Annotated in this window: 186 protein-coding genes (2 of these 186 only partly in view); 72 read left to right on the plus strand and 114 right to left on the minus strand. The window is 69.3% G+C overall.

Annotation, left to right across the window (positions count from 1 at the left end):
• The 3 genes from H566_RS0117755 to H566_RS0117765 all read right to left on the minus strand — a co-directional run.
• Positions 1–455 carry the 5' portion of an FMN-binding protein gene (locus H566_RS0117755; RefSeq protein WP_051379096.1) on the minus strand. 124 nt of this gene lie to the left of the window's left edge, so the window shows 455 of its 579 coding nt (coding positions 1–455); the start codon lies at positions 453–455; its stop codon lies beyond the left edge, outside the window.
• A 71-nt stretch (positions 456–526) separates the two neighbouring features.
• The gene (locus tag H566_RS0117760; RefSeq protein ID WP_051378942.1) at positions 527–1,927 is read right to left on the minus strand and encodes a type IV pilus assembly protein FimV; all 1,401 of its coding nucleotides are present in this window, start codon (positions 1,925–1,927) and stop codon (positions 527–529) included.
• A gap of 47 nt (positions 1,928–1,974) precedes the next feature.
• Positions 1,975–3,228, minus strand: coding sequence for a cytochrome-c peroxidase (locus H566_RS0117765; protein ID WP_084545258.1), 1,254 nt, complete (start codon positions 3,226–3,228; stop codon positions 1,975–1,977).
• 253 nt (positions 3,229–3,481) lie between these two features.
• On the opposite strand from H566_RS0117765, the gene H566_RS26090 reads away from it, so the two are divergent.
• Both H566_RS26090 and hemP read left to right on the plus strand, forming a co-directional pair.
• Positions 3,482–3,700 (plus strand): (2Fe-2S)-binding protein, encoded by a 219-nt coding sequence (locus H566_RS26090; protein ID WP_034412168.1) that lies wholly within the window; start codon positions 3,482–3,484, stop codon positions 3,698–3,700.
• Entirely contained in the window at positions 3,697–3,918 is a 222-nt protein-coding gene (hemP, locus tag H566_RS0117775; RefSeq protein ID WP_051378943.1) for a hemin uptake protein HemP, read from the plus strand. The genes H566_RS26090 and hemP overlap by 4 nt, the downstream gene beginning before the upstream one ends.
• 77 nt (positions 3,919–3,995) lie before the next feature.
• On the opposite strand, the gene H566_RS0117780 is transcribed toward hemP, so the two are convergent.
• From H566_RS0117780 to H566_RS0117795, 4 genes are all read right to left on the minus strand, one after another.
• Positions 3,996–5,507: an MFS transporter gene (locus H566_RS0117780; RefSeq protein WP_034412171.1), complete on the minus strand. Its 1,512-nt coding sequence runs from the start codon at positions 5,505–5,507 to the stop codon at positions 3,996–3,998.
• A gap of 67 nt (positions 5,508–5,574) precedes the next feature.
• Positions 5,575–5,865: a DUF6587 family protein gene (locus tag H566_RS26095; protein ID WP_051378945.1), complete on the minus strand. Its 291-nt coding sequence runs from the start codon at positions 5,863–5,865 to the stop codon at positions 5,575–5,577.
• Between the two features lie 15 nt (positions 5,866–5,880).
• Positions 5,881–7,764 (minus strand): ferrous iron transporter B, encoded by a 1,884-nt coding sequence (feoB, locus tag H566_RS0117790; protein WP_028312496.1) that lies wholly within the window; start codon positions 7,762–7,764, stop codon positions 5,881–5,883.
• A gap of 13 nt (positions 7,765–7,777) precedes the next feature.
• Entirely contained in the window at positions 7,778–8,035 is a 258-nt protein-coding gene (locus H566_RS0117795) for a FeoA family protein (RefSeq protein WP_051378946.1), read from the minus strand.
• A gap of 160 nt (positions 8,036–8,195) precedes the next feature.
• Here H566_RS0117795 and H566_RS27695 point away from each other — a divergent pair, with 160 nt between their 5' ends.
• Positions 8,196–9,236: a ChaN family lipoprotein gene (locus H566_RS27695; protein ID WP_084545360.1), complete on the plus strand. Its 1,041-nt coding sequence runs from the start codon at positions 8,196–8,198 to the stop codon at positions 9,234–9,236.
• Between the two features lie 114 nt (positions 9,237–9,350).
• Here the strand turns inward: H566_RS27695 and bfr are convergent, their stop codons facing one another.
• Together bfr and aptA are read right to left on the minus strand one after the other, a co-directional pair.
• The gene (gene bfr / locus H566_RS0117805) at positions 9,351–9,827 is read right to left on the minus strand and encodes a bacterioferritin (RefSeq protein WP_028312498.1); all 477 of its coding nucleotides are present in this window, start codon (positions 9,825–9,827) and stop codon (positions 9,351–9,353) included.
• Between the two features lie 108 nt (positions 9,828–9,935).
• Positions 9,936–11,294: an omega-aminotransferase AptA gene (gene aptA, locus H566_RS0117810; RefSeq protein ID WP_051378948.1), complete on the minus strand. Its 1,359-nt coding sequence runs from the start codon at positions 11,292–11,294 to the stop codon at positions 9,936–9,938.
• A gap of 173 nt (positions 11,295–11,467) precedes the next feature.
• Between aptA and H566_RS26105 the strand changes: the two genes are divergently transcribed.
• Both H566_RS26105 and H566_RS0117820 read left to right on the plus strand, forming a co-directional pair.
• The gene (locus H566_RS26105; protein ID WP_084545259.1) at positions 11,468–13,015 is read left to right on the plus strand and encodes a cache domain-containing protein; all 1,548 of its coding nucleotides are present in this window, start codon (positions 11,468–11,470) and stop codon (positions 13,013–13,015) included.
• Positions 13,016–13,399: 384 nt separating this feature from the next.
• Entirely contained in the window at positions 13,400–13,966 is a 567-nt protein-coding gene (locus H566_RS0117820) for a phasin family protein (protein WP_028312500.1), read from the plus strand.
• A gap of 335 nt (positions 13,967–14,301) precedes the next feature.
• On the opposite strand, the gene H566_RS0117825 is transcribed toward H566_RS0117820, so the two are convergent.
• From H566_RS0117825 to H566_RS0117845, 5 genes are all read right to left on the minus strand, one after another.
• Complete coding sequence (locus H566_RS0117825) at positions 14,302–15,093, minus strand: competence/damage-inducible protein A (protein WP_028312501.1); 792 nt, start codon at positions 15,091–15,093, stop codon at positions 14,302–14,304.
• Positions 15,081–15,935, minus strand: a complete 855-nt coding sequence (locus H566_RS26110) for an EI24 domain-containing protein (protein WP_051378949.1) — start codon at positions 15,933–15,935, stop codon at positions 15,081–15,083. The genes H566_RS0117825 and H566_RS26110 overlap by 13 nt, the downstream gene beginning before the upstream one ends.
• A gap of 26 nt (positions 15,936–15,961) precedes the next feature.
• The gene (locus H566_RS0117835) at positions 15,962–16,963 is read right to left on the minus strand and encodes a sterol desaturase family protein (RefSeq protein ID WP_034412374.1); all 1,002 of its coding nucleotides are present in this window, start codon (positions 16,961–16,963) and stop codon (positions 15,962–15,964) included.
• A gap of 38 nt (positions 16,964–17,001) precedes the next feature.
• A complete protein-coding gene (locus H566_RS26115; RefSeq protein ID WP_051378950.1) occupies positions 17,002–17,775 on the minus strand; it encodes a polysaccharide deacetylase family protein in 774 nt (257 codons plus the stop codon).
• A gap of 128 nt (positions 17,776–17,903) precedes the next feature.
• A complete protein-coding gene (locus H566_RS0117845) occupies positions 17,904–18,872 on the minus strand; it encodes a YVTN family beta-propeller repeat protein (RefSeq protein WP_028312503.1) in 969 nt (322 codons plus the stop codon).
• Between the two features lie 148 nt (positions 18,873–19,020).
• Between H566_RS0117845 and H566_RS0117850 the strand changes: the two genes are divergently transcribed.
• The 4 genes from H566_RS0117850 (at position 19,021) to H566_RS0117865 (ending at position 22,398) form a co-directional block, all read left to right on the plus strand.
• Positions 19,021–20,238 carry an HD-GYP domain-containing protein gene (locus H566_RS0117850; protein WP_051378951.1) on the plus strand — a complete coding sequence of 406 codons (1,218 nt, stop codon included), beginning with the start codon at positions 19,021–19,023 and terminating at the stop codon, positions 20,236–20,238.
• A gap of 230 nt (positions 20,239–20,468) precedes the next feature.
• Positions 20,469–21,170 carry an energy transducer TonB gene (locus H566_RS30425; protein ID WP_051378952.1) on the plus strand — a complete coding sequence of 234 codons (702 nt, stop codon included), beginning with the start codon at positions 20,469–20,471 and terminating at the stop codon, positions 21,168–21,170.
• 36 nt (positions 21,171–21,206) lie between these two features.
• Positions 21,207–21,959: a MotA/TolQ/ExbB proton channel family protein gene (locus tag H566_RS0117860; RefSeq protein WP_028312505.1), complete on the plus strand. Its 753-nt coding sequence runs from the start codon at positions 21,207–21,209 to the stop codon at positions 21,957–21,959.
• Between the two features lie 25 nt (positions 21,960–21,984).
• Positions 21,985–22,398 (plus strand): ExbD/TolR family protein, encoded by a 414-nt coding sequence (locus tag H566_RS0117865; protein ID WP_028312506.1) that lies wholly within the window; start codon positions 21,985–21,987, stop codon positions 22,396–22,398.
• Between the two features lie 87 nt (positions 22,399–22,485).
• Here H566_RS0117865 and H566_RS30185 read toward each other — a convergent pair whose 3' ends face one another.
• Positions 22,486–27,078 (minus strand): DUF3418 domain-containing protein, encoded by a 4,593-nt coding sequence (locus tag H566_RS30185; RefSeq protein WP_051378953.1) that lies wholly within the window; start codon positions 27,076–27,078, stop codon positions 22,486–22,488.
• Positions 27,079–27,131: 53 nt separating this feature from the next.
• On the opposite strand from H566_RS30185, the gene argA reads away from it, so the two are divergent.
• Positions 27,132–28,529 (plus strand): amino-acid N-acetyltransferase, encoded by a 1,398-nt coding sequence (argA, locus tag H566_RS0117875; RefSeq protein ID WP_425387963.1) that lies wholly within the window; start codon positions 27,132–27,134, stop codon positions 28,527–28,529.
• Between the two features lie 91 nt (positions 28,530–28,620).
• Here the strand turns inward: argA and H566_RS0117880 are convergent, their stop codons facing one another.
• Positions 28,621–29,322 carry a response regulator transcription factor gene (locus H566_RS0117880; protein WP_084545262.1) on the minus strand — a complete coding sequence of 234 codons (702 nt, stop codon included), beginning with the start codon at positions 29,320–29,322 and terminating at the stop codon, positions 28,621–28,623.
• On the minus strand, positions 29,319–30,008 hold the full coding sequence (locus H566_RS26130) for a sensor histidine kinase (protein ID WP_051378954.1): 690 nt from the start codon (positions 30,006–30,008) through the stop codon (positions 29,319–29,321). Before H566_RS26130 ends, H566_RS0117880 begins: the two co-directional genes overlap by 4 nt.
• Positions 30,009–30,115: 107 nt before the next feature.
• Here H566_RS26130 and H566_RS0117890 point away from each other — a divergent pair, with 107 nt between their 5' ends.
• Positions 30,116–30,391, plus strand: a complete 276-nt coding sequence (locus H566_RS0117890) for an oxidative damage protection protein (RefSeq protein WP_028312509.1) — start codon at positions 30,116–30,118, stop codon at positions 30,389–30,391.
• A 90-nt stretch (positions 30,392–30,481) separates the two neighbouring features.
• Here the strand turns inward: H566_RS0117890 and phoU are convergent, their stop codons facing one another.
• The 6 genes from phoU to aceE all read right to left on the minus strand — a co-directional run bounded on the left by phoU (position 30,482) and on the right by aceE (position 40,850).
• The gene (gene phoU / locus H566_RS0117895; protein WP_028312510.1) at positions 30,482–31,183 is read right to left on the minus strand and encodes a phosphate signaling complex protein PhoU; all 702 of its coding nucleotides are present in this window, start codon (positions 31,181–31,183) and stop codon (positions 30,482–30,484) included.
• 61 nt (positions 31,184–31,244) lie between these two features.
• Complete coding sequence (rpiA, locus tag H566_RS0117900) at positions 31,245–31,961, minus strand: ribose-5-phosphate isomerase RpiA (protein ID WP_028312511.1); 717 nt, start codon at positions 31,959–31,961, stop codon at positions 31,245–31,247.
• 301 nt (positions 31,962–32,262) lie between these two features.
• Entirely contained in the window at positions 32,263–34,098 is a 1,836-nt protein-coding gene (gene lpdA / locus H566_RS0117905) for a dihydrolipoyl dehydrogenase (protein WP_028312512.1), read from the minus strand.
• A 75-nt stretch (positions 34,099–34,173) separates the two neighbouring features.
• Positions 34,174–36,306: an AsmA family protein gene (locus H566_RS26135; protein ID WP_156924492.1), complete on the minus strand. Its 2,133-nt coding sequence runs from the start codon at positions 36,304–36,306 to the stop codon at positions 34,174–34,176.
• A 140-nt stretch (positions 36,307–36,446) separates the two neighbouring features.
• Positions 36,447–38,120: a dihydrolipoyllysine-residue acetyltransferase gene (gene aceF / locus H566_RS0117915; protein WP_028312513.1), complete on the minus strand. Its 1,674-nt coding sequence runs from the start codon at positions 38,118–38,120 to the stop codon at positions 36,447–36,449.
• Positions 38,121–38,141: 21 nt separating this feature from the next.
• A complete protein-coding gene (gene aceE, locus H566_RS0117920; protein WP_028312514.1) occupies positions 38,142–40,850 on the minus strand; it encodes a pyruvate dehydrogenase (acetyl-transferring), homodimeric type in 2,709 nt (902 codons plus the stop codon).
• Positions 40,851–41,091: 241 nt separating this feature from the next.
• On the opposite strand from aceE, the gene H566_RS26140 reads away from it, so the two are divergent.
• Together H566_RS26140 and H566_RS0117930 are read left to right on the plus strand one after the other, a co-directional pair.
• Positions 41,092–43,551: a PAS domain-containing sensor histidine kinase gene (locus H566_RS26140; RefSeq protein ID WP_084545263.1), complete on the plus strand. Its 2,460-nt coding sequence runs from the start codon at positions 41,092–41,094 to the stop codon at positions 43,549–43,551.
• A gap of 20 nt (positions 43,552–43,571) precedes the next feature.
• On the plus strand, positions 43,572–44,228 hold the full coding sequence (locus tag H566_RS0117930) for a response regulator transcription factor (RefSeq protein ID WP_034412176.1): 657 nt from the start codon (positions 43,572–43,574) through the stop codon (positions 44,226–44,228).
• Between the two features lie 99 nt (positions 44,229–44,327).
• On the opposite strand, the gene H566_RS0117935 is transcribed toward H566_RS0117930, so the two are convergent.
• On the minus strand, positions 44,328–44,612 hold the full coding sequence (locus tag H566_RS0117935; protein WP_028312516.1) for a polyhydroxyalkanoic acid system family protein: 285 nt from the start codon (positions 44,610–44,612) through the stop codon (positions 44,328–44,330).
• A gap of 63 nt (positions 44,613–44,675) precedes the next feature.
• Positions 44,676–45,845, minus strand: coding sequence for a nicotinate phosphoribosyltransferase (gene pncB / locus H566_RS0117940; RefSeq protein WP_028312517.1), 1,170 nt, complete (start codon positions 45,843–45,845; stop codon positions 44,676–44,678).
• 163 nt (positions 45,846–46,008) lie between these two features.
• Between pncB and fdxA the strand changes: the two genes are divergently transcribed.
• Both fdxA and H566_RS0117950 read left to right on the plus strand, forming a co-directional pair.
• Positions 46,009–46,332 carry a ferredoxin FdxA gene (gene fdxA, locus H566_RS0117945; protein WP_028312518.1) on the plus strand — a complete coding sequence of 108 codons (324 nt, stop codon included), beginning with the start codon at positions 46,009–46,011 and terminating at the stop codon, positions 46,330–46,332.
• A gap of 337 nt (positions 46,333–46,669) precedes the next feature.
• Positions 46,670–47,899: a polyhydroxyalkanoate depolymerase gene (locus H566_RS0117950; protein WP_028312519.1), complete on the plus strand. Its 1,230-nt coding sequence runs from the start codon at positions 46,670–46,672 to the stop codon at positions 47,897–47,899.
• 93 nt (positions 47,900–47,992) lie between these two features.
• Here H566_RS0117950 and ntrC read toward each other — a convergent pair whose 3' ends face one another.
• From ntrC to glnA, 4 genes are all read right to left on the minus strand, one after another.
• Positions 47,993–49,543, minus strand: coding sequence for a nitrogen regulation protein NR(I) (gene ntrC, locus H566_RS0117955; RefSeq protein WP_028312520.1), 1,551 nt, complete (start codon positions 49,541–49,543; stop codon positions 47,993–47,995).
• Positions 49,544–49,674: 131 nt separating this feature from the next.
• Entirely contained in the window at positions 49,675–50,754 is a 1,080-nt protein-coding gene (gene glnL, locus H566_RS0117960) for a nitrogen regulation protein NR(II) (protein WP_028312521.1), read from the minus strand.
• A gap of 13 nt (positions 50,755–50,767) precedes the next feature.
• Positions 50,768–51,250 carry a hypothetical protein gene (locus H566_RS0117965; protein ID WP_028312522.1) on the minus strand — a complete coding sequence of 161 codons (483 nt, stop codon included), beginning with the start codon at positions 51,248–51,250 and terminating at the stop codon, positions 50,768–50,770.
• Between the two features lie 154 nt (positions 51,251–51,404).
• A complete protein-coding gene (glnA, locus tag H566_RS0117970; RefSeq protein ID WP_028312523.1) occupies positions 51,405–52,820 on the minus strand; it encodes a glutamate--ammonia ligase in 1,416 nt (471 codons plus the stop codon).
• A gap of 353 nt (positions 52,821–53,173) precedes the next feature.
• Between glnA and H566_RS0117975 the strand changes: the two genes are divergently transcribed.
• Positions 53,174–53,635 carry a rhodanese-like domain-containing protein gene (locus H566_RS0117975; RefSeq protein WP_034412179.1) on the plus strand — a complete coding sequence of 154 codons (462 nt, stop codon included), beginning with the start codon at positions 53,174–53,176 and terminating at the stop codon, positions 53,633–53,635.
• A 13-nt stretch (positions 53,636–53,648) separates the two neighbouring features.
• Here the strand turns inward: H566_RS0117975 and hemW are convergent, their stop codons facing one another.
• The 5 genes from hemW to H566_RS26145 form a co-directional block, all read right to left on the minus strand.
• Complete coding sequence (gene hemW, locus H566_RS0117980; protein ID WP_034412181.1) at positions 53,649–54,884, minus strand: radical SAM family heme chaperone HemW; 1,236 nt, start codon at positions 54,882–54,884, stop codon at positions 53,649–53,651.
• Positions 54,885–54,888: 4 nt separating this feature from the next.
• The gene (locus H566_RS0117985) at positions 54,889–55,491 is read right to left on the minus strand and encodes a non-canonical purine NTP pyrophosphatase (RefSeq protein ID WP_028312526.1); all 603 of its coding nucleotides are present in this window, start codon (positions 55,489–55,491) and stop codon (positions 54,889–54,891) included.
• The gene (rph, locus tag H566_RS0117990) at positions 55,488–56,225 is read right to left on the minus strand and encodes a ribonuclease PH (protein WP_028312527.1); all 738 of its coding nucleotides are present in this window, start codon (positions 56,223–56,225) and stop codon (positions 55,488–55,490) included. The genes H566_RS0117985 and rph overlap by 4 nt, the downstream gene beginning before the upstream one ends.
• A 69-nt stretch (positions 56,226–56,294) precedes the next feature.
• Positions 56,295–57,224, minus strand: coding sequence for a PP2C family protein-serine/threonine phosphatase (locus tag H566_RS0117995; protein WP_028312528.1), 930 nt, complete (start codon positions 57,222–57,224; stop codon positions 56,295–56,297).
• Positions 57,225–57,280: 56 nt separating this feature from the next.
• A complete protein-coding gene (locus tag H566_RS26145; RefSeq protein WP_051378957.1) occupies positions 57,281–58,303 on the minus strand; it encodes a serine/threonine-protein kinase in 1,023 nt (340 codons plus the stop codon).
• Positions 58,304–58,458: 155 nt separating this feature from the next.
• Between H566_RS26145 and H566_RS0118005 the strand changes: the two genes are divergently transcribed.
• The 4 genes from H566_RS0118005 to H566_RS0118020 all read left to right on the plus strand — a co-directional run bounded on the left by H566_RS0118005 (position 58,459) and on the right by H566_RS0118020 (position 62,808).
• A complete protein-coding gene (locus tag H566_RS0118005; protein WP_245591400.1) occupies positions 58,459–59,394 on the plus strand; it encodes a YicC/YloC family endoribonuclease in 936 nt (311 codons plus the stop codon).
• Between the two features lie 17 nt (positions 59,395–59,411).
• Positions 59,412–60,074, plus strand: coding sequence for a guanylate kinase (gmk, locus tag H566_RS0118010; RefSeq protein WP_028312530.1), 663 nt, complete (start codon positions 59,412–59,414; stop codon positions 60,072–60,074).
• A gap of 93 nt (positions 60,075–60,167) precedes the next feature.
• Positions 60,168–60,371, plus strand: coding sequence for a DNA-directed RNA polymerase subunit omega (rpoZ, locus tag H566_RS0118015; protein WP_028312531.1), 204 nt, complete (start codon positions 60,168–60,170; stop codon positions 60,369–60,371).
• A gap of 181 nt (positions 60,372–60,552) precedes the next feature.
• Positions 60,553–62,808 (plus strand): RelA/SpoT family protein, encoded by a 2,256-nt coding sequence (locus H566_RS0118020; protein WP_028312532.1) that lies wholly within the window; start codon positions 60,553–60,555, stop codon positions 62,806–62,808.
• A gap of 121 nt (positions 62,809–62,929) precedes the next feature.
• Here the strand turns inward: H566_RS0118020 and greB are convergent, their stop codons facing one another.
• From greB to fliE, 4 genes are all read right to left on the minus strand, one after another.
• Complete coding sequence (greB, locus tag H566_RS0118025) at positions 62,930–63,499, minus strand: transcription elongation factor GreB (RefSeq protein ID WP_028312533.1); 570 nt, start codon at positions 63,497–63,499, stop codon at positions 62,930–62,932.
• Position 63,500: 1 nt separating this feature from the next.
• Positions 63,501–64,268, minus strand: coding sequence for a UPF0149 family protein (locus H566_RS0118030; RefSeq protein ID WP_028312534.1), 768 nt, complete (start codon positions 64,266–64,268; stop codon positions 63,501–63,503).
• 118 nt (positions 64,269–64,386) lie between these two features.
• The gene (locus H566_RS0118035; RefSeq protein ID WP_028312535.1) at positions 64,387–64,722 is read right to left on the minus strand and encodes a four-helix bundle copper-binding protein; all 336 of its coding nucleotides are present in this window, start codon (positions 64,720–64,722) and stop codon (positions 64,387–64,389) included.
• Between the two features lie 228 nt (positions 64,723–64,950).
• Positions 64,951–65,256 carry a flagellar hook-basal body complex protein FliE gene (fliE, locus tag H566_RS0118040; protein ID WP_028312536.1) on the minus strand — a complete coding sequence of 102 codons (306 nt, stop codon included), beginning with the start codon at positions 65,254–65,256 and terminating at the stop codon, positions 64,951–64,953.
• A gap of 187 nt (positions 65,257–65,443) precedes the next feature.
• Here fliE and fliF point away from each other — a divergent pair, with 187 nt between their 5' ends.
• From fliF to H566_RS26160, 7 genes are all read left to right on the plus strand, one after another.
• Positions 65,444–67,180 carry a flagellar basal-body MS-ring/collar protein FliF gene (gene fliF, locus H566_RS0118045; RefSeq protein ID WP_028312537.1) on the plus strand — a complete coding sequence of 579 codons (1,737 nt, stop codon included), beginning with the start codon at positions 65,444–65,446 and terminating at the stop codon, positions 67,178–67,180.
• 27 nt (positions 67,181–67,207) lie between these two features.
• Positions 67,208–68,212 carry a flagellar motor switch protein FliG gene (gene fliG, locus H566_RS0118050; RefSeq protein WP_028312538.1) on the plus strand — a complete coding sequence of 335 codons (1,005 nt, stop codon included), beginning with the start codon at positions 67,208–67,210 and terminating at the stop codon, positions 68,210–68,212.
• Positions 68,196–69,116 (plus strand): FliH/SctL family protein, encoded by a 921-nt coding sequence (locus tag H566_RS0118055; protein ID WP_084545265.1) that lies wholly within the window; start codon positions 68,196–68,198, stop codon positions 69,114–69,116. The genes fliG and H566_RS0118055 overlap by 17 nt, the downstream gene beginning before the upstream one ends.
• A gap of 8 nt (positions 69,117–69,124) precedes the next feature.
• The gene (gene fliI / locus H566_RS26150) at positions 69,125–70,558 is read left to right on the plus strand and encodes a flagellar protein export ATPase FliI (RefSeq protein ID WP_051378959.1); all 1,434 of its coding nucleotides are present in this window, start codon (positions 69,125–69,127) and stop codon (positions 70,556–70,558) included.
• 3 nt (positions 70,559–70,561) lie between these two features.
• Positions 70,562–71,047: a flagellar export protein FliJ gene (gene fliJ / locus H566_RS0118065; RefSeq protein WP_028312540.1), complete on the plus strand. Its 486-nt coding sequence runs from the start codon at positions 70,562–70,564 to the stop codon at positions 71,045–71,047.
• Entirely contained in the window at positions 71,044–72,723 is a 1,680-nt protein-coding gene (locus tag H566_RS26155) for a flagellar hook-length control protein FliK (RefSeq protein ID WP_034412183.1), read from the plus strand. Before fliJ ends, H566_RS26155 begins: the two co-directional genes overlap by 4 nt.
• A 101-nt stretch (positions 72,724–72,824) precedes the next feature.
• The gene (locus tag H566_RS26160) at positions 72,825–74,312 is read left to right on the plus strand and encodes a rhomboid family intramembrane serine protease (RefSeq protein WP_051378960.1); all 1,488 of its coding nucleotides are present in this window, start codon (positions 72,825–72,827) and stop codon (positions 74,310–74,312) included.
• Between the two features lie 116 nt (positions 74,313–74,428).
• Here the strand turns inward: H566_RS26160 and H566_RS0118085 are convergent, their stop codons facing one another.
• Positions 74,429–75,733 carry a tetratricopeptide repeat protein gene (locus tag H566_RS0118085; protein ID WP_028312541.1) on the minus strand — a complete coding sequence of 435 codons (1,305 nt, stop codon included), beginning with the start codon at positions 75,731–75,733 and terminating at the stop codon, positions 74,429–74,431.
• Positions 75,734–75,816: 83 nt separating this feature from the next.
• The gene (locus H566_RS27700) at positions 75,817–78,060 is read right to left on the minus strand and encodes a methyl-accepting chemotaxis protein (protein WP_169732552.1); all 2,244 of its coding nucleotides are present in this window, start codon (positions 78,058–78,060) and stop codon (positions 75,817–75,819) included.
• Between the two features lie 272 nt (positions 78,061–78,332).
• Here H566_RS27700 and H566_RS0118095 point away from each other — a divergent pair, with 272 nt between their 5' ends.
• The 7 genes from H566_RS0118095 to fliR are packed head-to-tail and all read left to right on the plus strand — an operon-like array spanning position 78,333 to position 82,795.
• The gene (locus tag H566_RS0118095) at positions 78,333–78,965 is read left to right on the plus strand and encodes a flagellar basal body-associated FliL family protein (RefSeq protein ID WP_028312542.1); all 633 of its coding nucleotides are present in this window, start codon (positions 78,333–78,335) and stop codon (positions 78,963–78,965) included.
• Between the two features lie 9 nt (positions 78,966–78,974).
• Positions 78,975–80,003 (plus strand): flagellar motor switch protein FliM, encoded by a 1,029-nt coding sequence (gene fliM, locus H566_RS26170; protein WP_051378962.1) that lies wholly within the window; start codon positions 78,975–78,977, stop codon positions 80,001–80,003.
• On the plus strand, positions 80,000–80,416 hold the full coding sequence (gene fliN, locus H566_RS0118105; protein ID WP_051378963.1) for a flagellar motor switch protein FliN: 417 nt from the start codon (positions 80,000–80,002) through the stop codon (positions 80,414–80,416). Before fliM ends, fliN begins: the two co-directional genes overlap by 4 nt.
• 9 nt (positions 80,417–80,425) lie before the next feature.
• Positions 80,426–80,767, plus strand: a complete 342-nt coding sequence (fliO, locus tag H566_RS26175) for a flagellar biosynthetic protein FliO (RefSeq protein ID WP_051378964.1) — start codon at positions 80,426–80,428, stop codon at positions 80,765–80,767.
• A 4-nt stretch (positions 80,768–80,771) separates the two neighbouring features.
• Positions 80,772–81,701: a flagellar type III secretion system pore protein FliP gene (gene fliP / locus H566_RS0118115; protein WP_245591401.1), complete on the plus strand. Its 930-nt coding sequence runs from the start codon at positions 80,772–80,774 to the stop codon at positions 81,699–81,701.
• Positions 81,702–81,756: 55 nt separating this feature from the next.
• Positions 81,757–82,026 (plus strand): flagellar biosynthesis protein FliQ, encoded by a 270-nt coding sequence (gene fliQ, locus H566_RS0118120; RefSeq protein ID WP_028312545.1) that lies wholly within the window; start codon positions 81,757–81,759, stop codon positions 82,024–82,026.
• Position 82,027: 1 nt separating this feature from the next.
• Positions 82,028–82,795, plus strand: a complete 768-nt coding sequence (gene fliR / locus H566_RS0118125) for a flagellar biosynthetic protein FliR (RefSeq protein ID WP_028312546.1) — start codon at positions 82,028–82,030, stop codon at positions 82,793–82,795.
• A gap of 193 nt (positions 82,796–82,988) precedes the next feature.
• Here fliR and H566_RS0118130 read toward each other — a convergent pair whose 3' ends face one another.
• From H566_RS0118130 to H566_RS0118155, 5 genes are all read right to left on the minus strand, one after another.
• On the minus strand, positions 82,989–85,616 hold the full coding sequence (locus H566_RS0118130) for a DUF349 domain-containing protein (RefSeq protein ID WP_028312547.1): 2,628 nt from the start codon (positions 85,614–85,616) through the stop codon (positions 82,989–82,991).
• A 158-nt stretch (positions 85,617–85,774) separates the two neighbouring features.
• Complete coding sequence (locus H566_RS0118135; protein WP_028312548.1) at positions 85,775–89,785, minus strand: translocation/assembly module TamB domain-containing protein; 4,011 nt, start codon at positions 89,783–89,785, stop codon at positions 85,775–85,777.
• 3 nt (positions 89,786–89,788) lie between these two features.
• The gene (locus tag H566_RS26180) at positions 89,789–91,963 is read right to left on the minus strand and encodes an autotransporter assembly complex protein TamA (RefSeq protein WP_051378965.1); all 2,175 of its coding nucleotides are present in this window, start codon (positions 91,961–91,963) and stop codon (positions 89,789–89,791) included.
• Between the two features lie 63 nt (positions 91,964–92,026).
• Positions 92,027–92,413, minus strand: a complete 387-nt coding sequence (locus H566_RS0118150; protein ID WP_028312549.1) for an MAPEG family protein — start codon at positions 92,411–92,413, stop codon at positions 92,027–92,029.
• 22 nt (positions 92,414–92,435) lie between these two features.
• Positions 92,436–93,086, minus strand: a complete 651-nt coding sequence (locus H566_RS0118155) for a DUF2238 domain-containing protein (RefSeq protein ID WP_084545266.1) — start codon at positions 93,084–93,086, stop codon at positions 92,436–92,438.
• A gap of 25 nt (positions 93,087–93,111) precedes the next feature.
• Here H566_RS0118155 and H566_RS0118160 point away from each other — a divergent pair, with 25 nt between their 5' ends.
• Entirely contained in the window at positions 93,112–93,579 is a 468-nt protein-coding gene (locus H566_RS0118160) for a hypothetical protein (RefSeq protein WP_156924494.1), read from the plus strand.
• 26 nt (positions 93,580–93,605) lie between these two features.
• On the opposite strand, the gene H566_RS0118165 is transcribed toward H566_RS0118160, so the two are convergent.
• The 14 genes from H566_RS0118165 to H566_RS0118230 form a co-directional block, all read right to left on the minus strand.
• Entirely contained in the window at positions 93,606–94,880 is a 1,275-nt protein-coding gene (locus H566_RS0118165; protein ID WP_028312552.1) for a hypothetical protein, read from the minus strand.
• 171 nt (positions 94,881–95,051) lie between these two features.
• A complete protein-coding gene (gene typA, locus H566_RS0118170) occupies positions 95,052–96,881 on the minus strand; it encodes a translational GTPase TypA (protein ID WP_028312553.1) in 1,830 nt (609 codons plus the stop codon).
• A gap of 196 nt (positions 96,882–97,077) precedes the next feature.
• On the minus strand, positions 97,078–98,031 hold the full coding sequence (gene truB, locus H566_RS26185; protein ID WP_034412188.1) for a tRNA pseudouridine(55) synthase TruB: 954 nt from the start codon (positions 98,029–98,031) through the stop codon (positions 97,078–97,080).
• A 61-nt stretch (positions 98,032–98,092) separates the two neighbouring features.
• On the minus strand, positions 98,093–98,479 hold the full coding sequence (gene rbfA / locus H566_RS0118180; RefSeq protein WP_028312554.1) for a 30S ribosome-binding factor RbfA: 387 nt from the start codon (positions 98,477–98,479) through the stop codon (positions 98,093–98,095).
• Positions 98,480–98,490: 11 nt separating this feature from the next.
• Positions 98,491–101,379: a translation initiation factor IF-2 gene (gene infB, locus H566_RS0118185; RefSeq protein WP_028312555.1), complete on the minus strand. Its 2,889-nt coding sequence runs from the start codon at positions 101,377–101,379 to the stop codon at positions 98,491–98,493.
• A 59-nt stretch (positions 101,380–101,438) separates the two neighbouring features.
• The gene (nusA, locus tag H566_RS0118190; protein ID WP_028312556.1) at positions 101,439–102,917 is read right to left on the minus strand and encodes a transcription termination factor NusA; all 1,479 of its coding nucleotides are present in this window, start codon (positions 102,915–102,917) and stop codon (positions 101,439–101,441) included.
• Positions 102,914–103,375 carry a ribosome maturation factor RimP gene (rimP, locus tag H566_RS0118195; protein WP_028312557.1) on the minus strand — a complete coding sequence of 154 codons (462 nt, stop codon included), beginning with the start codon at positions 103,373–103,375 and terminating at the stop codon, positions 102,914–102,916. The genes nusA and rimP overlap by 4 nt, the downstream gene beginning before the upstream one ends.
• A gap of 325 nt (positions 103,376–103,700) precedes the next feature.
• Positions 103,701–106,295, minus strand: coding sequence for a 23S rRNA pseudouridine(2605) synthase RluB (gene rluB, locus H566_RS29750; RefSeq protein ID WP_051378967.1), 2,595 nt, complete (start codon positions 106,293–106,295; stop codon positions 103,701–103,703).
• On the minus strand, positions 106,292–107,002 hold the full coding sequence (scpB, locus tag H566_RS28575; RefSeq protein ID WP_245591402.1) for an SMC-Scp complex subunit ScpB: 711 nt from the start codon (positions 107,000–107,002) through the stop codon (positions 106,292–106,294). Before scpB ends, rluB begins: the two co-directional genes overlap by 4 nt.
• Before the next feature lie 588 nt (positions 107,003–107,590).
• Positions 107,591–108,631, minus strand: coding sequence for a S1C family serine protease (locus tag H566_RS0118210; RefSeq protein ID WP_028312559.1), 1,041 nt, complete (start codon positions 108,629–108,631; stop codon positions 107,591–107,593).
• Positions 108,632–108,915: 284 nt separating this feature from the next.
• Positions 108,916–110,304 carry a TolC family protein gene (locus H566_RS26195; RefSeq protein WP_051378969.1) on the minus strand — a complete coding sequence of 463 codons (1,389 nt, stop codon included), beginning with the start codon at positions 110,302–110,304 and terminating at the stop codon, positions 108,916–108,918.
• A 98-nt stretch (positions 110,305–110,402) separates the two neighbouring features.
• Complete coding sequence (locus H566_RS0118220; RefSeq protein WP_245591403.1) at positions 110,403–110,783, minus strand: DUF3240 family protein; 381 nt, start codon at positions 110,781–110,783, stop codon at positions 110,403–110,405.
• Positions 110,780–113,848, minus strand: a complete 3,069-nt coding sequence (locus H566_RS0118225) for an efflux RND transporter permease subunit (RefSeq protein ID WP_028312561.1) — start codon at positions 113,846–113,848, stop codon at positions 110,780–110,782. The genes H566_RS0118220 and H566_RS0118225 overlap by 4 nt, the downstream gene beginning before the upstream one ends.
• A 9-nt stretch (positions 113,849–113,857) precedes the next feature.
• Positions 113,858–115,093, minus strand: a complete 1,236-nt coding sequence (locus H566_RS0118230) for an efflux RND transporter periplasmic adaptor subunit (RefSeq protein ID WP_028312562.1) — start codon at positions 115,091–115,093, stop codon at positions 113,858–113,860.
• A 188-nt stretch (positions 115,094–115,281) separates the two neighbouring features.
• Between H566_RS0118230 and H566_RS0118235 the strand changes: the two genes are divergently transcribed.
• From H566_RS0118235 to H566_RS30195, 3 genes are all read left to right on the plus strand, one after another.
• Positions 115,282–115,941: a response regulator transcription factor gene (locus H566_RS0118235; protein ID WP_028312563.1), complete on the plus strand. Its 660-nt coding sequence runs from the start codon at positions 115,282–115,284 to the stop codon at positions 115,939–115,941.
• 5 nt (positions 115,942–115,946) lie between these two features.
• Positions 115,947–117,377, plus strand: a complete 1,431-nt coding sequence (locus tag H566_RS29755; RefSeq protein WP_051378970.1) for a sensor histidine kinase — start codon at positions 115,947–115,949, stop codon at positions 117,375–117,377.
• 171 nt (positions 117,378–117,548) lie between these two features.
• Positions 117,549–118,238: an excalibur calcium-binding domain-containing protein gene (locus tag H566_RS30195; protein WP_034412413.1), complete on the plus strand. Its 690-nt coding sequence runs from the start codon at positions 117,549–117,551 to the stop codon at positions 118,236–118,238.
• An 18-nt stretch (positions 118,239–118,256) separates the two neighbouring features.
• On the opposite strand, the gene H566_RS0118250 is transcribed toward H566_RS30195, so the two are convergent.
• Both H566_RS0118250 and H566_RS26200 read right to left on the minus strand, forming a co-directional pair.
• A complete protein-coding gene (locus tag H566_RS0118250; RefSeq protein WP_051378972.1) occupies positions 118,257–118,658 on the minus strand; it encodes a cupin domain-containing protein in 402 nt (133 codons plus the stop codon).
• A 198-nt stretch (positions 118,659–118,856) separates the two neighbouring features.
• The gene (locus tag H566_RS26200; protein ID WP_169732553.1) at positions 118,857–121,223 is read right to left on the minus strand and encodes a response regulator; all 2,367 of its coding nucleotides are present in this window, start codon (positions 121,221–121,223) and stop codon (positions 118,857–118,859) included.
• Between the two features lie 219 nt (positions 121,224–121,442).
• Between H566_RS26200 and H566_RS0118260 the strand changes: the two genes are divergently transcribed.
• The 3 genes from H566_RS0118260 to H566_RS0118270 all read left to right on the plus strand — a co-directional run bounded on the left by H566_RS0118260 (position 121,443) and on the right by H566_RS0118270 (position 125,694).
• On the plus strand, positions 121,443–123,230 hold the full coding sequence (locus H566_RS0118260) for an aminopeptidase P family protein (protein ID WP_028312567.1): 1,788 nt from the start codon (positions 121,443–121,445) through the stop codon (positions 123,228–123,230).
• 107 nt (positions 123,231–123,337) lie between these two features.
• Positions 123,338–124,540: a tetratricopeptide repeat protein gene (locus tag H566_RS0118265; RefSeq protein WP_034412190.1), complete on the plus strand. Its 1,203-nt coding sequence runs from the start codon at positions 123,338–123,340 to the stop codon at positions 124,538–124,540.
• Positions 124,537–125,694 (plus strand): polysaccharide deacetylase family protein, encoded by a 1,158-nt coding sequence (locus tag H566_RS0118270; protein ID WP_051378974.1) that lies wholly within the window; start codon positions 124,537–124,539, stop codon positions 125,692–125,694. Before H566_RS0118265 ends, H566_RS0118270 begins: the two co-directional genes overlap by 4 nt.
• A gap of 13 nt (positions 125,695–125,707) precedes the next feature.
• On the opposite strand, the gene H566_RS0118275 is transcribed toward H566_RS0118270, so the two are convergent.
• Together H566_RS0118275 and H566_RS0118280 are read right to left on the minus strand one after the other, a co-directional pair.
• Positions 125,708–126,331, minus strand: coding sequence for a DUF938 domain-containing protein (locus H566_RS0118275; RefSeq protein WP_028312570.1), 624 nt, complete (start codon positions 126,329–126,331; stop codon positions 125,708–125,710).
• Between the two features lie 70 nt (positions 126,332–126,401).
• Positions 126,402–126,695 carry a Dabb family protein gene (locus tag H566_RS0118280; protein ID WP_028312571.1) on the minus strand — a complete coding sequence of 98 codons (294 nt, stop codon included), beginning with the start codon at positions 126,693–126,695 and terminating at the stop codon, positions 126,402–126,404.
• A gap of 419 nt (positions 126,696–127,114) precedes the next feature.
• Between H566_RS0118280 and H566_RS0118285 the strand changes: the two genes are divergently transcribed.
• Complete coding sequence (locus H566_RS0118285; RefSeq protein WP_028312572.1) at positions 127,115–127,756, plus strand: cysteine hydrolase family protein; 642 nt, start codon at positions 127,115–127,117, stop codon at positions 127,754–127,756.
• 101 nt (positions 127,757–127,857) lie between these two features.
• Here H566_RS0118285 and H566_RS0118290 read toward each other — a convergent pair whose 3' ends face one another.
• Entirely contained in the window at positions 127,858–128,481 is a 624-nt protein-coding gene (locus H566_RS0118290; RefSeq protein ID WP_028312573.1) for a YitT family protein, read from the minus strand.
• A 125-nt stretch (positions 128,482–128,606) separates the two neighbouring features.
• The gene (locus H566_RS30430; RefSeq protein WP_034412192.1) at positions 128,607–130,151 is read right to left on the minus strand and encodes a methyl-accepting chemotaxis protein; all 1,545 of its coding nucleotides are present in this window, start codon (positions 130,149–130,151) and stop codon (positions 128,607–128,609) included.
• A gap of 269 nt (positions 130,152–130,420) precedes the next feature.
• On the opposite strand from H566_RS30430, the gene cysK reads away from it, so the two are divergent.
• Positions 130,421–131,335, plus strand: coding sequence for a cysteine synthase A (gene cysK / locus H566_RS0118300; RefSeq protein ID WP_028312574.1), 915 nt, complete (start codon positions 130,421–130,423; stop codon positions 131,333–131,335).
• A 307-nt stretch (positions 131,336–131,642) separates the two neighbouring features.
• A complete protein-coding gene (locus tag H566_RS29200; protein ID WP_051378975.1) occupies positions 131,643–136,652 on the plus strand; it encodes a beta strand repeat-containing protein in 5,010 nt (1,669 codons plus the stop codon).
• Positions 136,653–136,658: 6 nt separating this feature from the next.
• Here the strand turns inward: H566_RS29200 and H566_RS0118310 are convergent, their stop codons facing one another.
• Both H566_RS0118310 and H566_RS0118315 read right to left on the minus strand, forming a co-directional pair.
• Positions 136,659–138,293: a response regulator gene (locus tag H566_RS0118310; protein ID WP_028312575.1), complete on the minus strand. Its 1,635-nt coding sequence runs from the start codon at positions 138,291–138,293 to the stop codon at positions 136,659–136,661.
• A gap of 217 nt (positions 138,294–138,510) precedes the next feature.
• Complete coding sequence (locus H566_RS0118315; protein WP_028312576.1) at positions 138,511–138,816, minus strand: hypothetical protein; 306 nt, start codon at positions 138,814–138,816, stop codon at positions 138,511–138,513.
• A gap of 551 nt (positions 138,817–139,367) precedes the next feature.
• Here H566_RS0118315 and H566_RS0118320 point away from each other — a divergent pair.
• The 3 genes from H566_RS0118320 to H566_RS0118330 all read left to right on the plus strand — a co-directional run bounded on the left by H566_RS0118320 (position 139,368) and on the right by H566_RS0118330 (position 142,501).
• Positions 139,368–139,847, plus strand: a complete 480-nt coding sequence (locus tag H566_RS0118320; RefSeq protein ID WP_028312577.1) for a DUF3015 domain-containing protein — start codon at positions 139,368–139,370, stop codon at positions 139,845–139,847.
• Between the two features lie 61 nt (positions 139,848–139,908).
• On the plus strand, positions 139,909–141,828 hold the full coding sequence (locus H566_RS26215) for an Lnb N-terminal periplasmic domain-containing protein (protein WP_051378976.1): 1,920 nt from the start codon (positions 139,909–139,911) through the stop codon (positions 141,826–141,828).
• Between the two features lie 211 nt (positions 141,829–142,039).
• Positions 142,040–142,501 carry a hypothetical protein gene (locus H566_RS0118330; RefSeq protein WP_028312578.1) on the plus strand — a complete coding sequence of 154 codons (462 nt, stop codon included), beginning with the start codon at positions 142,040–142,042 and terminating at the stop codon, positions 142,499–142,501.
• A 47-nt stretch (positions 142,502–142,548) separates the two neighbouring features.
• Here the strand turns inward: H566_RS0118330 and ettA are convergent, their stop codons facing one another.
• The gene (ettA, locus tag H566_RS0118335) at positions 142,549–144,210 is read right to left on the minus strand and encodes an energy-dependent translational throttle protein EttA (RefSeq protein WP_028312579.1); all 1,662 of its coding nucleotides are present in this window, start codon (positions 144,208–144,210) and stop codon (positions 142,549–142,551) included.
• Positions 144,211–144,398: 188 nt separating this feature from the next.
• Here ettA and H566_RS26220 point away from each other — a divergent pair, with 188 nt between their 5' ends.
• Positions 144,399–146,414 (plus strand): ATP-binding protein, encoded by a 2,016-nt coding sequence (locus H566_RS26220; RefSeq protein ID WP_051378977.1) that lies wholly within the window; start codon positions 144,399–144,401, stop codon positions 146,412–146,414.
• 3 nt (positions 146,415–146,417) lie between these two features.
• Here the strand turns inward: H566_RS26220 and H566_RS0118345 are convergent, their stop codons facing one another.
• A complete protein-coding gene (locus H566_RS0118345; protein ID WP_028312580.1) occupies positions 146,418–147,164 on the minus strand; it encodes a sulfurtransferase in 747 nt (248 codons plus the stop codon).
• 341 nt (positions 147,165–147,505) lie between these two features.
• On the opposite strand from H566_RS0118345, the gene H566_RS26225 reads away from it, so the two are divergent.
• The 6 genes from H566_RS26225 to H566_RS0118375 all read left to right on the plus strand — a co-directional run bounded on the left by H566_RS26225 (position 147,506) and on the right by H566_RS0118375 (position 159,099).
• Positions 147,506–148,954 (plus strand): MdtA/MuxA family multidrug efflux RND transporter periplasmic adaptor subunit, encoded by a 1,449-nt coding sequence (locus tag H566_RS26225; protein ID WP_034412426.1) that lies wholly within the window; start codon positions 147,506–147,508, stop codon positions 148,952–148,954.
• Positions 148,951–152,166: an efflux RND transporter permease subunit gene (locus tag H566_RS0118355; RefSeq protein WP_028312581.1), complete on the plus strand. Its 3,216-nt coding sequence runs from the start codon at positions 148,951–148,953 to the stop codon at positions 152,164–152,166. The genes H566_RS26225 and H566_RS0118355 overlap by 4 nt, the downstream gene beginning before the upstream one ends.
• A 437-nt stretch (positions 152,167–152,603) precedes the next feature.
• The gene (locus H566_RS0118360) at positions 152,604–153,092 is read left to right on the plus strand and encodes an OsmC family protein (RefSeq protein ID WP_028312582.1); all 489 of its coding nucleotides are present in this window, start codon (positions 152,604–152,606) and stop codon (positions 153,090–153,092) included.
• Positions 153,093–153,552: 460 nt separating this feature from the next.
• Entirely contained in the window at positions 153,553–156,753 is a 3,201-nt protein-coding gene (locus tag H566_RS26230) for an efflux RND transporter permease subunit (RefSeq protein WP_034412194.1), read from the plus strand.
• Between the two features lie 47 nt (positions 156,754–156,800).
• The gene (locus H566_RS26235; RefSeq protein ID WP_034412196.1) at positions 156,801–158,447 is read left to right on the plus strand and encodes a TolC family protein; all 1,647 of its coding nucleotides are present in this window, start codon (positions 156,801–156,803) and stop codon (positions 158,445–158,447) included.
• Positions 158,448–158,574: 127 nt separating this feature from the next.
• Positions 158,575–159,099 carry a gamma carbonic anhydrase family protein gene (locus tag H566_RS0118375; protein WP_028312583.1) on the plus strand — a complete coding sequence of 175 codons (525 nt, stop codon included), beginning with the start codon at positions 158,575–158,577 and terminating at the stop codon, positions 159,097–159,099.
• Between the two features lie 80 nt (positions 159,100–159,179).
• Here the strand turns inward: H566_RS0118375 and H566_RS0118380 are convergent, their stop codons facing one another.
• A complete protein-coding gene (locus H566_RS0118380) occupies positions 159,180–159,557 on the minus strand; it encodes a PH domain-containing protein (protein ID WP_028312584.1) in 378 nt (125 codons plus the stop codon).
• Positions 159,558–159,664: 107 nt separating this feature from the next.
• Between H566_RS0118380 and H566_RS0118385 the strand changes: the two genes are divergently transcribed.
• From H566_RS0118385 to H566_RS27705, 4 genes are all read left to right on the plus strand, one after another.
• Positions 159,665–160,576, plus strand: a complete 912-nt coding sequence (locus tag H566_RS0118385; RefSeq protein ID WP_028312585.1) for a DMT family transporter — start codon at positions 159,665–159,667, stop codon at positions 160,574–160,576.
• 236 nt (positions 160,577–160,812) lie between these two features.
• Positions 160,813–161,922: an XdhC family protein gene (locus H566_RS0118390; protein WP_028312586.1), complete on the plus strand. Its 1,110-nt coding sequence runs from the start codon at positions 160,813–160,815 to the stop codon at positions 161,920–161,922.
• 151 nt (positions 161,923–162,073) lie between these two features.
• Positions 162,074–163,303, plus strand: coding sequence for a voltage-gated chloride channel family protein (locus H566_RS0118395; protein WP_028312587.1), 1,230 nt, complete (start codon positions 162,074–162,076; stop codon positions 163,301–163,303).
• 37 nt (positions 163,304–163,340) lie between these two features.
• On the plus strand, positions 163,341–165,179 hold the full coding sequence (locus H566_RS27705) for an ATP-binding protein (protein WP_051378979.1): 1,839 nt from the start codon (positions 163,341–163,343) through the stop codon (positions 165,177–165,179).
• A 33-nt stretch (positions 165,180–165,212) separates the two neighbouring features.
• On the opposite strand, the gene H566_RS0118405 is transcribed toward H566_RS27705, so the two are convergent.
• A complete protein-coding gene (locus tag H566_RS0118405; protein WP_028312588.1) occupies positions 165,213–167,423 on the minus strand; it encodes a prolyl oligopeptidase family serine peptidase in 2,211 nt (736 codons plus the stop codon).
• Between the two features lie 112 nt (positions 167,424–167,535).
• Here H566_RS0118405 and H566_RS0118410 point away from each other — a divergent pair, with 112 nt between their 5' ends.
• Together H566_RS0118410 and H566_RS26245 are read left to right on the plus strand one after the other, a co-directional pair.
• Positions 167,536–168,330 carry an enoyl-CoA hydratase gene (locus tag H566_RS0118410; RefSeq protein ID WP_028312589.1) on the plus strand — a complete coding sequence of 265 codons (795 nt, stop codon included), beginning with the start codon at positions 167,536–167,538 and terminating at the stop codon, positions 168,328–168,330.
• A gap of 100 nt (positions 168,331–168,430) precedes the next feature.
• Positions 168,431–169,585 carry an enoyl-CoA hydratase/isomerase family protein gene (locus tag H566_RS26245; protein ID WP_034412199.1) on the plus strand — a complete coding sequence of 385 codons (1,155 nt, stop codon included), beginning with the start codon at positions 168,431–168,433 and terminating at the stop codon, positions 169,583–169,585.
• Between the two features lie 63 nt (positions 169,586–169,648).
• On the opposite strand, the gene H566_RS0118420 is transcribed toward H566_RS26245, so the two are convergent.
• The 16 genes from H566_RS0118420 to H566_RS0118495 form a co-directional block, all read right to left on the minus strand.
• Positions 169,649–170,161, minus strand: coding sequence for a hypothetical protein (locus H566_RS0118420; protein WP_028312590.1), 513 nt, complete (start codon positions 170,159–170,161; stop codon positions 169,649–169,651).
• Between the two features lie 672 nt (positions 170,162–170,833).
• Positions 170,834–173,212, minus strand: a complete 2,379-nt coding sequence (gene rpoD / locus H566_RS26250; protein ID WP_051378980.1) for an RNA polymerase sigma factor RpoD — start codon at positions 173,210–173,212, stop codon at positions 170,834–170,836.
• A gap of 154 nt (positions 173,213–173,366) precedes the next feature.
• Positions 173,367–175,193, minus strand: coding sequence for a DNA primase (gene dnaG, locus H566_RS0118430; protein WP_028312591.1), 1,827 nt, complete (start codon positions 175,191–175,193; stop codon positions 173,367–173,369).
• 25 nt (positions 175,194–175,218) lie between these two features.
• Positions 175,219–175,668 carry a GatB/YqeY domain-containing protein gene (locus tag H566_RS0118435; RefSeq protein WP_028312592.1) on the minus strand — a complete coding sequence of 150 codons (450 nt, stop codon included), beginning with the start codon at positions 175,666–175,668 and terminating at the stop codon, positions 175,219–175,221.
• Between the two features lie 107 nt (positions 175,669–175,775).
• On the minus strand, positions 175,776–175,988 hold the full coding sequence (rpsU, locus tag H566_RS0118440; protein WP_028312593.1) for a 30S ribosomal protein S21: 213 nt from the start codon (positions 175,986–175,988) through the stop codon (positions 175,776–175,778).
• Positions 175,989–176,173: 185 nt separating this feature from the next.
• The gene (locus H566_RS0118445) at positions 176,174–177,415 is read right to left on the minus strand and encodes a BaiN/RdsA family NAD(P)/FAD-dependent oxidoreductase (RefSeq protein WP_051378981.1); all 1,242 of its coding nucleotides are present in this window, start codon (positions 177,413–177,415) and stop codon (positions 176,174–176,176) included.
• Complete coding sequence (locus H566_RS0118450; RefSeq protein WP_028312595.1) at positions 177,412–179,721, minus strand: FUSC family protein; 2,310 nt, start codon at positions 179,719–179,721, stop codon at positions 177,412–177,414. The genes H566_RS0118445 and H566_RS0118450 overlap by 4 nt, the downstream gene beginning before the upstream one ends.
• Positions 179,722–179,763: 42 nt before the next feature.
• Positions 179,764–180,558, minus strand: a complete 795-nt coding sequence (gene cobA / locus H566_RS0118455; protein ID WP_028312596.1) for a uroporphyrinogen-III C-methyltransferase — start codon at positions 180,556–180,558, stop codon at positions 179,764–179,766.
• Between the two features lie 87 nt (positions 180,559–180,645).
• Entirely contained in the window at positions 180,646–181,698 is a 1,053-nt protein-coding gene (ybiB, locus tag H566_RS26255; RefSeq protein ID WP_084545271.1) for a DNA-binding protein YbiB, read from the minus strand.
• Between the two features lie 36 nt (positions 181,699–181,734).
• A complete protein-coding gene (locus H566_RS0118465; protein WP_028312597.1) occupies positions 181,735–184,620 on the minus strand; it encodes a nitrate reductase in 2,886 nt (961 codons plus the stop codon).
• Positions 184,621–184,761: 141 nt separating this feature from the next.
• Entirely contained in the window at positions 184,762–185,175 is a 414-nt protein-coding gene (nirD, locus tag H566_RS26260) for a nitrite reductase small subunit NirD (RefSeq protein ID WP_245591404.1), read from the minus strand.
• On the minus strand, positions 185,168–187,615 hold the full coding sequence (nirB, locus tag H566_RS0118475) for a nitrite reductase large subunit NirB (protein WP_028312598.1): 2,448 nt from the start codon (positions 187,613–187,615) through the stop codon (positions 185,168–185,170). Before nirB ends, nirD begins: the two co-directional genes overlap by 8 nt.
• A gap of 153 nt (positions 187,616–187,768) precedes the next feature.
• Complete coding sequence (locus H566_RS0118480) at positions 187,769–188,569, minus strand: ABC transporter ATP-binding protein (protein ID WP_028312599.1); 801 nt, start codon at positions 188,567–188,569, stop codon at positions 187,769–187,771.
• A gap of 25 nt (positions 188,570–188,594) precedes the next feature.
• On the minus strand, positions 188,595–189,473 hold the full coding sequence (ntrB, locus tag H566_RS0118485; protein ID WP_028312600.1) for a nitrate ABC transporter permease: 879 nt from the start codon (positions 189,471–189,473) through the stop codon (positions 188,595–188,597).
• Between the two features lie 52 nt (positions 189,474–189,525).
• On the minus strand, positions 189,526–190,806 hold the full coding sequence (locus H566_RS0118490) for a CmpA/NrtA family ABC transporter substrate-binding protein (RefSeq protein ID WP_028312601.1): 1,281 nt from the start codon (positions 190,804–190,806) through the stop codon (positions 189,526–189,528).
• 431 nt (positions 190,807–191,237) lie between these two features.
• Positions 191,238–191,831 carry an ANTAR domain-containing response regulator gene (locus tag H566_RS0118495; protein WP_028312602.1) on the minus strand — a complete coding sequence of 198 codons (594 nt, stop codon included), beginning with the start codon at positions 191,829–191,831 and terminating at the stop codon, positions 191,238–191,240.
• Positions 191,832–191,978: 147 nt separating this feature from the next.
• Here H566_RS0118495 and tsaD point away from each other — a divergent pair, with 147 nt between their 5' ends.
• Positions 191,979–192,989: a tRNA (adenosine(37)-N6)-threonylcarbamoyltransferase complex transferase subunit TsaD gene (gene tsaD / locus H566_RS0118500; RefSeq protein ID WP_028312603.1), complete on the plus strand. Its 1,011-nt coding sequence runs from the start codon at positions 191,979–191,981 to the stop codon at positions 192,987–192,989.
• Between the two features lie 93 nt (positions 192,990–193,082).
• Here the strand turns inward: tsaD and H566_RS0118505 are convergent, their stop codons facing one another.
• The 4 genes from H566_RS0118505 to glk all read right to left on the minus strand — a co-directional run bounded on the left by H566_RS0118505 (position 193,083) and on the right by glk (position 197,962).
• Positions 193,083–193,547, minus strand: a complete 465-nt coding sequence (locus H566_RS0118505) for a hypothetical protein (protein WP_028312604.1) — start codon at positions 193,545–193,547, stop codon at positions 193,083–193,085.
• A 5-nt stretch (positions 193,548–193,552) separates the two neighbouring features.
• Positions 193,553–195,004 (minus strand): ammonium transporter, encoded by a 1,452-nt coding sequence (locus tag H566_RS0118510; protein ID WP_245591405.1) that lies wholly within the window; start codon positions 195,002–195,004, stop codon positions 193,553–193,555.
• A 167-nt stretch (positions 195,005–195,171) separates the two neighbouring features.
• Positions 195,172–195,792: a glycerol-3-phosphate 1-O-acyltransferase PlsY gene (gene plsY / locus H566_RS0118515; protein WP_028312606.1), complete on the minus strand. Its 621-nt coding sequence runs from the start codon at positions 195,790–195,792 to the stop codon at positions 195,172–195,174.
• A 127-nt stretch (positions 195,793–195,919) separates the two neighbouring features.
• The gene (glk, locus tag H566_RS26265; protein WP_084545272.1) at positions 195,920–197,962 is read right to left on the minus strand and encodes a glucokinase; all 2,043 of its coding nucleotides are present in this window, start codon (positions 197,960–197,962) and stop codon (positions 195,920–195,922) included.
• Positions 197,963–198,053: 91 nt separating this feature from the next.
• Between glk and H566_RS0118525 the strand changes: the two genes are divergently transcribed.
• On the plus strand, positions 198,054–199,145 hold the full coding sequence (locus H566_RS0118525) for an oxidoreductase (protein ID WP_028312607.1): 1,092 nt from the start codon (positions 198,054–198,056) through the stop codon (positions 199,143–199,145).
• A gap of 1 nt (position 199,146) precedes the next feature.
• Here the strand turns inward: H566_RS0118525 and H566_RS0118530 are convergent, their stop codons facing one another.
• The 6 genes from H566_RS0118530 to H566_RS0118555 form a co-directional block, all read right to left on the minus strand.
• Complete coding sequence (locus tag H566_RS0118530; protein WP_028312608.1) at positions 199,147–200,259, minus strand: ABC transporter ATP-binding protein; 1,113 nt, start codon at positions 200,257–200,259, stop codon at positions 199,147–199,149.
• Between the two features lie 37 nt (positions 200,260–200,296).
• Positions 200,297–201,082 (minus strand): carbohydrate ABC transporter permease, encoded by a 786-nt coding sequence (locus H566_RS0118535; RefSeq protein WP_084545369.1) that lies wholly within the window; start codon positions 201,080–201,082, stop codon positions 200,297–200,299.
• A gap of 88 nt (positions 201,083–201,170) precedes the next feature.
• Entirely contained in the window at positions 201,171–202,106 is a 936-nt protein-coding gene (locus tag H566_RS0118540; RefSeq protein WP_028312610.1) for a carbohydrate ABC transporter permease, read from the minus strand.
• A gap of 325 nt (positions 202,107–202,431) precedes the next feature.
• Positions 202,432–203,397, minus strand: a complete 966-nt coding sequence (locus H566_RS0118545; RefSeq protein WP_028312611.1) for a hypothetical protein — start codon at positions 203,395–203,397, stop codon at positions 202,432–202,434.
• A 152-nt stretch (positions 203,398–203,549) separates the two neighbouring features.
• Positions 203,550–204,881 (minus strand): maltoporin, encoded by a 1,332-nt coding sequence (locus tag H566_RS0118550; RefSeq protein WP_028312612.1) that lies wholly within the window; start codon positions 204,879–204,881, stop codon positions 203,550–203,552.
• Positions 204,882–205,111: 230 nt separating this feature from the next.
• A complete protein-coding gene (locus H566_RS0118555) occupies positions 205,112–206,368 on the minus strand; it encodes an ABC transporter substrate-binding protein (protein WP_028312613.1) in 1,257 nt (418 codons plus the stop codon).
• A gap of 369 nt (positions 206,369–206,737) precedes the next feature.
• Here H566_RS0118555 and pgl point away from each other — a divergent pair, with 369 nt between their 5' ends.
• The 6 genes from pgl (at position 206,738) to H566_RS0118585 (ending at position 211,035) form a co-directional block, all read left to right on the plus strand.
• Positions 206,738–207,433: a 6-phosphogluconolactonase gene (gene pgl / locus H566_RS0118560; protein ID WP_028312614.1), complete on the plus strand. Its 696-nt coding sequence runs from the start codon at positions 206,738–206,740 to the stop codon at positions 207,431–207,433.
• Positions 207,417–208,385 (plus strand): glucokinase, encoded by a 969-nt coding sequence (locus H566_RS0118565; protein ID WP_028312615.1) that lies wholly within the window; start codon positions 207,417–207,419, stop codon positions 208,383–208,385. Before pgl ends, H566_RS0118565 begins: the two co-directional genes overlap by 17 nt.
• A 33-nt stretch (positions 208,386–208,418) precedes the next feature.
• A complete protein-coding gene (locus H566_RS0118570; RefSeq protein WP_051378982.1) occupies positions 208,419–209,003 on the plus strand; it encodes a GNAT family N-acetyltransferase in 585 nt (194 codons plus the stop codon).
• Positions 209,004–209,230: 227 nt separating this feature from the next.
• Complete coding sequence (locus H566_RS0118575) at positions 209,231–209,800, plus strand: hypothetical protein (protein WP_028312617.1); 570 nt, start codon at positions 209,231–209,233, stop codon at positions 209,798–209,800.
• A gap of 25 nt (positions 209,801–209,825) precedes the next feature.
• Positions 209,826–210,257 carry a DUF2845 domain-containing protein gene (locus H566_RS27710; RefSeq protein ID WP_169732554.1) on the plus strand — a complete coding sequence of 144 codons (432 nt, stop codon included), beginning with the start codon at positions 209,826–209,828 and terminating at the stop codon, positions 210,255–210,257.
• 211 nt (positions 210,258–210,468) lie between these two features.
• Positions 210,469–211,035 carry a hypothetical protein gene (locus tag H566_RS0118585; RefSeq protein ID WP_028312618.1) on the plus strand — a complete coding sequence of 189 codons (567 nt, stop codon included), beginning with the start codon at positions 210,469–210,471 and terminating at the stop codon, positions 211,033–211,035.
• Between the two features lie 8 nt (positions 211,036–211,043).
• Here H566_RS0118585 and ybaK read toward each other — a convergent pair whose 3' ends face one another.
• The 6 genes from ybaK to grpE all read right to left on the minus strand — a co-directional run bounded on the left by ybaK (position 211,044) and on the right by grpE (position 216,860).
• Positions 211,044–211,538, minus strand: a complete 495-nt coding sequence (gene ybaK / locus H566_RS0118590) for a Cys-tRNA(Pro) deacylase (RefSeq protein WP_028312619.1) — start codon at positions 211,536–211,538, stop codon at positions 211,044–211,046.
• Between the two features lie 47 nt (positions 211,539–211,585).
• The gene (gene xerD, locus H566_RS0118595; protein ID WP_034412202.1) at positions 211,586–212,500 is read right to left on the minus strand and encodes a site-specific tyrosine recombinase XerD; all 915 of its coding nucleotides are present in this window, start codon (positions 212,498–212,500) and stop codon (positions 211,586–211,588) included.
• The gene (gene dnaJ, locus H566_RS0118600) at positions 212,500–213,642 is read right to left on the minus strand and encodes a molecular chaperone DnaJ (RefSeq protein ID WP_028312621.1); all 1,143 of its coding nucleotides are present in this window, start codon (positions 213,640–213,642) and stop codon (positions 212,500–212,502) included. The genes xerD and dnaJ overlap by 1 nt, the downstream gene beginning before the upstream one ends.
• Positions 213,643–213,824: 182 nt before the next feature.
• The gene (gene dnaK, locus H566_RS0118605; protein ID WP_028312622.1) at positions 213,825–215,774 is read right to left on the minus strand and encodes a molecular chaperone DnaK; all 1,950 of its coding nucleotides are present in this window, start codon (positions 215,772–215,774) and stop codon (positions 213,825–213,827) included.
• A gap of 94 nt (positions 215,775–215,868) precedes the next feature.
• A complete protein-coding gene (locus tag H566_RS26275) occupies positions 215,869–216,288 on the minus strand; it encodes a YbbN family protein (RefSeq protein ID WP_245591406.1) in 420 nt (139 codons plus the stop codon).
• A 17-nt stretch (positions 216,289–216,305) separates the two neighbouring features.
• Positions 216,306–216,860, minus strand: a complete 555-nt coding sequence (gene grpE, locus H566_RS0118615) for a nucleotide exchange factor GrpE (RefSeq protein WP_028312624.1) — start codon at positions 216,858–216,860, stop codon at positions 216,306–216,308.
• A gap of 191 nt (positions 216,861–217,051) precedes the next feature.
• On the opposite strand from grpE, the gene H566_RS26280 reads away from it, so the two are divergent.
• Positions 217,052–218,056 carry an alpha/beta hydrolase family protein gene (locus H566_RS26280; RefSeq protein WP_051378984.1) on the plus strand — a complete coding sequence of 335 codons (1,005 nt, stop codon included), beginning with the start codon at positions 217,052–217,054 and terminating at the stop codon, positions 218,054–218,056.
• A gap of 19 nt (positions 218,057–218,075) precedes the next feature.
• On the opposite strand, the gene hemH is transcribed toward H566_RS26280, so the two are convergent.
• The 3 genes from hemH to hrcA all read right to left on the minus strand — a co-directional run bounded on the left by hemH (position 218,076) and on the right by hrcA (position 220,873).
• On the minus strand, positions 218,076–219,185 hold the full coding sequence (hemH, locus tag H566_RS0118625) for a ferrochelatase (RefSeq protein WP_028312625.1): 1,110 nt from the start codon (positions 219,183–219,185) through the stop codon (positions 218,076–218,078).
• Between the two features lie 61 nt (positions 219,186–219,246).
• Positions 219,247–219,804: a nuclear transport factor 2-like protein gene (locus tag H566_RS27715; protein WP_051378985.1), complete on the minus strand. Its 558-nt coding sequence runs from the start codon at positions 219,802–219,804 to the stop codon at positions 219,247–219,249.
• Between the two features lie 13 nt (positions 219,805–219,817).
• The gene (gene hrcA, locus H566_RS0118635; RefSeq protein ID WP_034412204.1) at positions 219,818–220,873 is read right to left on the minus strand and encodes a heat-inducible transcriptional repressor HrcA; all 1,056 of its coding nucleotides are present in this window, start codon (positions 220,871–220,873) and stop codon (positions 219,818–219,820) included.
• 183 nt (positions 220,874–221,056) lie between these two features.
• Here hrcA and H566_RS26290 point away from each other — a divergent pair, with 183 nt between their 5' ends.
• The 3 genes from H566_RS26290 (at position 221,057) to H566_RS0118650 (ending at position 224,295) form a co-directional block, all read left to right on the plus strand.
• Entirely contained in the window at positions 221,057–222,106 is a 1,050-nt protein-coding gene (locus H566_RS26290) for an NAD kinase (RefSeq protein WP_084545274.1), read from the plus strand.
• A 22-nt stretch (positions 222,107–222,128) separates the two neighbouring features.
• Positions 222,129–223,784 (plus strand): DNA repair protein RecN, encoded by a 1,656-nt coding sequence (recN, locus tag H566_RS0118645; RefSeq protein WP_028312627.1) that lies wholly within the window; start codon positions 222,129–222,131, stop codon positions 223,782–223,784.
• Positions 223,785–223,848: 64 nt separating this feature from the next.
• Positions 223,849–224,295: a hypothetical protein gene (locus H566_RS0118650; RefSeq protein ID WP_028312628.1), complete on the plus strand. Its 447-nt coding sequence runs from the start codon at positions 223,849–223,851 to the stop codon at positions 224,293–224,295.
• Here H566_RS0118650 and H566_RS27720 read toward each other — a convergent pair.
• The 8 genes from H566_RS27720 to H566_RS26305 all read right to left on the minus strand — a co-directional run.
• Complete coding sequence (locus H566_RS27720; RefSeq protein WP_169732555.1) at positions 224,252–224,815, minus strand: 4'-phosphopantetheinyl transferase family protein; 564 nt, start codon at positions 224,813–224,815, stop codon at positions 224,252–224,254. The genes H566_RS0118650 and H566_RS27720 overlap by 44 nt on opposite strands.
• Before the next feature lie 82 nt (positions 224,816–224,897).
• Positions 224,898–225,569, minus strand: coding sequence for a hypothetical protein (locus H566_RS0118660; protein ID WP_028312629.1), 672 nt, complete (start codon positions 225,567–225,569; stop codon positions 224,898–224,900).
• Between the two features lie 118 nt (positions 225,570–225,687).
• Positions 225,688–226,971 carry a hypothetical protein gene (locus tag H566_RS0118665; RefSeq protein WP_156924496.1) on the minus strand — a complete coding sequence of 428 codons (1,284 nt, stop codon included), beginning with the start codon at positions 226,969–226,971 and terminating at the stop codon, positions 225,688–225,690.
• The gene (locus H566_RS0118670; protein WP_169732556.1) at positions 226,968–227,801 is read right to left on the minus strand and encodes an outer membrane lipoprotein-sorting protein; all 834 of its coding nucleotides are present in this window, start codon (positions 227,799–227,801) and stop codon (positions 226,968–226,970) included. The genes H566_RS0118665 and H566_RS0118670 overlap by 4 nt, the downstream gene beginning before the upstream one ends.
• A 19-nt stretch (positions 227,802–227,820) precedes the next feature.
• Positions 227,821–229,047 carry an ABC transporter permease gene (locus H566_RS0118675; RefSeq protein ID WP_034412206.1) on the minus strand — a complete coding sequence of 409 codons (1,227 nt, stop codon included), beginning with the start codon at positions 229,045–229,047 and terminating at the stop codon, positions 227,821–227,823.
• A gap of 27 nt (positions 229,048–229,074) precedes the next feature.
• Positions 229,075–229,791: an ABC transporter ATP-binding protein gene (locus tag H566_RS26300; protein ID WP_051378987.1), complete on the minus strand. Its 717-nt coding sequence runs from the start codon at positions 229,789–229,791 to the stop codon at positions 229,075–229,077.
• Between the two features lie 11 nt (positions 229,792–229,802).
• A complete protein-coding gene (locus tag H566_RS0118685; RefSeq protein WP_169732557.1) occupies positions 229,803–230,462 on the minus strand; it encodes an SDR family oxidoreductase in 660 nt (219 codons plus the stop codon).
• A 5-nt stretch (positions 230,463–230,467) separates the two neighbouring features.
• Positions 230,468–230,686, minus strand: partial view of an SDR family NAD(P)-dependent oxidoreductase gene (locus H566_RS26305; protein ID WP_051378988.1) — the final stretch only. 621 nt of this gene lie beyond the right edge of the window; the window shows 219 of its 840 coding nt (coding positions 622–840); the start codon falls outside the window, past its right edge; its stop codon occupies positions 230,468–230,470.

Genomic DNA, 230,686 nt, shown 5'->3' on the forward strand with positions numbered 1-230,686 from the left:
AGCGCGGCGTCGCCGGTCTTGCCCGCGAACTGCCTGCGCCAGGCCGGCAAGCGCACCTCGCCGCCATGGCTCTCGCGGTAGCTGAGGATCTCGATCTGGCGCACCGCGCCGTCGGTGCCGAGCGCGACGGCGTAGGTGATCAGCTCGAACTTGCCGACCACGTTGTCGAACACCAGCCAGCCGAGCGGCGCGCCGCCCTTCTTCGCCTGGAGCACGGTCCAGCGGGCGGTGCGCGCCGGCAGACCGGCTTTCTTCTCGATCTGGGCCATGCGCGCCGGATCGAGTGCCACGGTGTGCTGCTCGAAGCTGTCGGCATCGGGAAAGAGCTGCTTCTGCGCCTGCTCGGGCGTGAGGTAGTCGACGGCGAAGGCGCTGGCGGGCAGCAGGCTGGCCGCGGCGAGGACGGCCGGCGCGAGCGCCGTGCCAGCCGGCAGCGACGCGCCGCCACCGAGCATGGCCGGCAGGCTCGCGGCAGCCGGCAGCACGCCGGCCAGAGTGGCGGGACGGAACTTCATGCGCCCGTCCCTCAGAAGGCCCAGCCGACGCCGAGATCGATGCGGTTGTTGGCCGTGGTCTCCTTGAACCATTGCATGTCGGCCTTGAGCACGACGCTGCGGCTCAGGCCGTAGTTGGCGCCGACGGTAATGACGCGCTCGTTAGGCAGGCGCGCCGGCGTCACGCCGGCGCCGAGCCAGGCGTAGTCCTTGCCGGTGTTGTAGCGCTCGACGCGCACGAAGGGCGACAGGTACTGGCCGCCCGATTCCCACACGCGATTGGCAGCCTGGAGATAGCCGCCGTCGAAGCGCGCCGGGATCAGCGCCACGCCACCCACCAGCGGCGCGTTGAGCGCGGCGGTGTTGCTGATGCGGCCCGCCGCGTACAGCGCCGCGAAATCCCAGGCGCCGGGCTGCCAGCGCGCATGCGTCTCCCACAACGTGACGCGGGCGCGCGGCGTGTCGACCGCCCCCTGGCTCGCGCCGCCGGTGAAGAAGCCGCCGCCCAGGTGCAGACCCGGCACGCCGCGCCAGTTGACCGCGCCGAACACCGACATGTCGCGCGACTTGGCGAGCTGGCCTTCCTGATGGATGGCACCGAGCGGCCCCTCGACCACGCCTTCGTCGGAGGTCGCGTCCCACTTGCCGATGTCGAATCCGGTCGACACGCCGCCCTGGAGCGTGAGGCCGTTGTCGAGCGTGGCCACGGCCTGCGCGCCGGCCTCGCGCCAGGTGGTCGGGATGATCGCGGTCTCGACGAAGTTGCGTTCGACGCCGTAGTAGGTGGTCGGCTCGTGGCGCTCGTTGAGCAGGCCGAGCGGGATCAGGAACAGGCCAGCGCGGCCCGCGACGGTGTCGTTGAACTGGTGCTCGATGTAGGCCTGCTCGACAGCCGCCTCGCCCTGATCGTCGGCCGAGGTGACGGCATGCTCCCATTCGAGTTCGACGACGGCCTTGGTCTTCGGATCGAAGCGGTGCTCGTAGCCGAGCACGACGCGGCGCACATCGGTCTGGCTGCGCGCGCTGTCGTTGCGGTAGCGGTTGTAGTTGATCTCGCCATAGCTCGTGAGACGGCTGCCTTCCTCGGCGACCGCCATCCCGGACGACGCGGCCGGCATCGCGGCGACCTCGGCGCCATTCATGACGGCGGGCGCGCCGTTCATGAGTCCGTTCGAGGCCGGCGCGCTGGCCACCGGCGCCGGGCCATTCACCACGGGCGCCGGACCGTTCACGACGGCCGTGCCCGTGCCGGCGGCGGGTGTCGCGGCCTTGAGCTTCGCCATCTCGGCCTTGACGGCTTCGAGCTCGCCGGCGAGCTGTTCGATGCGGCGCATGAGCGCGGCTTCGTCGGCGCGGGCGGCGACGGGCGCGAGCGTGAAGGCGGCGGCAAGCGCCAGCGCGATCGGCGAGGCGGGGCGGAATCGGGTCTGCATGGCGGTCCTGCGGTTGTCGGGTTTGGAATGGGAGGGAATGGTGCGGCTCATCGGGCGGCGCTCCAGCCGTCGGTCAGCGTGCCGAGGAAGGCGACGACATCCGCGATCTCGGCCTCGGTCAGCGCGGGCGCGTCGCCGGGCTTGCGGTTGTAGGGCGCCTCTGTCGTGTTGACGTTGCGGCGGTACTCGGCCGGCAGGTCGTTGAACTTGACCACCACGCCATCGACGGTCGGGTACCAGGCGGCGGGATCGGTGTCGCGCGTGACGTAGAAGCGGATCGCCTCGGTCAGCGACTTGAAGCGGCCGTTGTGGAAAAGCGCGCCGCGCAGCGCCACGTTGCGCAGCGACGGCACCTTGAATGCGCCGCACAGGTCGGTGCGGTGGGCGAGACTGCCGTCGGGCCGGGCGCACAGGCCGAGGTCGTAGTGGGCAGGGTCGGCGTTGGCGGCGATCTCGTCGTTGCGCGGCACGCCGAGCGCGTCGTAGCTGAAGTCGGTGAACAGCGGCGACGCGCCGTCGGCGCCCTTGGCGCTCGGGTGACAGGCGAAGCAGTTGCCCTTGGCCGGGTTGTTGAACAGCGCCAGGCCGCGCTGCTCGGCGGCGGTCAGCGTGGTCTTGCCGGCGAGGAAGGCGTCGTACTTGCTGGTGAAGGCGCGGAAGTCGCCGTCCTCGCGCTCATAGGCCTGGATCGCGTAGGTGATGCGGTCGTAGGCCAGTTCGGGATTGCTGAAGATCGTCGCGCCGAACACGGCCTTGAAGTCCTCGGCATAGCTGGCCTTCGCCACCGCGGCCACCACGGCCGCCTTCGACGGCATGGCCATCTCGACCGGGTTGAGGAAGGGGCCGGCGGCCTGCTCGGCCAGTGATTGCGCCCGGCCGTCCCAGAAGAAGCCACCCGTCGGCGTGCCGTCGGCCGCGAAGTAGAAGGCGGTGTTGAAGGCAAGGTAGTCGGCCGAGGGCGCGGCGCGGCTGCCCTGGAGCGTGAGATCGGCGCCACCGAGTTGCACCGCGAGCGAATTGGGCGCGGCACGGCCGAAGGCGGCGTCATGGCAGCTCGCGCAGGACTGCCTGCCCGACAGCGACAGCGAGGTGTCGACGAACAGCTTCTCGCCGAGCCGGGCGGTGGCACTCATCGCCGATGCCGTCGTCGCCGCGCTGCTGCCGCCGGCAGTGCCGCCACCGCCGCAAGCGGCGAGCGTGGCCGTCATGGCCAGCGCGGCGCCGATGGCCGCGAGGCGAGATCCGCGCGTGAATGCCGTCGCGCGTCCGTGCTGCCGATGCGCTGCCCTGTTGACCGTCATGCCTGGACTCCTGGCGGCGCATACACCGATCGGATACGCCGCGCAACATTAATGAGAATGGTTCGCGTTACTAATCATGAAGTGCGGAAACCTGCCAGAAGCTTTCGAAAGAAACGCCTTCTTGCGTTGCAGCAACTACTTGCCAAGCCGGCGCGGCTTACCTATATTGAATGCGAATGATTCGCGTTTGCTCGAATCAATATCCCAACCGATTCACGCGGCCGTGCCGCCTGCATCCCGGAGGACCGATTCCATGATCGTCTGCGTCTGCCACAACGTCTCGGAGCGCAAGCTGCGCAAGTGCATCCATGACGGAGCGAGCTGCGTGCGCGACCTGCGCGAGGCCTCGGGACTGGGAGGCACCTGCGGCAAGTGCGTGCCCGAGGCGCGCGCGATGCTGCGCGAAGCCGAGGCGGCCAGCACGGCTGCAACGGGCTTCGGCGGCTTGGGCATGGGACTGGCGGCGGCATGAACCTGGCCCCGGCTTCGAACGCGATGCTGGCTGCGGAGTCCTCCGCCGAGCCGGCGGGCGCGGCCCCGGCTGGCGATGCCGAGCACTCCGCCTCCGGCCTGCGCGTCTGGCCGAGCAACACCCTGCTCGCAGGCCGGCAGGAAGCGCACATCGCCCACAACGGCGAGCTCTACACGTTGCGCCGCACCCGCGCCGGGCGACTCATCCTCACCAAGTAGTGGATGCCACAGGCGTCTTGCCCGACGGCAATCCCCGTCGGACGACGACACCAGACGATGACGGCGGAAACCGATACTCAGCCGGCCTTGGCCACTGGGCGGGCGCGCAGTTCGCGGTCATCCACGCCCCAGACGATGAACAGTGCCGCGAGCGACGGCAGCGCCGACACCAGGAAGCTGATGCGTAGCGCATGGTCGGTCGCGCCGCGCAGGGCCGCCCCCTGTTCGCCCGACACCGGCGCGACCGCGCCGCTCAACACATCGGACAGTTGCAGGCCCGCGTCCACGGCCGGCGACGCCTTGAGCAACGCCAAAAAGATCGCGCCGAGGCAGGCCACGCCGACCGCGCCGCCGAGCAGCCGCGTGAACACCGTGAGCGCCGTCGCGATGCCGACCTGATCGCGTGGCGCCGCGTTCTGCACCGCCACCAGCGAGGTCGGCAACTGCGCGCCGAGCGCTGCGCCCACCACGATCACCACCATCGCCGACGCGAGCGGCACATTGCCCGGCATGAGGGCCAGCAGCACCAGCCCCGCCGGCACCAGCGCCATGCCCAGACGCAGCGCCGGCCGGTAATGGCCGCTGCGCAGCATGTAGCGCCCGGCCGAGAAGGCACCGAGCGGCACGCCGAGGCTGAAGGCCAACATCCACAGCGAGGCGGCGTCGGACTCCAGCCCGGCCACCATCTGCAGCCGCAGCGGCAGCAGCAGGCCAACCGCCATCAGCGCCGCGAAGGCGAAGGACAGCCCGAGATTGCAGCGGGCGATCGTCGGCTCGGCGAGCAGGCCGAGCGGCAAGAGCGGTTGGGCCGTGCGCCGCTCGTGACGCAGGAACACGGCGATCGCCAGCGCGCCGCCGAGCGTGAGCGCGAGCTGGTCGGGCGCCTGCCAGGCGACGCCCTGCCCCAGCCGCGACACCGCCACCAGCAGCGCCGCCGTGCCGCCGCCCATCAGCAGCGCGCCGGTGAAGTCGATGCGCGGCCGCCGTTCCGACGCCGGCAGCAGCGCCAGCGCGCGCCAGATGATCGCCAACGTCAGCAGACCGAGCGGCAGGTTGAGCCAGAAGATCCAGCGCCATGACAGCCAGTGCGCGATGAAGCCGCCCGCAATCGGCCCGACCGCGCCGGCAAAGGCCCACACGCCCGAGATGTAGCCCTGGTAACGCCCGCGCTCGCGCAGCGGAACCATGTCGGCGATGACGGCCTGCGCCGTCGTCACCAGCCCACCGCCGCCGAGGCCCTGGAGCACGCGCGCCAGCACCAACTCGGGCATCGAACGCGCGGCGGCGCAGGCCATCGAGGCGAGCACGAACAGCAGGATCGCGCCAGCCAGCACACGGCGCCGCCCGTACAGGTCGCCGAGACGGCCGTAGATCGGTGTCGAGATGGTCTGCGCGATCAGATAGGCCGAGATGACCCAGGCCATCCATTCGAAGCCGCGCAGTTGCAGCGAGATGCTCGGCAGCGCGATGCCGACGATGTTCTGCTCCAGCGCGCCGAGCAGGATCGACAACATCAGCCCCGCCATCACGAGCGGTGGAAGCGGAGCGGGATCGGGGCGGATGGAACTTGCGGCGGAAGCTTGGGGCACGGCGGGTCCGGGTCGGGCGAGGGCCGCCGAGGATACGGGTTGCGCCGCGCCGGGCGGGAGCCGTGTTTCAGCCGTGGAAGCGCACCGGCCGCGCGGTGTCGGAAGGGGAAGCGGCGCTCTTCGCGGGTGCCGGACCACAGCTCGAACAGCTGCCGCAACCCGATCCGCAACCGCCCGCCGCACTGGCCGGAGCGAGCCAGCGCGCGAGCCGCGCCTGACCGCCACGCGCCGCCATGGTCGCCAGTCCCTGTCTCAGCCGCGAACGAAGCCTGGGCATCAACTTGCCGAACACGACCCAGCCGGCCGCGAGCAGCACGCCACCCAGCACCAGCTTCTCGAACACTTCATAGAGCGTCATGCGCGATCTCCGGGATCAGGCAAAGGCGGAGGCCAGCCGGTAGGTGACGAACGACGCCAGCCAGGCCAGACCGAACAGGTAGGCGGCGGTGATCGCCACCCAGCGCCAGGAATTGGTCTCGCGGCGGATCACGGCCAGCGTGCTCAGACATTGCGGCGCGAACACGTACCAGACCAGCATCGCCAGTGCGGTCGCGAGCGACCAGTTGGCCGCGAGGATGGGCGCGAGCTGCTGGGCCTGGTCATCGGCCGTGGCCGACAGCGCGTACACCGTCGCCAGCGCGCCTACGGCCACCTCGCGCGCCGCCATGCCCGGCACCAGCGCGATGCAGATCTGCCAGTTGAAGCCGATGGGCGCGAACAGCGGCTCCATCGCGCGGCCGAGCCTGCCGGCGTAGCTCGCGTCGATCGCCGCGCCCTCGAAGCCCTCCGGCGGCGCCGGAAAGCTCGACAGGAACCACAGCAGCACCGTCAGCGCGAGGATCACGCCGCCGACGCGGCGCAGGAAGATGCTCGCGCGCTCGCTCAGACCGATGGCCAGATCGCGCAGGCGCGGCAGGCGGTAGGACGGCAGTTCGAGCAGCAGCGCATGCTCGGCCGGGTCTTCGCTGAACTTGCCGCGCAGCCGGCGCGTGACCCAGGCCACCGCCAGCGCGCTCACGATGCCGAAGGCGTAGAGCCCGAACAGCACGATGCCTTGCAGGTTGAAGACGCCACCGACCGCGCGGTCGGGAATGAAGGCGCCGATCAGCAGCGCATACACCGGCAGCCGCGCCGAGCAGGTCATGAGCGGCGCGACGAGGATGGTCGCCAGCCGGTCGCGCGGGTCCTGGATGGAGCGCGTGGCCATGATGCCGGGCACGGCGCACGCAAAGCTCGACAGCAGCGGAATGAAGGAACGGCCGGTCAGGCCCGCCGACAGCATCACGCGGTCGAGCAGGAAGGCCGCGCGCGGCAGATAGCCGCTTTCTTCCAGCGCGAGGATGAACAGGAACAGGAACAGGATCTGCGGCAGGAACACGAGCACGCTGCCCGCGCCGGCGATCACGCCATCGACGAGCAGGCTGCGCAGCGCGCCTTCGGGCATCGCGTCGCCCACCACGCCGCCGAGCCACTGGATGCCGGCGTCGATGCCGTCCTGGAACGGTGCCGCCCACGAGAACACGGCCTGGAACATCAGGAACAGGACGGCCGCGAGGATGACCGGCCCCCAGACCGGATGCAGCGCCCAGCGGTCGATGAGATCGTCGGTCTCGGCGGTTCGGCGCGGGATCACGACCGTCTCGGCCAGGATGCGCATGACCTCGGCATGGGTGGCGTCGGCATCGGGGCCGGGGGCGGGCACCGGCGGCATGACCGAGTCGAGCTGTTCGAGCAGGGCGCGCGCGCCGTCGTGGCGCACGGCCACGGTTTCGATCACGGGCAGGCCGAGTTCGCGCTCCAGTCCGGCGCGATCGACCTTGATGCCGCGTCTGGCGGCGGCGTCCATCATGTTGAGCGCCACGACCATCGGCAGGCCGAGCGACTTGAGTTCGAGCACGAAGCGCAGGTGCAGCCGCAGGTTGGTCGCGTCCACCACGCTGATGATCATGTCGGGGCGGGTCTCGCCGGGCAGCTTGCCGAGGCAGAAGTCGCGCGTGACCTCCTCGTCGGGACTGGCGGCCGCGAGGCTGTAGGCGCCCGGCAGGTCGAGCACCGCGATCTCGCGCCCCGACGGCGACGTGAGCCGGCCTTCCTTGCGCTCGACCGTGGCGCCGGCGTAGTTGGCAACCTTCTGCCGGCTGCCGGTGAGCTGGTTGAACAGGGCGGTCTTGCCGCAGTTGGGATTGCCGATCAGGGCAACCCGGTTCGGTGGCGCCGAGCCGCCCAGCAGCACCGCCGGATTCACGCTTGCATTCATCACGCGCTCCGGATCAGGCGGCCAGCCGGGCGTCGATGGCCTGCACGCTCACGCGATCGGCCTCCGACTTGCGCAGCGCGAAACGCGTGAAACCGACCTGCACGACGATCGGATCGGCGCCGATCGGGCTCACCGCGATCACGCGCACCACCTCGCCGCAGACGAAACCGAGATCGCGCAGGCGACGGGCGACGACATCATCGGGATGGGCATCATGGACGGCACTGACGATGGCATCGGTGTTCAGGCGGAGCTGGCTGAGCGCGGGCATGGCTGGGCTTGCTGTTCGGGTTGCGGGAGGATGCTCAGGCATGGATTGCGATCCGCCGGTCCGACGACCCGAAGCTGCTGCGGGCCATCGCGGGTAGACCTTCGACTTCAACCTGTGGCACTTAACGATAATGATTCTCAATCGTTCGCGCAAACGCAGCATGACCCTGTTGCTGACAGGTGTTGCCGCCCTGCTGACTGCCGGCTGCACCACGACAACGACGATCTCCGACGCGCCGCCGATCACGACGCCATTCGGCGTGCCAGTGCGCACCCGCGTCGCGCCCGACGCGCGCAAGCCCGATCCTCAGCCAACGCCCGCCGTACCCGCACCGGCGCTGCTGCCACCAGGCAACGAATGGGCGACCCAAGCACTGGCGGGCGTGATCGCCGGCCAGCCGCTGCTGCTGCTCGGCGAGGTACATGACAACGCGGCCCAGCATCAGCTGCGCATCGAGGCGCTGCGGCGCGCGATCGTCGCCGGCGCCCGGCCGGCGCTCCTGATGGAGCAGTTCGACCGCGAGCGTCAGCCCGACCTCGACCGCGCCCTTGCCGCCGCCCGCCGCGACCGCGCCATCGCCACGCCGGCCGGCCTCGACCGCTTGGCCGACGCGGTGATCGACGCCGGCGCGCCGGGCCGAAAGGGCTGGGACTGGAGCGCCTACCGCGGCTTCGTGGTGCTTGCGCTCGGCTACGACCTGCCGATCATCGCGGTCAACCTGTCGCGCGCCGACGCGTCGAAGATCGTCGGCGGCGGATTGGAGTCCGTCTTCAGTCCCGCCGAGCGGCAGTCGCTCGGGCTCGACCGACCGCCGCCAGAGTCCCTGCTCGCGGCCCAGGCCGAGGCGATCGTGGCCAGCCATTGCAACCAGATCGACACGGCGACGGCGCGACGCATGGCGCTGGCCCAGATCGCACGCGACGCGGTGATGGCGGCCTTCCTGCGCGCCCACGCCCAGCAGGCCGAGGTACTGATTGCAGGCAACGGCCATGTGAGACGTGATCTGGGCGTACCTCAATGGCTTGGCGCCACCGCGGCGATCAGCGTCGGCCTCGAAGAAGACACCGGCCTGCAACCGGGAATGGCGCTCGCACTCGCGGCCGACCGCACTGGCGGCAAGCCGGCCACGCGCTACGACCTCGTCATCGCGACGCCGGCCGCCCAGCGCGCCGATCCCTGCGAGGCATTCAAGGCGCGCTGAACGGCTCGGCACGACCGGGGCGCTCCCGTCACGCGACGCGCGCACAAGAAAGACAAAACGGGACCGGCCCTCTCGGACCGGTCCCGTCACAAGCTGCCGTCGGCGCGAGGCCGATCAGCTTTCGTCGCGCATGAACGACTGCTGGTAGTTCTGGATGCCGACCTTGTCGATCAGGTCGAGCTGGGTTTCGAGCCAGTCGATGTGTTCTTCGGTGTCATCGAGGATCTCGACCAGGATCTCGCGCGAGACGAAATCGCTCTTCTGCTCGCAGCATTCGATACCCGACTTGATCGTCTGCTGGGCGGCACGCTCGGCGGCCAGATCGCTCTTGAGGATTTCCTCGGTCGATTCACCGATGTTGATCTTGCCGAGGTCTTGCAGGTTAGGCAGGCCATCGAGCATGAGGATGCGCTTGATGAGCGAATCGGCATGCTTCATTTCGCCGATCGACTCCTCGTATTCCTTCTTCTGCAGGCCGTCGAGGCCCCAGTGCCCGTAGATGCGGGCGTGCAGGAAATACTGGTTGATGGCAGTCAGCTCGTTCTTGAGCTGGGCGTTAAGCCACTGGATGACGTCCTTGTCGCCTTGCATGCGGGCTCCTTTTCTGCGGGTCGTGAGTGGGACGGCGAGTCTAACCCTGGCACCGACAGAGGAATGCAAGCTCGGGAGCAGAAGCCGCCCGGAAAAACCCGTGCCGTCTCAGTCGACCTTGGCAAGGTTGTCCGACACCGTCGTGATCATGCGCTCGAGATCGGTCTCGCTCGCGATCAGCGCCGGCGAGAAGGCGATCGTGTCGCCCGTCGTGCGCACCAGGACGCCCTGTTCGAAGCAGCGCAGGAAGACGTCGAAGGCGCGCGCGCCCGGCTGGCCGGCACGCGGCTCCAGTTCCACCGCCGCCACGAAACCGAGATTGCGCACGTCGATCACATGCGGCCGGCCCTTCAATCCGTGGGCCAGTCGGGCAAGCACCGGCTCCAGCGACGCGGCGCGCTCGAACAATGCCTCGTCGCGGTAGACATCCAGCGTCGCCAGTGCCGCCGCGCAGGCCAATGGATGCGCCGAATAGGTGTAGCCGTGGAACAGCTCGATTGCCCCCGGCGGGCCGACCATGAAGTCCTGATGGATCTGCTTCGATACCAGCACGCCGCCCATCGGCACCGTGCCCGAGGTGACGCCCTTGGCGAAGGTGATCATGTCGGGCACCACACCGAAGCGGTTCGCGCCGAAGGCCGCGCCAAGCCGGCCGAAACCGCAGATCACCTCGTCGAAGATCAGCAGGATGCCGTGCTTACGCGTGATGTCGCGCAGCCGCTGCAGGTAGCCGATCGGGGGGATCAGCACGCCGGTCGAACCGGCCACCGGCTCGACGATCACGGCCGCGATCGTGCTCGCGTCATGCAGCGTGACGATGCGCTCCAGCTCGTCCGCGAGGTGCGCGCCCCATTCCGGCTGGCCGACGCTGTAGGCGTTGTGTTCGAGGTCGTGGGTGTGGGGAAGATGGTCCACGCCCGCGAGCAGTGTTCCGAACATCTTGCGGTTGCTGACGATGCCGCCGACCGAGATGCCACCAAAGCCCACGCCGTGATAGCCGCGCTCGCGTCCGATCAGCCGCGTGCGGCTGCCCTCGCCGCGAACCCGCTGCCAGGCCAGCGCGATCTTCAGCGCCGTGTCGACCGCCTCGCTGCCCGAATTGCAGAAGAACACGTGGTCGAGCGATGGATCGGCCGGCGTTGCCGGCCTGGGCGCGATTCCGACCAGCCGATTCGCCAGCTCGAAGGCCAGCGGATGCGCCATCTGGAACGGTGGCGCGAAGTCGAGCGTCGCCGCCTGACGCTGGATTGCCTCGACGATCGGCTTGCGGTTGTGGCCGGCGTTGCAGCACCACAGGCCGCTGATGCCGTCGAGGATCTGGCGCCCGTCATCGGTCCAGAAATGCATGCCCTCGGCCCTCGTGAGCATGCGCGGCGCCTGCTTGAACTGGCGGTTGGCCGTGAACGGCATCCAGAACGCATCGAGCTGTTCGGGGCGCAGGTGGACTTGATCGGACAGCTGAGTCATGAGCGAGGGAAGCGGACAGTTTTCGACCTTCCGACTGTACTCATCGAATGGCACCTTTCCAGCGCCAGTTCTCCGTGTATCGACAGGGCCATCTTGCGGCACGGGCGCCACCGGCCTAGGGTTGTTGCGGATGCCCGGTTAACATCCGCTCACCTTTTCGCGCCCCAGGCTCCATGCGTCTCAAGATCAAGGTCATCCTTTTCGCGGTGGTCCCGCTCGCGCTCAGCCTCGCGGTGATCGCCACTGCCGTGTTCCGCCAGCAGAGCCTGCTCGCCGAGCGCGAGCGTGCCCTGGTCGAGGCCTCGATCCTCGATGCCAAGCACGCGGAACTGCGCCATTACGTCGAACTCGCGCTCAGTACCGTCGCACCCTGGTACCGCGAGGGGCACGACGACGACACCGGGCGGCGCGCGGCGCTGGCACGGCTGTCGCGGCTCGATTACGGGCAGGACGGCTACTTCTTCGTCTATGACCTCGACGGTCGCAACCTCATGCATCCGCGCCAGCCCGAGCTGACCGGCCACAGCCAGTGGGAGCTGCGCGATCCGCGCGGCGAGCCGACCGTGCAGCGCCTGATCGAGACCGCGCGCAACGGTGGCGGCTATGTCGAATACCTGTGGGAGCGCCCATCGACCGGCGTGGTCGAGCGCAAGCTCGGCTATGTGGTGTCGCTGCCGCGCTGGAACTGGATGATCGGTACCGGCATCTATCTCGACGACGTGACCACCACGCTCGCCGACCTCGATCGCCAGAGCGCGGCCAACATCCGCGACACGATGGCCTGGATCGCGGCCTGCGCCGTGGTGGGCGTGCTGGCGATCGGCGGCTGTGGCCTCGCGCTCAACCTGAGCGAGCAGCGCATCGCCAACCAGAAGCTGCGTCGCCTCGCGCTCCAGGCCCTGCAATCGCAGGAAGAGGAACGCGCCCGCCTCGCGCGTGAACTGCATGACGGCAGCAGCCGCGAGTTCGAATCGATCCGCGCCGCCATCGAACGGGCCGCCGGCGATGACGACTTCGCCGCCGCGCGCCGTCAGATCGACGCCGCTCTCACCCGCTTCCGTGGTGCGGAAGACAAGCTGCGCGAGATCTCGCACCGCCTGCGCCCGCTGATGCTCGACGAACTCGGACTGCCGGCCTCGCTCATGCGCATCGCCGCCGACTTCAGCAGCGACACCGGCATCCACACGGAGGTGCAGCTTCCCGAACACGCGCGCGACCTGCCCGAACATGTGGTGACGGTGCTGTTCCGCGTTGCTCAAGAGGCACTCACCAACATCGCGCGGCATTCGCAGGCCACCCGCGCGTGGATCACCCTGGCTCAGAACGAAGGCGACATCACGCTCAGCATGCGCGACAACGGCGTTGGCTTCCGGCCCGCCACCGAGCGTAAGGCCGGCGAGCCAGGCATAGGCCTGCGAACCATGCGGGAACGGCTCGATTCGATCGGTGGAACCATGTCGCTGCACAGCAGTGCCACGGGCACCCAGATCGAGGCTCGCGTGCCTCGCGCCGCAGCGCTGCCGCGGCAACACGACCCCGACAGCAACCCTGGCTGGATGACCCCTGGCTGCTTGCCTCGAGTGGCCGGCGATCCCGGCCGGGACTCGGCTTCCCAGGCACGTGCCCTTGCGCCCGACTTCGGGTTGCCTAGGGAAGTAATCGCCGATGCAAGCCCGTCTTGCGAAAGCAGCTGCGACACAAGTAACAAGATCCAAACCTGAATGCATTTTCCGACGCCATGCTGCGATGCAAGGCAAAAACGCCATCCAGACAGCTTTGCGGTCATCTTGCAGACATGCATCCAGCGGTGGGCAAATCAATGCATCTAGAAAGCGACTAGATATCCGGCTCTACAATTTATTCATATAAATCAATAAGTTGCATAGAGTCTGAATTACATATCGCCCATAAATGCTGCGGCGCACAAACAAGGTCTTGCGCAAGTCCGCCGAATGGACAAAAATCCTTTTACCGCAATGCACAAACCTTGACTCGCAGACGTCACTGTCATGCGGTCAGGGCCGGTAAATCCGACCGGTCAGCGGCTTTTGCGACACCCTCGCCCACCGAATTCGTTTCATCGACTCGTCGACCTGGAGTTCAACATGTCCGTCCTGACCCCCGATCAACTCGCCACCGCCTACAAGGCCAACCTCGATTCGATCTTCGCCCTGTCGGCCAAGACCTTCGAAGGCGTCGAGAAGCTGTTCGACCTGAACATCAACGTCGCGAAGGCCACGCTGGCCGAATCGGCCGAGAAGACCAAGGAAGCGCTCGAACTGCGTGATCCCCAGGAATTTCTGCAGTTCCAGGTGTCGCTGGCCCAACCGACCGCCGAAAAGGTGCTGGCCTACGGTCGTCACCTGAGCGACATCGCTGCCGAGACCCGCGCCGAGTTCGTCAAGTTCGCCGAAAGCCAATTGGCCGATTCGAACAAGAAGTTCGCCACCCTGCTCGACACCGCCGCCAAGAACGCGCCCACCGGCTCGGAATCGGCCATCGCGCTCGTCAAGTCGGCCGTTGCCGCTGCCAACAGCGCCTACGAGTCGGTCAGCAAGGCCACCAAGCAAGTGTCCGATCTGGCTGAAGCCAACCTCGCCGCCGCCACGACCGCCACGGTCAAGGCTGCGACGCAAGCCGCCTCGGTCGCCAAGAAGAAGACCGCTGCCTGAGATCACATCGCGCGAACCGGCAGTGCACTGCTCCGGCGTCGGCCGGAATGGTCAACAAAAAAGCCCCGTCCTGAAACGGGGCTTTTTTGTTGGTGTCTGGACTACGAAGGCAGATCACTCGTCCGCGCGATCAGCGCCTTACCTCCGCCTTACCTCAATGAGTTGGCAATCTTCTTGCTATAGATCAAGTGCAGGTTGTCTCCTTGGCACCGAATTCTGTCCTTGTGCAGGTGCCTTACAGCCCGACCACGGCGGTCGGGCTTTTTTTTGCCTGTCGCGAGCGGATTCTGTGGCTTCAACACAGCAGAAATGACGTCTCACGCACCGCGCATGCCTCAATCGCGCGTGCCGATCCTTCCTCCCAGCGCTTTCAGGCCCCGAATCAGTGCATCAAAGGCTGCATCCAAGCGCACCTCCGGTCCCTTAACACCGACCTCGATATGCCGGCCCAGGGTTTCAGTGCCCACCGACGGCAGGCTGAAGATCTTGACGTCCACGTGCTCCGCCTCGATGCGCTCGAGCAGCCCGGTGATCTGGGCCTCGAAGAGATCGAAGAGGATGGCCGAACGCTCGCCGCGCGCACCATGCTGGAACAGATGCGCATATTTGGTGTCGAGTACCCACTGGATCATCGGCCAGGCCATCACCGGGAAGCCGGGCACGAAGTAGTGCTGGCCGATCGAAAAGCCCGGAATGCGGTTGTAGGGGTTGGGCACGAGATCGCAGCCATGCGGCAGGTCGGCCATCGTCAGGCGATGCGCGTTCTCGGGCGACGCGGGGTCGACCGGCCCGGTGTCTCCACGCTCACGAGCAATTTCCGCCGCTCGCTCCAGGATCAGCCGCGCCGCCTCGGGGTGACGATGCAGCGCAACTTCGGCCGCGATCGCCGCCGCCTGGCGCGTGTGGTCGTCGGGCGTACCGCCGATGCCACCGGTGCAGAACACGATGTCGTTGCCGTTGAAGCTGCGGCGCAGGAAGTCGGCGATCTGCCTGCGATCGTCGGGCAGGTAGTGCGCCCAGGACAGCGCGAGGCCACGCTCGCCAAGCAGCTGGATGACCTTGGACAGGTGCTTGTCCTCGCGCTTACCCGACAGGATTTCGTCGCCGATGATGATCAGACCGAACATGACTGGCTCTGGTTGAGGTTGGAAGACTGACGCCGCGCCTCGTCAAGCGCCGCGAGCGCGTAATGCGCGAAGGCCAATGAGGCGAAGACGAACACCACAGCGTAAAGCCACAGCGCGACCAGGGCGAGCAGCGGCTTGAGCACGAACACCACCGCGCCACCGAGCCAGATCGCCCCCGGCACCGCGCCGAGCAGCGCACTGCCGATGCCCAGGATCCACAACGGCACGCGATGACCGCGCAGGAAGGCGTGCAGCTCGTCATCGGCCGCGTGGCGTTGGAGCACGTCGTAGCCGAAGGTGCGATAGGCCAGCCAGCCCCAGAGCAGCAGCGGCAGCACGAAGCCGAGCCCGGGGACCAGCCAGAGCGGCAGCGTCAGCAGCCACAGCAGCGCGAACAGGCCGCTCGCAACCAATGAATTCCACAGGCTGGCGAGCCACGAGTCGCGGCCCTGCACCGTGACGGTCGCATAGCGCTGACGTTCGAGATGGCGCACCGCAAGCGGCGTGGCGGTCAGCGCCGTCATGACGATGGAGGTGAGTCCCACCAGCGGCAGCGCGAGCGCCGCGACGAGAATGGGCGCCGCAAAGTTGTGGAAACCCGCGCTCAGCTCGCCGAAGCCGGCATCGGCCAGCTGACCGATCGCCCAGGCGCCGATGCTCGACTGCGCGATCCAGGCTTGCAGCCCGTTCACCGCCGTCTCCCAGCCCCACCAGGCGAGTCCGGCCCACAGCAGTGTCGTGAGCACGAGCGGCAGCAACGTGAGCAACAGCATGCGCGGGCTGGCGAGCGAGACGGTCGCGCGGGCGAGCGCGGTGAACAGGCGCAGCGTGGTGCGGGTCATGGATGGGCCTCCTTCGGGCGCGGATGTCAGGCCCGGCCGAGGATGCGCGCGATCGCGAGCCATTGCTGGGCCAGGAAGCCCCGGCCGTAATCGCGCCCGGCCGGAAAACGCCGGCTGTGGCCCGGCTGCTGGTCATCGATGCCGCAGGCGCCGTCGAAGCGACGGAAATCGGCCGTGCCGAAGAGCATGTCCCAGACCGGAAACAGCACCGCGTAATTCACGCCGTAGTAGCGCTTGCCGCCGTCGGACAGCTCGGCCGGCGGATGGCCGACCTCGACCGCATGGTGGCGGCGATGGAACTGCGGGCTCACCACGACGCGCCCCAACCCGCCGAAGTCCCAGCGCACGTTCGCATGCTGGACGCTCTGGATCGCGCGCGTCGCCACCACGAGCCACACGAACTGTCCCGGTGGCACGCCGATCGCGATCGCCAGCAGCGCGAACACCGCGTCGCGCAGCAGGTCGTCGAGCAGATGGTTGCGGTTGTCCGACCACAGCGTCATGTCGCGCTGGCTGTGATGCACCGCATGCAGCTGCCACCACCAGTTGAAGCGGTGCTGTCCACGATGGAACCAGTAGTCCACGAAGTCGAAAAAAACGAGGTAGAGCGTGAACGACACCCAGGGCCGATCGGTCACGCCCGGCCAGAGCGCGTCGAGATCGAAGCCGTTGTAGCCGATCAGGCGCAGGCTGCCCTCGATGTCGTCGGCCACCGTCTGCACCAGCGCGAAGGCCACCAGTGCGAAACCGCCGAGCCGGTGCAGCAGCGTGTAGAACACGTCGGTCAGCACCGCACGCCGATCGGCGATGGTCTGGGCCGGCGCGAACCGTTCGCAGGCGCCGAGCACCACCCACAGCAGCGTCACCTCGATGACGCCGATGAGGAACCACTCGACCGCGTCAAAAGCCTGCTCGGTATAGGCCGCAAGCCCGAGCGCATAGACGATGTGGATGGCGACATGCTCGAACAGCCAGTCCTGCGCGGCGGAGAACAGGTTGGCGATGGCGTCGGCGAAGGTGCTGAACATGATGCTTGGGTGATGCGGAGGAAGCAGGCGCGCCTGCATCAGCGCTTGCCGAAGGCGGCGCGGTACTGCGGATGCTCGCGCAGCGTCGGGAAGCAGTGGCCGCGCGCGGCCAGTCCGTCGAGCAGTGGATCGAGCATCGGCGCGAAGGGATCATGCCGCGACCAGATGCCGAGATGGGCCATGACAATGTCGCCGGTACGGATGCGGGCGAGCGCGCGTTCGAGCAGCGCAGCGTTGGACCAGCGCTCGGACGGAAGTTCGTCGCCGAGGAAGCCGGCGTCGGCCCAGCCCACATGCGGCGCATAGCCGCAGGACTCGGCGGCGGCGAGCGTCGCGGCATTGGTGCGGCCGCCGGGCGCGCGCCACAGCGGGGCGAGCGTCGCGCCGGTCAGCGCGTGGAACCGCGTGGCGACGCGCCCCAGCTCGGCGCAGTAGTCGGCCGGCGTCCAGTCGAGCCTGCGACCGGCGTTCGCGCCGAACTGCGGCTGCACCTCGATGCGCGGCGTGCCCTTGACGAGATAGACGTGATCGAAGGTGTGGGTGCCGAAGGCATGGCCCTCGGCCACGCGGGCGCGCCAGAACGGCGCCCATTCGTCGCCGAGCGACCAGCCGTCGGTGGTGGTGCGCTCGTTGGCGAGAAAGAAGGTGGCCTTGGCGTGATGCTTGCGCAGCGTCGCCGCAATCTGCTCGGCCACCGACATGTTGCCGGTGTCGAAGGTGAGATAGACCGGCTTGTCGCAGGCCGGCTCGGCGGTGGCCGATGGGTCGGCCGCGCCTGCCGTCGATGTCGGCCCGAGGCCGACCGCGAGCATTCCGAGCGCCACGAGCACTGCCCGCGCCGAAGTGCCGCCCGCTCGGCGCCACGCCGGAGCTGACACTGCCGCGCACGGCGGAGCCGACTCTGCAAGCGTTTGCAAGCCGGCCAGGTCGCACCCGGCCCTCACAGCAGCGGCGCCCGATCGACGAAGAAGATGCCATGCGGCGAGCGCCCGACCGGGATCTTGCGCACCACTTGGCGCGTCGCCAGATCGACCACCGTCACCTGCTTGATGAAGCGCGAGGTGGTCCAGAGCTGCTTGCCGTCGGCGGTGATTTCCATGTCGTCGGGGCCGCCGGGCACGGGGATGGTGGCGACGTTTTCGAGCGTCTGCATGTCGATCATGTTGATCGTGTTGGCGACGCGGTTGCCGACGAACACATGGCGCTTGTCGCCGAGGGCGCGGAAGTTGTGGCAGCCCATGCCGGTCTTGATGCGCTTGACCGTCTGGCGCGTCGCCACGTCGATCACCTCGACGTAATCGGCGCCCATGATGCCCACCAGCAGATACTTCTGGTCGGGGGTGAGGAAGATGCCGGCCGGCGCCTCGCCCACCGGCACCTGCCACATCACCTCCATCTTGCGCAGGTCGAGGGCGGCCACCTGGTTGCTGCCCTGGAGCGTGATGTAGACGACGCCGGAGTCATGCGTGAAGGCCATGTGGCTCGGCATCGACTTGAGCGGAAAGCGCTTCACGAGCTTGAAGCTGGCGCCGTCGTAGTCGTACACGTCCACGCGGTCGAGCCGCAGCGAGTTCACGACGAAGCGCTTGTTGTCGTAGGCGAAGCCGATCTGGTAGGGGTCGTCGATGCCCGCGACCTTGCGCTGGAAGGCGCCCGTCTTGGGATCGAGGAAGGTGAGGTCGTTGCCCAGCGCGTTGGCCACGATCAGGCTCTTGCCGTCGGGCGTCGGATACAGGTGATGGGGCTCCTTGCCCACATCGAGGCGGCCGGTCTCGCGGCCTTCCTTCATGTCGAGCAGGCTCACCTGCGCGTCACGCGAATTGAGGACCACCGCGGTCTGGGCCAGCGCGGAGGTGCCAGAAAGGCCCAGCGCCGCAAAGGCGGCGCCTGCCAGCAAACGTCGAATCATCTTGCCTTCCGGTTCAATCGGTGCGCGAGCTTACCCGCAGCCGCCCTTCTCCAAGCTTGAGGCTGGCCAAGCACGCTCAAGATGTGCCGAGTCGGGCCGTTAGCCGATTCGACACGCCTAGATAGCGTCCTCCGTGCAACCCAGGCTCATGACATCACTGCTCAAGATTCCCGCCCGCGAAGCGCGACTCGGCATGTTCGTGCACGACATCGACCGTTCCTGGTGGTCGCACGACTTCTTGCGCGCCCGTTTCCTCATCGAGGACGACGAGACCCTCGACAAGGTGCGTCAGCTTGGCAAGGGCGACATCGTCATCGATCTCTCGCGCAGCATCGAGCTCGACCGTCTCGCGCCCGCGGCCGCGACCGAACCGGTCGCGCCGCCGCCCTGCGTGGCCGAACCGCCACCCGCGCCGCCACGGCACGCCTGGCTCGATGCCGCGCCCACCAGCTTCGAAAATGAACTGGCAGCCGCCAGGAAACTGCATGCCCGCGCGCGCGGCCTGATCCGCGAAACCATGCGCGAGGCCCGGCTCGGCCAGATCGGCGAGCTGCCCGAGGTGCAGTCGCTGGCGGAGGACATGGTCAGCTCGGTCATGCGCAACGCAGGCGCCCTCGTGTCCCTCATCGGGCTGAAGAGCAAGGACGACTACACGTTCATGCACAGCGTGGCGGTCGGCACGCTGATGATCGCGCTCGGGCGCCAGTGCGACCTCTCGCCCGAGCAGCTGCGCGCGGCCGGGCTCGCGGGTCTGCTGCACGACGTGGGCAAGACGCGCGTGCCCGATGCGGTGCTGAACAAGCCCGGCAAGCTCACGCCGGACGAGTTCGCGATGATCAAGCTGCACCCGGTCACCGGTCACAGGCTGCTGATGGAGGCCGGCCACGGCGACGCGGCCACGCTCGACGTGGTGCTGCGCCATCACGAACGACTCGATGGCACCGGCTATCCCGACGGCCTCAAGGGCGACGAGATCTCCACGCTGGCCCGCATCTCGTCCATCGCCGACGTGTACGACGCGGTGACGTCGGAGCGCTGCTATCACCGCGCCCAGCCGCCGACGGCAGTGCTGCGCATGCTGATGAAGAACGTCGGCACGCACTTCGACGACAAGCTCGTGCGCGTGTTCGTGAAGTGCGTCGGCATCTACCCCACGGGCTGCCTGGTGCGGCTCGAATCGCAACGGCTTGCGGTCGTGGGCGAGCAGCATCCGACCAACGCGCTCACGCCGCGCGTGCGGGTGTTCTTCTCGCTCAAGTCGCAATCGCACGTGCCGGTGCGCGAGATCGATCTCGCGCGCTCGGAAGACCGCATCGCCAGCTTCGAGGATCCGCGCACCTGGGGCTTCGACCTCAGCCGCTACTGATCCCACCCTTCGCCACGAGTCGCGCCCACTGCCGGTGATGCAGCCGGCGGCCCTCCCGCGCCCGGCAACATCGTCGAAGCGTTTCGCCACAACTGTTGCGCCGCACATCGACCGGGAATATATTGAAACCGTAATGCGACTGATTCGCATTTGTGCTCAATATGCATTCCGGCGTCCCGACTCCGCCTGCGCCGCGGTCCGGCGTCTGCCGCCGGGCAAGAAAGCTTCCGATGAATCCGGCCCAATCCAGCCTGCGTCCCGCGCCCCTTGCCGCCGTGCTCGCACTGCATGCCGCCGTGCTCTGGAGCGTCGGTCATCCGTCGGCGCAGCCGCGCGTCGAACCCGAGACGCCCGCGCTGTTCGCCACGCTGATCGCGCCGCAGCCCATGGTCGCGGCGCCGGCACCGCAACCCGCGCCCGCGCCGCCCCCGAGGCCGGTGGAAAAAACCCGCCCCGAGCCGCCGCGCCCGATGCCGCCGCTGCCGGTCAGCCCGGCACCGAGCCCAATCGCGGCTCCGATACCCGCGCCCGCGCCCAGTGCCGCCCACGGCGATCCGGCGCCAAGCCCCGCGCCGGCACCGGTCAGCACAAGCGCGCCGAGCCAGGGCGCCCCAGCCCAGGTTGCCGCCGCGCCGGTGTCGGCCGCGCCGCGCACCGTCAACAGCGGCATCGCCTATCTGCGCCCGCCGGCGCCCGACTACCCGGCCATCTCGAAGCGGCGCGGTGAAAGCGGCGTGGTGGAGGTGCGGGTGCAGGTCGATGCCAACGGCGTGCCCCAGCGCGCCGAGATCGCGAAGTCGAGCGGCTTCGACCGGCTCGACAACGCCGCCCTCAACGCCGTGATGAAGGCGCTGTTCAAGCCCCACGTCATCGACAGCGTGGCGGTGCCGATCTGGACCCACGTGCCGATCGCCTTCGACCTCACCAACTGATTCCTCTCCTCACAACAACAACCCCCGAGCCCTGCCATGGACCATTCCCAAGCCTTCAGCCTCGCCAGCCTCTGGAACCAGACCGACGCCGTCGGCAAGGGCGTCACCGTGCTGCTCATCTCGCTGTCGATCAGCTCCTGGTACGTGATCGTCACCAAGATCGTCCAGATCGCCCGCATGCGCGCGCTGTCGCGCAATGCCGAAAGCTCGTTCTGGGACGCGAGCAATTTCAACGACGCGCTCGCGAGCCTCGGCAGCGCGCGCGACAACCCCTACTACGCCGTCGCCGCGCGCACCCGCGACGCCGCCGAGCACCACTCGCAGCGCCACGGCGCCCTGCACGACAGCATCCGCCTCGACGACTGGCTCGCCAGCTCGCTGCGCCTGAGCATCGACGAGGCCATCGCGCGCATGAGCGGCGGCATGTCGATGCTCGCGTCGATCGCCGGCTCAGCGCCGTTCGTGGGGCTGTTCGGCACGGTCTGGGGCGTGTACCACGCGCTCGTCGCGATGGGCGGCAGCGGCGCGCAGACCATCGACAAGGTGGCCGGCCCGGTGGGCGAGGCGCTGATCATGACGGCACTCGGCCTCGCGGTCGCCATCCCCGCCGGCTTCGCCTACAACGCCTTCGTGCGCGCCAACAAGGCCACGGCCGGCCGGCTCAACCGCTTCGGCTTCGACCTGCACTCCTACTTCGTGACCGGCGCCCGCCTCGCGCCGACCGTCGCCGCCGGCAACCGCGAGCGCGCCAGCCTCGCCGTGATCCCGGCCGCCGCCGGCCGCGCCTGATCGCCACCCGCACCGGAGAACGACCATGGCCCTCGGCACCCTCGACGACAGCGAAGACTTCAACCCCGAGATCAACACCACGCCGCTGGTGGACGTGATGCTCGTGCTGCTGGTGGTGTTCATGGTGACGCTGCCGATGATCCGGCACGACGTGAACATCGACCTGCCCCAGGCCAGCAGCACACCCGTGACCGAGAACCCGACCGCGATCGAACTGGCGGTGGATGCCGACGGCCGCGTGCTCTGGGACAAGACCGCGCTCACGCCCGACGAACTCGACGTGAAGCTGGCTCAGGCCGCCGAGACCCAGCCCCAGCCCGAGATCCGCCTGAGCGGCGACAAGCGCGTCGCCTACGAGCATGTCGCCACCGTGATGGCGGCGGTGCAGCGCCACGGCCTGACCAAGCTCGGCTTCGTCATGCAGCCGAAGGACAAGTAAGCGTCGGCCTCCGCGCCGCGTCGGACGGTCCATGAGAAACGGCCCGCTGCAAGCGATTGCAGCGGGCCGTTTGCGTTCCGGGATGCCTCAGTCGCGCAACGCTTCCCACACCTTCTGCAGACGCTTGACGCTCACCGGCATCGGCGTGCGTAGTTCCTGCGCGAACAGGCTGATGCGCAGCTCTTCCAGCAGCCAGCGGAACTCCTCCAGCCGCGCATCCGCCACGCCCTTGCGCGCGGCGAGCTTGCGTTGGAAGTTGGTGAGCAGCGGTTGCAGCTCGGCAAGGCGCGCCGCGTCGCGCTCGGGATCACCGCGCAGCTTGTCGATGCGCGCCGACACGCCCTTGAGATAGCGAGCGAAGTGCGTGAGCTGTCCGTAGGGCTGGCGCGCGAGGAAGTCCTTGGTCATGAGGCCACCGATCTGCCCCGTCATGTCGGCGTGCGCGGCCGCGAAGGGCCGGGCCTGGGGCAGCTTCTTCTGCGCCGCCGCGTACTCGGTGAGGATGGCCGCCGCGAGCCGCGCGATCTCCTGCGCGAGCAGTCCGAGCCGCCCGCGCCCTTCCTGCGCGCGGGCGCGGAACTGCTCGGCATTGGCCGGCAGCGGATCGGCGAGGCAGGCGCGCTCCAGCGCGAGGTCGATGATCTGCTGCTTGAGTTCCGCCTGCGTGCCGAGCGACATGAACTGCACTGCCATCTGCGACAGGCCGGGGATGTTCTTGTCGAGATACTTGAGCTGGTCCTTGAGTTGCAGCGACACCAGCCGCATGAGGCCGCGCCGATGCGCGCGCGCCGCCTCGTCCGGCTCGTCGAACACCTCCAGCCGGCAATGCGCACCGGCATCGACCAGCGCCGGATAGCCGATCAGCACCTGCCCGCCCTTGCGCTGGATCTCGACCAGCTCGGGCAGCTCGCCGAAGCTCCAGTCAGTGAATTCGGCGTCGCCGTCGAGCCGGTTGATGCCGCCGGCCGAGGCCGCCGGCGCGCCGCCCTTCGCCGCGCGATTGCCGGCGCCGGGCGCGATCGGCGCCGAGGGCACGGCCGCATTGCCCGAACTCCGCCCGCCATCGCCGACGCCACCGCCGCCGGCCGGGTTGCCGCGAAAAGCGCCTGCAAGCCCTTGCAAGCCCGCGAGCCCGGCACCCCGCGCCGCGCTCTGTGCGCGGCCGGCGCCATCACGGCCGCCGATCGCGCCGGCGGCTCCACGTCGCCCCGCGTCGCTCGCCAGCGCTGCTCCGCCCACCACCGCGTCACCCGAATCCGAAGCCGCGCCCGCTTCGCCACCCGCGACCAGCTCCGGCACCACCACCGCCGCCGCGAGCTTCTGGAACTCCGCCCGCGCCACCCGCCCCAGCTCCGCGCGCAGCGCGCCAAGCGACCGCCCGACACCGAGCTGCCGCCCGTGCTCATCCACCACGCGGAAGTTCATCGCCAGATGCGCCGGCAGCGTCTCGCGCTTGAAATCGCTTGCAAGCACGTTGAGCTGCTTCTGCGCGCGCAGGTCGGCGATCAGCGCCAGCACCAGGTCGCCATCGCCCGGCTGGGGCTGGCGCGTGGTGAAGCCTTCGGCGTATTCGGGCAGCGGCACGCAATGGCGGCGCAGCTTCTGCGGCAGGCTCTTGAGCAGCAGCTGTACCTTCTCCTTGACCATGCCCGGGACCAGCCAGTCGCAACGCGCCTCGTTCACGAGGTTGAGCGCGTAGAGCGGCACCGTCAGCGTCACACCGTCGCGCGGGCTGCCCGGCTCGAAGTGATAGTCGAGCGCCATCTCGACGCCGCCGAAGTTGGTGCGCTTGGGGAACTGGTCGGTCGTGATGCCGGCCGCCTCGTGGCGCATCACGTCGTCGCGGCTCAGGCGCAGCAGGCGCGGGTTCTCGCGCGAGGCCTCGCGGTACCACTGCTCGAACTCGGCGGCGCCCACGGCCTCGTCGGGCAGCTGGGCATCGTAGAAGGCGTGGATGAGCGTCTCGTCCACCAGCACGTCGAGCCGGCGCGACTTGTGTTCGAGCTGCTCGATCTCCTGCACCAGTCGCAGGTTGTGGGCGAGCATGCCGGCCGCGCCCTTGTCGCGCGGCTCGTAGTCGCCCTCGACCAGCGCGCTGCGGATGAAGATGTCGCGCGCCTGCTTCGCGTCGAGCTTCGCGAAGGGCACGCGCCGGCCGTGATAGACCGTGAGGCCGTAGAGCGTCGCGCGCTCGAAGGCGCAGACGCGGCCCGAGCGCTTCTCCCAGTGCGGCTCGCTGTGGTTCTTCACGAGCAGATGCGGCGCGAGCTTTTCGAGCCATTCGGGCTCGATCTTGGCGACGGTGCGCGCGAACAGGCGCGAGGTCTCGACCAGCTCGGCGGCCATCATCCAGCGGCCGGCCTTCTTCGCCATGCTGGAGCCGGGCCAGATCAGGAAGCGGATGCCGCGCGCGCCGCTGTAGAAGGCGTCGCGCTGCTTGCCGTCGTCATCGGACTTGCAGCCGATGTTGCCGAGCAGGCCGGCGAGGATGGCGGAATGCAGCCGCTCGTAGGCGACGGCGTCGCGCGAGAGATGGTCGATGCGCTTGAAGGCGGATTCGAGTTCGTCGGGCGCGCCGATGCGGGCCTCGGCCTCGCGGCGCGCGGCGCGGGCGGCGAGCTTCTGTTCGGTAGGCGTCATGGCGCGTGGCTCGGCGGCGGCGATACCTTGGCGCGCGCCGCTGGCCGGGCTGCCGCTGGCGGCGCGGCCGTGAGCCGGGCTGGCGCCGCTCGCGCCGTTTTGCGGCCGGCCATCGCGCGCGGCCTTGCCCGCCTCGTCGCGCACCGGGTGAGCGTCCGCGCCGGCGGCTTCGTCGAGATCGCGCCCGCTGCCGTCAGCGAAGCGCCAACCCAGCTCCGCCATCGTCGAATGCAGCTGGCCGTGCACATCGCGCCATTCACGCATGCGCAGCGGGTTCAGGAAGTTGGCCTTCAGCTCGTCGCGCAGCCTGGCGTTGCTCTTCTTGTGCACCAGCGCGTGCTCGTGGAAGGCCCAGCGCTTGAGGATGGCGAGGAACTCGCTGCGCTCGTCGGCGAAGCGCTTGTTGGCCACGTCCGCCGCCTGCTCGATCGCGGCGCCCGCGCCCATCGGCGGACGCTCGCGCGGGTCCTGCGTCGAGAGCGCGGCGGCGATCACCGTCACGTCGCTCAGGCAGCCGGTGTCGCGCGCGGCGATGAGCATGCGGCCGATGCGCGGGTCGAGCGGCAGGCGCGCGAGTTCGCGGCCGATGGCGGTCAGCTCGTTGCGCTCGTCGAGCGCACCAAGCTCCTGCAGCAGCGCATAGCCGTCGGCGACGGCGCGCCCGCTCGGCGCCTCGACGAACGGGAAGTTCTCGATGTCCACCAGCCGCAGCGACTTCATGCGCAGGATGACGCTCGCCAGCGACGACCGCAGGATTTCCGGATCGGTGAAGCGCGGCCGGCCGTTGAAGTCGGCCTCGTCGTACAGCCGCACGCAGATGCCCGCCGCCACGCGCCCGCAACGCCCGGCGCGCTGGTTGGCCGACGCCTGGCTCACCGGCTCGACCTGCAACTGCTCGACCTTCTGCCGATAGCTGTAGCGCTTGACGCGCGCCGTGCCGGTGTCGATGACGTAGCGGATGCCGGGCACCGTCAGCGAGGTCTCGGCCACGTTGGTCGCCAGCACGATGCGACGGCTGTTGCCGGTGGGCCGGAACACGCGGTCCTGCTCCTCGACCGACAGCCGCGCGAACAGCGGAATCACCTCGGGATGCACGCCGCCGCGCGTCTGGTGCTGCTTGCGCAGCGCCTCCGCTGCCTCGCGGATCTCGCGCTCGCCGGGCAGGAACACGAGGATGTCGCCGCGCCCTTCGCCCGAGAGTTCGTCCACCGCGTCGAGGATGGCGTCGTTCAGGTCGCGGTCCTCGCGCTCACGCTGGCGGGCGGCATCGGCGCGGGTAGCCCAGCCGTCGCGGCCCGAGGCGGCGCCGGCATCGCGGCCGCCGGCCTCGCCGGAGCCCGAGCCGGCGCGCTGCCGGCCGTCGTCCATGCGCGCGTCGCCCCAAGGCCGATAGCGCACCTCGACCGGATACATGCGCCCGCTCACCTCGATGACCGGCGCCGGTCCGCGCGCCGACGCGAAATGCTCGGCGAAGCGCGCGGCGTCGATCGTGGCCGACGTGACGATGATCTTCAGGTCGGGCCGGCGCGGCAGGATCTGGCGCAGATAGCCGAGCAGGAAGTCGATGTTGAGCGACCGCTCGTGCGCCTCGTCGATGATGATCGTGTCGTAGGCGCGCAGCAGCGGATCGCTCTGGGTCTCGGCCAGCAGCACGCCGTCGGTCATCAGCTTGACCGAGGCGCCCGGCGACAGCTTGTCGTTGAAGCGGATCTTGTAGCCCACGTGCTCGCCCACCGGCGAGCCGATCTCGACCGCGATGCGCTTGGCGACCGACGTGGCCGCGAGCCGGCGCGGCTGGGTGTGGCCGATGAGGCCGGTGCCGCCCGCGCCCAGCCCGCGTCCGAGCGCGAGACAGATCTTGGGCAACTGGGTGGTCTTGCCCGAACCAGTCTCGCCGCTGACGACGACGACCTGATGCTCGCGCAGCGCGCGCGTGATCTCGTCACGCCGGGCGCTGACCGGCAGCTCTTCGGGAAAGGTGATGGGAGGGACGGGGTTGGCTGGCGGGCGCCGTTCGGCCCGGACGCGGGGTTCTTGCATCGCGCGGATTATAGAATTTCGTCCCTTTTTCCCCTGACCCAGACTGACCTTCCATCGTGTCCGAGCCACCTGCTGCCACCCTCGCGCCTGCCCCCGCCACCGTGCCCTACTCCACCGCCTCCGTTACCGCCCCCGACGACGCCGCCAGTCGCGCCCGCTTCGTCGACTGGTTCCGCGCCGTCGCGCCCTACATCCATGCGTTCAAGCGCAAGGTCTTCGTCATCGCCTTCCCGGGCGAGATGATCCAGGCCGGCAAGCTCGCGCAGACGGTGCAGGACATCGCGCTGCTGCGCGCGCTGGGCATTCGCGTGGTGGTCGTGCACGGTTGCCGACCGCAGATCGAGGAGCAGTTGCGGCTGCGACACCGCGAAAGCCGCTTCCACGACGGCCGCCGCGTCACCGACGACGCCGCGCTCGAATGCGTCAAGGAAGCCTCCGGCGAAATCCGCCTCGACATCGAGGCCGCGTTCTCTCAGGGCCTCGCCAACACGCCGATGGCCAATGCCGACATCCGCGTCATGTCGGGCAACTTCGTGACCGCCAAGCCGGTCGGCGTGCTCGGCGGCGTCGACTTCGAGCACACCGGCGTCGTGCGCAAGATCGCGATCGACCAGATCCAGCTCGCGCTCAATTCGCGCGCGGTCGTGCTGCTGTCGCCGCTCGGCTTCTCGCCGACGGGCGAGGCCTTCAACCTGTCGATGGAAGACGTCGCGACGAGCATCGCGATTGCGCTCAAGGCCGAAAAGCTCATCTTCCTCACCGAAATCCCCGGCATCGTCGATGAACTCGGCGAACTCACGCGCGAGCTGTCGGAGCGCTCGGCCAAGGCCCTGCTCGACGGCGGCAAACTCGAAGCCGACACCGCCGTCTATCTGCGCCACTGCCTGCGCGCCTGCGAGGCCGACGTGCCGCGCGCCCACATGATCCCGTTCGACATCGACGGCGCGGCGCTGCTGGAAGTATTCACGCATGACGGCGTCGGCACGATGATCAGCCGCGACGATCTCGAATTCCTGCGCGAAGCCGGCCCCGACGACGTCGGCGCCATCCTCACGCTCATCGAACCGCTCGAAGCCGACGGCACCCTCGTGCCGCGCGGCCGAGGCGTGATCGAGCGCGACATCTCCGCCTTCTCGATCATTGAGCACGACCGCCGCATCTTCGGCTGCGCCGCGCTCCACCCCTACCCCGACCAGCGCATGGGCGAGATGGCCTGCCTCACCGTCGTGCCCGAAGCCCAGGGCCTCGGCGACGGCGAGCGGCTGCTCAAGCACATCGAGCAGCGCGCCCGCGAGGAAGGCCTGACGCGGCTGTTCGTGCTCACGACCCGCACCGCGCACTGGTTCCTCAAGCGAGGCTTCGTCCAGACCAGCCTTGATGCGCTGCCGCCCGAAAAGCAGCGCGCCATCGACCGCTCGCGCAACAGTCAGGTCTACATCAAGCAGCTCTGAAAACGCCGACGGCCCGCGCAAGGCGGGCCGTCCGATAAGGCTGCGAGCCGCGCGTCGTCATGAAAACGACGACGCGCCCCCAGGTTGAGGTTCAGTTGCCGCGCTCCACCCATTGCGTCGCAAAGCGCGTCAGCTCGGCAGCCTTGCGGATGCCGAGCTTCTCGCGCAGGTTGGCGCGATGCGCCTCGATGGTCTTGGCGCTGCGTCCGAGCTTTTCAGCAATGTCCTGCACCGAAAGCCCCTGACCGATGAGCCGCAGAATTTCGAATTCGCGGTCGGTGAGATTGTCGATGAAACTCACCGAATCGCCGGCATTCAGATAGCGCTGGAGCATGATCGTCTGCATCCGGTCGCTCACATACACGCCACCCTTCAGCACCTTGCGAATCGCCAGCAAAAGGCGATCCGACGCCTCCTGCTTCATCACATAGCCCTTGGCGCCCGCGCGATAGGCACGATCGCTGTAAAGCGATTCGTCATGCATGCTCATCATGATGATCGGCAATTCGGGGCGGATTTCGACCAGACGCTTCACCAGATCAATACCGCTCATGCCCGGCATCGAAATGTCGACAATCGCCAGATCGAGCTCGGTATTGCTGATTACATTGATGGCTTCTTCGGCATCCCCGGCCTCGGCCACGACACGCAAATCAGGTTCCCGATGCAGCAGCTCCGCAATGCCATGACGCACGATGGTGTGATCGTCCACGATCACGATGCGTGCCGGAACCAGCTGTTCGTTTGCGCCGGTGGCGCCACCCGTCTCGTTGGCGGGCTGTTCGTTGATCATTCCAATTCTCCGTCTCCGGGAGGTTCTTCAAGCGTCTGAGCCTTTCGCTCGTCAACGGTAATCGAAACCCCTACCGGTCTTTGCATCTTGCGAAAGGCGATCTTAGCGCCGATAAGCTGGGCTCGATAACGCATTCCCGCCAATCCCATCCCGGCGTTGCTGTCGACATCGCTTGCAAACAGCGCCCCGTCATTGCTGATGGTCAGGACGATGTTCGAATGCTTTCCACCGCGACGCGGCTTGAGTTCGAGTTCTATATCGATCCGATTGGGATGACCGTGCTTGATTGCGTTGTTCACCGCTTCCTGTGCAATTCGAAACAGGTGATGTGCAACATACTGGCTGCCAATCAACACCGGCTCGTCATTGATGAAGCGGCATTCGATCTTGAACAGATCGGCCACATCGATCGCCATTTGGCGCAGGGCCGACATCAGCGCATTGTCTTCGTCACCCACCGGGCGCAATCCATGGGCCAGATTGCGCGTCATCGAGACGGATCGATTGATGAGTTGAACCAGCTTTTCAGCGTCGCTGGCTTCCGCGGCACCCTTGTCGGCGAGCTTGCGGGCAAGCGCTTTGGCCAGAAATGCGATGCCGGTCAGATGCTGACCCAGCCCATCATGCAATTCCTGACCGATGCGTTCCTGCTCACGCTCTGTCGCCTTAAGGATGCTGCGCTGCATTGGAATTACAATGCTGTTCACATTACCTCCGAACGGGCGGGATTCGAGTCTAACCCACCTCAACCCAAGCCCGCCGACAACCGAGCGCCATCCATACGAGGCCTGCCATGCCGCGCACCATCCACTGCATCAAACTCGACAAGGAAGCCGAAGGACTCGACTTCCCGCCCTATCCCGGTGAGCTGGGCAAGAAGATCTTCGAGAAGGTCAGCAAGGAAGCTTGGCAGCAATGGCTCAAGCACCAGACGATGCTGGTGAACGAGAACCGCCTCAATCTGGCCGATCCACGCGCGCGCCAATACCTCGCCAAGCAGATGGAAGCGCATTTCTTCGGGGACGGCGCCGACGCCGCCCAAGGCTACGTCCCGCCCACCGCGGCCTGACGTCAGCTCCGTCAAGCGACAACGGCGGAATGCCCTTGAGGCATTCCGCCGTTTTTCATTGCGGCGCGGAAAGCGCCACCGCCGGCCGCATCAGTCGCGCTGAACGCTCTGCTCGAATTCCTCGATCGCCAGATGGCGCACGTCGCGGCCCTTGACCATGTAGATCACGTACTCGCACATGTTCTTGGAATGGTCGCCGATGCGTTCGAGCGCCTTCGACACGAACAGCAATTCGATCGCGCGCGAGATGGTGCGCGGGTCTTCCATCATGTGCGTGATGAGTTGGCGCACGATCGACGCGTACTCGACGTCGACCGCCTCGTCCTCGCGCACGACAGCGGTCGCGCCCTGCACGTCGAGACGCGCATAGGCGTCGAGCGCGCGGCGCAGCATGCCGATCGCCGTGTTCTCGAGATGCTTGAGCTCGACACGCGGAAGATGCGCGCGATTGGCCTCGGAAATCGCCTGAGCCATGCGCGAGATCTTCACGGCCTCGTCGCCGATGCGTTCGAGGTCGGTGATCATTCGCATGATCGTGTGGATCACGCGCAGGTCGCCGGCGGCAGGCTGGCGGCGCGCGATCATCTGGGTGCAGGCCTCGTCGATCTCGACTTCGAGCCGGTTGACATGGGCATCGCCACTGACCACGGCGTTGACCAGCGCGAGATCACCCGTGTCGAGCGCCTCGACCGCCTTGCTGATCTGCTGCTCGACCAGGCCACCCATCTGGAGAACCTTGTTGCGGACCGCTTCGAGTTCGCTGTCGTACTGCTTGGAGATGTGATCGCTCATCTGGGCACTCGGGTGTGGCGTGGAGTTCTGGAAGCTAGCGGCGCCGCATGACGCTCGCGTGTCATTTCGTATGCGATGCGGCGGTGATCGTGCGCACGCCGGTGGACGTGCCGAGCAGCAGCACATCGGCCGGGCGGCGCGCGAAGATGCCGTGGGTGACGATGCCCGGAATCTGGTTCAGACGCCCTTCGAGCTCGACCGGATCGGCAATGCTCAGTCCCTTGACGTCGAGGATCACGCAGCCGTTGTCGGTCATGAAGGCGCTGCCATCCGGCTTGAGGCGCCAGTTGACCTCGACCATCGGATGCTCGGCCGCGAGCTTCATGAGCTGGCGCGCCACATAGCTGCGCGCGAGCGGAATCACCTCGACCGGCAGCGGGAACTTGCCGAGCGTGTTCACGAGCTTGGACTCGTCAGCGATGCAGACGAACCTGTCGGCCACGGCCGCGACGATCTTCTCGCGCGTCTGCGCGCCGCCGCCGCCTTTGATCATGTGCATGCCATGGTCGATCTCGTCGGCACCGTCCACATACACCGGGATGTCGCGCACGCTGTTGAGGTCGAGCACCTCGATGCCGTGCTTCTTGAGACGGATGGCGCTGCGTTCGCTGCTGGCGACGGTGCCGCCGATCTCGCGCGCATACGGCGCAAGCGCGTCGATGAAGAGGTCGGCGGTGGAGCCGGTGCCGATGCCGAGCGCGGCGCCCGTGCCGAGGTAGGGCTTGATCGTCTCGACGGCGGCCAGCGCAACGGCCTGCTTGAGTTCGTCCTGAGTCATCGATGCAGACTTGTCTTGGGGGTGGCAGGCCAGTGTAGCAGCGGCCTCGTGATGCATTGCGCAAGAAGCCTGCCAAGCACAGGCAAGCCCTAGGCGCGACGCGCCTGCCGGCAGCACCGCGATGACACGTCTGAATGAAGGCCTCCGGCAACGCTCGTGAATGAAGAACGCCGATGCCGCTCGTGGCGGCACCGGCGTCCGGTTCGTCGGCGGCAGGCGCCGACGGGTACAGCCGCTCCCCCGGGAAGGCGGAGCACTGAAAGCGCTTGCAAGCGGTGCGCCCAGGCACCGCCCGCGATCATCACTTCTTGCGCGCGGGCGGCAGATCGGTGCAGACGCCCTCGGCCACTTCCGCCGCCATGCCGATCGACTCGCCGAGCGTCGGGTGCGGATGGATGGTCTTGGCGATGTCCACCACGTCGGCGCCCATCTCGATCGCGAGCGCGACCTCGCCGATGAAATCGCCGGCATGCGTGCCGACGATGCCGCCGCCGATGATCTTGTGCGACGCCTCGTCGAAGATCAGCTTGGTGAAGCCCTCGTCGCGCGTGTTGGCGATCGCGCGGCCCGACGCGGCCCAGGGGAACTTGCCGACCTTGACCTTGATGCCCGCCTTCTTGGCCTCGTCTTCGGTCGTGCCGACCCAGGCCACTTCCGGATCGGTGTAGGCCACGCCCGGAATCACGCGCGCGTCGAAGAAGGCCTTCTCGCCCGCCGCCGCCTCGGCCGCCACATGCGCCTCATGCACCGCCTTGTGCGCGAGCATCGGCTGGCCGACCAGATCGCCGATCGCGAAGATGTGCGGCACGTTGGTGCGCATCTGCCTGTCAACCGGGATGAAGCCGCGATCGGTCACGGCCACGCCGGCGGCCTCGGCGCCGATCTTCTTGCCGTTGGGCGAGCGGCCGACGGCCACGAGCACCAAGTCGTACAGCTGCGGCTCGGCCGGCGCCTGCTCGCCCTCGAACGTGACGGCGATGCCTTCCGGCTTGGCCTCGACGCCGACGGTCTTCGTCTTGAGCATGACCTTGTCGAACCGCTTCGCGTTGTACTTCTGCCAGACGTTCACGAGGTCGCGGTCGGGACCGACCATGAGGCCGTCCATCATCTCGACCACGTCGATGCGTGCGCCGAGCGTCGAGTACACCGTGGCCATTTCGAGGCCGATGATGCCGCCGCCGATCACGAGCATCTTCTTGGGCACCTGGCGCAGTTCGAGCGCGCCGGTGCTGTCCACGATGCGCGGGTCTTCGGGCACGAACGGCAGCTTCACCGGCTGCGAGCCGGCTGCGATGATGGCCTGCTCGAACTTGATGACCTGCTTCTCGCCCGTCAGCTCCTGGCCGGTGCCGCTCGCGACCGACACTTCGAGGTGATGGCTGTCGATGAAGCGGCCGACGCCGCGCACCGTGCGCACCTTGCGCGCCTTGGCCATGCCGGCGAGGCCGCCCGTGAGCTTGCCGACCACCTTCTCCTTGTGGGCGCGCAGCTTGTCGATGTCGATCTTCGGCGCGGCGAACTCGACGCCCAGATCGGCGAAATGCGAGGCCTCGTCCATCACGGCCGCGACGTGCAGCAGCGCCTTCGACGGGATGCAGCCCACATTCAGGCAGACGCCGCCGAGCGTCGCGTAGCGCTCGACGATGATCGTGTCCATGCCGAGGTCGGCCGAGCGGAAGGCGGCCGAATAGCCGCCGGGGCCGGCGCCGAGCACCAGCATGCGGCAGGTATGGTCAACCTTGCCGGTGTACGCAGGCGCGGCATTCGGCGCGGGTACCGAGGCCGGCGCGGGCGCGGCGGCCGGCACCGGCGCGGGCGACGACTGCACGGCGGGCGCGGGCACCGGCGTGGCGGCCGACGCGGGCGCGGCCGGGGCGGTGGCGGGTGCGGCGGCGCCATCGCTCTCGGCCAGCAGGATCACCGATCCCTTGCTCACCTTGTCGCCGACCTTGACCTTGATCTCCTTGACCACGCCGGCCGCGTCCGACGGCACTTCCATCGAAGCCTTGTCCGATTCGAGCGTGATGAGGCTCTGCTCCTTCGCGATCTTGTCGCCCGGCTTGACGAGCACCTCGATGACTTCGACCGCGTCGAAATCGCCGATGTCCGGGACGGTCACTTCGATGATCTGGCTCATCGCATCTCTCTCCTTGCTTCTTGGGGGAAGCGGACTCGTGGTCCGCCGTTGGCTGTTCTGGATCGAAAGCCTGGTTCAGTGAGGTTTCTGGCGCGGGACAGCGGCCTTGCTGCCGTCCGGCGCCGTCGCGGGCCGGCTGCCTGCCGCGAGCAGTTGCGCGCAATCGGCGTTCGGCTGGTGTTCGAGGCCGGGAACGATCAGGGGAATGATCGCGGCCGGCGCGGCCACGAGGCCGAGCGCCACCGCGCCCGCCGCCCGCGCCAGCAACGGCCCCTTGTCGAGCGACACATCCGGATTGGCGAACGTGCCCTTCACGTCGATCGGCGTGCGCAGCGACACGATGCGCAGCCCCGTCGCGTCGGGCTTCACGCGCAGGTCGAGCGTCTCGTCGCGGAAGCTGGCCTGACCGGTGATGTCGATGCGCGCCGGCTCGGTCGCCAGCTCGGCGCGGCGCACGCGCGCGACGCCGTCGTTCAGGTTCATGTCGATGAGCGCGCAATGCAGCGGCACGGTCTTGTCGCCGAACAGCTGGCCGACCACCACGCTGCCGAGGTTGAGCCCGGCCAGTTCCAGCAGCTGCTTGCTGAGCACGCCCTCGCGCGTGACGAACTTGAGTTCGCCGTCGCCGTTGCCGAGCAGCTCGCCGACCGAATCGCCGCGCGAGGTGATCGCCGCCGCGCCGTTGATCTCGCCCACGCTCTTGCGCAGCAGCTCCTGCTCCGGAAACAGCCGCGACAGCCGCAGGCCGGTCGCGCGCAGGTCCATGCCGGCGTCGAGCGGCGATTGCGCGCTGTCGAGCGCCACCTTGGCATCGACGCGGCCGCCCGCGAGGCCGAAGTCGAAGGGGTCGATCGTCAGCCGGCCGTTGTCGAGCACGGCGTGGAACTTGAGGTCGGCGAGCGGGATCGACGCATCGTTGAGCACCTGCGCGCCGGTGAACTTCACGTCCACGTCCATCGTCTTCCAGCGCGAGGTATCGAACTTCGTGCGCGGCAGCACCTTGCCGGGCGTGCCGGCCTGGTCGTGCTTCGGCGCGCCGCTCGCGGTGGCCGACTTGTCCGCCGCCTGATTGGGCTTGACGCCGATCAGCGGCCCGAGATCGACCAGCCGCAGCTGCTTCGAGCGGAACTCGCCCTCGAAGCGCGGACGCGGCGCATGCGACACATAGGCCAGCCGGCCCGCGATGTCGCTCTGCCCCACCTGCCCGGTGAAGTCTTCATAGCGCCACGTCGCCTCGGCCGGCGCGAGGCTGCCGGCGAGCCGCCCCTCGGTGCGGAACGGCGAGGTCGCCGGCAGCACGATGCCCGTCAGCGCATACAGGTCGGCCATCGACTCGGCCTCGACCTTGAGACGGAAGTCGATGCCCGACAGCGCGAGCGGGTTCTCGACAATGCCCTCGGCCTCGGCGCGGGTCTTGCCCACGCTCGCCGTCGCGCGCGCCGGAAAACGCACGCCCGGCTGGTTGAGCGTCAGCACGCGGCCCAGCTCGCCCTCGCCCTTGACCGGCGCATCGCGGAACTTGCCGCCGAGCGTGAAGGCCAGGCCGTACTTGCCGTCGCGCGGCGGCTCGACCGTCTGCCAGTCGAAGGCGAGGTCGAGCTTCTGCGGCGCGTCGGAATACACGAAGTGGCCCTGGTCGATCTCCAGCGACCGCACCTCGACCTTCCATTTGGACGGCTGCTTGTCGTCGTCCTGCTTGAAGGTCCAGTTGTTGCGGTCCTGCTCGCGACGCAGGTCCACCGACGGCCCGCGCACGACCAGCGAGCGCAGCCGCAGCGTGTGCGCGAACAGCGCCATCGGCGCGAGGTCGAGGCGCAGTTCCTTCACGTCCACCATCCGCGCCGGCCGCCCTTCGGCGATGGCCCAGTCGGTGTTGGCGATGCGCAGATCGCCCGCGCGCAGTTCGGGATGCGGCACCACGCGCGCCCAGAAACCCTCGCCCTCGTCGCCACGCCGCCAGTCCACGCCGAGGTCGCCGCCGATCTCGAAACGCCGGTCGAGCGCGTCCGAGACCCGGTCGTTGATCCAGGGCGTGAAGCGGTTGAGATTGACGGTCGAGACGAACACGACGAGTGCGATGAGCAGAAGCGCGATCAGCGCCACGAAGATGGCCAGCGCACGACCCGCGCGCGCGAGCGGCGAGCGCCGCCCGGCCGCGCGGTGCGCCGGATTCGGGGCATGCGCCCCGTGATTGCTGTCGTCGGGCATGGGAGCGACCTCTGAGCCGAAGGTGAAGATGAAATCCACCTTGGCTCGCGGGCCGCTTCCCGCCCAAACCGCGAAATCGCCTGATACGCCGCTTGCAGCCCGCGCGTCGCCCGGCTAGGGACAAACGCGCAGGCCGGCGATCAGATGAGCACGCGGCGCATGTCGGCCAGCACGTCCGACAGGTAGGTGGTGAAGCGCGCCGCCTGGGCGCCGTCGATCACGCGGTGGTCGTAGCTCAGCGACAGCGGGAGCATCAGCTTGGGCTGGAAGGCCTTGCCGTCCCACTTGGGCTTGATCTCGGTCTTGCTCAGGCCAAGGATCGCCACTTCCGGCGCGTTGATGATCGGCGTGAAGGCCGTGCCACCCACGCCGCCGAGCGACGAGATGGTGAAGCTCGCGCCCTGCATGTCGGCACCCGACAGCTTGCCGTCGCGCGCCTTGGCGGCGAGTTCGGCCGTCTCCTTGGCGAGCTGGGCGACGCCCTTCTTGTCCACGTCGCGCAGCACCGGCACCACGAGGCCGTTGGGCGTGTCCGCCGCGAAGCCGAGGTGGTAGTACTGCTTGAGGATCAGGTTGGCGCCGGTCTCGTCGAGCGAGCTGTTGAAGGCCGGGAACTTCTTGAGCGCGGCGACGCAGGCCTTCATGACGAAGGCGAGCATCGTGACCTTCACGCCCTGCTTGGCGAGTGCCTCGTTCGTGTCCTTGCGGAACTGTTCGAGTTCGGTCACGTCGGCTTCGTCGAACTGCGTGACGTGAGGAATCATCACCCAGTTGCGCGCGAGGTTCTGGCCGCTGAGCTTCTTGATGCGCGACAGCGGCTCGACCTTGGTCTCGCCGAACTTGCTGAAGTCGATCTTCGGCCACGGCAGCAGGTCCAGACCACCGCCGAGCGACTTGCCGGCGGCGGCGGGCGCGGCGGCCGGCGCAGCCTTGGCGGCGGCGATCACGCCCTTGACATAGGCCTGCACATCCTCGGTCGTGATGCGGCCCTTGCTGCCCGAGCCGGTCACGCCGCTCAGATCGACGCCGAGTTCACGCGCGAACTTGCGCACCGACGGCGAGGCGTGCGGGCGCTGGGCCAGCGGCACCTCGACTTCGGGTGCGGTCGGCGGCGCCGGGCGCGCGGCCGAAGCCGGCGGCGGCGCGGTCACGACGGCGGGAGCCTGGGCCGGCGCGGCGGCGGGCGCCGCAGCACTCGCGGCCGATGCCGGAGCGGCTGCGCCACCCGCGACTTCGACCAGGCCGATCAGGTCGCCGCTGTTCAGCTTGTCGCCGAGCTTGACCTTGAGTTCCTTCAGAACGCCGGCGGCGCTCGACGGGACTTCCATCGAGGCCTTGTCCGATTCGAGCGTGATGAGGCTCTGCTCCACCTTGATGGTGTCGCCCACTTTCACCAGCACCTCGATCAGCTCGACGTCCTTCGAGTCGCCGATGTCGGGCACGCGCACCTCGACGATGCCGCCCACGCCCGTGGGCGCGTCGCTGCCCTCGGGCGCGCTCGGCGCTGGGGCTGAAGCCACCGGCGCAGCGGGCGCCGGCGCACTCGCGGCCGGCGCCGGAGCGGCGGCGGCCGCGCCTTCGGCTTCGAGCAGCAGCACGAGGTCGCCGGTGTTGGCCTTGTCGCCGAGCTTGATCTTCACTTCCTTGACCACGCCGGCGGCGCTCGACGGGACTTCCATCGAGGCCTTGTCCGATTCGAGCGTGATGAGGCTTTGCTCGACCTTCACCACGTCGCCGACCTTGACGAGGACTTCGATGACTTCGACGTCCTTCGAATCCCCGATGTCGGGGATCTTCACTTCAACCAGACTCAATTGAATCTCCGTTGTTCGTTCTTATTGCGTGACGGGGTTGGGCTTGCTCGGGTCGATGCCGTACTTGGCGATCGCCTCAGCCACCACGGTCGCGGGGATCGTGCCTTCGTCGGCCAGCGACTTGAGCGCCGCGATGGTGATGAAGTGGCGATCGACCTCGAAGAAGTGACGCAGTTTCGAGCGGAAATCGCTGCGGCCGAAGCCGTCGGTGCCGAGCACGGTGTAGTCGCGGCCCTTGGGCAGGTAGGGGCGGATCTGCTCCGAGTACATCTTGATGTAGTCGGTGCTGGAGATGATCGGGCCGCTGCTGGCGCCGAGCTGCTGCGCCACGTAGGGCACGCGGGCTTCCTCGGTGGGGTGCAGCAGGTTCCAGCGCTCGGCGTCGGCGCCTTCGCGGGCCAGCTCGGTGTAGCTCGTCACGCTCCAGACGTCGGCGGTCACGCCCCAGTCGGCTTCGAGCAGTTCCTTGGCCGCGAGCGATTCGCGCAGGATGGTGCCGCTGCCGAGCAGCTGCACGCGCTTGGCCTCGCCTTCCTTGCCGTCGACCAGCTTGTAGATGCCCTTGATGATGCCTTCCTCGGTCCCCGGCTTCAGGCCCGGATGACCGTAGTTCTCGTTCATCACGGTCAGGTAGTAGAAGACGTTTTCCTGGTCTTCGACCATGCGCTTGATGCCGTGCTGGACGATCACCGCGACTTCGTGGGCGAAGGTCGGGTCGTAGCTCACGCAGTTGGGGATCGTGGCGCTGAAGATGTGCGAATGGCCGTCTTCATGCTGGAGGCCTTCGCCATTGAGCGTGGTCCGGCCGGCGGTACCGCCGAGCAGGAAGCCGCGCGCCTGCATGTCGCCGGCGGCCCAGGCCAGGTCACCGATGCGCTGGAAGCCGAACATCGAGTAGTAGATGTAGAACGGCAGCATGATCCGGTCGTTCGTCGAGTACGACGTCGCGGCGGCGATCCAGTCGGCCATCGCGCCGGCTTCGTTGATGCCCTCTTCCAGGATCTGGCCGGCCTTGTCCTCGCGGTAGTACATCACCTGGTCCTTGTCGACCGGTTCGTACAGCTGGCCTTGCTGACTGAAGATGCCGAGCTGGCGGAACATGCCTTCCATGCCGAAGGTGCGCGCCTCGTCCGGCACGATCGGCACCACGCGCGGGCCCAGTTCCTTGTCGCGGATGAGCTGGACCAGGAAGCGCACGAAGGCCTGCGTCGTGCTGATCTCGCGGCCTTCGGCCGTCGGCTCCAGCAGGCTCTTGAAGAAGTCGAGCGTCGGCGCGGTGAACTTCTCGCTGCTCACCGGGCGGCGCGACGGGAGGTAGCCGCCCATGGCCTGGCGACGCTCCTGCAGATACTTCATCTCGGGCGTGTCGGCGCCCGGCTTGTAGAACGGCAGGTCTTCGAGCTGCTCGTCCGACACCGGAATGCCGAAGCGGTCGCGGAACTCGCGGATGCTCTGCGCGCCCAGCTTCTTCTGCTGGTGGGTGGTGTTCTTGCCTTCCCCGATCTTGCCCATGCCGAAACCCTTGACGGTCTTGGCGAGGATGACGGTCGGCTTGCCGTGGTTGTCGGTCGTGGCCGACAGGTAGGCGTTGTAGACCTTGTTGGGGTCGTGGCCGCCACGGTTGAGGCGCCAGATGTCGTCATCGCTCATGTGCGCGACCATCTCGGCCGTCTCGGGCGTCTTGCCGAAGAAGTTCTTGCGCACGTAGGCGCCGTCGTTGGCCTTGTAGTTCTGATATTCACCGTCGACGGTGTCCATCATCACCTTCTGCAGCGTGCCGTTCTTGTCCTTGGCGAGCAGCGGGTCCCAGTACGAGCCCCAGATCACCTTGATGACGTTCCAGCCGGCGCCGCGGAACTCGGCTTCGAGCTCCTGGATGATCTTGGCGTTGCCGCGCACCGGGCCGTCAAGACGTTGCAGGTTGCAGTTGATGACGAACACGAGGTTGTCCAGGCCCTCGCGCGCCGCCATGCCGATCGCGCCGAGCGATTCCGGCTCGTCCATCTCGCCGTCGCCGCAGAAGGCCCAGACCTTGCGCTTGCTCGTGTCGGCGATGCCGCGCGCATGCAGGTACTTGAGGAAGCGCGCCTGATAGATCGCCATCAGCGGTCCGAGGCCCATCGACACCGTCGGGAACTGCCAGAACTCCGGCATGAGCTTGGGGTGCGGGTAGGACGTGATGCCCTTCTTGTCAACGTCCTGGCGGAAGTTGGCGAGGTTCTCCTCGCTCAGCCGGCCTTCGAGGAAGGCGCGGGCATAGATGCCGGGCGCCGAATGGCCCTGGATGTAGAGCAGGTCGGAGCCGTCCGGATGCTCGGGGCCCTTCCAGAAGTGGTTGAAACCCACGCCGATCATCGTCGCCAGCGAGGCGAACGAGGCGATGTGGCCGCCCAGCGAGCCGCCGTCCGGCGTCTCGATCTTGTTGGCCTTGACGACCATCGACATCGCGTTCCAGCGCATCCACGAGCGCAGGCGCTCCTCGTACTCGAGGTTGCCGGGGAAGGGTTGCTCCTTCGACGCGGGGATGGTGTTGACGTAGGCGGTGTTGGCCGAAAACGGGACGTAGGCGCCGTTGCGGCGGGTGAGGTCGACGAGCTTTTCGAGCAGGTCATGGGCGCGCTCGACGCCTTCGCGCTCGATGACGGATTCAAGCGCGTCGAGCCACTCGCGGGTCTCGACGGCATCGGGATCGTTGGCCGCGTTCAGCGGCGCATTGGGCACTGCGGACATGGATGTCTCCTCTTCAGGTGCGCGGCGGCGGAGCCGTCCCAGCGTGGTTCAAGCGAAAGCGCTTGCCCCTTGGTGTTTGCCGGGGGTTGTCTCCTCCTCCGAAGGCGAGCGGATTCTATTTTGCGAATCGTGAGTCGTGATTTTGTTATGTGAGAAACGCGCTGAATTTCAGATCGCGCTTTCACGCATCCCTTCGGGCAGACGATTCGTCCACAATCGGCGCACCGATTCGGCAGGTTTCATGAACACGCTCCCCTCCTCGCACACAAGCCGCGGCCCTCTTGCCGCCGGCGAACACGCGCCGCGCCGCGAGCCGCTTTCCCGCTGGTACTGGCTGACGCCACTCATCTCGATGGCGATCTTCATCGCGGTGATGGGTGCCGGCGCCTGGTGGCTGCATCGCCAGCAGCAATCCCTCGAGCGCGAGGTGCTCTACCGCGACACCGAGGCGGCAGCGCAGACCGTGCGGCTGCGCGTGCTGTCGCAGCAGGACGCGCTGTCGTCGCTCGCGCGCAGCCTCGCGGCGGAAGAGATCGACGAGAACGGCTTCCGCTCACGCGCGAAGGAGCTGGTCGCGCAGTACGGCGAGATCAACTCGGTCGCCGCCTTCGACGCCCAGCGCAACCTGCGCTGGGCCGAGGCGCGCCCCGACTCCGGCGCCAACTGGCAAACCGGCATGCCGATCCTCGAATCCGAGCCGACCGCCAACTACAACCGCGCCCGCGACGCGCGCCAGGCGCGCTACAGCCGCGTGTATTCGCGCTCGAACGCCAAGGTGTTCGACGTGGCGGTGCCAGTGTTCATCGGCACGCGCTTCTCGGGCATGGTCATCGCCACGTATTCGGTGTCGAGCCTGCTGAGCAATGCGGTGCCGACCGAGATCCGCACCAAGTACAAGGTCGAGATCCATGACCGCGAGGAGCGCTCGATCGCGGCCGAGGGCGACCAGTTCGACGAACTTGGTGTCGAGCATTCACGCCTGCTCGATCCGCCCGGCGACGGCATGCGGCTGGTGGCCCATGCCGACGCCCAGCGTCCGCACTTCCGCACCAACCTGCTGCTGTGGCTGGTGCTCGGCCTGTCGGTGTTCATCATCTGGTCGCTCGCGACAGTGTGGCGCCACATGCTGAGGCGCGCCGCTGCCGAGCAGCAGCTGGAGCGCGAGGCGGGCTTTCGCCGCGCGATGGAAGACTCGATGCTTACCGGCATGCGCGCCATCGACATGGAAGGCCGCATCACCTACGTCAACGCCGCCTTCTGCCGCATGACCGGCTTTGCCGAGCACGAACTGCTCGGCGCGGTACCGCCCTACCCCTACTGGACCGCCGAGGACATCGCGAGCAAGTGGGACGAGTTCGCCGCCGTCATGAGCAGCCGCGCCTACCGCGACAACCTCGGCCTCGAAGCCACGGTGCAGCGCAAGGACGGCAGCCGCTTCGCCGCCCGCCTCTATCTCTCACCGCTCATCGACGAGCGCGGCGCGCAGTTCGGCTGGATGACGTCGATGACCGATATCACCGAGCCGAAGCGCGTGCGCGAAAGCCTCGCCGCCGCGCACGAGCGCTTCACCACCGTGCTGGAGGAACTGGACGCCGCCGTGTCGGTGGTCGCGCCGCCCGCCGACCCGTCACGCGGCGAGGCCGAGCTGCTGTTCGCCAACCGCTACTTCCGCCAGCTGTTCGGCAACGATCCGGCCGGCCACGCCAAGCTCGCCGGCAGCGCACCGCCCGACGCCGCCGCGCCCGGCACCGCGCACGAGGTGCATTGCACCGACATCGACCGCTGGTTCGAGGTGCGCCGGCGCCAGATCGAATGGGTGGACGGCCGCCGCGTCGAGGTGCAGATCGCCACCGACATCACCAGCCGCGTGATGAGCGAGAACATCCAGCGCCAGCAGGCCGCGCGCGAAGCCTGGACCTCGCGGCTCATCACCATGGGCGAGATGGCGTCGAGCCTCGCCCACGAACTCAATCAGCCGCTCACCGCCATCACCAACTACTCGATGGGCACGGTCGCGCGGGTCAAGTCGATCATGTCGCGCGACCCCGAAAGCCGCGCCGGCGAGCTGCTGCCGCCGCTGGAAAAGACCGCGTCGCAGGCCCAGCGCGCCGGCGCGATCATCCGGCGCATCCGCGAGTTCGTGAAACGCCGCGAGCCCAATCGCAAGAAGGCAACGGTGCAGGCCATCCTCGACGATGCGATCGGGCTGGTGGAATTCGACGCGGTCAAGCGGCAGGTCATCATCGAGACCGAGCTTCAGCCGCATCTGCCGCCGATCGCCGTCGATCCGATCATGATCGAGCAGGTGCTGGTCAACCTCATGCGCAACGGCATCGAGGCGATGGCCGATGCGCGCGACCGACGCCTCACGGTCAGCGCCCATGTCTATACCGACCCGGCCGGACAGGTTGGCACCGCGATCGACGTCATGGACCGGGGCCACGGCATCCCGCCCGAGGCGGCGGCCCAACTGTTCGAGCCCTTCTACACGACCAAGAGCGAAGGCATGGGCATGGGCCTGAACATCTGCCGTTCGATCGTTGAGTTCCATCAGGGACGGCTGTGGGCCGAGAACAATCCCCCATTGAACGGTCAGCCAAATGGCTGCACCTTCCACTTGCGTTTGCCGTTCCATCACGCTGGGGAAACCCCAGCGAATGACGGTACCAATGAAGTCACCTCGCAGGTGACGCCATCCTGAAGCAAGACCAGGAGATGCCAATGCTCGCCACCCCCCTCCGCTCTTCCGCGCCCGCCACCACCACGCAGCCGCCCACCGTCTTCATCGTCGATGACGACGAAGCTGTGCGCGACTCGCTCGCCTGGCTGCTGGAAGCCAACACCTATCGCGTGCAGGCCTTCGAATCCGCCGAAGCCTTCCTGGAAAGCTACGAGCCGATGAAGATCGGCGTGCTCCTGCTCGATGTGCGCATGCCCGGCATGAGCGGCCTCGAGCTCCAGGAGCGCCTCAATGCCATGGGCAATGGCAACCGCTTCTTCCTGCCGATCATCTTCATCACCGGCCACGGCGATGTGCCGATGGCGGTGTCCACCATGAAGAAGGGCGCGGTCGATTTCGTCGAGAAGCCGTTCAACGAATCGGAACTGCGGGCCATCGTCGAACGCATGCTGACCCAGGCCCAGACCGTCGCCGCCGACAACGTCCGCAAGCGCGCGGCGGAAGAAAAGCTTTCGCGCCTCACGCTGCGTGAGCGTCAGGTGCTCGACTGCATCGTCGCAGGCCGGCTCAACAAGCAGATCGCCGACGACCTGTCGATCAGCATCAAGACCGTCGAAGCGCATCGCGCCAACGTGATGGAAAAGCTTGGCGTCGCCAATGTCGCGGATCTGCTCAAGCTGGCGTTGAGCCAACGCTGATTGACGGGCGACGAACACGCAGCCCTGCATGCGAGAAGGGCCGGACGCGGGATACCCCGCCTCCGGCCCTTCGTGCTTCTGGTGCCTTCCGAGCGTAGCTCAACCCGCCGCGATCGCCTTGTCGATCGAGGCCGCAAGCTGCTGCTCGATCGCTCCGGCGAAACCGGCAAACATGAAGCCGAGTTCGATCGTCACCTCGACGCGGCTGTCGCTGATCTGCACCTTGCCGTCCACGCCCGGCCGGTAGAACGCCAGGGAATTGCCCTGCCAGCCGCCGCTGCTCAGCCCGAACTTCTCCGCCAGCTTGTCCACGACCTTTTGCGACACGCGCCGTGCGCCTTCCAGCCCGAGTTGATGGTTGCGCGTGATCGAAATGCTAGCCATGCCTGAATCTTCCTCCGTGCAATTTGATGAATTCGAATCCCTTGGCCCAAGCGCAATGCGCTGTCAGCCGGCAATCTGGAATACCTGACGCAGATAAGCGAGATAGGCTGCGTCGTCGCACATGTTCTTTGCTGGCGAATCCGAAATCTTCGCCACCGGCGCGCCATTGCATCGCACCATCTTGATCACGATCTGCAAGGGCTCTGGGCCGACATCATTCATCAGATTGGTACCGATTCCGAACGCCAAGCGAGTGCGCCCGCGGAATCGCTGGTAAAGCGCCATTACCAGACCAAAATCCAGGCTGTCGGAAAACACCATGAGCTTTGTTCGCGGATCGCAGCGATTGCGAGTCCAGTGTTCGATCATTCTTTCACCCCAGGCAAAGGGATCACCGGAATCGTGACGTGCGCCGTCGAACAGCTTGCAGAAGAACATGTCGAAATCGCGCAGGAATGCATCGAGTCCGTAGACATCGGAAAGCGCAATCCCTAGATCGCCGCGATACTCGCGCGCCCAGGTCTCGAGCGCGAAGGTCTGGGAGTCGCGCAACCGCGGACCGAGCGCCTGGCAGGCCTGGAGGTACTCATGGGCCATCGTGCCGTGCGGCACAAGGCCATGGCGCATCGCGTACCAGACGTTGGAGGTGCCGGCAAAGCGGTCGCCGAGGCCGTCGCGCAGCCCCAGCAACACCTCTTCCTGCCAGGCTCGCGAAAACCGGCGACGAGTGCCGTAATCGGCAATTCGCAAATTGTCGAAGTCCGCGTCACTTGCCACCAAATCGATCTTGGCACGCAAACGCTGGCGCCCTTCTGCCAGATCGGCATCGGCCACGAGATTCCTGAAATACACTTCATTGATGATGGCCAGCAACGGAATCTCGAAAAGAATCGTGTGCAGCCATGGACCCTTGATCGACAACTCGATCCCACCATCCACCGTGGGTTCGATGCTCAGATACTTCTGATTAAGGCGAAATATCCCGAGAAAATCGACAAAGTCGCTCTTGATGAACCTGAGGCCACGCATGTACTGCAGTTCGGCTTCTTTGAATTGCAGTCCGACCAGATGCTTGATCTCGCCCCGAATCTCATCTACATGCTTGGCGAGATTCACTCCGGGCGTGCGGCACCGAAACCGGTACTCGACATTCGCACCCGGAAAATGATGCAGCACGACCTGCATCATCGTGAACTTGTAGAGATCGGTATCGAGAAGCGACTGGATGATCATGACGGAAGAGGTGTCGGGGCCGCGCCCTGGGCACGGACCGCTCGGCGACGACGGCAAGCACCAAGGGCCGTCGGTTAGAATGCCAGTCTTTTCAGCAGGTTCAGCGCGGGCAAGAACAGGACTCGCACTGCACGCACAAACTCCATCGATCCCGAGGTTTTACATGACTCACGTTGTGACCGAACAATGTATTCGCTGCCGTTATACGGACTGCGTGGACGTCTGTCCGGTCGATTGCTTCCGCGCTGGCCCCAACTTCCTCGTGATCGATCCCGATGAGTGCATCGACTGTGCCGTCTGCATTCCCGAGTGCCCCGTGAACGCGATCGTGGCGGAAGAGGACGTGCCCGCCGACCAGACGGCCTATATCGCCCTCAACGCCGAACTGGCCAAGAGCTGGCCGTCGATTACCCGCAGCGAAGACCCGTTGGCCGATCACAAGCAATGGGCCAACGTCCCCGACAAGCTGAAGTACCTCGAACGCTGACCGGCCCTACGCCCGTAAGCGGGCGGCGATCACCAGGTTCAAGATGACGGCGCACCGGATCCCGGGGCGCCGTTTTTCTTTGCATGCACGCATCCGGCGACCACACCACGGTGCCAGCAGCTTGTGATCTCTGAAAACCCCCGGTTGCCCGAGCGATCAGGATTGTCGGAAATGCGATGAAATCCGGACCAGCCGCAGCGCCCATCGCCCATGCTGCTATGCAACAAAACAGGCCGATGGCAAACTCGCGCCGGCTTTCCGTCAACGGGCAACGCAGGCGATTCGACGCAGGCGCAGGGTGCGTGGCGCTCCCGGCAAAAATCACAGGGACAACAGCATGCTTTACCAATTTCACGAGATGCAGCGTGCCATGCTGCGCCCGCTTTCGGCTTGGGCCGAAGCTACGGCGCAGATCTATTCGAACCCCGTTTTGCCGTTCTCGCACACCCCAATGGCCAAGCGGATGTCGGCCGGATTGCAATTGCTGCACCGCATCGGAAAAACCTACGAAAAGCCCGATTGGAACCTCGAGACCACGGAGGTCGACGGACAGACCATCGAAGTCACGACAGAAACAGCCATCGATCTTCCGTTCTGCAAGCTGACCCATTTCCGCCGCGCCATCAGCGATGAGCGGAACGCTCAGGATCCGCGCGTACTTCTCGTCGCGCCACTCTCCGGCCACTTCGCCACCCTGCTGCGCGATACGGCACGCATGCTGATTCGTGACCATGACGTCTGGGTGACCGAATGGGTCGATGCCAAGTTCATTCCCGTCACCGAAGGCCCGTGGTGCCTCGACGACTACGTTCACTACGTCATCGAATTCATCCGCGCACTGGGTCCGAGCATTCACCTCATCTCGGTCTGCCAGCCGACGGTGCCGGTGCTCGCGGCGGTGTCGCTGATGGCCTCGGCCAATGATCCGAAGTCGCCCCGCTCCATGACGATGATGGGCGGTCCGATCGACACCCGGCGCGGCTCGACCGCGGTCAACGATCTGGCCAAGCGCAAGCCGCTCAGCTGGTTCGAGAACCATGTGATCTATTCTGTGCCGGCCCAGCATCCTGGCTATCTGCGCAAGGTCTATCCCGGTTTTCTTCAACACGCCGGGTTCGTCGCGATGAATCCCGATCGTCACACCCAGGCCCACTACGATTACTACCTCGACCTGGTGAAGGGTGACCTCGACGACGCCGAGTCGCACCGCAAGTTCTACGACGAGTACAACGCGGTGCTAGACATGCCGGCCGAGTACTACCTGCAGACCATCCGCACCGTATTTCAGGACCACCTGCTGCCGCGAGGCCTGTGGGAAGTGCGCGGACAGCTTGTCAAGCCGGCCGACATCAAGACCACCGCCCTACTCACCGTCGAGGGCGAACTCGACGACATCTCCGGGCCGGGCCAGACCCAGGCGGCGCACGACCTGTGCACCGGCATTCCGGCGGATCGCCAGCAGGACGTCGTAGTGGAAGGCGCCGGGCATTACGGCATTTTCTCGGGCCGCCGCTGGCGCGAGGTGGTGTATCCGAAGATTCGCGAATTCATCCGCGAGCACAACTGAAATCTCCGGAGCCACAAATGCCAAGGGCCGCACGATGCGGCCCTTGGCCATTCAGCGCCCATCCGACTTGCGGTCGCCTGGGTCGGCATCAGTTCAAAGTTCGGAATCCGTCGACTCAAGTCCGAGATCCTGGACCTTGCGCGTGATGGTGTTGCGCCCGATACCCAGCTTCTGCGCCGCTTCGATGCGGCGCCCATGGGTGAAGTTGAGTGCCGTCCGGATAACCGCTGCCTCGAACTTACGCGTCAGCTGTTCCATTACCTCGGGGCTGCGCGCAGACAGCAGCCGCGCAGCTTCGCGCTCCAGCGAACGCACCCAATCGTCACCCTCGGACGAGGATGCTGCCGTCAAAGCGACGCTTGCCGAGCCGAATCCCGCCGCCGCGATCCCGCCTGTCGGCGGTACGGCGCCGGTCGACGTCACTGCCTCCGGCGCAATTGCCAAGCCCGCCACTGCGACCGAAGCCGCCGCACCCAGCTGCTCGCGCACCTCCGGCGGCAGATCCTTCACCTCGATCACTTGACCCGGTGCCATCACGGTCAGCCAGTGGCAGAGGTTTTCGAGTTGGCGCACGTTGCCAGGCAGCGGCAGGGTCATCAGCGCCTGCAGAGCTTCCATCGACAGACGCTTGGACTCGACTTGGAGTTGGCGAGCGCTGACCTTGAGAAAGTGCTGTGCCAGCAGAGGAATGTCCTCGCGACGTTCTCGCAGCGACGGCAGGCGTAGGCGGATCACGTTGAGCCGATGAAACAGGTCTTCGCGGAACAGCCCCTGCTTGACCCGCTCTTCAAGGTTCTGGTGGGTTGCCGCGATGACGCGCACGTTGGCCCGGATCGGACTTACCCCGCCGACGCGGTAGAAGGTGCCATCGGACAGCACCCGCAGCAGACGGGTCTGCAATTCGGCGGGCATGTCGCCGATTTCATCGAGGAACAGCGTGCCGTTCTCGGCCTGCTCGAAGCGTCCGCGGCGCAAGGTCTGGGCACCGGTGAACGCACCGCGTTCATGGCCGAAAAGCTCGCTTTCCAGCAGGTCGCGCGGAATGGCGGCGGTGTTGAGCGCAATGAACGGGGCATCACGGCGCGGGCTGTGGCGATGCAGCGCACGGGCTACCAGTTCCTTGCCAGTACCGGATTCGCCGGTGATCAGCACGGTCACATTCGACTGCGACAGCCGGCCGATCGCGCGGAACACGTCCTGCATTGCCGAGGCTTGGCCGAGGATCTCGGGGGCCGCCGTTGTGGTCTCGGTAGCGACCGCCTCCTCGCGCTGGCTTTCACTCACGGCGCGCCGGATCAGATCGACCGCCTTGGTGATGTCGAAAGGCTTGGGCAGGTATTCGAAGGCGCCACCCTGAAAGGCCGCGACGGCGCTTTCGAGGTCGGAATAGGCGGTCATGATGATGACCGGCACGGCCGGATGGTCACGACGCACCTGCTGAAGCAGTTCGAGGCCCGCGTTCTGTGTCGCGCCACCCGGCATCCGGATATCGGAAACCATCACTTGTGGTTCTTCGACTTCAAGTGCGTCGAGCGCCTCGCGCATGTTCGAGAAGGTGCAGACGGGAAACTGCTCACGCGTCAAGGCTTTTTCGAGAACCCAGCGGATCGATTGATCGTCGTCGATGATCCAGATCGGCTTCATTTGCGTCCACCTTCTTGCTGAGTGTCTGCATTCGGGGCGCATTCGCGGCCTGCGTTGCGGGCCACTCGCACCACTTGGGTGTCTTTCATTCCTGTCCTGTCAAAACTCATCGGCCGGAGTTGCCGCGGCGTTCAGGAACCGAGCGGGAGCAGGATCCGGAAATCTGTCGAACCCGGCTCGCTATCGCATTCGATGACGCCGTGGTGTTGCTGGACAAACGTCTGTGCCAGCGTGAGGCCGAGTCCACTGCCACCTTCGCGCCCGGAAACCAGCGGATAGAAAATCCGGTCACGAATATCGGCGGGAATCCCAGGTCCGTTATCGATAATATGCAAATCTAATGCCAACGGCCATCTACGCTTTCCGAGCGTGACATTGCGGATCACCCGGGTGCGCAGGGTAATGACCGCCGCGCCTTCGGCAATGTGACGCGACAAAGCTTGCGCCGCGTTATTGGCGATATTCAGCACCGCCTGAATCAGTTGCTCCTTGTCGCCTCGAATTTCCGGCACGCTGATATCGTAATCACGCACGATCTTCAGACCTTGGGGAAATTCGGCGAGTATCACTGACCGAACCCGTTCACAGACCTCATGAATGTTCACCTGTGAAATCAGCTTGGGCCGGCGATGCGGTGCAAGCAGCCGATCCACGAGGGTCTGAAGGCGGTCGGCCTCCTTGACGATTACCTGGGTGTATTCACGCAATTCGGCGGCCCGGTCCATGACCGAGATTTCCTGTTCCAGCAATTGCGCCGCCCCGCGGATTCCGCCGAGCGGATTCTTGATCTCATGTGCCAGATTGCGGATCAGCTCGCGATTGGCCTGCCCTTGCTCGATCAGACGCTCCGCCCGATCCACCTTGAGCTGCTGCTCGATCTCTCGGAACTCGATCAGGGCGCCAAGACCAGCCTCCTGCAAGCTGACCACCGTGCTGTGAACGGTGACCGGATCACGATTCGGCAGACCGAAAGTCACGTCCTGACGCTTCTGCTCGAAGCGTCCTTCATACACCTGAGTGAGCAGTTCGGTCAGACCGCTGCCCGGAAAGATCATTCCGATCACCTGCCCGACCAGCGCCCGGCGCGAGACGCTGAGCATGCTTTCGAGCGCCGAATTCGCAAACACGACCGTGAATTGCGAATCCGTGACGAGCACGCCGCACCCCAGAAGATCAAGGCCCGCAAACTGCGGGAACTGGCCTGCATTCATTGCAACTCCCGAATCAATTGGGCAGGTTGCCAAGCTCACGCTTGATCGAGGTGAGATTGCCTTCCGCCTGGGCGATGTCTTCCTTCAGGCGAGCAACCCGATCGAGATACTTCTGGTAATTGCGCTCGTCGCCACGCCGCTCGGGTTCGCCATTGTTGAATTCGGCTCGAAGCTGCTGCAGGCGCTCTTCCTGAACATGCAATTCGGCCTCGAGTATCCGGCGTCGATCATCGTCACGCCCCTTCTGTACGGCGGGATCGATCTTGAGATCCCCGCGCGGCGCGGCGGCAGCCGGATTTGCCGGCTTGGCCGAAACAGGCGCGCTGCGCGGTACCGTCGTGATCGCCGGTAGATCGATGGGCTTGCACCCTCTCGTATCTCCGACGTTCTTGTATTCGATCGTCTTGTCAGGCAATTCGCATTTCACGACCTGCGCATTTGCATCAAGGCTCAGCCAGCCGAGCAGCAGGGTGGAAATGAAAAAGCGGTGCGTCATTCGTGGTCCCCGTCGCGACAGAAAGTCGGAATCCAGTGTATGGCACGCACAGTTTCGGTGCAAAGACGAAAAGCACCAGCTTCGTGCAACAAAAACGGCGCTGAACTTTCATTCAGCGCCGTCGATATCGAAGGCGGCCGAAGCCGCGCGCCGATTACAGCGAGTAGTACATGTCGAATTCGATCGGGTGCGTCGTCATGCGGAAGCGGGTCACGTCTTCCATCTTGAGCGCGATGTAGGCATCGATCATCGAGTCGGTGAACACGCCGCCCTTGGTCAGGAATTCGCGGTCCTTGTCGAGGTACTCGAGCGCCTGGTCGAGCGACGAGCACACGGTCGGGATGAGCGCGTCTTCTTCCGGCGGCAGGTCATACAGATTCTTGTCCGCGGCTTCACCCGGATGGATCTTGTTCTGCACGCCGTCGAGACCGGCCATCAGCATGGCGGCGAAGGCGAGGTAGCTGTTCGCGGTCGGATCCGGGAAGCGGACTTCGATGCGGCGGGCCTTGTCGCTGTTGACGTAGGGGATGCGGATCGAGGCCGAGCGGTTACGGGCCGAATAGGCCAGCTTGACCGGGGCTTCGAAGCCCGGGACCAGACGCTTGTACGAATTGGTACCGGGGTTAGTGATGGCGTTCAGCGCGCGGGCGTGCTTGATGATGCCGCCGATGTAGTACAGCGCGAATTCCGACAGACCGGCGTAGCCGTCACCGGCGAAGAGGTTCTTGCCGTCCTTCCAGACCGACTGGTGAACGTGCATGCCCGAGCCATTGTCTCCAACGAGGGGCTTCGGCATGAACGTGGCGGTCTTGCCGTAGCTGGCCGCGACGTTATGCACGACGTACTTGAGCTTCTGCGTCCAGTCAGCGCGCTCGACGAGCGTCGAGAACTTGGTGCCGATTTCGTTCTGACCCGCGCCCGCGACTTCGTGGTGATGCACTTCGACCGGCACGCCGATCTGTTCGAGGATCAGGCACATTTCCGAGCGGATGTCCTGGAAGGAATCCACCGGGGGAACCGGGAAGTAGCCACCCTTCACCGCCGGACGGTGGGCAAGGTTGCCGCCTTCGTACTTCTTGCCGGTCGACCACGACGCTTCTTCCGATTCGATCTCGACGAAGCTGCCCGACATGTCGGCGCCCCAGCGCACGCCGTCGAAGATGAAGAATTCGGGTTCCGGACCGAAGAAGGCCGTGTCGCCGATGCCCGACGACTTCAGGTAGGCCTCGGCGCGCTTGGCGATCGAGCGCGGGTCGCGGTCATAGCCCTTGCCATCCGACGGCTCGAGCACGTCGCAGGTCAGGATGAGCGTGGTTTCTTCACGGAACGGGTCGATGAAGGCCGTGTTGGCATCGGGCATGAGCAGCATGTCCGAGGCTTCGATGCCCTTCCAGCCGGCGATGGACGAACCGTCGAAGGCATGGCCACTCTCGAACTTGTCCTTGTCGAAATGCGACAGGGGAACAGAGACGTGTTGTTCCTTGCCTTTGGTGTCGGTGAAGCGGAAGTCAACGAATTTGACTTCGTTGTCTTTCACAAGCTTCATCACGTCATCGGCGGTGATTGCCATGAAGATCTCCTGGATCGAAACGGATTCAAAGGTTGTCGGTTGGGACGAATCGGAAATCCGCAGACAGCCTGCGGCGACAGATTCCGTTCGTTGCAGGTCAAGAGAAATCGGTGCCCGTCGAGTCAATAAACTACGCTCGATCGGGATGTTTTCTGACAGCGCCGGCGACTATAGCATTTAGTATGCCGCGCACTTTTGAACGGCATCAGGCTCTGTCTTAGGGAACGAACGCTCCGACTCGATGCACGAGCGGTAGATATGAGGCCGCACTCCGATTGTGACTGCGAAATGATTGCGGCCTCCAGAGGCATAAGCGCATTTATTTGGTGCATGAGCACCAAGATGGAGACTTCATGAGCGATGTTGATGCGGCCGTCATTCTAGACACGGCTCGTACCCGAACCTCCGACAGCGGCTATGCGGGTGCGGTGCTCCCGGAAGAGGCGCTTGCCTTGCTGACGGCGCTGCCCGGCGCCCGCCTGGTGGACGTGCGCACGCGCGCCGAACTCGACTGGGTGGGTCGCCCTGCAATACCTGCCGGGCAGTACCTCCCGATCGAGTGGGTGATCTGGCCCGGCAACCAGCCCAACGGCGCTTTCCTCGGGCAACTGGCTGCTAGTGCGGGCGACGGCCCCCTGTTCTTCCTGTGCCGCAGCGGCGTGCGCAGCAAGGCCGCCGCCAAGGCCGCGACCGCAGCCGGCCATGCCGAGTGCTACGACATCCTCGAAGGCTTCGAAGGCGACAAGGACGCCGCCGGTCACCGCAAGACCATTGGTGGCTGGTGCAAGCGCGGCCTGCCCTGGATCGGCGCCTGACGTCTCCGACCACTCAGCCGATGAACATCGCCTGAAGGTCGTTGAGAAAGCGTCGGCCGAGGTCGGTCGGGCGGATGCGCTCGGGCGCAGGATCGAGCAGGCCGCGCGCGCAGGCCTCAGCCATCGCGCGCGCGATGCTGCCGATCGACAGGCCCGTGCGCTCGGCAAAAAGCGTGGTCGGCACGCCGTCAGTCAGGCGCAGCGCGTTCATCATGAATTCGCCGGGAATGGCGGCGGTGTCGAGATCATGGGATTCGGCGCTGGCATCGCCACGGAGCGCGCCCTCCATGTACGACTGCGGCTGGCGCAGCCTGGCTTGGCGCGTGATGCGCTCGGGAAAGCTGAGCTTGCCGTGCGCACCGGCACCGATCCCGAGGTAGTCGCCGAAGGTCCAGTAGTTGAGGTTGTGGCGCGAGCGACTGCCCGGACGCGCCCAAGCCGAGATCTCATAGTTGTCGAAGCCGGCGCCACCAAGCCGCTCGACAATGCCCTCCTGCATGTCGGCCGCCAGGTCGTCGTCGGGCAGGTCGGTGGGCGGGTACTTGGCATACACGGTATTGGGCTCGACGGTCAGGTGATAGACCGACAGGTGCCGGGTGCCGAAGCCGAGGGCGGTATCGATGTCGCGCAGGCAGTCATCGAGTGACTGGCCGGGCAACGCATACATCAGATCGAGATTGACGTTGTCGAACACGCTCACGGCGGCCTCGGCCGCGCGACGCGCCTCGGCGCCGTCATGAATGCGGCCGAGCGGACGCAGATAGCGGTCGTCGAAGCTCTGGATACCTATCGACAGCCGGTTGACGCCGCTGTCGCGGAAGGCGCGGAACTTGGCGACTTCCGCGCTGCCGGGGTTGGCTTCCATTGTGATCTCGGCATCGGCGTCGATCGGCAGACGCGCGCGCAGATCGCCGAGCAGCCGATCAAGTCCGGCCGCCGACAACAGCGAGGGGGTACCGCCGCCGATGAACACGGTGTGCACGCGCCGCCCCCACACCAGCGGCAGCGACGCCTCCAGGTCGGCGCACAGCGCATCGAGATAGTCCGCCTCGGGAATCGGCCCCTCGGGCGCATGCGAGTTGAAGTCGCAGTAGGGGCACTTGCGCTCGCACCACGGGAAATGGACGTACAGCGACAACGGCGGCAGTGCCTCCAGTCGCAACTCGCCCGGCCGCAGGAAGCGCACTGCCGCGTCGGCCGGTCCGCGCTGGAGCGCATCGGCGGGCGCGATCGTGATGCGGGTCGCCATGCGATCAGACTCCGCCCAATGCGGCGACGAGGGTGGTCAGCGCCTGGGCGCGATGACTCAGACGGTTCTTCTGCTCGGCCGGGAGTTGGGCGGCGGTCAGGCCGAGTTCCGGCAGAAGAAAGTGAGGGTCGTAGCCGAAACCGCCCTCGCCCGCCGGTGCGGCAACCAGCCGACCGCGCCAGATACCCTGAGCGATGATCGGCAGCGGATCATCGACCGAGCGCATGAACACCAGCACCGCGACGTAGAACGCATCCCAGTCCGACTCGGCGCGCGCCCGCGCGGCGACGCTGGCGATCAGCTTTTCGTTGTTGCGCGCGTCGCTGCGCGGCTCGCCGGCATAACGCGCCGACAGCACGCCCGGCGCGCCGCCGAGCAGCGGCACGCTGATGCCCGAATCGTCAGCAAGCGCCGGCAGGCCGGTTGCGGCGCAAGCGTTGCGCGCCTTGGCCAGCGCGTTCTCGAGGAAGGTCGGCCACGGCTCCTCGGCCTCGGACACGCCCAGTTCGCCCTGGGCAAGCGGCTGCCAGCCGAGCGGCGCCAGCAGCGCCGAGAACTCCCGGAGCTTGCCGGCGTTGTTGCTGGCGACGACGACGCGCCTGCTCATGCCTTGGCCTTTTCGAGCGCGGTGCGCTGGAGTTCGGTCAGCCTCGCGATGCCGACGCGACCAAGCGCGAGCATTGCGTCGAGCTCTGCGCCCGAGAACGGCATGCCCTCAGCCGTGCCCTGAATCTCGACGAAGCCGCCGCTGCCGGTCATGACGAGGTTCATGTCGGTCTCGCAGGCCGAGTCTTCGGCGTAGTCGAGGTCGAGCAGCGGAACGCCTTCCCACACGCCGACCGACACCGCCGCGACCTGGTCACGCAGCGGATCGGCCACGAGCTTGCCGTTCGCGAGCAGTCCATCGATCGCGTCGCGTAGCGCCACCCAGGCGCCGGTGATGCTCGCGGTACGGGTGCCGCCGTCGGCCTGGATCACGTCGCAGTCGATCTGGATCTGACGCTCGCCCAGCGCCTTGAGGTCAATGATCGAGCGCAGCGAGCGGCCGATCAGGCGCTGGATCTCCTGCGTGCGCCCCGACTGCTTGCCCTTGGCGGCCTCGCGGTCGGTGCGGGTGTGGGTCGAGCGCGGCAGCATGCCGTACTCGGCAGTGACCCAGCCCTGCCCCTTGCCCTTGAGGAAGGGCGGCACGCGCTCCTCCACGCTCGCGGTGCAGATCACGCGCGTGGCGCCGAAGGACACGAGCACCGAGCCCTCGGCATGACAGGTGAAGCCGCGTTCGATGCTCACGTCGCGGAGCTGGTCGAAGGCACGGCCGGACGGGCGTTGCGGATGGGACATGACGGTTCCGGAAAGGACGCGGCCGGCAACGGGTGCCGGCCGACGGAGGTGAATCGGGGAAAAGGCGGGTCAGCGCTTGGGCGGCGGCGCCTTGTGCGAGGCGGCGATCGCCTTGCGGATGTCGGCGATCGCGCTCTCGATGTCGTCGTCGGACAGTGCGTGATCGCCGGCCTTGCCCTGGGCCGGGAACTGGATGGTGGACGTGAAGGCATCGGCGCTGCGACCCGGCGTGGGCGCACCGCGCTCTTCCTCCGGCGAGGTGTCGGATTCCCAGGTCATGCCGACAGCCGAGACATTGTCGGCACGGGCGCCCGCTTGCATCAGCGCGTAGTTGATGAGCTCCGGCACCACGCGCATCACCGAGTTCGATCGGAAGGCGGAAGCGATGATGCTGTCGGGCACCGCACCCCACAGCCCGTCAGAACACAACAGCAGATGGTCGCCGGGCAGCAGCCGCACCGGATCGGCCAGCTCGACTAGCGGCATCGCGGGTGCGCCGAGGCAGTTGAACAGGCGGTTGCGCTCGGGGTAATCGGCACGGTCGCGCTGGTCAAGCAGGCCGTCTTGGATCATCGCTTCGAGTTGGGAGTGGTCGCGCGTTACATGCTGGATGCCGCCATCGCGGATGAGATACAGCCGCGAATCGCCAGCGTGCGCCCAGTAGGCGACGCCGCGCTGGACGATACAGGCCACGGCAGTCGTACGCGGAGATTCGGGCAGGCCCCGACCGGCCCGGTAGCGCTGGATCTCGATGTGCGCGGTGAGCATCGCATCTTCGAGAAACTGGCGCGGATCCTTGAGCACCGGCCGTGCATCGCGCTGGAACAGCGCGCCGATCGTCTGCACCGCGATCTGGGCCGCGATCTCGCCGTTGAGATGGCCGCCCATGCCGTCGCAGACGACGAGCAGCAAGGTGTCGCGGGTATAGCAGTAGCCCATCCGGTCCTGGTTGACCTTGCGGCCGCCGCGTTTGCTTTCCTGGTAGATCGAGAAACGCACGGTTGTTCAGCACCGAAATGCACAGGGGGACGAGGGAATGGTGCCCTCGCCATTATTCATTTGCGCCAGTCCGTCGGCAGGTCAGGCTCGGTATGGCTACCGGCTTGGGTACTGCCCTCGGCACGCGAACCGCTACGCACGACCATTCGCCGCAGCCGATCGGTAAACGACGCAGGCTCGTGACGTGCCACGTCGGCAAGAAGCAGCTTCTGTACCGAAAACACACTCTGCGGGCGTTCCAGCGGATCGAGCTTGAGGCAAAGATTGATCAGATCGAGCAACTCGGCCGAATAGTGTGCACGGTATTGCCGGACCGCCGACGGCATCTTGTCGGCCTGCTTGCGTGCGTCGGCGGCTTGCGGTGGCGAGCCGGACAGGCAGGCGAACATCGCCGCGCCAACGCTGTAGATATCTGACCATGGCCCGAGCGACGGGTCCTTCACATGCAGCTCGGGCGGCGCGAAGCCCGGCGTGTACATGGGATAGAGCTTTTCCTCATCGGGATTGAGCGTCTGCCGCGCAGCACCGAAGTCGAGCAGGATCGGCGTCGCATCGGAGCGCAGGTAGATGTTGGCCGGCTTGATGTCGAGATGGAGGATCTTGTTCGCATGCACCTCGCGCAGGCCATTCAGCACCTGGGAGAAGATCCGGCGGATCGTGCCCTCGCCGATGATGTAATCACGTCCCGGCGTGTCACGCCGACGGATGATGAGTTCCTGCAGAGAACGGCCCGACTCATAGGCCATGACCATGTACACCGTACCGTTGGCGCGGAAGAAATTCAGCACCCGAACGACATTCGGATGCGCGATCCGCGCAAGCGCCCGCCCCTCTTCGAAAAAGCATTTCAGGCCCACGCGGAAGGTGGCCAGGTTCTGCGGGACGATGGACGGCTCGAGTTCCCCCTCCCGCCGGACCACGAGCGAACTCGGCAGATATTCCTTGACGGCGACGGGGGTGTTGGTTTCGTCGAGGGCCAGATAGACGATGGAAAATCCGCCAGTACTGATTTTCTTGACGATCCGATATCCGCCGATGACCAGCCCCGCGGGGAGCGCTGCGTTTTGTTGTGCTGACATTCGGGACGGTTGATCTACCCTGACGGCCTGTATAGGTACTCTCGAAGACTCGAATTTGAGCCTACGCCCTACGGTTTGTAAATGCGCGTGCGATGAGGGCAGCGCTTCTGTCCACGAGGACAGCAGTACGCCGCACCGCAACAATTGCTTCTGAAATGACTTTCGACAACCCGAAGGCCGGCGCTGCCTGCGCCAGCATGACCGGATACGCTGGCGCGACTCGATCAATCGCGGGCGCCAATCTCAGTTGCGAGCTACGCAGCGTCAACAGCCGTTTTCTGGACTTACAGTTTCGCATCCCTGACGAACTTCGGCAGGTTGAATCGGTTGTGCGCGAAGCAATCGGAGCCACCTTCCAGCGCGGAAAGATCGAATTTCGCCTGCAATGGCAGCGCGCGGACGATAGCGCCTCACCGGCATCCTCACCCGATCCGGCGGCGATCCGGCGACTAGTGGCATGGCAGGAAACCGTGCTGACCGAGCTGCCGGAGGCGCGGCACCTGTCGGTCGCCGACGTGCTGCGCTGGCCCGGCATCGTGGCCGAGCGCACGCTTGCCGTAGACGCCTTGCGGGACGCCGCGATCACCGCCGCGCGCGAATGCGTCGGCGGCTTGCGCCAGGCACGCCAGCGCGAGGGCGAACGCATCGCCGCCCACCTGCGCGAGCGGCTGACGCGGATCGAGGAAGTGGCCAGTTCGGTTTCGACTCGCCTGCCCGAGTTGCGCGAGGCCCATCGCGCGAAAGTCGCGGCCCGCGTGGATGAGGTGGTGGCTGCCGCCAGCGAAAGCAGCGGCGTCTCGCGCGACGAGCTCGCGGGCCGCATCGCGAGTGAAGTCACGCTGTTCTCGCTGCGCGCCGACGTGGACGAGGAGCTTGCCCGCCTGCGCATGCACTGCGCCGAAGTGCGCCGCCTGCTCGATCAGCCGCCCGCCGGCGGCCTCGGCAAGCGGCTTGACTTCCTGATGCAGGAACTCAACCGCGAAGCCAACACGCTCGGCAGCAAGGCCGTTGCCGTCGATCTCGCCAACGCCTCGATCGATCTGAAGCTGCTGATCGAGCAGATGCGCGAGCAAGTCCAGAATCTCGAATAAAGGAACAGACCATGCCGATGAGCCTGTCCGAACCCGCCTTCGCGGGCAGCCTGCTGATGGTCGTCGCGCCGAGCGGCGCCGGCAAATCCACTCTCGTCAACGCCCTGCTTGAACGCCTGCCGACGATCCGGCTGTCGATTTCGCACACGACCCGCCCGCCGCGCCCGAAAGACCGCAATGGCGTCCAATACCATTTCGTGAGTCCGGACGAATTCAGGCAAATGGAAGCAGACGGCGACTTTCTCGAATGGGCGGAAGTGCACGGCAACTATTACGGCACCTCTCGCAAATGGATCGAGGATCAACTCGTGCGGGATGTCGATGTGCTGCTCGAAATCGATTGGCAGGGCGCGCGCCAGATACGCCAGCGATTTGCCGGCAGCAGCCGGGTTTCGGTGACGGGAATCTTCATTCTCCCGCCGAGTTTCGAAGCGCTGGAGCATCGTCTTCGCACTCGCGGCGAAGACAGCGACAGCGTGATTTCGCGCCGACTGCTGGCTGCCGGCAGCGAGATCGCGCATGCCCCGGAATTTGAACATGTTATTATTAATCAAGACTTTGCGACGGCTCTTGACGAATTGACGAGCATCGTGAAAGCCACCCGCACGCGGTTCGCCGCCCAGCACGCACGCAATCACGAGCTCTTCGCTCAACTCGGCATCGGCGGTGATCTCACCTGATGCCGCATCGCAGCAAATTCCTGCGCTGTCGCATACTGTCACCCTGCACCGGTGCTTGACATCGGTGCTGCCTCAACGAATCGGAGATCCCTCTTGGCTCGCATTACCGTCGAAGACTGCCTGAAGCAAATCCCCAACCGTTTCCAGCTCGCGCTGGCCGCGACCTATCGCGCGCGCCAATTGGCCCAAGGCCATACGCCCAAGGTCGAAACGAAGGACAAGCCGACGGTTACCGCGTTGCGTGAAATTGCCGCCGGCAAGGTTGGCATCGAAATGCTCAAGAAAGTCCCGACCTGACGGAGGCAAGGGCATGGACGACGATCGGGTGAGTGTCATTCCGGAGCCGCAAGGCGCCGAACCCGCTCGCACGCCCCTGCCCGCCGGAGGCCGGCAGCCCGAACGGGCAGCGGGCACACCCGCGCCGACAAGCCCGCTGCGCGCGACCCTGCCGTCGATCACCAGCCATCTCACGCGGGTGATGGCCCAGTCGGTCGCCGACGATGCGCCCGATGAAGCAGGCGACGCCCAAGCGCCATCGGGCAAGCCGCGCAAACCCCGGACACCGGCGCCCGCCGCCGAAGCACCACGCGAGGAAATCCGCTCGGTGGCGAGCTTCGCGCCCTTGGCCGAGACCTTGGCCAGCTATCTGTCCGACACCGATGTCGCCAAGGTACGCGAGGCCTACCGCTTCGCCGACGAGGCCCATCTGGGCCAATTCCGGCAGAGCGGCGAACCCTACATCTCCCACCCGATCGCGGTGGCGGAACTCTGCTCGCAATGGAAGCTAGATGCGCAGGCGATGATCGCCGCGCTCCTGCATGACGTGATCGAGGATCAGGGCGTCACCAAGCAGGAACTTGTCGAGCGCTTCGGCGCGCCGGTGGCCGAACTCGTGGATGGGCTGTCCAAGCTCGACCGGCTCAAGTTCGCCAACCAGCAGGACGCCCAAGCTGAGAACTTCCGCAAGATGATGCTGGCGATGGCGCGGGACGTGCGCGTCATCCTTATCAAGCTGGCCGACCGGCTGCACAACATGCGCACGCTGGGTGCGGTGCCGTCGCACAAGCAGCGCCGCATCGCGCGCGAGACGCTCGACATCTATGTGCCGATCGCGCACCGGCTGGGCCTGAACGTGATCTTCCACGAGCTTCAGGATCTGAGCTTTTCCTACCTCTATCCGATGCGCTACTCGACGCTGCGCAAGGCCGTGCTCGCGGCCCGCGGCAACCGGCGCGAGGTGGTGAACAAGATCCTCGGCCAGATCACGACCGCCCTGCCCGCCGCCGGCATCGAGGCCCAGGTCTCGGGCCGCGAGAAGAGCCTCTACGGCATCTACCGCAAGATGCGCGACAAGCACCTGTCGTTCTCGCAGGTGCTGGATGTGTACGGCTTTCGCGTCGTGGTGCCGAGGCGCGATCAGTGCTATCTCGCGCTGGGCGTGCTGCACGGGCTGTTCAAGCCGGTGCCGGGCAAGTTCAAGGATCTGATCGCGGTGCCCAAGTTCAACGGCTACCAGTCGTTGCACACGACGCTGGTGGGTCCGTTCGGCACGCCGGTCGAGTTCCAGATCCGCACCGAGGAGATGCATCACGTCGCCGAGTCGGGCGTCGCGGCGCACTGGCTCTACAAGGACGAGAAGGCGAGCGTCACCGAACTCCAGCAGCGCACCCACACTTGGCTGCAATCGCTCATCGAGGTGCAGAACCAGACCGGCGACGCGGGCGAGTTCTTCGAACATGTGAAGGTCGATCTGTTTCCGGACTCGGTCTACGTGTTCACGCCCAAGAGCAAGATCATCTCGCTGCCGCGCGGCGCGACGCCGCTCGATTTCGCCTACCAGATCCACACCGACATCGGAAACAGCGCGGTCGGTGCGCGTGTCAACGGCCTGCCCGTCAGCCTGCGCACCGAGCTGCACAGCGGCGACATCGTCGAGGTGGAAACCGATCCGCACGGCCGGCCCAATCCCAACTGGCTCGGTTTCGTCCGCACGGCACGGGCGCGCTTCGAGATCCGGCATGCGCTGCGCACGACCAACCTGGCCGATTCGATCGCGCTGGGCGAAAGCCTGCTGCGCCAGGCGCTGGTCGCGCTCGAAGTCGATCCGCGCTCGCTGCAACCGGCGAGCTACGACAAGCTCGTGCGCACGCTCGGCGCGAAGTCGGTGGACGAGGTGCATGCCGACATCGGCCTCGGCCGGCGCATCGCGGCGGTGGTCGCACGCCGGCTGCTGATCGCCACCGAGGGGCCGACGGTGCGCAGCGGCGTCGATTCCGACGGCGCGCGCATCCTCATCCACGGCACCGAAGGCATGGCGATCCAGCTCGCGCCGTGCTGCGCGCCGATCCCGGGCGACGCGCTGGCCGGCTATCTGCGCAAGGGCCATGGCCTCGTCGTGCACACACGCGATTGCGAGCAGGCACGGCGCCTGCGCCAGAAGGACCCCGAGCGCTGGCTCGATGACGTAGCCTGGGCCGACGATGTGCAGCGAGCCTTCGACGCGCGCATCCACATCCAGGCCGCCAATGAGCGCGGCGTGCTCGGCCGCATCGCGGCAGAGATCGCCAGCAGCGACGCCAACATCAACCGCGTCTCGACCGACGACATGCAGCTCGACGGCTCCATCGTGGTTGACGCGACCGTGCAGGTCACGAATCGCGACCACCTCGCCCAGGTGATGCGCAACCTGCGCCGGCTGCCCGAGGTCAGGCGCATCGGCCGCGCGCGCGGCTGAAGGCAGCGATCGGGCCGGGCCGATCTGACAGCGCAACCCCTGTCCTCAGCCTGGTCGCCGCCGGTCGTCAGGACGGGCACCGCCCCGACCGCTCGACGCCCGGGCGCGCGCCTTCGCCGGTTCAGTCGCGCGCCGGCTCGAAAGGCTGGTAGCGGATCTCGATCACCTCAAGCTCGTCCACGCCGGCTGGCGTGCGCAGCGTCACCACATCGCCTTCGCGCGACTTGGTGAGCGCACGCGCGACGGGCGAGATCCAGCTGATCGCGCCATTGGCCGGATCGACCTCGTCCATGCCGACGATCGTGACCGTGTGCTCGACGCCACGCGAATCGGCATAGGTCACGGTCGCGCCGAAGAACACCTGATCGATGTTCTCCTGCCGCATCGGATCGACCACCTCCGCGAAATCAAGGCGCTTGGTGATGAAGCGGATGCGCCGGTCGATCTCGCGCAGCCGCTTCTTGCCGTAGAGGTAGTCGCCGTTTTCCGAACGGTCGCCGTTGCTGGCGGCCCAGGACACGATGTTCACCACCTCGGGCCGCTGGCGGTCGATGAGGTCGAGCAACTCGGTCTTGAGCCGCAAGTGGCCGGCGGGCGTGATGTAGTTCTTCGCGCCGGCCGGGATCGCGGGCATCTCGGGCAGGTCGTCATCGTCGTCCTGCCCGCCCTCCTTCACGAAGGCCTTGCTCATCTCACTGCTCGGCGCCGTGGCACTTCTTGTACTTGCGACCGCTGCCGCAGGGGCAGGGATCGTTGCGGCCGGGCTCGTCGGCCTTGCGCACGGTCTTGGGCTTCGCGGCGCGCGTGGCCCAGAAGCGGCGCAGCGCGTGGGCCGACCAGATGGCGCGGCCGATGTCGAGATCGCGCGTGGCCGGGTCGGTGCGATCGACATGCTCGTGGCCAAGGTCGTCGTCGTCCTCGGCGGCGTCCTCGCTCATGCCGAGCGCCTCGGGCGAAAGCAGCTCGACGAAGTCGGCAAGGCGGTCTTCAAGATAGGCCGACTCTTCCTCGTCGAGCTGCTCGAACACCTCGTCTTCCCACACGTCGTAGGCGGCCAGGAAGCCCTCTGCCCAGTACTCGCCGAGCAGCGGCGCGTCTTCCTCGCCCTCGGCCGGCTCGAAGATGAGCGGGTCGAGCAGGTCACCGTCCTGGGCGGTGTCGGGATCGTTGGCAAGCGCGGCGGCCACGAGGGCGTGACGGCGGTCGAGCAGCTCGATGAATTCGGCGCGCTCCTCGTCGGACTCGAAGGGGATTTCATCTTCGGGATCGATGCCGATGAGGGCGGCGATCCATTCGGACACGTCGATCGTGCTCGGATGGGCGACGACGCCGGCGATCAGCCCGTCGGTGAATTCGACGTCGGGCGCGTCGAGGCCGCGATCGCGCAGCGTGGCGAGCAGTTCGTCGAGGCGCTGGCAGTCGGCGTCGGACAGGGGACTGAGCGGGGTGGTGTCGGTCATGAAGCGGTCTCGCTGGGGCAAACGCGGATTATCGCAGGGCGGCACCTCGCCTCGACCGGGTGGCAAGCGCCCCGGTGCGGGCGACAGTCGATGATCGGCGCCGACAACGCCAGTCAGCTCAGACCGGGACTGCCAGCATCTCGCGGCAGGCACTGGCGCAATCGCGGCAAGCCTTGGCGCAGCGCTGACAATGGTCCATCGGGTGCTGTCCGCACTCGTCGGCGCAGGCCGCGCAGATCGTGGCGCAGAGTTCGCAGATGATGTCGATCTGGCTGCTGCCGCGCGCCATCGCGGCGGAGGCGAGTCGGCAGATGGCGGCGCAGTCGATGTCGAGTGCGATGCAGGCGGCCATCGGCTTCGGGTCGTCCTCGGCCAGGCAGGCGATCGCGCAGAGGTCGCAGGCGCGGGCGCAGTCGTCGCAGGCGTCGGCGCAGTTGATGAGGGTCGGGTCCATGCATATCTCCGTCGAAAGCGGGCGCCGGACAGGCGCCCTCCGACGGAGATGGGCAACGGGCGTTCCGGCGACCGTCGAGACGGAATGCGACGGGAAGCCACCGTCGCAATGCGCAGTTATTGCGCTGCGCGCGCAGGAATTGCCGATGGCACCGGCGGCGCGCGATGCCCCGGAAACGTCGCGGCACAAGGCGCGCCACGACGGATGCCGAGCGCGCGGCGCCGGCCGTCAGACCTGCATGTTCATGATTTCGCTGTAGGCCTGCACCAGCTTGTTGCGGGTCTGGAGCAGGCTCTGGAAGCCGAGCGTCGCCTTGTTCATCGCGAGCATCGTGTCTTCGAGGCCGACCTTCGGGTCTTCCATCTGGAAGCGCTTCTGCATGTCGGCGGCGCCGGCCTGGGCCGCGCTCACGTCCTTGAGCGCGGCGGCCATCGCCGCACCGAAGCCGCCGCCCGCGTCGCTGCCGGCGGCCGGGCGCGCGCGGACGGTCTCGATCTGGGACAGCAGGCTTTCTACGGGGCGTATCGAATCCATGGCGGCTCCATTGCGGATGACCGGACTCTAGGCGCAACGCGGCAAGCGCTCGCGCCCGAAAGCGAGCTTTTCCGCCCCCTTATCTGCCTTTGGTCGCGCGACCCGGTTTCGATAATCGGCTCACGCGTCTGCCCGTTGACGGCCGGCGCGCAAGAAAACTTGAGCCTTTCATCGGAAGAACCGCCCCATGGCCGACAGTCTCGTAGCTACCGCCGACGACGCGCCGGACCTGCCCGTCCCCGCCAAGCCCCAGACGCCGCTGGAGCGCCTGCGCGCCGCGCCGCCCAAGACCAAGATGCTGCTCGGCGGCGGCAGCGCCGCGCTGGTGGCGCTCGCGGTCGCGGCCGTGCTGTGGAACCGCCCGCCCGACTACGCGGTGCTGTATTCCAACCTCGGCGACAAGGACGGCGGCGCCGTCGTGGGCGCCCTGTCGCAGATGAACGTGCCCTATCGCACCGAGGGCAACGGCGTGATCTACGTGCCGCGCGAGAAGGTGGCGGACCTGCGCATGCGGCTCGCAAGCCAGGGCGTCGTGCACGGCGGCAACATCGGCTTCGAGCTGATGGACGGCCAGAAGCTCGGCGCCACCCAGTTCCAGGAGCAGATGAGCTACCAGCGCGCGCTGGCCGGCGAGCTGGAGCGCTCGATCCAGACCGTCAACGGCGTGCAGTCGGCCCGCGTGCTCATCGCCATTCCCAAGCCGAGCGTGTTCGTGCGCGAGGAGCTGAAGCCGACCGCGAGCGTGATGGTCACGCTCATGCCGGGCCGCTCGCTCGACGAGACGCAGGTCGCGGGCATCGCAGGCCTCGTGGCCTCGGCCGTGCCCGAGCTGTCGGCGCGCGACGTGAAGATCGTTGACCAGACCGGCAAGGTGCTCCAGCGCCCGGAGGACAACACCTCCACGCTCAACCGCCACCAGCTCGAATACGTCAACCGCATCGAAGAACAGACGATCAAGCGGATCAACGACATCCTCGAACCGATCGTCGGGCCGGACAACTTCCGCGTGCAGGTGACGGCCGACATCGACTTCAACCAGCAGGAACAGACGGCCGAGACCTACAAGCCGAACCAGGATCCGAAGGACGGCACGGTCCGCAGCATCCAGACCGTCGACGCGTCGAGCAAGACGACCGCCGAGGGCGGCGTGCCGGGCTCGCTCACCAACCAGCCCGCCGCCGCGCCTACCGCGCCGATCGGCCAGGGCGCCAATCCGCCCGCCGCCCAGGCCGCCGGCGCGAATGCCGGCCCGACCGAATCGCGCAAGGAATCCACCATCAACTACGAGGTGGACAAGCAGGTGCGCGTGGTCCGCATGGCCACCGGCAGCATCCGCCGCCTGACCGCCGCCGTCGTGCTCAACCACCGCACGCTCAAGAACCCGCCCGAAGGCGTGCAGCCCACGCAGGCGCTCACGCCCCAGGAGCTGGAGCAGATCAACTCGCTGGTGCGCGAGGCAATGGGCTTCAACAAGGAGCGCGGCGATTCGCTGTCGGTGTCGAACGTGCCGTTCTCGGCGCCCGACGCGCCGGTCGCGCCCGAGCTGCCGATCTGGAAGGACCCGGCCACGCTCGCGCTGCTGAAGGAGTTCGCGCCCTACATCGCGCTGCTGATGCTGGCGCTGATCGTGGTGTTCGGCATGGTCCGCCCGGCGATCCGCTCGCTCAATCCGCCGCCGCCGGACGAGAAGGACGACGACGTGCCGGTACCCATCGCGCTCAACCCCGACGGCACGCCGGCCGTGCCCGGCGGCTTCGAGGCGGTGGTCGGCCCCGACGGCGAGGAGCTGGAAGCGCTGCCGCCCCCGCCGCCGCCCAAGCCGGTACCCGATCCCAAGCTCATCGAAGACATCTGCGTCGTGGCCCGCAACGATCCGAAGGCCGTGGCCAACGTGATCAAGCGCTGGATCAACCGCGACGCCTGACGGCAACGCAAGACGGAGTGATGCCACATGGCAGCCGAAGAAGACGAAGGCCTGAGTGAAAGCGCCATCCTGCTGATGACGCTCGGCACCGATGCCGCCGCGGAGGTGTTCAAGCACCTCTCGCCCAAGGAAGTGCAGAAGCTCGGCGAGACGATGGCCAAGCTGCAGATCGTGCCGAAGGAGCGCGTCGATCTGGTGGTGAAGAAGTTCCACCAGCAGATCGGCCTCGAAGCCTCGCTCGTCGCCGATACCGACAACTTCGTGCGCGAGACGCTGGTCAAGGCGCTCGGCGAGGAGAAGGCCGGCTTCCTGCTCGACCGCATCCTGCAGGGCAAGGACGTGTCGGGCATCGAAGGCCTCAAGTGGATGGACGCCTCGACCGTGGCCGAACTCGTGCGCAACGAGCATCCGCAGATCATCGCGTCGATCGTCGTCCACCTGGAGCGCGATCACGCGTCGGAGATCCTCAAGCAGCTGCCCGAGCGCACGCGCAACGACGTGATGATGCGGGTCGCCACGCTCGACGGCATCCAGCCGCATGCGCTGCGCGAGCTGAACGACGTGCTGGCCAAGATGCTGGCCGGCTCCGACAAGATCAAGAAGACCCAGCTCGGCGGCATCCGCGCCGCGGCCGAGATGCTCAACTTCATGGGCAGCGCGGCCGAGACGTCGGTGATCCAGAACATCATGGAGAACGACAACGACCTGGCGCAGAAGATCCTCGACGAGATGTTCACCTTCGACAACATCCTCGACATCGACGATCGCGGCATCCAGACCATCCTGCGCGAGGTGCAGACCGACTCGCTGGTCGTGGCGCTCAAGGGCACCGACAAGGAGTTGCAGGAAAAGATCTTCAAGAACATGTCGAAGCGCGCCGCCGAGACGCTGCGCGAGGACCTCGAAAGCAAGGGTCCGGTGCGGCTGTCGGAAGTCGAGGCCGAGCAGAAGGAAATCCTCAAGATCGTCCGGCGCCTTGCCGACGAAGGTCAGATCCAGCTTGGCGGAGGCGGCGATGACTCATTCGTTTGAACCCATCGTGCCGGCCGAGGTCGTGGCCCGGGCCGAGGTGATCTCGTCGGAGACGCAGGCGGAAACGCGCATCAAGGTGCAGGCCTGGACGCCCGAAGTGCTCGAAATCCAGACCCTGTCCTTCGTCGAGGCAGTGCGCGCGGCGCGGCGCAAGGCCGCCGAGCAGGCGTTTGCCGAGGCCTACGCGCGCGGCCCGCGTCCGCCCGACGACAGCTTCGCGCTCAGCCCCTTCACGCGCCGTTCGCGCCTGACCAAGGCGCCCGAGCCGGAACCCGAACCCGAGCAGGCCGAGACCGAGGAACCCGCAGGCCCCGAGCCCGAGTACGACCTTGCCTTCGTCGAGACCGAGCCGCCGGCCGTGCCGGTGCACGAACTGGCGCTGGAAGCGCGCGCCGATGGCTATGCCCACGGCTTCGCGCATGCCGAGGAGATCGGCATGCGCATGGCGGCCGAACTCGAATCGCGCATGGCGCCGCTGGTGGAGCAGTTCCGCGCCGAGCTGGCCGCGCGCGAGGCGGGCATCGCCGACCAGCTGCTCACGCTCGCGGCGCGCCTCGCCAAGCAGATGCTGCGCGCCGAACTCACGATCAATCCGCAGGCGATGCTGCCGGCGGTGCGCGAGGCGGTCGGCATGGTGTCGGAGTCGGCCACGCGGGTGCGGCTGCATCTGCATCCGGACGACATCGCCATCGTCGAGAACGACATCGGCGCGGACACCGACCGCATCACGCTCGTGGCCGATCCGGCCCAGCTGCGCGGCGGCTGCCGCGTCACCAGCCATGACGGCGAGATCGACCTCGGCCTGGCGCGCCGCATCCAGGGCGCGCTGTCGGCGCTCGGCCTCAAGGAAGAAGCGCTGCCGCCCGGCCACGACCTCGGCTCCATCGACACTCCGCTGGTCTGAACCCGACGATGAAAACGCTTGCAAGACCGCCGCAATCCGACGCGCCCGGCGAACGCACCCTCGCCTTCCTCGGCGATTGCGCCGACTTTTCCGATGCCGTGCCGGTGCCGCATGTGGCCGGCCGGCTGGTGCGCGTATCGGGCCTCGTGATGGAGGCCATCGGCGTCAAGCTGCCGCTCGGCAGCATGGTGAAGGTGAGCCAGGGCGGCGGACAGGCGGTCGAGGCCGAGGTGGTCGGCTTCTCGGGCGAGAAGGTGTTTCTCATGCCCTACAGCGAGCCGGCCGGCCTCATGCCGGGCGCGCGCGTGGAGGCGGCCTACGACCCGCTGCCGCCGCCGCGCTACGGCGAGCACAACCATCCCTGGCGCCGCGCCGAGGACCGCACCCGCACCCTGCCCGTCGGCTGGGAACTGCTCGGCCGCGTGGTCGATGCCAACGGCCGCGCGCTCGACCGACTGCCCGAGCCCGATTGCCGCGAGCGCCGCCCGCTGCGCGCCCGGCCGATGAACCCGATCGAGCGCGCGCCGGTGGAGGAGGTGCTCGACGTGGGCGTGCGGGCGCTCAACGGTCTGCTCACGATCGGCAAGGGCCAGCGCATCGGCCTGTTCGCCGGTTCGGGCGTGGGCAAGTCGGTGCTGCTCGGGATGATGGCGCGTTACACCGAGGCCGAGGTGATCGTGGTCGGCCTGATCGGCGAGCGCGGCCGCGAAGTGAAGGAATTCATCGAGCACATCCTCGGCGAGGAAGGCCGGCGCAAGGCCGTGGTGGTGGCCGCGCCCGCCGACTGCCCGCCGCTGCTGCGCCTGCAAGGGGCGGCCTATGCCACGACCATCGCCGAGTACTTCCGCGACCAGGGCAAGCAGGTGCTGCTGATGATGGATTCGCTCACCCGCTACGCGATGGCGCAGCGCGAGATCGCGCTGGCGATCGGCGAGCCGCCGGCCACCAAGGGCTATCCGCCGAGCGTGTTCGCCAAGCTGCCGGCGCTGGTGGAGCGCGCCGGCAACGGCGAGGAAGGCGGCGGCTCGATCACCGCGTTCTACACGGTGCTGAGCGAGGGCGACGACCAGCAGGACCCGATCGCCGACAACGCGCGCGCCATCCTCGACGGCCACGTGGTGCTGTCGCGCCAGCTCGCCGAGCAGGGCCACTACCCGGCCATCGACATCGAGCAGTCGATCAGCCGCGTGATGAACCAGGTGGTGTCGCGCGAGCACGCCCGCATCGCGCTCGACATGAAGAAGGCCATCTCCAACTACCAGCGCAACCGTGATCTGCTCGCGGTCGGCGCCTATGTGCAGGGCAGCGATCCGGCGGTCGATTCCGCGATCGCAAACTGGCCGCTTATCGAGGCTTTCCTGCGCCAGGACCTGGGCGAATGTTCCCGTTACGCAGACACGACCGGACACCTCGGCGCAATCGTGTCGCGCTTCAGGAGATAAACGATGGCCCAGTCGCGCATGACCGGCATCCCCAACGCCGCAGCCTTCTCCCACCTCATCGAGCGCGCGGCCGACGAGCGCGACAACGCGGCGCGCGCGCTGGCCAATGCCTCGCTGCTGCGCGACGACAGCCGCAACAAGGTCGAGATGCTCGAAACCTACCGGCGCGACTACCTGCAACGCATGCGCGACGGCATGGAGCGCGTGGACGGACCCGGCGCGCTGGCGCAGTTCGGCGCCTTCGTCGCCAAGCTCGAAGGCGCGATCAAGCAGCAGACCGAGGACTACGCCTTCCGCGAGCAGGTGGTGGCGAAGGCGCGCGCCATCGTGCTCGAAGCCGAACGCAAGCTGCGCTCGCTCGAAACCTACGTGGCGCGCAAGGAAGCCATCGCCGATCTCAAGGCCGCGCGCCGCGAGTCCAAGCTGAACGACGAGTTCGCCCAGCGCATCGCCATGACCCGCCTCGCCGCCGCTGGCGACCACGCATGAGCATGACCGACATCCGCAACACGGCAACGCGCGCGACCGGCAACGCCCAGCAGGCGACCTCCACGCGCAACACGCGCGGTGGCACGCCCGACGACGGCCTTTCCTTTGCCCAGGTACTGGCCGGCAACGGCGTGACGCCGCCCGCGCAGCCCTCGTCACAAGCCGCCACGCAGCGCAGCCCGGAAACCGGGCCCGGCACGGCGCGTGCGAACACGGGGGCCGCACGCGGCAGCGAGGCCCGCACGGCCGAGGCCCGCGCGCGCGAAGCCCGTTCAACCGAAGCCCGCTCGACCGAGGCACGCTCGACCGAGGCACGCGACAGCGACGCCCGCGCCGACGAGGCGCGCGCCAGCGCAGCGCAGGACGGCACGAACGCCGGGGCAGGCCCGGACACGGGCCGCGCCGCCGGCGTCACCGCCAGCGCCGCGCCGTCCGCGAACGCCGATGCCACCGCGTCCGCCGAGGCCAGCGCCCCCCGGGCCAGCGCCGCCACGCCGCCCGCCCAGACCGTCATCGACACCGCAAGCGCCGCGACCGGCAGCACCGCCACCGACAACCTCGGCACCCGTGCCCTGCTCGCCCGGCTCGCGGCGCTGTCGGGCCAGACCGCCGACGCGCGCACGACGAACACCAGCACGCCCGCACCGCGCGCCACCGCGACCTCCGACGACGCCACCCGTGGTCGCCCGAGCGCCATCGGCACCGAAGCCACGCCCGCGCCCGACGCCAACGCCGCCCTGCTTGCCCAGCTCATGGCCCTCGCCGGCCAGAACACGCCGGCCGGGCAGAACGCCGCCAGCCCGTCGGCCAAGGCCGGCGCCGCCATCGCCGGAAGCGGCACCGAACCTGCCGGCAAGGCCGCCACCCTGCCCGCCAGCCTCGCCACGCTCCTGCCCGCCGACGACGCCCGCGCCTTCGCGCGTCTCGACGCAGCTCCCGGCGCGGCCACCAGCCCGACCACCGCCGACGCGCTGCGCCAGGCCCTCGCCAACCGCGCCGCTGGCGGCGAGAGCGCCGCCAGCCCGATGCGCATCGCTCCGGCCGACACCGGCAGCGCCACGCCGGCCGGCCCCGCCATCCCGACCGTCGCAGGCGCCGACGCGCCGCGCGCCGGCTTCGCCGAGAACCTGGCCGCGACGCTCGCCGCGAGCGCCGGCATCGCGCCCCAGACCGCCGGCGGCATCACGCCCGCCTCCGGTCCGACGGCCAGCGCCGCGCTCGCCGCGCCGGTCGGCAGCGACGCCTGGGGCGAGCAGCTCGCCGGACAGGTCACGCGCTGGACGCTCGACGGCATCGACGTGGCCGAACTCACGCTCAATCCCAAGGACCTCGGACCGATCCAGGTCGAGATCGCCCTCACCGACGGCAAGGCGGCCGTGCACTTCGCCGCCGAGCAGGCCGAGACGCGCGCCGCGATCGACGCCCAGATGTTCCGCCTCGGCGACAGCCTCGCCGACGCCGGCATCACGCTGCAAAGCGGCACCAGCGGCTTCGAGTCGCAGGGTCAGGCCTTCGGCTTCATGCGCGAACAGGCGCGTGACGGCGGCGGCGCGCGCGGCGGCAACGCTCGCGACGGCGGCTTCGGCAATGGCAACGGCGCCGAGTCCGAGCCGGCGGCCGCGATCACCGCCCCGGTGGCCGGCCAGCGCCGCAGCGGACTCGACCTGTTCGCCTGAGCGCAACGCGGCGCGGACTGCCGCGCCCGCGCCCGCGCCGGCCCGGCCGCGCGCGCCGGCCGGGATAATCCGGCCACCCTCCCCCGACCCAAGGCGCGCGCGTGCTCCTCGTCTTTCCGCTCGAACACAAGCCCGACTGGCGCCGTCCGCCGGTCATGACCCTGCTGCTCATCCTGCTCAACTGCCTGATCTGGTTCGGCCCCCAGCGCGCCGACGAGAAGGCGGAGGAAAAGGCCGCGCAGCACTACTTCGAGTCCGGCCTCGCCGCCATCGAACTGCCGCGTTACGCGGCCTGGGTCGAGCGGCAGAACGATGCCGAGCACCGCGAACTCGCGCGCCAGCTCGCGCGCACCGATCCCGACAAGCTCGCCCGCGCCGTGCCGCTGCTCGGCCGGCTCGAAACCGACATGCGGTTTCGCGCCGAGCTCGACGCCGGGCGCATCGTGCGCGCCGACGAGGACATCGCCCCGCAATGGCGCGAGCTGCGCGAGCGCTACGCGAAGCTGCGCGGCGGCGAGTTCACGCTGCGCTGGTCGCAGCGCCCGGCCGACTGGCGCGTCGAGACGCTGCTGAGCGCCACCTTCCTGCACGGTTCGACCATGCATCTGGTGGGCAACATGGTCTTCCTGTTCATGTTCGGCTACACGCTGGAGATGACGCTGGGCGCGCCGCTCTTCCTGCTCTGCTATCTGCTCGCCGGCGTCGGCGGCGAGGTGGGCGACCTGCTCGCGCGCTGGGGCTCGCAGGTGCCGGGGCTGGGCGCCTCGGGCGCGGTGTCGGGGCTGATGGCGATGTACGTGGTGCTGCACGGCTGGCGCCGCATCCGCTTCTTCTTCCACCTGCTGTTCTACTTCTCGGTGATACGGGCACCGGCGATCATCCTGCTGCCGGTGTGGATGGGCTTCGAGCTGTACGCGCACTTCGCCGAGTCGCACAGCGGCATCGCCAACATGGCCCACTTCGGCGGCCTGCTCACGGGCGCGCTGCTCATGTTCGGCCTGCGCCGGCTGCGGCCCGCGATGCAGGCGCCGGTCGCGCCCGAGGCCGTGCCCGATCCCTTCGAGCTGAAGCGCGCCGAGGCGAAGCGCCTGCTCGCCGCAGCGCGCTACGACGAGGCGCGCGGCCTGCTCGACACGCTGTCGGCCGAGCGGCCGCGCGACGTGGATGCGGTGATGTCCTTCTTCAACCTGGCGCGGCTGCGGCCCGACACGCCGCAGTTCCATGTGGCGGCGATGCGTGCCTTCAACCTGCCCGACGACCGGCTCGATGCCGACGCGCTGCTGCGCGCCTGCCGCGACTACCTCGAATGGGCCAGGCCCCGACCGATGCTGCGCCCGGAGGCCGCCCTCAAGCTCGCGTTGCGGGTCGCGCGCCATGGCGACATCGCGCTCGCGCGCAAGCTGACAGCGCTTGCAAGCCCGGGCGGCGGCGCACCGGCCGGCGTGGCGGCGGTGCGGCTCGCGATCATCGCGACGCTGCTGCGCACCGGCAACCGGGCCGAGGCCGCGACCGAGGCCGGCGATCTCGCGCGCGAGCATCCGGGCAGTGCCGAGGCGCGCATGGCGGCCGACATGCTCAAGGGCGCCTGACGGCGCAGCGGCGGCCAGGACGCCGCCGCCGGCCTGCGGCCGCAGCCGCAGCACGGGCTGTCAGTAGCCCGGATCAAGCAGGCCGGACACGCGGGCCGGATCATGTCGGCGCCGGCTCAGCCGCCGGCCGGCGCGAGCGAATCGAGCAGGATCTTCGCCTCCACCGCCGCCGCCGATCCGGCGTGGCGCGCGAGCAGCGTGCGCAGGATGGCCACCGCCGTGCGCTCGTCGCGGTACTGGGTCGCCAGCAGCCGCGCGGTGAACAGGTAGACGTCGGGCACCTGGGCATGGCCGCGATTGCGCTTGTCGAAGCCGCGCAGCAGCGCCAGCGCCAGTTCGGGCTCCTGGCGACGCAGCGCGGCCTGGGCCAGCGGCAGCTCGTGGGCCGCGTCGTCGGGCCGGAACTCGGCGTCGAGGGCGCGCAATTCGGTGAGCAGCTTGAAGGCCTCGGTCGTCATGCCGCGCGTCATCAGCAGGCCGAGGTAGCGCCGGCCGTGGGCCAGAGCGCGGTCGCGCTCGTCGCCGAGCAGCAGCACGCGGTGGAAACGCTCGTGGGCGGCGGGGCTGTCGGGGTTGGTGCGCTGGTCTTCGTAGGCAAGGTCGATCGCGGCCGCCAGCTCGCCCGCCGCCACCAGCGCGCCGATGCGCTCGGCCGGACCATCCTCCTTCGGCTTGCCGATCTCGGCGCGCGCGTCAGCGTCGATGCCGAGTTGCTCGTGGTACTGGAACATCGCGTAGCCCATGAGATAGCCCGTGGCATGGCCGAAATAGCCGATCACCACCACCAGCACCGGCAGGATCAGCATCGGGCTCGAGCGCGGCAGCAGTAGCGCCGCCATCACGCCGGTGCCGGCGCTCATGAGCCACTGGAACAGGGCGAGCGCGAAGTAGGACTTGCCCATCGCCTGCACCACGTCGAGCCAGCGCGACGGGCTGGCCGCCGACAGCACCGACTGGTCGCGCACCAGCAGCACGAGCTGGGCCGGCCAGGCCAGCATCAGCAGGAACTGCACGACCACCGCCATCCACGGCGCGACAGTGCCGATCAGGCCGGCGACGAAACCCGTCACCATCGTCACGCCGAACATCTTCCACGGCAGGCCGCGGATGACATCGTCATCGGGTTCGAGACTGGTGAGGTCGGGGTCGAACAGGCCGCGCGAGCCGGCGTCCATCACCTTGAACACCGAACCGCCCAGCAGCCTGACGGTCAGGAAGGCATAGCCGCAGGCGGCCACGGTCAGATAGACCCAGGCATTCAGGCTGTACATGAGCCCGAGCACCAGGGCGCCGCCCGCCAGCAGCAGATAAAGCATCAGGTGCGCCGGTCGCAGCGGCGCGAGGAAGCAGGTGGGCAGCTGCTCCCAGAACCTGGGCAGGCCGCTCGCGGCGGCGGAGGAGGCGCTCTTGAGTGTCGTCATCGTTGCTCCGGTATTGCCGGACTGTCGGGCAAGGCAGCCGATGCTGACAGGCGAGGCACTCCCGCGTCGCGCCTGACGCGCGATCAGCTCACCAGCGTCTTGTAGACGCCACAGCCGATGACGAGGCCGTCGCGCAGCGGCAGCACGTACGAGGTCTTGGGTGCCTTGGCGCCCGTGGTGGGATTGCTGATCTCGTAATCGACCCAGCCGCCTCCGTGCTCGGCGCAGGCCGCGATGTCGCGCGCGACGCGCTCGCCATCGAGGTTCGGGATGTCGAGCAGCGACACGCCGACCTTCTCGGGCTGGCCGCCGCAGGCCACGTAGCGGCCGAGCGCGTCAAGCACGAACACGTACATGTCGCGGTCGCGGTACTCGCTGCCGGCGGCGCTGATCTCGGCGAAGCAACTGTTGCCGTGGCGCGCCCACAGCTCGTGCGCCTTCCGCACCAGGGCCTGGGCCTCGTCGGCCGTGCCCTGACGCAGGCGGAAGGCCGCCACGGCGCTGGCCAGCTTGCCGGCGCGCTCGCCCAGTCCGGCCGAGGCGTGATTGGCCTCGACCACCATGCTCGCGTTCTGGCGCGTGATGTCGTCCAGCCCGCCCAGCGCTTCGTTCACCCCGGCCAGTTCGTTGCGCTGCTCGGCGGTGGCGCGGTTGATGGTCTCGATGTTCTCGGCCACGCGGCGCACGCCCTCGACGATGGAATCGAGCTGGCGGTGCACCTCGTTCACCTGGGTCACGCCGGCATCGACGCGCCGCACCGAATCCTCGATGAGCGTCTTGATCTCGCGCGCGGCACTGGCGCTGCGCTGGGCCAGGGTACGGACCTCGCTCGCCACGACGGCGAAGCCGCGGCCCTGCTCGCCGGCGCGCGCCGCCTCGACCGCCGCGTTGAGCGCGAGGATGTTGGTCTGGAAGGCGATGCCGTCGATCACGCCGATGATGTCGCGCACCTGGCGCGCGCTGTGCTGGATGCCGTCGATCGTGGTGACGACCTCGCGCATCGCCTGGCCGCCGTTTTCCGCCACGCCGCGCACTTCGCTGGCGAGATGGTCGACGGCCTGGGCACTCTCGGCATTGGCATTCACGGTGCCGCTCATCTGCCCGACGCTGGCGCTGGTGCGCTGCACGCTCCCGGCCTGCTGCTCGGTACGGTCGGACAGGCGCTGCGTGCCCTCGGCCAGCGTGAAGCCCGAGTGGGCCACCATCACCGCGTTGCTGCGGATGTCGGCCACCAGCGCCGACAGCCGCGCATTCATGTGCTCGACCGCCGCGCCGATGCGCGCGAACTCGTCCCTGCCCGACACCTTCACCTCGTGCGACAGGTCACCGCGCGCCGTCGCCTCGACCGCATGCATCAGCTCGTCGAGCGAGCCGATCACGCTGCGCCAGAAGGCGAGCAGCAGCCACAGCAGGAAAAGATTGGCGCCCACCGCCACGCCGATCGCGGTGTGTACCGTGTGCTCGGCGCCTGACTGGCGTTCGGACAGGATCTGCTTCAGGCGCTTGACCGAGGCATCGATCGCGCTGCGCTCCGCCTGGTCGGCCTGACGCGCCACTTCGCCCAGCGCCTTGCCCTCGGCGACGGTGCGCGCGAGCGCATGCGACGCCTGGACCGCCTCGTTGAAATAGGGCAGCGGCGGATCGCCCGCGCGCTTGAGCGCGGCGGCGGTGCGCTCGATCTCCAGCAGCGTGCGCTCCAGCCGGTCGGCCAGCAGGGCCGCGCTTTCGGTCGCGCCGAGGCGGCTGCCGCCACCCACCGCGATCAGGTCGGACAGCGTGCCGGCCCAGCTGCCGGCCTTGAGGATGGACAGGTCCATCAAGTGGTAGCTGACCGCGCTCGGGTCGAGCACGAGTTCCGACCGCTCACCCACCGCATGCAGCGCATCCTGCAATTCGTCGAGCGCGTGGCGGCCATCGCGCAGGGCGCTGCCATCGTCGGGCAGCAGGACGCGCAAGGCTTCCCGCGCCGGGGTCCAGTCGGCAGCCTTGAGTTCGGGAATGTCGCCTGAGACGCGCCGGTCCATCTCGTCGATGCGCGCGGCGAGCTGGCTGGCCACGGCCTTGCGGCCCGGCAGGTCATGGGACGACTCGGCCAGCCTCAAGTCATAGACCGCGCGGCGCAGGCCGAACACCTCCTGTGCGACCGCCAGTCCGCCCAGCTCGCGCTCGGCCATCACCCCTTCCTCGTGCACGTTGCGCACGAGCCAGACCGTCATCAGCAGCATCGGCAGCAGCCAAAGCGCCCCCAGCGTCATGAGCTTGGCGCGCAGGTTCACGCGCCGCATGACAGACACCGCCGGCTTCAGCAACGCCCGGGCCAGTTCCATCCCTGTCTCCTCGTTCATCGAGCTTGTAGTCATCGGCACGGACAGGCCGAGCCGATTCTGGCGACACAGACTAGTCGCTCCGACGCCGCCCCCATCGGACGAACTCAACCAGTTAGCACCCGGTATTCGCGTCGCGGCCGGCGCCGGGCGACGACCGCCGGGCGCCGGCGGGATAAGGGCCGCAATGCGCCCCCTTCTCGCCCGACCGGCGCGACGGACGGTCGGGACAATCCGATGCACAAGATTCCATCAGGCATTGGAGAACCCGATTCATGGCAACCGCAGCAGCAACCCCCGACACCGGCGACGCGCCCAAGAAGTCGAAGAAGATGCTCTTCATCATCGTGGGCGTCGTGCTTCTGCTCGCGATCGGTGGCGCCGCCGCCTTCATGCTCCTCGGCAAGAAGCATGACGAGGAAGGCGGCGACGGCCATGGCGAGGCAGCCGCCGCCGGCGCCCACGGCGACGACCAGGCCGAATCCGCCGGCCGCGAGTACAAGAAGAAGTCCAAGCCCAGGCTCGACCCCAAGCATCCGCCCACCTTCACGGCGCTCGAAGTCTTCACCGTCAACCTCGCCGACCGCGACCGCGACCGCTACCTCCAGGCCGGCATCACGGTGCAACTCGACGAGGAAGCCGCCGGCGCCGAACTCAAGGCCTTCATGCCGGCGATCCGCCACGAAGTGCTGCTGCTGCTGTCCTCGCTCACCTCGGCCGACGTGGTCACCGCCGAGGACAAGGAAATCCTCGCGCACCGCATCCAGAACACGATCAACAAGGCGCTCGGCTACGCGCCGCCGCCGCGCAAGAAGCGCAAGAACGCTCCCGAGCCCCAGCCCGAGGAAGAAGAAGACATCGACGGCCCGGTCGTGGGCGTGAACTTCACGGTCTTCGTCATCCAGTGAGCGGCGGCCATGGCTGAGCACTTCCTTTCCCAGGACGAAGTCGATGCGCTGCTCGAAGGCGTCAACGGCTCCGACGCCGAGGAGGATGCCGCTCCCGCGGGAGGCATCCGGAACTACGACATCGCGAGCCAGGAGCGCATCGTCCGCGGCCGGATGCCGACGCTCGAGATCATCAACGAGCGCTTCGCCCGCAACCTGCGTGTCGGCCTGTTCAACTTCATGCGCCGCTCGCCCGAGCTGTCGATCGGGCCGGTGCGCGTCATCAAGTACAGCGCCTTCCTGCGCGAGCTGATGGTGCCGACCAACATCAACATCGCCTCGGCCAAGTCGCTGCGCGGCTCGGGGCTGTTCGTGTTCGAGCCGACGCTCGTGTTCGGCGTGATCGACACGCTGTTCGGTGGCGGCGGCCGCTTCCACACCCGCATCGAGGGCCGCGACTTCACGCTCACCGAGCAGCGGATCATCCAGCGCATGCTCGAAGTGGTGTTCGTCGAGTACCAGAAGGCCTGGGCGCCGGTGTTCCCGCTCGAATGGAGCTATTCGCGCGCCGAGATGCACACCCAGTTCGCCAACGTCGCGACGCCGTCGGAAATCGTGGTGGCCACGTCCTTCCGTATCGAGTTCTCGGACGCGGCGAGCGGCTCGGTCCACATCTGCCTGCCCTACGCGATGCTGGAGCCGATCCGCGACCTGCTCTACAACTCGATGCAGGGTGACGCCGCCGAACCCGACCATCGCTGGCTCGCGATGCTGTCGCGCCAGGTGCAGGACGCCGAGGTCGAACTCACGGCCGTACTTGGCCACGCCCGCATGCTCGTGCGCGACATGCTCGAGATGAAGGTCGGCGACATCGTGCAGTTCGACATGCCCGAGCAGATCAGCATGGAAGTCGATCGGGTGCCGGTGTTCAGCGGCAGCCACGGCACCTTCAACGGCCATTACGCGGTGCGCGTGCAGCGCCTGCTCAGCCTCGAACGCAATGCGCGCACCGAGGACACCGGCAACAAGTTCAGCCCCAGGAAGAAGAAAGAGCTATGAGCGAGACCGACATCGATCCCGATACCGGCGCGCCCGCCGAGGACGACTGGGCCGCCGCGATGGCCGAACAGGCCGCCGCGACCGGCATGACCACCTCGGCCGCCGAGGCAGCGGCGGCAGCCGGCATCCTGGCCGCCGGCTCGGGCACCGCCAACGACATCGAGATGATCATGGACATCCCGGTGCAGCTGACGGTCGAGCTGGGACGCACGCGCATCCCGATCAAGAACATCCTGCAACTGGCTCAGGGCTCGGTCATCGAACTCGACGCGCTCGCGGGCGAGCCGATGGACGTGCTGGTCAACGGCTGCCTGATCGCACAGGGCGAGGTGGTGGTGGTGAACGAGAAGTTCGGCATCCGCCTGACCGACATCGTCACCCCGTCCGAGCGCATGCGCCGCATGAGCCGCTGAAGGTTCGCCATGGATGCTTCTTATTCGCCCTGGACCTCGGTGCTCGCGCTCGGGGTCGTGCTCGCGCTCATCGTCGGACTCGGCTGGCTGCTCAGGCGGCTGCGGCTGCCGATGGCGCGCAGCGGTCTGCCGATGCGCACCGTCGGCGCGCTGTCGCTTGGCGCGCGCGAGCGGCTGGTGGTCGTCGAGATCGGCGCGCACTGGCATGTGCTGGGCGTGACGGCCGGCGCCATTTCATCCGTCGCGGTACTGCCGCGACCGGACTCCGACACCACGGATAACGGCAGCGCCACGCCGAACTTCATGGCGCAACTCACGGCGATGCTCAACCGCGCGCCGGCCAAGGACTGATGCGATGCGCTACCTCTCGATGATGCTGCCCGATGCCGCCGACGCCACGCGCGACGACGGCACGCGCCGTCCCGCCCGCCACGGGGCCGACCTGCCCACCGAAGCCGCGACCGCGCTCGGCAGCACGCCCGCACCCGCCTCGGCCGACGCCCGTCGGCGCTGGCTGCGCCGCGCCGGCATCGCGCTCGGCCTCGCCGCGCTGGTGGCCCTGCCGCTGCTGGCGAGCGCCCAGACCGCCCCGGTCAGCCCGAGTCCGATTCCCGGCGTGACCGCCACGCCGGGCGCGGGCGGCAGCACCAACTACTCGGTGCCGGTACAGACGCTGCTGTTCTTCACCGCCCTCGGCTTCATTCCGGCGGCCCTGCTGCTGATGACGGGCTTCACGCGGATCATCATCGTGCTGGGCCTCATGCGCCAGGCGATGGGCACGCAGACCACGCCACCCAACCAGGTGCTGATCGGGCTGTCGCTCTTCCTCACGCTGTTCGTGATGGGGCCGGTGTTCGACAAGGTCTACGACGACGCCTGGCAGCCCTACACGCGCAACGAGATCAGCTTCGACACCGCGCTGGTGCGCGCCGAGGCACCGGTCAAGAAGTTCATGCTGCGCCAGACCCGCGAGAGCGACCTCGCGCTGTTCGTGAAGCTCGCGCGCGTCGAGCGCCCGCGCACCACCGAAGATCTGTCGCTGCGCATCGTCGTGCCGGCCTTCGTCACGAGCGAGCTCAAGACCGCGTTCCAGATCGGCTTCATGATCTTCGTGCCCTTCATCGTCATCGACCTCGTGGTCGCGAGCGTGCTCATGTCGATGGGCATGATGATGCTGTCGCCGGTGCTCATCAGCCTGCCGTTCAAGCTCATGCTGTTCGTGCTGGTCGATGGCTGGAACCTGATGCTGGCCTCGCTGGTCGCCTCGTTCGGAGCGGTGCAATGACGCGCGCTGCAAACGCTTGCAAGACGGCCGCCCTGCCCACTCCAGGAGGAGCGCGATGAACTCGCAAGGCGTGATCACGCTCGGCATGCATGCGATGCAGGTGATGCTCATGGTATCGGCGCCGCTGCTGCTGACCTCGCTGGTCGTGGGCCTGCTCATCTCCATCATCCAGGCCGCGACCCAGCTCAACGAGCAGACGCTGTCCTTCATCCCCAAGCTGCTCGCGCTCATCGCCATCCTCGCGATCGCCGGGCCGTGGATGATCACCACGCTCACCGACTTCCTGCGCCAGGTGATCGAATCGATCCCGGGCGCCGTGAGCTGAGGTGGTCAGCTTCAGCTTCGAGCAGGTGTGGAACCTGCTGGTCCAGTTCTGGTGGCCCTTCGTGCGGCTGCTGGCGCTGTTCGGCACGGCGCCGGTGCTGTCGCACCGCTCGATACCGACGCGCTTCCGGGTGCTGGGCGCGCTGGTGCTGGCGATCGTGCTGGCGCCGGCCATCCCCGACGCGGCCACGGTCTCCAACGGCGGCGCGCTCGAGAACGTCGGCACGCTGCTGCGCCAGCTCATGGTCGGCTTCGTCATCGGCTTCTCGATGCGGCTGGTGTTCGCCGCTGTCGAGTACGCGGGCGACCTCGCGGGCCTGCAGATGGGCCTGAGCTTCGCCACCTTCGTCGATCCGCAGAACGCGCGCCAGACACCGCTGCTCGGCAGCTTCCTGTCGCTGTTCGCGACGATGCTGTTCCTGTCGGCCGACGGGCATCTGATGCTGATCGCCCAGCTCGCAGAGAGCTTCCGCGTGATTCCGGTGCTCGGGCCGGTCACGGCGGGCTTCGACCTGCTCGGCATCGCGAGCTGGGGTTCGCAGCTGTTCACGATCGGCTTCAACCTCGCGCTGCCGGTTATCGTCGCGATCCTCGTCTGCAACATGGCGCTCGGCGTGATGGCGCGGGTCGCGCCCCAGCTGTCGATCTTCAACGTCGGCTTTGCCGTGACGCTGCTGGTCGGGCTGTTCATCGTCGCGATGATGCTGCCGCTGCTCGGCGCGCCGCTCGACCGGCTGTTCAACGATCCGCTCTGGACGCGAGTGCGCTGAGGGCAGGCGGACCGCTGACGGTGGCTCTGGAGAGCCGGTGCCGGTGCGTATGCGGATACCGATGCGGGTGCGCGGCGGATGCTCACGACATGCGACACGACGCCCCCCGAAACGACAAGGCCGCACCGGGCATCTGCCGGGTGCGGCCTTGTCATTGGCGGCGATCGTCCCTGACGGCCGCCGCAAGCATGGCTCAGCGACGCGGACCGCGCGGGCCGTCCCGGTCGCCGCGATCGCGCCGGTCGTCGCCACGACGCTCGCCACGGCCACCGCGATCGCCACGGTCGCGATCACCGAAGCCACCGGCCGGCACGCGCGGCGGCGGGTTGGCGACCCATTCGTTCTTCGCGGTGATGAGTGCCGCGACGCGACGGGCCACCGACGCACCGGTACCGGCGATGCCGACCAGCCGTTGCAGCTGCGCCGCCGGGTCCTCGATGGCGGTGCGGTGCTTGAGGCGATTGGCGAGCATCTCGAACTGCAAGCGCTTGCGGTCGGCCTCGGCATCGGGCGGGCTGGCGACGCCGGCTTCGAGTTCGAGCGCGATCAGGTCGCGGCCGATGCCCTGGAGCACCTCGGCCGTCGGCGGCGTCACCGGCTGCATCGTGGATTCGGCCAGCGCGACGGCGCCGGCGCCCGGATCTTCCTCGGCACCATCGACCGAGGGTGCGGCCACCGTGCTCGGACGCAGCGCGTTGAAGCGCGCGGCGAGCGGGCGTTCGAGCTTGCCTGCGTTGCCGAGCTCGATCCAGCGACTGCGCAGGCGCTCGTCATTCGGCGCGGCCTCGATCTTGGCGATCAGCTCGACCTTGTCGCGCGCGGCCTTGATCGCGTCGCGGAACGTGCCCTCGACGGCCTTGCGCTGCTCGACACGCTCGTTGTCGCGCGTGCGGCGCTCGGTGGTCTGCGATTCGCGCTCGGCCTTGAGGCTCGCGGCGTAGGCGTCGCAGGCGGCGCGGAACTCGGTCCACAGCGCCTGTTCCTGGCTGCGCGGCAGCGGCACCTGCTGGGCATGGCGCTGCCACTCTTCCTGCAGCGCCTTGAGCGGACCGAAGCCCGAGCGCTGCTCGCCCTCGGCCAGCTGCTTGGCGCGCTCGATCAGGTCACGGCGCGCGGCGAGTTCGCCCTTGCGGGTCTCGTCGAGCGGCGCGTTCAGGCGGCCGAGCACGGCGTCGAAGCGCTCGGCCAGCTTGCGCTGGTCGGCGCGATGGCGTTCGAGCGGGCCGAAGCCGAACCAGTGGCGACGCGCCGAATCGGCGGCGGCGGCGATCGGCTTCCAGTCGATGGACTGGCCGGCGGCGCGCGCCTCGTCGAGCGCGGTGGCCCGGGCTTCGAGTTCGGCGATGAGCGCCTCGCGCTTGACATTGACCTCGTTGCGCTTGGCGGCCAGCTCGGCGAAATGCGCCGCGGCCGGCGCATAGGCCTTCTCGCAGGCCTCGTCGAACTTGCGCCAGAGCCAGCCCGGCGCGCCCTGGCGCGATTCGGAATCGATCGCCTTCCAGCGGTTGCGCAGGGTCTGGACCGCCTTGGCGCGGGCTTCGGGCGCCATCTCGGTCTCGGCCAGGTGATGCGCCTCGGCCAGCAGGCCGTCGCGCACCTGCTCGGCGCCGAAGCGCTGCCAGCCGCGCAGCTCGGCCAGACGGGCCTGGGCGCGGCGCCACGGCGCGGCAGCCTTGCGCGGCAGGCGATAGGCGCCGATGGCGGCCTCGATCTGCCTGTTTTCCTCGACGGCCTGGTCGATATGGCCGTCATCGACCATCTTCAGCAGGGCCTCGATGCGCGGCACGAGGGCGTCGGCCTGTTCCTGCGGCAGCGGCGGCGGCAGGTCTTCCTCGGCCTTGGCCTTGGCGGCGGCGCGATCGGCCTTGGCTTCCGCCTTGGTGCGTTGCGGCTTGGCCGGCTCACCGTCGGCGCCGGCCTCGGCGATCGGGGCGGCTTCAGCGTCGCCAGCAGGCGCGGCGGCATCAGTGGCCGGCTCGCCTTCGGCGGCGACATCGGCGACGGGCGCGGACGCTTCGGCGCCGCCGACCGGCGCGGCTTCGGTGCTGGCCCCGGTCGACGCGTCGGCGGCGGCTTCGGGCGCGACCGCCGCCTCGGCAGCCGGCTCGGCCTGGGCGGCACGGCGCTCGGCCACGACGCCGGGCAGCGCCTCGGCGGAAGTGGCGAGCGCGCTCATGAGCGTGGACGGCACCGATTGCGATTCGGGCGCGGCCGCCGCGGCGGCGACGCGTGCGGCGATGTCGGCGAGCTGGGCCTGGACCTCGTCGTCCGTCATCTGCACGAGTGCGTCGGGCGCTGCGTCGACGAGCGCCTGCAGGTCGCGCACATCACGCTGAAGCTGGGCGCGCGCGATCAGGCGGTTCTCAAGCGTCTGGCGCGCGGTCTGGAAGCGCTCGACCCAGGGCGTGCCGGTGACATGCGGCGCGGTGACGGCCCAGGCGCGGTCGAGTTCGGACACGCGGTTGTTGGCCGGCACCGGCGCCGAGGCGAGATCCTCGATCGCGACGACGATGCGCTCGGCGTCGGTCAGGGCCTTGCCGGCGTCGCGCGTGGCGCGCAGACGGGCGCTGGCGGCCTTGTAGACGCGCTTGTCATGGTCGCCGGCCCAGCGCTGCACCTTCTTGAGGGCGTCCTCGCTCGTGAGGCGTGCGACGGCGGACTCGCGCAGGTTCGAGGCATGAGGGCCGCAGGCCACCTCGACCAGCTTGTCCTCGTCGAATCCGGCCAGATCGGCGGTGGTGAGGGCAGGCGACGGGGCGGCGGCGGGCGTGGCCGCTTCGGGCTTGTCGCCCGGCGAAGAACGTTTGAACCAGCTGACCATAGAAGGCGATGACAGGCGTGTGGTGCGGTGATCGGTTGCGGCGGCGCGAGAGCGCGACCGGCAGGCGGCAAGGCGCGACGAAGGCGCGATTCTGCTGGCTGGCGAAGCGGACGATTATGTCATGCGGGTGAGGCCGCCTTCCGGGCTTGTGAAGCCCGTCAGTCGAAGGTGAAGGTGTAGAAGGCGTCGATCGCGTTCTCGTCGCCGGTGGTGGTCTGCACGTAGAACTTGCGGCCGACCTCGTAGCGCAGCCGCGCGAAGGTGCCGATGCCGGTGAGCGCGCGTTCGAAGGTGAAGGTCAGGCGGTTCGACAGCCGCTTGCCGATCGACACGAAAGCCACCTCCTGCTGGTTGAGCGAACTGCCGCGCACCGCGCTGGTGGGCGTGCGGTTGCCGATGGAGATCGAGTCGAAGCCGATCGCGCCGGCCACGCGCTTCGTGAGCGGCACGCCGCTGTTGTCGCTCATGAGCGCGCTGGCGGCGACGCTCAGGTATTGCAGGTCGGCGCGCGAGCTGTCGTCGAGGCCGCGGCCGGTGGCGATCCAGCTCAGGCGCTCGGTGTCGCTCATGGCGGTGTCGGAGTACAGGCGCAGACGCGGGTTGCGCGCCGTGCCGAGGATCTCGATGCCCACGTTCACCGGCAGCTCGGGCCGGGTGGCGCGGATCGCGAGGTTGGGGTTGTCGACCGGGCCGACGAAGCTGATCGTGCCCTGGTCGACCACGAGCTTCTGGCTGTAGGCGTTGTAGCTGCCCTGGAGCACCTCGACCACGCCGTTGGCGCGCAGCGGCTGGCCCGGGCGCACGTCGATGCCGATGCCGCCGCCGAGCTGCGCATCTGCACCATAGCCCTTGACGCGGAAATTGCTGCCGAGGTCGAAGCGCAGGCTCGCGGTAAGAGGCAGCGATTCGCGCCGCGCCTCGGCGGCCTGGGTCTCGGCCAGCGACTGGCGCTCCCAGGACTCCTCGCCGCTCACGATCACCACGTCGTTGCCGAGCTTGGGCGCGAAGGCATCGCCGAGGGTGATGCTGGCCGAATCGGCGCGCAGCCCGCCGGTGATGCGCGCCGCGCCCTCTGCCAGCGCGATCTCGACCGCGCCGCTCGCGGCAAGCTGGTAGTTGGGATCGTTGCTCGCGTCGAGCTGGTCGGCGCGCAAGGTGAGCGTGCCGGTCGGGCGCTGGTTGACGAACTGGATCGCGCCGCCGCCGGTCAGGCTGCCGCGCCGGCCCTGGAAGCTGAACTCGCGCAGCTCGGCACGGTTTTCGGTAAAGCGCACCGCCACCCTGCCGTGATCGAGCCGCGCGCGCGGCTTGAGCAGGCGCAGCACCAGACCGCCGCCGCGCAGCTCGCCGTCAAGCCGGGGCTGGGCAAAGCTGCCGCGCGCCGTCGCGTCCATGGTGACGAGGCCGTCGGCCGTCACCGGCGAATCGGCCGACAGCGTAAGCCAGATGAAGGACTTGAGCTCGCCGCTCAGGCGCGCGTCGATCGGCGCGTCGGCGGTGATGGCGAGCCGGCCGTCGCGGTCGGCCAGCGTCGTGGCGAAGGCGGCATCCAGCCGTCCGGCGCGCGCCGACTCGAAGCCGAGCCGCGAATCGACGCGGTTGTCGCGCGCCTGCACGTCGAGCGCCAGCCGCGAGATGCCGAGCGCGCCCTTGGGCGAATTGGTCACCCACAGGTCGCCGTCGCTGCGCTCGACATGCAGCGTGCCGTTGAGCTTGCCGGCCGGCAGCGTGCCGATGTCCCAGCGACCATCGACCGCGAGTGTGGCGCGCGGCAGCCAATCCTTCGCCTGCGGATACATGCGCACGAAGCTGGCGAAGGACAGCCGGCGCAGGCTGCCCACGGTCTGGAAGCCGGCCTCGCTGTGCTCGACGCGCGCGAGCTGCAAGCGCGCGTCGTCGATGAGCAGATCCAACCCCTCGAAGCGCTGGCGCTCGGCCGACACCTCGAAGCGCGCCGGCCCCGCGAGCTGCATGCCGTACTGGCCGAGGTTGGTCAGCCGCAGCAGCTGGCCGGCCCAGACCGGATGCCCGTCGGCGCTGGCCGCCGGGCGCAGACCCGCCGCGATGTCGGCGCTGAACTGGATCGCCGGCTTGGCCCCCTCGCCGCGCGCGCGCACCGACAGGCGGTGATCGGACGGACGGCCAGCCAGGCTTACCTGCGCCCCCGAGAAATGCTGGTTCAGCGCGGCCACGTGCTCGACGCTCAGCTCGCCCTCGACGCGCTCGCGGTTGCCCGCGAAACGCCCGCGCAGCGTGCCGAGCCGCAGCGCCTGCTCGCCGCGGCCGAACACGAACTCGTCGCTGGTCACGTTCAGCGTCGCGTCGGGCGCGGCCAGCGAGCCGCCGACGGTGCCGCGCGCCGTCGCACGGCCCGCCAGCACCTCGCCCAGCAGCGCCGAGAAACGGTCGAGCCGGGGCGCGTTCACGTCCACCGCGAGCTTGCGATCGCCGAGGCCGAGACCGCCGGACAGCCGCACGGCGTTCTCGGCGAAGTTGAGCGCCACGTCCACGTCGCTGGCCGACCAGCCGGCGAAGCTGCCGGTGCCGTTGAGCTTGCCGCGCGCCGTGCCCGACAACGGCAGGCCCGACAGCGTGCTCGGCTCGAAGCGCGTGTCGATCGCCAGTTGCAGCGGCACCGCCGGCTCCTTGCCCTTGCGCGCCATGCCGAGCACGCCATCGAGCTTGACCCGGCCGTTGAGCGACGACCGCAGCCAGCCCGCGAGCGAATCCTTCGGGTCGAGCGCGACCAGGATGCGGCTCGCGTCGAAGCCCAGCATGTGGCCGTCCAGCGTCAGCGGCCGCCGGCCGTCGAAGCCGAACTGCCCTTCCAGCGCCAGTCCGCCGGCGCCGGTGCCCAGGCGCAGCTTCTCGATCACGATCTGCTCGGGCTCGATGCGCGCCTTGCCCGCGTACTCGACGCCGGCGCCCCGCAGCGCGATCGTCGTCGCCACCAGGCCGTTTTCGTCGATGTCGAGCCGCACCGGGCCGTCGAGCTTCATCGGCACGGCGTAATCGGACAGGCCGCGCGGGTCGAAGCCGCGTGCCACCAGCTCGATCTCCTGCTTCAGGTCGAAATGCGCGCGCGCCGCCAGCGTGCCGCCGCCCGGCACCTCGATGCGGGCGTTCTCGAGCCGGGCGCCGTCATGCGTCGTGAAGTCGGCCGTGAGCGTCGTGACCGGAATGCGGCCGGCTTCCAGCTTGCCCGGCGCGCGGTTCTCGACCTTGAGCCGGCCGCCGAAGTTGTCGTCGGCATCGAAACCGAGCGTGCCTTCGAGCGCCAGCGGCGCCTTCAGCCCGATGTCGACGCCGGCCGCCACCTCCACCGGCACCTGGTCGGCAAGCACGATGATCGGCGTGAACATCTCCTGGAGCGAATCGCTGAACAGCTTCAGCTCCGTGGTCGCCACGATCGGCGAGCCGCCGGGGCGGCGCCAGCTCGCCGCCGCCTGCACGTCGAGCCGCGCGAGCGAGCCGCGCGCGTCGAGACCGATGTCGGCGATCGGCCCGAGCCCGGGCGACAGCCATTTGGCGCGCAGCTGGGTCGCGTAGGGCGCGGCGGTCGGATCGATCTCGGCATCGGCCGAGAACCGGACGCCGTAGAGCGCGAACTCGCTCACATGCAGCCGGTGCTGCCGCGGCCCCAGCTCGGCGCTGCCGTGCACCGGCCCGAGCAGGGTGCGGGCGCCGGTCGAGGCGCGGTACTCGATGCTGTCGAGGCGCAGCTCGCCGACCGTCACCGTCACCGGAAGCGCGAGCCGGGCGGGCAGCGCGGGCGGCTCGTCGCTCCTGACCTTCTGCTCGATCTCCAGCGCGGCGGCGCTCAGCTCGCGCACGTAGAAGCGCTTGAGCGGCAGCCAATACCACTCCAGCCGCAGATCGCGCGTCTCGACCGCGAGGCTCGCGTCCTCGTAGCGCAGGCGGTGCACCTCCAGCCGGCCGAACAGCGAGCCGTCCACGCCCTCGACGGTGATGGCGCCGCCCGTCGCCTTGGCGATCTCGCGCGCCGCGATGCGCAGCGTGAACTCCTGGCCCGCGAGCCAGGCCACGCCCGACACCAGCAGCAGCAGCGCGATCAGCGGCCACACGATCCAGCGCAGCAGGCGGCGCCACAGCGGCGGGCCGGCCGGCGTGGACTCGGAATCGGCGTCGGAAGGAGGAAGTGCTGCCATGAATCAGAAGACGAAGCCGAGCGAGAAATGCAGCCTCACCTGACGCGAGCGATTGCCCCAGGCGAGATCGAAGTTGAGCGGGCCGATCGGGCTGCGCCAGCGCGGCCCCAGGCCGATGCCAGTGTGCGGCGTGAAGTCGGCCAGCTTGCTGAAGGCGTCGCCGGTCTCGGCGAACACGCCCATGCCCCATTCGCTGCCGAACCAGTGGGTGTACTCGGCGCCGCCGATCGCCAGATAGCGCGCGCCGACCGTGGCCGAGCCCTCGGTGTCGCCGATCGACTGGTAGGCATAGCCGCGAATGGACTGGTCGCCGCCGGCGCGGAACCGCAGCATCTCCGGCACATTGGTGGGCGTGGCCGCCAGCACGCCGCCGGCCTCCAGACGCAGGGTGAGCGAATCGCGCCGGCCCACCGGCAGGAAGCCGACGAGCTTGGTGTAACCGCGCAGGAAGTCTTCGTCCGACACCACCTGGCGCAGCCCGCCCGACACCTGGAAGCTGCCGATGAAGCCCTCGCGCGGATAGGCGAGGTTGTCGATGCGGCGATAGGTCCAGGCCATGCCGGGCGCCAGCGCCTGGTTGACTCGGCGCTCGGCGCCCTCGGGCTTCTCGATGCTGTAGGCATAGAGCAGGGTTTCCGAACGATCGAGGCTGCGCAGCGCCTGCTCGTCGCGGCCGTGGCGCAGCAGCACGCTGGTGGCGCGCAGTTCCAGGCCCGAGACGTTCGAATGCAGGAAGGCCGTGGTGAGACTGTCGCGGTAGCCGTCGGGGCGGTCGGGCAGCGTGACGCCGGCGCGCGCGAGCTGCTCGCGCTGCTCCATGCGCAGCAGGCTGTCGAAGCGCCAGCCGCCGCCGTTGATGTTCACGTCCGTGAAGCCGGCCTGGATGCGCGCGCCGGCGTTGGAACTGAAGCCGGGGCCGATCAGGAAGCGCTTGGTCTGGGCTTCCTCCACCGCGATGTCCACCGGCACCCGGCCTTCGTCGTCGGCGGCGTCGAGGTCGGCCGTGACCGTGACGTTGCGGAAATAGGGCAGCACCTGGAGCCGCGACTGCGTCTCCAGCAGCGCGACCTGGTTGTAGGGCGTGCCGGGCTTGATGCGGTTCTGCGTCTCGACGATCGACGGCGGATAGCTGTGCAGCCCGGTGATGCGCGCCTCGCCGAAGAAGCGCGGCGGACCGGAATCGAGCTCGACATACAACCGCGCCTCGCGCGTGTCGGGATCGATGCGGGCCTCGGTGCGGGCATAGCGTGCCTCGGGAAATTCCTCGACCAGGAAGCTGCGCAGCAGCGCGTCCTTGCTGCGATCCCAGGCGTCCTGGCGGAAGCGGTCGCCCTCGTGCAGCGTCCAGGCGCCGGCGCGCTTGGGGTCGGCGTGGAACTCGCTCGCCACCTTCTCGTAGGCGCCGACGAAGCGCACCGACACCTCGACCACGTTGGTGGCGTTGCCGGTGTCGACCTGCATCGTCACGCGCCAGGGCCTGGCGCTGCCCTCGACCGTGGTCTCGATGCGCGGCGAGAAATAGCCCTCGGTCGTCAGCAGGTTGCGCGCCTGCCGCTCGGCCCGCTCGATGAGCGTGTCGAGCCGGTCGCGGTCGATGCCGTCTTCCTCGTAGTCGGCCCGGGCCAGGTCGAGATGCTCCTCGAGCAGGGCGCGGACCTGGTCGGGCGCGACGACGTGCAGGTCGTAGTCGCGGCGCGGGCTGGGCGCGCGGGCGGCGGGCGGGCTGTCGGTGGAGGGTCCGGCGTCGGCGGAAGACGTGGTGCCGGCGGCTGACCTGGCGTCGGAGGCGGTGCGGGCTTCGGCGGGAGACGTGGCGCCGCCGTCAGCGACGGTCGGGGCGCTGGCGGCCGGGGCGGCGGACAGGCCGGCGCCGGAAGCGGGGGTCGTCGCGCCGTCTTCGGCCGCCGCCGCGGCAGCGGTGCCCGCTTTCGCGCCCGGTGCCGTCGCGCCGGGCGACTCGGGGCCATGTGGCGGGGCGACGCGCGGCGCGGGCACATGAGGGCGTCGTCGCTCGCCTGGCTTGAGATTGCGCCCGGGCAGCGGCTCGGCCGTGACCGGCGAGGTGGTGACGCCACTCTCGGATTCGGGCGCCGGCTCGGCATGAACGGAAACGCCGGCAAGCGCGGCGCACAGGAGCGCCACGAAACGGGCGCGGCGGAAGGAAGTCGGAAGCAGCACGCGGCGGATTCTACTGAGGGGCCATGCCGACCCGGCAGCCACCAGACCGACGTGGCGACGGACTCACCACAGCGCCGCGAAATACAGCGCGATGGAACAGCCGAAGCCGACTGCCCATGCCGTGGAACGGGCCGTCGGTCGATCCCCCACGTAGCAGGCGATATAGACCAGCCGCGCCAGCAAGTGCGCGAGCGCCAGCAGGTCGATGCGTCCCTGGGGCACGCCGAGGAACTGCGCCGCCAGCACACCTGCGGCGAACACCGGGAAGGCCTCCCACGAGTTGGCCTGGGCCGCCTGGGCGCGCGCCGGCCGGCCTTGCAGCTTCGCCAGCCATTCGCGCGGCGCGTGGTTGTCGAAGCTCATGTCGCGGAAGCCACCCGACTTGGCGAGCCAGGCGCAGACCAGCGGCAGGAAGGCGGCGATGACGATGCAGAAGATGGAGAGCTTCATTTACGGGTCCGGTTCGGGAAGGTCATTCGGTGCGCAGCGGCTCGACCGCCAGCTGGCGGTCATGCAGCCGCGCCAGCACCAGCGTCGCGAACAGCGCGCCGGCCCAGGCGAGGGTCATGTCCATCTGCGTGTCCCAGGCGTCGCCCTGGGTGCCGAGGAAGGCGGCGGCGCCCTCGGCCGACACGCGGCCCGCGATCATCTCGATGATTTCGTAGATCGCGCTCACCGCCAGTGCAACCGAAACGCACAAGGCAGTGAGCATGGCGCCCGGCGGCATGCGCAGCCGGCGGCGCAGGATCTCGCGCGCGAGCAGTGCCGGCACCAGGCCCTGCATGAAATGCCCGAACCGGTCGTAGTGGTTGCGCGCGAGGCCGAGCGCGTCGCGCAGCCAGAAGCCGACCGGCACCTCGGCATAGGTGTAGTGGCCGCCGACGATCAACACGAGACAGTGGAGCACCACGAGCCAGAACAGCAGCGGCGTGAGCGCGAAGCGCGCGCGCATGGCCCAGAGCAGCGGCAGCGCGACCATCACCGGAACGGTTTCCATGAACCAGGTCGAGAGATCGTGACAGCCGAGCGCCGATAGCGGCAGCGCCAGCCCCACCAGCGCGGTACCCGTGGCAAAGGCAGCAGGCGCGATGCGCGCGGGCGGGAGGTCGGAGCGTGTTTTCATGGGCGCCGGATTCTAGTGCGTGGCTGTGTCGCGGGCCGTGATCATCGGCCGTGAGAGAGCGCGCCGGGAAATCTGCCTGTCTGCCTGTCTGCCGCCGATGATCGAACTCGCCCTGCTCCTGCCCATTGCCGCCATCGGCTTCGTCGTGTGGTCGCGCAAGCGCGCGCGACTCGACGCCCTGCTGCTGGGCGCGGCGCTCGACCGGGTGCGCCGCGACACCGGGCGCGAGATCGGATTGATGGCCGGCGGCAAGCCAGCAGCGCCGGCAATGGCCGGGCGCGGCGCGGCCTTCGTGCTGTGGCTCGCGGCCGATGGCGCGCTGCGGGTCGAGCGCCTGCGCGACGCCCGTGCCGCCTCGGCGCGAGCCGACGCCCTGACCGCGGCCGGATGCGCCGCGCGCTCGGGCGAACTCGTGTTGTCGGAATGGGAGCCGCTGGAACTGGCCGGTGCGGGACTCGCGCGGGCGGCGCGGGAACTTCTCGGCGACCAGTAGCCGGCGAAAAGCCGACGCCAGATGCGTCAGCCCGCCGCGCCCCAGCCTGCATTGATGAGCAGTCCCGCCAGCGCCGCCACCGGCGCGTCGGCGGCCTCGCGCTGGCGCAGCGCCCGCAGGAAGGTCAGCTGGCGCGCGTCGTCCGCGTGACAGGCGTCGGCGGCGAAGCGGAAGGCGCCGGCCAACCGCTCGCGCGCTGCGTCGTCGAGGCGTGCGAGGCGGCCCATCGCGAGCGCGCGATAGGCCGGCGACGGCGCAACGCGCGGCAGATCGAGCAAGGCGGCGAGTTCAGTTTCCGGATCGGTCGCGGCCGGGCGCAGCGCGGTCGCACGCGCATGCCGCTCGGCAAGGTCGAGCCCGTCGAGCAGGCTCGCGGGCAACCGCCGCCCCTGATGCGCCGGCGCGCCCTGCCCGTCCGCCGCCAGATCGGCGAAGCGCGCCCGGCTCGCCGTGAACGGCTCGGCCATCAGCAGGAAGTCGAACAGCCAGGCCCGCCGTGCCGCCACCTGGGCGTCGAGCGCGAACAGCGGCCCCGGCAGCCGGTTGCGGAAGAAGAACTCGATGCGATCGAGCGCCGACAGTCCCGGCGCCTCGCCCGGCAGCTCGCCGACCAGGCTGCGGTACTCGCCGCGCTCGTTGGGTGCGTGATGGCAGAGCCGCAGCGCGATCTCGTGGCCGAACAGCTGGTCGCGGTCGGCCGACACGGTGAGCTTGAGCGGCATCGGATCCTGCGGCTCTGCACCCGAGGTGTGGCGCAGCGCGGTGAGCAGGAGCTGGTCGGCCAGCAACGGCGGCAGCTCGAAGCCGGCGAGCAGTTCGCGTCCGAGCAGGAAGCTCATGCGCGCATGCAGCACGCTCGCGGCCGGCCCGCCGAAGAGCCGCTCCTCCGCCCAGCGGCCGTGGTCGTGCAGCAGCGCGCCGAGCGCGCCGATGCGCGCATGACCCTCGACGCGTTCGGCCATCAGGTGCTCCAGGCTCGCGGTCGGCACCTTGAGCATCGCGTGACGCGCGTCGTGGGCCGGCATGGCGTGGTCGGCGTGGGCGCTCATCTGGCGCCAGAGCGCCACGGTGACGGCCGCGAGCGTCTGCTGGCCAGTCGCGCTCGCGTACCAGCGGTCGAGTTCCGCGTGCTCGGCCGACGCGGGAGGGCGGTCGGCGCGCGCGAGAAAGTCCCGCGCCACGGCCTTGCTCCAGTCGGCGAAGGCGGCGCGCAGCTCGGGCGCGGGCGGCGTGTCGAGCAGCAGCTCGCGCCAGCCATGCACCAGGGCGGGAAAGCGGAGGAGGTGTTCGGTCGGATTCATCGCGCGACGATCAAGCATGAAAAAGGCCCGCGCGAGGCGGGCCTTCCGGATCATGCGGGCAGCGGACCACCCGGAGCGCGACGGACCGCCACGAGGCGGTGCAAGCCTTTGCAGGCTCTCCGGCGCGACGCCCGCGCGGAAAGCCGCGCAAGCCCTTGCAAGCCGGCGATCTCAGTCGAGCGCGGCTTCGCGCGAGGCGCGCTTGCGATCGTGTTCCTTGAGGTGGCGCTTGCGCAGGCGGATGTTCTGCGGCGTCACTTCCACGATCTCGTCGTCGTTGATGAACTCGACCGCGTATTCGAGGTTGAGCTGGATCGGCGGCACGAGGCGCACGGCTTCGTCGGTGCCCGAGGCGCGCACGTTGGTGAGCTGCTTGCCCTTGATCGGGTTGACGACGAGGTCGTTGTCGCGGCTGTGGATGCCGATGATCATGCCCTCGTACAGCGCCTCGCCCGGCGACACGAACATGCGGCCGCGATCCTGCAGCTTCCACAGCGCGTAGGCCACGGCGGCGCCGTCGTCCTGGCTGATCAGCACGCCGTTGCGGCGCTCGCCGAGTTCGCCCGGCTTGACCGCCGCGTACTCGTCGAACACGTGGCTCATGAGGCCGGTGCCGCGCGTCATCGTCAGGAAGTCGCCCTGGAAGCCGATGAGGCCGCGCGCCGGAATCTTGTATTCGAGGCGCACGCGGCCGCGACCGTCCGGTTGCATGTCGAGCAGGTCGCCCTTGCGCAGGCCGAGGGCTTCCATCACGCCGCCCTGGTGCTGCTCTTCGACGTCGAGCGTCAGCGCTTCGTAGGGCTCGCACTTCACGCCGTCGATGTCCTTGAACACGACGCGCGGCTTGCCGACGGCGAGTTCATAGCCTTCGCGGCGCATGTTCTCGACGAGGATGGTCAGGTGCAGTTCGCCACGGCCCGACACGATGAAGGTGTCGGTGTCATCCGGGAACTCGACGCGCAGCGCCATGTTCGCCTTCAGTTCGCGCTCCAGGCGCTCGCGGATCTGGCGGCTGGTCACGAACTTGCCTTCGCGGCCCGCGAGCGGCGAGCTGTTGACCATGAAGTTCATCGTCAGCGTCGGCTCGTCCACCTTCAGCATCGGCAGACCTTCCGGCGTGTCGGGCTGGCAGACGGTGGTGCCGATGTTGAGTTCCTCGATGCCGTTGATCAGCACGATGTCGCCGGCCTGGGCTTCGTCGGCCAGTTCGCGTTCGAGGCCGCGGAACTTGAGCACCTGATTGATGCGGCCTTGCTTGGGCGTGCCGGTCGGGCCGTCGAGGTAGACGACGCTGCTGCCCGGCTTGACGCGACCGCGGTTGACGCGGCCGACGCCGATCTTGCCGACGTAGCTGCTGTATTCGAGCGAGGTGATCTGGAGCTGGAACGGGCCGTCGGTGTTGTCGTCACGCACCGGCACATGGTCGATGACCATCTGGAACAGCGGGTCCATGTTGCCGCTGCGCACGTCGTCGGTCAGGCCGGCGTAGCCCGACAGGCCCGAGGCGTAGACGATCGGGAAGTCGAGCTGCTCCTCGGTCGCGCCGAGCTTGTCGAACAGGTCGAAGGTCGCATTGACCACGTATTCCGGACGCGCGCCCGGACGGTCGATCTTGTTCACCACGACGATCGGCTTGAGGCCGAGCGCGAGCGCCTTCTTCGTCACGAAGCGGGTCTGGGGCATCGGGCCTTCGACCGAGTCCACCAGCAGCAGCACGCCGTCGACCATCGACAGCACGCGCTCGACTTCACCGCCGAAGTCGGCGTGCCCCGGGGTATCGACGATGTTGATGTGGTAGCCGTTCCAGTCCACGGCGCAGTTCTTGGCCAGGATGGTGATGCCGCGTTCCTTTTCGAGGTCGTTGCTGTCCATCACGCGTTCGGCCACCTGCTGGTTCTCGCGGAAGGTGCCGGACTGACGGAGGAGCTGGTCGACGAGGGTGGTCTTGCCGTGGTCGACGTGCGCGATGATCGCGATGTTGCGTAGGGCGCGTTTGGTCATGTGGGTCTCGTGAGGTTCTGGGATTCGGATTCAGGGTTGCCGGGCGGAGGGCACGGCGGTGTTCTGTTCTTGCTCTGTTCTTGAAGCCTGACGGGCACCGCCCGAAAGCGGCTGGCGCGTCGGCGGTTGCCGGGCTGCGCTGCCCCGGTCGGTGGCTCGGCGCGGCGGTCGATCCGCCCAGCGTCGCCTGTCGCGGTCAGCCCGCGACGAGCCGGCTCGGCTGGAGCCTGCCGTCGGCGCCGAGCAGCGCCGTGCCGAGCAGTCGCGTCGCGTCGTACACGCGCACGCGCAACTCGTCGCCCGTCGCGTCCGCGACATCGGGAGGCTCTTCGGCCGCCACGGTGCGCGCGGGCAACAACAATCGCGCCAGACCGACGCTTTCCGCCGTCTTGAGGCGCTGGCCGTGCAGGAAGCGTGCCGCTTCCGCCTCGCCGAGCATGAGCCTCGGCAGGCTCGACAGCAGCGCGTCGAGCGGCGCGAGCCGAGCCTGACGGGCTTGCTTGTCGGGCATGGATTCGAGTTCGTTCAAGGTGACGGCAGCAGAGATGTCGAGTGCTCCGACGCCGACGCGCCGCAGCGCGGTGAGATGCGCACCGCAGCCGAGCGCCGCGCCGATGTCCTCGGCCAGCACGCGCACATAGGTGCCCTTGCTGCACCTCACGCGGAACTTCAGCACCGGCGCCTCGAAGGCGATCACGTCGAGCGCCTCGATGCGCAGTCGGCGCGGTTCGCGCTCCACCTCAATGCCCTTGCGTGCCAGTTCGTACAGCGGCTTGCCGTCGCGCTTGAGCGCCGAATGCATCGGCGGAATCTGGCTGATTTCACCGCGAAAGCGTGTCAGCACCGCGTCGATCTGCTCGCGGCCCGCCTCCACCGGACGCTCCTCGACGATCTCGCCTTCGGTATCGCCGGTGCTGCTGCGCTGGCCCAGACGCGCAGTGGCCTCGTAGGTCTTGTCGGCATCGAGCAGGTCGGCCGAGAACTTCGTGGCTTCGCCGAAGCACAACGGCAGCAGCCCGGTCGCGAAGGGATCGAGCGTGCCCGTATGCCCGGCCTTGCGCTCGCCCACCAGCCACTTGGCCTTGCCAAGCGCGGAGTTGGAGCTCAGGCCCTCGGGCTTGTCGAGCAGGAGTACGCCGGAGATCGTCATTCGCTGTCGGCCGCCAGGGCCGCATCACGCGAATCCGGTCGGCGCTGCCTTTCCCGTGCTGTCAGTCGTCCTTGGCGCGGGTCGCATTCGCGGTGTCGATGAGGCGCGAGAGATCCAGTCCTCGCACGCCCGATTCATCGAGCACGAAATGCAGCCGCGGCACGGTGTGGATGTGCAGCCGCTTGTACAGCAGGCTGTGCAGCCAGCCCGATGCCTCGTTCAGCGCCGCGACGGCGCCGGCCTTGGCCTCGGGTTCGTCGCGCAGCGTGCTCACGAACACCTTCGCATGCGCATAGTCGGCCGTGACCTGGACGCCGGTCACGGTCACGAGCGTCGCGCGCGGGTCGCGCACCTCGCGCGGGATCAACTCGCCCAGATCGCGCTGGATCTGGTCGGCGATGCGCGTGGTGCGGCTCCCGGCGGGAGCGCTCGTCGAACGCTTCTTCATCGACTGCTGCCTCAGAGCGTGCGCGCGACTTCGATGGTCTCGAAGATCTCGAGCTGGTCGCCTTCCTGGATGTCGCTGTAGTTCTTCAGCGAGAGACCGCACTCGAAGCCCTGCTTGACTTCCTTGACGTCGTCCTTGAAGCGCTTGAGCGAATCGAGATCGCCGGTCCAGACCACGACGTTCTGGCGCAGCAGACGCGCGCTCGCGTTCCGCTTGACCAGACCGTCGGTGACCATGCAGCCCGCCACCGCGCCGATCTTCGGCACGTGGAAGACCTGACGGATCTCGACGGTACCGATGACCTGCTCGCGCTTCTCGGGCGACAGCATCCCCGACATGGCCGCCTTAACCTCGTCGACCGCGTCATAGATGATGTTGTAGTAGCGGATGTCGACGCCGTTGTTCTCGGCCAGCTTGCGCGCCGACGTGTCGGCACGGGTGTTGAAGCCGATGACCACCGCCTTCGACGCCGTCGCGAGGTTGACGTCGGATTCGCTGATGCCGCCGACCGCCGCATGCACGACCTGCACCCGGACCTCGTCGGTCGAGAGCTTGTTCATCGCATGCACGATGGCTTCCTGCGAACCCTGCACGTCGGCCTTGATGATGAGCGGCAGCGTCTTGACTTCGCCTTCGCCCATCTGCTCGAACATGTTTTCGAGCTTCGCGGCCTGCTGCTTGGCCAGCTTGACGTCGCGGAACTTGCCCTGACGGAACAGCGCGATCTCGCGCGCCTTGCGTTCGTCGAGCAGCACCACCACTTCTTCGCCGGCCGGCGGCACTTCGGTCAGACCCTGGATTTCGACCGGGATCGACGGACCCGCGCTCTGGATGGCCTTGCCGGCCTCGTCCAGCATCGCCCGCACCTTGCCGAAGGACGAACCCGCCAGCACCGTGTCGCCACGCTTGAGCGTGCCCGACTGCACCAGCACCGTCGCCACCGGACCGCGACCCTTGTCGAGACGCGCTTCGATCACGAGACCCTTGGCCGGGCCTTCCTTGACCGCCGTGAGTTCGAGCACTTCTGCCTGCAGCAGGATGTTCTCGAGCAGATCGTCGACGCCCTGACCGGTCTTGGCCGACACCGCCACGAAGGGCGAATCGCCGCCGTACTCTTCCGGCACCACCGACTCGGCCACCAGTTCCTGCTTGACGCGGTCGGGGTTGGCTTCGGGCTTGTCGATCTTGTTCATCGCCACGACGATCGGCACGCCGGCCGCCTTCGCGTGATGGATCGCTTCCTTCGTCTGCGGCATCACGCCGTCGTCGGCCGCCACCACGAGGATGACGATGTCGGTCGCCTTCGCGCCGCGGGCACGCATGGCCGTGAAGGCCTCGTGACCCGGGGTGTCGAGGAAGGTGATGATCCCGCGCGGCGTCTCGACGTGATACGCACCGATGTGCTGCGTGATCCCGCCCGCTTCGCCCGACGCGACCTTGGTGCGGCGGATGTAGTCGAGCAGCGAGGTCTTGCCGTGGTCGACGTGACCCATGATGGTCACGACCGGCGGACGCGGCTCGGCGGCAGCGTCGCTCTCGGCCACATGGCCGATGAGGTCCGATTCCGGATCGTCGAGCTTGGCCGCGAAAGCCTTGTGACCCATTTCCTCGACGATGATCATCGCCGTGTCCTGGTCCAGCACCTGGTTGATGGTCACCATCTGGCCCATCTTCATGAGCATCTTGATGACCTCGGCCGCCTTCACCGACATCTTGTGGGCGAGGTCCGCCACGGTGATGGTTTCGGGGATATGCACCTCACGCACGACCGGTTCGGTCGGCGCGTTGAAGTTGCTGTTGCCCGAATCGCCACGATGACGGCCGCCGCCCTTCGGACCGCGCCAACCACCAGCGCCGCCGGCGGAATCGCCACGGGTCTTGATCGCGCGCTTCTTGGCCGCGTCGTCGCTCCAGGTCGAGGCGACCTGGGACTGCTTGATCTGCTTGGTGCCGCCGGGACCGGGCTTGGCCGCGGCCTTGTCGCCAGGCTTGGCCGCAGTCTCGCCCGGCTTGCCGGCCGGACGATGCAGCGTGCCCTCGGCCTGCGCGGCGGGGGCCGGTGCGGGCGTGGCGGCCGGCGGGGGCGGCGGTGCCGGCGCCTTCTCGGGCGCCTTCAGCACGCGCTTCGGCTGCGACAGCATGCGGTTCATCGCCGCGACTTCGGCCTCGACGGCACGACGGCGCGCGATGGCCTGGGCACGGGCCTCTTCCTCGGCGGCCTTGGCGGCAGCCGCGGCAGCGTTCGCGGCCGACGCAGCGGCCTGTGCGGCCACGACCGCGTCACTCTTGGGCGCGGGAGCCGGAGCGGGTGCCGGCACCGCGGCGGCCTCGGGAGCCGAAGCCTGCGTGGCGACACGCTCGGCGGCCAGACGCGCAGCCTCCTCGGCGGCCTGGCGCTCGGCCTCGACGCGCGCAGCCTCGGCACGCGCGGCCTCTTCCTCGGCCTTGCGGCGGGCTTCCTCGGCCGCACGACGTTCGGCTTCGAGACGCTCGGCCTCGATGCGCGCGGCCTCGGCGCGACGCTCTTCCTCTTCTCGCGCCTGACGGGCCGCTTCCTCGGCGGCAGCCTGGGCTGCGCGCAGCTCGGCCGGATCCGGCTCGCGCTGCACGAAGGTGCGCTTCTTCCGGACCTCGACCTGGATCGTGCGCGACTTGCCGGTCGCGTCCGCCTGCTTGATCTCGGAGGTCTGGCGCCGCGTGAGCGTGATCTTCTTTTTCTCGGCGCCATCCGCCGAGCCATGCGCGCGCTGCAGCATGTTCAGCAGTTTTGCCTTGTCGGATTCAGTCACCAGATCCGACGCCGAATGCTTCTCGACCCCAGCCGCCTGCAATTGCTCGAGCAGCGTGCGCTCGGACATCCTCAGTTCCGCGGCGAATTCGCCTACGTTCTTGCTTGCCATTCCATCCTCGTCAACCGGACGCGCAGGGACTGCGTTTCCGTATGGTCAGTCCCTGTCCATCACTGTTCGAACCAGTGAGCGCGAGCGCGAAGGATCAGCGCCTTCGCTGCTTCCACGTCCAGGCCCGTCAGTTCCTGCAATTCATCCACGGCCAGCTCGGCCAGATCGTCACGCGTCTTCACGCCCTTGCCGACCAGCGTCTCGGCCAGCTCGGGCGTAACGCCTTCGAGGTCGAGCAACTCCTGCGAGACCGCATCGACCTGCTCTTCCTTCGCGATCGCGTCGGTGAGCAGCGCATCGCGGGCACGCTTGCGCAGTTCCTCGACCGTTTCCTGGTCGAAGGCCTCGATCTCGAGCATTTCCTGGATCGGCACATAGGCCACTTCCTCCAGGTTGGTAAAGCCTTCCGAGATCAGTATGTCGGCCATTTCCTCGTCGACATCGAGCTTGTCCATGAACAGCGAGCGCAGCTTGCCCTGCTCGCTGTTCTGGCGCTCCTGCGCCTCATCGGCCGTCATGATGTTGATCTGCCAGCCGGTCAGTTCGGACGCGAGGCGCACGTTCTGACCCTGGCGGCCGATCGCAATGGCGAGGTTGTCCTCGTCCACCACGACGTCCATCGCGTGCTTGTCCTCGTCGACGACGATGGACTGCACGTTCGCCGGCGCCAGCGCGCCGATCACGAACTGCGCCGGGTCTTCCGACCACAGGACGATGTCCACGCGCTCGCCGGCCAGTTCATTCGTCACCGCCTGCACGCGCGAGCCGCGCATGCCGACGCAGGTGCCGATCGGGTCGATGCGACGGTCGTTCGTCCACACCGCGATCTTGGCGCGCACGCCCGCGTCGCGCGCCGCCGACTTGATGTGCAGCAGGCCCTGCTCGATCTCGGGCACTTCCAGCTCGAACAGCTTCTTGATGAAGTCGGCCGAGGTGCGCGACACGATGATGTTGTGGCGCTTGTCGGCGCGGTCGATCTTGAGCAGAAAGGCGCGCACACGGTCGCCCACGCGCAGGTTTTCCTTCGGGATCATCTGGTCGCGCGGCAGCTTGGCCTCGATGCGACCGGCCTCGATGATCGCGTCACCCTTCTCCATGCGCTTGACCGAACCGTTGATGATCTGGTCGCCGCGCTCGAGGAAGTCGTTGAGGATCTGCTCGCGCTCCGCGTCGCGGATGCGTTGCAGCACGGCCTGCTTGGTGTCCTGCGCGAAGCGGCGTCCGAACTCGATCGGCGCGAGCTGCTCCTCGATGAACTCCTCCACCTCGATATCGGCGATCTGCTCGCGCGCATCGCTCAGCAGTTCCTGGCGATCGGGAAACTCCAGACCGGCCTCGTCGGGCACGACCTGCCAGCGACGGAAGGCCTCGTTCTCGCCCGTCTCGCGATCGACCGACACGCGGATGTCGACATCGCCGCTGAACAGCTTGCGATACGCAGCCGCGAGGGCCTGTTCGAGCGCCTCGAACACCACTTCCTTGTTGACGCTTTTCTCGCGTGCGAGCGCATCGACCAACAACAACACTTCGCGGCTCATCTTGTTTTCCTCTTGAAATCGAGCTTGGGCACGAGACGCGCTTTCTCCACGTCGGCGAACTTGAACCGCAGCTGGGAGCGGCCGGTCGGCGTGTCGAACTCGATCGCGAAATCGTCCTCGCCTGCCACCTGGAGAACGCCTTCGAACTTGCGCTGGCCCGCCACCATCGAGCGCAGCTTGAGCGTGATTTCAGTGCCGGCGAAACGGGCATAGTCGGCCGGCTTCACGAGCGGGCGATCCACGCCGGGCGACGACACCTCCAGCCGCGCGTAGTCGATGTTCTCGACCATGAACACGTGGGTCAGCTGATCGCTCAGACGTTCACAGTCGCCGACGGTCACGGCGCCCTGGCCCTCCGGACGATCGATCGACACACGCAGCAGCCCCTGGGGCGCGCGTTCAACCTCAACGACTTCGAATCCGAGCGCGGTCGCGTTCTGTTCGATCAAGCCATGCAGCGCTGATGACGAGTGCAGCAATATGCGAGTCCTGTAAGCAACGGCCGCCTGCCCGCGGCGACGGCCGCGCGAAACCTTGTGACAGGGCTTCAGGACGACCGCCAGCCAGCGAGTGGCCTGCGACCGGCCCGCCGAAGCGGGCATCCAATCAAACATGCCGGCCAAAAAGAAAAATGGGCGTTGACGCCCATTTCTCACTGCCTGCTGGGTGCGCAATCCATCCTGTCGGCAATCCGGCCCAGCGTTCTCGAACTGGCTCCGGGTTGACGGGCAAATGGCGTTGCGCGTTTAACTTGCGGATTATAGGGGAAAACCGGCAGCCGCATCAAAGCTTCGGGCCGCGCTGTCCTTTCTGGCCGCCACCGGGCTTGCCCCCGGGCCGACCGCCGCCCGGCTTGCCCTGGGGCTTGCCACCGCCATTGGGCTTGGCCATCGCCTGTGCGCCGCCGGGCTTGCCCGACTTCTTCGCGCCATTGGCCTTGCCGCCGAACTTCTGGCCATTGGGCTTGCCGTTGCCGGCAAAGCCACCCGCCTTCTTGCCCTGCTGGCCACGGTTGCCACCGCCCTGCCCCGGCTTCGGGCCGCGCGGCTGACCACCGGGACGACCATCCGGCGGACCGTCCATCCCCGGCATGCCCGGGATGCCCCCGCGTCGGCGTTGCTGCTGGCCACCGCCGCCGCCCTGACGCGCCGTCAGCACATGCGTGGTCAGGAAATTGGACTTGTCGTTCTTGACCGGCGACACGCCGAACATCGCCTCGGTCATCGTGTCGAGCGGCGAGATCTCGCGCGGCGGCTTGGGCTGCTGGCCCTTGCCGCCGTGCTTGCCGCCCTTCTGGGGCGCGTCGCCGGCCAGACGGATGCCCATGCGCGCGCACAGGAAGGCCGCCTCCATCGGCGAGGCCTCTGCCCAGCGACCGCGCTTGAGGCCGCGCGGCAGGTCGATGTCGCCGTAGCGCACGCGGATCAGCCGGCTCACCGTCGCACCCACGGCCTCGAACAGCCGGCGCACCTCGCGGTTGCGGCCTTCGCCGATCGTGACGTGATACCAGTGGTTGGCGCCGTCACCGCCAGCGTCGATCAGGCTATTCACCTTGGCCGGACCGTCGTCGAGCGTCACGCCATCGAGCAGTTGGCGCCGCGCTTCGGGTTCGAGCTCGGGGATGCAGCGCACCGCGTACTCGCGCTCCTGGCCGAACTTCGGATGCATGAGCCGGTTCGCCAGCTCGCCCGAGGTCGTGAAGATCAGCAGGCCCTCGGTGTTGAAGTCGAGCCGGCCGACCGATACCCAGCGCCCGTTCTTCACCTGCGGCAGTCGCTCGAACACGGTCGCGCGCTTTTCGGGATCGTCGTTCGAGACGATCTCGCCAGCGGGCTTGTGATAGACGATCACGCGCGGCGGCTTGGCAACATGACGGCGCTGTAGCGGCTTGCCATTCACGCGCACCTGGTCGGTGATCTCGACGCGCTGGCCGATGTGGGCCGGCTCGCCGTTCACCGACACGCGGCCGGCGAGGATCAGCTCCTCCATCTCGCGGCGCGAGCCGATGCCGGCGTCGGCCAGCACTTTCTGGAGCTTGGGCGCGAGCGTCTCGATCTGCTCGATCGCGGCGCGGCCGGCGGGCGGCGTGAAGGCCGAGCCTTCGGCCTCGCGCTCGCGGCGCGGGAAGTCCTCGGGCACGGGGCCCTTCCCCGGACCGTTGCCGTTGCCGAGACCGCGATCACGCGGGCGGTAGGCGGTGATTTCCTTCAGCAGTTCGTCTTCGTCGAGTTCCTCGTCGTCGAGGGTGGCGGCGAAGTAGTTGCGCTGGTCGCGCGCGATCTGCTGGCTGTCGGCCCAAGTGGTACGACTGTCGATGAGGTAGTCGTCCTCGTCCTCGTCGACGAATTCGGGAATCTCGGGCTGAGCCTGGGCGCGAGCGCCGGGCTGGCCGCCCGGCTGGGCGCCGGCCTCGCCACGGCCTTCGCGCTTGCCGCGACGGTCGCGCGGCTTGCGGCGGCGCTTGCCGCTGCCGGGCGTGCCCTGGGGCTGGCCGCCGGCGGCGGGAACGTCGGAGGACGCTTGCGTGTCGGCACCGGCAGCCTGCGTGGTCGTGCCGGCCTCGGCGTCACGCGCAGGGCGCGTCGAAGCGGCATCGCGGGCGGGACGCGACTCGCCGGCCGGGCGCGCGGGATGGGTCGGGTCGGCGTCATTCGTGGCGTCGGTTCCGGGGCCGCGCCTGCCGCGACGCGGCCGTCGTTCGGTGTCGACCTCGGTCGAGCGCGTTTCGCCGGCATCCGCCGACGCGGCCGTGATCGGCGAGGTCGCGGCCGTGCCGTCCGGAGCCATCCCGGTCACGACCGGCGCCGACGACGGCACGACAGCAGGCTGGCCATCAACGGAGGGCGCGGCGTCGGACGACCGCGCCGCCTTGGCGGTGGCCGACGAGCGACGCGACCGCTCGCGGCCGGCCACTTCATCGGAAGCGGGCACCGCCGCCGGCGCCCGATCCGCCGCGCCATGCTCCTCGACATCCTTCGGCTTGCCGCGACGCGCGCGCGCCGGACGGGGCGTCTCGGCAACCACCACCGCGGTCGTCGTCGCCTCGGCCGTCACCACCTCGGCCGGTTCCGCCTCGGCCTTGCGCTTGCGCGCGCGCTTGGGCGCTGGCGCTTCGGCGCCATCGGGTGACGGCGTGGGGCCGGCATCGGCAAGCGGCTCGTTGGCGGGGGCTGCCTTCGGCTTGCGCTTGCGCGGTGCGGCCGGCTCAGCGGGAGCGTCCGCCGAGGCGGTCGGCACCGCATCGGCGACGTTCGCGGCCGTCTTGCGCGGCGCGCGGCGGGTCTTCGGCTTGGCCGACGCGCCCTCGGCGGCATCGGCGCCGGACCCGGCGTCGAAAAGGTCCGGCGTGGTGGCTGTCTCTTGCTGATCGTTGGTCATGGCGCGTCGGGCTGGGTGCGGGAGCCGGCAGGCTCCTCGGGGGAATCGGGAAGGGACGCGGCGGCCACGGACTCGGGCGCGGCGTCGGAAAGGGAATCGCTCGCCGCGACGGCGGCCGGAGCAGAGTGGGCCGCCACCAGGTCGGCCAAAGTCAGCGCCGAGCGGGAGGGCACGGCGGCCGGCGGCGCGGCGGTCTCGTCGGCCAGCGCAAGCTCGACCTGGGTCGGCAGCGAGATCGGCGCGACGCCAGGGCTGGCCTCGCCCAGCGTCGCCGGCGGTGGCAGATCGGCCAGGGCGCGCAGTCCGAGGTCGTCGAGGAACTGCCGCGTCGTCGCATACAGCCCCGGGCGCCCCGGCGCGTCGCGGTGGCCGATCACCTCGACCCAGCCGCGCTCCTCCAGCGACTTGATCACCTGGGTGGACACGGTCACGCCGCGGATCTCCTCGATGTCGCCGCGCGTCACGGGCTGGCGGTAGGCAATGATCGCGAGCGTCTCCATCACCGCGCGGGAATAGCGCGCGGGTCGCTCGGGGTTGAGCCGCTCCAGGAACATGCGCATCTCGGGCCGCGACACGAAGCGCCATCCGGTGGACAGCAGCGACAGTCGCAGGCCACGATCAGCCCAGTCCTCGGCGAGTTCGTTGAGCACGCTTTCGATGAGGCCGCGCTCGGCCTCGGGCTCGAACAGCTTGCGCAGCTGGTTCACCGGCAGTGGCTCCTGAGCACAAAGCAGCGCCGTCTCAACGACGCGCTTGGCCTCGGTCATCATCATTCAGTTGTCAGGGATAGTTGCGGACTGGCCGCCGATGCCGCGCCGACAGCGCGGCGGATCACGTCATGTACGGCGCGTCGCGCCCGGCCACCGGAGCGATGGCATTGCCCCGCACCGGAGATGACCGGCGCCAGGCCGCCCGGACCGGGCCAGCGCCGCACGCGAAAGAACTCGATTAACGAACCCGGAACCACCGCCGCGCCACCTGTGACGCGACCGATGCGATCCGGACGGAAAAGTGCCGGGCCGGTCGTGCCCAACATGCCACGACCCTCGACGGCCAAACCCTGGAATTGCGCCTGCCGGAGCCCGGTGTGCCGATCGGAACCCCAACCCTGCGACCGCCTCCGGCCCGGAAGGCCGGCTGCCGATGCGCACTGGGCAGGATCGGCGCCTGGAACGCGGCCCCGGCTTGGAAACCGGAACCTGCCGGCTCGCGGGAGGCTTCGGAGCCTCTCACGGCCCACGCGCCGGTCCGACGTGCGACACCGAATGATACACAGCCCACCGCAACTGTCTTGCTCAACGTCGCAGGTCGATCACCTTGACCCTGACCGTGCGCTCGCGCTCGCCGCGCAGCACGGTCAACTCGGCGCTCTGGCCGATGCCGGCGCGATCCAGCTCACTGACGAACTGCGACAGCGTCGTCACCCGCCGGCCGTTAACGCCGATGATCACGTCGCCCAGATCACCCGAGCGCGCGTCATAGGCGCGCAGCCCCGCCTCGGCCGCCGGCGTGCCGCGCCCGACCTCGGCGATGACGATGCCGCTGATGCCGGCGCGCGCCACGATGTCGGGCCGGATCGGTGCGATGCCGATGCCCGGCAGCGGCGCCTTGCCGCGCGCGATGAGCGCCGGCACCACGCGGTTCACGAGGTCGGCCGGAATGGCGAAGCCCACGCCCGCCGAACTGCCCGAGGCCGACTTGATCGCGCTGTTCACGCCGATGAGCCGGCCCGCGCTGTCGAGCAGCGGCCCGCCCGAATTGCCCGGATTGATCGCCGCGTCGGTCTGGATCACGCCCGCGACCTCGCGGAAATCGGTGGTCGGCAGCTCGCGGTCGAGCGCGCTGACGATGCCGGTCGTGAGCGTGCGCGACAGCCCGAAGGGGTTGCCGATCGCGAACACCGACTGCCCGATCTTCAGCTCGCGCGAACTGCCGAGCGGAATCGGCTTGAGATCGGCCGGCACGCGCTTGAGCCGCACCACGGCCAGGTCGTATTCGGGCGAGGCGCCGACCACGGTCGCCTCGATCGGCTGACCGGCGTCGAGCTGCACGAACACCCGCCGCGCGCCCTCGACCACATGGTTGTTGGTGACGATGTGCCCTGCGCCATCCCACACGAAGCCGCTGCCCGCGCCCTGCTGCACCTCGGCGCGGAACAGGCCGGTCGCCTGGAGCGTCTCGGTCGTGATGTAGGCCACCGACGGCGCGGTCGCCTCGAACAGCGACACCAGCGCCTGCTCGTCGGCGCCGAGCGCGCCGCGCGGCGTGACCGGGCGCGGCTGCTGGGCCTGAACCACCGGCGCCGCAAGCAAGGCAGCGATGAACACGAGCGCCATGGCGCAAGCGCTTGCATGCGGGCGGTGCCCGCCCTGTGGCATCTGGCGCCCACCACAAGCCCTGCGCAGCCCACCCGTCTCCGCACCCTGTCGCGCCATGCGCGCGACCGAAGCCTTCCTGCCTGTCATCCGCACTGTCTCCCGCGTCTTGCGCGCCGACGCGTTCGCGGCGCCGGCAGTTTTCGAACGGCCGGCACTCTAGCGCGCGTGCGGCGCGCGGTGACGGGTCGGTGCCGATGGCAAGGACGGCGGCATCCGACGGCGGGCAGCACGGCGACGGCCCGTCATTCGTCCTCGTCCTCCGGTGGCGCCCAGAGCGCATGGCGATCGACGAGCAGCCGCGCGTGGGTTTCGAGCAGGCCGACGCGCGCCGTCTCCTCGGCGGTGCGGGCTTCGATGGCCTGCCGGCGCGCGAGCAGCAGCTCGCCGATGCCCAGCTCGCCGAGGGCATAGCCGCGCTCGGCCAGATCGGCATTGCGCTCGGCCAGCGCGGCGGCGGCCTGGAGGCTGTCCCAGCTGTCGCGGGCGGCGTTGGCGAGGGTCGCCAGCTCGTAGGCCGACTGCACGACGCGCACGCGGGTCGCGCGCAGGCGCTCGTCGGCCATGTCGGCCTCGGCCAGCGCCGCCGACACGCGCGCGGTGCGCGCCGGGCCGCCGATCGGCATCGACACGCTCACGCCGACGATGCGCTCGATGCCGCCGCGCTCGCGGCCCGCGTGCACGCCGACGGTCGGGTCGGGCAGCAGCTCGGCGCGCTCGCGGTCGGCCATGAGGCGGGCGCGCGCGGCGTCGATCTCGGCGAGGCGGATCTCGTGGTTGTCGGCCAGCACGGCCTCGATGTAGCGGTCGATGTCCACCGGGTCGTAGCTCGGCTCGGGCAGCGACGGCACCGGCTCGGCCGGCGCGGCGATGCCGTAGCGACGCGCGAATTCGGCCCGCGCCACCGCCGCCTTGGCCTGGGCCGCGCGCACCGCAGAGCGCGCCTGCGCAGCCTCGGATTCGGCCAGCCCCTGCTCGATGCGCGGCGCGTCGCCGGCCGCGACGCGCTTGCGGATGACGGCCACGGCGCGCTCGCGCTGGGCCGCCTGCTCGGCCGCCCGCGCCGCCGCGCGCGATTCGCGCAGCACCGCGAACCAGCCGGCGACCAGCCCGCGCGCGCCCTCGTGCCACGCGTCGGAATAGCCGTTGCGCGCGAGCCGCACGCCGGCCGCGCCGAGCTTGCGGTCCTGCTCGACCTTGCCGCTCCAGCGGAAGCCGCGCTCGATCGCCAGCTCCTGCTCGCGGTAGCGCGGGCCGCCGCTCTCCTCGCGGCGCTGCTGCACCACGGCGCGCGCGGTCCATTCGTAGGGCCCGGCGGCGAGGCGGTCGCGCTCGGCCGACTGGTAGTCGATGTGGCGCAGGCGTTCCTTCACCTCGGGCAGCGCGGCGATCGCGCGCTCGGCGGTCTCGGACGGCGGCAGCACGCGCGCGAGGTCGGGCGGCAGCGCGGGGGCGTGGTCGTGCAGCGCGGGATCGGACGGGTCGCGGGCATCGGCGGGCTGACCACTCGCGTCGGCGGACAAGCCGGCGCCGGCCTGGGCGATGGCGGCGGGCGGCAGGCGCAGGTCCAGCGCCGGCGCGCTGGCCGATGCGCGGCCCGCCGGATCGGCGCCAGCCGCGACAGCGCTCGCCAAGCCGGCGGATGCGCCGGACCGCGCCGGCTCGGCGGCCGGCGCCAGCCCGCCCCCCGCCAGCAAGCCCCCGACCACCAGCGCGCAAGTCCCGAGCGCCCTCATGCCAGCCTCCCGAACGCCAGCAGCGGCGTGACCCACCATGCAACCTCCGCCGTCGGCAGCGCCGACTTCAATGCCTCGACCAGCGGCGCGACCTGCGCTTCGCCCAAGGCGATCTCGATGCGCACCCGGCGCGCCCGCCCCGTCACCTGCTCGATCGCGCTCGGCAGCCGCGCGCCCGCGCCGAAGCCGTCGGCCCGCGTCGCGGTAAAGCCGCGCGCCAGTTCGGGCAGGCCGAGCAGCACGTCGATCAGTTCATCTTCCAGCGCGACCGGCGCGACCACCGTCAGCAGCCGATCGGGCAGCGGCGGCATCACCGCGCCGCTGCCGGCGTCATCGCCCGCGCCAGCCGGCGCCCCACTCGTCATCCCCGCGCTCATCGCGCCCTCTCCATCCCGAAACGCCGGAACAACACCGGCAGCAGCAGCAGCGTCAGCGCGGTCGAGCTGATCAGCCCGCCGATCACCACGATCGCGAGCGGCCGCTGGATTTCAGACCCCGGCCCGGTCGCGAACAGCAGCGGAATCAGCCCGAAGGCCGTGATGCTCGCCGTCATCAGCACTGGCCGCAGCCGGCGCAGCGCACCCTGGCGCACGACCTCGGCCATCGGCATGCCGCGCGCGATCAGCTGGTTGAAATAGCCGATCAGCACCAGCCCGTTGAGCACCGCGATGCCCATCAGCGCGATGAAGCCCACCGACGCCGGCACCGACAGGTATTCGCGCGTCACCGCCAGCGCGATCACCCCGCCCACCAGCGCGAACGGGATGTTGGCGAACACCAGCGTCGCCTGCCGCAGCGAGCCGAAGGTGCCGAACAGCAGCAGCCAGATCAGCGCCAGCGCCGCCGGCACCACGATCGCCAGCCGCGCCGCCGTGCGCTGCTGGTTCTCGAACTGGCCGCCCCATTCGAAGCGGTAGCCGGCCGGCAGCTTCACCTGCGCGGTCACCGCCTGCTTGGCTTCATCAACGAAGCCCACCAGATCGCGGTCGCGCACATTGGCGCGCACCACGGCATAGCGCTGGCCGTTCTCGCGGTCGATCTTGAGCGGGCCTTCGCCCTGCTCCAGCCGCGCCACCGAGGCCAGCGGCACCGCATCGCCGCCCTCGCGCGGCAGACGCAGCTGCATGAACAGCTCGGGCGACACCCGCATGCCCTCGCCGCCGCGCAGCACCAGCGGCAGGCGCCGGCCCTCCTGCACCACGATGCCGGCCTCCGTGCCCTCGACCATCTGGCGCAGCGCGTCCTGCACCTGCTCGACCGTGAAGCCGAAGCGCCCGGCCGCCGCGCGGTCGATCTCGATGCGCAGGTACTGCACGCCCTCGTTCTGGATCGTCAGCACATCCTCGCTGCCGGGAATCTTCTCCAGCACCTCGACCACCTGCTTCGCCGCGTCGTTGAGCGTGACCAGATCGCTGCCGTAGATCTTGACCGCGAGGTCGCCGCGCACGCCCGACAGCATCTCGGCGGTGCGCATCTCGATCGGCTGGGTGAAGGCGGTGTTGATGCCCGCGAACTCGCCGGCCACCTCGCGCACCGCGTCGATGATGTCGTTCTTGTCGGCGCTCCTCCATTCGGCCGCCGGCTTGAGCACGATGAAGGTATCGCTGTCGTTCGGGCCCATCGGGTCGAGGCCCAGCTCGTCGGAGCCGGTGCGCGCGACGATGTGGCTCACCTCGGGCACGACCTCCAGCACGCGCTGCTGCACCAGCAGGTCGGTGGCGAGCGAGCGGTCGAGATCGATCGAGGGCAGCTTCTCGATCTGCATGATCACGTCGCCCTCGTCCATCGTCGGCATGAAGCTCTTGCCGATGAAGGGCCACAGCCCGGCCGCCAGCGCCAGCGCCGCGAGCGCGCCGAAGGCCACGCGCTTCGGATGCGCGAGCGCGCCGTCGAGCAGCGGCGCATAGCCGCGCTCCAGCCAGCGCACCAGCGGCGGCGTCGCATGGCCGGCCTGCTTCAGCAGCATGCCGGCCAGCACCGGAATGACGGTGAGCGACAGCAGCAGCGAGGCCGCGAGCGCGAAGATGATCGTCAGCGCGACGGGCGCGAACAGCTTGCCCTCCAGCCCTTCCAGGCTCAGCAGCGGCGTGAACACGATGGCGATGATCACGATGCCCGCCGTCACGGGCGTGCTCACCTCCTGCACCGCGCGCCAGACGATGTGCAGATGCGGCCGGCGCGCGCCCGGCGGCGGATGCGCCGCATGCGCCTCGACGTTCTCGACCACCACCACCGCCGCATCCACCAGCATGCCGATGGCAATGGCCAGCCCACCGAGCGACATGAGGTTGGCGCTCAGGCCCGCCTGCCCCATCAGCACGAAGGTGCCGAGCGCCGACAGCGGCAGGATCGCCGCCACCACGAGCGCCGCGCGCAGGTTGCCCAGGAACAGGAACAGCAGCACCAGCACCAGCACGATGGCCTCGGCCAGCGCCTTCGACACCGTGTGCACCGCGCGGCCCACGAGGTCGCCGCGGTCGTAGAAGGGTTCGAGCGTGATGCCCGGCGGCATGGTCTTGCCGATCTGCTGGAGCCGCTCGCGCACCGCGTCCACCACGGCGCGCGCATTGGCGCCGCGCAGCGTCAGCACGATGCCTTCCACGGTCTCGCCCTTGCCGTCGCGGGTGACGGCGCCGTAGCGCGTGAGCGCGCCCATCTGCACGCGGGCCACGTCGCGCACGCGCACCACCGTGCCGTCGCGCTCGGCCACGACGATGGCGCCGAGGTCGTCGAGCGTCTGCACGCTGCCGCTGGAGCGCACGAGCAGGCTTTCCTCCGCCTGGCGCAGCCGGCCGGCGCCGTCGTTGCGGTTGTTGGCGGCGACCGCCTCATGCAGTTGCGCGAGCGTGATGCCGCGCGCCGCGAGCGCCGCCGGATCGGGCGACACCTCGAAGGTCTCGACCGCGCCGCCGAGCGCATTCACGTCGGCCACGCCGGGAATGGAGCGCAGCTGCGGCCGGATGGTCCAGTCGAGCAGGCGGCGCTTCTCGGCCAGCGTCGCGTCGCCCTCGATCGTGAACATGAATGCCTCGCCGAGCGGCGTGGTCGCGGGCGCGATGCCGCCGCTCGCGGTGGTGGGCAGCTCGGGCTGCACGCCGGCAAAGCGCTCGTTCACCTGCTGGCGCGCCCAGTAGAGGTCGGTGCCCTCGTTGAAGTCGATCGTCACGTCGGCGATGGCGTACTTCGACATCGAGCGCACGAGGCGCGCGTTGGGAATGCCGAGCATCTCCTGCTCGACCGGCACGACGATGCGCGTCTCGACTTCCTCGGGCGTCATGCCGGGCGCCTTGACGATGATCTTCACCTGCGTGCTCGACACGTCGGGAAAGGCGTCGATCGGCAGCCCGCGCCAGGCGAACACGCCGGCCACGGCGAGCATGGCGGTGAGCACGAGGATGAGCAGGCGCTGCGCGAGCGCGAACGCCACCAGTCTGGAAAGCATGGCCGCCCCTTACTCGTGACCGAGGCCGACCCACATGCCCTTGACCGCGACCGTGCCGGTCACGACCACGCGCTGGCCGGCGGCGAGCGCCGCGCCGCGCACGAGGGTGGTGTCGGCGGTCTGGGCGAGGATCTCGACGTCGGCGGGCAGGAAGCCGTCGGGCTTCTCGACGAAGACGACGGTGCGGCCGTCGGCGCGCGCGATGGCGGCGGTGGGGACGGTGAAGCGGGCGTCGGGCTTGCCCGCCATGGCGGCGTTGCCGGCGGGCGAGGCGTTGCCGGCGGTCGCGGGCTTGCGCGCGTCGTCGTCGGCGTCGCGGGGCTTCGCGGCTGCGCCCGGCGCCGGCAGGCTCACGCCGGTGGCGACCGTGGCGCTCACGTACTGGTTCAGGCGCAGGCAGCGCGCGGCATCGGGCAGTTCGGCGCGCAGCACGACGGTCTGGGCGCCCGCGCTGAGCTGCGGCGCGCTGCCGGTGATGCGGCCGGCGCCCGCGCAGCCTTCCACGCGCAGCGCCGCGCCGGGCGCGATGCTCGCAGCCTGGGCTGGCGTGGCCTGCAATTCGAGCAGGAGCCGCCCGCCGCGCACCAGCCGCGCCACGGGCGCGCCGGCTTCGAGGTGCTGGCCCGGCTGCGCCAGCCATTCGACCAGCGTGCCGGCCTCGGGCGCGCGCAGTTCCAGCGCCGGCGACAGCGCGCCGCCAGCGCCCTTCTCGATCGCCGCCGGCGACAGCCCCGCGAGGCGCAGCGCAGCGCGCTGTTCCTCCAGCGCGGCGCTCGCGCGCTGCTCGGCCGAGCGGCTTTCGAGCAGGCGGGATTCGGCGATGAGGCCGTCGTCGAACAGCGACTGGTCGCGCCTGAGCTTGTCGGCGGCGAGCCGGGCCTCGAGCGCGGCGGCGCGCAGTTCGCGCTGGTGAGCAAGCAGATCGGGGCTGGCGACGCGCGCCAGCAGCGCCTGCCGGCCGACCGCTTGCAGCGGCTCCGCCTCGACCGACTGGAGCACGCCCGCGAGCGGCGTGCTCAGCACGAGCTGGGCGCTCGCCGGCGCGACCACGCGGCCGTCGAGCCGCGCCTCGCTGCCGGTGGCGGCGGTCGCGGGCTGGAGCGGCGCGGTCCGGATCTGGGCGCGCTCGCGCTGGGCGGGGGAGATGGCGACGACGGCGGGCTCGGCTGCGACGGCCACGCCCGCCAGCGCGGCGAGCAGGGTCAGCGCGACGGCGGCGCGGCGATGGGCTTTCTCGAAAGTCATGGGGAGCCTGGGGGATGACAGCCGGCGGATGGTGGGGGCGCGGCATTAAGACGGGCTGAAGCCGACTATCGGCCCGATCCGACCCGTGCGGCGAGCCGAATCGGCCATGACGTCGCCCGGCATTCGGCGCGTTCGCCACATCGGCCCCGATGGCAGACTGCCCGCCCCCGCCGTCACCGCCGACCGCCATGCACCTCCTCCTGCTCGAAGACGACCCTCTCCTCGGCGAAGCCCTGCGCGACTTCCTTCGCGCCGAGGGCCACACGGTGGACTGGCTCACCCGGCTGTCGCAGGCGCGCGCCGCGCTGCCCTCGCCCTACGACGCGCTGCTGGTGGACTGGCAGCTGCCCGACGGCTCGGGCCTCGACTGGATCCGCGGCCTGCGCGCCGCCGGCAACGCGACGCCCATCCTGCTGCTCACGGCGCGCGACCGAGTGCCCGAGCGCATCGAAGGCCTCGACGCCGGCGCCGACGACTATCTCGTCAAGCCCTTCGCGCCCGAGGAACTGGCCGCCCGCGTGCGCGCCGCCGCCCGGCGCGGTGCCGGCCAGACCACGCCGCGCCTCGTCGCCGGGCCAGTCAGCCTCGATCCGGCCGCGCGCCGCGCCTGGCTCGGCGAGACCGAACTCAACCTCACCGCGCGCGAATGGGCGCTGCTCGAAGCCCTCGCCCGCCGCGCCGGCCGCGTCGTGCCGCGCGCCGACCTGGAGCAGATGCTCTGGGGCTTCGACGGCGAGCTGTCGAGCAACGCGGTCGAGGTGCATCTGAGCAATCTGCGCAAGAAGATCGGCCGCGACACCATCGAGACGGTGCGCGGGCTGGGCTACCGCATGGCGGGGCGCGCGTGAACCGGATGCCGGTCACGCCGCCCGGCATGGCCGACGGCACGCCGGCCGACGCCGGCCGCGCCCCGTCGATCGTCCAGCGCCTCGCGCGCACGGTCATCGTGCTGTCGGTCGGCTTCGGTCTCGCGGCGGCGCTGGTGATCGGCACCATCGTCACGCACGAGACCGACGCCCTGCTCGACGACGCGCTGCGCGAGTCGGCCGAGCTGCTGCTTGGTCTGGTCGAGCTCGAAGACAACGACCTGCCCGACATCTCCGGCAGCCTGCCCGCGCGGCCGCACCGCGAGCGCGTGGTCTGGCAGCTGCGTGCCGTGGGCGACGGTCATGTGCAGCTGCGCTCGCACGCCGCGCCGCGCGCGCCGCTCACCGCCGAGCTGCGCGACGGCTATGCCGAGACCGACGCGGGCTGGCGCGTCTTCACCCAGACCAGCCGGAACGGCGCGCTGGCCATCCAGGTCGCCCAGCAGCGCGCCGAGCGCAGCGGCGCGCGGCGCGAGGTGGTGGCGGCAACCTCGGTCGGCGCGCTCCTGCTCGGCCTCGCGCTCGCGCTCTGGCTGCAACGCCGCGTGCGTGAGGAACTGGCGCCGCTGCACCGGCTGAGCGATGCGCTCGACCGCTTCGAGCCCGAGACCGGCGCCAATGCCGACCGCGACGGGAACGCCGGGCGCCAGGCCACCGACGCCGCGCCATCCGCCGCCGACCCCAACGACCCCGCCGGCGCCGCGCCCGCTACCGGCGGCGCCCGCCTCACCGCCCTGCCGCCGCCCGAACGCGAGGAACTCGTGCCGGTGCACGACGCCATCGGCGCCCTGGCCGAACGGCTCGCGCGCCGCGCCGCCGCCGAGCGCGCCTTCGCCGCCCATGCCGCGCATGCGCTGCGCACGCCGCTCGCGGGCATCGACGCCCAGCTCGCGGTGGCCGCGCGCGAGGCCGACGGCGCGCTGCGCGACCGGCTCGATCGCACCCGCGCCGCCACGCGCCGGCTCGCCACCGTGGTCGCGGCGCTGCTCGCGCTGTTCCGCTCCGGCACCGACGCGCGCCGGCGCGCGCTCGGCCTGTGCGATCTGGTGGCCCAGGTGCCGGCCTCGGGTCTCGCCCTCGACGTGGCCGACGCCACGCTCGACGCCGACCCCGACCTGCTCGCCGCCGCGCTCGCCAACCTGCTCGACAACGCCGCCCGCCACGGCGCGCGCGGCGTGAGCATCGGCTGGGACGCGCGCGCCGCCGCCCTCGTGCTCGACGACGACGGCCCCGGCGTCGACGCCGAGCGCCGTGCCCATCTGCAACGCGGCCTCGACGAGCGCCAGCCCGACCACGCCGGCCTCGGCCTCGTGCTCGCCGACATGGTCGCGCGCGCTCATGGCGGCCGGCTGCGGCTGGTGGAGGGCGGTCGGGGCTTTCGGCTGGAGATGGGGCTGGGGCCGCGCCGGGCGGGGTGAGGGGCGGACGAGCGCGTCCCGAGGGCCGGCGCTGGCCGAGCGCACCGGGTCCGCCGGCGCGGGCGGCACGCTCGTGGCGTGGCATCGGCCACACGGCCGGTTCGCGCCGTCTTGGTCGATCGGCCGGCCGGCGGCAGGATCGCCGGCCTCGACCGCCGCCGGACCCTTCACATGCGCCACGCAGGAAAACTCAAGAGCTGGAATGCCGACCGAGGCTTCGGCTTCATCGCCCTGACCGGGCAGGACGATGTCTTCGTCCACATCGGCGCGTTTGCGCGCGACGGCGTCGCGCCCGTGCCCGGCGAACCGCTGTGGTTCGAGATCGGCAGCGACGCGCGCGGCCGGCGCTGCGCGATCCGGCTGTCGCGCACGGCCGGAGGCGAGGCCGTGAAGCTCGGCGAGCTCGCGCTCGAACCGATCGCGCCGGCACGCGATGCCGCCGCACGCGTCGACGCCGACGACCGCGTCCGGCGCGTGGGCGCCGATCGCCGCCCACGCGCCGCCGGCAAGGCCACGATCCGCGACACGCGCCGCACCCCCGAGGGCGCCAGCGGCCGACGCGACGGCGGTCGGCGTGGCGGTCGCTACCGCCTGCTGGTGCTGACGACGCTGGTCATCCTCGCCGTGGCCGGCTGGGACCAATTGCAGCGCCATCGCACCGACCCGGCGGCCGAACCCGCCGACCTCGCCGAACCGGCCACACCCGAGCCGCTCCGCAGCTGCGACGGCCGCCTGCGCTGCAACCAGATGACCTCCTGTGACGAAGCCACCTGGTTCCTGCGCCACTGCCCCGGCACCGAGATGGACGGCGACCACGACGGCGTGCCCTGCGAGCAGCAGTGGTGCGGCGGGCGGTTCTAGCCGGTCCCGCCCACCACCTCACGGCGCCGGCGTCGCCAGCGGCTTGCCCTTCTCGACCACGTACACGCCGATCAGCTTCACGCCGGTGGCCGAATGGTTGTGCGCGCCGTGCACCACGCCGGCCGGGATCACGAAGCTCTCGCCGGCCTTGAGCAGGCGCGGCGCCTCGCCATCGATCTGCATCTCGACCTCGCCCTCGGCGATGTAGCCGATCTCGTCGCCGGCATGGGTGTGGCGCGCGACGGTGGCGCCCGGCGCGATCTCGACCCTGGCGACGATGGCCTCGCGGCCCGGCACCGACACATCGCCCTTGCCGACGACGGTGCGGGTGATGGGCGCGGGCGTCTGGGCGCCGGCGGGCGCGGCCGCGAGCAGCAGGCCGGCGGCGCAGAAAGCGGCGGCGATGAAGGTTCGGGTCATGGCGTTCTCCTGATCATGTGACGGGAGAGCGATGCTGCTCAGGCCGGCGCGCGCCGGACAGGCAGGAATACCCAGCGGTTTCCGATCGCGCCGCGCGGTTGCGGCCGCGCCACGTGGGCACTTGCCCGCCGGCGAGCCGGCATCAGCCGGCGGGCCGCGCGATGCGGCAGCCCGCCCCGGCCCGCGGTCGGGCCGATGTCAGGCCACCGACTCGCGCGCCGGCAGCCAGCGCAACAGCACCTCGTACAGCCGCTCGGGATCGACCGGCTTGGAAAGGAAGTCGTTCATGCCGGCGGCGATGCATTCGGCGCGGTCCTCGGCGAAGGCGTTGGCCGTCATCGCGATGACCGGCAGTCCGGCCAGCCCGGGCCGCTGACGCAGCGCGCGCGTCGCGGCGAGGCCGTCGAGCACCGGCATCTGCATGTCCATCAGCACCAGGTCGTAGCTCGCGGCGGCCAGCCGGTCGAGCGCGACGCGGCCGTTCTCGGCCACGTCCACCTCCAGCCCGGCGAGCTGCAACTGGCACAGCGCCACCTCGCGGTTGACCGGATGGTCCTCGGCCAGCAGCACGCGCGCGCCGGCATGGACGGCGCGCAGGCGCGCGAGGCCGCGCGACTCGCCGGCCTCGGGGGCCGGCGGCGTGGTGGCCTGCCCGCGCCCGAGCCGGGCCGTGAACCAGAACAGGCTGCCCTGCCATTGCGTGCTGCTGGCGCCGGCCTCGCCGCCCATCAGCCGCGCCAGCCGGCGCGTGATGGCGAGGCCCAGGCCGGTGCCGCCGTAGCGCCGCGTGGTGGACGCATCGGCCTGCTCGAAGGCCTCGAACAGCCGCGGCAGATGCTCGGGCGCGATGCCGACGCCCGTGTCCTCCACCTCGAAACGCACCAGCACCGCGTCGCCGTCGTCCTCGACCAGCCGGGCGCGCAGCATCACCTTGCCCCGCTGGGTGAACTTGACCGCGTTGGCGGCGTAGTTGAGCAGCGCCTGACGCAGCCGGGTCGGATCGCCGCGCAACCACAGCGGCACATGGTCGGGATCGATCTCGATCGCCAGCCCCTTGGCCGATGCCGCCTCGCCGATGAGCGAGCGCACCTCGTCGAGCACGGCCGCGAGCGGGAAGTCGGTGCGCTCCAGTTCGAGTCGGCCGGCCTCGATCTTCGACAGGTCGAGGATGTGGTTGATGAGCGACAGCAGATGGCGCGCCGAATCGTCGATGTGCAGCAGCCAGTCGTCGCGCTCGGCCGCCGAGGCGTCGCGCCGCAGCAGCCGCGTGAAGCCGAGGATGGCGTTGAGCGGCGTGCGGATCTCGTGGCTCATGTTGGCCAGGAACTCGCTCTTCGCGCGCGCGGCGGCCTCGGCCTCGGCGGTGCGCTCGGCGACGCGGCGTTCGAGGTCGCTGCGGCTGGCCTCCAGTTCGGCCAGCATGCGGCGGCGGTCGTCGATGTCGGTGCTGGCGCCGAACCATTTCTCCAGCTCGCCGGCGGCGTCGTGCAGACGCGCGCCCCGGGTCTCGAACCAGCGCCATTCGCCGTCATGGCGGCGCAGGCGGAATTCGGCGCGGAAGTCGCCTCGGCTTTCCACCGCCTCGCGCCAGGCCGCGCGCAGGGCGGCGCGGTCGTCGGGATGGACCTGCTCGAGCCAGCCGGTGCCGAGCTGCATCGCCTCGGGCACGCCGGTGTAGGCGGCCCATTGCGGGCTGATCCAGTCGCACTGGCCGTTGGGCGCGCAGGTCCAGACAAGCTGGGGCAGGCTCTCGGCCACCTGACGGAAGCGCGCCTCGCTCGCGCGCAGGGCGGCGGCGTCGGCGAGACGGGCGGTCTCGTCGCGGAACACGCACACCATGCCGCTCGCGCCGGGCAATGGCGCGCAGCGCGCCGCGATGTCGATGAGGCGGCCGCCACCGCGCGGGCGCAGTCGGCGGCAGTCGTCGAGCGCGGCGGGCGCGCCCAGGCGCAGCGCCCGCTCGGCCACGTCGGTGACGGGCGTGTCGCCGTCGGCCGGCCGGGTATCGAAGATGGCGATGAGCGGCAGGCCGGCCGCCTCGGCGCAGCGCCAGCCGGTGATGCGCTCGGCCTCGGCATTCATGCCGGTGACGCGGCCGAGCGCGTCGGCGCTGACGACCGCGTCGCCGATGGCGGCGAGCGTGACGGCGAGCGTCCGGCGGTCGGCCTCGACACGGCGGCGGGCGCGGTGCAGCTCGCCGCTCAGCACGCTCAGGAACACGCCCAGCACGGTGAGCAGCCCCCACTGGAAGAGGTCATGCGGCGGCATCTGATGGTCCGCGCCCCCATCGTGGGCGATCAGCATGCGCACGCCGACGGTGGTGAGCGCCGTGGCCAGCAGCCCCGGCCCAAGTCCGCCCGCGAGCGCCGCCATCGCCACCGGCAGCATGTACAGGATCATCAGAGGCCGTTCGCTCACGGCGGGGCCGGTCAGCATGCGCAGCAGCAGCACGGCCAGCGACAGCACGATGGCCAGGGCATAGGCCCCGGCCGGACGAGCCTGGAAGCCGATCCGGCCCGGCTCGCCCGCGAGCGGGCCTGCCGGGTGCGACACGATGTCCGTCATGGGGCCGCTCATTCGTCGTGCTCCAACTGCTGCTTCCTCCTGCGGCCGGCACGGTCGGCCGGCGCCTGTGATCTTTTTAACCGTTTCATGCCGGCCGCAATGTCAGGGGCAGCCGGCCCGGGGTCTGCCCGGGTTTTCCCGCTTTTCGCGTCGGGTTTGCGCTCGGGCAGCGGGCTGGGGCAGGCTTGTCCGTCCTCCAGCAACGCCAGAACGCCGCCAATGAATCCGTCTTCTCCCCGCCTCGACGCGCTGCGCGCGCGTCTCGCCGCCAGCGGCATCGATGCCGTCGTGCTGCCATCGTCCGATCCTCACCTGTCGGAGTACCTGCCCGCACATTGGCAGGGGCGCGCGTGGATGAGCGGTTTCACCGGGTCGATGGGCACGGCGGTCGTCACCCGCGACACGGCCGGCGTCTGGGCCGACAGCCGCTACTGGGTGCAGGCCGAGGCCGAACTGGCCGGCGGCGGCTTCAGTCTTATGAAGATCGGCACGCCGGCCGATCCGGGCCATGCCGACTGGCTCGCCGCCCACCTGCCGGCCGGCGCCACGGTGGCCGTCGACGGCGATGTGCTCGGCCTGGCCGCCGCGCGCCAACTGGCCGCGACGCTCGAAGCGAAGGGGATCCGCCTGCGCACCGACCTCGACCTGCTGGCCGCCGTCTGGCCCGACCGCCCCGCCCTGCCCGCCGCGCCCGTCTACGAACACGAACGCGCTCCGGTCAGCCGCGCCGCCAAGCTCGCGGGCGTGCGCGAGGCGATGGCGCGCGAGGGCGCCGACTGGCACTGGCTTTCGACGCTCGACGACATCGCCTGGCTGTTCAACCTGCGCGGCAGCGACGTGGAGTTCAACCCGGTCTTCCTTTCTCATGCGCTCGTCGGGAAGAGCGGTGCGACCTTGTTCGTTGGCGAGGGAAAAGTCGACGCGGATCTCTCAGCGCGTCTCGCGGCCGACGGCGTCGCGCTGGCGCCGTATGAAACGGCGCGGGGCGCGCTCGCCGCCCTGCCTGCCGACGCGCGCGTCCTGATCGACCCGCGTCGCCTGACTTACGGCTTTCGGCAGGCGATTCCTGAGGGCGCGACCGTGATCGAGGCGGTGAATCCCTCGGTGTTCGCCAAGAGCCGCAAGACGCCCGAAGAAATGGCGCTGCTGCGCGAGACCATGGCGCACGACGGCGCAGCGCTGGCCGAGTTCTTCGCCTGGTTCGAGGCGGCGATGGCGCGCGGCGAGCGCATCACCGAACTGACGATCGACGAGCAGGCCACCGCCGCCCGCGCGCGCCGGCCCGGCTACGTGAGCCTGAGCTTCGCGACGATCGCCGGCTTCAACGCCAACGGCGCGATGCCGCACTACCGCGCCACCGAGGCCGCGCATGCCGTCATCGCGGGCGACGGTCTGCTGCTGATCGACTCGGGCGGCCAGTACGCCGGTGGCACGACCGACATCACGCGCGTGGTGCCCGTGGGCACGCCGTCGGCCGAGCAGAAGCGCGATTTCACCGTGGTGCTGAAGGGGCTGATCGCGCTGAGCCGGGCGCGCTTTCCGGTCGGCATCCGCGCGCCGATGCTCGACGCGATCGCGCGCGCGCCGATGTGGGCCGAGGGCGTGGACTACGGCCATGGCACGGGGCATGGCGTGGGCTGGTTTCTGAACGTACATGAAGGGCCGCAGAGCATCAGCTTCCGCGGCGCGGCCGAGCCGTTCACGGCGATGCAGGCCGGGATGCTCACGTCGATCGAGCCGGGGGTCTACCGGCCCGGCAAGTGGGGCGTGCGGCTGGAGAACCTGGTGTTGTGCCAGCCCGACGGAGCGAGCGAGTTCGGCGAGTTCCTGCGCTTCGAGGCGGCGACGCTGTGCCCGATCGACACGCGCTGCGTGGTGGTGGAGATGCTCACCGCCGTCGAGCGGGATTGGCTCGACGCCTATCACGCCGAGGTGAGGGCGCGGGTCGGGCCGCTGGTGGAGGGAGCGGCGCGCGAGTGGCTGGAACGGCGGACGGTGGCGCTCTGAAACGACAGCCGGGAACGGCATCGGTCCGGGCGCAAACATGTCGCCGCCGGAGTGTGCGATTTTCGGGCGCGCTTGCTTCCAAGAACGACACCCCGAGAAAGAACGCCATGTTCCGCATCCCGACCGGCCGTCCGGCCGCCCGTCTGCTCGCCGCCCTGCTGGCGACCGCCGCCTTCGGCGCCCACGCGGCGCCGGTGAACGTCCAGATCCTCAGCGCCACGGTGAAGGACCGGCGCATCGACGGCGCGACCGTGACCCTGCAGCGCAACGGCGAGCAATCGGTCTCCGGCGTGACCAATGCCCAGGGCCAGGTCGCGCTGACCTCCGCCTTCGCCGACGATGCCGGCGCGCTGCTCATCGTCAAGAAGGCCGGCTATTCCAACCTCGTCGTGAAGTGCCCCTGCGCCGACATGACCTACGCGATCAGCCCGGTCATGAACAACCTCGACGGACTGCGCGTGGTGCTCAACTGGGGCGCCCGACCGGAAGATCTCGACTCCCACGTCGTCTTTCCGGGCAATCACGTCTACTTCGAGAGCATGCGCGGTGCCGATGCCATGCTCGATGTCGACGACACCGACGGCTTCGGGCCCGAGACCATCACGCTCAACCGCCGGCACGTGGGCGAGCGCTACGTGTACGCGGTACACGACTACACCGACCGCGCCGACCCGCGCACCCCGCGCCTGTCGCGCAGCAGCGCCAAGGTCTTCGTCTATGTCGGCCAGACGCTGGTCAAGACCTACTACGTGCCGCTGCAGCAGACCGGCAACCTGTGGATCGTCTTCGCGATCACGCCCGAGGGCGAGATCCAGGACCTGAACCGGATCACCTCGGTCGTCAGCGAACGGCGCCTGCAAGGCCCCGAGTTCCAGGGCGTGATGGACGCGCCGGCCTCGACCGCGCCCGCCGCCACCGGCACCGACGGCAGCGCGGACGCGCAAGCCCTCAACAGCCGCGGCGAGACGGCCTACCGCGCCGGCAACCTCGACGAGGCGATCACGCTCTACCAGCAGGCCATCGAGATCGACGCCAGCTACGGTCAGGCGTACAGCAACCTCGGGCTCGCCTTCCAGAAGGCCGGCCGCGTCGCCGAGGCGATGTGGGCGAACCGCAAGGCCATCGCGCTCGCCGACGGCCCGACCGCCGCGCGCGTGCGCGCCAGTTCGCGCTACAACAACGGCCGCATCTACGAGGACGCCGGCCAGTGGGACGACGCCGCGCGGGAATACCGCGCCGCCCGGGCCGAGGCCGCCAATCCGGTCTACGACAAGGCGATCGAGCGCATGCGGCAGAAGGGCGCGCGGTGAAGTCGGCGCTCGTGCTCACGGCCGCGCTGGCGCTCGGCGCGACGCTGGTTTCGGCGCCCGCGCGCGCCGCCGGCCCCGCCGCCGTCGCCCAGGTCGATCCGTCGCTCTGGACCGAGGCGATCGACCGCCGCCCCGGCTTCGACAAGGCATCGCGCGCGGCGCTGCTGGTGTATGTCGGCGCGCTCGACGAACTGCGGCGCCTGCCCGACGCCGACATGACGGCCGCGTTCGGCGTCAAGAGCCTGAACCGCGCCTCGGTCGAGCGCTGGGCCGCGCGGGAAACCGACCTGGCGCTCGCCAACTACCGCGCGGCCTCGATCGACTGCGCCCGCTACGCCGCCGACTGGACCTGCCTCGACGCGGTACCGGCCTCCGCCTCGGCCCTGACCTCGGCCGCGACCGCCTGGGCCGCGCGCCTGCCGGCCGGGCAGGCCGCGTGGCACGCCAATCTCGCGGCCTTCGCGCGCACCTATGTGGCCGAGCAGATGCGCCTCGCCGCGCTGTTCCCGAAGACGACGAGCGAGATCGACCGCTTCAACGACGGCGAATGGAATGGCGATGCCCTGCCCGACACGCGCTTCCTGCTCAGCTTCGACGACGGCCCGTCGGCGCCCGGCGGCAGCACCGACGACACGCTGCGCATGCTCGCGACGGCGCGGCGCAGCGGGGTCTTCTTCCTGCTGGGCGGCAACCTGCAGGCACGGGTGGCGCGCGGCGGCGCCGACGCGCTGGCGGCCGCCTATCGCGGCCAGTGCGTGGCATCGCACGGCTGGGAGCACCAGTCGCACCAGCGCTGGGACGCCTGGCAGGACTCGGTCACGCGCACCCAGGCGCTGCTGCGCACGACCTTTCCCGAGGCGATGGTGGCGCCGTGGTTCCGCCCGCCCTATGGCCAGCGCACGGCCGACAGCGGCGCCTTCTTCCGCGAACAGGGCCTGCGGGTGGCGCTGTGGAACATCGACTCGCAGGACTGGAACGCACGCGTCTCGGCCAATGACGTGACGGGGCGGATCGTCACGCTGATGCTCATCAAGCGGCGCGGCGTGCTGCTGTTCCACGACGTGCATCCCAAGGCGCAGGTGGCGCTGCCGGTCGTGTTCGCGCGGGTGGGAACAGCCGTGGAGTGGCAGGAATGCCGGGAGGCGCCGCTCTAGACGGGTTCGGGCCTCAGCCCCGCCGCCAGAGCACGCAGCGGTTGTTCGCCGGCATCGCCCGATCCTCGACCAGCGCGAAGCCGGCCTTCGCGGCCAGCGCATCCACCGCCTCGAAATCGCGGATGCCCATGTGCGCGCCCCGGTTCTTGAGCCACACGTCGAACTGCGCGTTGCTCTCGCTCGTGAACTGTCCGCCGTAGTTGAACGGCCCGTACACGACGAGCCTGGCGTCGGCGGCGGCGAGCGCGGGCAGCGCGGCGAAGAAGGCTTCCACCTCGGGCCAGCCCATGATGTGCAGCGTGTTGGCGCTGAACACCGCGTCGAAGCGCCCGCCCGCGAGCGCGGCGGGCAGGCCGGTGGCCACGTCCCACTCGACCGGGGCCGGCGCGTTGGCCAGCGCCGCCTCGTCGAGCCACAGCCGCAGGCCCGGCAGCTCGCTCGCGCGTTCGCTCGCCTGCCAGGTCAGATGCGGCAACCCGGCCGCGAAGAACACCGCATGCTGGCCCGTGCCCGCGCCCATCTCCAGCACCGCCTTGCGGTCGGCGAAATGTTCGGCGAGCACGGCGAGGATGACCTCGCGGTTGCGGTCGCAGGACGGGGCGTAGGGCTTGTCGACGGGAGGGTTGTTGTCTGCCATGGCTGCAAGCCTTTGCAATGCCGCGCGGCGCGCCGCCGCCCTCGGCCGCGATACCCGCCGCGCTGGCGGTTTACGACAGCCGCGACACGAAATCCGCCGCGACGCGCAATTCACGCAAGGGTCGCACCACGCGGATCGACTCCTCGTACAGCGGATGCGCCTTGAAGCGCGCCAGCGCCGCCTCGTCGTCGAACTCGCCGTACACGACCACCTCGACCTCGTTGCCGATCTGGTCGATGCGCGCGCAGGGCTGGACCTCGAAGAAGCGCGCGTCGGGAATCTGCTCCAGCAGGCGCAGGCCGTCGAGGATGGTGGGGAGATCGCCCTTGTCGCGGGCGGAGAAGAAGACGATGTGCCGAATCATGCGGAGGGAATGCCGGTTCTGAGTGGCGCGGAGGTTAACCGACAGCGCGGGTGGCCGTCGCAACCTCACGAGGCGCGCGGCGGGGATGGGGCGAGGCGGGGCTGTGGCGGTGGCGCCGAGCGCAGGCGAGCGGCGCCGGTGAGCGCCGCAGGCGCTCAGGTCCGCATGTCTGAGCCTTGTGCCGCAGGCGCGAGGCGAGTTGGCGGACCGGGCCGGCGCCGCTCACCGGAGCGAGGGAAGCCTCGCGCTTCGCGCGAGGCCGCCACCGCATGCCCCGCCTCGCCCCATCCCCGCCGCGCGCCGGACGCCGAGAAAACGCCGGCCAACTGGTCCGACCACATCCGCCCCGCTCCCGGCCTACCATCCCCGCCGGCACCCCGCATCCCGCGCAAGCCCCTCAGGAAGCCAGGAGACACCGCATGGACCCGAAGCAGACCGCCCTCGTCCTCATCGAGTACCAGAACGACTTCACCACCCCCGGCGGCACGCTGCACGACGCCGTCAAGGGCGTCATGGAGAGCACCGGCATGCTCGCCAACACCGTCGCCACCGTGGCGAAGGCGCGCGAACTCGGCGCCCGCGTCGTGCTCGTGCCGATCACCTTCGCCGAGGGCTACACCGAAATCACGAGCAAGCCCTACGGCATCCTCAAGGGCGTGGTGGACAGCCAGTCCTTCCGCAAGGGCACGTGGGGCGCCGAAATCTGCGACGCGCTCAAGCCGCAGGCGGGCGACATCGTCATCGAGGGCAAGCGCGGCCTGTGCGGCTTCGAGAGCACCAATCTCGACTTCATCCTGCGCAGCCTCGGCGTGCGCACCATCGCGCTCGGCGGCTTCCTCACCAACTGCTGTGTCGAATCGACGATGCGCACCGGCTACGAGAAGGGCTACGACGTGGTCACGCTCACCGACTGCACCGCCACGCTCAGCGAGGAAGAACAGCGCCTGGCGACGACCAAGAACTACCCGATGTTCTCGCGCACGATGACGCATGACGCCTTCCTCGCCGAGCTGGCGGGCGAAGGCGCGACGACGACGGAAAGCCGGGGTTACAGCGCCTGAAGCACCGGGCGGCCGGAACGCAGAGCCGGCCCCGGCCGCACCGCCGGAGCCCTCGCCGCTCGGCCGGTCGGCGCGCGCCGGCGCCGGCCAGGGCATGCAACTCACGCCGCCCGATACCGCCCCGGCTTGTGATTGACCGCCAGAAACACGTTCATCGCCACCGACCCCAGCAGCGCATAGCCCACCTTGTCGAGCGGCAGCACGAACAGCGCCGACGCGAGGATCACCGCATCGATCCCGAGCTGCACCCGCCCCGCGCTCATCCCCAGCCTCTCCTGCGCCCACAGCGAGGTCACGAGCACGCCGCCCAGGCTCGCCTTGTGCCGCGCCAGAAACAAACAGCCCGCCCCGAGCAGCAAGCCGCCCGCCACCGCCGAATAGGCCGGATGCAGCGCCTCAAACCGCACGAAACTGGGCGACACCGCCATCGCCAGCGACAGCAGCGCCACGGCGGCAAAGGTCTTGAGCGTGAACACGCGGCCCATGAGCCGCCAGCTCAGCCACCAGAACGGCAGGTTGATGACGAAGAACAGCAGCCCCGGATCGCCGCCGCTCGCGTAGTGCAGCAGGAAGGCGATGCCCGCCGTGCCTCCCGACAGCAGCCCCGCCTGACGGAACAGCAGCAACCCGAGCGACACGAACAGCACGCCGGTAAAGATGGCCTGGGCATCGTCGAGCGGGGTGTGCCGCTGGAAGCCCGGAATCGCAGTGTTGGGGGTGGACATGGTTTGCCCTCGCAGGAGTCAGGCCGGCGCCGCCTTGTGGGCTTGCCCGCCGCAAAGTCACCGCGTCGCGGATGACACCGTCTGACGCCAAGCATGCTCCGCGCCCGCCGGCCCCGTCCGCCCGATCACACCCTGAAAAACCCCGCCGACGCACGCAGATGAGCGGCCTGCTCCTGCATCGACTGCGTCGCGGCCGAGGTTTCCTCCACCAGGGCGGCGTTCTGCTGGGTGTGCTGATCCATCTGGGCGACGGCGGAATTGATCTGCCCGATCCCGCCCGCCTGGTCGCGGCTCGCGGCCGAGATCTCGTTGACGATGTCTGCCACGCGCTGGATCGACGTGACGATGTTGATCATGGTCTGGCCGGCGCGATCGACGAGGCTGCTGCCCTCCTCCACCCGCGACACCGAGCTGTTGATCAGCCCCTTGATCTCGCGCGCCGCCGTGGCGCTGCGCTGGGCCAGGGTGCGCACCTCGCTCGCCACGACGGCGAAGCCCTTGCCCTGCTCGCCGGCGCGCGCGGCCTCGACGGCGGCGTTGAGCGCGAGCAGGTTGGTCTGAAAGGCGATGTCGTCGATCACGCCCACGATCTGCGCGATCTGGTGCGAGCTGGCGGTGATCGCGCCCATCGTGGCGACCACCTTTTCCATCATCTCGCCACCCTGGGCCGCGATGCCACTGGCGCTCATGGCGAGCTGGCTGGCCTGGCTGGCGTTGTCGGCGGTCTGGTTCACGGTGCTGCTGAACACATCGATGGAGGCCGAGGTTTCCTCCAGCGTCGAGGCCTGCGACTCGGTGCGCGACGACAGTTCGAGCGTGCCGGCCGCCACCTGGGCCGAGGCGGTCGCCACCGCGTCCGCACCGCTCACCACCACGCCGCAGACCTCGGCCACGCGCAGCCGCATCGCCTCGAGCGAGGTGACGAGCGCGGCCACCTCGTCGCGGCCTTCGGCCACGAACGGCTTGGTGAGGTCGCCGCCGGCCATCGCGTCGCTTGCATCGAGCGCACGGCCGAGCGGGCCGGTCACGCTGCGCGCGATGACGATGCCGGCGGTAATGCCCGCGCCCAGCCCGCAGAGAATGAACAGCGCCAGCCGCTTGAGCGCCGCGTCGAGCTGGCGGTCGCTGCCGGCGTTGAGATCGGCGGCGGCGGCGAGCTTGGCGTCGGCCAACCCGGTGGCGATGTCGGCCGCCTCGGCGATGACCGGCGCCACCTCGGTCGAAAGCTGCCCGCCGCGGCTGTTGCCACCGGCGCGCAGATCGGCCGCGAACGCGCCGATCGCGGTGTCGGCACGGCCCTGGAGTTCGGTGAGTCTGTCGAGCCGGTCGCGGTCCGCCGCATCGAAGAAGGGGGCGAGCGCGCCGACCTTGCCACGCGCCTCGTCGAGCGCGCGGCGCGCCTCGTCCAGATGACGGTCGCGCGTCGCGGCGTCGGCCGCGCCGGCCGCGAGCGCATGCCCGAGCGCGGCGTCGGCACGCAGGTCGAGTACGGCCACATGCCGCGCCGCCGTCAGCCCGGCCAGCTCGCGGTCATGCAGGCGCTGGCCGTTCGCGGCGATGTGCAGCATGTCGTACAGCCCGCTGCCACCGATGCAGGCGCCGCCCGCCGCCCCGATCACGAAGGCGGCCACGAGCCGGGGCCCCACCTTCCATTGCGTCAACCACTTCATTTTTCCGGTGCTCCGTCCTGTTTGCCGGGCGTGCAAGTTGGCGCACGCCTGCTCCGAGGCTAGCGAAACCCCAGCATGGCGGTCGGATGAACAGCGGTGCTGGAACGGCGACTTTCCGATCCTCGACGCGAAGGTGGCATCCACATCGTGGGAAACATGGATTTGAGAGCTTTTCTTATTACCGGACCATCTGGAAACCCCCTGTCCAACTCAGGGGTAACTACTAGACACTGATTCGACCGTCACTTGCAGACCACGGAGAGCACTCGATGAAAGCCAACACCGTCCTCGACACGATCGGCCGGACTCCCCACATCCGCATCAACCGCCTGTTCGGCAGCGCCGAGGTCTGGGTGAAGGCGGAACGCGCCAATCCGGGCGGCTCGATCAAGGACCGCATCGCGCTCGCGATGATCGAGGCCGCCGAGGCGAGCGGCGAACTCAAGCCGGGCGCCACCATCATCGAGCCGACCTCGGGCAATACCGGTGTCGGCCTCGCGCTGGTGGCTGCGGTCAAGGGCTACAAGCTCATCCTCGTGATGCCGGAAAGCATGTCGATCGAGCGCCGCCGGCTGATGCTGGCCTACGGCGCCAGCTTCGACCTCACCCCGCGCGAGAAAGGCATGAAGGGCGCCATCGCCCGCGCCCAGGAACTGGCCGAGCAGACGCCGGGCGCCTGGATTCCGCAGCAGTTCGAGAACCCGGCCAACATCGACGTGCATGTGCGCACGACGGCCGAGGAAATCCTCGCCGACTTCCCCGAGGGGCTCGACGCGATCATCACCGGCGTGGGCACGGGTGGCCACATCACGGCGCTGGCGACGGTGCTCAAGCCGAAGTGGCCGCAGCTCAAGGTATTCGCGGTCGAACCGTCGGCCTCGCCGGTGATTTCGGGCGGCAGCCCGGCGCCCCACCCCATCCAGGGCATCGGCGCCGGCTTCATCCCCAAGAACCTCAAGACCGAGCTGCTCGACGGCGTGATCCAGGTGTCGGCCGACGATGCCAAGGAATACGCCCGCCGCTCGGCACGCGAGGAAGGCCTGCTCGTGGGCATCTCCAGCGGTGCGACGCTCGCCGCCATCGCGCAGAAGCTGCCCGAGCTGCCGGCCGGTGCGAAGGTGCTCGGCTTCAACTACGACACCGGCGAGCGCTACCTGTCGGTGGACGGCTTCCTGCCGGCCTGATCGATCTCCCCTCCCTCCGGGCCGGCCAGCCGCCGGCCCGCGTCCTCGCGGGGCGCCCTGCCCCCACCCGTTCGGCGACTTTCCGACCAGCGCGGCTGGTTGGCGCATGAACGGCGTATTTCCGGAATTTCCCGCCCGGAAATGCGAAGTGCCGCAATTCCTCTGCCCAATTCCTTTCCTATATTCGATTTGGTCGCGCAATTGCCCGCCAATCCCATATGCACAATTTTTCGAATCCATGAAGTCAGGTTTGTTCTGACCATGCGACGACGGATTGCTGCCCGAATCGAATTACAGGAATCAAGCAATGAAGACGCTTCGCAACGAATCGCTCCCGTTTCCGCCCGCCGATGCCGATGACGGCACGGCCGCCAGGGCGACCGCGATGGCACTCATCGGCGGCACGGACGGCAACGACTTCGTGTTCGGCACCGAGGGCGCCGACACGCTCGACGGCGGCCTGGGCAACGACACGATGCGCGGCTTCGCGGGCGACGACCGCTATTACGTCGACAGCGTCTACGACCAGGTGATCGAGGCCGCCGGCGGCGGTACCGACACGGTCGTCGCCACTTCCAATCACACGCTGTCGGACCAGGTCGAGAACCTCATCCTCGCCGGAAACGACGCCATCAATGGCACGGGCAATTCGCAGGCGAATCGCATCACCGGCAATTCGGCCGCCAATGTGCTCAATGGCGGCGGTGGCGCCGATACGCTGGAAGGCGGCGCCGGCAATGACAGCTACGTGGTCGATTCACTGCGCGACGAGGTGATCGAAACTTCAGGCAATGGCGACGACACCGTGCAGGCGTCACTGACCTGGCGGCTCGGCAATCATCTCGAAAACCTGGTGCTGCTCGGCGCGAACAATCTGTCCGGCTACGGCAACGCACTGGACAACCGCATCACGGGCAATGTCGGCAGCAATCTGCTCGACGGTGGCGCGGGCGCCGACACCCTGGTCGGCGGCCTCGGCAACGACACCTATCAGGTCGATGACGCCGGCGATGTCGTGGTCGAAGGCACCAACGCCGGCATCGACGTGGTCCGCAGCTCGATCAGCTACACGCTCGGCAACAACGTCGAGTACCTCGTGCTGACCGGCAGCTCGGCCATCAGCGGCACGGGCAACGCGCTCGACAACCGGCTCACCGGCAACTCGGGCAACAACTCGCTGAGCGGCGGCGAGGGCGCCGACACGCTCGACGGCGGCGAGGGCGCCGATACCCTCACGGGCGGCGGCGGCAACGACATCTTTCTCGTCGACGATGCAGGCGACCGCATCGTCGAAGCGGCCATTGGCGGCAACGACACGGTGCAGTCGACGATCAGCCTGACGCTGTCGTCGAGCGCCGAGATCGAGAACCTCACGCTGATCGGCAGCGGTGCGCTCGACGGCACCGGCAATGCGCTCGACAACCGCATCACCGGCAACGCCGTCGCCAACGCGCTCTCCGGTCTGGCCGGCAACGACACCCTCGACGGCGGCGCCGAGGCCGACACCCTCGCCGGCGGCACCGGCGACGACACCTACGTGGTCGACAACGTCGACGACCAGACGATCGAACTCGCCGGCGAAGGCCGCGACCTGGTGCAGTCCTCGATCAGCTGGACGCTCGGCACCAACCTCGAAGACCTCACCCTCACCGGCAGCTCGGCCATCAACGGCATCGGCAACGCGCTCGACAACCGGCTCACCGGCAATTCGGGCAACAACCTGCTCAACGGCGGCCTCGGCGACGACACCCTGGCCGGCGCCGCCGGCAACGACATCTACCGCGTCGATTCGGCCGGCGACGAGGTGGTGGAACTCACGGGCGGCGGCACCGACACCGTGCGCTCCACCCTCGACTACACGCTCGGGGTCAACGTCGAGAACCTGACGCTGATCGGCAATGTCGCCGTCAACGGCACGGGCAATGCGCTGGCCAACAGCATCACGGGCAATGCGAACGCCAACGCGCTCAGCGGCGGCGACGGCAACGACACGCTCGACGGCAGCGCGGGCGCCGACACCATGATCGGCGGCGGCGGCGACGACACCTATCTGGTGGACAACCGCAACGACGTCACGACCGAAGTGGCGCTCGGCGGCACGGCCGACCTCGTCAAGTCGACGATTTCGTGGACGCTCGCGGCCGAGATCGAGAACCTCACGCTCACCGGCACCTCGGCCATCAACGGCAGCGGCAATGCGCTGGCCAACCTCATCACCGGCAACTCGGCCTTCAACGTGCTGACGGGCGGCGACGGCAACGACACGCTCGACGGCGGCGCCGAGGGCGACAGCCTGATCGGCGGCGCGGGCAATGACGTCTACGTGGTGGACAACCTCTACGACGAGGTGGTCGAGGCCGACGGCGTCGATGTCGACCGGGTCGAGTCGAGCGTGAACTGGCAGCTCGGCGCCAACCTCGAGAACCTCACCCTCACCGGCAGCGGCGCGATCAACGGCAGCGGCAACGCGCTCGACAACCTGATCCGGGGCAATTCGGGCGCCAACGTGCTCGACGGCGGCGCCGGCATCGACACGCTCGAAGGTGGCGCCGGCAACGACCTGTACGTGGTGGACAGCGACAGCGATGTCATCAACGAACTGGCGGGTGGCGGCACCGACGGCGTCGAATCGACGGTGAGCTGGACCCTCGGCGCCGAGCTGGAAAACCTCGTGCTCGTGGGCGGCGGCCGGATCAACGGCACCGGCAACGCGCTGGCCAACAGCATCAGCGGCAACCTCGCGGCCAACCTGCTGCGCGGCGGCGACGGCAACGACACCCTGGACGGCGGCGCCGGCAGCGACACGCTCGAAGGCGGCGCGGGCAACGACACCTACGTCATCGACAGCACGGCCGACCGGCTGGTGGAGGCGGCGCTGGCGGGCAACGACACGGTGCTGTCCTACATCACCAAGACCCTCGCGCTCAATTTCGAGAACCTCACGCTGCTCGGCAGCTCGGCCATCAACGGCACCGGCAATGCCGACGCCAACATGCTCATCGGCAATTCGGCCAGCAACCGGCTCGACGGCGCGGCCGGCAACGACACCCTCGACGGCGGCGCGGGCGCCGACACGCTCATCGGCGGCAGCGGCGACGACAGCTATGTGGTGGACAGCGTGCGCGACATCGTGACCGAGCTGGCCGGCGGCGGCACCGACACCGTCACCTCCAGCGTCACGCTGCGGCTCGGCGCCAATCTCGAGCGCCTCACGCTCGGCGGCAGCAACGCGATCGACGGCTTCGGCAACGAACTCGACAACGTCCTCACCGGCAACGGCGCGAGCAATGTGCTCAACGGCGGTGCCGGCCACGACACGCTCGCGGGCGGCGGCGGCAACGACTTCTACGTGGTCGACAGCACCGAGGATTCGATCGTCGAGCTGGCCAACGGCGGTACCGACACCGTGCGTTCGTCGGTCAACTGGACGCTCGGCACCGATGTCGAGAACCTCACCCTCGTCGGCACGGCCGACATCGACGGCTACGGCAACGGCGCGGCCAACCTGGTGATCGGCAACTCGGGCATGAACCGGCTGTTCGGCTACGAGGGCGCCGACACGCTCGACGGCGGCGAAGGCGCCGACAGCATGACCGGCGGCAATGGCGACGACAGCTACTACGTCGATGACCTCGGCGACCTGACCTCCGAACTGCCCGGCGGCGGCATCGACACCGTGCGCTCGTCCATTTCGTGGACGCTCGGCACCAATGTGGAGAACCTGCTGCTGACCGGCACGCTCGCGATCAACGGCAGCGGCAACGAACTCGGCAACTTCATCACCGGCAACGGCGCGGGCAACGTGCTGGCGGGCGGCGCCGGCAACGACACGCTCGACGGCGGCGCGGACGCCGACACCCTCATCGGCGGCGCCGGCAGCGATGCCTACATCGTCGATTCGGCCGAGGACACGCTGATCGAGCTTGCCGCCGACACCGTCGGCACCGACACCGTCAACGCGTCGGTCAGCTGGCGTCTCGACGACTACTTCGAGGATCTGGTGCTGACCGGCAGCAACGCGATCGACGGCTTCGGCAACGCCGCTGCCAACCGCATCACCGGCAACACCGCCGCCAACATCCTCAACGGCGGCGCCGGCGCCGACACGCTCAGCGGCGGCCAGGGCAACGACACCTACGTGGTGGACAACAGCGGCGACCAGACCCTCGAAGCCGCGAGCGCGGGCATCGATCTGGTCAAGTCGTCGCTCACCTGGACGCTCGCGGCCAACCTCGAGAACCTCACGCTTACCGGCGGCAGCGCCATCAACGGCAGCGGCAACGAACTGGCCAACGTCATCACCGGGAATGCCGCGGCCAACCTGCTGTCGGGCAATGCTGGCGCGGACACGCTCATCGGCGGCGCCGGCGCCGACACGCTCGTCGGCGGCAGCGACAGCGACACCTATGTGGTGAGCGACGGCGACATCACCACCGAGTCGGCGGGCGGCGGCACGGCCGACCTGGTGCTGGCCTCGATCAGCTGGACGCTCGCCAGCCAGATCGAGAACCTCACCCTCACCGGCAGCGGCTCGATCAACGGCACCGGCAACGAACTCGACAACACGCTCACCGGCAACTCGGGCACGAACGTGCTGACCGGCCTCGCCGGCAATGACAGCTACGTGATGGACAGCTACGACGACAGCATCGTCGAGGCCGTGGGCGGCGGTACCGACACGGTGCGCGCGAGCATCAGCTGGGAACTCGGCAGCAATCTGGAGAACCTGACGCTGACCGGCAGCGGCTTCATCGACGCGACCGGCAACGGCGCCGACAACACGATCACGGGCAATACCGGCAACAACATCATCGACGGCCGCGGCGGTTCCGACTTGCTGACCGGCGGCGGCGGCAACGACGTGTTCGTGTTCAGCACCGCGCCGCTGGCCGGCGTGACGGACACCGTCACCGACTTCGTCTCGGGCAGCGTGACCGGCTACGACCGGCTGCGGCTGGACCAGCCGGGGATCCGCGTCGGCAACGGTGACGGCACGGTCGATGGCGCGATCCTCGTCGACAGCGCTCCCTCCGGCAGCGCCCGCTTCGCTGTCGGCGCCGAGTTCGTGGTGTTCGGCGCCAACATCTCCGGCACGATCACCTCGACCAACGCGGCCGCGATGATCGGCAGCGCCACCTCGGCCTTCGCCACCGGCGACACCCGGGTGTTCGCGGTGGACAACGGCAGCAGCAGCTCGTTGTTCCTGTTCACCTCGTCGGGCGATGACGCGGCGGTGAGCGCGTCGGAACTGACGCTGATCGCCAACCTGACGGGCACGGCCGGACTGGCCACCGGCGACCTGCTGTTCGGGCTGTAAAGCCGGTCAGTCGTCCAGCACCACGCCGGCCACCACGCGCGTGGCCGGCATCGCGATGCCGAGATCGAGCCGGGGCTCGCCGCAATGGCGGGCCATGAAGTCGGCGATGCGCGCGTCGGTCTCGGCCAGTTCGGGGGCGTCGGCCACATGGCGCGCGATCACGCGCCGTGCCATGTCGAGCGGCTTGGCATTGCGGCTGCGCCGGCCGGTCTCGAACAGCAGTTCCACCGTCTCGGCCGGCGAGCCCTGCACCAGCCGGGACATCGCGTCCTGACAGCGCCGCGCCACCGCCGCATGGGCCTGGCGCACCACCTCGGCCAGCGCGGGCTGGTCGGCCAGGATCCGCGCCAGCATGTCGGTGTCGGCGCGCGTGGTGGCGAAGCGCAGGCCGATCACCTCGGCCCAGCGCTGCACCTCGGGCAGCGGCGCGCCGCGGCCGATCACCCGCATCAGCACCCGCGCGAAATCGCAGGCGAACTCGAAATCGGCGTCCTCGTCGCGCAATTCGTCGGCCAGCACGCCGAGGGCAAGCGCGCCGGTCTCGGCCTGCTGGTTCGAAAAGGCGTAGAGCACCTCGATCAGCTTCTCGAAGCGGCGCTGACGCCGACCCGGCGGCTGACGCCCGGCGATGCGCTGCCACTGGTCGCGCGCGCGGCGCAGTTCGCGCGCATTGCCCTTGTCGGCCAGCAGGCACATCAGCAGCAGCACCGAATGGCCGTCGAGCAGACGCGAGCGGCTGCCCACGCGCACCGCGCGGGCCAGCGCCTCGCGCGCGGTGTCGGGCTCGTCGCAGAGCAGCGCGAGCCAGCCGAGCTTCTGCAGGCGGGTGACGCTGCCGGGAGTCGCCTCGACGGCGCGCTGCATCACGGCGAGCGCGGCGCGCGGCGAACCCTGCTCGTAGCGGGCACGCGCGAGCACATCCCAGGTGTCGCCGTGGTCCGGATGCTCGGCGATGAGCTTTTCCAGCCCGGCCAGCGCACCGGGCAGATCGCCTTGCTCGAGATCCAGCTGGAGTCGCGCCAGCTTGGCCCAGGGCGGCGGGTTGGCGCCGGCGCAGATCTGCGCGAGCTGGCGCCGCGCATCGTCCTTGCGCCCGAGCTTGAGATGAAGCTCGACGCACAAGCGGGCGAGCTGACCGCGATGCGGACTGTCCTCGGCCAGCAGCTGCTCGCAAATGCGGACCGCGCCTTCGTGATCGCGCTGCTCGATGGCGTTCAGCACCGGCGCCAGCGCCAGCTTGCGCCGATGCGCGAGCGTGATGCGCTCTGCCAGCGTCTTGGCGGTGAAGGGCTTGAGCAGGTAGTCGTCGATCGCGCTGCCGAGGGCCTCGGCCACGCTCAGGTACTTCGACTCGCCCGTGACCATGATGAAGACCGACATGAAAGGCAGCGTGCGCAGCCGCCGCCATTCCTCCAGCAGCTCCTGGCCGTTGCTCGGCTCGTGGTCGAACAGGAAGTCGCAGATGACGAGGTCGTAGCTCATCGTCTCGACCGCCCGGCGCGCCTCGGTGAGCCGACCGACGCTCGTGATGCGGCGCAGGCCGATGTCGCGCAGCAGCGCCTCGCACACCTGGCGCGCGACCGCGCTGTCGTCCACCAGCAGGACGCGGCAGTCCTCGAATTTCAGTTCCGGCTCGCGCACTTGCGTCCCACTCCGATGCTTCCCGTCAGCCGGAAGCTAAGTGCGCGCCGCCGGCTGCGATGCCGCAATCAAGCACCAAGTCACGCCGCTATTGCCCCGACCTCCCAGCCCCATTCACTTGGAGCAAAAAAAGAGCCACCCGAAGGCGGCTCGAACATCGTCTGACCTGCAAGGAAACGGTCCGGCAATCTCCACGATGCCGGGAATCGCGTGGACTTCAGCCCATCTTGCGATTGTGATAACTGCGATTACCGAGCACCTCGATGGCTTCCTGCTCGGAAAAGTCGTGATCGAATTGCCAGACCTCGTGCATGCCCGGCTTGGCCGGAATGCAGGTGGTGTATTCGAGCGCGAAAATCGTCTTGCCGCTCTTGGGCGACACATAGGAGTAGCGCTTGGCCTCGTCCCGCCCCGGAATGGCGAGACACCAGGCGGCATTGTCAGCGTCATTGATGGAGACGCCCGCTTCATTCAGCACGCTGGCGAAACTGCGGGGGCCGAGAACATTGTGGTCGAGAAACATGGCGCGCTCCTGGGCTGGGAATTGGAGGCGGAATGCAATCCGCCCGGCCGTGCCGTCCGAATTGGCAGTTCGGTTCCGGCGTGGATGGATTGAATCGCAGCGACTTGATTTGCGTCAATACCGATTTGCTATCGCAGCGATTGCGCAATCGATCGCATGCTTATTGCAATCGCTTCATTCCTAATGTCTGCTTTGTCGATTTGCAGACATTCCCGACAACGTACCCGACATCTCGGCTGCGGAATCGTCGCTTCGACGCCGCAACCGGCCGGAACGCGGCCGGCAAGCCCTGTTCACATCGATCCGGACGGCACGATCAAGGCGTGCGCTCACCCACAGTCAGCGACCTGCCAGCAATTCCAAACCATCGGGTTCGCTTCGGACAAACTCCGCCCGAGTTTCGTTGCGCCCACCGCAATTCGTCGCATTCGCGCCATCGCCAATTGCCTGCGCGAATGATTCCGACTGTGACGGCGTGCTAGCGTGATTCGGTTGCCGGCATTTGTCCGCGCGACACCCATTTCCATTGATTCATCATCCAGGGAACAGAAATGAAGAAGATGCTTTGCGCCGCCGCTATCTGCCTGCTGCCTTTCGCGGCCGCTCATGCCGATCCGGACATCGGCTGCGGCCTGGGCACGCAACTGTTCAAGGGCCAGTCGGGCCTCGCCGCCAAGGTTCTCGGCGCGACCACCAACGGCACCTTTGGCAACCAGACCTTCGGCATCTCGTCGGGCACGCTGGGCTGCGGCAAGGACGGCGTGGTGACGGCCGATGCGCGCCGCTCGATGTTCGCCGGCGCCAACCTCGACCAGCTCGCCGCCGAAATGGCCGCCGGCGAAGGTGAAGCCCTCGACACCCTGGCCTCGCTCTACAACGTCGGCGCCGCCGACCGCGCCGCCTTCAACGCCCTGGCCCAGCGCGAATACGCGGCGATCTTCTCCCGTTCCGACGTGACGACCGCCGACGTGCTCGCCGGCCTCGACCGCGCCCTCGCCCGCGACGCCCGTCTGGCGCGCTACGTTGCGTAAGCCGGCTTTCCGCCTGCGCATGACGGCCCTGAGAAGGGCCGTTTTTGCGTGCGCGGCGGCCGTGACGCTGCTGACCGCGCAGCACGCCCGCGCCACCGGGCCGGCTCCGGCCCACGCGGCCGATGTCTCCGCCGAAGGCATTCCCGGCACCACCATCCCCGCCGAGCCTCCGCGCGTCGCCGCCGACGACCTCGCCGCCGAGCTGCCCGCTCGTGCCCGCGCCCTCGGCCTCGCGCGCGATCCGCGCTGGCTCGCGCTGCTGCACATCAACGGCGGCGACACCCGCAGCGACGTCGAGAGCCGCTACTTCTTCCTCGCCGCCGACGGCGAGTCCGACCCCGAGGCCGAACTCGACGCGACACTGGCCGCCTTTCTCGATCCGGCCGACCGCGCCCCGCGCGACGAGCCGGCGCAATGCATCTTCGGCGCGCGTTTCCACTGGCTCGACGAGCAGCTGCATTTCGATTCGCGCATGCCGCGCCTCGCCTGCGAGCGCCGCGAAGCGTGGATGAGGATGCTCGCGCCCGATCGCGCCTGGGTGGTGTTTCCGGCGGCCTATCTGAACAATCCGTCGTCGATGTTCGGCCATACGCTGCTGCGGCTCGACGGCCGCGAGGTGCGCGCCGGCACGCCGCTGCTGGCTTACGCGGTCAATTTCGCGGCCAATTCCACCGACACGAATGGCGCGCTGTTTGCGGTAAAGGGATTGTTCGGCGGCTATTCGGGGCAATTCAGCGTATTGCCGTATTACGAGAAGATCCGCGAATACGCGCGACTCGAAAGCCGCGATCTCTGGGAATACCCGCTCGATCTCGATGCGGCGCAAAAGCGCATGCTGCTGCTGCATCTGTGGGAATTGCGCGGCGCCGAATTCACCTATTACTTCTTCACGCGCAATTGCTCGTATGAGCTGCTCACGCTGCTGAAGGTCGCGCGGCCCGATCTCGACTGGGGCGATGCCTTCCGCTGGCGCGCGATTCCCTCCGACACGCTGCGCGTGCTCGGTCCCCTGCTGGCCGGCCCGCCGGCCTGGCGACCGGCGCTGGCCACCACGGTCGGTCATCAGGCGGCCCAGCTCGCGCCGGCCGAGCGCATGGCGATGCTTGATCTCGCCGCCGGGCGGCTGGCGCCGGGCGACCTGCGGGCCGAACCCACCGCCCGCGCCCGCGCCCTTGGTCTCGCCAACGACCTCATCTTCTATCGCGCCAACGCCGGTGAACTGCCGCGCGACCAGGCCATCGCGCGCTCCCAGGCCCTGCTGCGCGCCCGCGCCGAGGCACCTGCGCCCGCCGGCTTTACGCCGCCCGAGCGCCCGGCCACCAGCCCCGACGGCGGCCACGCAACCCGCCGCGCCGTGGTCGAGACCGGCTGGCTCGGTGGCCGCCCCGGCGTCGGTCTGCGGCTGCGCCCGGCCTATCACGACCTGCTCGACGCGCCGGCCGGCTATGGCGCCGGGCAACAGATCGGCTTCCTCGACCTGCATCTGCGCACCGACATCGACGGCCGCGACGCGCGCTGGGGCATCGACCTCGTCGATATCGTGTCGGTCGCGCCCTTCGATGCCGTGTTCCAGCCGATCTCCTGGCGTGTGCGCGGCGCGGTCGAACGCGCCGAACACGGCCGCCGGCTCGCCAGCGGCATCGTCGAGGGCGGTCCGGGCCTCACCCTCGGCCAGCCCGACCGCCTCGCCGCCTACGGATTCGCGATGACGCGCGCCGAAGCCAATGCCGATCTCGACCGCAATCTCGGGCTCGCCATCGGCCCCGTCATCGGCTTGCTCGGCCAGCCGCTGCCGGGCTGGCTCGCGCGGGTCGAGGCCGGCTGGCTGCGCGGCCTCGATTCGCCCGACCTGCATCGGCTCGCGGTCGAGCAGCGCTGGCGGCTCGCGACCGATCTGGCGCTCGGGCTGCGCCTGTCGAGCGGCGACCAGGCGGGCCGCCGGCTGCGCGAGGCCATGCTTGGCCTGCATGCCTATTTCTGACGCCGCCGGTCACGCCTTGCCGGCCGCCGGTCATCACGTCGAGGCTCGCCGCCTCTCGCGGCTGACGTCGCCCCGGCGACGGCGGCATCCTCGCAGCCAACGTCCGGCGGCGGCGCCGGGATGGTGGCCGCCGCCGGAGAGACGGCCCGGACCGCCGTGCCAGTTCGGCACCCGCACCGCCGCCCACAATCCCCGGACAGGAGACACCACGATGATCCGCAGAACCCTGCTCGCCGCCGGCCTCGCGCTCGCCACCGGCCTCACCCAGGCACAGAACGTCACCATCAACCAGAACGCCGCGGTGCTCGGCAACTTCACGGCGCAGAACTGGCTGTCGAATTCGCCGCTCGCCTTGTACACCGTGCCCGCGGGCGTGACCGCGCGCATCACCGACGTCACGGTCTGGGGCGGCGAGATCGCGGCCGGCCGCACCTGCTCGATCGTGTTGTATTGCAGCGCGAGCTCAGGCACCGACCTCACCTACTTCATGGCCGACGCCGGCAAATCGACCCTCTACAACTTCAACTCCGGCCTCACCTGCAAGGCCGGCGCGAAGTTCTTCGCCTACTACTACGCGCCCACCACCTACTCGGCCGAGAGCCAGCGCTGCGCCAACGGCGGCCAGGGCCAGAACACGCCCTGGCTGATCCTGCGCGGCGTGCTCTACCGCTGACCTGACGCGATGGCCGGGCAACCGCTCCAGGTGCCCGGCCGCGCGGCTTACTTGAGCGCCTTGTAGCGGATGCGCTTGGGCTTGGCGCCTTCCTCGCCGAGGCGGCGCTTCTTGTCGGCCTCGTACTCCTGGTAGTTGCCGTCGAAGAACACCCATTGCGAATCGCCCTCGGCCGCGAGGATGTGGGTGGCGATCCGGTCCAGGAACCAGCGATCGTGCGAGATGACCAGCACGCTGCCCGGGAACTCCAGCAGCGCGTCTTCGAGGGCGCGCAGGGTTTCCACGTCGAGGTCATTGGACGGTTCGTCCAGCAGCAGCACATTGCCGCCCGCGCTCAGCGTCTTGGCCAGATGCAGCCGGCCACGCTCGCCGCCCGACAGGTTGCCGACGATCTTCTGCTGGTCGCCGCCCTTGAAGTTGAAGCGGCCGATGTAGGCGCGCGACGGAATCTCCCAGCGGCCGATCGTCAGCATGTCGGCGCCATCGGCGATCTCCTCGAACACCGTCTTGTTGCTGCCGAGCGCGTCGCGCGACTGATCGACGTAGGCCAGCTTGACGGTCGAACCGATGCTCACCTCGCCGCTGTCGGGCGTTTCCTTGCCGGTGATCATGCGGAACAGCGTCGATTTGCCGGCGCCGTTCGGCCCGATGATCCCGACGATCGCGCCGGCCGGCACCTTGAAGCTCAGGTTGTCGATCAGCAAGCGGTCGCCGAAGCTCTTGCTCACGCCCTTGAACTCGATCACTTCATTGCCCAGGCGCTCGCCCACCGGAATGAAGATTTCCTGGGTCTCGTTGCGCTTCTGGTAGTCGTGGCTCGACAGCTCCTCGAAGCGCGCCAGACGCGCCTTGCTCTTGGCCTGGCGGCCCTTCGGGTTCTGGCGCACCCATTCGAGTTCCTGCTTCATCGCCTTGATGCGGGCGGCTTCCTGCTTGCCTTCGGTCTTGAGGCGGTCTTCCTTCTGCTCCAGCCAGCTGGAGTAGTTGCCCTTCCACGGGATGCCGTGGCCGCGGTCGAGTTCGAGAATCCATTCGGCCGCGTTGTCGAGGAAGTAGCGGTCGTGGGTCACGCCCACGACGGTGCCCGGAAAGCGCTGGAGGAACTGCTCCAGCCACTCCACCGATTCGGCGTCGAGGTGGTTGGTCGGTTCGTCGAGCAGCAGCATGTCGGGCTTGCTCAGCAGCAGCTTGCACAGCGCGACGCGGCGCTTCTCGCCGCCCGACAGGTTGCCGATGACCGCATCCCAGGGCGGCAGGCGCAGCGCGTCGGCGGCGATTTCGAGCTGGTGCTCGGAGTCGTCACCGGCGGCGGCGATGATCGCCTCGTACTTCGCCTGTTCCTCGGCAAGCTTGTCGAAGTCGGCGTCGGGCTCGGCGTAGGCGGCGTAGATCTCTTCGAGCTTGTTCTTCGCTTCCATCACCGCGCCGAGGCCGGCTTCGACCTCTTCGCGCACGGTCTTGGCCGGGTCGAGCTGGGGCTCCTGCGGCAGGTAGCCGATGTTGATGTTGGGCATCGGGACGGCTTCGCCCTCGATGTCCTTGTCAAGGCCGGCCATGATCTTCAGCAGGCTCGACTTGCCCGAGCCGTTCAGGCCGAGCACGCCGATCTTGGCGCCCGGAAAGAAGCTGAGCGAGATGTCCTTGAGGATCTGGCGCTTGGGCGGAACAACCTTGCCCACGCGATGCATGGTGTAGACGTATTGAGCCATGTTGCGGTGCAGAAAAAATCGGTGGAGCGCGACACGCGCCGGATCGCCGGAGGTTACCAGCGCCGCCTGGAGCCACTTGTGCGCCAGAATCGGGGGCGGATGCCGCCGAACGCGCATGCAAGCGCGCCGCGCCGGCCTCCACGCCCCGCGCGACCGACCGCGAGCCGGTCGCCCAACGCCTCCGGACCATGACCAAGAACCCGCCCCGGCTACCGCCGCATCCGCCGATCGAGGCGCGCCTGCGTGCCGAACTGCTGTCGTCAGGCCTGCAGCAGGCGCGGGCCAGCAGCGCGAGCTTCGCCGCCAGCCGGCTCGCCATCGCCGCGATCGGCCTTCTCAACGGCATCGTCGTCGAATCGCTGATGGTGGCGATCGCCACGCTGGCGGTGGTGGTGCACCGCGTGCATCTGCTGAAGCGCTTTCCGCCGATCGGCATCGATCCGGCCGAGCAGCGCCCGGTCGTGCGCACGATGGAACTCAACTGCGCGCTCAACTCCGCGATCTCGCTGTTCGCGGTGGCGACCATCGAGCGTCATGTGCCGATGCAGCAGGGCATGCTCATCCTCGTGATCCTCGCCGTCTCGCTCACGGTGGCCGGCCAGTACACGGCGCTGATCGGCCGCTGCTTCGTGATCTACATGATTCCGCACCTGCTGGCGATCGGGCTGGCCGGGCTGCTCGGGCCGCCGGTGCTGCTGGTCGTGGCGGCGACGCTGCTGCCGATGCTGTTCTTCACCCTGCGACGCAGCTCGACGCAGTTCCGCGAGATGGTGGAAAACTCGATCCGGCAGCGCATGGAGCTGGTCGATGCCAACGCCGCGCTGACCGAGGCGCGCGATGGCGCCGAGGCCGCGAGCCGCGCGAAGAGCCAGTTCCTGGCCAGCATGAGCCATGAGATCCGCACCCCGCTCAACGGCGTGCTGGGCACGCTCGACATGCTCAGGCGCAGCCGGCTCGACCCGAAGCAGCGCCACATGGTCGAGACCGCCGCCTCGTCCAGCGACCAGCTGCTGCATGTGCTCAACGAGGTGCTGGACCTGTCGAAGATCGAGGCCGGCCGCATGGAGATCGAACCGGTGCCGGTGGTGCCGGGCGCGATCGCGCAGGCGGCGGTCAACCTGTTCAACGCCTCGGCGCGCTCGCGGCAGATCGAGCTGCGCTGCGAGGCCGCGCCCGACCTGCCGCGCCTCGTGCTGCTCGACCCGGCGCGCACGCGGCAGGTGCTGCTCAACCTGATCGGCAATGCGATCAAGTTCACCGAGCGTGGCGGCGTGACCGTGCGGGTCCGGCGGCTGTCGGACGGGCCCGATCGCCTCGACCGGCTGCGCTTCGAGGTGGCCGACACCGGCATCGGCATGACGCCGGACGCGCTCGGCCGGCTGTTCGAGCCCTTCACTCAGGTGGATCAGTCCAACCGGCGGCGCCACGGCGGCAGCGGCCTGGGCCTGGCGATCAGCCGCCGGCTGGCCGAGGCGATGGCGGGTTCGCTCGACGCGATCAGTACCGCCGGCATCGGCTCGACCTTCCGCTTCGACTTGCCGCTGGTCGAGCCCGATCCGCTCGCCTGGGCACATTGCCCGCCCCCGGCGCCCAGTCCGGCGACGGCGGCCAGCCCGGCGCCAAGCCCGGCCGGTTTCGTCGGACTGCCGGGCGGCGCCGACGAGGCCGGCTATCCGCAGACCAACATCGGCGCCACCCAGTTCGGCCCGCTCGACTTCGGTCCGTCGCGCTTCGTGCCGCTCGGCGACGAACCGGCCGATTCGGCCACCGGCCCGGCCGATCCCGGCACGCTGCCGCCGGCGTTGCGTCCGGCGCGGGTGCTGCTGGTGGAGGACAACGTGGTCAATCGACTGCTCGCCTCGACCATGCTCGAACAGCTCGGCCTCGACGTGACCGAGGCCGAGGACGGCGAGACCGGCTGCGAACTGGCGCGACGCGAGCGCTACGACCTCGTGCTCATGGACTGCCAGATGCCCGGCATGGACGGCTTCGCGACGACCGCCGGCATCCGCGAGGACGAGCACAGGCGCGGAATGACGCGGGTGCCGATCGTGGCGCTCACCGCCAGCGCCATGCCCGGCGATGCCGATGCCTGCCTGCGCGCCGGCATGGACGGCTATCTGTCCAAGCCCTACACGCTCGACCAGCTGCGCGCGGTGCTCGCGCCTTGGCTCGGCGCCGAGCCGTCGGCGCTGCGGGCCTGAGCTTCAGCGCGCCGGCGCGAGCGCGTCGTCGAGGCTTTCGCGCTCGTCGAACACGAAACAGCGGCCGTGCCAGTGCGCGCCGCCTTCCAGCTCCAGGTACTTGAGAATGCCGCCGTCGAGCTGCCAGACATGGTCGTAACCATCCTCGCGCATCGCGAGCACGGCCTTCTCGCAGCGGATGCCGCCAGTGCAGAAGGTGACGACCGTGCTTCCGGCTAGCCACGCCGCGTCGGCGGCAGCCACGGCCGGGAACTGGCTGAAGCGGTCGATGCGATAGTCGATCGCGCCGTCGAAGCTGCCGGCGTCCACCTCGAAGGCATTGCGGGTGTCCATCAGCACAACCGGGCGACCGGCGTCGTCGTGGCCGGCGTCGAGCCAGCGCCGCAGCGTGGCGGGCGCGACGGCGGGTGCGCGCTCGCGGGTCGGATCGACCGGTCGCTTCATCGTGATGATTTCGCGCTTGATGCGCACCCGCATGCGCTTGAACGGCACATCGGCGGAGAAGGATTCCTTGGGCGCGAGACCAGTGAAGCGCGGGTCGGCCTCGATCCAGCTCACGAAGGCATCGATGGCGGCGCGCGCACCGGCGAGGAAGAGGTTGATGCCTTCGGGCGCGATCAGGATCGTGCCCTTGAGTTCGAGCTCGGCGCAGCGCTTGCGCAGGCCTTCGGCGAGACCGGGCAGATCGTCGAGCGCGACGAAGCGGTAGGCCGAGATATTGACGATGGTGCTGGCTTCGGACGGCGACATGGCGGCGCGGAAACGACGGAAAGGATGGCTATGGGCGGGGGCGCGCAGTGTAGTCGCGCGGGGCGTCGATAATCGCCGCCCGGCCCGCCGCCGACGCAACGCGCGGTTGCAATTCGCGTCTTTCCAGCGGCTCCGGTTTGCACTGCACTCGCCACCTTCGCCGCTGTCCTCCCCCCGTCTTCTCCATGAACCAGAACAATCATCGTGACCGTGCCTTCGCAGCGGCCGGTCCGGATGCGCGCCCTGCCCTGTCCGTTCTTCCGTCAGCGTGCGGGGTCACGCCTGCGGCGCGCGCGGGCATCGATGACCCGGTGCCGCCGCGGACGGACACCGGACCGGCGATGCGCCGGGCCGGTGCCGGTCGGACGGGCGCGCGACGCGCCGGCGGGCGGGCGCTCTGGTGGCTGCTGGCCCTGGTGGCCGTGGCCGCGCTCGGTTTCGCGGGCGGTCGCAAGTGGAGCGGCGGCACGGCAGCCGATGCGCAGTCGGCCGCATCGGCTGCCGGCGGTACCCAGGGCGGACCGGGCGGCGCCTCGGGGCCGGGCGGCGGATCGGGCGTGCCGGGCGGCGCGGAAGGTCGGCGCCAGGACGGCCCGCCGGGCGGCGGCAAACGTGGCGGTGACGCCAGCCGGCCCCAACCTGTCGTGGTCGAGACGGCGCGCAGCGGCACCCTGCGCGTGATCCAGCCGGCGGTCGGCACTGTCACCCCGCTCGCCACCGTGACGGTGCGCACCCGCGTCGACGGCACGCTCGACAAGCTGCTGTTCAACGAGGGCGACGTGGTCAAGGCCGGCCAGCCGCTGGCGCTGATCGACCCGCGCGCCTACGACGTCGCGCTCCAGCAGGCGAAGGGCCAGCTCGCGCGCGACGAGGCGCTGCTGGCCAATGCGCGCGTCGATCTGGAGCGCTATCGCGGCCTGCTCGCCCAGGATTCGATCGCGCGCCAGCAGGTCGACACGCAAGCCGCGCTCGTGCGCCAGTACGAGGCGACGGTGCAGGTGGACAAGGCGGCGGTGGCGAGCGCGGAACTCAATCTTTCGTACACGCGCATCACCGCGCCGGTCGCGGGCCGCATCGGCCTGCGCCAGGTCGATCAGGGCAACCTCGTGCGCACGAGCGACAGCGACGGCCTCGTCGTCATCACCCAGCTCGCGCCGATCTCGGTGCTGTTCTCGATTCCGGAATCGGTGCTGCCGCGCGTGCGGGCGGCGCTCGCCGGCGGCAAGCCGCTCGTGGCCGAAGCCTGGGACCGCGACCAGCGCAAGCTGCTCGCGACCGGCAGCGTCGCCACGCTCGACAACCTCATCGACACCTCCACCGGCACCGTCAAGCTGCGCGCGCGCTTCGCCAATGGCGACGGTGCGCTGTTCCCGAACCAGTTCGTCAACCTGCGGCTCGTGGTCGATGCGCTCGACGGCGCGACGCTCGTGCCGACCGCCGCCCTGCTGCGCGGCAGCCAGGGCGCCTTCGTCTATCGCGTGGGCGAGGACAAGGCGGTGGCCGTCGTGCCGGTGCGCGCCGGCGCGAGCGAAGGCGAGAACACCGCGATTGAAGCCGGCCTCAAGCCCGGCGACGTGGTCGTGATCGAAGGCACCGACAAGCTGCGCGAAGGCGCGAAGGTCGATCCGGTGCCGCGCGCGACGGCCGCTAACGCTGGCGCCGAGCCGCCGAAGCGCAAGCGCGGCGACGCGGGCAAGCCCGCCGACGGCGCCGCGCCGGCCGGCGGCAATGCCGCGCCCGCCCAAGGCAGCGCCGCCACGCCCGCTCCCGCCGCCCGTCCCGCGCAATGAACCCCTCCCGCCTGTTCATCCTGCGGCCGGTGGCGACCTCGCTGCTGATGCTCGCGATCCTGCTGTCGGGCCTGTTCGCGTGGAAGCAGCTGCCGCTGTCGGCCCTGCCCGAGGTGGACTACCCGACGATCCAGGTCGTCACGCTCTACCCCGGCGCCAGCCCCGAGGTCGTCACCTCGTCGATCACCGCGCCGCTCGAACGCCAGTTCGGCCAGATGCCCGGCCTCAAGCAGATGCTGTCCACCAGCTCGGGCGGCGCCTCGGTCATCACGCTGCAATTCACGCTCGACCTCACGCTCGACGTGGCCGAGCAGCAGGTGCAGGCCGCGATCAACGCCGGCAGCAACCTGCTGCCGAGCGACCTGCCCCAGCCGCCCATCTACAACAAGGTCAATCCGGCCGACGCGCCCATCCTCACGCTCGCCGTCACCTCGGAGACGATGGCGCTGCCGCGCGTGCAGAACCTCGTCGATACCCGCGTCGCGCAGAAGATCTCCCAGCTGCCGGGCGTGGGCCTCGTCACGCTGTCGGGCGGGCAGAAGCCGGCGGTGCGCATCCAGGCCAACCCCACGGCGCTCGCCTCCTACGGCATGAGCCTGGATGACCTGCGCACCGCCATCACCAACGGCAACACCAGCCAGGCCAAGGGCGCCTTCGACGGCCCGATCCGCGGCTCGACCATCGACGCCAACGACCAGCTCCGCTCCGCCGACGAGTACCGCAAGCTCATCATCGCCTGGCGCGGCGGCAACCCCGTGCGCCTCGGCGATGTGGCCAGCGTGCTCGACGGCGCCGAGAACGACCAGCTCGCCGCCTGGGCCGGCAATGCGAAGGACGGCGTCAAGGCCGGCATCGTCATCAACGTGCAGCGCCAGCCCGGCGCCAACGTGATCGAGACCGTCAACCGCGTGAAGGCGCTGCTGCCGCAATTGCAGGGCGGCCTGCCCGGCGCGGTGCAGGTGCAGCTCCTCACCGACCGCACCACCACCATCCGCGCCTCGGTGCGCGACGTGCAGCACGAGCTGATGCTGGCGGTGGTGCTGGTGGTGGCGGTGATCTTCCTGTTCCTGCGCAACTGGCGCGCCACGATCATCCCGAGCGTCGCTGTGCCGCTGTCGCTCGTGGGCACCTTCGGCGTCATGTACCTCGCGGGCTTCAGCATCAACAACCTCACGCTGATGGCGCTCACGATCGCCGCCGGCTTCGTGGTGGATGACGCCATCGTCGTCATCGAGAACATCTCGCGCTATCTGGAGCACGGCGAGAAGCCCGGCGATCCGCCGCTGTCGCCGCTCGCGGCGGCGCTGCGCGGCAGCGAGCAGATCGGCTTCACGATCATCTCGCTCACGGTGTCGCTGGTGGCGGTGCTGATCCCGCTGCTGTTCATGGGCGACGTGGTGGGCCGGCTTTTCCGCGAATTCGCCATCACGCTCGCGGTCGCCATCCTCATCTCGGCCGTGGTGTCGCTCACGCTCACGCCGATGATGTGCGCGCGGCTGCTGCGCCACGTGCCCGAGGCCGAGCAGGGCCGGTTCTACCGCGTGAGCGAGGCGTTCTTCGCGCGCGTGATCGCGGGCTACGGTCGGCTGCTTGCGCGCGTGCTCGATCACCAGCCGCTCGTGCTCGCGGTCGCCTTCGGCACGCTGGCGCTGACGGCGGCGCTGTATGTGCTCGTGCCCAAGGGCTTCTTCCCGACCCAGGACACGGGCGTGATCCAGGCCACGACCGAGGCCGACCAGAGCGTGAGCTTTGCCGCGATGGCCGAGCGCCAGCAGCGCGCCGCCGCGCTCGTCGCCGCCGACCCGGACGTGGAAAGCGTCAGCAGCTTCATCGGCGTGGACGGCACCAACGCCACGCTCAACAGCGGCCGGCTGCTCATCAACCTGCGCCCGATCGAGGACCGCAAGGCGCGCGCGCCCGAGATCATCCGGCGCCTGCAAGCGCGTGCAAGCGAGCTGACCGGCATCGCGCTCTACATGCAGCCGGTGCAGGACCTGACGATCGACGACCGCATCGCGCGCACCCAGTACCAGTTCACCCTCAGCACGCCCGACCTGGCCGAACTCAGCGCCTGGGTGCCGCGCCTCATGGAAGAACTGCGCACGCTGCCGCAACTCGCCGACATCGCCACCGACCTCCAGGACAAGGGCTTGCAGGCCTACATCGAGATCGACCGCGACGCCGCCGCCCGCCTGGGCGTGACCACCGCCGCGATCGACAACGCGCTCTACAATGCCTACGGCCAGCGCCTCGTCTCGACCATCTTCACACAGACGAGCCAGTACCGCGTCGTGCTGGAAGTGGCGCCCGAGGCGCGCACCGGCCTCGCCGCGCTCGAAAACCTCTACGTGCCCGCGACCGGCAACATCGCGACGACCAGCGCAGCCAATGCCAACTCCGCCCCGGCCGGCGCGAGCCTGACGACGAGCGTGTCGTCATCGCGCACGGCGCAGGTGCCGCTGTCGGCGGTGGCGCGCGTGGTCGAGCGGCCGACGGCGCTCGCGATCAGCCATGTGGGCCAGTTCCCGGCCGCGACCGTGAGCTTCAACCTCGCGCCGGGCGCGTCGCTGGGCGATGCGGTCAAGGCGATCGAGGCGGCCGAGCAGCGCATCGGCATGCCGGCGAGCGTGGGCACGTCCTTCCAGGGCGCGGCGCTGGCCTTCCGCGCCTCGCTCGACAACACGCTGCTGCTGATCGTGGCAGCGATCGTGACGATGTACATCGTGCTGGGCGTGCTCTACGAGAGCTACATCCATCCGGTCACGATTCTCTCGACGTTGCCGTCGGCCGGCGTGGGCGCGCTGCTGGCGCTGATGCTGAGCGGCAGCGACCTCGGGATCATCGGGATCATCGGGATCGTGCTGCTGATCGGGATCGTGAAGAAGAACGCGATCATGATGATCGACTTCGCGCTCGACGCCGAACGGCACCAGGGGATGGCACCGCGCGAAGCGATCTTCCAGGCCTGCCTGCTGCGCTTCCGGCCGATCCTCATGACGACGATGGCGGCGCTGCTGGGCGCGGTGCCGCTGGTGATCGGCGGCGGGTCGGGCAGCGAGCTGCGGTTTCCGCTGGGGGTGACGATGATCGGCGGGCTGGTGGTGTCGCAGGTGCTGACGTTGTTCACGACGCCGGTGGTGTATCTGGCGTTCGATCGGGTTGCGCGCAGGGTGGCTGGGGCGGGTGAAGATGCAACGGCCGTCGTTCTTTAAGCGCCTGCGGCCTGCGCTGGACGGCGCGGCTCCTTCCTTTAAGCGCTTGCGCGGCGACTGCCCCCGGCCCGGCCGCGCGCCGACTGACGCGCCCTCCGCTTCGCTGCGGGTTCCCGTCGCTGCCTTCGGAAGCCTCGGGCTCGCGGCGATGGCCGCCCCTTACGGGGCTATCGCCACTCGGCCCCACCCGCTGCGCGTGCGGGGCAACCCGAGCTTCCTCGTTCGCGACGGCGCGTCAGAAGGCGCGCGGCCGGGCCGGGGGCAGTCGCCGCGCCGTCGGTTGGTTGTCGAGGGCGATGGTCCGGCTTCCGGTCACTGCTCGCCTTGCCTCGCAGTGCGGAGTCTGGCCTCGCACTCGCACTCGCACTCGCACTCGCACTCGCACTCGCAACCGCAACCGCAACCGCAACCGCAACCGCAACCAGCCCGAGCACACCATGGCTGACTACACCTGCGACGTCCTCTGGCAACGCGGCAACGCCGACTTTCTCGACAACCGCTATTCGCGCGCCCATGTGCTGCGCTTCGACGGCGGCGTCGAGCTGCCGGGGTCGTCGTCGCCGCAGGTGGTGCCGCTGCCGTTCTCGGATGCAAGCGCCGTCGATCCGGAGGAGATGCTCGTGGCGGCGCTGTCGAGCTGTCACATGCTCTGGTTCCTGTCGATCGCGGCGGAGCGCGGATTCCGCGTGGACAGCTATCGCGACCAGGCGAGCGGGCGCATGGGCCGCAATGCCGCCGGTCGCATCGCGATGACGCGCGTGGTGCTGCGCCCGGACGTGCGCTTCTCGGGCGAGCGACTGCCCGAGCGCGCCGAGATCGAGGCGATGCATCACGCGGCGCATGAGGAATGCTTCATCGCCAGTTCGGTCACGGCCGAGGTGGTGACCGAGCCGCTGTTCAGTGACGAGGGAGCACGGCAGCAATGACGACGCGCAGAACCGGCACGACACGCGGAACCGACCTGATGCGCAGGTCCGGCCCGATGCCGACGCTCGGCGATCGGCTCGCAACAGGAATCGGCCGAGAAGCGAATCGCGCGAGCTTCGCCCGCCCCTTGCGCGCCGCTGGCGCGCCTGCCGCCGCTTCCGCCCAACCGACGGCGCCCGGGCGCGGGGTGGGCGCTGGCGGGGCTGTCTGGCGCGCCGGCGCGTACGAGGAAGCTCGGGTTGCCCCGTCGGCGGAGCCGGCGGGGTCGAGCACGGATAGCCCCGTCAGGGGCGGCCATCCGTGCGAGCCCGAGGCTTCCGAAGGGAGCGCCGGGAAGCCCGCGCGCAGCGCGGGCCGCGCCAGTCAGCCCCGCCAGCGCCCACCCCGCGCCCGGGCGCAAGCCGAAGCCCGACAACGGCCGCAAGCCCAAGCCGGACACAGGCCTCCGAGGCAGCACGCATGAAAACCTTCATCACCCGCCCCGTCGCCACGACGCTCCTCACCCTCGCGATCGTCCTCGCCGGCGCGCTCGCCTTCTTCAAGCTGCCCGTCTCACCGCTGCCGCAGGTCGATTTCCCGACCATCGCCGTCAGCGCCTATGTCCCCGGCGCCAGCCCCGAGACCATGGCCGCCACCGTCGCCACGCCGCTCGAACGCGCGCTTGGCCGCATCGCCGGCGTGACCGAGATGACCTCGCAGAGCACGCTCGGCGGCACCCGCCTCACGCTGCAGTTCGATCTCAGCCGCGACATCGACGGTGCCGCGCGCGACGTGCAGGCCGCGATCAACGCCGCCCGCCCGCTGCTGCCCACGGCGATGACGCGCAACCCCACCTACCGCAAGGTGAACCCGGCCGACGCGCCCATCCTGCTCATCGGCCTAACCTCGGCCACGCTCACGCGCGGCCAGATGTACGACATCGCCTCGTCGGTGCTGTCGCAGAAGCTCGCGCAGATCGAGGGCGTCGGCCAGGTGAGCATCGGCGGCGCCTCGCTGCCGGCGGTGCGCGTCGAGCTGAACCCGGAGGCGCTCGACCAGGCCGGCCTGTCGAGCGAGACCGTGCGCCAGGCCATCACCACCACCAACGCCAACCGCCCCAAGGGCTATCTCGAAGACGGCGACCGGCGCTGGCAGATCGCCGCCAACGATCAGGCGCGCACCGCCGCCGAATACGCGCCGCTCATCGTGCGCTGGCGCGAGGGCGCGGCGGTGCGGCTGCACGACGTGGCCGAGGTGGTCGATGGCGTGGAGGACCTCCGCAACGCCGGCATCACCAACGGCCGGCCCTCGGTGCAGCTCGTGCTCAACCGGGCGCCGGGCGCCAACATCATCGAGACCATCGACCGCGTGAAGGCCGCCCTGCCCCAGCTCCAGGCCCAGGTGCCGGCCGCGCTCGACATGCAGATCGTGCTCGACCGCGCGCCCACCATCCGCGCCTCGCTGCGCGAGGTCGAGAAGGCGCTCGTCATCTCGATCGGCCTCGTGGTGATGGTGGTGTTCCTGTTCCTGCGCAGCTGGCGCGCCGCGCTGATCCCGAGCGTCGCTGTGCCCGCGTCGCTCATCGGCACCTTCGGCGTGATGTACCTCGCCGGCTTCAGCCTCGACAACCTGTCGCTGATGGCGCTGACCGTCGCCACCGGCTTCGTCGTCGATGACGCGATCGTGGTGCTCGAAAACGTGATGCGCCATGTCGAGGCCGGCGAGTCGCCGCGCGAGGCGGCCTTGCGCGGCGCGCGCGAGGTGGGCTTCACCGTGCTGTCGATGAGCATCTCGCTGGTGGCGGTGTTCATCCCGATCCTCGCGATGGGCGGCATCGTCGGCCGGCTGTTCCGCGAGTTCGCGCTGACGCTGTCGATCGCGATCGCGATCTCGCTCGTGGTGTCGCTGACGACCACGCCGATGATGTGCTCGCGGCTGCTGCGGGCCTTGCCGGGGCATCGCGGGAATGGCGCGTCGGCCGGCGACGACGCATCGGCGAACACCTCCGGGACGGCCGCCGCCAGAGCGCCCGACGCGCCCGCACCGCGCCCCAACCTCGCGCGCCGCCTCGCCGCCGCGCTGTCCCGCGCGAGCGAGCGCGGCTTCGAGGCGCTGCGGCGCGGCTATCTGCGCTCGCTCGGCTGGGCGCTTCGGCACAGCGTGGTGACGCTGCTCATCCTCGCGGCGACCATCGCGCTCAACATCCATCTCTACGCGACGATCCCGAAGGGCCTGTTCCCGCAGCAGGACACGGGGCGGCTGTTCGGCTTCATCCAGGCCGACCAGGCGGTGTCCTTCCAGTCGATGCAGGACAAGCTCAAGGCATTCGCCGACATCGTGCAGGCCGATCCGGCGGTCGATCAGGTGGCGGGCTTCACGGGCGGCTCGCAGCGCAACGCGGGCAATGTGTTCGTGTCGCTCAAGCCGCTGACCGAGCGCCACGAGAGCGGCGACCAGGTGATCGCGCGGCTGCGCAAGGCGACGGCCAGTGTGGCGGGTGCCCAGCTGTTCCTGGTGCCGGTGCAGGACATCCGGCTCGGCGGGCGGCCGTCGAACGCCCAGTACCAGTACGTGCTCCAGGCCGACGACCTTGAGGAACTGCGCGCCTGGGAGCCGAAGATCCGCAACGCGCTGTCGCAGCGGCCCGAGCTGGTGGACGTCAACACCGACCAGCAGGACCGCGGCCTGCAGGTGATGCTGACCATCGACCGCGACGCCGCCGCGCGCCTGGGCGTGTCGGTCAACCAGATCGACACCACGCTCAACAACCTGTTCGGCCAGCGGCAGGTATCGACGATCTTCAACCCGCTCAACCAGTACCGCGTGGTGATGGAGGCGGCGCCGCGCTTCTGGCAGAACCCCGAGACGCTGGCGCGCACGAGCGTCATCAAGAGCGACGGCAGCTCGGTGCCGCTGGGCGCGGTCGCGCGCTGGGAGATGGGCTTCGCGCCGGTGGCCGTCAACCATCAGGGCCAGTTCGCGGCCAGCACGATCTCGTTCAACCTGCCGCTCGGCGTCACGCTCGGCGAAGCGAAGGACGCGGTAGAAGACGCCATGTCGCGCCTCGGCGTGCCGACCAGCGTGCACGGCAGCTTCGCGGGCAATGCGATGGCCTTCGAGCAGAGCCAGGGCAGCCAGCCGCTGCTGATCCTCGCGGCGCTGGTGGTGATCTACATCGTGCTCGGCGTGCTGTACGAAAGCCTCGTGCATCCGCTCACGATCCTGAGCACGCTGCCGTCGGCGGGCATCGGCGCGCTGCTGGCGCTGATGCTGTTCGACACCCAGTTCGACGTGATCGCGATGATCGGCGTGATCCTGCTGATCGGCATCGTCAAGAAGAACGCGATCATGATGATCGACTTCGCGATCGCGGCCGAACGCGAGCGCGACCTCTCGCCGCACGACGCCATCCTCCAGGCCTGCGCGCTGCGGCTGCGGCCCATCCTCATGACAACGCTTGCAGCCATCCTCGGCGCGATTCCGCTCGCCATCACCACCGGCGACGGCGCCGAGCTGCGCCAGCCGCTCGGCATCGCCATCGTCGGCGGGCTGGTGCTGAGCCAGCTGCTCACGCTCTACACGACGCCCGTCGTCTATCTCGCGCTCGACCGCGCGCGCCTCGCCGTCAAGCGGCGGCTCGGCCGCGCGCCGGTCGCCGTCGCGCCGGTCACGCAGCCATGAAGCCCATGAAGAATCCGATCCGCCTTCACGCCCGCGCGGGCGCTGCCATGCCGCGCCTCGCACGCACCACCGGCAGCGGCCTTGCGCTGCTGCTCGCCGCCGGACTCGCGGGCTGCGCCGCCGGCCCCGACTACCGCCGTCCCGACGCGCCGACCGGCAGCGTCTTCCGCGAGGCCGCGCCCGGCGCGGGCCAGCCCGACTCCCCGCAACCCGGCACCGCACAACCCGGCGCAACCACGCCGCCGGGCCAGCCCGCCGACAGCTGGCAACCCGCCCGCCCCGCCGACGCCACCCTGCGCGCCGACTGGTGGCGCGACTACGCCGACCCCGAACTCGACGCCCTCATGGCGCGGCTCGACATCGGCAACCAGAACCTCGCCGCCGCCGAGGCCGCGCTGCGTCAGGCGCGCGCGCTCTCGACGCAGGCGCGCTCGGCGCTGTGGCCGAGCATCGACCTCAACGGCAGTGCGCGCCGCGCCCGCTCCAGCACCGCGTCGTCGTCCACCACGGCCGCCGCCGCGCGCGGCGTGCGCTCGACCTACTCGGTCAGCCTCGACGCGAGCTGGGAGATCGACCTCTGGGGCCGCCTGCGCCGCGCCTGGGAAAGCGTGCAGGCGAGCGAGCAGGCCAGCGCCGCCGACCTCGAAAACGCCCGCCTCTCGGCCCGCGCCCAGCTCGCCGCCGACTTCCTGCAACTGCGCGTCGTCGACGCGCAGAAGCGGCTCTACGCCGACACCGTCGCCGCCTACGAACGCTCGCTCACGATCGTGCGCAACCAGTACGCGGCCGGCACTGTCGCGCGCGCGGACGTGGTCCAGGCCGAGACCCAGCTGCAATCGGCGCGCGCCCAGGCGATCGACCTCGACGTGACGCGCAGCCAGCTCGAACATGCGATCGCGGTGGTGATCGGCGTGCCGCCGTCGGCGCTGCGCATCGCCGCGCTACCCGCCGAGGCGCCGCGCCGGCCGTCGCCGGCCGCGACGACCAGCAGCGCGAGCGGCTCGGCCGGTGCGCAGTCCGCACCGCTTTTGCCCTCCGCCTTGTCCGCGGACGACGGCAGCACCTTCGCCGGCCCACGCCTGCCCTCGCTGCCTGCCGCCCTGCCCGCCAGCCTGCTCGAACGCCGCCCCGACATCGCCGCCGAGGAGCGCCGCATGGCCCAGGCCAACGCCCAGATCGGCGTGAGCGAGGCCGCATGGTTTCCCACGATCAGCCTCGGCGCGAGCACCGGCTACGGCGCGGGCCTGCTCGGCGACCTGTTCACCGCGCCCGCGCGCACCTGGGCGCTCGGGCCGACGCTCGCCGGCACCCTGCTCGACGCGGGCGGACGCAGCGCCGTCATCGCGCAATCGCGCGCGGCCTGGGACGCGCAGGTGGCGACCTACCGCCAGACCGTGCTCGGCGCGCTGCAGGAGGTGGAGGACAACCTGGCCGCGCTGCGCATCCTCGCCGACGAGGCGCGCGTGCAGGACGAGGCCACCGCGAGCGCCCGTCTCGCCGCCGACCTCGTGCTCAACCAGTACAAGGCCGGCACCGTCGGCTTCCTGAACGTGCTGACCGCGCAGACGACGGCGCTCGCCAACGAGCGCGCCTCGCTCACCATCGAGGGCCGCCGGCTCGCCGCGCATGTGGCGCTGGTCAAGGCGCTCGGCGGCGGCTGGCGGGCGCCCGACATCACGGCACGCAATCCCTGACCCGCCACCCGGGTTTCGCGGCACGCTGCAAGGGCTTGCAGCGAGGCGCCGCAGCTTGCAGACCGGCTCGCGCCCGGCCACGCGCTAGCATCGACCGGCACCCCATCGAACCAGAGGAGACAAGCCCATGGCCATCTACAGCTACGACGACCACGTACCCACGCTCGCCCCCGGCGCCTGGGTGGCCGATTCCGCCGACGTGATCGGCAAGGTCAGCCTCGGCGAGAACGCGAGCGTCTGGTACCAGGCCGTGCTGCGCGGCGACAACGAACTCATCGCCATCGGCGCCAACAGCAACGTGCAGGAAGGCGCCGTCATGCACACCGACATGGGCTTTCCGCTCACGGTCGGCGCCAACGTCACGGTCGGCCATCAGGCGATGCTGCACGGCTGCACCATCGGCGACGGCTCCCTCATCGGCATGCAGGCGGTGGTGATGAACGGCGCTGTCATCGGCCGCAACTGCGTCGTCGGCGCGGGCGCGATCGTGACCGAGGGCAAGCAGTTTCCGGACAACTCCCTCATCCTCGGCGCGCCGGCCAAGGTCGCGCGCACCTTCTCCGACGAGGATGCCGCCAAGTTCCAGCGCGGCGCCGCGCACTACGTCGAGAAGTCGGCCAAGCATCGGGCGACGCTCAAGCGCATCGGCTGAAGCTTGACGACGGCGCGGCGCCCGCCGCGCCTTGCAAGCGCTTGCGAGCCGCCGCGTCGGCGCGGCCCGTGGGCGCCGCCTCACTTCAGCACATAGCTCGCCAGCACCGCCTGCACCTCGTAGATGCTGAGCCGCTTGTTGAACTGCTTGGTCACCGGCGCCGAGGTGCTGCTGATCCAGATCTTCAGCTCGGCATCGAGGTCGAAATGGCCGCCGGTCTCGATCGAGAAGTGCGTGATGCTGCGGTAGGGGATCGAGTGGTATTCGACCTTGCTGCCCGTCAGCCCCTGCTTGTCGACGATGACGAAGCGCTTGTTTGTGAACACGAAGTAGTCGCGGATGAGCTGGTAGGCGTGCTCCACCACCTCGCCCGGCGCCAACAGCCGGCCGAATTCCTCGGCGATCTTCGCCGGGTCGATCTTCGACGCATTGCCCAGCATCCCGTCGAGCAGTCCCATTCCCTCTCTCCTGTGCGGTGGCCGGCAGATGTTGCCGGCGCTTGCCGATGTTGCCGGTTTCGGCAGGAAGACCGAGCATCGCGCCCCCGCCTTCCGGCCCGGACCCAATGACACAAGCGCTCACCTTCCGCACCGCCGTCTTTCTCACCATTCCGCCGCTGTTGTGGGCGGGCAATTCCGTCGTCGGACGCATGGCCGTCGGACTGGTGCCGCCGCTCGGGCTCAACTTCATGCGCTGGGCGCTGGTGTTCCTGATGCTGCTGCCGCTCGGCCATGCGGCGCTGCGCGATCCGGCCGCGCTCTGGGCGCGCAAGCGCTATCTCGCGCTGCTGGGGCTGACGGGCGTGGGCAGCTACAACGCGCTGCAATACATGGCGCTGCACACGTCGAGCGCGCTCAACGCGACGCTCATCACCGCGAGCGCGCCGGTGTGGATGCTGCTCATCGGCGCCCTGGTCTATCGCGTGATGCCGCGCCCGCGCGAGCTGGCCGGCGCGGCGCTGTCGCTCGCGGGCGTGGCGCTGGTGATCGCGCGCGGCGACTTCGCGCGGCTAGCGCAGCTGCACTTCGTGACCGGCGACCTGCTCATGGTCGCGGCCATCATCAGCTGGGGCTTCTACAGCTGGCTGCTCGCGCGTCCGCCCGCAAACATGCAGGGCACGGCACGGCCCGACTGGAACTGGGCCGCCTTCCTGCTCGCGCAGACGGGCTTCGGCCTGATCTGGTGTGCCGCGAGCGCGGGCGCCGAGGCGGCGCTCGGCCTCGCGCACTGGGAATGGAGCTGGCGCGTGCTGGCACTGGTGGTGTTCGTCGCCGTCGGGCCGGGGCTGACGGCCTTCCGCTTCTGGGGCTTGGGCGTGAGTCTGGTCGGGCCGTCGGTGGCGAGCTTCTTCGTCAACCTCACGCCGGTGTTCGCGGCGGTGCTGTCGGCGGGGCTGCTGGGCGAGCCACCGGCGTGGTTCCACGCCGTGGCGTTCGCGCTGATTGCGTCGGGGATCGTGGTGTCGTCACGCCGGTAGCGGCGGGAGGACGCGTGGCGCGGCGGGCGCCACGGACGCGACGAGAGAACGCTGACCCCGTGCGGGAACGGCTTGAAGAAGCATTGCTCGCTCCTGCCCGCCTGCGGCGGACCAATGGTTCGGCGGGTGGGCGTTGCCGACGGGCACGGAAATTCGCGCGAGCAAACGCAAGCCGGCTTGCGTCGGCGCCGGTCGCGGCCCAGGCTCGGGCGCTTTTCCTTGGGAGCGATACGCAAGTGGAAGCCGCCGATCTCGACGTTCTCGCCGCCGCCCTGCACTGGCTCGATGCCGGCCATGCGGGCGTACTCGTCACCGTCGTGCGCACCTGGGGCTCGTCGCCCCGGCCGCCCGGCGCGCTCATGGCGATCCGCGCCGACGGCGTGGTGACCGGCTCGGTCTCGGGCGGCTGCATCGAGGACGAGCTGATCGCCCGCGTGCGCGACGACGGCCTGGCCGCGCTCTGCCCCGCCGGCCTGCCGGCCGTCGCCACCTACGGCGTCAGCGCCGAGGAGGCGCAGCGCTTCGGCCTGCCCTGCGGCGGCACGCTGCAACTGGTGCTGGAACCGCTCGGCGAGCGCAGCCGGCTGGCCGAGCTGATCGCGCTGCTGCGCGAGCGCCGCGCCACCCGCCGCGAGCTGGACCTTTCGACCGGCGCCGTCAGCCTGCGCACCGCCGCGCTCCCGGGCGACGACGCCGACACCGCCGGCCTGCACGACGCCGCCACTGCCCTCCCCGACGCCCTCGCCTTCGACGGCCGCAGCCTCGCCCACACCCTCGGCCCCCGGCTGCGGCTCATCGTCATTGGCGCCGGCCAGCTCTCGCGCTACCTCTGCACCGTCGCCACCGGCCTCGGCTTCGACATCACCGTCTGCGATCCGCGCGAGGAATACCGCGCCGACTGGCAGGTGCCCGGCGTCACCCTCAGCTTCGACATGCCCGACGACGTCGTCATCGCCGCCCGCCCCGACGAGCGCACCGCCGTCGTCGCCCTCACCCACGACCCCAAGCTCGACGACCTTGCCCTCATCGACGCGCTGCGCTCGCCGGCCTTCTACGTCGGCGCGCTCGGCTCGCGCGCCAACAACGCGCGCCGCCGCGAGCGCCTCGCCACCCACTTCGGCCTCACCGACGCCGAACTCGCCCGCCTGCGCGGCCCGGCCGGCCTGTACATCGGCAGCCGCACGCCGCCCGAGATCGCGCTGAGCATCCTGGCCGAGATCGTGGCGGTGAAGAACGGCGTGCCGCTCGCGCCCCAGCTCGCGGTCGGCCCGGCCAAGTCCGCGCGCGAAGCCGACGGCGCGGCGGCCAACGAGCCGGGCGTCGGCGCGGGCTGCGGCATCGGCTGAGCGCGGGACCGGCTGACTGCCGGACGGCGGGCGGCTCGCGGCCGGCCGGCAAGGCCATGAACGGCTGGCGCCACGCGGCCGGCGGGCCGCGCCTCGCCACCGCCCGACGCGCCGCTAGACTCGCCCGTCCGCCACGCCCCTCCGCGCCCGCATGCCGCCGCCTCCGCTGCCCGACTTCCTCCGCCTTCTGCCCTGGCTCGCGAAATGGCTCGCGCTCGCCGCCGCCGTCGCGGCGCTCGCGGGCACGGCCTCGGCCTTCTTCCTGTTCGCGCTCGACTGGGCGACCGCCACGCGTGAAGCGCACCGCTGGCTGATCGCGCTGCTGCCGCTCGCGGGCGCCTTCGTGGCCTGGGTGTACGACCGCCACGGCCGCGCGGTCGAGGCCGGCAACAACCTGCTCATCGACCAGATCCACGATCCGCACACCCAGATCCCGCTGCGCATGGCGCCGCTGGTGCTGGGCGGCACCGTCATCGCCCATCTGTTCGGTGCCTCGGTCGGGCGCGAGGGCACCGCGGTGCAGATGGGCGGCGCGCTGGCCGACCAGCTCACGAGCGCATTCCGCCTCGGCCGCGACGACCGCCGGCTGCTGCTCATGGCCGGCATCAGCGCCGGCTTCGCCTCGGTGTTCGGCACGCCGCTCGCGGGCGCGGTGTTCGGGCTGGAAGTGCTGACCGTCGGCCGGCTGCGCTTCGACGCGCTGCTGCCCTGCACCGTCGCGGCCATCCTCGCCGACCGCGTCACGAGCGCCTGGGGCGCGCACCACACGCACTACGCCGTCGGCGCCATCCCGCCCGAGACCGCCGCCACGCTGCTCGCGGTCGCGGTCGCGGGCGCGCTGTTCGGGCTCGCGGGCAAGCTCTTCGCCGAGGCGACGCATGCGCTCGGCGCGTGGATGAAACGGCGGCTCCCGACCGCGCCGCTGCGCCCGCTCGTCGGCGGCGCTGTCATCGCAAGCCTGGTGCTGGCCTTCGGCGCCGACCGCTGGATCGGTCTGGGCATCCCGGTCATCGTCGAAAGCTTCGCCCGGCCGCTCGGCGCGCACGACTGGCTGCTAAAGCTGCTGTTCACGGTCGGCTCGCTCGGCAGCGGATTCAAGGGCGGCGAGGTCACGCCGTTGTTCTTCATGGGCGCCACGCTCGGCAATGCGCTCGCGCCACTGCTCCAGCTGCCGTTCGGCTTCCTGGCCGGCATCGGCTTCGTCGCGGTGTTCGCGGGCGCGGCCAACGTGCCGCTCGCGTCCACGCTGATGGCGATGGAACTGTTCGGCAGCGCGATGGGCATGCCGGCGCTGCTGGCCTGCGTGCTGAGCTGGCTGTGCTCGGGCCAGAGCGGCATCTACAAGGCGCAGCGCGGCCGCGAGGGCAAGCGGCCGGGCTGAACATCCCCGCGCGCCGGGGCCTCACAAGGACAAGGGCATGCCGGACAAGCGCGCGACCGCGCAGCAGCACAGCGACGACGGATTCGCCGAGGCGCGCGAGCATCTGCGGCTGCGACGCAGCCTGTTCCACATGCTGCTGAGCCTGCCCTTCGCGCTCGTGATCTGCTGGGGGCTGAAGTCGCTCGTGCCGGGCCGGGTACTGCTCGACTGGCTGGCGCTGAAAACGCTTGCAGTGCTGCTGCGCATAGCGATCGAGCGCTGGCGGCTGATGCCCGGCCACTGGCGCCGGGGCGTGCGCGCCAACCATGCGGCCGAGGCCTTCGACGGCCTGACCTGGTCCGCGCTCGGCTTCGGCGTGGCGGCGGCCGCGCGCAGCGACATCGACATGGAGACCATCGCCGTGGTGGTCGGCGCGGGCGCGGTCGGCAACGTGGTGCTGTCGGGCAGCTTCGCTTCGCACGCGATCTTTCTCGGCACGCTGCTGCTGCCGACGGCGGCCTGGCAGCTCGCGCGCGGCGGCGACATTCCGCTGGCCACGGGCGTCTGCCTGCTGCTGCTGTTCGTGCTGCTGCTGCGCGACGGCCACACCGCTTCGCGCGCGGCGGCCGAGCTGCTGCGGCTGCGCCAGCGCCTCGACCATCTGCTGGACGAACGCTCGCGCGCCCTCGCGCTGGCCGAGGAGCGCAGCGCGGTGAAAAGCCGCTTCCTCGCCACCATGAGCCACGAGATGCGCACGCCGCTGCACGGCATGCTCGGCAATGCGCAACTGCTGCGCGGCGCGGTGCTGCCCGAGGGCCGCGAGCGGCTCGCGACGCTGGAACGTGCCGGCGAACACCTGCTCGGCCTCATCAACGACGTGCTCGACTTGTCGCGCATCGAGGCCGGCCAGCTCGCGGTGCAGCGCGCGCCCTTCGACCTCGCCGCGCTGCTGCGCGACGTGACCGACCTGGCCCGCCCGGCCGCCGCCGCCAAGGGCCTCGCGCTCGAACTCGACAGCCGCCTGCCCACGCCCGACTGGCGCCTCGGCGATGTGGCGCGCATCCGTCAGGTGCTGCTCAACCTCGTGGGCAACGCGACCAAGTTCACCGAGCACGGCCGGGTGCTGCTGCGGGCGCGCACCACCGCCGACGGCGGCGTCGCCTTCGAGGTCGCCGACACCGGCATCGGCATTCCGGCCGAGCAGATCGCGCGCATCTTCGACGCCTTCCACCAGCTCGACAGCTCGCTGCAGCGTCGCCACGACGGAGCGGGTCTCGGCCTCGCGATCTCGCGCGAACTGGTGCAGGCCATGGGCGGCGATCTCGCCTGCACCAGCGAGCCGGGGCGCGGCACGAGCTTCCGGTTCCGGCTCGCGCTCACGGCGGTCGCGGCACTGGCCGGCACGGATGGCGTCGGTGGCACCGGCACCGGCACCGGCACCGGCGCCACCGACACCCACGCCGACGCCACGCCCGCCCCGCGCCGCCCGCGCGTGCTGCACGCAGACGACAATCCGGTCAACGCCGCCGTCGCCACCGCGATGCTCGCGAGCCTCGGCTACGACGTGTGCGCGGTGGAGGACGGCGCCGAGGCGCTCGACCGCTTCCGCGCCGCCCCGCCCGACGCGCGCTTCGACCTCGTGCTGCTCGACTGGCACATGCCGGTGATGGACGGCCTCGAGGCGACGCGCCACATGCGCGACCACGAACGCCACCACGGCTGGCCGCGCGTGCCGATCGTGGCCGTCACCGCCAATGCCTACGAGAGCGACCGCGAGGCCAGCCTGCTCGCCGGCATGGACGCGCATCTGGCCAAGCCCTTCGGCCTGACCGAGCTGAGGGCGCTGCTGGAGCCGCTGCTGGAACGGGCCAACAGTCGCGCCAGAAGCCGCGCCTGAAGGAAACCGCGCACCGACCGCCGCGCCAGCTACTCAGCCGGCGGACAGCACGCGCCCGAGCCGCTGCCAGAGGTAGACGTACTCCAGCGCGCCCAGATGCGCGTGCTGCTCGTTGTCCGCCGCGCCGCCGTGGCCGCCCTCGGTGTTCTCAAAGTACAGCAGGTCGTGGCCCTGCGACAGCATGAGCGCGGCCATCTTGCGGGCGTGGCCCGGATGCACCCGGTCGTCGCGCGTCGACGTGGTGAACAGCGGGCGCGGATAGACCGCGTCCGGCTCGACGTTGTGATACGGCGAATAGTCGGCGATGAACTCCCAGTGCTCGGGGTCGTCGGGGTTGCCGTACTCGGCCATCCATGACGCGCCGGCGAGCAGCAGGTGATAGCGCTTCATGTCGAGCAGCGGCACCTGGCAGACCACGGCGTTGAACAGGTCGGGCCGCTGCACCATCACCGCGCCCACGAGCAGCCCGCCGTTGCTGCCGCCCATGATCCCGAGATGGCGCGGGCTGGTGATGCCGCGCGCGATCAGGTCTTCCGCCACGGCGATGAAGTCGTCGTAGCTCGCCTGCTTGCCCTCCTCCACCGCCGCCTCGTGCCATTCGGGGCCGAACTCGCCGCCGCCACGGATGTTGGCAACGACGAACACGCCGCCGTCCTTGTGCCAGACCAGCCCGCGATCGGGCGCGTACTCGGGCGCGAGCGAGATCTCGAAGCCGCCGTAGCCGTAGAGCAGCGTCGGATTGGCGCCGTCGGCCGTCGCGCCCTTCGGCCAGACGACGAAGTAAGGCACCTGCGTGCCGTCCTCCGAGGTGGCGAACAGCTGCTCGACGCGCATGCCCTCGGCGTCGAACCATTGCGGCGAGCGCTTGAGCAGTTCGCGTTCGTCATTGGCGGTGCTGCACAGCCACAGCGAATCGGGCGTGAGGAAGTCGGTGTAGTCGAGCAGCCAGCGCTCGGAGAAGGGGTCGTCGGCGATCTCGGGGTCGTGCAGCGAGCCGAGGTCGAGCGTGCCGGGATGGGGCGCCTCGATCTCGCGGCGGGTCCAGGTTCCGTCGTCGTGGCGGTGCCAGGCTTCGAGCCGGCCGGCGACGTTGTCGAGCACGGTCATCAGCAGATGGGTGGCCGTGGTGTCGTAGTCGTCGAGCGAGCGGGTGTCGGTGGGCGTGAACAGGATCGTGAAATCGCGCGCGCCGGCGAGGAAGGCGTCGGCGTCGATCGCGAGCAGCGAACCGGCCAGGTAACGGGAATCGGCCAGCTCCCAGTCGCTGCGCAGGGTGACGAGCAGCGTGCGTTCCCAGAAGTCGGCGGAGGCGTCGTCGGGCAGGTCGAGCTTGACGCGGCGGCCGGGGGCGCGGCCGGCGGGGACGTCGAGGCCGCTGACGGAGGCGCGCTTGGTCGCGGTCACGCCGGCAGCCTGCCCGGTCACGCCGGCCGGCGCACCGTCGTCTGCGGCGGCCGGGTTCGCGCCGTCCACGCGCAGCTCCAGCCAGGTCTCCTCCCGGTAGAAGTCGAGCGAGCGCGTGAAGATGGTGCGCTCCCAGCCCGGCGTGCGATCGACCATCACGCCGACGCTTACGTCCTCCTCGTCGCCCTCGAACACGGTCTCGGCCGCGTCCAGCGGCGTGCCGCGCTTCCAGCGCTTGATGACGCGCACATAGCCCGAGCGCGTGAGCGAGCCGGGGCCGAAGTCGGTGCCGACGAACACGGTGTTCTCGTCGATCCATTCGATGTCGCTCTTGGCCTCGGGCAGCGCGAAGCCGCCCTCGACGAAGCGCTTTTCCACGAGGTCGAACTCGCGGATGACGGTGGCGTCGGCGCCCCCGCGCGACAGGTGGACGAGGCAGCGGCGGTAGTCCGGCCCGAGCGCGCTGGCGCCGGCCCAGACCCAGTTCTCGCCCTCGGCCGCGCCGAGCGCGTCGAGGTCGAGCACGGTTTCCCAGGTCGGCTGCGGCTGGCGCCAGTCGTCGAAGCTGGTGCGGCGCCACAGGCCGCGCTTGTGCTGCTCGTCACGCCAGAAGTTGTAGAAGAAGGCGCCGCGCCGCGTCACGTCGGGAATGCGGTCGGGCGAGTTCATGACGCGCAGCAGCTCGGCACGGATGCGGGCGTAGCGCGGATCGGCCGTGAGCTCGGCCTCGGTGAGGGCATTGCGCTCGCGCACCCAGGCGAGGGCTTCGGGCGAATCGACGGCTTCGAGGTGCAGGAAGGGATCGGTCATTGCGGCGTTGTGCTGAGGCGGACCGGCCACTCTAAGGAGGCGGATCGGCAACGCCAAGCGCAACTCCGGGCAACCCGCCTTCCGCGCGTCAATCCGGGGCCGTATGGTGTGCGCCTTTCCAACCGCACGCGCAGGCCACGCCATGTCCCGAGACAACCTCAGCCACGAAAACCTCTACGTCGAGTTCCATGACGGCGGCGTCGCCGTCATCGTCCTGAACCGACCCAAGGCGCTCAACGCGCTGTCGCCCGACCTCACGCGCGAACTCGGCGCGGCGCTCGACACGCTCGAAGCCGACGACACGATCGGCGCCGTGGTCGTGACCGGCAGCGCCAAGGCCTTCGCGGCGGGCGCCGACATCAAGGCGATGAAGGACTGGAGCTACATGGACGTGTACGGCGCCGACTTCATCACCGCCACCTGGGAGCGCCTGACCACCTTCCGCAAGCCGACGATCGCGGCCGTGGCCGGCTACGCCCTCGGCGGCGGCTGCGAGCTGGCGATGATGTGCGACTTCATCCTCGCCGCCGACACCGCCAGGTTCGGCCAGCCCGAGATCACCATCGGCACCATCCCCGGCGCCGGCGGCACCCAGCGCCTCACGCGCCTGATCGGCAAGAGCAAGGCGATGGAAATGGTGCTCACCGGCCGGATGATGGACGCCGCCGAGGCCGAGCGCGCCGGCCTCGTCAGCCGCATCCTGCCCGCCGAAGAACTGCTGCCCGAAGCCATCAAGACCGCGCAGAAGATCGCCGGCATGTCGCGCCCGATCGCGATGCTCGCGAAGGAATCGGTCAACCGCGCCTACGAGACCACGCTCGCCGAGGGCATCCGCTTCGAGCGCCGGCTGTTCCATTCCACCTTCGCGACGGAAGATCAGAAGGAAGGCATGGCCGCCTTCGTCGAGAAGCGCGCGCCGGCCTTCCGCAACCGCTGATCGCGGCGGGCCGCGCCACCGCATCGATCGCCCGCGCGGCCTGCTCCGGCAATCAACGCCGCCGACGCCGCGCACGGCGGCCCACCGAGGAGACATCCGCATGACCGACCCCATCCGCGCCGAACGCCATGGCCCGCTCGGCATCCTCGTGCTCGACCGTCCGGCGGCCCTCAACTCGCTCACGCTCGACATGGTCCGCGCGCTGCACCGCCAGTTAGACATCTGGTCCCATGACGACAACGTGCAGGCCGTGCTGCTGCGCGGTGAAGGCGGCAAGGCCTTCTGCGCCGGCGGCGATGTGCGCGCGGTGCGCGACTGGACGCTCGCCGGCGGCGACGCGGCCCACACCTTCTTCGTCGAGGAATACGCACTCGACCTCGCGATCCACCGCTATGCCAAGCCCGTCATCTGCTGGATGGACGGCATCACGATGGGCGGCGGCATGGGGCTGGCCCAGGGCGCGGGCCTGCGCATCGCCACGCCGAGCACCCGCGTCGCCATGCCGGAGACGGCGATCGGCTACTTCCCCGACGTGGGCGGCAGCTGGTTCCTGTCGCGGCTGCCCGGCGCGCTCGGCGTGTGGCTCGCGATGACCGGGCAGACGCTCGCGGGCGCGGACGCGGTCGTCGCAGGCCTCGCCGACTGCCTCGCCACCGACACCGACCTGCCCGCGCTTGTCGCGCTGCTCGCCGCCCGGCCCTGGGGCCGCGAGCCGGCCGTCACGCTGCTCGGCGAGATCGCGGCACGGCTCGGGCCGACCGCCGCCAGCTTCGATCAGGACGCGCCGGCATCCGCACGAACCGGCGTCGCCCACGCAAGCGACGTCACCGATGCAGATGCCGCCCGCGCCGCCATGGCGCCTGCCGAGCGCTCTGGCGGCGCCAGCGTCACCTTGCCCGGTCAGCTCGCGCTGATCGACCGCCACTTCGGCCAGCCCGACGTCGCGTCCATCCTCGCCTCGCTCGCCGCCGACCGCGGCGACTGGGCACGCGACACCCTCGCCGTGCTGCGCTCGCGCTCGCCGTTCGCGGTACGCATCGCCTTCGAGCTGATCCGGCGCGGACGCCGGCTGCCGCTCGAAGCCTGTTTCGCGATGGAACTCGCGCTCGACGACGCCTGGCTGCCGCGCGGCGACTTTTGCGAAGGCGTGCGCGCGCTGCTCGTCGACAAGGACCGCAATCCGCGCTGGCGCCATTCGCGCATCGAGGAGGTGAGCGAGGACGAGGTGCAGGCGATGTTTGCCGGCACGGCTTGAGCCGGCACCGCGCCGGGCCGGATTGCCGCCCCGATCAGAGCCGGATCGCCGGACCGCGCCGGTTCAGCCCTCGGCCCGCGCCGACCATCGCCGCAGGACCAGCCCGATCACGCCAGCCCCGAGTCCGAACGCCAGCGCCGCATCCGCCTCCGGCACCGCGCCCGTGATCACGCGGATGCCGCCCGCGCCCACGCCCCAGGGCGACAGCACCGCCGTGCCGGTGATGGAGTAGCTGCCCGGGCCGATTTGCCAGCTCGCCGAACTCCAGCGCGGATCGAGCAGCGCCATGTCGTAGCTGCCGACGTAATCGTCGATACCGCCTTGCGGCATCGAGGTCAGGCCGAGCAGCACGCCGTTGTTGTAGATGGCCAAGCGGTCGCCACTGAGGTAGAGGTCGGTCACGGTCAGCAGTGCCGTCGTGTCGAGCGTGAAGGTGAACGGCTCGTAGGCGAACGGCTCGCCCTCGCCATGGAAGGTGAAGGAATGCCAGCTCCCGTCGGTCGGGATGGGCGTGGCCCTGACATGCGATGCCCACAGCGATGCACCCGCCGCAAGGGCGAGCAAGGTCTTCTTCATCGATTTCCCCTGATGTTCCCGCTCAGCATTTCTAAGCTTTTTCCTTAGATTTGTCGGGTTATCAGGACTATGCACACTCGGCTCGTGCATTACGGTACGGAGATTCCCCGCCCGCCGACCGGTCTCGCCCGAGCGCCAGTCGGCGTCGTGAGTCGGAAGCCGGAAAAGCAAAACGGCGATCCGCGCAATTTGCACGGATCGCCGTTCGCGTGGAATGAAAGCAATGGCCTTCATTCCTGGATTGGTGGGCCCCCTGGGAGTCGAACCCAGCACCAACGGATTATGCCTACCCGCCACGGCTTTCGCCGCCCCTTTCGGGTTTGGGGTCTGGACTGTCTCTTGTCGTTACGACCTGCCCGTACAGTCTCTACACGTTCTCCAATTGCTTGGAGCTTCGCTCGGGATTGCCACGCCAATTCGATTATCGAATTGCCAGAGGTTTCCCCGAATTTGAGCAGTTCTATCCGGCACCAGAGTCAACTTGCCGCCGGACAACCCATTCGGCGCATTCCATCGACGAAACTCGTGATCGCGTCGGCAGGAAATTGCCACTTAAGTCCGCTGCTCTAACCAGGCATGAGCTAGAGGCCCGAAAAACATCAGGCCGGAAGTTTCAGGTCAGGCCACGAATGGCGCAACTGGAAATTTCCGGCCCAATACGGCATTTGCCGATCAATTGCCCTCGAGGAAGGACTTCAGCTTGTCGCTGCGGCTCGGATGACGCAGCTTGCGCAGCGCCTTGGCCTCGATCTGGCGAATCCGCTCGCGCGTCACGTCGAATTGCTTGCCGACTTCTTCCAGCGTGTGGTCGGTGCTCATCTCGATGCCGAAGCGCATGCGCAGCACCTTGGCTTCGCGCGGCGTCAGCGAATCGAGCACTTCCTTCGCGACAAAGCGCAGGCTCGAATACTGGGCCGCATCGGCCGGTGCCAGCGTGACCGTATCCTCGATGAAATCGCCGAGATGCGAATCGTCGTCGTCACCGATCGGCGTTTCCATCGAGATCGGTTCCTTCGAGATCTTCATGATCTTGCGGATCTTGTCTTCCGGCATTTCCATCTTTTCCGCCAGCGTCGCGGGATCGGGTTCCGAACCCGTTTCCTGCAGTATCTGACGGCTGATCCGGTTCATCTTGTTGATCGTTTCGATCATGTGAACCGGAATCCGGATGGTGCGGGCCTGGTCGGCAATCGAGCGCGTGATCGCCTGACGAATCCACCACGTGGCGTAAGTCGAGAACTTGTAGCCACGACGGTATTCGAACTTGTCGACCGCCTTCATCAGGCCGATGTTGCCTTCCTGGATCAGGTCGAGGAATTGCAGGCCGCGATTGGTGTACTTCTTGGCAATCGAGATCACGAGACGCAGGTTGGCCTCGGTCATTTCGCGCTTGGCCTTGCGGGCCTTGGCTTCGCCGGTCGCCATCTGCTTGTTGACTTCACGCAGATCCTTCAGCGGCAGCACGACGCGCTTCTGCAGGTCGATCAGCTTCTGCTGGAGTTCGTGAATCGCCGGCAGATAGCGCGCCATCACGGTCGCGTAATCGCGGCCCGAATTCACTTCGGCCTTCGCCCATTCGAGATTGGTCTCGTTGCCGGGGAATTCCTTGATGAAATGCTGGCGCGGCATGTTGCACTTGTCGACGCAGATCGAAAGGATCTGGCGCTCGAGCGAACGCACTTCATCGACCTGGCCGCGCAGCGAATCACACAGCTGCTCGACGATCTTGGCGGTAAAGCGGATGCCCATCAGCTCGCTGAGGATTTCCTCGCGTGCCTCGACATAGGCCTTGCTCATGTAGCCCGACTTCTCGAGCGACGCCTTCATCTTCTCGAACTGCTTGTTCGCACGCTCGAACTTCTCGAGCGATACGATGCGGAGTTCCTCGATCTGCTTGGCGGTCATGCCGCCGCCCGGACCGGTTTCCTCTTCTTCCTCTTCCTCGATCTCCTCTTCTTCCTCGTCATCGCCGGCGGCCGCCGCCGCGACGGCCGACGGCGGAATGTCGGCGGCGTTCGGATCGACAAGGCCGTCGACGAGGTCGTCGATCGCCATGTCGCCGGCCTTCACCTTGGCGGCGAGGTCGAGAATCTGGGTGATCGTGGTCGGGCAGGACGAGATCGCCTGGACCATGTGACGCAGGCCGTCCTCGATGCGCTTGGCGATCTCGATTTCGCCTTCGCGCGTCAGCAGCTCGACCGAGCCCATCTCGCGCATGTACATGCGCACCGGGTCGGTCGTGCGGCCGAATTCGGAATCGACGGTGGACAGCGCGGCTTCGGCTTCTTCCTCGGCGTCTTCGTCCGACGCGACGGCCGGGACGTTCTCGTTCATGAGAAGCGTCTCGGCGTCGGGCGCCTGGTCGTAGACCGAGATGCCCATGTCGTTGAACGTGCCGACGATCTGCTCGATCTGCTCGGCGTCGACGATGTCGTTGGGCAGGTGGTCGTTGATCTCGGCGTAGGTGAGGAAGCCGCGTTCCTTGCCCAGCTTGATCAGCGCCTTGAGGCGCGCGCGGCGGACTTCGACGTCCTGGTCACCCTCGGCGCCGTTGCCGATGTTCTGGATCAGCTTGCGCTCGGCCTTGCTGCCGCCCTTGCCGCGGATGCGCGGCGCGGTCTCGGCGGCTTCGGCCACGGCCACGTCCGGATCGTCGAGCGCATCGGGATTGCGCGTGGGCTTGCGACCCGGCTTGCCCTTCGGCACATCGCTCGCTGCTGCCTTGGGCTCGGGCTTGAAGTCGTCGTCCTCGTCATCGTCTTCGGAGGACTTCGCGGCGACCGAGGCCTTGGCCTTGGTGACGCGCGCGGTCTTGGTCTCGGGCTTCGCTTCCTTGGTCGCGACGGCCTTGACTTCCTTAGGCTCGGCGGGCGCCTTCGACTCGGCCGGCTTGGGCGCGCGCGTGCGCGTGGCGGGCTTGGCCGCCTTGTTTTCAGGGTCTTGAGTGCTCAATTTCACCTTGCTTGCGGTGGAAACCGCCGTCTTTGCGGGCTGAGCCGCGGCTTTCCTGCTTGCTTCAGTTGCCGGAGTTGTCGCTTTGGTAGTCGCCATGGATCCAGGGAGTCATCCAGAGCACGGCGTGGGTGGCGCCGTGGCAAAGCCCGTGCAAACCAACGTTCCGCCACTGTCCTCGGGCTCGACAGACACGAGCGGCGGGCGCAAGTCGTTGAATGGAAAACCAATTATTGTAGCAAACGAGCCACTTTCAAGCCCCGGATATTTCTCGGTTACCGCTTCGAAGCTTGATCCGCTCGGCTTGCAGTTCTCGGAACTGCGACATGTCCATTCCCGACCCCTGGGCAATCAGCTGCTGGATTTCCGACTCGACCCGGTTGAGCCTCAGGCGCGCGAGTCCTTCCGCAAGTTCCGTGCGCGCAAGCTGGGCTTCGGGGTCTTCTTCGGGTGAATCCTGACTGTCACCACCGGCATCGGTTGCGCCGTCGGGCAATTCGGCATCGACGGCGGCGCGCAATTCGGCCGGTGGATCGAACTGCTGGAGCTGCGCATGAATCGTCGCCGTCGTGACATGGCCATGACCGGCGCGCGCCAGTTGGATGAGCAGCCGCAGCGATTCCTCGATCGGGCTGCCCGCCAGCAGGATGGCCTCGTCGTCGGTGCTCATCTCGCGCGCTAGCGCCGGATGGCGCGCCAGCAGCAACAGCAGCTTCTGTTCGAGCGAAGCAACCGGCGCGCGCGCGGCCCTGGGCGGCGCCGGCCGCTGCTGCCAGCGCGACACGCCCAGCTCGTTCATCGCCGCGCCGGTCTCGATCTGCGCGAGCTTGGCCAGTTCGTTGCCGAGCTGGGTGCGCAGCGCCGCGCCCGCGACCTGACCGATGAGCGGCTTGGCGCTCGACATGAGCCGCGAGCGCCCTTCGGCGGTGCGCAGATCGCAGTCGGCCGTGAGCTCCTGCAACAGGAAGGCCGACAGCGGCATCGCGCTCGCGACCTCGGCCTCGAAGGCCTCGGCGCCGCGCTCGCGCACGAAGGTGTCGGGATCGTGCTCGGACGGCAGGAAGAGAAAGCTCAGCAGCTTGTCATCGCCCGCGTGCGGCAGGCTGGCTTCGAGCGCGCGCCACGCGGCCTTGCGTCCGGCGCGGTCGCCGTCGAACGAGAACACCACGCGATCGACCTGACGCAGCAGCTTCTGCACATGCACCGGCGTGCAGGCGGTGCCGAGCGTCGCCACCGCGTTGCCGATGCCGCTCTGCGCGAGCGCCACCACGTCCATGTAGCCCTCGACTACCAGCACGTAGCCACGCTCGCGGATCGCCTCGCGCGCCTCGAACAGCCCGTACAGCTCGTTGCCCTTCTGGAATACCGGCGTCTCGGGCGAGTTGAGGTACTTGGGCTCGCCCTTGCCGATCACCCGCCCGCCGAAGCCGATCACGGCGCCGCGCGGATTGCGGATCGGAAACATCACGCGGTCGCGGAAGCGGTCGTAGCGCTTGGCGCGCTCGCCATTCTCGGCTTCCTTGTCGATGACGAGGCCGGCGCTGACGAGCTCCTTCGCGTCATAGCTGTCGAAGGCATCGCGCAGGCTGTCCCAGGCGTCGGGCGCATAGCCGAGGCCGAATCGTTTCGCGATTTCGCCGGTCAATCCGCGCTGGCGCAGGTAATCAATGGCTTTCGGGCTGGCGCGCAATTGCTTTCGATAGAAATCGGCCGCCTTGGCGAGAAAGTCGGTGAGCGAAACGGCTTCGGACTTTCGTTTCGCGATTTCGGCCGGCGGCAATCCGCCGTCCTCGCGCACGACCTGCATGCCGACGCGCCCGGCCAGATCCTCGACCGCTTCGGGAAACGTCAGCCCGCTGAATTCCATGATGAAGCCGAGCGCGCTGCCATGCGCTCCGCAGCCGAAGCAGTGATAGAACTGCTTGGTCGGGCTGACGGTGAAGCTCGGGCTCTTCTCGCTGTGGAAGGGGCAGAGCCCGGAGAAATTGGCGCCGCCCTTGCGCAGCTTCACGTACTGGCCGACCACGTCGACGATATCGACGCGGTCGAGCAGATCGGCGATGAAGCTCTGCGAAATCATCGGCGCGGGCGGCTGGACTGGCGCTTCAGCGCGGCGAGAGCGCCGCCTTCACCTTGGCGGACACGACGGTCATGTCGGCCTTGCCGGCGAGTTCGCCCTTGAGCGCGCCCATGACCTTGCCCATGTCCTGCGGGCCGGCAGCGCCGATGCGGGCCACGGTCGCGGCAACGGCGGCCTCGATCTCCTCGGGCGTGAGCTGGGCCGGCATGTAGACCGACAGCACGTCGAGCTCGAAGCGCTCCTTGTCGGCCAGATCGGTGCGGCCACCGGCCTCGAACTGGGTGATCGAGTCCTTCCGCTGCTTGATCATCTTCTCGACGATGGCGAGGACGACGGCGTCGGTGATCTCGATGCGCTCATCGACTTCCTTCTGCTTCATCGCGGCCGTGAGGAGGCGAATCGCCGACAGCTTGGCGCTGTCCTTGGCGCGCATCGCCGTCTTCATGTCCTCGTTGATCTGTTCCTTGAGACCCATTTGCGTGACTCCGTGAGCTGAAGCTCCAAATGCGAAAGCCCGCGGTGGCGAGGCCAGCGCGGGCTGTGACCGGGTTGCCGGATCAGGCAACCGTCATGCGAGCTCGATCAGTAGAGCTTCTTGGGCAGCATCTGGCTGCGCAGGCGCTTGTAGTGGCGCTTGACGGCAGCGGCGAGCTTGCGCTTGCGCTCGGCGGTCGGCTTTTCGTAGAACTCGCGGGCGCGCAGTTCGGTCAGCAGACCGGTCTTTTCGATCGTGCGCTTGAAGCGGCGAAGGGCGACTTCAAACGGCTCGTTTTCCTTGACTTTGACGGTAGGCATGTGTCGTGGCTTGTTCCAAAAAGTGCCGCGAGTGTTGCCAAGCGGCCATGAGTAAGCCCGCTAGTGTATTGGTTTCCATAAAGGCCGGTCAAGAATTCGGGCCTGCGTTGCAATTGTCGATGCGCAACAGCCTGGGCGCCGGCCCGATTCGCGGCATTCCCGATTTGCGAATCGGCATTGGCGCCTCACGCCGCAATCGCCATTCCCGCCGCATGCCCGCTGGCCCAGGCCCACTGGAAGTTGTAGCCGCCGAGCCAGCCCGTCACATCCACCACCTCGCCGATGAAATGCAGGCCCGGCACGCGCCGCGCCTCCATCGTCGATTGCGACAGCTCGCGCGTATCGATGCCACCCAGCCCGACCTCCGCCTTGCGCCAGCCCTCGCTGCCGTTCGGCACGAGCGACCAGGACGACAGCCGCCCCGCCACGTCGCGCAGCAGCGCGTCCGGACATTCGGCGAGCTTGCGGTCGGCCGGGGCGCGGGCGTGTTCGAGCCAGACATCGGCAAGGCGACGCGGCAGCCATTCGGCCAGCGACGGCCCGAGCCGGCGCGCGGATTCGCGCTTGAGGGCGAGCAGTTCGCCGGCGGCATCGCGGCCGGGCAGCAGGTCGATGCTGATCGGCTCGCCGGGGCGCCAGTAGCTCGAGATCTGAAGCACGGCCGGCCCCGACAGGCCGCGATGCGTGAACAGCAGGTCTTCGACGAAATGCCCCTCGCCGCAGCCGATGCCGACCTCGCAGGCGATGCCGGCCAGCCCGGCGAAGGGCTGCCATTCGCGCGCGTCGAAGGTGAGCGGCACGAGCGCCGGGCGCGACTCGACCACCTTCAGCCCGAACTGGCGCGCGATGCGATGGCCGAAATCGGTCGCGCCGATCTTGGGGATGGGCGGGCCGCCGGTGGCGATGACGACGCGCGCGGCGCGGAACTCGCCGGCGTCTGTCTCGACGACGAAGTCATCGCCCGCCGCCTCGCGCCGGATGCCGGCCACCTTCACGCCCATGCGCCGGTCCACGCCGCCGGCGCGGCATTCGGCGTCGAGCATGGCGATGATGTCCTCGCTGCCGCGGTCGCAGAAAAGCTGGCCGCGATGCTTCTCGTGGAAAGGAATGCGGTGGCTCTTGACCAGCGCGATGAAGTCGGCCGGCGTGTAGCGCGACAGGGCCGAGCGGCAGAAATGCGGGTTCTGCGAGAGGTAGTTGGCCGGGCCGGCATTGACGTTGGTGAAGTTGCAGCGCCCGCCGCCGGAGATGCGGATCTTCTCGGCAAGTTTGGTGGCGTGGTCGAGCAGCAGCACGCGCGCGCCACGCTGGCCGGCGACGGCCGCGCACATGAGGCCGGCGGCGCCGGCGCCGATGACGATGGCGTCGAAGGCGCGCGCGCCCGCGTTGCCCCGCGCCACGTCGGCGCCCGTTCCACGCCCGCTCATGCCGCCGCTCCCGCCGCGACGGCCACCGGCTCGGCGCAATGCGCGCCCAGCTGACAGGCGCGCACCGTGACCCGGCGCGCCATGTCGATCACCGCCTGGAGCCGCTCGACCAGCGCCTCGGCCTCGGGCGTGAGCGGTGGCGGATCGGACCTGGCCACACCGTCGAAACCGGTCTCGCCGTCAGGCCGGGCCGGACCGTCGAAGCGGGTGGCGCCCTCGGCCCGGGCCGCACCGTCTGGCGGCGCGCTGCCGTCGGATGACGCGTCGGCGCCGGCCACGAGCCAGCCCGCCACAGCGGGCCGCGCGATGTCGGCGGGCGCGTCGCTCTTGCCTGCCGCGAAGGCCTCGGCCTGAGCGAGCAGGCCGTCCACCGCCGCGAGCGCGCGTTCCAGCATCCGGCCGGCGAACACCGGGTCCACCGCCGCGCCCTGCTCGCGCAGCAGCACCCGCGTGGCGGCGAGCTGCGAGGCCAGCACGTAATGCGCGGCGAGCAGGTTGTTGAGCGGCATGACCGGCCGCCGACGCCGGTCGGGCTCGACCAGCATCCCGCGCAGCGCGGTCGCGTAGGCGGCGATCGACTCCTGCATGCGCCGGCGCGCGAGGCCATAGGCGCCGGCCGTGGGCGCGAGCGCCAGTGCCTGCTCGGCATAGCCGCGCATCGCGCGCACCAGCGCCTGGGCCTGGCGCGGCATGCTTTCCGAGGTCCAGCTCGGCAGCACGAAGCTGAAGACATGCGCCAGCAGCGCGCCGATGAGCGTATCCACCACCCGCTCGACCACGAGCGAATGCTGGCCCGGATCGAGCAGATGCAGTTGCAGCAGACCCAGCACCGACGCCGCCACCGAGGTGAAGCGGTAGTTGACCGTGGTGAAGGCATGCGCCGCCGCCAGCGCCACGAAGATGGCCGCGACGATCACCTCCGGCTCGGGCAGGTAGTGCAGCAGCAGCCCGGTGAGCAGACAGCCGATGAGCGTGCCCACCACGCGGTCGTTGCGACGCTTGATCGTCATCGAATAGTTGGCCCGCATGATCACGGCGATGGTCAGCAGGATCCATTGGCCGTGCGACGCGTAATGCAGGTTCTGCGCGATGAGGTAGCCGGCCGCCATCGCCAGCGTGGTGCGGATCGCATGGCGCAGCACCGGCGATTCGAGCTTGAACTGCGCCGTCAGCACGCGCAGGCCCCAGCCGGCGCGCGACAGGAAGGGCCGCAGGTTGAGCGATTCCGGCAGGTCGGCCAGCGAACCGGGCCGCTCGACGAGACGGCGCAGCGCCTCGGTCTGCTCGACCACGCCGAGCACGCGCCGGTAGCCCGCGCGCGCGATGTCGAGCGAGTCGTGACCTTCGAGCCCTTCGTCCTCGGCCAGCCGGCGCAGCTCGTGGGCGATGGCGAGCCGCTCGGCGCGGTAGTTGACGCCCCGGCGCGGCGCGATGTCGTTGAGCAGCGCCCAGGCCAGTTCGTCGATGTCGGCCGCCGCCTTGCGCACCAGGTCGCGCATGAACATGAGCAGATCGGAGCCTTCGTGGTCGCGGCGCAGGCGGTCGTAATCGGTCTGGCTGGCGATCGAGTATTCGGACAGGTCGAGCGCCGCGAGCAGCACCGCCGCGAGCCGCGCCGCACGGTCGTCGCGCACCTCGCGGAACACGAAATCGCGCGCGACCTGGAGCTGGTCGGTCAGCTTCGCCTGCTGGACGATGAGCGCGTCATAGGCCGCGTCGAGGCCGGTTTCGGTGTCGAACAGCTCGGCCTTGCAACGCAGATAGCCGCTGAACTCGCCGAGGCATTCGGCCAGCGCCTGCTGCTTGGTGCGCAGCGCGAGCAGCCGCGCCACCACCAGCGCATAGCCGCCATAGGCCAGCGCGCCGGCAAACATCAGCAGCGTGTGGCGCACCACCTCGGCCGGCGTGCCGCCGCCCACGCCGATGGTCAGCACGATCGTGAAGAAGCCCGCGAAGCTGATCGGCAGCGCCTTGCGCCCGTAGGCGGTCAGCATCGAGATGAAGAAGCTCAGCGCGAGCAGCGTGAGGCCGAGCGCCACCGGCGAATCGAGCGCGAGCCCGACCGATAGCGCCGCGATGCACATGACGCCGAGGGCCACGCCCATCTCGCGCAGCTTGTGGCGCGCGGGGCTGGGCGTGTCGGCGAAGCTGATGGCGATGGCGCCCGAGCCGATGCTCGTGGCGGTGCCGAAATCGAAGGCCCACCAAGCTAGCAGGCCGAGCGAGACGACGCCGACGGCGGCGCCGAGGCCGTTGAAGGCGTAGTGACTGAGGACGTAACGGGCGAGTGCGGGGCGGACTTCCATGCGGGCGATTGTCTCAGCCCGCAGTGACCGTCGGTCGCGCGATCAGCCTTGCGCCGCCTGACGCGCGCCGTCGGCCGCCAGGCTGTCGAGCGAATCGGCGGCGGCCATCGCCACCACCTCGCCGATGATGATCACCGCCGGGCTCGCGAAGCCCTGGGCCGCGATGTCGTCCGCGAGCCGGTCGAGCCGCGTGACGAGCCGGCGCTGGTCCTCGCGCGTGCCGTTCTGCACCACGGCCACCGGCATGTCGGCGCGCATGCCGCCTTCGGCCAGTGCCGCCGCGATCTGGCGCGAGCGCGCCATGCCCATGTAGACCACCAGCGTCAGCCCCGAGCGCGCGAGCGCGGCCCAGTCCGGGCCCCGGCCGTCCTTCTTGCTGTGGCCGGTGACGAAGGCCACGCCCTGCGAGCAGTCGCGGTGCGTGACGGGGATGCCGGCCGCGCTCGCCGCGCCGACGCCGCTCGTGATACCGGGCACCACTTCCACCGCGATGCCGAGCGCGCGCAGATGGGCGCATTCCTCGCCGCCGCGGCCGAACACGAAGGGGTCGCCGCCCTTCAGGCGCACGACGGTGCGGCCGGCGCGCGCCTCGGCAAACATCAGCCGCTCGATGAATTCCTGCGGCGTGCTCTCGCAGCCGCCGCGCTTGCCGACCGCGACGCGGCGCGCCTCGGGCCGGGCGTGTTCGAGCACGGCGAGATTGACGAGGTCGTCGATGAGCAGCACGTCGGCCGAGGCGATCGCGCGCACGGCCTTGAGCGTGAGCAGCTCCGGATCGCCGGGGCCGGCGCCGACGAGGATGACTCGGCCGGGGGGAACGGTGCGGATGGTTTGCATGCTCTGGCTCCGGTGAAACGGTGGTGCGGTCGGGCGGTGGAACGGTGGTTCTACTTGGGCGGCGCAAGAAGCAGGCCGGCCCGCGCGTCAGTCTTCCTGCGCCGCCTTGCTCGCGGCGGCGACGGCTTCGGCGGTGGTGGGCGGCTCGACGGGCAGCGTGGGCGCGGCGCCGCCGAGCACGGCGAGCGCGGCGATCACGGCCTCGACCTGCGCGAGCACCGGCGCGGGCACGGCCACCGCGCCGGCCAGCGCCTGCGCGATCCAGCGCGCGGTCACGCCGGCCTCGCGGCTCTCGGGCAGCGCGGGATCGACGGCGGCGACGGCTTCGGGCTCGACCACGGTGCGGCGCTCGCCGGCATGGAACCAGTCCATGCGCTGGGCGCGGCGCGCGTTGGCTACGGCCTCGCCCTCGGTGGCGCGCAGCAGCAGCACGTCATCGCCGCTGCGCTCGAAGGTCGCGCTCAGCAGCACCTGGTATTCGGGATGGGTGTAGCTCGCGAGGCGCAGCGCCGGCACCGCAAACGGTTGCAACAGCTTGCACAGCGAATGCGACGAGTTGCGCACGCCCAGCACCGGCCGCAGGTCGAGGATGCCCGACAGCTTGGGCGCAAGCGTTTGCACATCGACGAACAGCGGCTTGCGCGCGGCGGTGGCCTCGGCCATCGCGGCGTCGAGCGCGGCGCGGTCGGTGATGACGGGCAGGTCCATCGCGGCGAAGACCTCGGCCGTGGTGACGCGCGCACCATGACTGCGCGCCGATGCCATCGGATCGGTCATCACGCCATGCACCAGCACGGGCACGCCGCGCTGGGCGAGCAGGCCGGCGAGCAGCGGCACGAGATTGGGCAGGTTGCGCGCACCGTTGTAGCTCGGGATCACGACCGGCGCGGTGGCGCCACGCGGATCGGCCAGCAGCGCGAGCGAGGCATGCGTGGCGTCGAGGAAGCCGAGCAGCTCGTCGATCGACTCGCCCTTGATGCGCATCGCGAGCAGCACGGCGCCCAGCTCGAGGTCGCTGATCTCGCGCGCGAGCACGGCGCTCCAGAGCGCGCGGGCGCGGTCGCGGTCGAGGCTGCGGGCGCCATCCTTGCCACGGCCGATCTCCTTGATCAGCGGGGCACAGTTGAGTCGGTCGGACATGGTCGGATTCGGTGTCGGTGAGCGGTTCGCGCGGCGTCAGGCGACGCTGCGCACGGGGCTGCGCGCATCGATGAGCCGCTTCAGCTCCGGCACGCAGGAGCCGCATTGTGTGCCACAGCGCAGGCCGCCCTTGAGCTCGTGCAGCACCGCGTCGGCCGGCTCGTCGCAGCGCGCGGCCACGAAATCCTCGATCGAGCGCTGGGTGACGTTGAGGCAGTTGCAGATCGTGCGGCCGGCCGGCGCGATGCCGGCGGGCGCGACCGGCGTCGCCATGAGCAGCGAGCGGCCGAAAGCGCGCGCATCCACGCCGGCTTCGAGGCTGTCGCGCAGCCAGCCTTCGGCGACGAAATCGGTGGCGGCGTCGCCGGCGAGCAGCACCGCGTCGAGCTTGCCGTCGGCGAGGCGCATGCGACGGCGCGCGCCGCGACGGGCGTCGTCATAGCGCAGCACCGGGTCGTCGGCGAGGCCGAAGCGGCGCTCGATGCGGTCGAGCAGTCCGTCGGGCAGGCGCTCGGCGGCGCCGCGGAACAGCAGGCCGACGCGCACCGGGCCGTGCGCGTCGGTCGCGCCGTCCGAGCCGGAGCTGCCCGACTCGCGTTCGCCGGCCAGGCCACCCGCGTTCGCCGGCTCGTCGCGGCCGAAGGGCGTGCAGCTCGCATAGGCCAGCGCGCCGAACTCGGCGCGCAGGGCTTCTCGCACAGCCTGGACGTCATCCTCGGCAAACCAGCCGAAGGCCAGCACGCGGGCGGGCAGCGCGGTCTTCTCGACGCGCACGGCGGCGTGCTTGAGTTCGGGCTGCTTGCTGCGAGGATCGATCGCGCCGGTGGTGAGCGCGTTCACGCCCGTGAAGGCGGTGCCGTCGTCGTCGCGGCCGCCCACATAGGCCTCGCCCCAGTGCATCGGGATGAAGGCGTCGCCAGAGCGCACGGCGTTGCTCGCGCGCACCGGCAGCAGCATCGCGCCGCGCCGCGAGGTCACGCGCACGAGTTCGCCGTCGCCGATGCCACGCCGTGCCATGTCGCCGGCGTACATCTCGATCGCGGGTTCGGGCGCATGGCCGAACAGGCGGCCGAGCGTGCCGGTGCGGGTCATGCCGTGCCACTGGTCGCGCAGGCGGCCGGTGGTGAGGCGGAATGGGTGGCGGGCGTCGATCGCGTCGGCCACGGGCACATGCGGCAGCGCGGCGAACCTCGCGCGGCCGCTGGCGGTCGGGAACACGCCGTCGACATACAGGCGCGCGACCGGCGCCTCGCCTTCGCGGCAGGGCCAGTGCTGCGGGCCGTCGGCATCGAGCACCGCGTAGCTGAGGCCGGTGATGTCGAGGTCGCGGCCGCGCGTGGTTTCGCGGTGCTCGTTCCAGACCGCCTCGACATCGTCATACCCGAACAGCGTCGGCCTGCCGGGACGCAGCCGCGCTTCAAGCCGCCGCGCCACGTCCACCGCGATGCGCCAGTCGGCGCGCGCCTCGCCGGGCGCAGCGATGGCCGGGCGCACGCGCGAGATGCGGCGTTCGGAATTGGTGACGCTGCCTTCCTTCTCGGCCCAGCTCGACGCCGGCAGCACGATGTCGGCGTAGCGGGCGGTTTCGGTGCCGGTGAAGGCGTCCTGCACGATCACGCATTCGGCCGCGTCGAGCGCCGCGCGCACGAGGTTCTGGTCGGGCAGCGATTGCGCCGGATTCGTGCAGACGATCCACAGCAGCCTGATCTCGCCGGCGCGCACCGCCTCGAACATCTCGACAGCGGTCTTGCCGGGCGCGGCGGGCACGTCGTCCACGCCCCAGAGCCGCGCGACTTCGGCGCGATGCTCGGGGTTGGTGAGGTCGCGGTGCGCGCTCAGCAGGTTGGCCATGCCGCCCACCTCGCGCCCGCCCATCGCATTGGGCTGGCCGGTGAGCGAGAACGGCCCGGCGCCCGGTCGGCCGATCTGCCCCGTGGCCAGATGCAGGTTGACGAGCGCCGCGTTCTTGGCGGTACCGCTGGCCGACTGGTTGAGGCCCTGGCAGTACAGCGACAGCGCCGCCTTCGCACGGCCGAACAGGAAGGCCGCGCGAGTGAGCGTCTCGACATCGATGCCGCAGGTCTGGGCCACGAAGCCCGGCGTGTAGTCGCGCACCAGCCGCTTCAGCTCGGCGAAGCCCTCGGTGTGCGCGGCGATGTACGCCTCGTCGATCAGCCCTTCCCACAGCAGGATGTGCAGCATTCCGTGGAAGAAGGCCACATCGCTGCCGGGCTGGATCTGCACGAACAGGTCGGCGCTCTCGGCGGTGTCGGTGCGGCGCGGATCGACGACGACGATCTTCAGCGCCGGATTGCGCGCCTTCGCGTCCTCGATGCGGCGGAACAGGATCGGGTGCGCGAAGGCCGGATTGGCGCCGACGATGAACAGCAGGTCGGCATGGTCGAGGTCTTCGTAGCAGGCGGGCGGCGCGTCGGCGCCGAGCGTGAGCTTGTAGCCCGCGACCGCGCTCGACATGCACAGCCGCGAGTTGGTATCGACATTGTTGGTGCCGAGCAGGCCCTTCGCGAGCTTGTTGAAGACGTAGTAGTCCTCGGTCAGCAGCTGGCCGCTCAGGTAGAGGCCGACGCTGTCGGGGCCGTGCGTGGCGATGGTGGCGGCGATGCGGTCGGCCACCGCGTCGAGCGCTTCGTCCCAGCCCACCGCCCTGCCCGGCTCGCCGCGCGTCGCGCGCAGCTCGGGCGTCAGCAGCCGGGCCGTGCGTTGCAGGCCGGGCCGGGCCGTGAGGTGCAGCGTCGAGCCCTTGCTGCACAGCCGGCCGAAGTTGGCCGGATGCTTCTCGTCGCCGCGCACGCCCGTCACCGCGCCGTCGCGCGTCTCGATCACCACGCCGCAACCCACCCCGCAATACGGGCAGGTGCTGCGGGTTTCCTGCGTGGCTGACGTGATGGCGATCGGTTTCATGAGCGTTGCTCGCAAGCTTGGGGCCTCGCGGCCCGACGACAAAGATGCAGTGGCGATATGCCTTGGCGACAGCGGAATTAGCAGGCACCCGGCCGGTGGGCGTGGCGGCGATCCGCCAGCGCCGCGTGCCGGCCGACCTCGTCAGCCGCAGTTGCCCGACATCGGGCAGGCCGGCACGGCCGGCGCCGCGCCCTCGCCCGACAGCGCCTCGGCGGCGAGCAGCACGCGGCCACCCTCGACGCGCAGCGGCCAGGTCTTCACCGTGCCCTCGTCGGGCGCGACGGCCGTGCCGCTCGCCAGCTCGATCTGCCAGTTGTGCAGCGGGCAGGCCACGCGCTCGCCGAAGACGATGCCCTGCGACAGCGGCCCGCCCTTGTGCGGGCAGCGGTCTTCGAGCGCATACACCGTCTCGCCCTGGGTGCGGAAGATCGCCACGTCGGCGAGACCGGGCCGGGCGCGCTTGATGACGCGCGCGCCGAGTTCGGGCAGATCGGCCACCGCGCCCACATCGAGCCATTCCATCGCCATCTCCTGATCCTTCGTGGGGTTACGCATTTGCCTTCACCTCGGCTTGCAGGGGCTGGAACTGGCGGAGGTCGACCTGCGCCTTCTCGGGTTCGTGCCAGGGGTCGGGCAGGCCGTCGAGCGAGAACAGCAGGCGCTCATGCAAGCGCTTGCGGCCCTCGACGTCGTCGAGCACCTTGGCCTTGATGTAGTCCATGCCGACGCGGCCGACGTAATGCACCGTGCGTTCCAGATACCAGCCTTCCTCGCGGTAGAGCTGGAGGAAGGCGCCGGAAATCTCCTTCACCTCCTCGGCCGTGGCCACCTTGCACAGGAAGTGCGCGACCTCGGTCTTGATGCCGCCGTTGCCGGCCACATGGATTTCCCAGCCCGAGTCCACGCCGATGATGCCGACGTCCTTGATGCCCGATTCGGCGCAATTGCGCGGGCAACCCGACACCGCGAGCTTGACCTTGTGCGGCGCGTACATGCGCCACAGCATCTTTTCGAGATCGATGCCGAGGCCGGTGCTGTCCTGGGTGCCGAAGCGGCACCACTCGCTGCCGACGCAGGTCTTCACCGTGCGCAGCGTCTTGCCGTAGGCATGGCCCGAGGGCATGCCGATTTCCTTCCACACGGCCTGGAGGTCTTCCTTCTTCACACCGAGCAGGTCGATGCGCTGGCCGCCCGTGACCTTGACAGCCGGGATCTTGAACTTGTCCACCGCGTCGGCGATGCGGCGCAGCTCGTCGGCGCTGGTCACGCCGCCCCACATGCGCGGCACCACCGAATAGGTGCCGTCCTTCTGGATGTTGGCGTGGGCGCGCTCGTTGATGAAGCGCGATTGCGGATCGTCCACCGCTTCCTTGGGCCAGGTGCTGATGAGGTAGTAGTTCATCGCCGGGCGGCAGCTCGGGCAGCCGGTGGGCGTGCGCCAGCCGAGGGCCGAGCGGGTCTGGGCCATCGAGGTGAGGTGCTGGTCGCGGATGGCGTCGCGCACGGCCTGGTGCGACAGGTCGGTGCAGCCGCACATCGCCTTCACGGCCGGGGCGGCGGTGTAGTCGGCACCGGCGGTCGCCATGAGGATCTGCTCGACCAGGCCCGTGCACGAGCCGCAGGAGCCGCTGGCCTTGGTGCACTTGCGCACCTCGTCGAGCGTGAACAGGCCCTGCTCGCGGATCGCCTTGACGATCGTGCCCTTGGTCACGCCGTTGCAGCCGCACACCTCGGCCTCGTCGGGCATCGCGGCCGCGCGGTTGCCGCCGGCATGGCCGCTGTCGCCGAGATGGTTCTCGCCGAACATCAGGTGCTCGCGGATGTCGTGCACGCTGCGGCCTTCGCGCAGCAGCGTGAAGTACCAGGCGCCGTCGGCGGTGTCGCCGTACAGGCAGGCGCCGACCAGCTTGTCGCCCTTGAGCACGAGCTTCTTGTACACGCCGCCGTAGGGGTCGCTCAGCGTGATTTCCTCGCAGCCTTCGCTGCCCATGAAGTCGCCGGCGGAAAAGAGGTCGATGCCGGTCACCTTCAGCTTGGTGCTGGTGACGGTGCCGTGATAGGCGGCGTCGCTCGGGCCGGCCAGATGCTGGGCGCAGACCTTGGCCTGCTCGAACAGCGGCGCCACGAGGCCGTAGGCGATGCCGCGATGCGAGGCGCATTCGCCCACCGACCAGACGTGCGGATCGCTCGTGCGCAGATGGTCATCGACGAGGATGCCGCGGTTGCACTCGATGCCGGCGCTCTCGGCCAGCGCGTAGTTCGGGCGGATGCCGACGGCCATCACCACGAGGTCGGCCGGCAGCTGCTCGCCGTCCTTGAAGCGAATCGCCGCGACGCGGCCCGATTCGCCGCGCACCAGTTCGCTCGTCTGCCTGCCCATCGCGAAGCCGATGCCGCGCGCTTCCAGCGCCTTCTGCAACAGCTTGCCCGCCGCGCGGTCGAGCTGGCGTTCCATGAGCCAGTCGGCCACATGCACGACGGTCACGTCCATGCCGCGCAGCTTGAGGCCGTTGGCGGCTTCGAGGCCGAGCAGGCCACCGCCGATGACGACCGCGTGCCTGTGGACCTTCGCCGCCTCGATCATCGCGTCGGTATCGGCGATGTCGCGGTAGGCGATCACGCCCGGCAGGTCGGCGCCCGGCACCGGCAGCATGAAGGGGTTGGAGCCGGTCGCGATCAGCAGCTCGTCGTAGTCGGCGCGCAGGCCGTCGGCCGTCTCGACGAATTTCGCCGCGCGGTCGATCTTCACCACCCGCTTGCCGACGTGCAGCGTGATGCCGTTGTCGGCATACCAGTCGAAGGGGTTGAGGATGATCTCGTCGATCGTCTGCTCGCCCGCCAGCACCGGCGACAGCAGGATGCGGTTGTAGTTGGGATGCGGCTCGGCGCCGAACACCGTGATGTCGTACTTGCCCGGAGCGAGCTTGAGCAGTTCCTCGATCGTGCGGATGCCGGCCATGCCGTTGCCGATGCAGACGAGCCTGGGTTTGTTCATGTGAGCCTCGCTGCGCGTTTCGTGCGCGTGAGAAGGGCCTGCCGATGCGCTCGCGCGCATCGGAACGATGGGTTCTGTTGGGGTCTGCCCGGCTGCGTCCGGGCACGTGTGACGCGGAGGGCGCGGGCGCTTGCCGCCGCGCGCCGCCCGCGCTCAGGCCGTCTCGACCTCGGGCTTGGCGTGCCGGTGGTAGAGGAACTCGAGCACCGCCGTGCGGTAGTCCATGTAGCGCGCGTCATGCGCAAGGGCGACGCGGTCGCGCGGGCGGTCGAGCTGCACATGCAGCACTTCGCCGATGGTCGCGGCCGGGCCGTTGGTCATCATCACGATGCGGTCGCTGAGCAGCACCGCCTCATCGACGTCGTGCGTGACCATCACCACCGTCGAACCGGTCTTGGCGATGATCTTCAGCAGCTCGTCCTGGAGGTGGGCGCGGGTCAGCGCGTCGAGGGCGCCGAAGGGCTCGTCCATGAGCAGCACCTTCGGTTCCATCGCCAGCGCCCGGGCGATGCCGATGCGCTGCTTCATGCCGCCCGATATCTCGCCGGGGCGCTTCTCGGCGGCATGGCCCATCTTCACGAGTTCCAGCGCGGCGCGGGTGCGCTCCTTGAGCTGGGCCTTGTTCTCGCGGTCGCCGAACACGCGCTCGACCGCCAGATGCACGTTGTCGAAGCAGGTCAGCCAGGGCAGCAGCGAATGGTTCTGGAACACCATCGCGCGGTCCGGGCCGGGGCCCTTGATTTCCTTGCCCGCCGCGATCGCGACGCCGCTGCTCGGCGTGTTGAGGCCGCTGATGATGTTGAGCAGCGTGCTCTTGCCGCAGCCGGAGTGGCCGATGAGCGCGATGAACTCGCCCTTCGCCACGTTCAGGTTGATGTCGCGCAGCGCGACGAACGGACCCTTCTTGGTGCTGAAGGTGACGCCGACGTTCTCGATGTGGATGAACTTTTCCATGTCGATGCTCCCTGGGTGACGGCGCTCAGGCCTTGACGTCTTCGTAGGTGAAGGACTGGGCCAGCTTGACCAGCGCGACTTCGAGGATCAGGCCCACGATGCCGATCACGAAGATGGCGACGATGATGTTGGCGACGTTGAGGTTGTTCCACTCGTCCCACACCCAGAAGCCCACGCCCACGCCGCCGGTCAGCATCTCGGCCGCGACGATCACGAGCCAGGCGGTGCCGACCGCCAGCCGCACGCCGGTCAGGATGTAGGGCAGCACCGAGGGCAGCAGGATCTTGGTGATGACCTTCCACTCGTTGAGGTTCAGCACCTTGGCGACATTGAGGTAGTCCTGCGGCACGCGCTGCACGCCCACGGCCGTGTTGATGATCATCGGCCAGATCGAGCAGATGAAGATCGTCCAGATCGCGGCCGGATTCGCGCCCTTGAACACCAGCAGGCCGATCGGCAGCCACGCGAGCGGTGACACGGGACGAAGCAGCGTGATGACCGGATTGAACATCGCCCCGACGAACTTCGAGCGGCCGATCAGGAAGCCGAACGGAATGCCGACCACCGCCGCCAGACCGAAGCCCATGCCCACGCGCAGCAGCGAGTTTCCGATCTTGAAGCCGATGCCCACGTCGTTCGGGCCGGCCTTGTAGAACGGATCGGCAAACACCTTGAGCGCCGCGTCGAACACCACCGCCGGCGACGGAATGTCGGGGCTGAACTTGTGCACCACGATCCACACCGCGAGCAGCGCGGCGAAGCCGAGCATCGGCGCGAGGATGCGCAGCACCACGGCGCGCACCGCTTCGAGCGAGCGGCCGGGCGCGATGGGCGCTGGCTGCTGGGGCGCCTGACCGGTCGGCTGCGGCGCGGGTTTCGGGACTTGCTTGAGGACGGCGGCCATGGCGGGCTCCTTTGCGTCGTCGTGAGGAAGAAGAGGTATTCGCGGCGCGGGTTCAGCCCGCCGCTTTCACCTTGAAGCCGTCGGCGTACCTGGCCGGGTCCTTGCCGTCCCAGACCGTGCCGTCGATGAACTTGCTCGAGCGCATCGGATCCTTGGGCACGTTGATGTTCATGGCCGACGCGACCTGCTTGTACAGCTCGACCTGGTTCACCGACTTGGCCACCGCGAGGTAGTCGGGATGGCTCTTGAGCAGGCCCCAGCGCTTGTGCTGCGTCAGGAACCACATGCCGTCCGACAGGAAGGGGAAGTTCACGTAGCCGTCGTTGAAGAACTTCATGTGGTTGGGGTCGTCCCAGGTCTTGCCGAGGCCGTTCTGGTAGCGGCCCAGGATGCGCTGGTTGATCGCGTCGACCGAGGTGTTGACATAGCTCGGCGCGGCGATGGTCTCGGCCATCTTCATGCGGTTGCTGAGCGACGCGTCGATCCAGCGGCTGGCTTCGAGCACGGCCATCATCACGGCGCGCACCGTGTTGGGGTTCTGCTTGACGAAGTCGGCGGTGCAGCCGAGCACCTTCTCGGGATGGTCCTTCCAGATGTCCTGGGTCGTGTTCGCCGTGATGCCGATGCCGTCCATGATGGCGCGGTGGTTCCAGGGCTCGCCCACGCAGAAGCCGTCCATGTTGCCGATGCGCATGTTCGCGACCATCTGCGGCGGCGGCACGGTGATGGTCTTGGCGTCGGCCAGCGGGCTGATGCCGTAGGTGCCGAGCCAGTAGTACAGCCACATCGCGTGGGTGCCGGTCGGGAAGGTCTGTGCGAAGGTGTATTCGCGCTTGTCGGTGTCCATGAGCTTCTTGAGGCTCGGGCCGTCCACGGCGCCCTTGTCGGCCAGCTTCTTCGACAGCGTGATCGCCTGGCCGTTGTGGTTCAGGCCCATGAGCACGGCCATGTCCTTCTTCGGACCCGACACGCCGAGCTGCACGCCGTAGATCAGGCCGTACAGCACGTGGGCGAAGTCGATGTCGCCGTTGACGAGCTTGTCGCGCACCGAGGCCCACGACGCCTCCTTGCTCGGGGTGATCGTGACGCCGTACTTCTTGTCGAAGCCGAGCACCGAGGCCATCACCACCGACGCGCAATCGGTCAGCGGGATGAAGCCGATCTTGACTTCCTTCTTCTCGGGAGCGTCGGAGCCGGCGGCCCAGGCGCCCGCCTTCACGCGCGGGTCGATCAGGCCGAGCAGGCCCGTGGCCGCGCCGGCGGTCATGAGGCCGCGGCGGCGGGTGTCGATCGTTTCGGTGGAGGCCGTGCTGGCGGGCGTCGTCTGCGACATCGAGTGCTCCATGGAGGCAGGAAGTTGTGCGTGCGTTCGGAACCGGCCAAAAAGAAAGGGCGTCCAGTCAGTCCAAGCCGATAGCTCGAACAGACGGGACGCCCTTATCCCGAAACGCAGGCGCCGCCATTGGCTCCCGCGTTTCATATCCGGTTGTGTTTACTGCGTGCTGCTGCGCCGCCTTTGGCGCACGGACAAGCGGTTAGCAATCACCGAGCCAGCCCTTGAAGAGTCTGCATAAGCCATTGAATACAGTGGATTTTTCAGACATGAAGATAGTCGGCGCACAGCGCGCCGGCGCGCGGTGACGGCACCGCGAGCGTGCGCCGCACCACAAACCGCACCCTTGCCACGCTTCACGCTTGTGCATGACCCGCGCGACGATGAAGCAGACCGGTGGCCCTCCCAACCCGGTCCTCGCGGGGGCGGGCTCAGCCGAGCAGCTCGGCCGCCTCGACCAGACGGCGCGCCACTTCGCCGAGCTTGAGGTTCTTCTCCATCGCCATGCGACGCAGGCGGCGATGCGCCTCGTCCTCGCTCATGCCGCGCTTGATGAGCAGGGCCTTGGCCTTGTCGATGTGCCTGCGGTCTTCGAGCTGGCTTTTCGTGTCGGCCAGCTCGGCGAGGAGCTGCTGGTCGAGCCGGAAGCGCGCCACCGCGACTTCGAGCACCGGCTTGAGCTTGGCCGGGTTCATGCCCTCGGCCACATAGGCCGACACGCCCTGACGCAGCAGGTCGGCCACGTGAGCGGTGCTCTCGCTGGCGCTGAACATCGCGATCGGGCGCGGGCGGTTGCGCGTGGCGACCGCCACGTGCTCGAGCACGTCGCGCGCGTCGGACTCGCTGCGGATGATGACCACCTCGGGCGCGAAGCTCTCGATGATGTCGGGCAGCTTCAGGTCGTAGCCCGAGACGGCGCGCACCTCGAAGCCGAGCGCGCCGAGCTGCTCGAACAGTTGCGGATCGGCTCCGTCATAGGCGTCGCTCGAATCGTTGATGACGATGATGCGCTGGCGGTCGGGCATGAAGAGGCGGGAGGACGGCTGGCTCGGAGTCGGATTCCTGTCCGGCCCCGACGATGGAAATCGGCTCGGCAACGATCGGAAAAGGACGGATGGGCGTGAAAGCTATCATCGCCGCGCATCTTCCGAACTGCTTTTGAATTGGCCCCAATGTTAGTGCTCGGCATCGAATCCTCCTGCGACGAGACCGGCGTCGCGCTGTACGACGACGATCGCGGCCTGCTCGCCCATGCGCTGCACAGCCAGATCGCGATGCACCGCGAGTACGGCGGTGTCGTGCCCGAGCTGGCCTCGCGCGACCATATCCGGCGCCTCATCCCGCTGCTGCGCGAGACGCTGGAGAAAGCCGGCGTGGCGCTGCCCGAGGTGGACGCCGTCGCGGTCACGGCCGGGCCGGGGCTGGCGGGCGCGCTGCTCGTGGGCGCGAGCTTCGGACATGCGCTGGCGGTGGCGCTCGGCAAGCCGATCATCGAGGTGCATCACCTCGAAGGCCATCTGCTGTCGCCGCTGCTCGAGGCCGATTCGCCCCACTTCCCCTTCGTGGCCCTGCTCGTGTCGGGCGGCCACACCCAGCTCATGCGCGTGGACGGCATCGGCCAGTACGCGCTGCTCGGCGAGACAGTGGACGACGCGGCCGGCGAAGCCTTCGACAAGACCGCCAAGCTGCTCGGCCTGCCCTATCCCGGCGGCCCCGAGATCTCGCGCCTGGCCGAGCAGGGCGACGCGGGCGCCTTCAGCTTCCCGCGCCCGCTCAAGCATTCGGGCGATCTCAACTTCAGCTTCGCCGGCCTCAAGACCAGCGTGCTCACGACGGTGAAGAAGCTCGGCGAGCCGACCGAGAAGCAGCGCGCCGACATCGCGGCGGCGACAGTGGACGCGATCACCGACGTGCTCACGCACAAGGCGGTCGCCGCCATCAAACAGACGAAGATGAAGACGCTCGTGGTGTCGGGCGGCGTCGGCGCCAACCGCCAGCTGCGCGCGCGGCTCGACGACGCGGCACGGCGGCACCGCTTCCGCGTGCACTACCCGCGCCTCGACCTGTGCACCGACAACGGCGCGATGATCGCCTTCGCGGCCTCGCGCCGCTGGGCCGCCGATCGCTCGCTCGCGAAGCCGGCCGGCGTGATCGAGGTGCATCCGCGCTGGGCGCTGGCCTGAGCCGGTTCCGCGCCGAATCGTCGCGGTTGCGGCTCCGGACGGCATCGGCCGCAGGTCACGCCGATGCGCCCGGCCTGACCGGCCGGCGCAGTATCAGCGCAGCCCGTTGATGTACTTGCGCAGGATGCGGCTGCGCACATCCTCGTCGGTCGGGGCCGGCGCGGCGTCCGGACCGGAAACGCGATCGCCAGCGCCAACGCCCGGCGGCGGCGTATCGGCATCGGGCAGCACCAGCGGATCGGGATCGACCGCCGCCGACGGTGCCGGGGGCGGCAGGGTGGCGCCGATCTGCCCCACGCGCGTCGTCACGCGCGGCCCGACGCGGTAGGACTCCGGCAGACCGTCGCTGAGCTGGCGCGCGGCCTCGCGCAGCTTCTCGTCCTGGCTGCCGAGCGCCTCGGTCAGCACGGCGCGGGCATAACCGCCGTCCTGCAGGAAGCGGTTCACGTCGAGCTTGAGCCCCAGTTCGCGCCGCAGCGGAACCATCATCCGGGTCAGTGACGCGAGCAGTTCGCCATCGGGCAGCAGGCCGCCCGGTCCGATCAAGTAGGTGGTCATGGCATTCACGCGGATTCGGGGGACAGCATCTCGCCGTGCTGAGACATGTCGAGGCCGACCGACTCGGCCTCCTCATCCACCCGCAGGCGCATCACGAACGACATCAGCTTGAGCAGCAGCAGTGTCGCGAGCACCGCGTAGCAGGACACCGACAACGCACCGATCGTGTTGACGAAGAGATTGCCCGGCACCGGCGCGACGGCGGTGGTCGCCACCACCGGCGTGAGCAGGGTGCCGACGAAGCCACCCACGCCATGCAGCGCGAACACGTCGAGCGAATCATCGATGCCGCTGACCGACTTGAAGTGCACCACGCTGAAGAAGCAGATCGTCCCGGCCGCCACGCCCAGCGCGACCGCGCCGACCGCATCCACGTAGCCAGAGGCCGGCGTGACCGCGATCAGCCCGGCGATCGCGCCCGACAGCGTGCCCAGCACGCTGCACTGGCGGCGCCGCAGGTATTCGCAGCCGGCCCAGAACAGCGCGCCCGCGCAGGCCGCCGCCTGGGTGGCGAGCAGCGCATCCGCCGAGCGGGCGTTCGCGCCGAGCGCCGAGCCGGCGTTGAAGCCGAACCAGCCGGCCCACAGCAGACCACCGCCGATGACGGTGACGAGCAGGTTGTGCGGCAGCATCGCCTCGCGGCCGAAGCCTCGGCGCGGGCCGATGCTCCAGGCCGCCGCCATTCCGCTCATGCCGGACGCGATGTGCACCACCGTGCCGCCGGCGAAGTCCATGTGCCCCATCGACGCCAGCCAGCCGTTGGGATGCCAGATCCAGTGCGCGACCGGCGCATACACCACCAGCGTCCACAGCGGCGCGAATACCGCCGTCGCCGCGAGCCGCATGCGCTCGACCGTCGCGCCCAGCACCAGCGCCACGGTGATGACCGCGAAGGCCAGTTCGAACATGAAGAATGCCGCCTCGGGAATCGTCGGCGCCACCGGATGCGCGCCCGCGCCCTGCCCGACCACGCCGGCTGCGAACAGCCGGCTCGCATCGCCGACCCAGGGCGTGCCGGCCCCGAAGGCGAACGAATAGCCCGCGACGATCCAGGCCATCGTGGTGGCCGCCGCCGCGATGATCGTGTGCCCGGCGATCGACAGACCGTTCTTGCCGCGCATCATCCCGCTGTAGAAGAGCAGGATGCCGGGCATCGTCATGAGCAGGACCAGCACGGTGCACATGAGCACCCAGGCGGTATCGGCACCGTCGATGACGGCCGCCGCACCAGGCTGGGCAACAGGTGCCGATGCGGCAATCGGCGTCACCGGCTCCGCGCCAGGCGCCACTGCCGGCGTGGCCACGGGCACCGCCTCCGGCGCCGCGCGGCCAGCGTCGTCGACATGCGACGGCGGCTCGACGGACGGTGGTTCGGGTGGCCCTGCCTGCGCCATCGCCGAAGCCGAACCCGCCGCCAGCAGCAGTGCCACCAGCCCCTTGCGCAATGTTGTCCTCATTCGCCATTCCCCCGATGCGAACGCTTGCCGACCGACGGCCGAAATGACCGCCCCAGCGGCAAGGTTTTTCAGGGACGCGAATTTCTCACATCACACGCGCGCGCGAGGTCATGGGCGGATCCGGGGCGAGTCTGTCCACGTAACAGCCCGGTGCTTCGAGGCGCGGCTCAGACGGCCTTCTTCGCGCCGAGCTTGCTTTCGGTGCCCGCACGCAGCCGCGCGACGTTGGCGCGATGACGCCAGACCAGCAGCAGCGCCATCGCCAGCACCGCGAGCGTGATCGCGTCGATGCCGCGCATCGCGGCGCTCGCCACCGTGGCCACGAAGGCCGCCGTGATCGACGACAGCGAAACGTAGCGGCTGAGCTTCACCACCACGACGAAGGCGCCGAGCGCCGCGAGCGCGAGCTGCCAGCTCAGGCCGAGCAGCACGCCGAGCGCCGTCGCCACGCCCTTGCCGCCCTGGAAGCGGTGCCACACCGGATACAGATGGCCGAGGAAGGCCGCCAGCGCGACCGCGCCGATCACGTCGGCGCCGAAGCCGTACTCATCGGCGACGAGCCTCGCCAGCCACACCGGAAACCAGCCCTTGAGCGCATCGAACAGCAGCGTGAGCAGCGCGGCGGCCTTGTTGCCCGAGCGCAGCACGTTGGTGGCGCCCGGATTGCCCGAGCCGTAGCTGCGCGGATCGGCGAGCCGGAACAGCTTCGAGAAGACGATGGCGAAGGAGATCGACCCGATCAGATAGGCGGCCACGACGGCGATCACGGCTTGCTGGCTCATGTGCATCCCTGGAAAGAAACGGCGCGCATGTTAACGGGCGCCGCCGGACGGGCCAGGGCGTGCGACACCATCGCGGCCCGGGCCGGCGACGGCGCGGCGTTCCGGCCCTGCCGCCTCGGCCGCTGGCACGCGCTCAGCCGTTGGCGTGCGAGATGATCGACGCGAACGCCCCGCCACCCGCGTCGCCGAACAGCTCGCGCAGCTCGGGCGACTGCTGCATCTGCCGCACCGCGAGGCCGACCGCCAGCACGTCGATCGCGAGCAGATGGAGGATGCGGCCGACCATCGAGATGTAGCGCTTGTTGTCCTCTACGTGATCGACGGCGATCGTCTCGGTCGCGCGGCGCGCGAGCGGCGAATGGCTCGGCGTGATGGCGATGACGCTCGCGCCCGCGGCAAGCGCCAGATCGACCGAATGCAGGATGTCCGGATGCTTGCCCGAGCTGGACACGGCCACCACCACGTCGCCGGCGCCGAGCAGGCTCGCGGCCAGTTCCTGGAGGCTGGCGTCGGAATAGGCGACGGTCGGGATGCGGAAGCGGAAGAACTTGTGCTGGCCGTCGAGCGCCACCACGCCGGAATTGCCCATGCCGTAGAACTCGATGCGCCGCGCGCCCTGCAGCAGGTTGATCGCGCGCTCGACCGCCTGGGTGTCGAGCAGGTCGCGAAAGCGCACGATGGCCGAGATCGTGTTGTCGAGCACCTTGGCGCTCAGGTCGGGCGCGGCGTCGCCGAGCTTCACCGAGCTGTGGCGCACGGGCACGGTACCGGTCAGACCCGAGGCGAGCTTGAGCTTGAAATCGGCCAGCCCCTGGAAGCCGAGCGAGCGGCAGAAGCGGATGACGGTCGGCTGGCTCACGTCGGCCTGGCGCGCGATCTCGGCGATCGGCTCGCCGATGAAGACGCGCGGATGGTCGAGCAGCCAGTCGGCCACGCGCTGCTCGGCCGGGCTCAGTCGCTCGCGCGCGGTGCGGATGCCGTCGAGCAGCGGCGTCTCGTCGGCGAGGCTGTCGAGATGCGCGGCGAGGATGGCGCCGACGCCGAGGAAGGCCGGATTGGGCGCGGTGATGAGGTAGGTCGGGATGTCGCGCAGATAGCCCTCGAAGCGGCCCTTGTGCTCGAAGCGCGCGCGGAAGCCCGAGCGGTCGAACAGCTCGCCGAGGCGCGGCACCACGCCGCCACCGATGTAGATGCCACCCACGGCGCCGAGCGTGACCGCGACGTCCGACGCGACCGTGCCGAGCATGCGGCAGAAGCATTCGACGGTGTCGAGGCAGAGCGCGTCGGCGGGATCGACGGCGGGCGAGCCCGGCGTGCTGCCTGAGGCCAGAGCGGTGTCGCTAGCCGCCGCGCCGGAATTGCCAGCGCTTGCAAGCCGCGCCGCATCGGCTGCCGCCATCGCCCGCTCGACGATCTCCGGCGCCCTGAGCGCGGGCGCCTCGACGCCCGCCTGCTCGGCCAACGCGCGCAGCGTCAGCTCCATGCCGGGGCCGGACACCAGCCGTTCGTAGGACACATGGTCCAGCTCGCCCCAGGCGAATTGCAGCAGCGCGATCTCGCGCGCGTCCATCGGCGAAAAGCTCACATGGCCGCCTTCGGAGCCGAGCGTGATCCAGCGGTCGTCGGCCGGGATCAGGCCCGACACGCCCAGGCCCGTGCCCGGCCCGATCAGCCCGATCACGCTGTTCTCGCGCGGCGCGCCGCCGCCGATCTGGCGCACGTCGTCGGGCCCGAGCAGCGGCAGCGCCATCGCCAGCGCGGTGAAGTCGTTGACGACGAGCAGCGTCGCGAGGTCGAGCGCGCGGCGCGTTTCCTCGATCGAGAAATGCCAGTCGCGGTTGGTCATCTTCACGAAATCGCCGTCGATCGGATTGGCGATCGCGACGGCGGCGTGACGCGGGCGCGGCGCGGTCTGCATGGCGAGATAGGCGCGCATCGCCTCGACGATCGAAGGATGGTCGTCGCAGGCGAGTACCGCCACGGACTCGACACCGCCGCCCGGCCATTGCAGCGCGAAGCGCGCGTTGGTGGCGCCGATGTCGGCCAGCAGGCGGGGCGGTTCGCCCGCGGGCGCGCGGCGCGGCGCGGCGCGGTCGGCCGACAGTTCGGTGTCCTTCTCGTTGGCGGTGACCGGCCGGTCGGCCGCGCGGCGCGGCGATGCGTCGTTCTTTTTCATGTTTGGACGTGAGCGCCTGGAAACGGCGCGTGCGGACGATCCGCCGATGCTAACTTGGCCGCCCGCCTCACCTGCCTTGCGCCGTCCGCCCATGTCGATTCCCCTTCGTTGCGCCCTGCTCGGCTATGGCTATGCCGGCAAGACCTTCCATGCGCCGCTGATCGCCGCCGAGCCCGGCCTGCAACTCGCCGCCGTGCTGTCGAGCGACGCGGCGCGCGTGCATGCCGACTTTGCCGGCATGCCGGTCACGCGAGATGCCGACGCGCTGTTCGCCGATCCGGCGCTCGACCTCGTCGTGATCGACACGCCCAACGACCTGCATGCGCCGCTCGCCCGTGCCGCGCTGCTCGCGGGCAAGCATGTGGTGGTGGACAAGCCCTTCACGCTCACGCTGGCCGAGGCGCGCGAACTCGCCGCGCTGGCCGCCGCGCACGGCCTCGTGCTGTCGGTGTTCCAGAACCGGCGTTTCGATGGCGACTTTCTCGCGCTGCGCGAGCTGCTCGCGGCCGGCACGCTCGGGCAGCTGGTGCAGCTCGATTCGCATTTCGACCGCTTCCGTCCCGAGGTGCGCGACCGCTGGCGCGAGCGCGACATCCCGGGCGGCGGCCTGTGGTACGACCTCGCGCCCCATCTGCTCGACCAGACGCTCTGCCTGTTCGGCCTGCCCGCGAGCATCACCGCGCGCATCGCCACGCTGCGCCCGGGCGGCGCGGCCTGCGACTGGTGGCAGGCCCGGCTCGACTATGGCGCGCATCAGGTCTGCCTCCAGGCGTCGATGATCGCCGCCGGACCGATGCAAAGGTTTGCAGCCTTCGGCACGGCCGGGGCGTGGTTCAAGTCCGGCCTCGACATGCAGGAAGACCGGCTGCGTGCCGGCGGCGGCCCGCGCGACGCCGGCTTCGGCCTCGACACGATCGCGCCACGCCTGCATCTCGGCGATGACGCCGTCGGCACGGCGCAGCCCGAGCCGGTCGGCGACTACGCGCGCTACTACGCGGGCATCGCGCAGGCCGTCGCTGCGATGAAGGCCGGCGATGCCGCGCGCGCCGCCGCACTCAATCCGGTGCGCCCGGCCGAGGCCGTCGCGCTGATGGCGCTGCTCGAAGCCGGGCTGCAATCGAGCGCCGAGGGCCGCGTCATCGTGCCCGCGCTCACCGACGCGGAACGCGCCGCCCTCGGCTGACTCACGCGATCCGCTGCTCCGTCGCCGGATCGAAGAACACCGCCTTCGACAGGTCGAAGTTCAGCGCCATCGTCTCGCCGGGCTGGCGCGCATGGGCAGGATGCACGCGGCAGGTCACGCCCTTGCCGTTGATCGGCACCAGCACCAGCGTGTCGGGGCCGGTCGGCTCGATCAGGCTCACGGGCAGCTCGGCCGTGCGCACATGCTCGGGCAGCGGCACGCCGTCCTGGAAGTGCGTGATCTGCTCGGGCCGGATGCCGAACACCACCTCCCTGCCCTCCCAGGCCTTGAGCCGACTGTCCGCCGAGACCGCCGGGAACACGTAGCTGCTCTTGCCGCCATCGAGCCGCACGCCGTAACCGCCGCCGAGCGACTCGACCTTCGCCGGAATGAAGTTCATCGACGGTGACCCCATGAAGCTCGCGACGAACAGGTTGGCCGGGTTGTCGTAGATCTGCTGCGGCGTGCCGAACTGCTGAAGCTCGCCGGCCTTCATCACCGCGATCTTGTCGCCGAGCGTCATCGCCTCGATCTGGTCGTGGGTCACGTACACGATGGTCGTGCCCATGCGCTGGTGCAGCAGCTTGATCTCGGTGCGCATCTCGACGCGCAGCTTGGCGTCGAGGTTGGACAGCGGCTCGTCGAACAGGAACAGCGCCGGATCGCGCGCGATCGCCCGGCCCATCGCCACGCGCTGGCGCTGGCCGCCCGACAGCTGCGAAGGCTTGCGGTCGAGCAGATGCTCCATCTGGAGCGTCTTCGCCACGCGGTTGACGATCTCGTCCTGCGTCGCCTTCGGCACCTTGCGGATCTCCAAGCCGAAGGAGATGTTCTCGCGCACGCTCATGTTCGGGTAGAGCGCATAGCTCTGGAACACCATGGCGATGTCGCGGTCCTTCGGGCTCAGGTCGTTGACGACGCGATCGCCGATGCGGATCTCGCCCGAGGTCACGCTGTCGAGCCCCGCAATCATCGACAGCAGCGTCGACTTGCCGCAGCCCGACGGGCCCACGAGGATGAGGAACTCGCCCTTCTCGATCTCGATGTCGATGCCCTTGAGGATCTCGACGTTGTTGTAGCTCTTGCGGACATTGCGGATGGAAAGCGCGCCCATAAGCTGTCTCCCGATTGAATCTTTATGAGAACGGGCCTCAGCCCTTGACCGCGCCGGCCGTCAGCCCGCGCACGAAGTACTTGCCCGCCACCACGTACACGAACAGCGTCGGCAGCGCGGCGATGATCGCGGCGGCCATGTCCACGTCGTATTCCTTCACGCCGGTGCTCGTGTTGACGAGGTTGTTGAGCGCGACGGTGATCGGCTGGCGCTCACCCGACGAGAACACCACGCCAAACAGGAAGTCGTTCCACACCTGGGTGAACTGCCAGATCACGCTCACCACGAAGATGGGCACCGACAGCGGCAGGGTGATGCGGCGGAAGATCAGGAAGAAACCCGCGCCGTCGATCTTCGCGGCCTTGACCAGCTCGTCCGGAATCGTCACGTAGTAGTTGCGGAAGAACAGCGTCGTGAACGCGAGGCCGTACACCACATGCACGAAGATGAGCCCGCCGGTCGTGCTCGCGATGCCGAGCGCGCCGAGGGTGCGCGCCATCGGCAGCAGCACGACCTGGAAGGGAATGAAGCAGCCGATCATGAGCAGGCCAAACAGCGTGTCGCTGCCCCGGAAGCGCCACATCGTCAGCACGTAGCCGTTGAACGCGCCCATGAGCGTCGAAATGAGCACCGACGGCACGACGAAGCTGACCGAGTTCCAGAAATAGCCGCGCATGCCGTCGCAGGTAGAACCGGTGCAGGCCGACGACCAGGCCTTGCTCCAGGCGTGCAGATCGAGCTGGGCGGGCAGCGACAGCAGGTTGCCGGCACGGATCTCGTCGGCCGTCTTGAAGGACGTCGAGAGCATCACGTAGAGCGGCATCAGGTAGTAGAGGCAGACGGCCGCAAGCAGGCTGTACACCACGTAGCGGCCCCAGCCGGGCGCGCCCGGCGGGCGGGTTGCAGCGATATCAGCCACGGCGAGCGCTCCTGAGTTCGGAAACCATGAAGGGCACGATCACCGCCACCACGATCATGAGCATGACCATCGCGCTCGACGCGCCGAGGCCGATCTGGTTGCGCGTGAACGCATAGGTGTACATGAAGGTCGCGGGCAGGTCGCTGCTGAAGCCGGGGCCGCCGTTGGTGAGCGCCATCACGAGGTCGAAGCTCTTGATCGCGATGTGCGCCAGGATCATGAAGCTGGAGAAGAACACCGGCCGCAGGCTCGGGATGATGATGCGGCGGTAGATCGTGGGCAGCGAGGCGCCGTCCACCTGGGCCGCCTTGATGATCGAGTCGTCGATGCCGCGCAGGCCCGCGAGGAACAGCGCCATCACGAAGCCCGACGACTGCCAGACGCCCGCGATGACGACGGTGTAGATCGAGAAGTCGGGGTCGATAATCCAGTCGAACTTCACGCCGGCAAACCCCCAATCGTGCAGCACCTTTTCAACGCCGAACTCGGGGTTGAGGATCCATTTCCATGCCGTGCCGGTAACGATGAAGGACAGCGCCATCGGGTACAGGTAGATCGAGCGGATGAAGCCCTCGGCCCGCACCTTCTGGTCAAGCAGCACCGCGAGCAGCAGGCCGACGGCCATGCAGATCACGATGAACAGCCCGCCGAAGATGGCGAGGTTCTTGAGTGCGAGCCACCAGCGCTCGTTGGCGAACAGCGCCTCGTACTGCGCGAGGCCGGCCCATTCATAGCGCGGCATGAGCCGCGACGGCGTGAACGACAGGACGGCGGTCCAGGCGATGTAGCCGTAGATGAAAAGCAGCGCGCACACGAAGGTGGGCGCGAGGACGATCTTCGGCATCCAGGCCGAGGCAAGGTCGCAGATGCGGCAATGCCTGGGCGGTGCGGTCGATGCGTTGGCGACTGGCGTCATGGTGAGGTCCATGCGACGCACTCCGGAAGAAGCCGCGCGGAGCGCGCGCGGGGTTGATCGGACACCGGCGGTGGGACTCGGCGGCCCCGGCCGGCAAACGCTTGCAATGGCTGCGGCGAGTGCCTTGATTGTAGTTTGACTACTTCAACAGCAACACCGCCACTCGCGCGCGAAACTACCAATTTCCCCAAGGGAAAACCCTTGAAATGCCGGCGTTCAAGGGAAAATCCGACGTAGAACGGGGTGAAGACACTGTCCGGCAGCCTCACGATCGTCAGTCCATCACGCCATTCGCTACATCACTGCAGCAGCATTTATGTTGTTTGACTACATGCACTCAGAGCGCGTCGAGAATGGCGCGGCGCTTGGCGCGGTATTCGTCGTCGCTGATGAGCCTCTGCTCGCGCAGGCACTCCAGCGTGCGCAGGCGCTGCTCGATGCGCTCGGGCGTGTCGGCGGAGGGTGCGGCAGGCGGCGTCGCAATCGGCGCGGGCTGCGCCGCCGGTGGCACGGGCGGTTGTGCGGAGGACGGTTGCGCGGAAGACGGAGAGACAGTTGGCGGCGCCGGCGGCGCACTCACCGGAGCATTCACAGGCGCGCCGACCACCGGCGCAACCGGCGCCGCAACCGCACACCCCGGCAGCGCGAACGCCACCCAGTCCTCGCGCCCCGCCACCGGATGCGTCACCGCCGCGCCATCGATCGCCGCGAACCTGTCGAGCGCCGCCTTGCGCGCGCCCGGCGTGAACGGCCGCAGATAGCTCGACGCCCTCACCTCCTGCTCGAAGCCGTAATGCACGAGCCCCGCGATCAGGTTGAGCTGCCCACCACGCGCGAACACCCGCGCGCTGTTGGCCGACAGGCCCAGATAGCGCCCCAGCTCACCGCGCCGGCCGCTGGTGGCGATGGCGATGTCCTCGTCGGGCTTCGCGGCTGAAAGCGCTTGCACGAGTGGCGGGACGAGCGTGTCGAGTTCGGCCGGCGTGAACAGCGGCGGCTCGCCACCGAGCATGCCGCCGCGCGTGCGCAGGCCCGCGAGCGTCGCGCGCAGCGCGGCGGCGTCGGGCGCGCAGGCTGGCGGCGCGTCGTTAGGCGGCGCGCCATCCTCGATCTGCTGCACGCGCACGAAGGCATAGGCCGAGCGCTGCACGTAGTAGCGCAGGCCGGGCGTGCTGCCTTCGCCGCCGTTGACGACCTGGTTCGGGAAGGCGGCGGTGATGTCGGGTTCGCCGCTGCCGGCGCGCGGCGCGGCGCAGCCGGCAAGCATCGCGGCGAGCAGGACGGAAAGGATGCGGATGCGCATGGAAAGGACTCCTTCGGAGAGCGGTCATCGTCGCCGGCCCGCGCGCTCGGGCGCGTCCGGACTTGCCCGCAAATGAAAAAAGGGAGCCCGAAGGCTCCCGAAGGATCAAGACCGTCTGGAGAGGAGCGAGTCTTGAACGAAGGCTGGGTGCATCAGAACCAGGTCTCGAACTGGGCGCCGACCGTGGTGCCGCTGGTGGACGTGGCGTAGGCGCTGGTGCCGGTCAGGCCGCGCGCGCCGCCGAGGGTGTTGGCGGCGTCGTTCCACTTGGCGAAGGTCGCGAACACGCGCAGTTCGGGGCGCTTGAAGAAGCCGGGGCCGGGACGCAGCACGATGGGCGCGACCGTCAGCTTGGTGAGCTGGGCGGTCTTGCCGTCGGCCGTCGAGCCGGTGCCGTCGAGCTTGACGCGGTCGAAGCCCAGTTCCACCGCCGACGCGGCGTACTGCGCCCACTGGTACACCGGTCGCACGCCGATCGAGCTCCAGGTGCGCGACGCGCCGCTGATGCCGTTGAAGTTGTCGTCCTTCTGGTAGAGCGCGACGCCGTTGATCGCCAGCTCCGTCACGGGCTGAGCGACGAGGTTGTCGATGACGCGCCAGGCCCGCCAGCCGGCGGCCGTCGCGGGCACGAAGCCGTAGGCGCCGGGGTCGCCGGTGTTGAGGTTGGCGCCCGCGTCCTTGCCGTACTGCACGACGAACTTGTTGGCGCCGCCGAGCACCTGGCTCTGCGTGTGCTCCAGCGTGAGCGACCAGCCGTTCTTGATGCGCGCCGCCTCGGGCGTGGCATCGGACTTGTCCTGGCTGCGCAGGTCGGCGGCGATCTCCAGCACGCCGTCGGTGTTGACGGGGATCTTGCTCCAGCGCGCGTCGAAGGTCGTGCCGGTCGGGCTCGTGGTCGGGTCGAAGCTGCTCGCGCTCTGCTGGCTGCGCAGCACCGCGAGGCTGAGCTTGCCGGTGCCGATGTCGAGGTTCTCCATGCCCGCGCCCTGGCCGCGCGAGCCGATGTAGAAGAAGTCGTTGATGTGCACATCATGGCGCTGGTAGTAGCGCCGGCCGACCCAGAAGGTCGCCGTCTTGATCGCGCCTTCGCCCACGCCCGTGACGCCCACCCAGTTCTGGCGCAGGTCCCAGCCGATCGGCTGGGCGCCGCTCACGCTGCCGTTGTTCTGCGAGCCGTCGTTGTAGTAGCCGAACATGATGTCGTACACGAAGCGCGGGCCGTCCTTCACCTCGAAGATGTTGGCGAGCATCTCGAACTCACCGTAGGTGCCGCATTCGTTGCCGAAGCGGTACTTGCTCACGCCGGCGAGGCCGAAGCAGACCTGGTCGCCGCCCTTGTTGGCGGTGGCGAAGCCCGAGCGGGCATAGCCCTTGAACTGGAACGGTACCGGCGCGTCTTCGGCGGCGGCGGGCGCGGCGGCGAAGGCACCGAGGCCGGCGATGGCGGTGACGATCGGAAGCTGGCGGATGCGGAAGATCTTCATGGTCTGGCTCCGTGGTTTGCCGGAACGCGGGCGCGAGTCGGCCCCTCGCCCCGGCGGGCGATTTTCGAAAGGCGTGATTCGGGTTGTCGGCCGCGCGTGGCGGCCTGGTCGTGTGTCGGCCGCGCGCGGCGGCCCTGCGCTCCGGGCGGAGCGCGCGTCGCGTCATCGGCGACCGGGCCGCGCGGCCCGGCGCCATCGACGCGCCGGCCGGAGTCGGCCGGCGGGCGGGCTTACTTCGTCTTCGCGGCGGCGGCGAGCTTGGTGGCGGCTTCGGCCGGCGTCATCGAGCTGCTGTGGAAGAACTGCGTCACCACGTCCTGCATCGCGCCCTGGGTGGACTCGGGCACGGCCATCTTGTGGGCGATGGTCGGCAGCAGCGTGCCGGCCTTGGCGTCGGCGGCGAAGTCGGCGGCCGACTTCTTCGCGCAGTCGTCGAACTTGCTCAGATCGACGCCCGAGCGCACCGGGATCGAGCCCTTGTTGAGGTTGAACACCTCCTGGAACTCGGGGCTCATGACAGCGCTTGCAAAGTCGCCGCGCGCCTTCTTCGCGTCGGCGCCGGCCTTGTCGAACATCACGAAGCTGTCGATGTTGAAGGTGAAGGCGTTGGCCGTGCCGGGCGCCGCCACGCACACATAGTCCTTGCCCGGAACCTTGCCGGCGGCGGTGAACTCGCCCTTGGCCCAGTCGCCCATGAACTGCATCGCGGCCTTGCCGCTGATGACCATGCCGGTCGCCAGGTTCCAGTCGCGCGTGGCCGAATCCTTGTCGATGTACTTGCGCACCACAGCCAGGGTCTCGAAGGCCTTGACGGTGGTCGGGCCCTTGAGTGTCGCGTCGTCGAGCTGGACGAAGGCCTTCTTGTAGTAGTCGGCGCCGCCGACGCCGAGCGCGATGCTCTCGAAGGTCGTGAAGTCCTGCCAGGGCTGGCCGCCGTGGGCCACGGGGATGAAGCCGGCCTTCTGGATCTTCTCGGCCGCCACGGCGAACTCGGCCCAGGTAGTCGGGATGGTGGCGCCGGCCTTCTTGAACACTTCGGGGTTGGCCCACATCCAGTTGACGCGGTGCACGTTGACCGGCACGGCAACGTAATGGCCCTTGTATTTCATGATGTTAGCGACCACCGGCGGCAGCAGCGAATCCCAGTTGCCGGCCTTGGCCACATCGTCGATGTCGGCCAGCACGCCCTCGGCGCCCCATTCCTGGATGCTCGGGCCCTTGATCTGCGCGGCGGTTGGCGGGTTGCCCGACACGATGCGCGACTTGATGACGGTGGCCGCGTTGTCGCCGCCGCCGCCCGCGACGGCAACGTCCTTCCACTTGTTGCCCTTGCTCTCGACCATCTTCTTCAGCTCCGTGGCCGACTTGGCCTCGCCGCCGGAGGTCCACCAGTGCAGCACCTCGACATCGGCCGCGTGAACCTGGGGAGCAAGCAGCGCCAGCGCGACGAACGCGGCGCAGCCCGCCTTGGTGAAGGTGGAATGCATGTCATCTCCTCGTTGGTGGACGGGCAGCTTTTGCCGCCTCGAAACCCGGCCTGACCCGGTGCAATGAAGTGTAGTTTGCCTACATTCAGAATCGCAACGGCTGTTTCCCAATCCAGGAGTGCGATTGGCGACTCACGAGGGATGAACGCATATCTCCAAGGGAAAATCCTGATGTCCGGCTGCAGCAAGAACAACGACTCCGCCGTCGAATCGTTATCCGGCCGACATTCCCATGCTTACCCCGGGTTTGATTAAGCGTTGTTTTACTACATACTCAATCGCAAGACAGGGGCAGACGAGGCGGGACGCGGTCGCGCGGCATGATTGCCGACCGCCCAACACCCGCCGGGCAGACCTCGGAGACAAGAGATGAGCATCGACTTCCATGAATTTGCCGATACCGCCAGCCTCGACGCCGCGCTGGCCGATTTCGTCGTCGCGCGCCTGGCCGACGGCATCGCGCAACGCGGCCGCGCGAGTCTCGTCGTGTCGGGCGGACGAACGCCGCGCGGCCTGTTCACGCGACTGTCCCGGGCCGACCTCGACTGGTCGAGCATCGACGTGACGCTCGCCGACGAGCGCTGGGTGCCGAACGACCATGCCGACAGCAACGAGCGCAGCGTGCGCGAGGCCCTACTGGTCGACCGCGCGGCGACCGCGCGCTTCCTCGCCCCCTTCGACGGTTCGGCCACGGCCGAGGCCGGCTGCGCCGCTTGGCGTGCCGGACTGGCGAAGTTCACGCGCCCCTTCGACGTGCTCATCCTCGGCATGGGCAACGACGGCCATACCGCCTCGCTGTTTCCGGATGCAGCCGAGATCGGCACCGGCCTCGATCTCGGCAACGATGACGACTGCCTCGCCGTGCACCCGACGCTCGCGCCGCATGCGCGCATCTCGCTCACGCGCAAGCGGATTCTCGACAGCCGCTGCCTCGTGCTGCATGTGACCGGCGCCGACAAGCGCGAACTGCTCGAACGCGTGATGGCCGAGGGGCCGGTCGAGCAGTACCCGATCCGCCTCGCCTTCCAGCAAACCGACGTGCCATTCCATGTCTTCCGCACCTGATTCCTGGCCGCGCCTCGTCGGCGACATCGGCGGCACCAATGCCCGCTTCGCGCTGATCGCGGCGCCGGGCGCGCCCATCACCGACGCGCGCACCCTGCCCTGCGCCAGCCATGCCGGCCCGCGCGAGGCGATCGACGCCTATCTGGCCGAGGGCGGTCTGCCGCGCCCGCGTGCCGCCGCCATCGGCATCGCCAACCCGATCACGGGCGACGCGGTGCGCATGACCAACAACCCCTGGCGCTTCTCGATCGAACAGGTGCGGCGCGAGCTGGGCCTCGACCGGCTGCTGTTCATCAACGACTTCACCGCGCTGGCGCTCGCCCTGCCTACCCTTGCGGCCGACGAACTGGTGCAGATCGGCGGCAAGGCGGCGGTGCCGGGCAAGGCGCTGGCGCTGCTGGGCGCGGGCACCGGTCTGGGCATCTCGGGCCTCGTGCCGCATGGCGAGCGCTGGGTGCCGCTCGAAGGTGAAGGGGGACATGTGACGCTCGCCGCCTTCGACGCGCGCGAGGCGCGGGTGGTGGAAGCCCTGCGACGGCGCCACGGCGGCCATGTGTCGGCCGAGCGCGTGCTGTCCGGCCCCGGGCTCGAAGCGCTGCACGCGGCGCTCGCCGAGGTGGACGAGCTGCCCGCCGACGGGCTCGACGCCGCCGCCATCACCGGCCGCGCCCTCGCCGGCGGCTGCGACCGCTGCGCCGCGACCGTGGACATGTTCTGCGCAATGCTCGGCACCGTTGCCGCCGATCTCGCGCTCACGCTGGGCGCGCGCGGCGGCGTGTACATCGGCGGCGGTGTGGTGCCGCGCCTCGGCGAGCGCTTTGCCTCCTCGCCGTTCCGCGCCCGCTTCGAGGAGAAGGGGCGCTTCGGCGACTACCTCGCGGGCATTCCGGTGTTCGTGATCCACGCCGACTATCCCGCGCTGCGCGGCGCGGCACGTGCGCTCGACGACTGAAGCGACGGGGCTGGGCGGGACTAGCATCGCGCCATGATCGATCGCGCCCCCTATCCCGCCGACTTCCCGCTCGTGACCGAGCGCCTGCTGCTTGCCGCCTCCGACCCGACCGACGCCGCCGCCCACGCCGACTACCACCGCCGCAACCGCGCCCACCTCGCCGCCACCAGCCCGCTGCGCCCCGACGGCTGGACCACCGAGCAGTACTGGCGCGTGGCCCTCGCCCGCGAACGCGACGAACTGCGCGCCGGCAGCGACATCGCGCTGTCGATGCGCCTGCGCGCCGATCCCGACGGCCCCATCGTCGGCATGTGCAAGTTCAGCAACCTCGTGCGCGGCGCCTTCCAGGCCTGCCATCTCGGCTACTCGCTCGACCATGCCCATACCGGCCAGGGCTACATGACCGAGGCGCTCGACGCCGCCATCCGCTACGCCTTCGACACCCTCGGTCTGCATCGCGTCATGGCCAACCACCTGCCCGAGAACGAGGCCAGCGCGCGCGTGCTCGCGCGCCTCGGCTTCGAGCGCGAGGGGCAGGCGCGTGCCTATCTGAAGATCGCCGGCCGGTGGCGCGACCATGTGCTCAACGCGAAGATCAATCCCGCCCTCCCCGACTGATCCCGGCGCCGGTCCGCCGCACGCCCGCCCGGTCGCCCCGCGATCGTCGCCCGCCCCGCTCGGCCGCCCAGGCCGACCGACCGGCGCCCGTCGCGCACGGCCGGCGGTCGCAGCCGTCCGCCCCGCAGCCCGCGCTTGCAGCGCCGATGGGGGGCGCGAGAATCGTGGAATCCGTGATTTGCATCACGAAATTTCCGACCGCTGCTGCTGCGACGATCACATCTGTCATGCGAACCGACCGCGCCCCGACCCTACGCCGCCTGCTCTTCCTGCTCACGCTCAGCGCGGCGAGCTTCGTCGGCTGCGTCAAGCTCAGCGAAAGCTTCAGCGACCGGCTGGCCGGATTCGCCGGCAGCCGCACCGCCGCCGCGCCCACGCTCCAGATTGCCGGCAATGGCGTGCGCGCCACGTCCGTCGACGGCCAGGGGCACGCCACCAGCTACGAGGTCGCGCGCGCCGACCTGGGCGAAGCCGAACTCGGCGCGCCGCTCTATCCCGGCGCGCGCCTGCCCGCCGACGGCGGCACCCGGCTCGCGGGCGCCAGCAGCGAACTGCTCGTCATGCGCCTCGGCACCCGCGACGCGCCAGCCATGGTTGCCGCCTTCTACCGCGAACAGCTGCGTGCCCGCGCCGACGGACGCCAGCTCATCGACCTGACCGAGCCCGACGGCGAGGCCGTCTTCCTGCTGACTCGGGCCGACAGCACCGCGATCCAGGTCCGCGTGCGTTCCGATGCGGACGGTGGCAGCGAAATCACGCTCACCGCCCAGCGCTCGCCGCGCCCGGCGCAAAGCTGATCCCGACCGACGGCCCGACATGACGGTGCCCGTCCTCCCCGATCTGCCGACGCATCGGCCGCGACGCTCCGCCCGCTCGCGCGCCGACCGGCCTGCTGTTGCCGCGCCGGGACGCCCGTGGCCTGCACTTGCCGCGCTCGCGCTCGTCGTCGCCGCCTTTGCCGGCACCCCGGCGGCGCGCGCCGATCAGGTCAGCGCCCTGCGCTGCGACGGCGGCATCATCGACATCGGCGATTCGGTGCTGACGGTGCAGCGCAAGTGCGGCCCGCCGGCCTATGCGATGCGACGGGAGGTCGCGCTGGAAGGCATCGACCGCTTCGGCTGGGTGCGCGTGATCGGCAGCGTCATCGTGGACGACTGGCTCTACAACCTCGGCCCGACGCGCTTCCAGGCCCGCGTGCTGCTGCGCGACGGCCGCGTCTGGCGCATCGAGAGCCTCGACGACCGGGGTTTCTAGTCGGTCCGGGCGTGGCTGGTGGCTGGTGGCTGGTGGCTGGTGGCTGGTGGCTGGTGGATGGTGGCTGGTGGATGGTGGATGGTGGCTGGTGGATGCGGCGGGCGGCGGGCGGCGGGCGGCGGGCGGCGGGCGGCCAGTGTCGTCTTCGCCACCGCGACCCACCCGATTTCGTGACTTAATTCACGACTTTCAACTCCCGCCGATTCGAGTCATGCGCGCCACCCGTCTCCTCCTCATTGCCACCTGCCTGCCCCTTGCCCTCGCCGCCTGCGGCAAGGCCACCGAAGTCGCGGGCGACAAGCTCACCGAAAAGATGGTCGAGCGGCAGATGGAACAGAACGGCGTCACCAACGCCAAGGTCGACATGGCCGACGGCGGCGTGCGCGCCAGCTTCACCGACGAGAAGGGACAGCAGGGCCTGGTCGACATGGGCAAGGCCGACGTGAAGGAGGCCGACCTCGGCCTGCCCTTCTACCCCGGCGCGACGCCTGGCGGCGAAGGCAGCACCCGGATCATCAACGAAGGCACCGAGATGGTGACGGTCAGCCTCACGAGCGCCGATGCGCCCACCAAGGTCGCGGAGTTCTACCGCGAGCGCCTGCGCGCCCTGGCCAAGGGGCGTCAGCTGCTCGACATGGCCGAGCCGAGCGGCGCGGCCACCCTCATGCTCAGCGACGGCGACAAGGCCGGTGTCCAGGTGCATGTGAAGGCGGGTGCCGACAACGCCGGCAGCGAGATCACGCTGGTCGCCCACCACCCGGTGAAGACGCCGGGCTGACGGCGGCGCTACTTCTCCTGCCCCACCGTCACCGGCCGGGCGCCGAGCGTGCGCACGAGTTCGGCCGGATCGAGACTCACGAGAAAGCCGCGCCGCCCGCCATTGATGTAGATGCGCGGCAGATCGAGGATGGTCTGCTCCACGAACACCGGCATTGCCTTCTTCGTGCCGAAGGGCGAAGTGCCGCCGACGAGATAGCCGCTGTGCCGGTTGGCCGTCTCGGGCGCGCAGGGCTCGATGGCCTTGACGCCGGCCGCGCGTGCAAGCGCTTTCGTCGAGACGGTGTGGGTGCCGTGCATGAGGATGATGAGCGGCTGCTTCTTCTCGTCCTGCATCACCAGCGTCTTGATCACGCCGTATTCGTCCACGCCCAGTTCGCGCGCCGACACGCTGGTGCCGCCGTGTTCCTCATAGGCATAGCTGTGCGGCTCGAAGGCGACGCCGTGCTTCTTGAGAAAGAGCGTCGCCGGGGTCTCGGCGCTGGCGGTCTTGTCGCGGGCCATGATGTGCTGAAGCGGTAGCGCGGATGCGGCTTTGCGGCGGCGCCGCCTCAGCCGCGCGGATGGTGCTGCTCGTGCAGCTGACGCAGCCGCTCGCGCGCGACATGGGTATAGATCTGCGTCGTGCCGATGTCGGCATGACCGAGCAGCATCTGCACCACGCGCAGGTCGGCGCCGTGGTTGAGCAGGTGGGTGGCGAAGGCGTGGCGCAGCGTGTGCGGCGACATCGGCACCTCGATTCCAGCCTTGAGCGCATGGCGCTTGACCAGCACCCAGAACATCTGCCGCGTCATGCCCTCGGCGCGGTTGGTCACGAACACGTCGTCGCTCTGGCGCATGCCAAGCAGCGACGGCCGCGCCCGCGCGAGGTAGTGGCGCAGCCAGTCGACCGCCTCCTCGCCTAGCGGCACGAGCCGCTCGCGCGCGCCCTTGCCGAGCACGCGCAGCACATGGTCGTCGAGGCTGATCTCGAACATGCGCAGCGACACCAGCTCGCTCACGCGCAGGCCGGTCGCGTACATCACCTCAAGCATCGCGCGGTCGCGCAGGCCGAGCGGCGTGCCGGTGTCGGGCGCGTTCAGCAGCGCATCGACCTGGGCCTCGGTGAGCGTGTCGGGAAAGCGCGGTGCCTGGCGTGCCGAGTCGATGTTGAGCGTCGGATCGGCCACGACGTGGCGCTCGCGCAGCGCCCAGCGGAAGAAGCCGCGCAGGCTGCTGAGCCAGCGGTTGGCCGAGGTCGGCTTGCTGCCCTCGAAGCGCTCGGCCAGATAGCCGGCGATGTCGGCGCCCGTGGCCTCGGCCAGCGGCGTGCCGCGCTTCTCGGCCCATTCGGCAAAGCGCGCGATGTCGGCGCGATAGCAGCCGAGCGTGCTGCGCGCGAGGCCCTGTTCGAGCCAGCACGCATCGATCCAGCCGTCGATCAGCAGGGCGCTCGCGGCATCCAGGCGCCCCGCCGCCAGCGCCATCACTTGAAGAACTCGCTCACGCGATCCATCCAGCTCTTGCTCTGCGGCGAATGCTTGGCGCCGCCGGCCGAGAGCGTCGCCTCGAAGTCGCGCAGGATCTGCTTCTGCTTGTCGGTCAACTTCACCGGCGTCTCGATCGACACGTGCACGTAGAGGTCGCCCGGATAGCCCGAGCGCACACCCTTCACGCCCTTGCCGCGCAGGCGGAAGGTCTTGCCGCTCTGCGTGCCCTCGGGGATGGTGATTTCGGCCTTGCCACCCAGCGTCGGCACCACCACGTCGCCGCCGAGCGCCGCCGTGCTGAAGCTGATCGGGATCTGGCAATGCAGATCGTCGCCGTCGCGCTCGAACACGTTGTGCGGCTTGACGTGGATCTCGACGTACAGGTCGCCCGGCGGGCCGCCGTTGGGGCCGGGTTCGCCGTTGCCGCTCGAGCGGATGCGCATGCCGTCGTCGATGCCGGCCGGCACCTTGACTTCGAGCGTCTTGGTCTTGCGGATGCGGCCGACGCCGTCGCAGTTGGTGCAGGGATCGGGCACGACCTTGCCGCTGCCGTGGCAGCGCGGGCAGGTCTGCTGGATGCTGAAGAAGCCCTGCTGCACGCGCACGCTGCCCTGCCCCGAACACGTGGGGCAGGTCTGGGGCTTGGTGCCCGGCTTGGCGCCGCTGCCGTGGCAGGTCTCGCACTCGACCCAGCTCGGCACCTTGATCGTGGTGTCGAAGCCGTTGGCGGCCTGCTCCAGCGTGATCTCCATCTGGTAGCGCAGGTCGGCGCCACGGAAGGAGCGCGCGCCCTGGCCGCCGCGTCCGCCCTGGCCGCCGAAGATGTCGCCGAAGATGCCGCCGAACAGGTCGTCAAGGCCCGCGCCGCCGGCGCCGCCGAATCCGCCCTGGAAGCCGGCACCGGCCGCATTGGGATCGACGCCGGCATGACCGTAGCGGTCATAGGCGGCGCGCTTGTTCGCGTCGGACAGCATCTCGTAGGCCTCCTTGGCCTCCTTGAACTTGTCTTCGGCGCTCTTGTCGTCCGGATTGCGGTCCGGGTGGTACTTCATCGCGAGCTTGCGATAGGCCTTCTTGATTTCCTCTTCGGAGGCGTTCTTCGCCACGCCGAGGATTTCGTAATAGTCGCGCTTGGCCATGATCCAGTGAGCAATGCAGGAACGGTTGTCGGCGATCGGGGCTGCGCCCTCGCGCAACCGGTCCTCAACACCAAAACGCCGCGTGAGGCGCGCGAGCGGGCCTTGGAGCCAGCCCGCGTCCGCACGCGGCACTCTGTGAAACGTCGCGGCCGGCGGAGTGGACCGGCCGCGCGCGACAGGCATCAGTCGCGCTTCACTTCCTTGAACTCGGCGTCGACCACGTCGTCCTCCTTCGCGCCACCGGCCGAGGCACCGGCCGCGCCCGCGGCCGCACCCGGCGCCGCGCCGCCAGCCGCCTGCGCGGCCTGGGCATCGGCGTACATCTTTTCGCCGAGCTTCTGCGACGCGGTAACGAGAGCGTTGGTCTTGGCCTCGATCACTTCCTTGTCGTCGGACTTGAGCACTTCTTCCACGTCCTTGATCGCGGCTTCGATCTTTTCCTTCTCGGTGGCATCCAGCTTGTCGCCGTACTCGGTCAGCGACTTGCGCACGCTGTGCACGAGGCCGTCGGCCTGGTTGCGCGCGGTGGCGAGTTCCACGCGGCGGTGGTCTTCTTCCTTGTTCGCCTCGGCGTCCTTGACCATACGCTGGATCTCGTCCTCGCTCAGGCCCGAGTTCGCCTTGATGGTGATCTTGTTTTCCTTGCCCGTGCCCTTGTCCTTGGCGCTCACGTGCAGGATGCCGTTCGCGTCGATGTCGAAGGTGACTTCGATCTGCGGCACGCCGCGCGGCGCGGGCGGGATGCCTTCGAGGTTGAACTCGCCCAGCGCCTTGTTGCCGCTGGCCAGCTCGCGCTCGCCCTGGTAGCACTTGATCGTCACGGCCGGCTGGTTGTCGTCGGCGGTGCTGAAGGTCTGGCTGAACTTGGTCGGGATGGTCGTGTTCTTCTGGATCATCTTGGTCATGACGCCACCCAGCGTCTCGATGCCCAGCGACAGCGGCGTCACATCCAGCAGCAGCACGTCCTTGCGGTCGCCCGCGAGCACCGAGCCCTGGATGGCGGCGCCGACAGCGACGGCTTCGTCCGGGTTCACGTCACGGCGCGGGTCCTGGCCGAAGAACTCCTTCACCTTCTCCTGCACCTTGGGCATGCGGGTCATGCCGCCGACCAGGATCACGTCCTGGATGTCGCCGACCTTCACGCCCGCATCCTTGATGGCGATGCGGCAGGGCTCGATCGTGCGCTCGATCAGGTCCTCGACCAGGGCTTCGAGCTTGGCGCGCGTGAGCTTGAGGTTCAGGTGCTTCGGACCGGTCGCGTCGGCCGTGATGTACGGCAGGTTGATTTCGGTCTGGCTCGACGACGACAGCTCGATCTTGGCCTTCTCGGCCGCTTCCTTCAGGCGCTGGAGCGCGAGCACGTCCTTGCCCAGATCGACGCCCTGCTCCTTTTTGAACTCGCCGATGATGTAGTCGATGATCCGCTGGTCGAAGTCCTCGCCGCCGAGGAAGGTGTCGCCGTTGGTCGACAGCACTTCGAACTGCTTCTCGCCGTCGACGTCCGCGATCTCGATGATCGACACGTCGAAGGTGCCGCCGCCGAGGTCATACACCGCGATCTTGCGGTCGCCCTTCTCGTCCTTCTTGTCGAGGCCGAAGGCCAGCGCGGCCGCGGTCGGCTCGTTGATGATCCGCTTCACTTCCAGGCCCGCGATGCGGCCGGCGTCCTTCGTGGCCTGGCGCTGCGAGTCGTTGAAGTAGGCCGGCACCGTGATGACGGCTTCGGTCACTTCCTCGCCGAGGTAGTCCTCGGCGGTCTTCTTCATCTTGCGCAGGACTTCGGCGCTGATCTGCGGCGGCGCGAACTTCTGGTCGCGCACGCCGACCCAGGCGTCGCCGTTGTCGGCCTTGAGGATCGAGTAGGGCATCAGGTTGATGTCCTTCTGCACTTCCTTTTCTTCAAACCGGCGCCCGATCAGGCGCTTGACCGCGAACAGCGTGTTCTTCGGGTTCGTGACCGCCTGGCGCTTGGCCGAGGCACCGACGAGGATCTCGCCGTCTTCCTGGTAGGCGATGATCGACGGCGTGGTGCGCGCGCCTTCCGAGTTCTCGATGACCTTCGGCTGGCCGCCTTCCATGATGGCGACGCAGGAGTTGGTCGTGCCCAGGTCGATACCGATGATCTTGCCCATGTGTCCTGTCCTTTCTGGCACCCGTCCCGTCTTCTCGTCGCGGGCCGGGGGAATGAATTGATCTGGCAGTGAGTTGGTTACGTTTTGCGCGGATTCAAGGGGCAGGCGGCGAATCGGGCGCGAGCACCGGATCGTTGGCCGCCTCGCGCGGACCGGCGAGCCGCGATTGCAGCTCGCGCACCGCATTCACGAAGGCACCGATGCCCGGCCAGCCCGTGATGCGGCCGAGCCGCTTGCCGTCCTTGAAGAAGAAGAAGGCCGGCACGCCATGCAGCGCGAAACGGCGGCCGAGCCCGGCGTCGGCGTACACGTCGGCATGCAGCCAGCGCAGGCCGAGCCCGTCGATGCGCTCGATCTGCTGCATCGCCTGCTGCTTGAAGATGCCGCAGTTGAAGCAGTCCTCGCCCCAGAGGTAGATGGCGACCAGCCGGTCACCGGCGGCGGCGAGGTCGGCGTCGAGACTCGCGCTCGACGTCGCGCGCATGTCGAGCCGCGCGAACAGTTCGTCGGCCAAGTCCGTGCCGCCCGCGATCACTTGGGCGCGGCGACCGACACGAGCGCCGGGCGCAGCACGCGCTCGGCAATCATGTAGCCCTTCTGCATCACCGAGACGACGGTGTTCGGCTCCTGCTCGGCCGGCACCATCGCGATGGCCTGGTGCTTGTGCGGATCGAACTTCTCGCCCACCGGATTGATCGCGACGAGCTTGTTCTTCTCGAAGGCCTGGGTGAGCTGGCGCAGCGTGATGTTCACGCCCTCGCGGTAGCTCTCGACGGTGGCGTTCTGCACCGCGAGCGCGGCTTCGAGCGAGTCGGCCACGGCGAGCAGCGATTCGGCAAAGCCCTCGATGCCGAACTTGTGCGCCTTGGCGACGTCGTCGGCGGCGCGGCGGCGGATGTTCTCGCCCTCGGCGCGGGCGCGCATGTAGAGGTCGGCGCTCTCGGCGGCCTTGGCATTGGCGGCTTCGAGTTCGGCGCGCAACGCGACGATCTCGGCTTCGGGCGAGCCGGCGGCGGGTGTGTCGGATTCGGTACGGTTGACGGCCTCGGCGGCGGGCGCGGCGGCGGTGGAGTCGAGTTCGGGCATCCCTGTATCCGTTGAATGTGTTCTGTGCCAAAAGCCTTGCGAATCAAGGCACTGCGCCGTCCGGCGCTGGCTTCGGGAGCCGACATGCGGTCGGCGGCCGCAATTTCAAGAGAGTCACCAAGCGATTTGCTTACAAACCGGGAGATTGCGGCCGCCAGATGGCCGGGCACCGGCCGCTAGCATTCGACCCCATGATTCGCGCCCGCCGTTCCCTGTCCACCGTCTGTTTCCTGCTGTTCTGGCTGGGCATGGCCGGTCTGGCGGCCACCGCGCATGCGCAAGGCATGCCGGGCAGCTATCCGGTGCAGGTGGTCGATCAGGTGTGGCGCGATGAATCGCGCGGCCGCGACATCCCGGTACGGCTGCGCATTCCGCAATCGCGCAATGCAGGTGAGCGCTTCCCCGTCATCATCTATTCGCACGGCCTCGGCGGCGACCGCGACAGCGGCGCGGCTTGGACCGAGCACTGGGCTGCCAACGGCTATTTCGTGGTGCAGATCCAGCATCCCGGCAGCGATGCCATCTTCGTTGACTCGCTGCCGGGCGACTGGGCGGCGGTCAAGCAGGTGCGGAACTTCGCCATTCCCAATCTCGTGCCGGCGCGCGCCTTCGACGTGCGCTACGTACTCGACGAGCTGCGCCAGCGGCCCGAAAGCCGGCTGATCGATCTGGGCCGGGTCGGGCTGGCCGGCCATTCCCTTGGCGCCTACACGGTCCAGATCCTCGCAGGTCAGCGGGCCAGCGCGCGGCTGCCGGTGCTGGCCGACACACGCATCCGAGCCGTCATCGCGCTGAGTCCGGCGGTACGCAACCGGGTTGATGCCGAGACGCAGTTTTCGGAGGTGAGGATCCCCTTCATGTCGATCACCGGCTCGCGCGACCAGGACCGTCAGGGCCTCGCCGACGCGCCCGAGGAGCGCACCCGCCCCTTTTACGCGATGCCGCCGGGCGGCAAGTACCTGCTGGTGCTGCACGGCGCCGACAACGCGGTGTTCGGCGGCAATCCGGGCATGTCGAACCAGCCGCGCGAACCGGGCGCGGCGGCCTTCGACGGTCATGTGGCGCATGTGGTGCAGCTGTTCAGCCTCGCGTTCTGGGATGCCTATCTGCGCGATATCCCCCAGGCCGAGCAATGGCTCAAGGGCCGCAACAACCGCCGCGAACTCGCCGACGACGATCGCTACGAGCGGCGCTGACGCGCCGTCCGGAACCGCGTCAGTCCGCCACCCGCTCGGCGCCCGCCGCGCGCGCCAGTTCGCGCGTCCGGCCGGCTTCGGCGTCACGCGCGGCGCGGTCGGCGCGCCGGTGCAACCAGCCCGCGCCGTGCTCCTCGCTGATCGTCGCGAGCGCATCGATCCATTCGGGCCGGTCGTTCAGACAGTCGATGTAGTTGAACTCGCGCCCGCCCGCGCCGAGGAAGGTCTGGCGGGCTTCGAGCGCGATTTCCTCCAGCGTTTCGAGGCAGTCGGAGGTGAAGCCGGGGCAGAACAGATCGACCCGGCCGACACCTTCACGCGCGAGCCTTTCGAGCGTCGGCGCGGTGTAGGGCTGAAGCCATTCGGCCTTGCCGAAACGCGACTGGAAGGTGACGAGCCAGCTCCCCTTCGCCAGCCCGAGCCGCTCGGCCACGAGGCGCGCGGTCTTGAGACATTCGCAGTGATAGGGGTCGCCTTTGAGCAGCGTGCGCTTGGGCACGCCGTGGAAGCTCATCACCAGCCGGTCGGGCTGGCCGTGCTGCTCGAAATGCGCACGCAGCCGGCCGGCGAGCGCATCGATGTAGGCCGGATGGTCGTGGTAGTGCTTGATGAAGCGCAGCTCGAACTGGTTGCGCAGCTTCTGCTGGAGCCGGCACACCTCGTCCACCGCCGTGGCGGTGGTGGACGCCGAGTACTGCGGATAGAGCGGCAGCACCAGCAGCCGCTCGACACCCCTGGCGCGCAGGTCGAGCAGCACCTTCTCGATGGACGGCTCGCCGTAGCGCATCGCCCAGGCCACTTCCACGTCGAGCCCGCGCTCGCCGAGCCAGCCGCGCAGCAGCGTGGCCTGGCGCTCGGTATGCACGCGCAGCGGCGAGCCTTCGGTGGTCCAGATGCTCGCGTACTTAGCGGCCGACTTCTTCGCGCGGATCGGCAGGATCACGCCGTAGAGGATGAGGTTCCACACCGCCTTCGGGATCTCGACCACGCGCGGATCGCCGAGGAATTGCGCGAGATAGGGACGCAGCGCGGCGGCGGTGGGCGCGGCCGGCGTGCCGAGGTTGACGAGCAGCACGGCGCTGCGCGCGGGCTGGCCGTGAACGGTGGTGGTGTCGTCGATGAAACGCATGGAGGCAATCGGGATGCCGCGCCGCCGAGGAGCGACGCGAGGGTTGTCTGGTGGCCGGCGCTCAGCCGCCGCGCGCGAGCCTTTCGCGCACCAGCCGTCGGATGCGCGAACGCAGGAAAGGGTTCCAGCCGCCGAACCAGCCGCGCGTGCCGAAGGCCATCTGGGCGCAGCCCCAGAGCGAGAACTGCTCGACCTCCTCGACGATGCGCGCTCCCTTGATGCGGAAGCGCCCGCGCAGGCGCTGGGTCACGATGCGGCCGGTCGGCTGCCAGGTGTAGCGCGCGATCCAGACCACCTCGCCGCCGCTGTCGTCGGCGCTCGTGACTGCGTACTGCACATGCAGGTCGCGCGCATCGTTGAGCGCCACACGCCAGAGCAGCCGCGCCTCGGCGGCGCTCAGGCCGCGCAGGCCGATGGCCGGGATGTCGACCCGTGCCGACTCGTCGTAGAACAGCCCGGCCGTCGTCGCCTCGCCCAGCGCGAGCGTGCTGAAGAACTGGTCGAGCAGCTTCGCGTTCGGATGCGGATGGATCTCGCTGTGCAGGATCGAACGCTCGTGGAGCCGGGCCGAGGGTTCGTTCCAGGCGGTGCCGCGCGGGCCGGCATTGGGCGCGATCAAGATGGCGTCACTTTCAGTGGGGGGACGAGAGCGCGTTGGTGAGCAGCTTGGCGGTGATGTCGACGATGGGCACGACGCGGTCGTAGGCCATGCGCGTCGGACCGATGACGCCGAGCGTGCCGACGATCTTGCCGTCGGCCTCGTAGGGCGCGGCGACGATGCTCATCGAATCGACCGGCACCAGCTCCGAATCGCCGCCGATGAAGATCTGCACACCCTCGGCCCGTACCGAGGTGTCGAGCAGCTGGAGCAGCGAGGTCTTCTGCTCGAACACCGCGAACAGGCGCTTGAGCGCATCCATGTCGTCGGTCAGGTCCTGCACGCCGAGCAGGTTGCGCTCGCCCGAGATCACGACGTTGTCACCGTCGTCCTTCATGGCGTCCTCGCCGGCATCGACGGCGCGCGTCATGAGCGTGGTCATGTCGTCGCGCAGCTGGCGCAGGTCGGTCTGGAGGCGGGCGCGGATCTCGTCGAAGCTGTGACCGGCGAAATGCACGTTGAGGAACTGCGCGGCCTCGGCCAGCTCGGGCGGGCTGTGATCGCGGTCAGTGAAGAGGATGCGGTTCTGCACGCCGCCGTCGGGCGTGACGATGATGAGCAGCACCCGCTTCTCGCCCAGCCGCAGGAACTCGATCTGCTGGAACACGGCGCTGCGGCGGGGCGCGATCACCACGCCCGCGAACTGGCTCAGGTTGCTGAGCACCTGAGCGGCGGTGGAGATGACGCGCTGCGGATCGCCGCGCTGGAGCTGGGTCTGGAGCTGGACGTCGATGGCATGGGCCGGAATGCGGTCGATCGGCTGCACCGTGAGCATCGAATCGACGAAGAGCCGGTAGCCGCGTGCAGTGGGTACCCGCCCCGCCGAGGTGTGCGGACTGGCGATGAAGCCCATGTCCTCCAGATCGGCCATCACGTTGCGGATCGTAGCCGGCGACAGCTCCAGCCCCGACAGCCGCGACAGCGCGCGCGAGCCGACCGGCTGGCCGTCGGCGATGTAGCGCTCGATGAGCGCCTTGAGCAGCGCCTGCGCCCGCTTGTCCAGCCCTGAATCCGGTCCGTTCGATTTCATGACGGAAATGATAAGCAACCGCCGCGCCGATGGGCGTCTCCGGTCATCGCCGCGAGTGTGTCAGCCGGCGCAACCGGGGCGTCGCGGCCTTCCGTTGCCTCTGGCGCATGTGTCACGCGAGCGCTCGCCCACCCTCGCGCGGGCGTCACGGAAGCCGCGAAACCCTGTGGTTTAATCGCCGCCATGCCGAAAAAGCCCGCCAACAAGCCCGTCCCGGCCGCCGATTCGGCCCAGCCCGCGACCGGCGCAGCGCCCCAGGTCCGTGGCGGCTTCCGCACCGCTGCCGTCATCGGCAAGTACGGCGGTGCCTGCATCGCCGAACCCATCCTCGCCCTCGCCGCCTACCTGCGTCAGCGCGGGCTGGCCGTGCTGTTCGACCCCGATACCGGCGCGACGCTCAAGGCCCCGGCGAGCGAAATCGCCGATGTGGCGCGCATGTCCGGCGAGGCCGACCTCGCCATCGTCGTCGGCGGCGACGGCACGATGCTCGGCATCGCGCGGCAGGTGGCGCGCGGCGGCGTGCCGGTGGTGGGCGTCAACCACGGCCGGCTCGGCTTCATGACCGACATCCCGCTGGCCGACACGATCACCGCCATCGGCGCCATCCTCGACGGCAATTTCAAGAGCGAGAACCGCCTGCTGCTCGAAGCCCGCGTGCAGCGCCGCAAGAGCGCGCGCGCCCGGCCCGAGACGCTGTTCGAGGCGATCGCGCTGAATGACGTGGTGATCGCGCGCGGTGGCATCTCGGGCATGGTCGAGGTGAGCGTGACGGTGGACGGCACCCACGCCTACACCCAGCGCGCCGACGGCCTCATCGTCGCGACGCCCACCGGCTCGACCGCCTATTCGCTGTCGGCCCACGGCCCGATCCTGCATCCCGAGCTGCACGGCCTCGTGATGGTGCCGATCGCGCCTCAGGCGCTGTCGAACCGGCCGATCGTGCTGCCGTCGCATGTCGAGATCGTCGTGACGCTCGACCGTGCCACGCAGCTCGACCACGACATCGAGATGCCGAACGTCAATCCGGCCTCGGCCAGCTTCGACATGCAGACCTTCACCGAGCTGCGCGAGGGCGACGAGATCGTCATCCGCCGCAGCCCGCACGGCGTCACCTTCCTGCATCCGCCCGGCTACAACTACTTCGGCGTGCTGCGCGAGAAGCTCCACTGGACGCGCATGCCTACCGGCGGCGCCGCCCGCAAGAGCCCGCGCCGCAAGACGCCCTCCCCCTGACCCGCCACCGCCGCCAGAAGCGATGCTCGTCCAGCTCAACATCCGCGATTTCGTCATCGTCCGTGAATGCCACATCGACTTCGGTGGCGGCTTCACCGTGTTTTCGGGCGAGACCGGCGCCGGCAAGTCCATCCTCATCGACGCCCTCGCCCTCGCCCTCGGCGCCAAGACCGACGCCGGCGTGGTGCGCGAAGGCGCGAGCCGCACCGACATCTCTGCCACCTTCGACACGCCGGCCGAGGCCGACGCCTGGCTCGCCGAGCATGAACTGGCGGCCGACCCGGGCACGGTGCTGCTGCGCCGCACGGTCGATGCGCAAGGCCGCAGCAAGGCCTGGATCAACGGCACGTCCGTCACCCAGGCCCAGCTGCGCGAATGCGGCAACTTCCTCGTGGACATCCACGGCCAGCACGCCCATCAGCTGCTGCTCAAGCCCTCGGCCCAGCGCGAGCTGCTCGACGCCCACGCCGGGCTGGAGCCGCAGGCGCGCGCTGTCGCCGAGGCCTGGCGCCACTGGCAGACCGTGCGCCGCCAGCGCGAGGAATTCGAGCGCGACGCGAGCCGCGTCGAGGTCGAGCGCGAGCGGCTGCAATGGCAGTTCGACGAGCTGAGCCGGCTCGCGCCGCGCGCGGGTGAATGGGACGAGGTTTCGGCCGAGCATCGCCGGCTGTCGCATGCGGCCAGCCTCATCGAGGGCGCCCAGGGCGCGAGCGCGGTGCTGGCCGACGAGGAAGGTGCGGCGCGCGACCTGATCGGGCAGGCACTCGGCAAGCTGCAACCGCTCGCCGCGATCGACCCGGCGCTGGCCAACGCGGTGCAGGCGCTGACCGATGCCGATTCGGCCATCGGCGACGCAGTCTCGACGCTGCATGCCTACCTCGCGCGCATCGATGTCGATCCGGCGCGGCTGGCCGAGCTGGATGCGCGCATGGACGCGCTGCATTCCACGGCGCGCAAGTACCGGGTCAAGCCCGAGGAGCTGCCGGCCGAGTTCGAGCGCATCGAGGCGCGGCTCAGGGAAATGGGCGAGTCCGCCGACGCCGAGGCGCTCGCGCGCCGCGAGGCCGAGGCACTCGCCGCCTTCGTCAAGCCGGCGCGCGCGCTCGGCGCGGCGCGGCGCAAGGCCGGCGAACTGCTGTCGCGCGAGGTGAGCGAGGCGATGCAGACGCTGGCGATGGTCGGCGGCAGCTTCGATGTGCGCTTCGCCGAGCGCGCCGAGGCCGAGGGCACGTCGCACGGGCTGGAGGACGTCGAGTTCTATGTGAGCGGCCATGCCGGCGTCGCGCTGCGGCCGCTCGCCAAGGTGGCCTCGGGCGGCGAGCTGGCGCGCATCAGCCTCGCGATCGCGGCCATCGCCACCGGCGCGACGGCGCCGCCCACGCTCATCTTCGACGAGGTCGATACCGGCATCGGCGGCGCGGTGGCCGAGGTGGTGGGCAAGCTGCTGCAAGGCCTGGGCACCCAGCGCCAGGTGCTGTGCGTGACGCATCTGCCCCAGGTCGCGGCCAAGGGCGATACCCATTTCGCGGTCGCCAAGGCCACGCACGAGGGCCAGACCGTGTCGCAGGTGACGCCGCTCGATGCGCATGCGCGCGTCGAGGAGATCGCCCGCATGCTGGGCGGCGTCGAGATCACGCCGGCCACGCGCCGCGCGGCGCGGGAGCTGATCGCGCGCTGACCGCCTTCTCCGCACGCGCCTTGTCGGGAGGCGCGCCGTCAACCTCCAACAGGCCAAGTCCAACATGAAGAAAGTCCTGCTCGTCCTCGTCGCACTCGTGGTGCTCGCCGCCGGCTGGCTGTGGGTGGCGACACACTGGAGCTATTCGAGCGGCGAGCGCGCCGGCTGGGTGCAGAAGTTCTCGCGCAAGGGCTGGGTCTGCAAGACCTGGGAGGGCGAGCTGTCGATGGTGGCGATGCCGGGCACCGTGCCCGAGAAGTTCGAGTTCACCGTGCTCGACGACGAGATCGCCCGCAGGATCAACGGCGCCATGGGCCGCCGCGTGACGCTGCATTACGAGCAGCGCGTGGGCCTGCCGGGCAGCTGCTTCGGCGATACGCGCTACTACGTGAGCGAGGTGCAGGTGTTCGAGGAGCTGCCGCTCGGCACCGGCGGCGCGCGTCTGCCCGCCAATCCCGAGGGTCAGGTCATGGCGCCCAACGCGGCACCGGGCGCCGCGCCGGCGCGGTGATCCCGGCGCGCATGGCCTCGGGCCACCCGAGCCGGACCGCATCCACCACGGCAGGCCGCCGTGACCGGCTCGCCAGCGCCCCGGCCAGCCCCGCCACCGCCAACCGCCGCAACCTCGGCCGCGCTGCCGCATCGCAGCCCGCCGGCCGCGCCGGATCGACCTCCACCGCAAACCCGGCAAGCCCCGCACCGAGCCCGCCGCCGTCGAGCTTCAGCACCGCTTCCTTCTGCGTCCAGATGCCGAGAAAGACCGCCTCGCGCCGCGCGGCCCCGACACCGGCAATCGCCGCCTGTTCGCGCGGATGCAGCCAGGGCTGATCGGCCGCGACGCGACGCCCGCGCGGCCGTTCGATGTCGATGCCGACCGGCCCCGCCACGCTCGCCGCGACCGCATAGCCGCCGCGCGTGTCCGACGCCGACAGCCACACCCGGCCCCTCCCCGGCACCCGCGCAATCGGCGCGCCCGAGGCCGCGCGCCCGAGCCTCACCCGGCGCGCATCGACGCCGAGCAGCTCGGCCACCACCGCGCGCTTGAGCGCGTCGCGCCGTCGCGCCGGCAGCCGTTGCGGCCCGCCGCGCCAGTGCCAGACGCGCGCGAGCGTGTCAGGCGCCACCGAGCAGGTCGCGCTCGGCCTTGATGAGCCGGCGCGTCGCTTCGGTCGGCGCCGACTGCTCGGCCGCGGCGAGCAGCTCGCGCGCCTTGCCGACATTGCCCGAGACGCGCTCGATCTTGGCGCTGGTGACCGCGTACTGGGCGGCCACGTCGCCGGTCAGCATGCCGGGCTGCTTTGCGCGCTGCGCCTCGATCGCGTCGCGGGTGGCGCGCGCCTTGTCGAGCGAGCCGAACATGTTGACCTCGGCACCGGTGTTCATCTGCACCATCTGCACGACGAAATCGTCGGGCGCGGCGGCGAGCGCGGCATTCACGTCGCCGAGGCAGTCGTGCACCAGCCAGAGCTTGTCGAAGCCCATGAGCCAGGGGCCGCGCCGACCGGCCTTCTTGCATTCGTTGGCGGCGTGCCAGGCCTGGGCCTGGGGGTTCTTCGGCATGGCCTCGACCGCCTGGGTCAGCAGCGGATCGGCCTCGTCGATCTGGTTGTGCAGGAACAGCAGGCTGCCGAGCGCGAGCTTGGCCTCGGGATCGTCGATGGCCTTGAGTTCGGTGAGCGAGGCCTTCTCGTCGGCGGTGTAGTCCACCGGCGGAAAGTGCTGGGCGCAGGCGGAAAGCAGGCCGGCGGCGGCGAGCAGGGCGATGCGGGCGCTGAGGGTCTTCATGATGGTTGTCCTCGTGGTCGGTGGGCTGGAGCGGACGGGGCCGCGGGGAAGAACGGAAATCGGCGCGGTTGACCGACCTGCGCCGGCCGGGCGCGGAAATCGGTGATGAACGCGGCCCTCAGAAATCGGCGATGAGCGCGGCCTCGACGCGCTGGCGCACCGGGATCAGGCGCGCCTCCGAATCGGCGTCGCCGCGATACAGCTCGACGCCGGCCTGCACCCGCAGCGCGGGCGTGATCGCGCGGCGCAGCAGCAGGCCCCAGACGGTGGCGCCGTCGGCGAGGCCGGTGCGCGCATAGGCATGCAGGTCGGTGCGCGCGAACAGCTCGTCGCGCGCGACGCGCACGAACAGGTAGTCGCGCCGCATCCGGCCCGCGAGCCGGGTCGTGTCCTTGAGAAAGCCCTGGGCGGCGGCGCCGAAGGCCGGGTCGTCGAGCCGCTCGCGGCTGGAGGCGATGCCGGCGCGCAGCGCGTCGAACTCGCCGCGCGACAGGCCGTTGCCGTCGTGGAAGAACTCGACGATCAGGTTGGTCGAATCGGCAAACGTGTACTGGCCGCCGACCAGCCCCGACAGCGTCGCGACCGGGCGCGGCGCGAAATCGAGCACCGCGAGCGGCGCCTGCGCCGGCCCGAGATCCACCGCCCGCACCGACGGCGCGCGGCGGCGCGAGCGCAGGCCCAGTTCGGCATGCAGTTCGAGCTGGTCGCCGGGCGCGGCCGAGGCCGACAGGCCGCCGAAGCTCTCGCCGTCGCCGGCCGCCGCGAAGGCGGTGATGTCGGCGCCGTCGAACATCGCCTGGTAGCGCAGCACGGCGCGGTTCTCGCGGCGCTCCTGGCGGTCGAGCAGTCGGTCGGTCTGGCGCAGCTGGGCGACCGTCAGCGCGAGCAGGTCCTGGCCGAAGGCGAACTCGATGCTCGCGAAGGGATCGCCGTCGCGCCGGTAGGCGAGCGCGCGGCTGGTGTTGTTGGCCTGCACGTCGGTGAGCGGATTGGCCGGGTTCCACGAATAGCCCGAGCCCCAGCGGAAGGCGCCGATGCCCGCCGAGAGGTTGACGCTGCTGCCCGCCTGCCAGCTCGCGCTCGCCTCGGGCAGGTAGCCGTGGCTGACGGTCTCGCCGCGCAGCCAGTCGCGGCGGGCCTGGAGCCAGCCGTCGGCGGTGAGCACGAGGTCGCCGGCGGCGTGGCGCGCGTTCACGTGCAGGGCCGGGCCGGCCTCGCCCCGGCGCGCATCGACGAGGCCGGGATTGGCCGGCGCGTCGGCGCGGGCGGGCGAGGCGCTGACGGCCAGCTCGGCGCTGGCGCGCCAGTCGGTGGCGGCGTCATCGGCGCGCGCGTCGGCGGCGGCAAGCGCCAGCGCCAGCGCCGCCACGGCCGACCGCCGCCGCGCCGGGCCTGCCCTCATCGCAGCCGCCCCAGATAGGCGACGGTGAAGTGCGACTCCGGCAGCTCGCCCACCTTGAAGTTGCGGTACTTCATCACCGTGCGCCGGCCCGGGTTGAGCGGGTTGGCGATCTCCAGCTCGACGAGCTGGGCCTTGCCCGCGCCCGCGACCTTCTCGAAGCGGGTGTAGCGCGCGGTCTTGATGAGCTTGCCCGAGGGGCCGAAGAACTCGGCGCGCACCGGCTGGGCGTTGTCGGCGCGCACCCAGAGGTGGACGCGGCTGTAGGTGGCGAGCGTGCCGGGCTTCGCGTCGAGTTGGAGCTTGTGGCAGTCGATGCCGTCGGCCGCCTCGCTGGCGAGCAGGCTCGGCGCGTAGTCGCCGCTGAAGTCGGTGCTGGCCACGTCGCCGTTGGACGCCTCGCCCACCAGCCGCTGCTGCGGCGTGATGCGGATGGGCTTGCTCGCGCCCGGCGACGAGAACCACAGGTTGTTGCGCTCCATGAGCAGCGCCTTGCCGCGCTCCGACACCGGCGCGTCGTACATGACGAGCGAGGTGTGCGAGTCCAGCACCTCGACCTTCATCTCGAAGCTCTTGTCGCCGTCGTCGGCGTCGAAGCTCGTGAGCGCGAGGTCGAAGGAAAAGGCCTTGCCGCGGAAGTTGCGGTAGTCGTCGGCGCGGGCGAGCAGCGCCTCGGCGTCGGGCGCGGCGGCGCCAGCAGCGGCCATGAGGGCGCTGCCGCTCGCGGCCATCGGGCTGCCGGCGGCGGCCATCACGGGATTGCCGGCCGCGAAGGCGCGCGGGCCGAGTGCGAGGCCGGCGAGCGCGGCCGCGAGGAAGTTGCGTCGTTGCATGGGATTCACCTGCTCGGGATCAGACATGGCGCAGCGCATCCACCACCGGCCGGCGCGCGGCGCCCATGGCGGGGAAGAGCGTTGCGAAGAAGGCGATGACCAGCACGCCGCAGGCCGCGAGGGCCCACAGCGGCGGCACCTGGGCGATGCGCAGCGGATAGCCGCGCGAGGAGCCGGGCGGGGGCGGCATCATGATCTGGAGGCCCGACACCACTTCCGACACGCCGACCGCCACCACCACGCCGACGGCGCTGCCGATCAGGCCGAGCAGCAGCGCCTCGACCACGAACTGCTTCACCACGCCCTCGCGGCGGGTGCCGAGCGCGCGCAGCGTGCCGATCTCGGCGGTGCGCTCCATGACGGCGATCATCATCGTGTTGGCGATGCTGAACAGCACCACCAGCGCGATCACCGCGACCACGAAGGCGAAGAAGCCGTCGTACAGGTCCACCACCTTGCGGTAGAAGGTCGCCAGCTCGAACCAGCTTTTCGTTTCCACCTTCAGGCCGGCCGCCTCCAGTCGCGGCGTCAGCCAGGCGACGGTCTCGTCGAGCTTCGTGGTGTCGTCGATGAGCAGCACGACGTTGTCGACATCGCCGGTGGACAGCAGGCGCTGCGCGAGCGGCAGGCCGACCATCGCGGCGCGGTCGTCGTATTCCTTGGCGAAGGAGCGGAACACGCCGGCCACGCGCACGTCGAGCGCGTTCATCATCCCGCCCGCCGTCGTGCCCATGAGGGTGAGCGTGTCGCCCACCTTCACGCCGAGCGCCTGGGCCAGGCCCTCGCCGAGCAGCACGCCGTCTTCCTCCGACGAGTCGAGATCGTTGCCGTCGATGATGGCGAGCGCCGAGTTGATGAGGCCCTCGTTGTCGGGATCGACGCCGCGCACGATCGCGGCCTCGCTGAGCTTGTCGCTGCCGAGCAGCGCGGTGAATTCGAGCCGGCGCGCCGCCACGGCAAAGTGCGGCGCCTGGGCCAGCAGCGTCTCGATGCGGCCGGCGTCCTCGGGCGAGAGCCGGTAGCGCTCGGGCTGCTGGCGGTGGTTGGCCTCGTAGCCGGCGCGGAACAGTTGCAGATGGCCGTACTGGCTGCGGATGACCGACTCGCGCAGGCCCTCATAGTTGGCCTGGACGAAGCCGCCGAAGGCGATGATGCCGACCAGGCCGGTCACGATCGCCAGCAGGGTCACGAGGGAGCGGCGGCGGTGCCGGAGGATGTTCCGCCAGCCAACCTTGATGAAGAACATGGTGAATCTCCGTGGGGAATGCGGTGGTCAGGCGAGCGCGATCGCGCGGTCGTCGGCCTGGGCCGGGGCGGTGGCGGAACGCCGGTCATGCTCGACGCGGCCGTCGCGCATCGTCACCACGCGCGGCGCGCCGGCGAGCAGCTCGGGGTCGTGCGAGCAGATGACGAGGGTCGAACCGCGCTCGCTTGCAAGCCTGTGCATCAGCGCCATCACCTGGGTGCCGGTGTCGCTGTCGAGGTTGGCCGTGGGCTCGTCGGCGATGAGCAGACGCGGCTCGTGCACCAGGCCGCGCGCGATCGCCACGCGCTGGCGCTGGCCGCCCGAGAGCTGGTTGGGGTACTTGCGCGCATGCTCGGCGAGGCCGACTTCCTCCAGCACCCGCTTCACGCGCGCCGCGCGGTCACGCTCGCGCAGCAGCAGCAGCGGGTACTCGACGTTCTCGGCCACCGTCAGCACCGGCATCAGGTTGAAGTTCTGGAACACGAAGCCGATGTGGCGGGCGCGGAAGTCGGCCAGCTGCGGATCGGGCACCGAGGCGGTGTCGAAGCCGTCGATGCGCACGCTGCCCCGCGACGGCAGGTCGAGCCCGCCCACCAGATGCAGCAGCGTGCTCTTGCCGCTGCCCGACTTGCCGCCGATGAACACGCATTCGCCGTCGGCGATGCCCAGGTTCACGCCGCGCAGCGCCGACACGGTGAGGTCGCCGAGCGCGTATTCCTTGTGCAGGTCTTCAACTTCGATCATGGCGCTGGCCTTCAGATGATCAGGCCGTCCGCCGCGTGCAGCAGCTGGCCCGTGAGTGCATGGCGTCCGCCGACGAGGTGGACGATGTTCTGTGCGAGCTGATCGACGCCCACGGGGCGCCCGAGCTTCATGAGGCCGAACAGTTCCTGCTCGGCCGGCGCCAGCGGCTGCACCACGCCGAACTCCGGCACGCTCGCATGGCAGACCGCGTTGACGTTGATGGCCTGGCGGCCGAACTCCTTGGCCAGGCAGCGCACCGCGCCGAGCAGCGCGCCGGCGACGCTCGCCTCCACCGCCCTGCCCTGGCGCCCGCACACGCCGGCGATGTCGCACACCACGACGATCTCGCCGCCGTCGCCGCGCGACATCGCATGCGCGGCGGCGCGCGCCGCCGCCGTGAAGTCCACGGTCGCCGCAACCACGGTCTCGACCAGGTCGGCGCCCTCGGCCGGCTCGGGCGCCAGATAGACCAGCGCATCCAGCCCGCCGAGCGCCGCCTGGGCCGCGTCGGCCGCGACCCGCGCGCGCTTGGACGCACGCTTGCCCACCGGCGGCGCGCTGTCGAGATGGAAGTCGGGCCGGCGCTCGTCGCGCCGCGCGAAGGCCGCCGCGAGGCTCTGGCCGCTCATGGCCGGCGCGCGCAGCCAGACCTTTCTTGCAAGGGTTTGCACGGCGCTCACCATGTGATGAGCCCTCCACTCACGTTCACCACCGCGCCGGTCACGAAGGCCGCGTCGCCCAGCGCCAGGAAGCGCACCGCGCCGGCCACGTCCTGCGGCGTGCAATTGCGCGCCAGCGGCGTGTTGGCGAGCAGTACCGAGCGCACCTTGGCCTTCATGAGGTCGGCAAGGCCGCCCTCCGTCACCTGGGGCGCGACGATGTTCACGCGCAGGCC

The organism is Derxia gummosa DSM 723 (assembly GCF_000482785.1).
Taxonomy (GTDB): domain Bacteria; phylum Pseudomonadota; class Gammaproteobacteria; order Burkholderiales; family Burkholderiaceae_E; genus Derxia; species Derxia gummosa.

Coding starts and splice junctions, on each gene's coding strand:
- H566_RS0117760 (WP_051378942.1), bottom strand. CDS start 1,927: ATGCAGACCCGATTCCGCCCCGCCTCGCCGATCGCGCTGGCGCTTGCC.
- H566_RS0117765 (WP_084545258.1), bottom strand. CDS start 3,228: ATGACGGTCAACAGGGCAGCGCATCGGCAGCACGGACGCGCGACGGCA.
- H566_RS26090 (WP_034412168.1), top strand. CDS start 3,482: ATGATCGTCTGCGTCTGCCACAACGTCTCGGAGCGCAAGCTGCGCAAG.
- hemP (WP_051378943.1), top strand. CDS start 3,697: ATGAACCTGGCCCCGGCTTCGAACGCGATGCTGGCTGCGGAGTCCTCC.
- H566_RS26095 (WP_051378945.1), bottom strand. CDS start 5,865: ATGACGCTCTATGAAGTGTTCGAGAAGCTGGTGCTGGGTGGCGTGCTG.
- feoB (WP_028312496.1), bottom strand. CDS start 7,764: ATGAATGCAAGCGTGAATCCGGCGGTGCTGCTGGGCGGCTCGGCGCCA.
- H566_RS0117795 (WP_051378946.1), bottom strand. CDS start 8,035: ATGCCCGCGCTCAGCCAGCTCCGCCTGAACACCGATGCCATCGTCAGT.
- H566_RS27695 (WP_084545360.1), top strand. CDS start 8,196: ATGACCCTGTTGCTGACAGGTGTTGCCGCCCTGCTGACTGCCGGCTGC.
- bfr (WP_028312498.1), bottom strand. CDS start 9,827: ATGCAAGGCGACAAGGACGTCATCCAGTGGCTTAACGCCCAGCTCAAG.
- aptA (WP_051378948.1), bottom strand. CDS start 11,294: ATGACTCAGCTGTCCGATCAAGTCCACCTGCGCCCCGAACAGCTCGAT.
- H566_RS26105 (WP_084545259.1), top strand. CDS start 11,468: ATGCGTCTCAAGATCAAGGTCATCCTTTTCGCGGTGGTCCCGCTCGCG.
- H566_RS0117820 (WP_028312500.1), top strand. CDS start 13,400: ATGTCCGTCCTGACCCCCGATCAACTCGCCACCGCCTACAAGGCCAAC.
- H566_RS0117825 (WP_028312501.1), bottom strand. CDS start 15,093: ATGTTCGGTCTGATCATCATCGGCGACGAAATCCTGTCGGGTAAGCGC.
- H566_RS26110 (WP_051378949.1), bottom strand. CDS start 15,935: ATGACCCGCACCACGCTGCGCCTGTTCACCGCGCTCGCCCGCGCGACC.
- H566_RS0117835 (WP_034412374.1), bottom strand. CDS start 16,963: ATGTTCAGCACCTTCGCCGACGCCATCGCCAACCTGTTCTCCGCCGCG.
- H566_RS26115 (WP_051378950.1), bottom strand. CDS start 17,775: ATGCTCGCGGTCGGCCTCGGGCCGACATCGACGGCAGGCGCGGCCGAC.
- H566_RS0117845 (WP_028312503.1), bottom strand. CDS start 18,872: ATGATTCGACGTTTGCTGGCAGGCGCCGCCTTTGCGGCGCTGGGCCTT.
- H566_RS0117850 (WP_051378951.1), top strand. CDS start 19,021: ATGACATCACTGCTCAAGATTCCCGCCCGCGAAGCGCGACTCGGCATG.
- H566_RS30425 (WP_051378952.1), top strand. CDS start 20,469: ATGAATCCGGCCCAATCCAGCCTGCGTCCCGCGCCCCTTGCCGCCGTG.
- H566_RS0117860 (WP_028312505.1), top strand. CDS start 21,207: ATGGACCATTCCCAAGCCTTCAGCCTCGCCAGCCTCTGGAACCAGACC.
- H566_RS0117865 (WP_028312506.1), top strand. CDS start 21,985: ATGGCCCTCGGCACCCTCGACGACAGCGAAGACTTCAACCCCGAGATC.
- H566_RS30185 (WP_051378953.1), bottom strand. CDS start 27,078: ATGCAAGAACCCCGCGTCCGGGCCGAACGGCGCCCGCCAGCCAACCCC.
- H566_RS0117880 (WP_084545262.1), bottom strand. CDS start 29,322: ATGATCAACGAACAGCCCGCCAACGAGACGGGTGGCGCCACCGGCGCA.
- H566_RS26130 (WP_051378954.1), bottom strand. CDS start 30,008: ATGCAGCGCAGCATCCTTAAGGCGACAGAGCGTGAGCAGGAACGCATC.
- H566_RS0117890 (WP_028312509.1), top strand. CDS start 30,116: ATGCCGCGCACCATCCACTGCATCAAACTCGACAAGGAAGCCGAAGGA.
- phoU (WP_028312510.1), bottom strand. CDS start 31,183: ATGAGCGATCACATCTCCAAGCAGTACGACAGCGAACTCGAAGCGGTC.
- rpiA (WP_028312511.1), bottom strand. CDS start 31,961: ATGACTCAGGACGAACTCAAGCAGGCCGTTGCGCTGGCCGCCGTCGAG.
- lpdA (WP_028312512.1), bottom strand. CDS start 34,098: ATGAGCCAGATCATCGAAGTGACCGTCCCGGACATCGGCGATTTCGAC.
- H566_RS26135 (WP_156924492.1), bottom strand. CDS start 36,306: ATGCCCGACGACAGCAATCACGGGGCGCATGCCCCGAATCCGGCGCAC.
- aceE (WP_028312514.1), bottom strand. CDS start 40,850: ATGTCCGCAGTGCCCAATGCGCCGCTGAACGCGGCCAACGATCCCGAT.
- H566_RS26140 (WP_084545263.1), top strand. CDS start 41,092: ATGAACACGCTCCCCTCCTCGCACACAAGCCGCGGCCCTCTTGCCGCC.
- H566_RS0117930 (WP_034412176.1), top strand. CDS start 43,572: ATGCTCGCCACCCCCCTCCGCTCTTCCGCGCCCGCCACCACCACGCAG.
- H566_RS0117935 (WP_028312516.1), bottom strand. CDS start 44,612: ATGGCTAGCATTTCGATCACGCGCAACCATCAACTCGGGCTGGAAGGC.
- pncB (WP_028312517.1), bottom strand. CDS start 45,845: ATGATCATCCAGTCGCTTCTCGATACCGATCTCTACAAGTTCACGATG.
- fdxA (WP_028312518.1), top strand. CDS start 46,009: ATGACTCACGTTGTGACCGAACAATGTATTCGCTGCCGTTATACGGAC.
- H566_RS0117950 (WP_028312519.1), top strand. CDS start 46,670: ATGCTTTACCAATTTCACGAGATGCAGCGTGCCATGCTGCGCCCGCTT.
- ntrC (WP_028312520.1), bottom strand. CDS start 49,543: ATGAAGCCGATCTGGATCATCGACGACGATCAATCGATCCGCTGGGTT.
- glnL (WP_028312521.1), bottom strand. CDS start 50,754: ATGAATGCAGGCCAGTTCCCGCAGTTTGCGGGCCTTGATCTTCTGGGG.
- H566_RS0117965 (WP_028312522.1), bottom strand. CDS start 51,250: ATGACGCACCGCTTTTTCATTTCCACCCTGCTGCTCGGCTGGCTGAGC.
- glnA (WP_028312523.1), bottom strand. CDS start 52,820: ATGGCAATCACCGCCGATGACGTGATGAAGCTTGTGAAAGACAACGAA.
- H566_RS0117975 (WP_034412179.1), top strand. CDS start 53,174: ATGAGCGATGTTGATGCGGCCGTCATTCTAGACACGGCTCGTACCCGA.
- hemW (WP_034412181.1), bottom strand. CDS start 54,884: ATGGCGACCCGCATCACGATCGCGCCCGCCGATGCGCTCCAGCGCGGA.
- H566_RS0117985 (WP_028312526.1), bottom strand. CDS start 55,491: ATGAGCAGGCGCGTCGTCGTCGCCAGCAACAACGCCGGCAAGCTCCGG.
- rph (WP_028312527.1), bottom strand. CDS start 56,225: ATGTCCCATCCGCAACGCCCGTCCGGCCGTGCCTTCGACCAGCTCCGC.
- H566_RS26145 (WP_051378957.1), bottom strand. CDS start 58,303: ATGTCAGCACAACAAAACGCAGCGCTCCCCGCGGGGCTGGTCATCGGC.
- H566_RS0118005 (WP_245591400.1), top strand. CDS start 58,459: ATGACTTTCGACAACCCGAAGGCCGGCGCTGCCTGCGCCAGCATGACC.
- gmk (WP_028312530.1), top strand. CDS start 59,412: ATGAGCCTGTCCGAACCCGCCTTCGCGGGCAGCCTGCTGATGGTCGTC.
- H566_RS0118020 (WP_028312532.1), top strand. CDS start 60,553: ATGGCCCAGTCGGTCGCCGACGATGCGCCCGATGAAGCAGGCGACGCC.
- greB (WP_028312533.1), bottom strand. CDS start 63,499: ATGAGCAAGGCCTTCGTGAAGGAGGGCGGGCAGGACGACGATGACGAC.
- H566_RS0118030 (WP_028312534.1), bottom strand. CDS start 64,268: ATGACCGACACCACCCCGCTCAGTCCCCTGTCCGACGCCGACTGCCAG.
- H566_RS0118035 (WP_028312535.1), bottom strand. CDS start 64,722: ATGGACCCGACCCTCATCAACTGCGCCGACGCCTGCGACGACTGCGCC.
- fliE (WP_028312536.1), bottom strand. CDS start 65,256: ATGGATTCGATACGCCCCGTAGAAAGCCTGCTGTCCCAGATCGAGACC.
- fliF (WP_028312537.1), top strand. CDS start 65,444: ATGGCCGACAGTCTCGTAGCTACCGCCGACGACGCGCCGGACCTGCCC.
- fliG (WP_028312538.1), top strand. CDS start 67,208: ATGGCAGCCGAAGAAGACGAAGGCCTGAGTGAAAGCGCCATCCTGCTG.
- H566_RS0118055 (WP_084545265.1), top strand. CDS start 68,196: ATGACTCATTCGTTTGAACCCATCGTGCCGGCCGAGGTCGTGGCCCGG.
- fliI (WP_051378959.1), top strand. CDS start 69,125: ATGAAAACGCTTGCAAGACCGCCGCAATCCGACGCGCCCGGCGAACGC.
- fliJ (WP_028312540.1), top strand. CDS start 70,562: ATGGCCCAGTCGCGCATGACCGGCATCCCCAACGCCGCAGCCTTCTCC.
- H566_RS26155 (WP_034412183.1), top strand. CDS start 71,044: ATGAGCATGACCGACATCCGCAACACGGCAACGCGCGCGACCGGCAAC.
- H566_RS0118085 (WP_028312541.1), bottom strand. CDS start 75,733: ATGACGACACTCAAGAGCGCCTCCTCCGCCGCCGCGAGCGGCCTGCCC.
- H566_RS27700 (WP_169732552.1), bottom strand. CDS start 78,060: ATGGAACTGGCCCGGGCGTTGCTGAAGCCGGCGGTGTCTGTCATGCGG.
- H566_RS0118095 (WP_028312542.1), top strand. CDS start 78,333: ATGGCAACCGCAGCAGCAACCCCCGACACCGGCGACGCGCCCAAGAAG.
- fliM (WP_051378962.1), top strand. CDS start 78,975: ATGGCTGAGCACTTCCTTTCCCAGGACGAAGTCGATGCGCTGCTCGAA.
- fliN (WP_051378963.1), top strand. CDS start 80,000: ATGAGCGAGACCGACATCGATCCCGATACCGGCGCGCCCGCCGAGGAC.
- fliO (WP_051378964.1), top strand. CDS start 80,426: ATGGATGCTTCTTATTCGCCCTGGACCTCGGTGCTCGCGCTCGGGGTC.
- fliP (WP_245591401.1), top strand. CDS start 80,772: ATGCGCTACCTCTCGATGATGCTGCCCGATGCCGCCGACGCCACGCGC.
- fliQ (WP_028312545.1), top strand. CDS start 81,757: ATGAACTCGCAAGGCGTGATCACGCTCGGCATGCATGCGATGCAGGTG.
- H566_RS0118130 (WP_028312547.1), bottom strand. CDS start 85,616: ATGGTCAGCTGGTTCAAACGTTCTTCGCCGGGCGACAAGCCCGAAGCG.
- H566_RS0118135 (WP_028312548.1), bottom strand. CDS start 89,785: ATGGCAGCACTTCCTCCTTCCGACGCCGATTCCGAGTCCACGCCGGCC.
- H566_RS0118150 (WP_028312549.1), bottom strand. CDS start 92,413: ATGAAGCTCTCCATCTTCTGCATCGTCATCGCCGCCTTCCTGCCGCTG.
- H566_RS0118155 (WP_084545266.1), bottom strand. CDS start 93,086: ATGAAAACACGCTCCGACCTCCCGCCCGCGCGCATCGCGCCTGCTGCC.
- H566_RS0118165 (WP_028312552.1), bottom strand. CDS start 94,880: ATGAATCCGACCGAACACCTCCTCCGCTTTCCCGCCCTGGTGCATGGC.
- typA (WP_028312553.1), bottom strand. CDS start 96,881: ATGACCAAACGCGCCCTACGCAACATCGCGATCATCGCGCACGTCGAC.
- truB (WP_034412188.1), bottom strand. CDS start 98,031: ATGACGATCTCCGGCGTACTCCTGCTCGACAAGCCCGAGGGCCTGAGC.
- rbfA (WP_028312554.1), bottom strand. CDS start 98,479: ATGAAGAAGCGTTCGACGAGCGCTCCCGCCGGGAGCCGCACCACGCGC.
- infB (WP_028312555.1), bottom strand. CDS start 101,379: ATGGCAAGCAAGAACGTAGGCGAATTCGCCGCGGAACTGAGGATGTCC.
- nusA (WP_028312556.1), bottom strand. CDS start 102,917: ATGAGCCGCGAAGTGTTGTTGTTGGTCGATGCGCTCGCACGCGAGAAA.
- rluB (WP_051378967.1), bottom strand. CDS start 106,295: ATGACCAACGATCAGCAAGAGACAGCCACCACGCCGGACCTTTTCGAC.
- H566_RS0118210 (WP_028312559.1), bottom strand. CDS start 108,631: ATGGCGCTCGTGTTCATCGCTGCCTTGCTTGCGGCGCCGGTGGTTCAG.
- H566_RS0118220 (WP_245591403.1), bottom strand. CDS start 110,783: ATGAGCGCGGGGATGACGAGTGGGGCGCCGGCTGGCGCGGGCGATGAC.
- H566_RS0118225 (WP_028312561.1), bottom strand. CDS start 113,848: ATGCTTTCCAGACTGGTGGCGTTCGCGCTCGCGCAGCGCCTGCTCATC.
- H566_RS0118230 (WP_028312562.1), bottom strand. CDS start 115,093: ATGACTTTCGAGAAAGCCCATCGCCGCGCCGCCGTCGCGCTGACCCTG.
- H566_RS0118235 (WP_028312563.1), top strand. CDS start 115,282: ATGCACCTCCTCCTGCTCGAAGACGACCCTCTCCTCGGCGAAGCCCTG.
- H566_RS29755 (WP_051378970.1), top strand. CDS start 115,947: ATGCCGGTCACGCCGCCCGGCATGGCCGACGGCACGCCGGCCGACGCC.
- H566_RS30195 (WP_034412413.1), top strand. CDS start 117,549: ATGCGCCACGCAGGAAAACTCAAGAGCTGGAATGCCGACCGAGGCTTC.
- H566_RS0118250 (WP_051378972.1), bottom strand. CDS start 118,658: ATGACCCGAACCTTCATCGCCGCCGCTTTCTGCGCCGCCGGCCTGCTG.
- H566_RS26200 (WP_169732553.1), bottom strand. CDS start 121,223: ATGACGGACATCGTGTCGCACCCGGCAGGCCCGCTCGCGGGCGAGCCG.
- H566_RS0118260 (WP_028312567.1), top strand. CDS start 121,443: ATGAATCCGTCTTCTCCCCGCCTCGACGCGCTGCGCGCGCGTCTCGCC.
- H566_RS0118265 (WP_034412190.1), top strand. CDS start 123,338: ATGTTCCGCATCCCGACCGGCCGTCCGGCCGCCCGTCTGCTCGCCGCC.
- H566_RS0118275 (WP_028312570.1), bottom strand. CDS start 126,331: ATGGCAGACAACAACCCTCCCGTCGACAAGCCCTACGCCCCGTCCTGC.
- H566_RS0118280 (WP_028312571.1), bottom strand. CDS start 126,695: ATGATTCGGCACATCGTCTTCTTCTCCGCCCGCGACAAGGGCGATCTC.
- H566_RS0118285 (WP_028312572.1), top strand. CDS start 127,115: ATGGACCCGAAGCAGACCGCCCTCGTCCTCATCGAGTACCAGAACGAC.
- H566_RS0118290 (WP_028312573.1), bottom strand. CDS start 128,481: ATGTCCACCCCCAACACTGCGATTCCGGGCTTCCAGCGGCACACCCCG.
- H566_RS30430 (WP_034412192.1), bottom strand. CDS start 130,151: ATGAAGTGGTTGACGCAATGGAAGGTGGGGCCCCGGCTCGTGGCCGCC.
- cysK (WP_028312574.1), top strand. CDS start 130,421: ATGAAAGCCAACACCGTCCTCGACACGATCGGCCGGACTCCCCACATC.
- H566_RS29200 (WP_051378975.1), top strand. CDS start 131,643: ATGAAGACGCTTCGCAACGAATCGCTCCCGTTTCCGCCCGCCGATGCC.
- H566_RS0118315 (WP_028312576.1), bottom strand. CDS start 138,816: ATGTTTCTCGACCACAATGTTCTCGGCCCCCGCAGTTTCGCCAGCGTG.
- H566_RS0118320 (WP_028312577.1), top strand. CDS start 139,368: ATGAAGAAGATGCTTTGCGCCGCCGCTATCTGCCTGCTGCCTTTCGCG.
- H566_RS0118330 (WP_028312578.1), top strand. CDS start 142,040: ATGATCCGCAGAACCCTGCTCGCCGCCGGCCTCGCGCTCGCCACCGGC.
- ettA (WP_028312579.1), bottom strand. CDS start 144,210: ATGGCTCAATACGTCTACACCATGCATCGCGTGGGCAAGGTTGTTCCG.
- H566_RS26220 (WP_051378977.1), top strand. CDS start 144,399: ATGACCAAGAACCCGCCCCGGCTACCGCCGCATCCGCCGATCGAGGCG.
- H566_RS0118345 (WP_028312580.1), bottom strand. CDS start 147,164: ATGTCGCCGTCCGAAGCCAGCACCATCGTCAATATCTCGGCCTACCGC.
- H566_RS26225 (WP_034412426.1), top strand. CDS start 147,506: ATGCGCCGGGCCGGTGCCGGTCGGACGGGCGCGCGACGCGCCGGCGGG.
- H566_RS0118355 (WP_028312581.1), top strand. CDS start 148,951: ATGAACCCCTCCCGCCTGTTCATCCTGCGGCCGGTGGCGACCTCGCTG.
- H566_RS0118360 (WP_028312582.1), top strand. CDS start 152,604: ATGGCTGACTACACCTGCGACGTCCTCTGGCAACGCGGCAACGCCGAC.
- H566_RS26230 (WP_034412194.1), top strand. CDS start 153,553: ATGAAAACCTTCATCACCCGCCCCGTCGCCACGACGCTCCTCACCCTC.
- H566_RS26235 (WP_034412196.1), top strand. CDS start 156,801: ATGCCGCGCCTCGCACGCACCACCGGCAGCGGCCTTGCGCTGCTGCTC.
- H566_RS0118375 (WP_028312583.1), top strand. CDS start 158,575: ATGGCCATCTACAGCTACGACGACCACGTACCCACGCTCGCCCCCGGC.
- H566_RS0118380 (WP_028312584.1), bottom strand. CDS start 159,557: ATGGGACTGCTCGACGGGATGCTGGGCAATGCGTCGAAGATCGACCCG.
- H566_RS0118385 (WP_028312585.1), top strand. CDS start 159,665: ATGACACAAGCGCTCACCTTCCGCACCGCCGTCTTTCTCACCATTCCG.
- H566_RS0118395 (WP_028312587.1), top strand. CDS start 162,074: ATGCCGCCGCCTCCGCTGCCCGACTTCCTCCGCCTTCTGCCCTGGCTC.
- H566_RS27705 (WP_051378979.1), top strand. CDS start 163,341: ATGCCGGACAAGCGCGCGACCGCGCAGCAGCACAGCGACGACGGATTC.
- H566_RS0118410 (WP_028312589.1), top strand. CDS start 167,536: ATGTCCCGAGACAACCTCAGCCACGAAAACCTCTACGTCGAGTTCCAT.
- H566_RS26245 (WP_034412199.1), top strand. CDS start 168,431: ATGACCGACCCCATCCGCGCCGAACGCCATGGCCCGCTCGGCATCCTC.
- H566_RS0118420 (WP_028312590.1), bottom strand. CDS start 170,161: ATGAAGAAGACCTTGCTCGCCCTTGCGGCGGGTGCATCGCTGTGGGCA.
- rpoD (WP_051378980.1), bottom strand. CDS start 173,212: ATGGCGACTACCAAAGCGACAACTCCGGCAACTGAAGCAAGCAGGAAA.
- dnaG (WP_028312591.1), bottom strand. CDS start 175,193: ATGATTTCGCAGAGCTTCATCGCCGATCTGCTCGACCGCGTCGATATC.
- H566_RS0118435 (WP_028312592.1), bottom strand. CDS start 175,668: ATGGGTCTCAAGGAACAGATCAACGAGGACATGAAGACGGCGATGCGC.
- rpsU (WP_028312593.1), bottom strand. CDS start 175,988: ATGCCTACCGTCAAAGTCAAGGAAAACGAGCCGTTTGAAGTCGCCCTT.
- H566_RS0118445 (WP_051378981.1), bottom strand. CDS start 177,415: ATGAGCGGGCGTGGAACGGGCGCCGACGTGGCGCGGGGCAACGCGGGC.
- H566_RS0118450 (WP_028312595.1), bottom strand. CDS start 179,721: ATGGAAGTCCGCCCCGCACTCGCCCGTTACGTCCTCAGTCACTACGCC.
- cobA (WP_028312596.1), bottom strand. CDS start 180,558: ATGCAAACCATCCGCACCGTTCCCCCCGGCCGAGTCATCCTCGTCGGC.
- ybiB (WP_084545271.1), bottom strand. CDS start 181,698: ATGTCCGACCGACTCAACTGTGCCCCGCTGATCAAGGAGATCGGCCGT.
- H566_RS0118465 (WP_028312597.1), bottom strand. CDS start 184,620: ATGAAACCGATCGCCATCACGTCAGCCACGCAGGAAACCCGCAGCACC.
- nirD (WP_245591404.1), bottom strand. CDS start 185,175: ATGCGTAACCCCACGAAGGATCAGGAGATGGCGATGGAATGGCTCGAT.
- nirB (WP_028312598.1), bottom strand. CDS start 187,615: ATGAACAAACCCAGGCTCGTCTGCATCGGCAACGGCATGGCCGGCATC.
- H566_RS0118480 (WP_028312599.1), bottom strand. CDS start 188,569: ATGGAAAAGTTCATCCACATCGAGAACGTCGGCGTCACCTTCAGCACC.
- ntrB (WP_028312600.1), bottom strand. CDS start 189,473: ATGGCCGCCGTCCTCAAGCAAGTCCCGAAACCCGCGCCGCAGCCGACC.
- H566_RS0118490 (WP_028312601.1), bottom strand. CDS start 190,806: ATGTCGCAGACGACGCCCGCCAGCACGGCCTCCACCGAAACGATCGAC.
- H566_RS0118495 (WP_028312602.1), bottom strand. CDS start 191,831: ATGCCCGACCGCCAGCGCATCATCGTCATCAACGATTCGAGCGACGCC.
- tsaD (WP_028312603.1), top strand. CDS start 191,979: ATGTTAGTGCTCGGCATCGAATCCTCCTGCGACGAGACCGGCGTCGCG.
- H566_RS0118505 (WP_028312604.1), bottom strand. CDS start 193,547: ATGACCACCTACTTGATCGGACCGGGCGGCCTGCTGCCCGATGGCGAA.
- H566_RS0118510 (WP_245591405.1), bottom strand. CDS start 195,004: ATGAGGACAACATTGCGCAAGGGGCTGGTGGCACTGCTGCTGGCGGCG.
- plsY (WP_028312606.1), bottom strand. CDS start 195,792: ATGCACATGAGCCAGCAAGCCGTGATCGCCGTCGTGGCCGCCTATCTG.
- glk (WP_084545272.1), bottom strand. CDS start 197,962: ATGAAAAAGAACGACGCATCGCCGCGCCGCGCGGCCGACCGGCCGGTC.
- H566_RS0118525 (WP_028312607.1), top strand. CDS start 198,054: ATGTCGATTCCCCTTCGTTGCGCCCTGCTCGGCTATGGCTATGCCGGC.
- H566_RS0118530 (WP_028312608.1), bottom strand. CDS start 200,259: ATGGGCGCGCTTTCCATCCGCAATGTCCGCAAGAGCTACAACAACGTC.
- H566_RS0118535 (WP_084545369.1), bottom strand. CDS start 201,082: ATGCCGCTCTACGTGATGCTCTCGACGTCCTTCAAGACGGCCGACGAG.
- H566_RS0118540 (WP_028312610.1), bottom strand. CDS start 202,106: ATGGACCTCACCATGACGCCAGTCGCCAACGCATCGACCGCACCGCCC.
- H566_RS0118545 (WP_028312611.1), bottom strand. CDS start 203,397: ATGCGCATCCGCATCCTTTCCGTCCTGCTCGCCGCGATGCTTGCCGGC.
- H566_RS0118550 (WP_028312612.1), bottom strand. CDS start 204,881: ATGAAGATCTTCCGCATCCGCCAGCTTCCGATCGTCACCGCCATCGCC.
- H566_RS0118555 (WP_028312613.1), bottom strand. CDS start 206,368: ATGCATTCCACCTTCACCAAGGCGGGCTGCGCCGCGTTCGTCGCGCTG.
- pgl (WP_028312614.1), top strand. CDS start 206,738: ATGAGCATCGACTTCCATGAATTTGCCGATACCGCCAGCCTCGACGCC.
- H566_RS0118565 (WP_028312615.1), top strand. CDS start 207,417: ATGTCTTCCGCACCTGATTCCTGGCCGCGCCTCGTCGGCGACATCGGC.
- H566_RS0118570 (WP_051378982.1), top strand. CDS start 208,419: ATGATCGATCGCGCCCCCTATCCCGCCGACTTCCCGCTCGTGACCGAG.
- H566_RS0118575 (WP_028312617.1), top strand. CDS start 209,231: ATGCGAACCGACCGCGCCCCGACCCTACGCCGCCTGCTCTTCCTGCTC.
- H566_RS0118585 (WP_028312618.1), top strand. CDS start 210,469: ATGCGCGCCACCCGTCTCCTCCTCATTGCCACCTGCCTGCCCCTTGCC.
- ybaK (WP_028312619.1), bottom strand. CDS start 211,538: ATGGCCCGCGACAAGACCGCCAGCGCCGAGACCCCGGCGACGCTCTTT.
- xerD (WP_034412202.1), bottom strand. CDS start 212,500: ATGGCGCTGGCGGCGGGGCGCCTGGATGCCGCGAGCGCCCTGCTGATC.
- dnaJ (WP_028312621.1), bottom strand. CDS start 213,642: ATGGCCAAGCGCGACTATTACGAAATCCTCGGCGTGGCGAAGAACGCC.
- dnaK (WP_028312622.1), bottom strand. CDS start 215,774: ATGGGCAAGATCATCGGTATCGACCTGGGCACGACCAACTCCTGCGTC.
- grpE (WP_028312624.1), bottom strand. CDS start 216,860: ATGCCCGAACTCGACTCCACCGCCGCCGCGCCCGCCGCCGAGGCCGTC.
- H566_RS26280 (WP_051378984.1), top strand. CDS start 217,052: ATGATTCGCGCCCGCCGTTCCCTGTCCACCGTCTGTTTCCTGCTGTTC.
- hemH (WP_028312625.1), bottom strand. CDS start 219,185: ATGCGTTTCATCGACGACACCACCACCGTTCACGGCCAGCCCGCGCGC.
- hrcA (WP_034412204.1), bottom strand. CDS start 220,873: ATGAAATCGAACGGACCGGATTCAGGGCTGGACAAGCGGGCGCAGGCG.
- H566_RS26290 (WP_084545274.1), top strand. CDS start 221,057: ATGCCGAAAAAGCCCGCCAACAAGCCCGTCCCGGCCGCCGATTCGGCC.
- recN (WP_028312627.1), top strand. CDS start 222,129: ATGCTCGTCCAGCTCAACATCCGCGATTTCGTCATCGTCCGTGAATGC.
- H566_RS0118650 (WP_028312628.1), top strand. CDS start 223,849: ATGAAGAAAGTCCTGCTCGTCCTCGTCGCACTCGTGGTGCTCGCCGCC.
- H566_RS0118660 (WP_028312629.1), bottom strand. CDS start 225,569: ATGAAGACCCTCAGCGCCCGCATCGCCCTGCTCGCCGCCGCCGGCCTG.
- H566_RS0118665 (WP_156924496.1), bottom strand. CDS start 226,971: ATGAGGGCAGGCCCGGCGCGGCGGCGGTCGGCCGTGGCGGCGCTGGCG.
- H566_RS0118670 (WP_169732556.1), bottom strand. CDS start 227,801: ATGCAACGACGCAACTTCCTCGCGGCCGCGCTCGCCGGCCTCGCACTC.
- H566_RS0118675 (WP_034412206.1), bottom strand. CDS start 229,047: ATGTTCTTCATCAAGGTTGGCTGGCGGAACATCCTCCGGCACCGCCGC.
- H566_RS26300 (WP_051378987.1), bottom strand. CDS start 229,791: ATGATCGAAGTTGAAGACCTGCACAAGGAATACGCGCTCGGCGACCTC.